Source organism: Prosthecodimorpha staleyi (assembly GCF_018729455.1).
GTDB classification, from domain to species: Bacteria; Pseudomonadota; Alphaproteobacteria; order Rhizobiales; family Ancalomicrobiaceae; genus Prosthecodimorpha; species Prosthecodimorpha staleyi.
The window spans coordinates 55,948-283,158 of record NZ_JAHHZF010000008.1; the positions used below are offsets into that span (position 1 = coordinate 55,948).

Genomic DNA, 227,211 nt, shown 5'->3' on the forward strand with positions numbered 1-227,211 from the left:
CGAAGGCCAGCACATAGCCCTCGATGCCGGTGGCGGCGCGCACGCGCGCGACGAATTCGGCGGCATCGTCGACCGTGCCGTGGTCCTCGACCAGGGCCACGCCGAAGCGCCCGGCGAGCCGCTCGATCTCGGCGCGCGGCAGATAGAGGCCCGAGACCATCTCGCGGGCCGCCAGAAGGGTCCATTGCGGCCGGTCATAGGCGAGAACGATGCGGTTCTCGGGCGCGGTGAACTCGAAGATCGGCGTGATGCCGGCCTCGACCAGATGCCGGCTGATGTCGAATTCCGGCGCCGCCGCGTGTCGTTGCGCGCGGGCGGACTGCTCGGTCTCTCCCATGCGCGTCATGAAGCGCAAGGCGCCGTCGATGAGAACCGGATGGATCATCGAGCCGTCGAGCTTCGCATGGATGCGGTGTGGCGCCGACCAGTCGACCTCCTCCAGGCGCTGGCGTTCGCCGAGGTTGAAGAACTTGTGGAACGGACGGCCGATCAGGCGCCCGTCGCGGTCGAATTTCAGGCCGCGGCATTCGAGCGAGATCGCGTCCGTGAACGTGTCCGAGACGGTATGCACATAGTCGACCACTGTGTGGTCGCCGCGGCGCGAGACGACGAAGCCCCGCTCGTAGGACACGTGCGGCGCCACGTCGGACAGCGTTTCGATGCGAGGGAAGTCCACCGCGATGCCCTTCGAACCACAATCTATGGATGTACGATAGCCCGCGTTGGGTTGGTTCGCCAGCACGGGCGGGCCGCACGGCGTTGAAATTCGACTGCAGGCACCGATCCCCCTTCGCGGCGCGACCCGGACGCGCCGTCGGTTAGACGAGGAACTCCATGTCCTTCAAGATCTCCCGTTCCGCCTATGCCGACATGTTCGGCCCGACCGTGGGCGACAAGGTGCGGCTCGCCGATACCGACCTGATCATCGAGGTCGAGCGCGACCTGACCACCTATGGCGAGGAGGTCAAGTTCGGCGGCGGCAAGGTCATCCGCGACGGCATGGGCCAGGCGCAGACCACGCGCGCGGACGGCGCGGTCGACACCGTGATCACCAACGTGCTGATCGTCGACCACTGGGGCATCGTGAAGGCCGATGTCGGCCTCAAGGACGGCAAGATCCATGCGATCGGCAAGGCCGGCAATCCGGACGTGCAGCCGGGCGTCGACATCATCGTCGGCCCGGGTACGGAGGCGATCGCCGGCGAGGGCAAGATCCTGACCGCGGGCGCGCTCGACACCCACATCCATTTCATCTGCCCGCAGCAGATCGACGAGGCGCTGATGTCCGGCGTCACCACCATGCTGGGCGGCGGCACGGGACCGGCGACCGGCACGGCGGCGACCACCTGCACGCCCGGCCCCTGGCATCTGAAGCGGATGCTGCAGGCCGCCGAGGCCTTCCCGATGAACCTCGCCTTCGCCGGCAAGGGCAATGCCTCGCTGCCGGCCGCGCTCGCCGAGCAGGTCCTGGCCGGCGCCTGCGCTCTGAAGCTGCACGAGGACTGGGGCACCACGCCGGCGGCGATCGACAACTGTCTCTCGGTCGCCGACGAATACGACGTGCAGGTGATGATCCACACCGACACGCTGAACGAATCCGGCTTCGTCGAGGATACCGTCGCGGCCTTCAAGGGCCGCACCATCCACGCCTACCACACCGAGGGCGCCGGCGGCGGCCATGCGCCGGACATCATCAAGGTCGCTGGGCTGCCCAACGTCATCCCGTCCTCGACCAACCCGACCCGGCCCTATACGCGCAACACCCTCGACGAGCATCTCGACATGCTCATGGTCTGCCACCATCTCGATCCGTCGATCCCCGAGGACGTGGCCTTCGCGGAGAGCCGCATCCGGCGCGAGACGATCGCGGCGGAAGACATCCTGCACGACATGGGCGCCTTCTCGATCATCTCGTCGGACAGCCAGGCGATGGGCCGCGTCGGCGAGGTCCTGATCCGCACCTTCCAGACCGCCCACAAGATGCGCGTGCAGCGCGGGCGCCTCGGCGAGGAGACCGGCGACAACGACAATTTCCGCGTCAAGCGCTACATGGCCAAGGTGACCATCAACCCGGCCATCGCGCATGGCCTGTCGAACTATGTCGGCTCGATCGAGGTCGGCAAGTTCGCCGATCTGGTGCTGTGGTCGCCGGCCTTCTTCGGAGTCAAGCCGGACCTGATCCTCAAGCTCGGCACCATCGCGGCCGCCCCGATGGGCGACCCGAACGCCTCGATCCCGACCCCGCAGCCGGTCCACTACCGGCCGATGTTCGGCGCCTTCGGCAAGGCGCTGTCGGCCTCGGCCATCACCTTCGTCTCCAAGGCCGCCTACGAGGCCGGCATCGCCGAGAAGCTCGGCCTCGACAAGGTCGTGCTGCCGGTCGAGAACACCCGCGGCGGCATCGGCAAGGCGGCGATGGTTCACAACCACGCCACGCCGGACATCGAGGTCGATTCCGAGACCTACGAGGTCCGCGCCGACGGCGAATTGCTGACCTGCGAACCGGCCACCGTCCTGCCGATGGCGCAGCGGTATTTCCTGTTCTGAGGCGGGCGGTCGCGATCCGGCATCGACGCCCGGCAAGCATCGGGTCGTGACCTCGCCATCCGGGACGGGGTTCGGGGTATCGAGACGCGGCTCGTACGCGACCGCGGGTCCCGCGGCCCGGGATGCGCGACCGACCGAAGGGCGTCCGCACCGGTGGCGACATCGGAACGGTCAAGACGCGGCGCTGCCCGGTTTGCCTCGGGCCTCTTTGGCCTTGGCAGGATCGGAGGGTGACGTTGATGCCGGGTCGGTACGAGCGGCGACGACAAAGACGAGCAGTCAATCTCGACATGCGACCTGACGTCGCATAATGCAACCAAAAGATATATTCGATCTTGCGGATATTGGGATCTGGTAGTATTATTCCCGATATCGCGCAAGAAAATGCGGTGAGCTCATGCGGCGCATCGAAGTTCATATCTTCCAATCGCGCAAAATCAGCTGAATTTGGCTTATCGATTCTACCATGGCGAGATAGGACTTATTTTGTCTGAATGAGATGGTCAGGCAGTAAGATCTATTGCGACATTGGTTTATTTCGATAGTTCAATGCAGGCATGATGAATGAAGATCGGCGGGGTTTGTCGGCGGTTTTGAGCCCGATAACAGCATCGTCGCAAGAAATAAGCCTCCGATCTGAAGGAAGACCGTACGGGCGCTCTGCCGACGGAGATGCGGTCTGCCGACCGCTGTGCCGTGCGATCGGCGGCGCCTGATCGCGGCGAGAGCCTGGCTGATCGAGGATTTGAACGGACGTTGCTTCGGCGGCGGCGGCTCGCGCGCGCCCCGGATCGATGCCGCCTTGCTGCATTTCGCTTTCGGGAAGGCGGAAGCGCAGCCCTGAACGACATGCCTGCGGTGGCCGACGGGCCGGCATGGGTCCGGCCACCGCCCAGCAACACCATGCCCGCGGAGGACACCATGTGCCCATCGAACGGTGATACCGACAGGGAATGGGAAGTGGCGCCGGGCGTGTTCGCGGTCGGCATCGGCAGCTTCCACAAATCCTTGAGACACAATGACTTCGGCGAGGTCGAGAGACCCGAATTCGAGAAACTCGTGAAGGCCACCCGTGGCCTCGGCAGCGAGTTCAAGCGGGTCCCGAAGGGTCCGGGACGGAATGGGGCGGACGCTGCGGCGCTGACCAATCCGCAGGGCGGTCTGGCGGCGGACCGCCTGACGCATCATCCGGCCGGCTACGCGATGCTGCCGGCGCCGAAGGTCGATTCCATCGGCACAGCGGCGGAAATGACCGAGCTCTACTGGATGGCGCTGCTGCGCGACTGCGATTTCGCGCATTGGGACGAGGGGCAACTGGTCTCGGATGCCGCGTCGGAACTTGACGGCTGCTTCGCGCGGGCCGTTGCCGATACGCAGGACGTCGGTCATCTGCGGCCCGGAATCGACCTGCCTGGCAGTGCGTTGGCGCGGGCACCGGTGACCCCCCAAAATCTGTTTCGCCTCGGTCTGCCCGGCGAAGAAGTCGGGCCCCTGGTTAGCCAGTTCTTCCTGCGCGACGTCGCCTTCGGCACCCAGACGATCGACCAGATGCAACGGCCGTACAAATCCGGTGCGAACTATCTCACCGAATTTGCCGACTGGAAGGCGGCGCAGGACGGCGGGCAGGACAAGTTCGGCAAGGCCTATCCCGAAGCCAACGAGTACGATGAGTCATTCTACGAACCTGGCCGCCTGAAGCGGTATATCAGCACGCCGCGCGACCTTGCGCGTTTCGTCAACAAGGATGCGCTGCATCAGGCCTATTTCAACGCCGCACTGATCCTGCTGTCGGGAGCGGCCAAGTGGACGCCGGGCAATCCCTACAGCGACTGCGGTCCTCTCAAGGATCGCGAGGCCGGCTTCGGCGTTCTCGGCGGCCCGCACATCCTGGCGCTGGTCTCCGAAGTCGCCACCCGGGCGCTGAAGGTGGTCTGGAACCAGAAATGGCAGGTCCATCTGCGTCTGCGCCCCGAAGCCTATGGCGGCCTGGTCCATGTGCAGACCATCGGCGCGAACGGGGCCGGCACCCGCGCCTACGGGCTGCCTGAGTGGGTCGCGGCAACCAAGGCCGCGATGATGGTCAAGCAAGACTGCAAGTCCCTGCTTCTGCCGATGGCCTATTCGCCCGGAAGCCCGACCCATCCGGCCTATGGCGCCGGCCATGCCACCGTCGCCGGGGCCTGCGTCACTGTCCTCAAGGCCTATTTCCAGACCTTCGAGTGCGACGACCCGATGTCGCCCCTGAAGTTCACTTCCCTCAAGGAGCGCTCCCAGCCCTTCGGTGAGAAGAAGGATGAGATCTCGTGCTTCGTGCCAGGGATGCTGGCAAACGGTACCTGGGGCCTGCTCCCACTGGATGAAGCCGTTACGGCGCAACTGACCATCGAGGGCGAACTCAACAAGCTGGCGCAGAATGTCGCCATGGGACGCTCCATGGGCGGCGTCCACTGGCGCTCCGACAATGCGCGCAGCCTGATTCTCGGCGAAGCGATCGCCGCGGAGATGCTCGCCGACATCACGCGGGATGCCAACGAATACCCGGAATTCACGTTCCGCACTTTTGCCCGCAAGGATGACGGCGAGCCCAAGCATGTCGTGATCAAGGGCGGCCGCATCTTCGTCGACGGCAACTTGACAAACACGCACATGAGCGCGTTGTAAGGCCTTTGATCGCCAGCGCGCCGGCATCCGGCGCGCTGCTGTCCCGTCCACGGCACCGCGATCCCGGCCGACTGCCCCTTCGCGATTGGGTGGGTCCTCGATCTCGGCGTCCTGCCGGACCTGCCCTGCTGCAGCGTCGGCCCCGGATCTTGGATCCGGGGCCGACGCTGCATGGGCGTGCGCGACGGACCGTCACCCCTTCACGGTGAGGAGGGGCGCGAGGCGGGCCACCCGGGCGGCGATGCCGGCGTCCACGACGGTATCGACCACCGGGCCGATATCCTTGTAGACGCGCGGGGCCTCCTCGGCGAGGGCGCGGACGGCTTCGGCGGCCACGTCGCGGCGGCTGCGCTCGAGGTCGATCTTGCCGACCACCCGGATCGGGCGCGGGTCCTCCGGCCCGGCGCGCCCGGCATTGCGCGACAGCACCCGTCCGGCGCCATGCGGCGCGCTTTCCAGGCTTTCCGCTGCACCGAGCCCGCGCAGGAGCCAGCTGGCCGTACCCATCGAGCCCGGCACGATGACCGGATGGCCGTCGGGGAAGACCGGATCGGCGGCGTCGTGCAGGGCCGGGCAGGCGCCCTTGCGGTGAAGCGCGCGGTTGCCCTGGCCCCAGACCAAGTTATGCGGCAGGTCATGGACCAGATGCCAGCCGATCGCACGGCCGACCAGCCGCGACAGGGTCTCGGCCACCATCAGCGACATGGCCAGCCGGTTGACGATGGCGAAATTGGCCGCCGCCGCCATGTCGGCCAGATAGTCGCCGCCGGGGCCGCCGCCCTCCGCGGTCAGCGCCAGCGGCAGGACGCCGTTGGCGGGCCGCTTCTCGCCGGCCGGCCAGAGCGCCAGGGCCCGGTCGAGATGGGCGAGCGCGACCGCCTTGCCGAGGCCGAGCGAACCGGAATGGACCATGACGGCGGCCCGCCCCCGCCGGACGCCCCAGTCCCAGGCCGCGCGCGGGTCGGCAATCGTCTCGACCCGCTGAATCTCGACGAAATGGTTGCCGCCGCCGACCGTCCCTAAGAAGCCGTCGCGGGTGACGCCATCGCGTCCGCCGGGCCGCAGCCATTCGGACAGAACCGTCCCGACCCGCGCCCCGCCGATCCGCCCGCCGCCATGGCAGCGGGCCGCCGCGCGGGCGAGGCCGGTCGGACCGAGCCGATCGAACAGGCCGGTGTCGCGGGCGGTCGCGGCGAGGCCGGCGAGGCCGTCGACGAGCACGGCCTCGCGGGTCGCCGCATCGAGGCGGATATCGCGTCCACCCTCGAAGAAGGCGTGGCGCAGGGCGGTCTCCAGGGGGCGGCCGAGCGCGGCGATCTCGTCGGCCTCGATGTCGAGAACGGCGAGGCTCATGCCGCAGCCGATATCGCTGCCGGCCGCGCGCGGGATGACGAAGCCCTGTGTCTCCGCCACGGTGCCGACCGGCATGGCGGCCCCGCGGTGGAAATCCGGCGTGAGCACGATCCGGCCGAGGCCGGATCCGGGTGCGAGAATGCCCGCTTCGACCAGACGCGCCGCCGTGGCGGCGGTCTCGGCGAAGCCGGCAATGTCGTCGAGCGAGGCGCGGTCGATGTCGACGCGCGCATCGGCGAAGAGGGTGGCGACGACGCCGTGGCCGCAATCGACGAGCGACCGCACGGCATCGAGTCTTTCGATGACCGGCATGGAGATGGTCCTTGATCCGGGGAGCGGGGTCAGCAGCCGCGGCGGAAGCAAGGCATGCCGATGTCGTTACCCGGCCCTGCCTGAACGGCATCTGAACGGGCTTGCCCTCGTGCCCGATCCGGCGGAATGTCCCGCTTCGATCCGTCGGCCGGGAGCCGACAGCCAGCATCGGGAACCGCTTCCATGATCCGCGCCAATGCCACCGTCGCCGCCGGGACCTATCCGGCCTCGTCCGTCGCCGACAGCGTCGAACTCGACTACGAGGACCGCAGCCGGCGCCGCCTGACCATGACCGGCCGCAGCGGCACGCTGTTCCATGTCGATCTCGCCGAGACGCCGTCCCTGGTCGAGGGCGACGGCTTCCTGCTCGAGGATGGCCGGGTGGTGGCGGTCGTCGCCAAGCCGGAGCGGCTGGCCGAGGTCGCCGCCGAGGATGGTCACCTGCTCGCCCGCATCGCCTGGCATCTCGGCAATCGGCACACGCCCGCCGAGATCCGGCCCGGCGCGATCCGCATCCGCGACGACTATGTGCTGGTCGAGATGCTGAAGAAGCTCGGCGCCGGGGCGGTCCGCTTCGTCACCGAGGCCTTCGCGCCGGAGGGCGGCGCCTATGGCCACGGCCATACCCTGGCGCACGACCATGCGCCGCGCCCGGCCGAGGCTTCGGCCACCGCTGCCGCATCGGCCGCCGCCGCTGCGGCCGGGCCGGCGATCGCTGCCGTCGACGATGCCGAGATGGCCGCCGCCCTGGAGCGCCGCCGCCAGCGCCAGGCCGCCCGCGCCGCCCGCGAGGCCGAGCATGTCCACGGCCCGGATTGCGGCCACGACCACCATCACCACGACCATGGTCACAGCCATGGTGATCATGATCATGCCCACGAGCATCACGGGCATGATCACGATCACGCCCATGATCATGGGCACCATCACGAGCATGGCCCGGGCTGCGGCTGCGGCCACGATCACGCCCATGAGCATGGACATTCCCATGCCCATGCGGATGCGCATCACGACCACGATCATGGACCGGCCCACAATCATGACCATGGGCACGATCACCACGCCCACGATCACGAGCATGGGCACGACCATGAGCACGCCCATGCTCACACCCATGAGCATGGCCCCGGCTGCGCCTGCGGGCATGCCCACGATCATGACCACGCTCACGACCATGCCCATGCCGGCGAACGGCACGGCCATCGGCATGGCTGATGGCGGCATTCGGGCCGTGCCGGAGGGGGATGCGTCAACCGGGGTCGCCGTCCATGCGGCGGTGTCGGGTCCGGACGGGACGCCGCGCGCCGCATCGGCCGGTCTGCTCGATCTGATGGTCTGGCTGTCGCCGGCCTTCCCGGTCGGCGGCTTCACCTATTCGCACGGGCTGGAATGGGCGATCGAGGATGGCAGCGTCGCCACCGCGCCGGACCTTGAGGCTTGGCTCGCCGACGTGCTGCGCCACGGCGCCGGCCGCAACGACGCGATCCTGTTCGCCGCCGCCTGGCGGGCCGCTGCCGGCGGCGACGTCGCCGCCCTGGCGGATGTCGTCGAACTCGCCGCCGCGCTGCAGCCGACCCGCGAGCGGCGGCTGGAGGCGAGCCAGCAGGGCGCGGCCTTCGTCAAGGCGGTCACGGATGCCTGGCCGCACGACGCGATGGCGGCCCTGGTCGCGGCGCTGCAGGCGCGCTTCGGCACGGTGCCCTGGACCTATGCGGTCGCCGTCGCCACGGCCTCGGCCGCGCATGGCATCGCGCTCGCCGACGCGCTGCCGGCGACCCTGCAGGCCTTCGCCGCCAATGTCATCTCGGCCGGCGTGCGCGCCATCCCGCTCGGCCAGACCGACGGCCTGCGCATCCTGCGCCGGCTCGGCCCGGTCGTCTCGGCGGTGGCGGCGGAAGGCCAGGTCGCCGGCCTGGACGATCTGGGCGGGGCCGCGGTCCGGGCCGACATCGCCAGCATGAAACACGAAACCCAGTATACGAGGCTGTTCCGCTCATGACCGTCGCCGCTTCCGCAATCACCCGTCCGGCGGTGAAATCCCCCCACGGCCCGTTGCGTGTCGGCATCGGCGGACCGGTCGGGTCCGGCAAGACGGCGCTGATGGATGCGCTGTGCAAGAGCCTGAAGAACCGGTTCGATCTCGCCGCGATCACCAACGACATCTACACCAAGTGGGATGCCGACTATCTGGTCCGCTCCGGCGCCCTGCCGGCCGAACGGATCATGGGCGTGGAGACGGGCGGCTGCCCGCACACCGCCATCCGCGAGGATGCCTCGATCAATCTCGCCGCCGTCGCCGAGATGCGCGCTCGCTTCCCCGCTCTCGACCTGATCCTAATCGAATCGGGCGGCGACAATCTGGCCGCGACCTTTTCGCCGGAACTGGCCGACATCACCATCTACGTCATCGACGTGGCCGCGGGGGAGAAGATCCCGTCCAAGGGCGGGCCGGGCATCACCCGCTCTGATCTCCTGGTCATCAACAAGATCGACCTCGCCCCGATGGTCGGCGCCTCGCTCGACGTGATGGAGCGCGACGCGCGCCGGATGCGCGGCAGCCGGCCCTTCGTCTTCACCAACATCAAGACCGGCCAGGGCGTCGCCGAGGTCGAGGCCTTCGTCACCGCCGCCGGCGGCCTGGCCTGACGGCGGTCTGGGCCGAGCGCGGCCCGGGCGGGCCGCCACGCGGGCTCCTGACGCGATCCGTCGGTAGCCGCATGCCATAGAAGGGACTTGCCGCGATGGAGGTCTCGATGGGGCACGACAGGACGGATGCCGAGGCGGGCTCGGGTGGGCGGCGGATCGCCGAAATGCCCAATCTGGGTCCGGCCATGGAGCGCTGGCTGGGCGAGGTCGGCATCCGCTCCGAGGTCGACCTGATCGCGATCGGGGCCGTCGACGCCTTCCGCCGGCTGCGCTTCGCCTTCGGCCGGCGCGTGACGCTGAACGCGCTCTACGGCATGGCGGCCGCGCTCGAGCGACGTCCCTGGACTGATCTCAGCCTCGACGAAAAGCGGCGGCTGGCGGCTGCGGCCGGGGTGGATGTGAGCCCTTGCCGGCCTGCCGGCAAAAAATAATCGCGCATCGCAGCGCCGAAAGATTTCGTTTACGAGGATCTGCGATTGTCTGCCTCGGCGGGGATCGAAGGTTTTGCGTGCCCTCGCCCCCTTCATGGGGTGTCGCCGATGGATATGGTTTCGCTCGCGACCACGATGAGCGTCGCCAAGACAGTATCCCGAGCGGAGATCATCGCCGCGAAGATGATCAAGGACAACGCCGAAAGCGGCAAGGCTGTCGCCGATCTGCTTCAGTCATCTCAAGAAAATCTTCAGGCGTTGACGGCCGCCACCGGCCAGCCGGGCGCGCTCCTTGACGTCACAGTGTGACAAGCACTCACCTTTTACCCGACAATGACGGCGTGGCGCATCACGGCGTCATGGCGGCGGTGATCAGCTTCACGGCATCCGCGTGATCCCATTCGGCCGGGCCGTTCATGGTGCCGATCTCGCAGCCGTCGGGACCGACCAGCATGGTGGTCGGCATGCCGCGCGAACGGCCGCGCTGCTGCAGGGTCTTGAACAGGCCGATGCTCGGATCGGCATACCAGCCGAGCTTCTCGATCTTGGTATCCTGCAGGAATCGCTTCGGCTTGTCCGGATCCTTGGTGTCGAGGTTGACCGCCACGACCTGGAAGTCCTTCGAGCCGAGCTGACCCTGCAGGCGGTCGAGCGCCGGCATTTCGAGCCGGCAGGGCACGCACCATGTCGCCCAGAGATTGAGCAGCACGGTCCGGCCGCGGAAGTCGGCGAGGCGCATCGGCTGCCCGTCCGGCCCGGTGAAGGTCAGGTCGGCGACGGACAGGGGGCTGGAGGCCGGGATCAGGGAGGCGACATGGCCGCGGGCGAGCGGGGCGATCCGGCTCGCCGCCGCGGTCGATTGCGTGCATCCGGCCTCCGCCGCGGCGTTGCGCTCGAAGCCTCCGATCCCGTATATCGCCCCCACCGCGAGTGCCGCGCCGACCGCGAGCGCTCCGATCACCAGGACCAGCGTCTTCGGGGATTTCCTCGGGAGTTCGGTCATCGCGTCATCCGGAATTCTCGTCCGGCGCCCGCACGGGGCGGCCGGCCGCGGCCAATCGAGGTGGATCCATGTCTAATCGCATGTGGGGCGGACGGTTTTCGAGCGGACCCGATGCGGTCATGGAGGAGATCAACGCTTCCATCGGCTTCGACAAGAAGCTTTATGCCCAGGACATCCGCGGCTCCAAGGCCCATGCGGCCATGCTGGCCGCCCAGGGCATCATTGCCGCGGACGATGCCGACAAGATCGCGGCCGGTCTAGACACGATCCTGTCAGAGATCGAGAGCGGCACCTTCGAATTCAAGCGCAGCCTGGAAGACATCCACATGAACGTGGAGTCCCGGCTTGCCGAACTGATCGGGCCCGCGGCCGGCCGCCTGCACACGGCGCGCTCGCGCAACGACCAGGTCGCCGTCGACGTGAAGCTCTGGGTGCGCGACACGCTCGACCATATCGACGGCCAGATCGCCGATCTGATGACCGCCCTCGCCGAACGTGCGGCCGAGCATGCCGGCACGGTGATGCCGGGCTTCACGCATCTGCAGTCGGCCCAGCCGGTGACCTTCGGCCACCACATGCTGGCCTATGTCGAGATGCTTGCCCGCGACCGCGGCCGGATGCGCGATGCGCGCGCCCGGCTCAACGAATGCCCGCTCGGCGCGGCCGCTCTGGCCGGCACCTCCTTCCCGATCGATCGCCACCGGACCGCCGCCGCGCTCGGCTTCGACCGGCCGACCGCCAATTCGCTCGACAGCGTCGCCGACCGCGATTTCGCCCTCGAGGCGCTGTCGGCCGCCTCGATCGCCGCCATGCACCTGTCTCGGCTGGCCGAGGAGATCGTCATCTGGACCTCCGCCCAGTTCCGCTTCGTGAAGCTCTCCGACAAGTTCACGACCGGCTCGTCGATCATGCCGCAGAAGCGCAATCCGGACGCGGCCGAGCTGGTGCGCGCCAAGACCGGCCGCATCGTCGGCTCGCTCAACGCGCTGACCATGATCATGAAGGGCCTGCCGCTGACCTATTCGAAGGACATGCAGGAGGACAAGGAGCAGATCTTCGACGGGCTCGAATCGCTCTCCCTGGCGCTCGCCGCCATGACCGGCATGGTCCGCGACCTGGTGCCCGATCCGGCCGTGCTGAAGGCCGCCGCCGGTTCCGGCTACGCCACTGCGACCGATCTTGCCGACTGGCTGGTGCGGCGTCTCGGCATCCCGTTCCGCGAAGCCCATCACGTCACCGGCCGCATCGTCGCGCTGGCCTCCTCGCGCGATGTCGGACTGGATCAGGTGACGCTCGCCGAAATGCAGGCGATCCATGCCGGCATCACCGACGAGGTCTATTCGGTGCTGACGGTCGAGCGTTCGGTCGCCAGCCGGACGAGCTTCGGCGGAACGGCGCCGGACAATGTGGCGCGCGAGGCAGCCGGGTGGCTTGCCCGTCTCAAGGGCGGCGGCACACGCTGAGCGCCATTCGCCGAAAGCGCGACCGGCATGATGCGTTTCCGTCGAAATGCGTCATGGTCTGGTCTATGATCCGCCGCGTCGTCCTGTCCTACAGACCCGTCGTCCGAGTTCCGAAGCCATGCGCCACGCCCGACCGGCCCTCGCTCTCGCGGCCCTTCTCGTCGCGGCCCTCAGCCTCGGCGCCTGCGGCCGGCGCGGGGAACCGCAATTCACGCCCGATCAGCCGACAAACGGCGAGGTCAGCCTGTCCGGCCCGAAATCCAGCGAGCCGGTCAAGCCGAAGCGGGATTTCATCCTCGATCCCCTGCTCGGGCCGCGGATCCACAAGCCCGAAGACGAGTGACCGGCCGGGGCGGAACCCGACCGGCACTAGCCGGGCCGGTCGGCGCCGGGACGCATCCATTCGCTCCGAGCCCTATTTGAACTCGATTTTCGAGAAGGCGTCGGTCTCGCCCATGACATTGCCTTCGCCGTCGACCTGCTTGCCCTGCGTGATGGTGACGCGGACGGCCTTGCCGATCAGCTTTTTCGGGATCTGCGTTTCGTCGTTCCAGGGCTCGCAGGCCTTGGCGGTGCACAGCCCGGTCAGCTTGCGGCCGCCGCTGCGGATGGTCAGGTAGCAGTTGTCGCCGCATTCGAAGGACAGGATGGTGCCTTCCGCCGTGCGGGCCGGCTTGGCCCCTGCGGCAAGGGCGAGCGGCGCCGCCGACAGAAGGAGGGCGACGGCAAGGGCGATTCGCATGGGGACCTCTCAGGCTTCCGGTGGGTTCGGGCGCGCAGCCTACAGGCTCGTTCGGTGCCGGCAAGGCGGCCGCGATGGCCGCCGCGGGCCGGCACCGGCCGGGATCGGGGCGTGCCCGTCGGCAGGCGCTTGATATCGTTCGGTCGCCCTCTCCCCGCCAAGGTCAGCCGCCGGTCATGCCGGGATCGTGAGCCCGCTCGGCGGCCGGGTCGGTGGACGCGGGACGCCAAGTGTGGAACATTTTCGTGAGCCGGCGGCGCTCGGGGGAGCGCCGGCCGATGGGATCGGACCGGGGGGAGACTGGGGCGAGGTGCCCCGAGCGAGGAGAGGTCGTTGACGACGCGCCCGACCGAAGACCAAGCCCGTGACGGCGGCCACCCGGCCGGATCCGAAATGCTTTCCGACAGCCTCGATCGCCGCATTTCCGTTGCCGTGCGGCACGCGCGCCTCGCGCTCCTTTGGGAGGATCTCTGGCCCCGGCTCGCCTGGCCGGCCGGCGTGCTGGCCGCCTTCGTCGCCGTCTCCTGGCTGGGTCTGTGGCTCGCCGTGCCGGATGCGGTGCGGCTGGCGCTTGTCGGCCTGTTCGGCGTCGCGCTGCTGACCTCCCTGCTCGCTTTCCGCGGCTTCCGCCCGCCGAGCCGTGATCGCGCGCTCGCCCGCGTCGAAGCCGTCTCCGGCTATCGTCATCGCCCCCTGGCAGCCTGGGAGGACCGGCTGCCGCCGCAGGCCGACGCCGTCGCGCAGGCGCTCTGGGCGGCCCATCGCGCCCGCCTGTCGCGCAGCCTCGACCGCATGGATGCGGGATTGCCGCATCCCGGGCTCGCCCGGCGCGACCGCTATGCGCTCCGCACCGGTCTCGGGCTGGTCGTCTTCGTCTCGCTGTTCACCGGCGCGGGCGAACGGGTTCCGCGGATCACGGCGGCCTTTTCCGGCGCGGGATTGCCCGCCGTGGCGCCGGCCCGGCTCGATGCCTGGGTCACCCCGCCCGCCTATACGGGCCGTGCGCCCGTCTATCTGACCGGTGATACCCCGCCGGCGGCCGAACCGGACGGGTCGATCCGCGTGCCGGAAGGCAGCGTCATCGTGGTCCGGGCGCCGTCTTCCGGCCGCACCGGGGCGGATGTCGCGGTTTCGGTCAAGACCTCCAAGGGGATCGTTGCCGTCGCCCGCAAGGAGCCCGACGCCAAGGATGGCGCCGTCGTCAAGGCAGCCGCCCGGCCCGGCGAGACGAGCCCCGAGGTGCCGGCGGATTTCGAGCATGCGTTGGCCGAGGCTGCGACCGTGACGGTCGCGCGCGGCGACCGCGCGGCGGCCGAGTGGCGCTTCTCGGTCGATCCCGATCAGGCCCCGACCATCCGCCTGCTGGATCGCCCTGAGGTGCAGCGCACCGGCGCCGTCAAGCTCGCCTACGAGGTCTCCGACGATTACGGCGTCGCCGCTGCCGAGGCGCAGTTCGAGCCGGCCGCCGACAGCTTCAAGATCGCCTCGACCGCGCAGGCGGTGCGCCCGCTGGTCGGTCCGCCCGAATTCCCGCTGACCCTGCCGCAGGGCCGCGCCAAGACCGGCCAGGCGCAGACCTTCCGCGATCTTGCCAACCACCCCTGGGCGGGGGCGACCGTCCGCATGGTGCTGGTCGCCCGCGACGACGCCGGCAAGGAGGGGCGCTCGGCGCCGACCGAGTTCAAGCTGCCGGCCAAATCCTTCACCAAGCCGCTGGCCCGCGCGCTCGTCGAGCAGCGGCGCATGCTCGCGCTCGATGCCAATCGTGCGCCGCGGGTGACCGACGCCGTCGATGCGCTGATGATCGCGCCGGAGAAGTTCTACGAGAAGGCGGCCGACTATCTCGGCGTGCGGATGGTCCATCGGTCGCTCGTCAACGCCCGTTCCGACGATGACCTGAAGGCCGCGCTCGATCTGATGTGGGCGGTTGCGCTCGGCATCGAGGACGGCGATCTGTCGGCCGCCGAGAAGGCGCTGCGCGACGCCCAGGAGGCGCTCAAGAAGGCGCTGGAGAACGGCGCCTCCGAGCAGGAGATCGCCAAGCTGACGCAAGAGTTGCGCGAGGCGCTCGATCGCTATCTGCGCGAACTGGCTCAGCGTGCACAACAGAATCCGCAGGCCCGCCTGCCGACGGATCCGAACCAGCGCACCATGCGCAAACAGGATCTCGACCGGATGCTGAACCGGATCGAGGATCTCGCCCGGACCGGTTCGCGCGACGCCGCCAAGCAGATGCTGTCGCAGTTGCAGCAGATGCTGGAGAACCTGCAGGCCGGACGGCCGCAGCAGGGCCAGCAGGGCGAGCAGAACGAGACCTCCGAGGCGCTCGACCGCCTCGGCGAGATGATCCAGCGCCAGCAGCAGCTGATGGACCGGACGCACCGGACCGATCCGCGCAACCGCCAGAGCCAGAACCGCCGCGGGCAGCAGCAGGGCGAAAAGCCCATGACGCCCGAGGAATTCGCCCAGGCCATGCGCGAACTGCGCGACAAGCAGAAGGAATTGCAGCAGGCCCTGCGCGAGTTGCAGGACAAGATGCAGCAGCAGGGCATGGGCCGGCAGGGCCAGGAAGGCAAGCAGGGCCAGCAGGGTCGCCAGGGTCAGCAGGGCCGTCAGCCCGGCCGCGGCCAGCAGGGCGAGCGCGGCCAAGGTCAGGGTCAGGCGCAAGGGCAGGGCGAGGGGCCGCTCGGCGAGGCCGACGAGGCGATGGGCGAGGCCGGCGAATCGCTCGGCCAGGGCCGCACCGGCCGGGCCACCGACGCCCAGGGTCGCGCCCTCGACGCCATGCGCCAGGGCGCGCGCGAACTCGCCGACCAGCTCGCCCAGAGCCAGGGGCAGGGCCAGCCCGGCGTCGGCCCGGAAGGCCAGTCGTCGATGAACGACGACCCGCTCGGCCGCCCACGCCGCCATGACGGCCCGGACTATTCCAACACCGTCAAGGTGCCCGACGAGATCGACGTGCAGCGCGCCCGCCGCATCCTGGAAGACATCCGCCGCCGCCTCGGCGAGAATTCCCGCCCGCAATTCGAGTTGGAGTATCTGGAGCGGCTGCTCAGGAGCGAGTGAGGGGCGAATCGATGGCTGAGACACAGAAGGATTTTCGAGCCATCCTGATTGAAGCTGACGTGCCAAGGCGTCTTGACGAGCTGGCTGCCAGGCTTCGCACTATCCTTCCTAGTAATCTTTCAGTGTCTGATCATGATCTATGGAGTCGTAATGACGCGACAATATGGATTGAAGGGTTCTCGAGCTGGTGTCGCCTGCAATTGAAAATGAATGATATTTTAGGTAGTTCTCTTATTAAGATTAATATCAGATGTTGGGATAATAAATATGAGTTTATTCATAACGTAAGTCGGATTGGTTTTGCACCGAAAGCAATATCTTCGAGGCCATATGTCGGCTTCAATGATCGATCGGAGATCCCAATCGACGATGTATGTGCTGTTGCCCGTGAAGTGATGTGGCACATCGCGAATTTGCTGAAGTTGACGGAATTCCATGTTTGACGCGTCTATAAATCTTTAAACTGGATTGCGACATGGCCGTGACGCATCGCCGTTAGCAGGCGTCAAGCACAGGCGCCACACTGGTCCCGTCCAATCCGGGAGCCGCCGCCATGAGCCGCATTCGTGATGCCGCGTTGAACCGTCCGCTGAACGAGCCGGTGCTTCTCGATGCGGCGACCGAGCCGGTCGAGGCGGCGCCGCTCGGGCTCGACATCCGGGCGCGGATCGCGGAGATCGACGAGGCGCGGCTGCGCAAGGACCGGCTCGCCCGGCTGCGGCGCGAACTGGCCAAGCGCGACTATGCCGGCGCTCTGCTCAGCGATCCGATGAACATCCGCTACGCGACCGGCTCGCGCAACATGGCGGTCTGGACCATGCACGCGCCCGGCCGCTACGTCTTCGTGGCCACCGACGGGCCGGTGGTGATGTTCGAGTTCGGCACCACCCGCCACCTGACCGAGGGGCTCGACACGATCGACGACCTGCGCACCTCGATCCCGTGGTTCTATTTCCTGGCCGGCCCGCGCACCGAGGAGAAGACCGCGCTCTGGGCCAACGAGATCATCGCGCTGATGGCCGAGCACGGCGCCGGCAACCGCCGCCTCGCCGTCGACCGCTGCGAGCCCTGGGGGGCGCAGCGCCTAGTCGATGCCGGCATCCGTCTCTACGATGCGCAGGAGCCGCTCGAACAGGCGCGCATGATCAAGACGCCGGACGAGATCATGTGCCTGCAGCTGTCCATGGATGTCTGCGACATCGCCGTCGACCGCATCCGCCGGGCGCTGCGGCCGGGCCTGACCGAGAACCAGGTCTGGTCGATCCTGCACGAGACCAACATCGCCCATGACGGCGAATGGATCGAATGCCGCCTGCTGGCCTCCGGCGAGCGCACCAATCCGTGGTTCCAGGAATGCGGCAACCGGGAGATCCAGGCGGGCGACATCGTCGCCTTCGACACCGACATGGTCGGGCCGTTCGGCTATCTGGCCGATATCTCGCGCAGTTTCGTCTGCCCCGACAAGCGCCCGAGCGCCGACCAGCGCGCGCTCTACGAGATCGCGCAGGAGCAGGTGCTGACCAATATCGAGCTGATCCGGCCGGGCCTCGGCTTCCGCGATTTCTCCGAGCGCTGCTGGGCCGTGCCGGAAGCCTATGTGCCCAACCGCTACATGATGATGATCCACGGCGTCGGCTTCGTCGACGAATACCCGACCGTCGCCTATCTGGAGGACTATGCCGACTGGGGCTACGACGGCCATTTCGAGGAGAACATGGTCGTCTGCGTCGAAAGCTATATCGGCGCGGTCGGGGGCCGGGAGGGCGTCAAGCTCGAACAGCAGGTGCTGATCACCGCCAACGGCGCCGTGCCGATGTCGCGTGCGCCGTTCGTCGACGCGATGGAGCCGTAGCGGTCGCAGGCGGCCCCGCGTGATCGTCGCCGGGTGCTCAGCTTGGACCCGGGACCGCAGCGTCGAAACCGAAGGCGCCGCCGCGCAGGAGCGCGAGCAGCCGATCGATTCGTTCCGCGATTTCCGCGTCTGACGGTGGGCGGCCGAGTCCGATCAGCATCTTGAAGGCAAAGTCGCCGACCGTGGCGCCGAGCAGGATCCGGCCCAGTTCCAGGTCTGCGGGTCCTCGGATCAATCCCCGTTCGTGCAGCTTCGAAAGGACATCGACCACGATCTTCTCGGCCTGGTCGATGCCGCGTTCGCGCGTGCTCTCGGCAATCTCCGGAGCATGCGGGGCCTCGGCGATGACGAGCCTGGCCAGGGCCAGTTGGCGCGGGTTGAGCAGGACCGCTGAAAGCTCTTTTAAGACATTTCGTATAACGTCCGAGCCGTCGACATCATGATCGTCGTCATTCACCATGTATCTTGGTAGCGCTCCGATCGCCACGTCGATCAGTTCCGCAAAGAGAGCCTGTTTGTTCTCGAAGAAGAGGTAGATCGTTTTCTTCGACATGCCGCAGGAGCGTGCCACGTCGTCCATACTAGTCGCGGCGTAGCCGTTGGCGAAAAACAGGTCCTCGGCGGCAGCCAGGATCCGTTGCCGACGCTCCGCATCGGACAATGCCGGCGGGCGACCGGATTTTCGCCGGTCTCGGGGAGGTGATGCAGGTGCTTCCATCATCCCTTGACATTTGGAAACCGATCGGTTTCTGTCAATACGGAAACTTACCGGTTTCTAAAAGTTTCGCATGCCTCGCGCCGTGAAATCCGGCGCCGACGCCCTTCGGACTGGATTCCGATCGGAGAGAAAAATGTCAGTGATCATTCGAATGGCGTTGATCGGCCTGTCCGTCGTCGCGGCCCCGCTTCTGGCGGCGTGCCAACCGGACACGTCCGCCCGCTCGTCGCCGCCGCGCACCGTCCGCATCGCCGCAGTCCGTCCTGTCCATGTCGATCAGACGGTGACGCTGACCGGGACGATCGCCGCCCGCACCGAGACCGCCACTTCGTTCCGCACGAGCGGGCGGATCGTGGAACGGCTCGTCGATGTCGGCGATCATGTCCGAAAGGGTCAGGTGCTGGCCCGTCTCGATACCCGGACCCAGGTCGCCGACGTTCAGTCCGCGCAGGCCGGTGTGGTCGCCGCCGACGCGCAAGTCCGCCAGACGACGGCGGCCTTCGAGCGGTCTCAATCGCTGTTCGCCCAGGGTTTCGCCACGCGGCGCGATTTCGACCAGGCCAACAGGGCGATGAAGGTTGCGCAAGCCAATGCCGATTCGGCGCGCGCGCAGCTGGCCAGCGCCGAGGAGACGCTCTCCTTCGCCGAGTTGAAGGCGGATGCGGACGGCATCGTCACGTCGCGGCTGCTAGATGTCGGCGAGACCGCACAGGCCGCCAGCACCATGTTCTCGATTGCCTGGGACGGGCCGCGCGACGCGCTGTTCGACATCTACGAGGGCCTGCTTCTGGACGGCAGGACCGCCGAGCCGGTCGAGGTCGTCGTGCGCCTGGTTGCCGATGCCGCCGTGATGGCCAAGGGGCCGGTGCGCCAGGTGGCTCCGACCGTCGATGCCCAAACCGCGACGGTCCGCGTCAAGGTCGGCCTCGACGACGTGCCCGCCCGCATGACGCTCGGCGCGGCGGTGAGCGGCACGGGCCGCATCGCGTCGCCGATGGTCTTCGTGCTGCCTGCGGCCGCACTCACCTCCGACGACGGCAAGCCGGCCGTATGGGTCCTCGACCCGGCGACCCGCAGCGTCACGCCGCGCGCCGTCGTCGTCCGCTCCTATGGGGCCGACACCGTGATCGTGGACGGTGGCCTCTCGGAGGGAGAGAAGATCGCGATCGACGGCACCAAGTTGCTGCGGCCCGGACAGACTGTCGCCACTGCAGAGGAGACGGCATCCCGATGATCCGACCTTTTCTTATCGTCGGGCTGATGCTGCCGCTCGTTGCCTGCGGGGCCGAGGAACACAAGGCCGAGGCGCCGATCCGGCCGGTGAAGTTCACCGTGATCAAGCCGTTTCGCGATCAGGCTCAGGTCTTCACCGGGGTGGTCCAGCCTCAGGTCAGTACGGATCACAGCTTCCGTCTTCTCGGCCGGATCGTCAGCCGGCCCGTCGATGTCGGCGATACGGTGACCAAGGGCATGCTCCTCGCCACGCTCGATACACCCGTGCTGCAGAAGTCGGTCGACGCCGCCCAGGCGGCGCTGACCGGGGCGAATGCGACGCTTGCCAATGCCATCGGCGCGGAATCGCGGCAACGCATGCTGCGCCAGACGAACACGGCTTCCCAGGCCGACCTTGATTCCGCCGAGGAGTCCCTGCAGACGGCGCGGTCGGCGGCGGTCCAGGCCGCGGCTGCGCTCGAGAAAGCAAACGAGCAGCTCGGCTACGCACGTCTGGTTGCCGAGTTCGATGGCGTGGTGACGGCCGTCTCGGCCAATGCCGGTCAGGTCGTCGCCGCCGGGCAGGGGGTGGTCAGGGTCGCGAGCCCCGATCTGCGCGATGCGGTCGTCGACCTGCCGGATACGCTGGTCGGCCGGCTGAAGCTTGGCGAACCCTTCCGGGTCGCCCTGCAGCTGAAGCCCAGCATCCAGGCGGACGGCGTCGTGCGCGAGGTGGCACCGCTCGCCGACGCGGCCACCCGGTCGCGCCGGGTCAAGATCGCCCTGCAGAATCCCGGCGAGAGTTTCAGACTCGGATCGATCGTCAGCGTGCCGTTTCCGGGCGAGGACGCCGCCTTTCTGGCCTTGCCGAAGACCGCCGTGCTGGAGCTGGACGGGACGACCCGGGTTTGGGTCGTGCCCATGGACGGCGATCGCGTGACGGCACGACCGGTCAAGATCAGACCGGCACCTGACGGCCAATGGGTCGTGCTGGAAGGATTGAAGGAGGGCGAGCGGGTGGTGACGGCCGGCGTGAACAGCCTCGTCGAAGGTCAACGGGTCAAGATGGACGGAGCAGTGCGATGAAGGGCTTCAATCTCTCGGCCTGGGCACTGAACCACCGTTCGTTGCTTTGGTATTTCATGCTGGTCTTCTCGCTGGCGGGGTTCTTTTCCTATCTGAACCTCGGGCGGGAGGAGGATCCGTCCTTCACCATCAAGACCATGATCATTTCCGCCTCCTGGCCGGGCGCCACCGTCGAGGAAACCATCAAGCAGGTCACCGAGCGGATCGAGAAGAAGCTCGAGGAGTTGCCGCAGCTCGACTATACCCGCAGCATGTCGGTGGCGGGTCGGACGGTCATCTTCGTCAATCTGCGCGACACGACCAAGGGCAGGGACGTGCCGAACGTCTGGGCGCGGGTGCGCAACATCGTCGCCGACATCAAGTCCGATCTGCCCAGCGGCGTGGTCGGGCCGGCTTTCAACGACGATTTCGGCGACGTGTTCGGCAACATCTATGCCTTCACGGCCGACGGCTTCAGCCAGCGCGAACTGCGCGACTATGTCGAGGATGCGCGCTCCAAGATCCTGACCGTGAACAATGTCGGCAAGGTCGATCTGGTCGGAGCCGAAGACGAGGTGATCTTTCTGGAATTCTCGCCGCGGCAACTCGCCGCCTATGGCATTTCCCAGTCGACCGTGGTCCAGACCCTCCAGGCGCAGAATGCCGTCACGCCCTCGGGCGTGATCCAGACCGGGGCCGACCGGGTCAGCGTGCGGGTCAGCGGGCAATTCGCCTCCGAGGAAAGCCTGCGCAACATCAACCTGCGCGTCAACGACCGGTTCTTCCGGCTGTCCGATGTGGCAACCATCACGCGCGGCTATGCCGATCCGCCCGACACCCTGTTCCGCTTCAACGGCAAGCCGGCCATCGGTCTGGCGGTCGGCATGAAAAGCGGTGCCAACCTACTGGCCTTCGGCAAGGCTCTCGAAACCGAGATCGAGCGGATCGAGGCCGAATTGCCGATCGGCATCTCGGTCCACCTCGTCTCCGATCAACCGAAGGTCGTTGAAGAGGCGGTGTCGGGCTTCACCAAGGCACTGTTCGAAGCCGTGGCCATCGTGCTGGTGGTCAGCTTCGTCAGCCTGGGTGTGCGTGCCGGACTGGTCGTTGCGGTGGCGATCCCGCTGGTGCTCGCCATGACCTTCATCATCATGGAATATGCCGGCATCTCCCTGCAGCGCATCTCGCTCGGCGCCCTGATCATCGCGCTCGGGCTTCTGGTCGACGATGCCATGATCGCGGTCGAGATGATGGTCGCGCGGCTGGAGGCCGGGGACGACCTCAAGAAGGCGGCGACCTACGTCTATACCTCCACGGCCTTTCCGATGCTGACGGGGACACTGGTCACGGTCGCGGGCTTCATCCCGGTCGGATTGAACAACAGCAATGCCGGCGAGTTCACCTTCACGCTCTTCGTGGTCATCGCCACGTCGCTCGTGCTGTCCTGGATCGTCGCGGTTCTGTTCACGCCGCTTCTCGGCGTCGCCATCCTGCCGAAGACCATGAAACAGCATCACGGCTCGAAAGGCCCGTTCGGGGTGGCCTTCGCGGCCGTCCTCGATGTCTGCATGCGCTGGCGCTGGCTGACCATCGGCGGAACCCTCGTCGCCTTCGTGGTCTCCGTCTACTGCATGCAGTTCGTGCAGCAGCAGTTCTTCCCCTCGTCGGACAGAACCGAACTGATTGTCGACTGGAACCTGCCGCAGAGCGCTTCCATTGCCGAGACGTCCGCCCAGGTGGCGCGGTTCGAGCAGGAGCAGCTGACCGGAAATGCCGATATCGTTCGCTGGTCGAGCTATATCGGCGAAGGCGCCAAGCGCTTCCTGCTCTCCTTCGACGTCCAGCCCAGCAGTCCGTCTTTTGCTCAGACCGTGATCATCGCCAAGGACATCGAGGCCCGGAACCGTCTGAAGATCAAGTTCTCGGAATATCTTCAGAAGACGTTCCCGAACACCGATGCCTACGTGAAGCTGCTGGATATCGGGCCTCCGGTCGGGCGTCCGGTCGCCTACCGGGTCAGCGGGCCGGACATCCGCAAGGTCCGCGAGATCTCGATGGCGTTCGGCAGCGTCATGGCGAGCAATCCGCATCTGGGTGAGATCATCTTCGACTGGAGCGAACCCGCGCGCGTCGTGAAGGTCGACGTGATGCAGGATCGCGCCCGGCAGTTGGGTATCTCCTCGGAGACGATCGCCTCCTTGCTGAACGGAATCGTCGGCGGGACGACGGTCACGCAGGTGCGCGACGACGTCTATCTCATCGACATCGTCGGCCGGGCCGTCGCGGCGGAACGCAGTTCGGTGGAGGGTCTGGCGAGCCTGCAGCTGCCGACCTCCGATGGTCGTTCCGTCCCGCTCGCCGCCGTGGCGACCTTCCGCTACGAGGTCGAGCAGCCGGTCGTCTGGACGCGGTCGCGCGTGCCGACCGTGACGGTACAGGCGGGGATCAAGGACGGCCTCCAGCCGGCTACGGTGGTTCAGGCTCTCGAACCGAAGGTCGCGGCGTTCAAGGCGGCATTGCCCGCCGGCTATCGCATCGAGATCGGCGGTTCCGTCGAGGCGAGCGCCCAGAGCCAGGGGCCGATTGCGGCCGTCGCGCCGTTGATGCTGTTCACCATGGCGACGATCCTGATGATCCAGTTGCAGAGCTTCAGCCGGCTGTTTCTGGTCTTTGCCGTCGCCCCGCTGGCGATCATCGGCGTCGTCGCCGCGCTCCTGCCGAGCGGTGCGCCGATGGGCTTCGTGGCCATCCTGGGCGTGCTGGCCCTGATCGGGATCCTGATCCGCAACTCGGTCATTCTCGTGGACCAGATCGAGACCTTGCGGACCGAGGGGATGGACGCCTGGAATGCCGTCCGGGAGGCGACTGAGCAGCGGATGCGGCCGATCCTGCTGACCGCCGCCGCCGCGAGCTTCGCGCTCATTCCCATCGCGCGCGAAATCTTCTGGGGGCCGATGGCCTACGCGATGATGGGCGGCATCATCGTCGGCACGGTTCTGACCTTGCTGTTCCTGCCGGCGCTCTATGTCGCCTGGTTCCGCATCAAACCCGCGCCCGCGCCGGCGGAGCATTCGTCGGACGGCCATGCGCCGGACGCCGATCGGCTCGCATCCTGAACGCAATCGCATCCGGCGCGGGCCGGCGGATGCGCGTCGGGGCTGGGGACATTCGGGGGGATCAGACGGGTCGGGAGGGCGGCAACCGCCGCCCTCAGGCGACCGCGACTTTCGAACCTGGCGGGGCCAGTGCGGCGCCGACCGCGCGGCGGATATCGGCCAGGCTGAAAGGCTTCAGGACCACGTCGCGAACCAGATGGTCGAGCCCATGAGCGCGTTCGCGCTGATCGGCATAGCCGGTCATCAGGAGAAGCGGCAGGTCGGGGAAGTCGCGCGCAGAATTCAGCGCCAGTGCGATCCCATCCATGACCGGCATTTTGATATCCGACACGATCAGGTCGAAGGCGCCCTTCTCGCGGCGCAGGACCTCCAGCGCCGTGGCGCCATCTTCGGTGGGCAGGACCGCATGCCCGTCGAACTCCAGCGCGCGCTTGACGAAAGCGCGCACGGAATCGTCGTCCTCTACGAGGAGTATGCGCGCCATGGCGACGCTCCTTGCCGGCCGAATCAGCCCCCCTCCCTTACATACCCGATAAAGGGCAATTCGCGGAAGGCGTGACCCGCATCCATGCCATAGCCGACCACGAACTTGTCCGGGCAGACGAAGCCGACGAAATCGGCCTCGATCGGGGCGACGCGCTTGCCCGGCTTGTCGAGCAGCACCGCGACGCCGACGCGGGCGGCGCCGCGCTCCGCAATGGTCTGCTTGGCATAGGCCAGCGTCCGGCCGGATTCCAGGATGTCGTCGACCAGCAGGACGTTGCGACCCTGCACGGCGGTCTCGATGTCGCGGATCACGGTGACCACGCCCGAGGATGTGGTGCCTTCCCGGTAGCTCGACAGCGACATGAAATCGACTTCCGGCGAGATGCCGGCGAAATGCAGCGCTCGGATCAGGTCGGCGGCGAAGACGAAGCTGCCCTTCAATACGGCCACGACAAGCACGTTATCGACATAGCCGGCATCGTGGATCTCGCGGGCCAGGGCGGCATTGCGTCCGGCGATCGCCTCGGCCGGAAACAGGACTTCGATATCGGATGTCTTCATGGATGGGCTGCCTGCCGGCTCCTGCGTTCGGTAAAGCGGATCTGCACGTCGCGCGCATCGTCGGGTGGGGCGGCGAGGCGGGTTCGGAAGCGCACGCTAGCACCGGGCGATACCGAAGTGGCCTTCGGATCGACCGACCAGGCGTAGATTTCCTGTCGATCGTCGCCACGCAGGGCGAGCCGGATCGAAGGCAGCGGACGAGCCGAATCGGTCGGATTGCTGATCTCGCCTTCGACGACCAGCACGGGCTGGCCGCTCTCCAACTCGCGGATGGTCTCGATCTTTTGGAAGACGAGGCCGCGCAGGTTCACCTCGAAGCCGATCGCCCGGTAGAGCCCGGCCATGCTCGGCATGGCCTCCACGATGGCCGCGCGCATCACGATGGTGGCGAGCGGCAGCAGGATCGCGAGGCCGAACAGCGCAAGGCCGATCCAGGGCTTGGCGGCGGTGTAGCTGGCCCGATAGTCGAGATTGGGCAGGCGGATGCGCCGCTTCTGCGGCCGCTTCACGCGGATCGACGGCCGCTTGGCGAGGCTTTCGACATCGCCGTGGCCTTCGGCCTTGGCGGTCGGTTCCGGCACGCGTCCGTCGCCCTCGGATGCGGCTTCGCCTGCGGACGGCCGGGCTGCGGCTCCGATCGGGACGAGCGGAGCGCGGGCCGATGCCGGGTCCGGCCAGTCGGCCGGGTCGGCGGCGACCGGCGCGAGATCGGAACCGACGGCCTCAGCCTCTGCGGCCCGCACTGGCGCCGAGGCGGGCGGTTCCGCCTCGGTCTCGTCGGCAGGCGGCGCCGCGTCGGTGCCAGGGCGGACATCCGGTTCGGGACGGTCCAGGTCGCCCGGAGACGGGCGCTCGGGTCGGGGCTGGAGGGGTGACGGGCGGTCGGTTTCGATCCGCGCGGATGCGGGGCGCTCCGGCACGCCGGGTCCGGGCGCCGCCTCGGCGCGGAACGGGGCCTCGCCATCGCGCCCGGAGTTCTCTGTCGCGGCGTCATCCGCCTGGGTCGCGTGCCAGCGCAGGCCGCAGCGCGCGCAGCGCACGGTCCGCCCCTTCGGCCCGATCTTGTCGGCCGGGACGGTATAGCTGGTGTCGCAGTTCGGGCAGGTGATCCGCATGGCTCTTCTGGCGGCCGAAATCCTCGGGGGCGTTCTGGTTTCGCCGCATTAGGCCTGCATAACCCTTGCGTTTTCGGAAACGCGACGCCGCAGGTGCGCCCGTGGCACCCAGGCGGCGTTTTGCATAGGATGAAGCCGGATCGGGAGTGTCCCGAATCGGCCATCTGCGGCATGCCCGGGAGGGCCGGACGTGATCAAGTTCGAGAATGTGGGCCTGCGCTACGGGATGGGTCCCGAGGTGCTGCGCGATCTCACCTTCGAGATCGCCCCGCGTTCGTTCCAGTTCCTGACCGGGCCTTCGGGCGCGGGCAAGACGAGCCTGATGCGGCTCCTGTTCCTCTCGCTCCGCCCGACGCGAGGCCTGATCACCGTGTTCGGCCACGAGACCTCGCGGCTCGGCCGCGCCGACCTGCCGCAGCTCAGGCGCCGGATCGGCGTCGTGTTCCAGGATTTCCGCCTGCTCGACCACCTGACCACCTACGAGAATGTCGCCCTGCCGCTGCGCGTGGTCGGCCGCGAGGAGGCCGAATACCGCGCCGACGTGGTCGATCTCCTGAACTGGGTCGGGCTCGGCGAGCGCATGCATGTGCTGCCGCCGGTGCTCTCGGGCGGCGAGAAGCAGCGCGCCGCCATCGCCCGCGCCCTGATCACCAAGCCGGAAGTGCTGCTTGCCGACGAGCCGACCGGCAATGTCGATCCGCCGCTCGCCCGCCGTCTGCTGCGCCTGTTCGTCGAATTGAACCGGCTCGGCACCTCGGTGGTCATCGCGACCCACGACCTGACGCTCATGGAGCAGTTCGACGCCCGTCGGATGATCCTGGCCGACGGCCGCATCATGATCGACGAGTGAGGGGCCATGAGCGAACCGGTCGGTCCGGGTGGCGGGGGTGAGGGGGGCGGCGGACGCGGGCCGGACCGGCCACGCCGCCCTGTGACCACGCCTCTGCCGCCGCAGATGCGCCCGCCGGCCGGTGCGGCGGGCGGCGGGTCGGGCGCGTCCCGGCCGGCCGCCTCCGGTGCCGCGCCGGCCGCAACGCGCGGTCAGGTCCCGGCGCGCACCGGGCCGAAGACCACTGGCCGGGCGGCCGCGCCGTCCGGCGCCCGCCGGCCGATGCGACCCCTCGCGCGTTCGCAGCCGAGCGTGCCGGTGGTGCCGCCGCAGGCGGTCGCCGGCCGGGCGCTGATCCTGGTCGTCGCCATCATGGGCTTCCTCGCCTGTCTCGCCTTCGGCGTGCTGACGCTGGTCTCCGATGCGGCCAGGAGCTGGCAGCTCGACGTGTCGCGCGAGGTCACGATCCAGCTGAAGCCCGTCGACGGGGTCCCGGTGGAGGCCAACCTGCAGGCCGCCATGGCGGTCGCGCGCGAGACCGAGGGGGTCCGCGACGTGCGCCTCCTGTCGGAACGCGACAGCGCCCGCCTGCTGGAGCCCTGGCTCGGCGCCGGGCTGGATCTGTCCGGCCTGCCGGTGCCGCGGCTGATCGTCCTGGAACTTTCCGATCCCGCCGCCGCCGATCTGATCGGCCTGCGCAGCCGGCTGGCGCGCGAGGTTCGCGGGGCGGTGTTGGACGATCACAGCGTCTGGGCGGCTCGGCTCAGAACCATGGCCGGCACCATGGTGGTGGCGGGCTGGCTCGTGGTCATCCTGGTGCTCAGCGCGATGGTGCTGTCGGTGGTCTTCGCCACCCGGGCCGCGATGGCCGGGAACCGGGACGTGATCGAGGTGTTGCATTTCGTCGGCGCGGAGGACGGCTTCGTCGCGCGCGAATTCCAGCGCCACTTCCTGCTGCTCGGGCTGCAGGGCGGCGCGGCCGGTGGTCTGACCGCGATGCTCGCCTTCGCGGTCGCCGACTGGATCACCCGGGTGACGCCCGGCACCGCGGCCAGCGATCAGGCCCAGGCCCTGTTCGGCGGCTTTTCGGTCGGCTGGACGGGCTATCTCGGGGCGGTCGGCATCGTCGCCCTGGTCGCAGCGCTGACCGCCGTCACATCGCGGCTGACGGTGCGCAGCTATCTGAACCAGATGGACTGAGCGGCGGGGCGGGCCGCCGGCCATCGGGGCGGCGCCGACCCGTGGCGTCGGACCGTATCGTGCGATCGAGGAGTGAATGACGGCATTCGGGTCGGGTCCAGCGACGGAGACTTCCAACCGGCGGCGCGGCCGGGTGAGGCGTGCGCTCGCGGCGGCGGCCGCATTGCCGGCGCTGGCGCTCACCGCTGTTCTGGTCGGCTTCGTCTGGTTCGCGGATCACGTCGCCACCGGCTATCTGCCGGCAGACGACCATGCCGATGGGATCGTGGTCCTGACCGGCGGCCGGGATCGGGTCCAGCTTGCCGTCGAACTGCTCGAGCAGGGCCGCGCGCGCCGGCTGCTGATCTCGGGCGTCCATCCCGCCACCACAGCCCACGACATCCAGCGCGCGACGGAGGCCAATCCGGGGCTGTTCGCCTGTTGCGTCGATCTCGGCCATCAGGCGGAGACGACGACCGGCAATGCGCTGGAAGCCGACATCTGGGCGCGGGCGAACGGCTTCGAGTCGCTCATCGTGGTGACCAGCGCCTACCATATGCCGCGCGCCCTGCTGGAACTCGAAAGCTCGCTGCCGGGCGTGCGGCTCGTGCCGCGCCCGGTCAAGCGGCCTGAACTGGAGCTCGACACCTGGTATCGCCGGCCCGGCACGGTGAAGCTTCTCTTGGCCGAATACGTGAAGTATATGCTCGCGCGCGTCCGCCTCGGCCTGGAATTGGTCGGTCGCGCCTGAGACACTGCCGCGGGCGGCGATGCGGGCCGGTCGGGCGACGGCTCCGCGGACCGGTCCGTCTCGCCGCCCGCCGACCTGCCGCGATCTTCGCGCCCGACATCCCCCCGGCCCCCCGCCCCGGATCCCCTCGACGATGCTGTTGTTCCTGCGCTCTCTGGCCTTCAACGTCGCCTTTTACATCAACATGATCGTCTGGATGATCGTGCTTCTGCCGGCCATGCTGCTGCCCAAGCGCATCCTGCATGCCGGCATCCAGGTGTGGTCGCGGCTGAATCTGGTCCTGCTCGAGGCGATCGCCGGGACCCGCGTCGAGATTCGCGGCCTGGAGAATCTTCCGGCCGGCGGCGTGCTGGTCGCGTCGAAGCACCAATCGACCTTCGAGACCCTGGCGCTGCTGCATCTCTTTCACGATCCCGTGTTCGTCCTGAAGAAGGAACTGGTCTGGATTCCGGTCTTCGGCTGGTTCTGCGCCAAGGTCGGCATGATTCCGGTCGATCGCGCGGGCGGCCGCGAGGCGCTGCGGGCGATGACCAAGCGCTCGGTCGAGGCGCTGCAGGCCGGGCGATCGGTACTGATCTATCCGGAAGGCACGCGACGGCCGCCGGGCGTCGAGCCCGCCTACAAGGTCGGGGTCGCGTTTCTGTATCGCGCCACCAAGGCGCCCCTGGTGCCGGTGGCCTTGAATTCCGGCCTGTTTTGGCCGCGGCGGGGCTTCTTTCGCTATCCCGGGCGCCTGATCGTGCAATTCCTGCCGCCGATCGAACCTGGCCTGTCGGCCGAGGCGGTGATGACCCGGCTCCAGGACGTGATCGAGACGGCCTCCGATGCGCTGGCCATCGAGGCGCTGGAGAGCCCCAATCCACCACCGGCGCCGGCATCGGCGGCCCGCTATCTGGCCGAGCGTCGCAAGTCGGTCACGCCGGCGTGAATAATCGCACTGCGTCGATTTGACACATTGGCTGGTCTTCTTGTTGCCGGGCCATGACCGCACGCATGCGGTCATGACGAACAAGCATGCCGATTCGCTTGCGGCAGCCTTGGGAATGTTCTATGAATGTTCTCACTGGAGACAACGATGTGCCGTCCCGCCTTCATGACCGCAGGAAGCCCTGACAGTGCCCGTGCCATCGGCCTTGCGGATCGCTTCCGCTATTGGAGCGGGGCATCCGGGCGCCGTTACCTGTTCTCCTGCGTCGCCGCTGACACGCTCGACGATCTCGCCGAAGCGGTCCTGCTGATCGTCGTCGAACCGGACGGCGAGGCGGCCCATGGCGAGCCGCGTCTGGTCTGGATCGGTTCGATCGATCGCGACGGCGTCCGCCACGGCCGTTCGCTTGGCCCGATCCCCACTGAGCGCACCCGCTGCTGGGCGCATTTCCTGGCCCGCGACGAAGATGCCCGGGCCGCCATCCTGGCCGACCTCACAGGATCCTGAGGCGCGAGATCGGACGCGGCGGCACGGGGTTCGGCCGGCCGCCCCGAGACCGATCATGCGGCGGACGATCGGATCCGCCGATCCGGCCCGTCGGGACGCCTCCGATGCGGCCGGACCACGGTGCGGCGCCCGGACCCAACCCGGCCCGCTATTCCACGTCGTCCACATCCGCCGCCGGCGAATGGCCCGGCCGCACGCGCAGATGGGCGGCGAGGGCTTCGATCAGGCCGTCGCGAATGCCGAGCCCGGCCATATGGTCGGCGGTGTTGAGGACATAGTCCGGATTGGCGCCCGAGATGCCGCGCCCCTGGCGGACATGACGGACGAGGTCGGGCAGGGCCAGCTTGCCGGCATACTGGGGATGGTTGCGGTCGACCACGTAGAAGAGTGCCGGCACGGTCCGCCCCGAACCGTCCGCCAGCGCGGCCGGGCGCACCATCTCGCGATAGACCGCGGTCACCTGTTCGCGTTCGCGCAAATAGGCCAGCACCGCGGCCGCCTTGGCCGCCTCGACCCTGAAGGCGAGGCCGCGGCAGGCCCCGCCGCGATCGAGGCCGAGCACGAGGCCCGGGTGTTCGCGGGTGCCGCGATGGACCCAGGAATAGACGCAGAGCGACCTGTGCCAGCCGTTGACGCGCGCCGGTACCTGTTCGACAGGGGCGAAACCCGGCCGCCACATCAGCGAGCCATAGCCGAAGACCCAGAGATCCTGCCCGTCCAGCATGTCATGTCCGCGTTCTGGCCTCCCGTCCGCTCGGCGTGCGAAGCGGCGGTCCGCGGCGGGTTATCAAGGCCGGGCCCGCAGCGCAATACGGAAGCGGCCGGGGCCGGCACGGGATCGCGTCGGCGCGGGCAAGCGGCGACGGACGGGACCCTCCGGCGCGTCGGTCCGTCGCCGGCCGCGCGTGCCATCGCCCGCCGCCTGCCCGGTGGCGGATCGGCTTGACCTGGGCCGAGAACTGCCGCAATCGGTCGCAATCTTCAGTCCGCGGTGCTCGGACCGGATCTCTTCTTCTTGGCACGCCGACCGGTGCGAAGTTCGTGCGGACTTCCGGCTTCGGGGCGGGCAGCAGTGAAAGGCGCGGCGTGATGGCAGGGACGGCGAAACCATCGGGGCGGCTCGGACCCAAGCTGATCCTCGGGCTGGTGCTCATCGCGGCCGGGCTGTGGACGGCCGCCTGGTTCTATATCCGCGGCCAGGTCTCGACCGAGATCGACCGCTCGCTCGCGCAAATGGCCGCCGGAGGCCTCGCGATCGAGTGTCCGGACCGCAGTGTCGCCGGCTATCCGTTCCGCATCGAGATCCGCTGCGACGGGCCGACCTTCGAGGATCGCACCAGCGGCCTGAAGGCTACCGCCCGGGGCCTGCGCGCGGTTGCGCTGGTCTATCAGCCGAACCTGATCATCGTCGAACTGGATGCACCCGTCACGGCAACGACCCGCACCGGCGCGAAGCTCTCCGCCCAGTGGGGCGTGATGCAGACGAGCCTGCGCTTTCGCGACGCCGAGTTGCAGCGCGCGTCGGTCTCCTTCGACACGCTCGAAGGCCGCTGGACGCCGGTCGGCCAGCCGGAGGCGACGCTCGCCGCGACAAGGCTCGAACTGCACGGCCGGCGCGACGAGGCCGTCGAAGGTCTGGACATCGCCGCCTTCGTCACCGCCGGATCGGTCACCGCGGGCGGCCAGCGCCTCGGCCCCGGGGCCGTCACTATGTCGCTCGACGCGAGCCTCGTGCGCCTGCCGCTGGAGCCGGGCGGAGGGCCGCATTTCCTGGCCGACTGGGCCGACAGCGACGGCCGGGTCGCGCTGAAGTCGGTCAAGGCCGCCGCCGGGCCGGCGACCATCGAGGGGCGCGGCGAGATCCGCCTGGAGACCGACGGGATGCTGTCGGGGGCGATCACCCTGATCGCCAACAATCTGGAACGGCTCGGCGAGGCGCCGGAGCCGGCCAAGGCCAATGCCGGGAACGGCAAGCCCGCCAAGGACGTGGCCGGCCCGCCCGAGATCACCGTGACGCCCGAGATGGCGGCGCTCGCCGGCGGCTTCCTGCTCTTCGGCAAGCCCGCCAAGGACGGGCCGCCAGGCGGCCGCAGCCTCGAATTCACCCTCGACCACGGGCGCATGAAGCTCGGCGCGACCCCGCTCGGCCGGCTGCCGCCGCTCTTCCTGGTTCCGCAGGGCTCATAGTCCGGCGCGCGGGCGTTATGGCGTCCGTCCGGTCCGCGCCGGCTTGCGGCGGCTTCCGAAGCGGGTGCGCAGCGCATCGCGCAGGCCCCGGGCGAGCGCGCGGGTGCGGTCGTGGAGTTCGAACTCGAAGCCCTTGAGGCTGACCCCGAAATTGCCGCGCCCGGCCGGCCCGACGATCAGCGTGCCGATGCGGATGCGCTCGCGCCACAGATGCTCGATCATCGGGTGGCCGGCCACCGCGAGGCTGTCGGCGAGCCGGAAGCCGGGATCGTCGAGCAGCCGCGCGGTCGACTGCAGCATGATCTGCACGCCGGGCGACATCGCCGCATGGGCCTCGTCATAGGCGATCTTCCACGGCCAGGCGGTTCCGCCGTCGCGGACGCGCAGCAGGAGCGCGACAGGCCGCCCGTCGAGACGAAGCCGGTCGATCGTCAGGGCGCCGCTCCGGCCGAGCGCGGCGACGGCCGTCTCCATGAAGCCGCGCGCGGCCGGTTCCTGGCGCAGAGCGGTGCCGTTGCGGCCCTTCCATCCGGCGGCCTCCAGGGTGAGGTACTCGACGAAGGCCGCCGGGATCTCGTCCGGGTTCGTAACCGTATCGCCGACCAGATGGCCCTGTTCGGCGAGCCGGCGGCCCTGCCGCGCATATTCCTTGCGCCGGCGCGGCTCGATCGCCGCCAGCCGATGCGCCTCGGGGCTGCGCCCCCCGGCCAGCGCCGCCCGCTCGTGCATGCCATGGCCCGCCCAGGCGAGGCCGAGCGATCGCGCAGCCTCGACGAAGGCGGCGTGCACCGGCCCGTCCAGCCGCTGGTCGGGCAGAGCGAAGGCGCCGAGCCGCCGGCCGGTCCGGTCCGACAGGTGCGACAGGAGCGCCATCCAGGCCGCCTCGGCGCCGCCGGGGCCGTCCGGCGCCACCAGCGGGGTGCCGAGTGGGGCATAGTCGTCGCTCCAGAGCGCCGTCAGACGTCCGGTCAGGCCGAAGCCGATGCGCCGTCGGGAGACGGCGGCGAGCAGGACCAGTCGTCCGTCCGGTGCCTCGACCGTCACCAGTTCGGCCTGGGGCGCGAAGGCGGCGAGGCGCGGCGGCAGGACATCGGGGCCCAGAAAGACATTCGGCTCCAGAGCCCGGCGCGCCAGATCGCGCCACGCCGACGCAATGTCTGCCGTCTCGGCCAGACGCCGCCTTCGGACGACCAGCCCGTCCGGGTCCTCCTGCGCGCGAGTGCCAGTGCCCGTGCCGTGGCCGGCCGTCTGCGACGGCGCCTTCCCGGCGACGACCGACGGTCCGGCGGCAACCGCGAGACGGGCCGGCTCGGTGCGGACAGGCATCCCGATCCGGGCAGCCGCGGGCGCGGTCACTGGGTGATCACGATCCGGCTCGATTGAAGCCCGTGTTCGCGCACCAGCGCAAACAGTTCCTTGGCATTGGCGGGGGCGAGGCGGACACAGCCATGGGAGGCCGGCTTGCCGAGCCGGGCGACCTCGGTGGTGCCGTGGACCGCATAGCCGCCGGTGAAGAAGATCGAATGCGGCATCGGCGCATTCTTGTACTTCTTCGAGCGGTGCTGGGCCGACAGCCACTGCGCCTTGTAGGCGCCGGTCGGCGTATTGTAGCCGCGGCGGCCGGTCGACACCGTCCATTCCTTGGCGGGCATGCCGTCGACATAGACGACCATCTTCTGCGTGGAAATCTGCACCCGCGCCTCGACCGCGGCTTCGGCGGACGGGCTCGCGAACGCAAGCAGGAGGACAGCGAGGAGTGCGGCAAAGAAGATACGCATGACCGGGACGCTCCGTACTGACAATTGCGTGGACGGAAACCGCCCGAGTTTATTCAGGCCCGGGCTTTCGTCCAGGTCTGTTGCAAGATGTTTGATGTTTTTAGACTGGCGGCTGACTAGCTGGCGTGCCGGAAGGCGCGGGCGCTGGTCACAGCCGCGTGCAGGTCGCGCACGCTGTAGGGCTTCTCGATCCAGCCGGCGAGCACGCTCGGCAGCAGGGCCGGGCGGGCGCGTCCGGTCACCGCGATCAGGGCGGCGCCGCGGGTGCCCGGGCGGGATGCCAGATCGATGGCGAGGTCGAGCCCGTCGCGATCGGGCAGGCCGAAGTCGATCAGGGCCACGTCGAAGGCATGCCGATCGGCCTGTTCGACGGCCTCTTCGGCACAACTTGCCATGGTTGCTTCGGCCCCGAAGGCTTCCAGCATGGTTTCTGCCAGGCGACGTGCGATCTCATGGTCGTCCACGACCAGAACTTCCAGGCCGGCTGCGCCAGTCCTGCCAGATGGGTCGAGTGATCGGGCCACGAAATCGTCTCCGCATGGCTGGTGACCGGAAAACCCTATCGCGGCGGTTTTAAATCTTCGCTAAACGGCAAGCTCAACAATTGGTACATCGCATGACTTTCGCCGAGATCGGTGTCATCGTCCTGCCGGTCTTCGGGCTGGTCGGGCTCGGTTTTCTGGCGAGCCGCTTCGGGCTGGTCGGCGACCGGGTCGGCGACGGGCTCGGCGACTTCGTCAATGTGATCGGCATTCCGCTGCTGATCTTCCGCACCGTCGGCACCGCGCATTTCCCCGACCAGTCGCCCTGGCCGCTGTGGTTCGCCTATTTCGGCGGCGTGATCGTCGCCTGGGCGCTCGGCACTCTGATCGCCACGCGCGTGTTCGGACGGTCGCGCACCGAGGGCGTCATCGCCGGCGCCTGCGCGTCCTTCTCCAACACCGTCATGGTCGGCGTGCCGCTGATCGTCTCGGCCTATGGCGAGGCCGGCGCACTGCCGCTGTTCATGCTGATCTCTGTCCACCTGCCGGTGATGATGGTCGTCGGCACGCTGATGACCGAACGCGCGGCCCGGCTCGACCGCGGCGCCGTCGAGCCCTTCCATCTCGGCCGCGTGCTGATGCGCATCCTGCGCAATCTGCTCACCAACGCGCTGGTGATCGCCCTGGCGGCCGGCGCCCTGTGGCGGATGACCGGCCTGCCGCTCTCCGGCGTGCCGCGGACGGTGATCGACCAGCTCGCCAGCGCAGCCGTGCCCTGCGCCCTGTTCGCGCTCGGCATCGGTCTGAAGCGCTACGGCCTGTTCGGTGAGTTTCGCATCGCGGCGGCGCTGTCGGTGGTCAAGCTCCTGGTCATGCCCGCCTTCGTGCTGGTGCTGGCCCATTTCGTCTTCGGCCTGACGCCGCTCTGGACGGCCGTCCTGACCGTGACTGCCGGCTGCCCGTCGGGCGTCAACGCCTATCTGTTCGCAGTCCGCTTCGACACCGCCCATGGCACGGCCTCGAATTCGATCGGACTGTCGACGGCGCTGGCCGGCTTCACCATGGTGTTGCTGTTCAACGCCGTCGTTCAGTTCGGCTGACCGACCCGGTCCGGTTCGGTTCGGCCTCAGGTTCCAATCCAACCATCCTGCAGATGTCGGCGGGCGTCGCGCCGGAGGCGCGCAGGGCGGCGAGGCTGGTATCGCGCAGCGACTTGGAGAGCTTGCGGCCCGAGCCGTCCAGAATCAGCCGGTGGTGCCGGTAGACCGGTTCCGGCAGGCCGAGCAGCCTCTGCAGCAGGCGATGCACCGAGGTCGCGTGGAACAGGTCGCGGCCGCGCACCACATGCGTCACGCCCTGCAGTGCGTCGTCGACCACGACGGCGAGATGATAGCTGGTCGGCGTGTCCCGGCGGGCGAGGATCACGTCGCCCCAGCGTTCCGGTTCGGCGGCGACGCGGCCGGTCTCGCCCCCCGGGCCTTCGCCCTCCTCTTGCCAGGCGAGCCCATCCCCGGCCGCCGCGCAGGCTTTAGCCATCCGGAGCCGCCAGGCGAACGGCGCGCCCGCAGCGATCCGGCGTTCCGCCTCAGCGGCGTCGAGATCCCGGTCGTCGCCCGGATCGAGCGGTGCGCCGTCCGGATCGCGCGGCCAGGCCCGGCCGTCCGCCTCCGCCGCCTCGACCCGCGCCTTGATCGCGCCGCGCGACAGGAAGGCCGGATAGACCAGCCCGATGTCGGTCAGCCGGGCGAGCGCGGCCGCATAGTCGGCGAAATGCTCCGACTGGCGGCGGACCGGCGTTTCCCAGCGGAGCCCCAGCCAGGCCAGATCGGCCAGGATGCCGGCCTCGAACTCCGGCCGGCAGCGCGTCGTGTCGATATCCTCCATCCGCAGCAGGAACCGCCCCCCGGCGGCGTTCGCGGCGCGGAAATCGGTCAGGGCCGAGAAGGCATGGCCGAGATGCAGGTCGCCGTTGGGGCTTGGTGCGAAGCGGAAGACGGGGCGGGTCATGGCCTGCAAGGCTATTCGATTCGCCCGGCCTTGACGCCGGGCGCCCGATGGCGCCTATCCGGGGGACGGGAGGGACCGGGATGCGGCGGATCGAGAGCGAAGACGACATTGCGGCCGGCCTCGCGGCGCTCGCCGATCTCGACCCGCGGCTGGCCGCCGTGATCGCGCGTGCCGGCCCGGTCCCGCTGCGCCGCCGTCCGCCGGGTTTCGAGGGGCTGGCGCGGATCATCGTCGCGCAGCAGATCTCGGTCTCCGCCGCCACCGCCATCTGGACGCGCTTCGCGGCGCTGGTCGATCCGCTCGATCCGGCCCGCCTGCTCGCCGCCACCGCGGAAGACCTGCGCGGCGCCGGCCTGTCGGCGCCGAAGGTGCGCACTCTCAGGGCGATCTCCGAGGCGATCGTCGGTGGCGCGGTTGATCTCGAACAGGTCGCCGTCTATTCGCCCGAGGAGGCGCATCGGGTGATGACCGCCATTTCGGGCGTCGGCCCCTGGACGGCGGATATTTTCCTCTTGTTCTGCGCCGGCCATCCGGACATCTGGCCGGGTGGCGATCTGGCGCTGCAGCACGCGGTCCGGATCGCCTTCGCGATGGAGACGCGCCCGGCCGAGAAGCCGTGCCGGGCGATCGCGGAGGCCTGGGCGCCCTGGCGGGGGGTCGCCGCGCGCCTGTTCTGGGCCTATTATGCTGCTGTCAAAGAGGGCCGCGACACCTTGCCTGCCTGACGCGTCCGCCGCGATACGCCGTTCCTGCCCGTCCCGAACGTCCCGCAATCCCCGCGCCCCAAGGCCCGCCCATGCCGCTTCTCGATGGTCCCCGTCTCGCTCCGGCCTATGGCGGCCCGGCGCAGCGCCTCGTCGTCCTGCTGCATGGCTACGGCGCCGACGGGCACGACCTGATCGAACTGGGCCGCGATTTCGCCCGTGTGCTGCCGACCGCCGCCTTCGTGGCGCCGAATGCGCCGGAGCGCTGCGACATGACCGGGCTCGGCTACCAGTGGTTCCCGCTCAGCTTCCGCGATCCGTCCGAGTTCTGGCGCGGCGTCAACCAGGCCGCTCCGCTGCTCGACGCCTTCCTGGACGACGAACTGGCCCGTCACGGCCTGACCGAGGCCGATGCGGCGCTGATCGGCTTCAGCCAGGGCACCATGATGGCGTTGCATGTCGGCCCGCGCCGGCGGCGCGCTTTTGCCGGGCTGGTCGGCTTCTCCGGCCTGCTGGCCGGCCCGCGCGAGCTGGCCGGCGAGGCGCGCTCCAAGCCGCCGGTCCTTCTGCTGCACGGGCAGGACGACGATGTTGTCCCGGTTGCCTTTCTGGAGCCGGCGGTCGCCACGCTGACGGCGGCGGGCCTGCCGGTCGAGTGGCACCGCCTGCCCGGCCTCGGCCATGGCATCGACGAGACCGGCCTGAGCTTCGCGGTCGAATTCCTGGCCGGCCGGCTCGGTTCCCGGGCCGCGGCCTGACCGCCGTCCAGAGTTATCCGGTTGCCGACAGCCATCCGGCTGCCGCATGGCAGCCCGGCGGATCGCCGTAGGTGGCAATCCGCGTCAGGATCTCGTGGTCTTCACAAGTCCGACACACGGCCTATAGAATATCGGCGTGGGGGAAGGGTCCGGTCCGCGTGGCGAGTCGGACCCGCCAACCGTAGCGCGTGCGAGTTCGAGGAGCGTGATTTGACGGTCCACGTATCTCCGGAAGCCCATCCGGCGCTGGTGCTCAATGCGGACTTCCGTCCCTTGAGCTACTATCCCCTGTCGATCTGGTCCTGGCAGGACGCCATCAAGGCGGTCTTCCTGGAGCGCGTCAACATCGTCTCGCAATACGATGTCGAGGTGCGCAGTTCCAGCTTCTCGATGAAGCTTCCGTCCGTCGTTTCGTTGAAGACCTTCGTGAAGCCGTCGCGCAATCCGGCCTTCACGCGGTTCAACGTCTTCCTGCGCGACCGCTTCCAGTGCCAGTATTGCGGCGATCGGGACGATCTGACCTTCGATCATCTGGTGCCGCGCTCGAAAGGTGGCCTGACCACCTGGGAGAACGTGCTGACGGCCTGCTCGCCCTGCAACCTGCGCAAGGGCAGCAAGACCCCGGCCGAAGCCGGCATGCATCCCCATCAGCTGCCCTACCGTCCGAGCGTGCACGACCTGCACAATAACGGCCGGCAGTTCCCGCCGAACTTCCTGCACGATTCGTGGCTCGACTATCTCTACTGGGATACCGAACTGGAGCCGTGACGGCGGCAGGGCGCGGGCGTCGGGGCGGAAATCCGCCGCCCCGGCCGGTTCCGGCGTCCGGTTTCAGCCGAGCGCGCCCGTGCGGTGCGGGCGGGCGAAGACGCCCCAGGCGGCGAGCAGGACGATGCCGCCCGAGACGACCGCGTTCCAGCCGGCGAAGCTCAGCCCGAACATGCGCCAGTCGACATCGGTGCAGCTTGGGATTCGGGTCTTGCCCATGTCCTTGAGCAGGTCCATGGCCGAGGTCGGCACGCCGCCGCCGCGGGTGGCGCCGCAATCGGTCGGACCCTGCCAGAAGCTCCATTGCGCGCCGGCCTGATAGATGCCGAGGGCCGCCCCATAGGCGAAGGCGAGACCGGCGAGCACCAGGCAGGCGCGCGGCAGCCAGGACGGGCCGCCCAGGCGGTCGGAGACCAGCGCGACCAGCACCAGGGGCAGGCCGACATAGTAGGGCGTGCGCTGTTCCAGGCACAATTTGCAGGGGGCGTAGCCGCCGATCAGCTCATAGCCCCAGGCCGCCAGGATGGCGGCAAGCCCGCCGACGAGGATCAGGCCGGCGGCGGTGAAGGCGGGCCGTTCGAGCAGTCTGGCAAGCATGGCGGGGTCCGGTCGGCGGGGCAGGGAACCCGGATGCCGGCTGCTGGGCAACGCCGGGGCGCGCCCGCGGGTCCGGTCCCGGGCAGGGTCACAGCGCGTATTTGATCACCACATAGAGCAGAATGATGGCGGCGGCGGCGAGCCCGGCGATCAGCCCGAGGCGCTGCTCGATGAAGCCGCGGATCGGCTCGCCGTAGCGGAGCAACAGCCAGGCGAGCGCGAAGAAGCGCGCGCCGCGCGCGACGATGCAGGAGACGATGAACAGCCACGGATCGATCGCCGCCGCGCCCGACAGGATCGTCACCACCTTGATCGGCGGCAGATGGGCGAGGCCGGAGGTGACCAGCATGAGCAGGATCGCGTCGCGGCCCGAGGCGGTGCGCAGGTGCTCGAAGGTGTCCAGCTTGCCGTAGAGCGCCAGGATCGGCTTGGCGATCTGCTCGTAGGCATAGTAGCCGAGGAGATAGCCGGCGATGCCACCGAGCACGGAGAAGACCGTCGCCACCAGGGCATAGCGCCAGGCTCGCTCCGGCCGGGCCAACGCCATCGGTAGGAACAGCACGTCGGCGGGGATCAGAAAGACCGAGCTCTCCACGAAGGCGATCACGGCGAGCCAGACTTCCGCGGATTTGCGGGCGGCGAGCGAGAGGGTCCAGTCGTAGAGGCGGCGCAGCATGGCCCCCGATTACCCGAGCCCGGCGCGGAAATCCATGGCCTTCGCACCCGCCGTCGACCCGGCCGCACCCGCCTCGCGTCCCATGTGAATTCGCATCCGCGCCGGATTGACGGAGAGACCCCGCCGACTAATATGCGCCGCCCACTGCCCCAGTGGCGAAATGGTAGACGCGGCAGACTCAAAATCTGTTGCTCGCGAGAGCGTGCTGGTTCGAGTCCGGCCTGGGGCACCATTTGCTTGCGGCAGGAATGGGGACGATCGGAAAGTCCGGCGTTCGCTTTAGCGCCGTAGCGCACTACCCAGGCGCGTAGCGCCTGGCGATGCGTTCTGGCCACCTGCGCCGTACCCTCAATACAAGCCTCGCCATCAACACGAACGTCAATCAAGCTATCGTCGCTGTCGCCGCACCGCATACTCTTGGTGTACTGCCGCCGAGCACCTACCGGTCAGGTGGGCTTGAGGACGCCGCCATGCGAAACCACGTCTGCGATGTCCTCGAAGGCGGCAAAGCGGCTTTCAAGGAACGCGCCCGGCGGCGCCGTGCGCGACTCGATCGATAAGCTGCTGGCAATTCGATTGTAGTCTCAACGCTGAGGCACGTGCCGGGCGCATTGTTGAAAGCAGTCTCATGAAGGCGGAATTGGGCTTACGAGGTCAGAACGAGTTTTCTGGATGGTGCGAGCCGGAGCAGTTTCATGTCCAGCGAGCCGACCCGGACCGCCTCGGCTGGGACTTCATGCTCGAGGCGGATCCTGACCGATCATCTGATATTCCTCTCGACCAGCAAAACGAGCTTCCGAAGTTTCTTGTGCAGGTTAAGGCGACCGAGCATGCAAATGCGGTCCCACACATCAAGCTCTCGGCGCTGAAACACCTAGTTGATGCTGACTTGCCTGCGGTGATCGCGATCCTCTTCTATTCCAAGGGTGGCCGACGTTCGGTTCGCCGTTTGATCGTCCCCATTGATGAAGCCGTGATCGAGGATACCTTGCGCCGGGTGCGCGAGCAGGAGGCGCATGGCAACCGCGCCATTCATACCATAAGGGTGCTGATCCCTACGGAACGCGCAGTAGAAATCGGTGGGGACGGAGAAGGGCTGTCGGATGCCTTGCATGCCATGCTGCACGGCTCCTTGAGCAACTACGTTGCGAGGAAAAGCCAGTTTCGAGAGACCTGCGGATTCGATGATGAGCCAATGGTCGGCCGTTTTTTCATTCCCGGCCCTGATGCCCGACACAGGCTGGGAGAGCTCTTTCTTGGCGGCCGACGGGAGCTTGATGTGAATCACCTGACCCTTGAGCGGCGGCGGTTCGGCATCCCGCTTGGCAACGACCAGCTTTATTTCCGTGATGCAGTTCTCGAAATGGATGCTCAGCCGTTACTTTCTGCTTCGATCGAACTCGAATCGGAAGCCGGCGACTGGATTGCTTTGCCTGTCGATGTCTTTGTGGTGCCGCCCCTCGTTGATGCTCGTGAACGCTCTCCCATTCGACTGGCGAACCGATTTTTCGAGGTAGTCCTGGACTTCGACAAGGGATGGGCTGGAATCACCGTCGACTATGCCGGTGATCGCGAGGTCGATCTCGAAGAGGCGGTATCGATTGTGCAAGTCGGTGCTATCCTGGCTCGACCGAAGAAGAATCTCACCATTCACTTCAAAGGCGCGCAATTGGCGCTTCTCGCAACGGACAAGCAGGGGCCATTCAATCATTGGATACCGGTCGCGCCGACGCTGCGCCGACTCTGTGCGGCAATCAGCCGATCGGCGCGTCGACCGCATACGTCGCTTCGGCTGTCGACGTTCTATGATTGGGTGGAGGAACATCAAGAAAAGCTAGCGCTGGGTTCGACCGCGGGCGTCAATCTCTTTTTCAGGCGCTGGGCGGAGGACAGTATTGTCGATGAGCAGGACACAATCTTGACGCCAATGTCGGTTGAGTTGGTAGGCCTGCAATACACAGCCCTCGTTGAAATCCCCATCGTCTCGGTGAGCCGACAGGAGATGGAAATCAAGATTGTTGGCGGCCAACCTCACGTGGTCGACGATGTCATCCGCGCTCCGGGCGCCGATATCTCGGATTTCATCGATCTTGCCGTCGAGTCCTCCAAACGCCGCCGCAATATCACCGGGCCGGCTCTCGTTGCGGGTGGCATCGAGCCGGCTAGTCCCGCACAGCAGTAGCGTTGGGCCTGTGTAAGCGGTGTCCTAGCCCCACCTTCCTCACCGCTGGGGCGACGATCGAGGTGGAGGCGGCAGGGTAACGGTGCGGATCTGCGACGGTGCGTCGCCGGCGGTGATCGACGCCCTGAAGAGCGTGACGTGACCCTCACCGTCGAGCGACGCTATCCCGATGTCGAGAGCTATTGGCAGGCCTGGTGGCGGGGAGCGCCGACAACGGGCCACGGTGCCGCCGGATCGCGTGGCCGACCTGCGCGAGGCGGTACGCGCCGCTCTCGACGTGGACGAGGGGATGGCGTTCACCGTCAAAGGCACGGCCACCGCCGTCAAAGGCAGGGTGCCCGCGTAGAAATCGGCCACAGGATGCCGCGCCCGACCTGCAAGGGAATCACGATATCGCTGAAGCTTGGCCCGCGTGACCTGGTCCCTTGAATTCCGGCTGTTGATGCGTTCGGTCCGTCATCATGTCGGGCTGCTCCCCGTCGTACCGCCAGTGGGCTGAGCCTTTTCGGGACGATCCGCTCCTCTCAGTCCGCGCTCGGCCCGCTGCCCCGTCAGGGCTTGGCGGGCTGGACCCAGGGGGCGATGTGCCAGTCGATCCTGATGCTTTCGGCGCAGGAATTGTCGAACTTGCGTTTCGGGTTGTCGATGAAGGCGACGCCCATCTGGGCCGCGCAGGGCTGGTAGATGAGGGCGCCGTGGCCGGCCTCGGGGATCAGGAAGGCCTGCGCGTTGGAGAGCTTCTCGATCGCGGCCCGGGCCCAGCTGGCCGGCGTCTGAATGTCGTAGAGGCCGCCCAGGGAGAGCGTCGGAATGTCGCTGGCGACCGGCACATGCCAGTTGTCGCGCGGCTGCATGGGGAAGGCGGTGCAGCTTTCGAAGAAGGCGCGGGCGGTCGCCTCCGTGGCCGCGCCGAGATGCGGATAGCGCAAGCTCGCGGTCAACGTCCGGTAGCCCTCCAGCGAGTTGAAGGGGCGGTCTTCCTGGCAGGCATAGATGTCCAGATAGAGCCCGCTCAGGAACGGCGACAGCCCGGCATAGCTGTCGCGCCGGATGATGGCGAAGGAGCCTTCGATCTCCGCGGCATTCATGGCCTCGACCAGCGCCGACAGTCGGTCCCGCGCCGGACCGCTGAAATGCGTGGCGACGAATTTGGCGAGCAGCGGCTTCCCAGGGGTGGCGGCCTGCATCGCCACATAGTCGCCGAGCGCCGCCTGCAGGCGGGCCTTGTCGCCGCTCAGGGTCTCCGCCATCGCGCGGCCAAGCTCGGTGTCGAAGGTGCGCGCCAGCGGGCCGAAGCCGCGCGCGCTCTCGACCGAATCGCGCAAGGCGCCGACCGCCCGGGCGATGCCCTGGTCGGCGCGCGACCGGATGGCGACGCCGTCGAGCATCTGCAGGACCAGGCCGTTCTGCTCGCCGTTCAGTTTTGCGGCGGCGGCCAGCACCTCCGCGTCGCCCGGCTTGGCAGCCTTGAACTTCGCGTCGATCAGCGCGGCGACGGTCGGCATCTCGCGGCCGCGCCAGAGTTCGTACACGAAGGCCGGGATGGAGCGCGTGATCGAGGCTTCGTCATAGTTGCCGTTGCGCGCCATGAAGGGCGCCAGCACGGTATCGACCGAGACCGTCTCGCCGCGGAACCGGATCTCGCCCTTCGCCGCCTTGTCGAGCGTCTCGACGACGATGCGTCCGAGTTGCGGATAGGCCGCGTTGCAGGCCTTGTCGGCCGCGCATTGGTCGACGACGTGCTGGATGACCTCCTCGCCCTTGTAGGCGAAGGCATTGTAGAGCCGCACCCAGGAAGGGGCGACGCCGTCGATGAGGACCGAGCGAATGCCCTGCGGGGCGACCCGCATCACCTCCAGGGCGAGCTTGGTGCCGTAGGAAATGCCGAGGAGATTGTAGTCCCTGTAGCCCAGCGCCGCCACGACGCGCGGCACATCCAGGGCATTGCGGGTCGTGTTGTAGAGGGCCAGCGGCACGCCGCGCTGTGCCAGTTCGTCGAGGCACTGCTTTATCAGCGCCGTGCCCGGCAGATGGCCGGAGTCCGGGCCGCCGCCGCCCGCGATCGCTGTCAGGTTCCCCGACATGGCGGCGGTGCAGTTGACCGACGCGCCGGATATCCCGGCTGAGCGCTGGTCGAAGGTGACGATGTCGCGGCGCTCGCGCCAGGGCCGGAAGGCGCGTTCGAGCAGCGGGATGATGGTCAGCGCGCTGCCGCCGGGGCCGCCCTGCAGGTAGACGACCGGATCCGGCTCGGGGAAGCGCGAAGTCGCCTTCAGGATCGCGAAGGACAGCGGCAGCATGCGGCCGTTCGGCTTGTCGGCATCCTCCGGCACGCCAACGGTGCCGCACAGGATGGTGCGGCCCTCGATCTCGTGGACGGGCAGCGGCCGCGGACAGGCCTGCAGGGTGATGGCCCGCGCCGGCTGCAGGCTCGCAGCCTTCAGGCCGGCGAAGGCCTCGGCGTCCGGGCTCCCCGAGAGGGTCGCGATCAGGGCGAGAATCTGTGCGTGGTCCATGCAAAACCCCAGGGCACCGACGTCGGATGCGCAACTTTGCATTCCGTAAGGGGAAGGACAATCGTGCGGGACATCGGGGATGAAGGGGACTTGTGCCGGACCTCAAGGTCGTGTCGCGGGCCGTGAGGGGCGGTTTGGAACGGCGTGGAGCCGTGCAGGCCGGCTCGGGATGCGGTGCTGCGCGTGGCCGGTCGGAGTCAGACCGGTCAGTCCGGATCGGACGTCTCCCCCGCCCCGCTGCCCGCGCCCGCCGCCACGCCGGCGAGCCAGCGGCGGATGACGGCCTCGTCTGTCTCAGGCAGGCCGCCGAGCAGGGCGGTCTCCAGGGCGTAGACGCGCGTCTTGGCGGCGGCGAGCGCGCTGCGGCCGGCCTCGGTCAGGGCGAGACGGCGGATGCGGCCATGGACGGGGTGCGGGCGGGCGACGATGAGGCCGGCGGCGGCCAGATTGGCGACGATCACGCTCATGGTCTGCGGCGTCAGCAGGGCGAGCCGGGCGAGATCGGCGTTGGAATGGCCCGGATAGGCGGCCAGCATGGTCAGGACGGAGAATTGCGGCGCGGTCAGGCCGATCGCGCCGAGCGCCTGGTCGATCCGCTGACGGAAGACATGGGCGGCCTGGCGCAGCAGATAGCCGAGATGGCCGGCCGCGCCGCGGGCGCCTTCGCCGGCGCCCGGCAGGGCGGCCGTCGTGGGGGACGGACGGGAAGCCGGTGAGGGCGGGTCCGGCTCCGTCCGGATTGCTGCGGGCCGGTTCGGCGCGGTCAGGTTCAGTGTGGGCCGATCGGAATGGGGAGGTGTCGGCGGCAGGCCGTCCGGCGATGGCGTGCCGCGGGCCGGATCGGGATCGTGCTTGCTCATCATCAGGGCTCTGATAACATGTTCGAGCCCTGACAATAGACCGATCCAACCGGAACGCCAATCATGGAACCGTCGCAATTCCAGTCGAAGCCGCATGTCGACTACGATCGCTTCCGCGCGCTGGCCCCGGATGCGGCCGCCGCGCTGACGGCGCTCGGCCGCGCCGTCGACGAGACCGGGCTTGAGAAATCCCTGACCGAGCTGGTCAAGGTCCGCGTCTCGCAGATCAACGGCTGCGCCTTCTGCGTGCAATTCCACCTCAACCTGGCGCGCAAGCTGGAGATCGAGGCCGGCAAGCTCGATCTGGTTGCGGTCTGGCGCGAGGCGCCGGGCTATTCGGCGCGCGAGCGGGCGGCGCTGGCCTGGGCCGAGCACCTTTCCGGCATGAACCGGCGACCGATCCCCGAAGACGCCTATGCGGCGCTGCGCGACGTCTTCTCGGAGGCGGAGGCGACCAGCCTGACCGTGTCGGTCGCCACCATCAATGCCTGGAACCGGATCGCCGGCGCCTTGGCCTTCGCGCCGCCGCGCCGGACCTGATCGAGTGGTTCGATCGAGACGGATGGTTCCCATCCGTCTCCTGAATCTGAACCACTAACTCTTTGAGGACATGGTCAAATCTGACATTTGCGGGACGCAAATGTCAGATTTTGACCACGAGGCCCGGTCCCGTCAGGCGGCGCCCTGGACAGGTGCCGCCGGCATCGGGCCGACATAGCGCGATTGCGGGCGGATCAGTCGGCCGGAGCGTTCCTGTTCGAGGACATGGGCGGTCCAGCCGGCCATGCGCCCCATGGCGAAGATGCAGGTGAACAGGTCGCGCGGCAGGTCGAGCGCCTCCAGCAGCAGGGCAGTGTAGAATTCGACATTGGTGTCGAGCGGGCGCAGCGGCTTGGCGGCGGCGAGCCGGGCGAGCGCCTCCCGCTCGACGGTCTCGGCGAAGCCGATGCGGTTGCCGGCGCCGCGCAGGCGCGAAACGGCACCCTTGAGCACGTCGGCGCGCGGATCGCGCACCCGGTAGATGCGATGGCCGAAGCCCATCAGCCGCTCGCCGCGCCGCAACGCATCGTCGATCCAGGGGCCAATCGCCGCCTCGGTGCCGATCGCATCGAGCATGTCGAGCACCGGACCCGGCGCCCCGCCATGCAGCGGCCCCTTGAGCGCCGACAAGGCCCCGATCACGGCCGAGAACAGGCCGGCCTCGGTCGAGGCGATCACCCGCGCGGCGAAGGTCGAGGCGTTGAGACCGTGATCGGCGACGGTGACCAGATAGGTCTCCAGCGCCGCGACAGCCTCGGCGCCGGCCGGCGCGCCGCGCAGCATGGCCAGGAAATCGTCGGCGAGGCCCCGCGCCGGATCGGGCGCGATCGGTGTCTGTCCGGCGCGCCGCCGGGTCAGGCCGGCGATGAAGACCGGCACCGCGGCGACCGCCAGAACGGCATGCGGTTCGGCCTCGGCGTCGCCGAGCGCGCCGAGCAGCAGCCGCAATCCCTCGACGGGGCTGAGCCCGTCCGTCGCGGCGAGACGCGGCAGCATCAGGTCGAAGGCGCGCAGGCGGGCGGGGCCGAGGGCGGCGCGGATCGCCGTCGCGTCCGGGCTGCCCGGCAGCAGGCCGGCCCAGAGCAGGGCCAGCACCGCCTCGAAGGGCATGCCGGCGAGGGTTTCCAGGTCGTGGCCGCGCACGATCAGCCGGCCGGCGGCGCCATCGACATGGCTGAGCATGGTCTCGGCTGCGACGACACCGTCGAGCCCGGCGGGAGGGCGCAGCGGCATATCGCGCATGTCGGCCGCGGCAGGGGCGACGGCGGGGGAGGGCGTGCCGGCGGTGGCGGGGCCGGCGCCGGCGCCGGGGTTCGGGATGGCGGTCGGACGGGTCATGGGACGCTCCTTTCGGTCGGGGTTGCCGGCAGGATGCGCGAAGGCTATAAGCAGTCAATATTGATTCATACGATCAATATAGATGGATCGAATGCACGATCGCGACAGCTATCTCGATGCGGAAGCCGCCGCCGCCCGCCTCGGCGTCAGCCGGGCGACGCTCTATGCCTATGTCAGCCGCGGCCTGATCCGCACCGGCGGGCCGGCCGACGCGGTCGCCGCCGGCGCGGTCGTCCAGGATCCGCGCCGCCGGCTCTACAGCGCGCATGACATCGAGGCCCTGGTCCGCCGCAAGGCCGTCGGACGCCGGCCGGACACGGTCGCCGCCACGGCGTTGGACTGGGGGCTGCCGGTGCTGGCCTCGGCGATCACCGAGATCGAGGGCGGGCGGCTGTCCTACCGCGGCCACGACGCCACCCGTTGGGCCGAGACGGCCAGCCTCGAAGACACCGCCCGGCTCCTCTGGGGCTGCGGCGAGGCCGATCCCTTCGCGGATCCCCAGGGAATCGCGCCGGCATGGGACGGCGACCTGCTGGCCGTCTTCGCCACGCTGCCGCTGACCGAACGCTGCCAGGTCCTGCTGCCGCTGGTCGCCGCCGGCCGCGCGACCGCCTGGCAGCGCGACGGGCGTCGGCTCTGGCCCGGTGCGGCGGCGCTGTTGCGCGCCATGGCCGGGGCGGCCAGCGGCTCGGCGCCGGACGCCCGGCCGATCCACGAGCATCTCGGGCGGGTCTGGGGGCTCGACGCGGCCGGTGCCGACCTCGTCCGCCGGGTTCTGGTTCTCGCCGCGGATCACGAATTGAACGCCTCGGCCTTCGCGGTTCGCGTGGTGGCCTCGACCGGGGCCTCGCTCGGCGCCTGCCTCAATGCCGGCCTGTCGGCGCTGAGCGGGCCGTTGCATGGCGGCACCACCAGCCTCGTCGAAATCCTCTTCGACGAGGTCGTTGCGGCCGGCGATGCGGCCGGCGCCGTCGAGACCCGGCTGCGCCGGGGCGACGGCATCCCGGGTTTCGACCACCCGCTCTATCCGGACGGCGACCCGCGCGCCGCCGCCCTGTTGCCCCATCTTCCGGCCGATCGGCTGCGCGACGATCTCGCCGCCGTCATGGCGGAGACGGCCGGGCGGCTGCCGAATATCGACTTTGCTCTTGTGGCCTTGCGCCGCGCGCTCGGCCTGCCGCGCGGTTCGGCGCTCGCGCTGTTCGCGGTCGGGCGCACGGCCGGCTGGATCGCCCATGCCCTGGAGCAGCGTCGGGACGACAGGCTGATCCGCCCGCGCGCCCGCTATGTCGGTCCATCCGCGGCGGACGGTTCGGCCCGGTAGGCGGGCGGGGCCGGCCGGCGCCGGCAGCCGGAATGCCGCATCGCAAAATCGCCCGAATGGCGCCGGCAACTGACGGCTCCATGCGGGGGCTGCGGATGCTGATCGAAGCGACGTCACGGAGTGCCGGGACGATCATGGGGCGCAGGGCGGCCCGGCCGGCCGGCGCCCGGCGAGCAGGCCCGGGCGGTGCCCGTTCCTGATGCGGCGGATCCGGTGGACCGCGGCGCCCGTCCGGCGTCCGGCGCCCTCTTGGGGCTTCGTCGTCTCGCTGGCGGTCCATGTCCTGGTCGGGCTCGGCCTTCTGTGGTCGGCGCCGGTGCACCGGCCCGAACCGCCCCGTCCGCCGGTCCTGGAAGTCGAAATCCTGCCGCCCGCAGTGTCGCCGCCGCCAGCGGTGCCGGGCGGTTCGCCGCCGGCGGCCCGTCCGCCCGTCGGCCGGCCGGTCGGGCCTCCGCCTCCGCCGGAGGCTTCGGCGCCCGCCCCGTCACCGGTCCCGCCGGCCGCCGCCCCGGGTCCGGGCGGCATGATCGCGGCGACCCGCATGCTGTCGGCCCGCATCCTGGCCGATCCGCGCAGCCGCGAGGCCGTGAAGACGCTGTCGCAGCTCTCCGGCGACGACCGCATCGACCAGCTCTGCGGCTTCGAGGCGCTGGAGCAGATCGCGGCCTGGAACGGCCGCCTGCATCCGGACCGGGTGGTCTCCTACGCGATCGAGGAAACGCGCCAGTCCGGCCACCGGCTGATCGCCGAGGGCGCCGCCGTGCATTCCGGGCGGCGCTGGTACCGGCTGCGCTTCACCTGCGATCTGGCGCCGGACGGCAGCAAGGTCGTCGGCTTCGCCTTCGCGCTCGGCGCCGCCATTCCGCGCCGCGACTGGGAGGGCTACAGCCTGCCCGACGAGGGCGAGGCGGCGGATTGACCGGCGTGCATCGCGGCGGCGCCGAGGCCGGCCCGAAACGCAACGGGACCGATGCGCCTGCACCGGTCCCGGCCTGCATTTTCAATCAGTGACGACGGCCGTGCTCGCTCAGCGCCGGCCGGCCTCGATCACGTCGTCCAGGCTGCGCAGCCCGGTGGTCGGCGCATTGACCAGCACCGCCATATTGCCGGGGGCGTGCTGGTTCTTCCACATCTTGGTATGGGCCGCCGGGATCTTGTCCCAGGGGAACACCTCCGACATGCACGGATCGACCCGGCGGTCGAGCACGAAGCGGTTGGCGGCCGCGGCCTGCTTCAGATGGGCGAAATGCGAGCCCTGGATGCGCTTCTGATGCATCCAGACATAGCGCGCGTCGAAGGTGATGTTGAAGCCGGTCGTGCCGGCGCAGAACACCACCATGCCGCCGCGCTTCACCACGAAGGACGAGACCGGGAAGGTCGATTCGCCCGGATGCTCGAACACCATGTCGACATTGTTGCCCTTGCCGGTGATGTCCCAGATCGCCTTGCCGAACTTGCGCGCCTCCTTGAACCAGGCGTCGTATTCGGGCGAGCCGACCTTCGGCAACTGGCCCCAGCAGTCGAATTCCTTGCGGTTGATCACCCCCTTGGCGCCGAGGCTGAGCACGTAGTCGCGCTTGGTCTCGTCGGAGATGACGCCGATCGCGTTGGCGCCGGCCGCGGCGCAGAGCTGGATGCCGAACACGCCGAGGCCGCCGGAGGCGCCCCAGACCAGCACGTTCATGCCGGGCTTGAGCTCGTGCGGCTCGTGGCCGAACAGCATGCGGTAGGCGGTCGCCAGCGTCAGCGTGTAGGAGGCGGCTTCCTCCCAGGTCAGGTGCTTCGGGCGCGGCAGCAGCTGGCGGGCTTGCACCCGGCAGAACTGCGCGAAGGAGCCGTCATGGGTCTCGTAGCCCCAGATGCGCTGGCTGGTCGACAGCATCGGGTCGCCGCCATTGCACTCCTCGTCGTCGCCGTCGTCCTGGTTGCAGTGGATGACGACCTCGTCGCCGACCTTCCAGGTCTTCACCTTCGAGCCGACCTTCCAGACGATGCCGGACGCGTCGGATCCGGCGATATGGTAGGGCTGCTTGTGGCCGTCGAAGGGCGAGATCGGGGTGCCGAGCGCAGCCCAGATGCCGTTGTAGTTGACGCCGGCGGCCATCACCAGGACCAGCACCTCGTGGCTGTCGATCTCCCAGGTCGGCACGACCTCGAGCTGCATGGCCTGCTCGGGCGGGCCGTGCCGGTCGCGCCGGATCGCCCAGGCATACATGTTGGCCGGCACATGGCCGAGCGGCGGGATCTCGCCGACCTCGTACAGATCCTTCAGAGTCTCCGAACCGGAGAGACCGTCCTTCTGGAGCGCGTTCGCCGCCATCTCGTCCTACCCATTCTGTCGTCGAGACCGCCCCTCCCGGGCGACCCGACGACTATCCGACATTTTTTCTGCATTGCAACAGAGCCGGGCGGAACCTGCCGACCGGGCCCGGGCACTATGGGTCCGCGCGAGGGTTCGATCCATTGGACCAAGGGATGGCCGCCGGAGCGCCGCTTCGCGGACCCCCTGTCGGCCAAGATGAAGCGCGCCGGGCCGAAGTCTCTGCGACTTTCCGTCCCTGCGGCGGCGGGTAACGCCGGCGGCCGGAGATTGCGGCTGGAGTTTCAGGGGCTCGGATTCACGAGGAGGATGGGTGTCGTCCGTCTTGATCGGGCCGCGGGCGTCCCGCTGCGGTGCGATCGGCGACGCAGGGAGATTCTTAGGAGATCCGTGATTGGATGGTGCGATCGGCGCGGCCGTGCCGTCGCGGGGCTCCGCCGGCGGGCCGGAAATCGGACGCCGTCATCCGTGCAGGGCCGGCGGACGACGGGATTTCGGAGAACGCGGTGCTTCAGGATCTCGATTCCAACAGCTGGATGGTGGTGTCCGTGGCGGTCGTCTTCGGAGCCTTCTGGCTCGGCTGGATCGCCGACATGATCCTGGATACGGCCGGCCTCGGCGTCCTCCTCAACTGGCTGCTGGCGACGCTCGGGGCTTTCGGCGGCATCTACGGCTTCGATTTCGCCCTTCGCCACCACCATGTCCCGCTTGCCTACGCGGACGGCTTCGTGTGGGTGGCCGCCGCGATCGCCTCCGCGACCCTCGCGCTTCTGTCCTTGCTTCTGGTCCGGGCGATGATCCGTCTGCTGTGATGCGAAATAGGGCGGCCTCGGACCTTTTGCCGTAATGACAGATTTGTGCACTGCGCCTATTCGTTGAGGCAGGTTCAACCAGCCCGGACGCATGCCATGCCGCTGAAAGAGCGCGACAAGCCCTGGATCTTCCGCACCTATGCGGGCCATTCGACGGCGGCCGAGTCCAACCGGCTCTATCGCACCAATCTCGCCAAGGGCCAGACGGGCCTTTCGGTCGCCTTCGACCTGCCGACCCAGACCGGCTACGACCCCGATCACGCCCTGTCGCGCGGCGAGGTTGGCAAGGTCGGCGTGCCGATCGCCCATCTCGGCGACATGCGGCGCCTTTTCGACGGCATCCCGCTCGAAAAGATGAACACGTCGATGACCATCAACGCCACGGCGCCGTGGCTGCTGGCGCTTTACGCCGCCGCCGCCGACGAGCAGGGGGCCGACCGCCGGGGGCTGCAGGGCACGACCCAGAACGACATCATCAAGGAATATCTGTCGCGCGGGACCTATGTCTTCCCGCCGGCGCCGTCGATGCGGCTGACCACCGACGTCATCGCCTGGACCTACCGGGAGATGCCGAAGTGGAACCCGATGAATGTCTGCTCCTACCACCTGCAGGAGGCCGGTGCGACGCCGGTGCAGGAACTGGCCTTCGCGCTCGCCACCGCGGTTGCGGTGCTCGACGGCATGAAGGCGTCGGGCGCCATTCCGGCCGCGGAATTTCCCGAGGCGGTTAGCCGGATCTCGTTCTTCGTCAATGCCGGCATGCGCTTCGTCACCGAGATTTGCAAGATGCGCGCCTTCACGCAGCTCTGGGACGAGATCTGCGAGACCCGCTACGGCGTCGCCGACCCGAAGTTCCGCCGCTTCCGCTACGGCGTGCAGGTCAATTCGCTCGGTCTGACCGAACCGCAGCCGGAAAACAACGTCTACCGCATCCTGATCGAGATGCTCGCCGTGACGCTGTCGCGCGACGCCCGCGCCCGCGCCGTGCAGCTGCCGGCCTGGAACGAGGCGCTCGGCCTGCCGCGACCCTGGGACCAGCAATGGTCGCTGCGCATGCAGCAGATCCTCGCCTACGAGACCGACCTGCTCGACTATGCCGACATCTTCGCCGGCTCGAAGGAGATCGAGGCGAAGGTCGAGGCACTGTGCGCCGAGGCGCGCGACGAACTGGCGCGGATCGATGCCATGGGCGGCGCGGTGGCGGCGGTCGAGTCCAGCTACATGAAGCAGAAGCTGGTGGAATCGAATTCCAAGCGGCTCGAGGGGATCGAGGCCGGCGAGCAGGTCGTGGTCGGCGTCAACCGCTTCCTGGAGACCGAGCCCTCGCCGCTGACCGGAGGCGACGGGTCGATCCTGACCGTCCCGGAGCATGTCGAGGCCGAGGCGATCGAGAGCCTCAAGGCCTGGCGGGCCGGCCGCGACGAACTGGCCGTGCGCCGGGCGCTGACCGAGCTGAAGGCGGCCGCCGCGGAAGGCCGCAACATCATGGAACCGTCGATCGCCTGCGCCAAGGCCGGCGTGACGACCGGCGAATGGGGCGAGACGCTGCGCACGGTGTTCGGTGAGTACCGCGCCCCGACCGGCGTCGGCCGCGCCCAACGCGATGCCGGCGGCGATCTCGCCGCGGTCCGCGCCGCCGTCGAGCGGGTCTCCGGTCTGCTCGGGCGCCGGCTCAAATTCCTGGTCGGCAAGCCGGGCCTGGACGGCCATTCCAACGGCGCCGAGCAGATCGCGGTCCGTGCCCGCGATTGCGGCATGGAGGTCGTCTACGAGGGCATCCGCCTGACCCCGGCGCAGATCGTCAATGCCGCCCTGGAAGAGGGCGTGCATGTGGTCGGGCTGTCGATCCTGTCCGGTTCGCATCTGGCGCTGGTGCGCGACGTGATGGAGCGCATGCGCGCCTCCGGGCTGGAGGATGTCCCGGTCGTCGTCGGCGGCATCATTCCGCCGGAGGACGAGCGCGCCCTGAAGGCCATGGGGGTGGCGGCGGTCTACACGCCCAAGAACTTCCAGCTGACCGACATCATGGCCGACGTGGTCCGGATCGTGGAGGCCGGCGAGGTCCGCGCGGCGTGAGGGGGCAGGCGATCGCCAGTCGGCAATAGGCAGTAGGCAGCCGACAAGCGCGGGAGGCGCCGGGCGTCCGCCGGTGCCTCGGGGCACCGGAAGACGCCGCGGCGCGTCCATCGAAAGGCGGCATGATTGGCCGCGGACGGCGTGGCCGCCGCCTGGGGCGCCGTCCGGCTTACTTGTGGCCGGGCGCGTGCGCGCCGTGGTCGTCGCCGCCATTGTGGCCGGCACCGTCATCCACGCCGCCGCCCTTGCCGGGCTTGCCGGTGCCCGAACCGGTGTTGCCCGAGCCGGTGTTGCCGGAACCCGAATTGCCCGAGCCGCTGTTGCCGCCCTTGCCCGGGCCGCCGCGCACGAGCACCACGTCGGCGTCATCGGAGGCCTGGGTCAGGACGGGCTTCGACGGCACGGTCAGCCCGAAGGCCGCGGTCGTCATCGGGCCGACGAAGGCGACGGCGGCGCCGAGGGCCAGGATATGCAGTTTCATGGTCAGTCCTCCTCTTGAGATCGCCGGTTCGGCGACGGTTCGGACTGTGACGAATGCTGCTTTGCCGATGTCTGATGCCGGCGGTAAGGTCGATGTAATCGCTCGAACCTATAGTGGTGGCCATGAACACCGGCACCGGGCTTGCCCGGAGAACCTTCCTTGCTCTCGCCGTGACCCTGGCCCTTCGGCCGTGGTCGGCCTCCGCCCATGGTGGCGGAGGGGGCGGCGGTGGTGGTGAAGGCGGCGGCGAAGGCGAAGGCGGCGAGGGCGAGGGCGAGGGCGGCGAAAGCGAGGGCGGCGGCTCCGGCGGTTCCGGTTCGGGTGGTTCCGGGTCCGGCGGCTCCGGTTCGGGCGGCGGCTCCGGGGCCGGCGGATCGGGGTCCTCGTCATCCGGCAGCGCAGTCGGCACCGATGCGTCCGGGGCGGTCACGCCGGGCGGCTACGGCATGTCCGGCAAGGGGCGCGACGGCGCGACCGCATCGGGCGGCTTCGGCGGGTCCGGAGGCGTCACCGGCTCGACCGGTGGTTCCGGCGCGTCCCGTCCGATGCAGTCGGAGCAGGACGCGGCGCGCGATATCGTCAAGCGCGGTGGCGCGGTGCCCTTCTCGTCGGTCATCCCGGTGGTGCGCGCCGTGGCGCCCGGCAAGATCCTCGACGTGAAGCTGGTGCCGAACCAGACCGGCGGCTGGAACTACTGGGTGCTCGTGCTCCAGGCCGACGGCCGCTACCAGGATGTGCGCGTGGACGGAAAACGAAATCGGGTCATCGAGATCAGGCGGCGCTGACATGCGGGTCATGCTGGTAGAAGACGAGAAGGCGATCGCCAACGACATCGCCGAAGGCCTCGGCGAGGCCGGTTATGTGGTCGATGTGGTGCATGACGGCGAGGAGGCCTGGTTCCGCGGCGAAACCGAGGACTATGACGCGATCGTGATCGATCTCGGCCTGCCCAAGCTCGACGGCCTGTCGGTGGTGCGCCGCCTGCGCGCCGCCAAGGTGACGACCCCGGTCCTGGTCCTGACCGCCCGCGGCGCCTGGATGGAGCGGGTCGAGGGCATCGATGCCGGTGCCGACGACTATCTGGTCAAGCCCTTCCACATGGAGGAGGTGATCGCCCGGCTCGGCGCGGTGCTGCGCCGGAGCGGCGGCCATGCCAGCCCGCAGCTCGAGGCGGGGGGCATGATCATCGACACGCGCCGCATGACCGCGACCATCGGCGGGCGCAGCATCATCCTGTCGGCGCTCGAATACCGGCTCTTGCGCTATCTCGCTCATCATGCCGGGCGTATCGTGCCGCAAACGGAATTGTCGGAACATGTCTATGGCGGCGACCGCGAGCCCGATTCGAATGCGCTCGAAGTCCTGATCGCACGGCTGAGGCGCAAGATCGGCTCGGACGTGATCGGAACGCGGCGCGGCCACGGCTACTTCATGACCCCGGCCGGCGGGGTGGCGCCGGTCGCGCAGTCCGGCTGACGGAGGGGCGATGGGCGGGGCCGAAACGGCAGGGCAGAAGAGATCGTCGGGCTGGCGCAGTTCCGTCCGCCTGCGCCTGATGGTGCTGGCCGCCATCACCGTGGCGGCGACCCTGACGGTCGCCGGCATCCTGCTCGTCGTCGCCTTTGAGCGCCACCTGGAGCGTCGTCTCGGGCTCGAACTCGATACCCGCTGGACGCAGTTGGCCGCCGCCCTGACCATCGACGGGACGGGCGCGGCGCGGCTCTCCCACGATCCGGGCGACCCTCGCTACGATCAGCCCTATAGCGGCATCTACTACGAGATCGGCAGCCCCGGCCGCGGTGAGGTCCGTTCGCGGTCGCTGTGGGATGCGGAACTCGGCCAGACCGCGATCGACGCCGCGGTGGCGGCCGGCGAGCCGATCGAGGTCGACGGCCCGAACGGCTCCGTGCTCTATCTTCTGTCCAAGCCGGTCAGCGTCGCCCATGCGTCCGGCGAACGCAGCTACACGATCTCGGTCGCGATCGACCATGTCGAGATCGAGACGCTCGCCAGCGAGTTCGCGGCCGACGTGCGCAACGCCCTGATCGCCATCGCGCTGGTGCTCCTGGCCGGCACCTGGGCGCAGATCTCGCTCGGTCTCGGACCGCTCGCCACGCTGCGGCGCGAACTCGATCAGATCCGGCGCGGCAGCAAGGAGCGCATGGAAGGCACCTTCCCGGACGAGGTCGGGCCGCTGGTCAGCGATCTCAACGGCCTGCTCGACCGCCAGGACGATCTGATCCGCAAGGCGCGCGAGCGGGCCGGTACGCTCGCCCACGGCCTCAAGACTCCGCTGACCATCATCCAGGCCGAGGCCCGGCGGCTGCAGCGGTCCGGGGCCATCGAGGCGGCCAAGACGCTGCGGGATCAGGTCGCCGCGATGAACGGCCATGTCGAACGCGAACTGTCGCGCGCCCGCCTGCAGGGCAAGGCGGTTGCGGCCGGCCACGCCACGGCGGTCGCCGACACGGTCGGACGCATCGTCGCGCTCGAGCGGCGCATGCCGCGCGGCGGCGAACTGGACTGGATCATGGAGGTCGATTCGCGGCTTCGGGTCCGCATGGACGCCGACGATTTCGGCGAGGTGCTCGGCAATCTGCTCGACAATGCCCGCAAATGGGCCGACGGAACCGTCCGGGTCTCGGCGACGGAGACCGACGGGACGGTCAGCCTGTCGGTCGACGACGACGGCCCCGGCATCCCGGCGGACATGCGGCTCGCGATGATGGAGCGCGGTACCAAGGCCGGCGCCCGCGTCGAAGGCTCCGGCCTGGGCCTCGCCATCGTCTCCGACGTGCTCGAAGCCTACGAGACCGGCCTGCATCTGGAGACGGCACCGTCCGGCGGCCTGCGCGCCCGGTTCGAAATCGAAGGCTGCGCCGCAGCGACACCGTCAACCGAGGCCGCCGCGCCGGTCCGCGAACCGGTGGCGATCCGGCCCGCGGCAGAGTGACGCCCGCAGGCCGCGCACGCGGCGGGCCGGTATGCGGCGTCGCATAACGCGTCGCTCCGCGCCATGCTTGCGCTCGGGCGCATCCTCGGCTAACCGATCGAAGGTCCGTCCGGTGCCGTGGCGCCGGCCGACCAGGACGTGGAGACGCGCATGACCTATGTGGTCACCGACAACTGCATCAAGTGCAAGTACACCGACTGCGTCGAAGTCTGTCCGGTCGATTGCTTCTATGAAGGCGAGAACATGCTCGTCATTCATCCCGACGAGTGCATCGATTGCGGCGTCTGCGAACCGGAATGCCCGGCCGACGCGATCAAGCCCGATACCGAGCAGGGCCTGGAATCCTGGCTGACGGTCAATGCCGAATATGCCGCCAAGTGGCCGAACATCACCTCCAAGCGTGATGCCCTGCCGGATGCGAAGGAATGGGACGGCAAGCCGAACAAGTTCGCCGAGTTCTTCTCGCCCGAACCTGGCGAAGGCGACTGAAGCCCCGCGGATTGCGCGTCCCGGCTGCGAGGCTCCGGAATTGGCCATGCACAGTGTGCATGACAGGATGGCTGCATCCAGCCTTGTGCATGCCTGGGGTTCATCCCATGTGCGGTCGGGCGGCTCGTCGCCGAAAACGTCGCTTCGCCCGGTGGGGCGGACCGATTGCCGTCGAATACCGGCGCCGAAGCCCCGAAAACCGACGTGACGCAGCGAGATGCGCGTCGATGCCGGATGCTGCCGGTCCCGGGCCGGGCCGGCAGGGTTCCAACCGAACGGTCAAAATCGCTGTCGTATCGCTTTGATTTGGACGCGTTTTGTGGTAAAGGTCACACACAGTCGAATTTTCCCCTCCGGCAATCTCCCCTAGGGAGTTCACGCATGATCGGCTTGAGCGAAGAAATGGCTCGGCGGAACGTCGATATGCGTTGTGATGTTCGGTGGTGGGTGTCTCGCAGGACCGGCTGAGATTTCTAAGATCGACCCGTAACCGGTGACGGCTTCCTGCCGAAGCCGGCTTTCGTGTCGTTGCTACCGGTCCGTGCCTCCTCCGGGGGCCGCGTGATCGGGGGGACTGTCCTCAGGATCATCCGGCGGGGCGCCGGGCGGTCGACATGCGCAGGAGTGATGGGCGTATGGCCACCAATACGAAGAAGACGTCGCAGACCCGCCAAGGATTCAAGGCGGGAGAGCACATCGTTTACCCCGCCCACGGCGTTGGACAGATCACGTCGATCGAAGAACAGGAGATCGCGGGGTACAAGCTCGAACTGTTCGTCATCTCCTTCGAGAAGGACAAGATGACCCTGCGCGTCCCGGTCCCGAAGATCGCCACCGTCGGCATGCGCAAGCTGTCCGAGCCGGATGCGGTCAAGAAGGCCTTGGAGACCGTCAAGGGCCGCGCGCGCGTCAAGCGCACCATGTGGTCCCGTCGCGCCCAGGAATACGAAGCCAAGATCAATTCCGGCGATCTGATCGCCATCGCCGAGGTCGTGCGCGATCTCTATCGCGCGGACAGCCAGCCGGAACAGTCCTATTCCGAGCGCCAGCTCTACGAGGCGGCGCTGGATCGGATGGCGCGCGAGGTTGCGGCGGTCAACCGCATCTCCGAGACCGAGGCGATCCGCCAGATCGAGTCCAATCTCCTCAAGAACCCGCGCCGCAACGCCAAGCCGGCCGAGGGCGAGGCCGAGGTGGAAGGGGAGTTCGAGGACGAGCAGGAAGAGGCCGCCTGACCAGCACCTCACGAAATCGTCACGCGAGAATCGAAAAGGCCCGGGCGTTCCGGGCCTTTTTCATGTTCGGGGCCTTGTTTCGCTCCGGGCGCACTCCGATATCGTCAATAGGGGTTAACGCTTAGGTCGCACCGGCACCGCAGGGTATGCATCCTGTGGCGCCGAGGCCCGGCGGCGGCTCGACTTCGTTTCGACGCCGCCGACGAGGCGAAAGCGGGCGGCGTGGCGAAGGCGGACGGCAGGGAAATCGTCGCCGGCACGCCAGAAACCGGTGTGCCTGGTGGCAACCTGTGGCGAGGCTCTGCGTTTCCCCTGGGACGGCGCGGTCCGCCGATGGCGGCTGATCCGGAGACGTATCGGCGCCGTAGGCAGTCGGTACGCCGCTCGGAAGAAGGAGAGGCCCGATGAACCAGGCGATGAGTGCCCGGCGCCAATTCGTCAAGGCCGCCATGGCGGCGCCCTACCTCACGCGCGAGGAGGAGCACGATCTTGCCGTGCGCTGGCGCGAAACCCAGGACCAAGTCGCGCTGCACAGGATGACGTCGGCCCATATGCGCCTCGTCATCGCGCTGGCGTCGCGGTTCCGGCATTTCGGCCTGTCGATGAGCGACCTGATCCAGGAGGGGCATGTCGGCCTCCTGGAGGCGGCCGCGCGCTTCGAGCCGGATCGCAACGTCCGCTTCTCGACCTATGCGACTTGGTGGATTCGCGCCTCGATGCAGGACTATATCCTGCGCAACTGGTCGATCGTGCGCGGCGGCACCTCGTCGGCGCAGAAGGCCCTGTTCTTCAACCTGCGCCGCCTGCGCGCACGGCTCAACCGCGGCGTCGACCAGATGCCGGTCGAGAGCCTGTTCACCGAGATCGCCGAGGCGATCGGCGTCTCCAAGGCCGATGTGGAATTGATGAATGCGCGCCTGTCGGGCCCGGATTCCTCGCTCAACGCGCCGGTCGTCGAGGCCGACGGCAATGGCGCCGACCGGCAGGATTTCCTGGTCTGCGACAAGCCGCTGCAGGACGAAACCGTTGGCGAGCGCATCGACGGCGAGCGCCGGGTCATGTGGCTCCGGCGGGCGCTCGGTGTGCTGAGCGAGCGCGAATTGCGCATCGTGCGCGAGCGGCGCCTCGAGGACGAGGGTGCGACGCTGGAGGCGCTCGGCGCGAAGCTCGGCATCTCCAAGGAGCGCGTGCGCCAGATCGAGAACCGGGCGCTCGAAAAGCTGCGCGCCGCGCTCCTGCATCAGGAGCCCGACCAGGCCGCCTTCGGCTGATCGCAGGCGCTGCCGCCTTCGCCGCGCGTCGCATCGCGCCATCCGAGGCACATGTCCGGGTCGCGCCATCCCGGCGCAAGCCCTGCCGGCCGGCCGGCCGCGACGCCGCCCGGGGAGGAAAATCGACGCAACATTGTTTCTGAACGGTTTCTTTAAGGGCATTCAGGGCCGGTTCCGGCCGGCCTCGCTAGTCTCCCTGCATCAGGACGCGCCGACCGATCCGATGGGGAGCGGTCCGGCCTCGAGCCCTCCAGGAGACCCGCCATGACCCGCAGCGCCGCCCTTGCCCTGACCGTTCTCGCGCTTTCCGCCGCCGCCACGCTGACCGCCGGCCCGGCCGCCGCCAAGGCCTGCACCAACGGCGTCTGCGCCTCCAGCACCGACGACGGCCGCACCGTCAACGTCTATCTCTCGACCCGCCTGATCGGCGTCACGCACTACAATGTCCGCCGCAACGGCAGCCAGTTCGAATCCAGGGGCTTCTTCAATTTCTCGGCGCGCAAGGGCTTCGACCAGGGCTATCACGTCCAGGCCTGCCGCCGCGGCGGCCTGCTGCAGAAGTCGACCTGCACGCCCTGGGCCGATTTCCACCACACGACCCGCTGATGCCGGTCCTGCTCCGGCCGGCCGGATGGCGCGGATCCCCCTCGGATCCGCGCCATTGTCGCGTCGGCGGCGGGCCGCCTCAGCCGCCGCGCAGCCGCTCGATCAGTTCGGTGGTCGGATAGCTGTCGGCCGGCAGGCCGTAGCGCATCTGCGCCTGCTTGACGGCGCTGCGGGTGGCATTGCCGACCCGCCCGTCCGGTTGCTCGCGCGAGAAGCCGCGGCGCAGCAGCAGGCCCTGCAACTCGCGCACCTGCTCGGTGGTCAGCGGCGTGACGGTGCCGTTGCCGGGCGAGACCGGCGGCGCGCCGGACAGCCGCGTGGCGTAGTAGGCGGCCGTGGTGGCGTAGACGAAGGCCTTGTTCCAGCCGAGGAAGGCCTGGAAATTCGGGTAGGCCAGGAAGGCCGGCCCGTTCCGGCCCATCGGCAGAAGAAGGGAAGCCGGCTGGCCGTCGGCCGGCAGGCTGCCATGTGCGGCCGCCACGCCCCAGCGCGCCCATTGCGCGCGCGGATGCCGGATCGTGAGATCGGCCTGGTCCCAGCGCAGGTCTGCGGGCACCCGCACCTCCTGCAGCCAGGGCTCGCCGCGCTTCCAGCCGAAATGGACCAGCAGGTTGGCCCCCGAGGCGAGCGCGTCGGGCACCGAATTGATCACGTCGCGCCGGCCGTCGCCGTCGAAATCGACGCCGCTGCGGTCGTAGTCGGTCGGCGTCATCATCATGTGGCCGGCCTCGCCGGCCCAGTCGCCGACCATCTGGGCGGGCGTCAGGTCGCCCTTCTCGACGATGCGCAGCGCGTCGATCAGTTCCGGGCGGAAGAAATCCGGCCGGCGGCAGTCATAGGCGAGCGTCGCCAGCGAGGTGAAGATCGGATACTTGCCCTTGTCGGAGCCGAAATCGGTCTCCAGTCCCCAGAAGGCGACCAGCACCGGCGCCGGCACGCCGAATTTCTGCTCGATGCGCCCGAGCAGCGCCGCCTGGCTCTTCAGGAGCGCGCCGCCGCGGCTCATCCGGTCGGCCGAGACCATCCGCCCGGCGAATTGCAGAAAGGTCTGCTGGAACACGCCCTGGCCGCGGTCGCGCCTGACGATGCCGGGATCGAACTGCACCGGCCCGAGCGCCGCCTGGATGGTCGCCTGCGAGATCCCCGCCGCCGCCGCCTCGCGCCTGACCCCGTCGAGCCAGCGCGGAAAATCCAGCCCGTTCTGACATTCCGGCCCGGCGTATGCCGGCGTGGCCGCCATCAGGCCGAGCGCAATGCCCGCCGCTGCCCATTTCCTCGCAATCATCGGCATCTCCCGTCGCGTCCGAATCGTCCGCTGGCATACCGACCGAGTGTGGCGGATCTCCGCGCGGCGCAGCCTGCCGATCACAAACCGTGCGGATGCGCCGAGAGCCAGGGGCGGTACCGTTCCCGCGCGGCGGCCTGCGCTCCTGCGTCCGGCCAGAAGAGGTCAGCACCGCCGTCATAGGGCGCAAAGACGGCACCATTTTCCGCCGACATGAAGAGGGTCGGCGCCATGTCGCCCTCGGCGACAAGCAGCAGCAACGGATCGAAGGCGCCGGACTGCCAGGTTATCGGCCGCGCCATCACGGTCCATCGGATCGGCTGGTCCGGATCCTCGTCCACGGTGAAGTCGAAGGCGACGGACAGCCCCCAGCGCGACGCCGCCGCTTCCCGCCCGGCCACGACGCTATCCGGCTGCCACCCGTCCGGCGCCTCCCAGAAGCTCTGCACCAGAAAGGCCGCCCCCTCTTCTCCCAAAAGATCCCCGGCAATATCGTTCTGCCGCCGCAACAGTTCCGCCCGATCCGCCGCATCAGCAGGGTAGCGCCGCGATTCTGGCAGTGAGTGAATCCGCAGCCAGTGCGGGGCCTCGGCCCAGCGCATCATGAAGCCGACGGGCTTCCGGTCGCCGTGCCAATGGCGCCATGCCTGCGAGAAGTCGTGCATGGTCGAGGTCGCGGGCATGACATCTCCTCTCACCAATCGAGCATGGGGAAATGCCCGAATCAGGCGGCATTGCTGTTTACGCCAGCCTCAACGCGCGCTCGAAAACCGAATCGGACAATCAGAAACCTGGTCTCCCGGAAGGGATTCGAACCCCTGACCTACGGTTTAGGAAACCGTTGCTCTATCCTGCTGAGCTACCGGGAGGACCAGGTCGGTCCATAGCATGATTCCGGGCGCTGTGCAGCATCCGGATCGGGGGCGGCGCGTCGGCCCCGGCCGGGGCGGGCGGAGCCCGGGGGCTGCCCGAAGCTTGCTGCGGGAGCGTCACAATCATGCCGAAGGCGGGTGCCAGCCTGATGCCTGTCGGTGCGGGTACGGGCCAATATGGCAGTCTTCAGCGGGTTTCAGCAGGACGGGCGGCGGGGGACCGGCGGGCGCATGCCGGTCTGGCTGGCGGTTGCGGGTTCGGTCGCCCTGCCGCCTGCGGCGATGGCGCCGGGGGCGGCGGTGGCGGACGAGGATCCCTGCCTCGGCGGGGAGGGCGAGGCGGTCCGGGCGGTGCGGGCGCTGTCCGGCGACGGTTTCCGGCTCGACGACGGTCGCGTGGTGCGTCTGGCGCTGGTCGCCGCGCCGCGGATTTCGCTGCCGGCGCATCGCGGGCATGGAGCCGTCACGATGGCGGAGGCGGCGTCGGAGACCGGGATGCCGGACGCGCCGTCGGACGCGGCGGGCGAGGCGGACCGGGCCGCGGGGCCGGATGGCGCCGAGGCGGACGACGACGCCGGTGGCGCTTCCGGGGATATGCCGCGGGACCAGGACGGCGCCGGCAGCGGCGCGGCCGTCGGCGACGGGCGGAACCGGGCGGCCGGCCTCGGCGGGCCGGAGGGCGATCCCGCCGGCCTTGCGGCCGGTGCCGGAATGACGGCTGATGCCGCGCCGGTCGAACGGGCGGCGCGCGCGGAACTCGCCCGGCTGGTCGAGGGGCGGGACCTCCTTCTCCATGGCGGCCGCATCGACCGGCACGGCCGGACGATCGCGCAGGCCGCCGATGCGGCGACCGGGCAGGGGATCGCGGCGGCCCTGGCGGCCGTCGGCGCGGTGCGGGTCATGCCCGCGGGGCGCGGCGGCGGCGCGGGCCAGGACGGGGCCTGCATCCGGCATCTCATCGCGGCCGAAGCCACGGCCCGTGCCGCCGGGCGCGGGCTCTGGGCAGAGCCGGCCTTTGCGGTGCGCCGGGCGGACGATCCGGCACTGGCCGCGGCGGCGGGCAGCTATGTCCTGGTCGAGGGCAAGGTGCTCTCGACGGGACGGTCCGGACCGAGGCACTATCTCAATTTCGGGACGGATTTCCGCAGTGACTTCACGGCCGTCATCGACGATAAGGACACAGCACGGTTCACCCGCGCCGGCGTTGGGCCGGCGGCCCTGAAGGGTCGGGTGGTCCGGCTTCGGGGCTGGCTCGACGACCGCGACGGCGGATTCATGCGGCTGGGCCTGCCCGAGGAGATCGAATGGGTGCGCTAGGGCACGTTCCGGCCGGGCTTCCGACGCCCGGCCGCTCCGGTTCGGCCCCGACGGAGATCGCGGGCGGGACCCGGCGCGTCGCCGACGCGGCCGGTCCCGGAAGCGCGCCCGGCACCGGCCCGGTGCGCCGTCGCGGCGCCTGGCGCCTGGCGCCGGGCTTCGCGCTCGCCCTGATCCTCACCGGCTGCAACGCGGTGGTCGGCACCACCGATTCCATGATCGACACCGCGCCGGCCGTGGCCACGGCCAGTGCGGCCGCCGGCGTCAACCCGCCGGCGCAGGACCCCGAGCACAACCGCATCGTCGCCACCTATGGCGGCCTCTACGACGATCCGAATGCCGCCCGGGCGGTCGCGCGCGCGGTCGGCCGGCTGGTCGCGGCCTCCGACGATCCGTCGCAGTCCTACCGGATCACCATCCTCAACTCGCCGGTGGTCAACGCCTTCGCGCTGCCGAGCGGCAATCTCTACGTCACGCGCGGCCTGCTGGCGCTTGCCAACGACACTTCCGAGGTCGCCGCCGTCGTCGCCCACGAGATGGCCCATGTCACCGCCCGCCACGCGGTCGCCCGCGCGCGCCGGCAGGAGGCCGCGCAGGTCGTCAACCGGGTCGTCTCCAACGTCTCGCAGGAAAGCGATGCGCGCCTGGCGCTGACGGCGACGCAGATGTCGCTCGCCCGCTTCAGCCAGGTGCAGGAACTGGAGGCCGATAGCGTCGGCGTGCGCACCCTGGCGCGTGCCGGCTTCGATCCCTTCGCGGCCTCGCGCTTCCTCAGTTCCATGGCCCGCTATGCGGCCTTCCGCTCGCTGCGGCCCGCCGCCAACAGTTCAAACGGCAAGCCGGACTTCCTGTCCTCGCATCCCTCGACGCCGGAGCGGATCGCCTTCGCGGTGCGCGCCGCGCGCGAGATCGGCGCGCCGGGCATCGGCGAGCAGGAGCGCGAGGCCTTCCTGCAGGGTCTCGACGGCATGGTCTATGGCGACGACCCGTCCGAGGGCTTCGTCCGTGGCCGGGCCTTCCTGCACAAGGCGCTCGGCATCCAGTTCGGCGTGCCGAACGGTTTCGCCCTGGAAAACACGTCAAAGGCGGTGCTCGCCACCAACGCGGCCGGTACGGCCCTGCGCTTCGACGGCGTGGCGGTGCCGGTGTCCACCGCGCTGACCGACTATATCCAGTCCGGCTGGATCAACGGCCTGCAGACCGACAGCGTGCAGGCGACCCGGATCGGGGACTATGACGCGGCCACCGCCACCGCGGTCGCCGACGGCTGGACCTTCCGCATCGGCGTCGTCCGCAAGGACCGCACGACCTACCGCTTCATCCTGGCCGCGCAGGACCCCACGGTCCTGACCGACCAGATCTTCCGCGAGACGATGGAAAGCTTCCGCGAGTTGTCGCCGACCGAATCGGCTCGCCTGCGGCCTTTGCGGATCCGCGTCCACAAGGTGCGTTCGGGCGATACGATCGAGCGGCTGGCCGAATCCATGCAGGGTGTCGACCGCAAGCTCGAACTGTTCCGCGTCCTCAACGGCCTCGACGGCGCCGATGCGATCGAGCCGGGCCGGATGGTCAAGCTGGTGGTGGATTGAAGCGCGGGTTTACGGCCCGACGCTTCGGCCGGGAATGCGCTGCGGGATAGGCAATCACCTCCCGATGCCTCAATGCTCCGGGTACCCCGCCCGATCCCTCGGCCGCATCCCCGGACAAGGCCCGTGAGGGCCGCCGATCCGGGGCCTACTCGCTCCGCAACGGCATCAAGATCGTGAACCAACTCAAGGCCTTGTGGCAATCCGACCGCAGAGTGGGTCCCGGCTCTCCGCTGACGCTTCGGCCGGGAATGCGCTGCGGGATGGGGCCTCAGATCCCGGTTCTTTCCGCTCGACAGATCGGGTCCCGCTCCGGTCTCGCCGCCGCACGTGCTTCGAACTCAGAAGGTGTCGTCGGGATCGGACTCGAAGGCATCGAGACGGCGGCGGTCGCGTTTGGTCGGGCGGCCGGTGCCGGGGTCGCGCAGGGCCGGGGCGGGCTCGCGGGCTTCGCGCGGCGGCGGTGGTGGGCTCAGATCCTCGTAGAGCCGTTGCGCTTCGGGCGCCGACCCGCGCCGGTCGGCGAATCCGGCGACCTTCAGGATCAGCACGCGATGCGGCAGCGTGATGGTCAATACGTCGCCGGGACGGACGACCTCACTGGACTGGTCGACCTTCTCGCGGTTCTTGCGCACATGCCCGGCCTCGGCGAGCTTCTGCGCCAGACTGCGCGTCCTGACCACGCGCGCATGCCACAGCCACTTGTCGATGCGCTGCCGGCCGGCTGCCGCTGTGCCGTCGCGTGTCCGGGGTACGTCGCCTCGATCCTCGGCCATCCCGCCTCAACGGATGCGAAAGCGGGGTCCGGTTGCCCGCACCCCGCATCCCAGGTCACTTCTTGCCCTTCTGCTCCAGTTCCGCCTTCAGAGCGGCGAGCTTGGCAAAGGGCGAGTTCGGATCGATCGGCTTCTCGGGGCGCTTCGGGCGATCGTCGCGGCGCGGACCGCTGCCGCTGCCCTGGTTCCCCTTCCAGCCTTCGCGTTGGCCGCCACCCTCCCGATGGGCGCCGTCGCGATGGCCGCCGTCGCGCGGAGCACCGTCGCGCTGACCGCCGTCTCGATTGAAGCGCTCGCGGCCGCCGTCGCGCGGACGGTCGCCGCGCCCTTCGGGACGATCGCCCCCGCCGCGGCGCTCGCCACCGTCGCGCTTCGGTTCGCCCTCACCGCCGGCCGGCCGGGGACCGCGTCCCTCCGGGCGGTTGGCGCCGCCCTCGCGCGCCACGCGCTGCGGGCCACGCTGGTCGCGGCCGCGCGGTCCCTGCTCGCGCCGTTCGAACCGGCCCGGCCGCCAGATCTCGATCTCGATCTGCTCGGTGGCGGGTTCCGATGCCGCCGACGCGACCGGTGCCGCCATCTCGGACTCACCCGCCGGTGCGGCCTCCGCCGCCATCTCGGCCGCCTCCGATGCCGCTTCGATCGGCTCGACCTCGGCAGCTTCGGTGACGTCGGTCAGAGCCTCGGTGACCAGGGCCTCCTCGGCCGCCGCCAGGGCTTCCGGTCCGCCGTCGCTCTCGGAGGCCGCGAAGGTGGCCAGCGTCTCGGCGCGCTCGGCAATGGCCGCGACCTCCTCGGCCGTCGGCTCGCCGGCCGCCACCGCGGCTTCGGCCGCATCGTCCGGTGCCGACGCCGCCATCGCGACGGCCTCTGCCTCTGCCGGTGCCGTCGTTTCGGACTCCGTGCCGGTCGCCGCCGTTTCGGCGATGGGGGCCGCGACCGGGCGGGTCACCTTGCGGCGTTCGAGCCGGTAGCCGAGCGACTTCAGGATCGAGGCGAAATCCTCGCCCGAGCATCCGACCAGGGATGTCATCGCGACCGTCACGGCGAAGCCGCCGCCGCCCGGGACAGCGCCGTCCGGCGGCTGCACGCTCGGATCGAGCGGCTTCCAGGCGATCAGCGGCCGGACCAAGTCGGCCAACCGCTCCAGGATATCGATGCGCACGGCGCGCTCGCCGCAGACGCGGTAGCCGACCACCTTGTAGAGCGCTTTCGGGATGGTCTTGTCGACCGGGATCGAGGTCCGGCCCGACATCGACAGCTGATGCAGCCCGTTGACCACCTGGGCGTCGACATTGCCGTTCTTCAGCGCCCAGAGCTGCGCGATCAGACCGCTCGGCGCGGGCTTGAGCAGCAGCGGCAGGAAGATGTGGTAGGCGCCGAAGCGCACGCCGTACTTGCGCAGCGAGGCCCGCATCGGCTGGTCCAGCGCCTTGACCTCGTCGGCAATGTGCTGGCGTTCCAGCACGCCGAGCGCCTCGATCAGCTGGAAGGCGACGCCGCGCGCCATGCCCTCCAGATCGGGTGCGTCGCGCAGGTCGATCAGCGGCTTCAACAGCCCCTCGACATGGGCCTTGACCCAAAGCGCCAGGCGGGTGTCGACCTTCTCGCGCGCCGGTCCGGTCAGCTGGTCGTCGGCCAGCACGATGACGGCCGGCGTCAGGGCGTTCTGCCCGACGGAGAGCTTGGCGATGGCCTGGCCGAGCCAGCGGATGGTGCCGTCGGAGGCGAGGGCGAACTCGCCGTTCGGCGCCTTCGACAGTTTCTCCGCCCGCGTCTCGATCTCGCTGGCGAGCGACTTGGCCGCGGCATTGCGCACGGCCTTGGCGTCCGTACCCTCCGCGGTCTGATCCGGCGCAAACCGGAAGCCGTCCAGGTGTCCGACACGATGGCCTTCGACGAGGACGTCCCCTTCGGCCGTGATTTCCGCTTCGAGCATGGCGTTCTCTCTCAGACGTCTCATGAGTACCGACGTCCTGCGATCCACGAAACGCTGTGTGAGGCGATCGTGCAAGGCATCGGACAGCCGATCTTCGACGGCGCGGGTCGTTTCGCGCCAATATGTGGGATCCATGACCCAGTCGGGCCGGTTTGCAATGAAGGTCCAGGTCCGGATGTGTGCGATCCGGTTGGAAATCGTATCGATGTCGCCTTCCGTCTTGTCGGCCTCGGATACCGCGCGCGCAAACCAGTCGTCCGGAATGCGCCCGCGGCGGACGAGATAATCATAGACGGTGGTGACCAGTTCGGCATGGTTGGCCGGCGCGATCTTGCGGTAGTCCGGCAGCGCGCAGACTTCCCAGAGCAGGCGCACCCGGTCGGGCTTGTCGGCGAGCGACGTGATCAGGTCGTCGCGGGCGGCGAAGTCGAGCGCCGTGTAGTCGTCCGCCGGTGGCGCGCGGGTCAGGCCCTCTTCGCGCGGCACCTCGTCGAGGGCGGCGCGCAGCGCGCGGATCGAGGCGAAGTCCAGGTGCGAATTGCGCCACTGGATGGTCTTCAGGGGCGCGAACTGGTGGCTTTCGAGGGCCTGGACCAGTTCGTCGTCGAAATCGTCGACGCGGCCGGTGACCCCGAAGGTGCCGTCGCGCAGATGGCGGCCGGCCCGGCCGGCGATCTGGCCGAGCTCGCCGGCGGTCAGCTGACGGTACTGGTAGCCGTCGAACTTGCGGTTGCCGGCGAAGGCGATGTGGTCGACATCGAGATTGAGGCCCATGCCGATCGCGTCGGTGGCGATCAGGGTGTCGACATCGCCGGACTGGAACAGCTCGACCTGCGCATTGCGGGTGCGCGGCGACAGGGCGCCGAGCACGACGGCCGCGCCACCGCGCTGGCGGCGGATCAGTTCGGCGATGCCGTAGACCTCGTCGGCCGAGAAGGCGACGATGGCCGACCGCGGCGGCAGGCGGGTGATCTTCTTGGAGCCCGAATAGGTCAGCAGCGACATGCGCGGCCGGGTGACCACGTTCAGGCCGGGCAGCAGCTTCTCCAGAAGGCCGCGGATCGTTGCCGCGCCGAGCAGCAGCGTCTCGCCGCGCCCGCGCAGGTTCAGGATGCGGTCGGTGAAGACATGGCCGCGCTCCAGATCGCCGGCGAGCTGGACCTCGTCGATGGCGACGAACTGCACATCGGTCTCGCGCGGCATCGCCTCGACGGTCGAGACCCAGTACCGCGCCTTCTCCGGAACGATCTTTTCCTCGCCGGTGACCAGCGCGACCGCATCGGCCCCGGCGCGGGCGACCAGCTTGCCATAGACCTCGCGGGCCAGGAGGCGCAGCGGCAGGCCGATCAGCCCGCTTTCATGGGCGAGCATCCGTTCGATGGCCAGATGGGTCTTGCCGGTATTGGTCGGGCCGAGCACGGCCGTTACGGTCTTGGCCCGGATGGTCGGCGGCAGGGGGCCGCGTACCGCATGAGTCATCGGCCGGCTCCGCGAAGGTTCGGACCGGTCGGCCTGCAGGCGGGTCGACCGGTCCGGGCGGAGATCGCCCCCGGCGGAACCGGCGAAGCTGCGGCGAAGGGCACTTCCAATCGACTCATACCATCCGTGTCGCGGCAGCCGCGGCGAACCGCGAAGCCGTCGGGCAAGGTGAGGCCGCAACGCCTCGACCGCGTCTTCCACCGTCCCCGATCGGCCGGCGGTCGGGCGGTCAACGCCCTATCCTCGTTGTCGCGGCCGGGCATTCCCGATCGCGTCCGGCGTCCCCGGCTTCGCCTGGAAGCCCGGACCTGCCCCGGTCGGCCAAAGCCGCGCCGTCGCACCGGTCGGACGCTGATTTAGCACAGCGGCTCGCGGTGCGCCCGCCTTTTCGTCAGGCGCCGGTCCGCGCATGGGCGGCCATCGTTCAGGAGATCCGGCAACCGGAACGAGTCTGGAACGAAGAGTGTCCGAATCGCTGATTCAAAACGATTCAGGATTCGTTCACGCCCACATCTGGTTGACGGCTTCGCCCAGGATACGAAATCCTGATTCAGGCCAACGGGTTGGACGGGAGGCCCGGCGACCCGTCAAGACCTCGGTGCCGGATTGGAGCGCAGCCCTGCAGATGCTCAGTCATGCAATTGATGATTGTAAAGGCCGGCTGTCTTCAGAATTGCCCGAAACCTGAACATGCAGGGCACGAATCGCTATTCGGCTGAAATTCCGTCTTCGTTCACAACCCGATATGGGGAAAGACCGGCGCCGGACCACAAAATCCGGCGAGGCCCGAGCCGATCAGGCGCTGCCATCGCGGCGGCGCATTAACACCTGCGTTCCGGAACGGGATCGCCGACCGGCTACGGGTGTGCCCGGAGGGCGGCGCAGGCCGGCGTTCACTTTCGGACCGGAGCCGGAACATGACCGGCACGAATCGGCGCTTGGGGCATTTTCGGCCTTTGTTCGCACGATATCTGGGCCCCGACAGGGGAGGCGGCCCCATATGCGCGAGCCGGTTCGGGCGGCAGACCCGACGACCGCAGATCGCCGTTTACCGATGCGGCCCGGATCGGGACGGCATGCTTACGGGCGGTCCCCGTGTCGCCCCATGCGCCGTCGGGATCGCGGCTGCGGCAGTCGCGGCCCGGCTGTCCCTGCCGCGTTCACGATCGGATCGGAGCCGGAACAAGGTGGGCACGAATCATCGCTTTCGACGTGTTGCTTCAACGTTCGCCCGATATTTGGGGCTCCGCTCCGACAGCGACACAAGATGGCAGGCACGGCCCGGCCCGCGGGCCGGATGGCGGATGCCAGCCGTTTACCGATGCGGCCCGAAGCGGGACGACGGTGCGTCGTCACCCGGCAGCGCCGGTTCCGTGCGGCCAACTTCGCCGTGCCGCGTCCCGGCCCGCCCGATGGCGCCGCGCCGCGGCACCCGATCCGGCCCCGGCGTTAACGGCCCGTCGAAACCGCGAACACGCCGGGCACGAATCGGTGCCGGCCCGATCTTCGCGCTTCGTTCTCGCCAGGGCTGGGGCTGTGCAGCCGGCGGGGTACCCCATCTGGATCGGACCGGCCGTCCGGCAGCCGGCCGATACCCTTGCGGATCAACACCTTCGTGCCGGAACGGGACGCGGGTTGCCGGCAGGGCCCGTCATGCGACCAACAAAAAAGGGCGCCCCGAAGGACGCCCCGGCAATCGACGGGCCGGTCTCGGTCAGCGCGCGGCGTGGCTGCCGGCGATCACCTGGAAACGGTCGGCCTGCACGACCAGCAGGCCGCTCATGGTTTCGACCGCGATGCGCACCGGCACCATCAGGCCGCTGTCGCCGACCGGTGCGAGTGCCATTTCGAGGTTGCGGTTCTCGGCCATGAACCGGGTTCCGGCGCGATCCGGCTTGTGGCCGGAGACGGGGATCCAGCGCGCCGCGCAGACCACGGCCGGACCGCTATAGCCAGGCTTGGTGACGGTTTCCGTGCGCTTGTAGCTGAGCCGCACGTCATAGCGGGTCCAGCCGTCATAGATCGGCAGGGTCCGCCCGCAGACCTCCGGCCCCGCCGCACCGTCGCGCCGGGCGATCGGGATCAGGATCGCGCTCAACGGGTCGAGCACGTCGCGGCGATGGGCGGCGGTGACCGGGATCCGCTCGTCGTCGTCCTTCAGCGGCGGTTCGACATCGAGGTCGCGGACCGACCCGGCGGCAAGCCCCATCGCGACATGGTGGTCCTTCTTGTCGCCGGAGCCTTCGAGCAGATAGCTCGCCGGAACCGGACGGTCGGGGCGCAGCGTGCCGGTCGATTTGGCCTCGCCGCGGGCACCGGACATGACCTTGCCGACGCCGGCGGTGCGGTATCCGACCCGGGCCGTATAGGCATCCTTTTCGACCTTGACGGCCAGATTGCCCTTGGCGAGGGCGAAGCCGCCCAGCGTGATGTCGTAGCTTGCCGCCACCTCCCCGTCGGCCGCGAAGGCCGGTACGGACGGGATCGCGGAGGAGACGAGCACGGCGTAAAGCAGGACCGCACGGGTGGACTTGACGGACGACTGCACTGGACACTCCCGTGTGACGCTGACGCCGGGCTAGACTTCGAATGGGCCGAATGTTTGGCCCTTATGGTCAATGCCCGGTTAACGCCCGCGGCCGGGCGGCACGGCGGCGGGCCGCTGTGGCCTTGAAGTCATGCGGTCCGGTGCCGATCGGCCGGCACGAATGCGGTTGCCGCCGACAGGCCCGCCCGCTAATCCAGAGGGGGAAACGGAGCCGCCATGAACCTCGTCGTCCTCACCGTGATCGCCTTTCTGGCCGGCGGCATCGGTGCCGCCCGACTCAACGGGCTTGCCGCCTGGGCCGGCGCGGCGATCGCGGCGGCGTCCGCGGCGGGGTTCCTCATCGGCCGAAGCGCCGTGCCGGGCGACGCGACCATCCCGTTCCTGCTCGGACTGGTCGGTGCGGGCGCCATCGGCAGCCTGCTGCGGCTCGGCGCCCAGGCGACCGGCATGGTGCTGGTCGGTGCGATCATTGCCGCAGCGGTCGTCTTTCTGGCCGGGCGGCAATTCGGCCTGGGATGAGCGGCCGGCGCGTCCGCGGCGGGCTTGACGCCGTCCGGTGCCTCCCTCTATATGGCGGCCAATTCTCCCGACCCTCGTGAGACGATCAACCGGGGCCTTTCGCGGGCCCGGACGCGTAGAAGGATTATCGCCATGGCTCGGCGCTGCGAACTGACGGCCAAGGGTGTCCAGGTCGGACACAATGTCAGCCACGCCAACAACAAGACGAAGCGGCGCTTCCTGCCGAACCTCGTCAACGTGTCGCTGATCTCGGAGGCCCTCGGCCGCACCGTGCATCTGCGCATCACCGCGCATGCGCTGCGCTCGGTCGAGCACCGCGGCGGCCTCGACGCGTTCCTGGCCAAGGCCGACGCGCTCGACCTGTCGCCGCGCGCCCGCCTCCTGAAGCGTGAGATCGAGGCGGCCGCGCCCGCCTCGGCGGCGTGACGGCGAAAGCCCCCGGACGCGCCATTCTGACGGCCGTTGGCGCCATGACCCTGGTGGTCGTGGCGTCGAACGTGCTTGTGCAGTATCCGGTCGCGTTCAGGGTCGGACCGCTCGATCTCGCCGAAATCCTGACCTGGGGCGCCTTCACCTATCCGGTGGCGTTTCTGGTCACCGATCTGACCAATCGCTGGTTCGGCGTCGCCACGGCGCGCAACGTCGTGCTGGCCGGCTTTGCCGTTGCGATCGTGCTGTCGGCCTTCCTGTCGACGCCGCGCATCGCGCTGGCCTCCGCCAGCGCCTATCTGGTCGGTCAGATGGCCGACGTGCTCCTGTTCGACCGGTTGCGCCGCGTGCGCGCCTGGTGGGAGGCGCCGCTGGTCGCCTCCGCATCGGGCTCCGTGCTGGATACGCTGGTCTTCTTCACGCTCGCCTTCGCGCCCGCTCTGTCCGGTCTGCTCGGCGCCGGCGATGCCTTCGCGGCCGAATCGGCGCCGGCCTTCGGGCTGCTCGCCGTCGAGGTGCCGCGCTGGATGTCCTGGGCGGCCGCCGACTTCTGCGTGAAGATGCTGTTTGCGGCGCTCTTGCTGGCGCCCTATCGCGGGCTGATGAACCGCATGGTGCCCTATCCGGCCTGACCGGGCCGTGGGGTCGTTCCGATCCTTCTCAGCACCGTCGAAGGGCCCGGCCGCATGGTGATGCGTCGCCGGGCCTTTCCGTTTGGCGTGGCACGGCGCGCGGAGCGGCTCAGCGGTTGTCGTTGTTGCGCAGCAGAGGCGCTCCGGAGGCGACGGCTTCCGGCGCGGCGGCGGCAGTCTCGCCCTGGCTGCCGGTGCTCCCCAGCCGCGTGCCCTTGACCTCGAAACGCGAGGCACTGACCACCAGCAGGCCGGCCGGCGTGCCGATGTTGACCCGGTAGGGCAGCATCACGCCGGTCGTTCCGACCGGCACGAAGGTGATCGAAAACTCGATATTGCGCTCGTATTTTTCCTGCTCGGGCGTCAGCGGGCGGAAGCCGGCGATCGGGCGATAGTTCACCGCGCAGATGATCGCCGGACCCGAATAGGATCCCGGCTGGCCCTGGATATCCGTCTTGGCACCATAGACGAGCCTGAGATCGTACCGCACGCGGCCGTCGAAGACCCGGAGGGTGCGGTTGCAGACCTTCGGCGTCAGCACGTCCTTGGGGTTGCCCATGGTGACCACGAAGGCCGCCAGCGGATCGATCACGCCCTGCTTGTGGGCCGCCGTCACAGGCATCCGCGCGTCGGGATTGGACGAACGCAATTCCGTCGCCCGGACCGACGCCACCGAGCCGCCCGAGAAGGTCATGTTGACCTCGTTGGCGATCGGCCCGCCGTTGATGGCCATCGAATAGGAGCGAGACGAGGGGCTGCCGGGGATCGCGCGTCCCGAGGCGCTGGCCTCGGCCGAGCGATTGGCGATCAGCGCCGCGAAGCCGCTGACCTGGGCACCGAGCGCCGCGCGGTACTCGCCGGAATCCCCAAGCATGAAGGTGAGGTTGCCGGACGCGATCGAGAAGCCGCCGAGCGTGGCGTAGTAGGTCGCCTCGACGCTGGCTTCGCTCGCCGCTCCTGCAGGACCGGACGCAACGGCCGCCGCAACAGCGACCAATGCCGCGCACGCCCGGCTACGGCGCGCGCTCCCATTCCGGTGCACCGCGATCTCCATCCTGTACCTCCGTCGACCTCGACCGCGCCCCCGACGGTGTCGTCCAATCATGTTGCGTTGCCGGAATCAACCGCCGGCCGAACCGCTCGGACGTTATGCCAAGATGTGTTTCCTTGGAACCGCATCTGGCGCTCATCCTGCGCGGAATTGATGCTGTGGTGGGCGCTACGCCGCCTGGCGAGACGGCGCCGAGCGGGCAGACGCCGGTAAGGGCTCCGGGCGCGGCGCATCGCCCCGTCCGGACCGCCCGGCGCCAGCCTCGAGGCTCACTCCGGCAGGAGGCGGAAGCGCAGCAACAGCGTGCGCTGGAGGATCGAGCGGTTGTCGTCGGAGATCAGGGTCAGGATGGTGCTGCCGTCCTCTGCGGTATCGACCGCGAGGCCTTCCATGTTGTCGATCTCGTCCGAAAGGTCGGCCTGGAACAGGATGCGGCCCTCCAGTCGCGCCCCGGGCACGATCTCGGCCGCGGCGAAGCGGCGGATGCGGGCGCCGAGGCTGTCAGCGACCGTGAAGCGCCGTTCGAGCACCAGGAGGTCGCCGTCGGGCAGGAAGGCGGCATCGGTCGGCATGAAATCGTTCGACAGCGCGACCGTGAAGCGGCCCGGCTTCGGGCCACCGATGATCCAGCCGAGGCTGTCGGTCTCGTTGCGCCGCGGCCCCTCGGCGATCGCCACGATGGCGCCGGCGATCGGCGAACCGGGCGGCGCAGAGGCCAGACTTTCAAGACCCTTGCCATAGGCGAGGGTTGCGATTTCGCCGGGAATGCCGTTGAGGCGCTCGCCGACGGCGGTGAGAGCCCCGGTCGGGAAGACCGCAAAGGGGAACCGCAGGATGCGGTGGCGGGTCTCGAAGCCGACGATGGCCTCGAAGCCGCCGGGCGCGGGGCGCACGGCAAGGCTCTCGGCATCGGCATCGCGCTTGTCCAGGAGCCGGCGGCCCTGCTCGACCACCGTCGCCATGCGGATACCGGACAGCCCCATGGGCCGCCCGGCTACATCGCTTTCGAGGCGCGCCGACAGCCAGAAGCCGACATCGGAGATCATCAGGAGATCGCGGCCGTGGTCCGCCGTGGCAATGCCGGAGAAGCCGCCGAAATGCGGGCTCGGGCTTCGGATGACCAGGCCGCCGAGCCATTCCAGGGCGCCGAATCGGGGTCCGGCCTTGCCGGCACGGTCGAAGCTCCGGAGACGCTCGATCTCGACGGCGGGAGCGAAGATGCCGTCCGGCGGAGACGGATCGGCCCGCAGCGGACCCGCCAGCGCGACCAGCGCCGCAAGGCCGACGAGACCGGCCGCGATCGCATGCGGCCATGCCCCGGCGCGCCCGGGTCCGGGCGCCGCATGCTCACCGCGACTGCCGCGGCAGAACCGCGCGATCATCCGGCGCGTCGTCGCGGCGCGCCATGGCCCCGGGCGGATGCGGACGGCTGGTCTTCGAACAGCGCGGCAAGCTGTTCGGTCATGGCGCCGGCCAATTCCTCGGCGTCGACGATGGTCACGGCGCGCCGGTAGTAGCGGGTCACGTCGTGACCGATGCCGATCGCGATCAGTTCAACCGGGCTGCGCGTCTCGATCTCCTCGATCACCTGGCGCAGGTGCCGCTCCAGATAGTTGCCGGGATTGACCGACAGGGTGCTGTCGTCGACCGGCGCGCCGTCGGAGATCATCATCAGGATCTTGCGCGCCTCGGGGCGGCCGATCAGGCGGGAATGCGCCCAGGTCAGCGCCTCGCCGTCGATATTCTCCTTCAGCAGCCCCTCGCGCATCATCAGGCCGAGATTGCGCCGGGCGCGGCGCCAGGGGGCATCGGCCGACTTGTAGACGATGTGCCGGAGATCGTTGAGCCGGCCGGGCGTCGCCGGCTTGCCCGCCTGCAGCCAGGCTTCCCGCGCCTGTCCGCCTTTCCAGGCGCGGGTGGTGAAGCCCAGGATCTCGACCTTGACGCCGCAGCGTTCCAGCGTGCGCGCCAGAATGTCGGCGCAGGTCGCCGCCACCGTGATCGGCCGGCCGCGCATCGAGCCGGAATTGTCGATCAGCAGCGTCACCACCGTGTCGCGGAAGTCGGTGTCGCTCTCCTTCTTGAAGGACAGCGGGTGCATCGGGTCGATCACCACGCGGACGAGCCGGGAGGCGTCGAGGATGCCTTCCTCCAGGTCGAACTGCCAGGACCTGTTCTGCTGCGCTAGCAGCCGCCGCTGCAGGCGGTTGGCGAGCCGGGCGACTGCGCCCTGGAGATGGGCGAGCTGCTTGTCGAGATGCCCGCGCAGCCGTTCCAGTTCGGCGGTATCGCAGAGATCCTCGGCATGGATGATCTCGTCGAACTTGGTCGTGAAGACCTTGTACTCGAAGTCGGGCGCCCGGTTGGAATGCGGCGGTTCCGGGCGGCGCGCCTCGCCGGCCTCGTCGGCGTCGGCGGCGTCGTCCTCGGCCATGTCCTGGGCTTCGGCCTCGGAGGCCTCGCTGTCACCCTCCTCGTCCTCGCCGGCGGCCTCGGCGGCTTCCGAATCGGTCTCCTCGGTCTCGTCCTGGGCGTCGCTCTCGCCCTGGTTCTGATCCTGGTTCTCCTGGCCCTGATCGCCCTCGTTCTCGTCCTCGTCGCTCTCCGGCTCGGCGCCGAGTTCGTCGCCCATGTCGAGCGAGGCGAGCAGGTCGCGCACCGAGGAGGCGAAGCGCTTCTGGTTCTCGACCGTGCCTTCGAGCTTGTCGAGCGCGGAGCCGGCCTTGTCCTCGATCCAGGGACGCCACAGCTCGACGATCTTGGCCGCGCTCGGCGGCGGCTTCAGCCCGGTCAGCCGCTCGCGCACCATCAAGGCGACGGCATCTTCCAGCGGCGCGTCGGCGCGGTCGGTGATGTCCTCGTAATTGCCGCGGTGGTACCGGTCGTCGAGCATGGCGGCGAGATTCTGGGCGACGCCGGCCATGCGCCGCGAGCCGATCGCCTCGCAGCGCGCCTGCTCGACCGCCTCGAACACCGCGCGCGCATTGCGGCCTTCCGGCTGCATGCTGCGATGCACGCCGACATCATGGCAGGCGAGCTTGAGCGCCATGGAGTCGCCGAGCCCGCGCAGGATTGAGGCATCGCGCAGGGTCATCTTGCGCGGCGGTTCCGGCAGGCGCGCCTTGATGCCCGCCAGCACCGGGCGATCGGAGGCGAAGGCGACCTCCATCTCCGGCGTCTTGGCGATCGCTTTCATGCAGGCGGCGATGGCCTGCTTGAAGGGCTCGGTCGGGGGCGTCTGCTTGTCCTTGGGGCCTGCCATGGTGCGCGTTCGCGATCAGCTCAGGACCACGTTCAAGGCCGATTCCGGCAGGTCCTTGCCGAAGCAGCGCTGGTAGAACTCGGCCACCTTCGGCCGTTCGGTCTCGTCGCACTTGTTCAGGAAGGTGACCCGGAAGGCGAAGCCGACATCGCCGAAGATGTCGGCATTCTCGGCCCAGGTCAGCACGGTGCGCGGGCTCATCACGGTGGACAGTTCGCCCGACATGAAGGCGTTGCGGGTCATGTCGGCGACGCGGACCATCTTGGAGACGATGTCCTTGCCGGCGTCGGAGTGGAAGTGCTTGGCCTTGGCCAGCACGATGTCGACTTCCTTGTCGTGCGGCAGGTAGTTCAGCGTCACGACGATCGACCAGCGGTCCATCTGGCCCTGGTTGATCTGCTGCGTGCCGTGATAGAGGCCGGACGTGTCGCCGAGGCCGATCGTGTTGGCGGTCGCGAACAGGCGGAACCACGGGTGAGGGCGGATGACCCGGCTCTGGTCGAGCAGGGTCAGCTTGCCGGCGACCTCGAGCACGCGCTGGATCACGAACATCACGTCCGGGCGGCCGGCGTCATATTCGTCGAAGACCAGCGCGGTGTTGGTCTGCAGCGCCCAAGGCAGGATGCCGTCGCGGAACTCGGTCACCTGCTTGCCGTCGCGCAGGACGATGGCGTCCTTGCCGATCAGGTCGATGCGGCTGATGTGACTGTCCAGGTTGACGCGCACGCAGGGCCAGTTCAGCCGGGCGGCAACCTGCTCGATATGGGTCGATTTTCCGGTGCCGTGATAGCCCGAGATCATCACGCGGCGGTTCTTGGCGAAACCGGCCAGGATCGCCAGCGTCGTGTCGCGGTCGAACAGGTAGTCGGGATCGAAATCCGGAACGTGTTCGGACGGCTCCGAATAGGCTGGCACTTCGAGATCGGTATCGATGCCGAAAACCTGCCGCACCGAGATCTTCATGTCGGGCACGAAGCTCGGGCCCTTATCCAACACAGTCATTTCGCCTCCGTGGCCGGACAAAGAATGTCCGGCACCTTCGTCCCGTGGCCGCGCATCAGGAATACGCGGCACCTTCGTCCCGTGGCCGAATACCGGAATATTCGGCGCCTTCGTCCTGTCGCGGCCGGATCGGAGCGCGGCTCGCGTCCGGTTCTGCCGCACCGGCCCGTCGCGCGGCGCGCAGGCCGCGCGACCCACAAGGTCAGTCCTTGTGTCATAATGCCATTTCGGCCGACTGGAAATCCAAAACGGCGTCAGCGCGCGATTTCGGCCCTGCAGGGCAGGGGCCCGGTCCGACAGCCCTCGTTCAGCACAGCCCCGTCGTCTTGAGGTAGTTGTAGGCCTCGATGATTTCCTGCAGTCGTCCCTCGGAGGATCGATCGCCGCCATTGGCATCCGGGTGGTGGCGCTTCACCAATTCCTTGAAGCGCGCCTTGATGTCGGCCGGGCTGGCCGTCTCGGCGAGATTGAGCACGTCGAGCGAGCGGCGCTCCAGGTTCTTGAGCTTGCGGCGCGGCTCCGGCTTCGGCGGCTCCTCGGCGGCGGTCGCGGAGAAGCGCGCCCGGCGGCGGAACAGGAAGAAGCGGTCGTCGTAGCGCGGCGGCGCGTCGCCCGGCTCGCTCGGACGGCGACCGGCATGGGAATTGACCCCCATCGTCCAGGTCGGCCGGTGGCCGGTCTGGGCGTCCTTCTGGTAGTCGGCGACGGCCTCGTCCTTCATCCCCGAGAAGTAGTTGTAGGATTTATTGTACAGCCGGACGTGGTCTATGCAGAAATGGTAATATTCGCCCTCCCGGTCACGCCCCTTCGGCGCCGGGTGAGTTCCCGCCTCAGCGCACCCGCCCCATTCGCAGGGCGGATGCGCGTCGCGCTGGATCCGCACTTCGTCGGGCTTGATGCGGATGCGATCGAAAATCTTGGATTCGAACTTCATCGCCCGATTATGGTGGCCGGAGGCCCCTCCCACAAGCGTTCGAAGGGCGTGCCGCACGGCCCACCCATGCAGACCCGGTCCGCATCGCGCGCCCTTGCGGCGGGGTGTGCGGCTGCTATCCTGAACCCATGTCCGCACCGCAGACGACCTACCGCGATCGAATCGTGACGAAACTGACCGCAGCCTTTGCACCGGCTGCGCTCGATGTGATCGACGAGAGCGCGCAGCATCACGGCCACGGCGGCTGGCGGGAGGGCGGCGAGACCCATTTCCGGGTCCGGATCGCCGCCAGTGCCCTGGCCGGGCTCAGCCGGGTCGAGCAGCATCGCCGCATCAATGCGGTGCTGGCGGCCGAATTGGCGGAACGGGTTCATGCGCTCGCCATCGAGGCAACGGCGGCCTGATCGGAGGCCCGCGGGATCACCGCAGGGCCGGCGGCATCTCGCCGCCGCATCACGAAAACTTCATCCGGTGACGGCATCCTGACAGACGGGCCGGAAGGGCTCAGCTTGACCCGATCTCCGCTGGGGTGGATGGTGTCGGCGGGTGGTCGGGGGTTACCGGGCGAACCGCGCAACGCCGTTGCGGGGGACGAACGCGTTCCATTCGAGGAGATGATCCGCATGACGACCAACCGGTTCAATGCCGCTGCGGCCACGGTGCTGCTGGCGGGCGCGCTGGTGACTGGCCCGGCCTTTGCCCAGACGCAGAACCGCGCGCTCATGGAAATCCCGGCCGACAAGGCGCGGATCTCCGGTTCCATCGTGATCGACTACAATTCGCGCTCGGAGCGGTCCCAGTCCAAGGAGGACGTCTACGAGATCGGCGAACTGGCGATCGCCGACCTGATGATCCTGCGCGGGACCATCAGCCGGGTGCCTGAGACCAATATGAACTATTCGGTCAAGTTCGACGTGGTGAACCCGAACAATCCGGGTCAGGTTGCCCGCGAAGTGGCGATCCTGCGCGGCGACGTACCGATCGATTCCAACGGCCGCTACAATCCGGAGGCCGGCAATCTTCGCATCGATATCGTCAAGGGCAACCAGGCGACCTACAAGTATAGCGGTGCCATCCAGGGTCGCGCCGTGGTGCGCTGGTGGGATGTCGCCAAGAAGCTGAAGTCGGCCGCCAAGGAGGCCACCAAGGCCTATTCGCGCTATGTCGACGGCAAGGTGATCACCATTCAGGTCAAGAACCCGGATCCGCTGCGTTTCGATCGGCTCGGCCTGGCCTCGGGTCCGTTCTCCTTCCTGGCCGAGACCAAGGTCTCCGGCGTGCTCGACTACGATTACGAACTCGGCAACTGGCTGACTGACCAGAACGGCGTCACTTTCACCTATGCGGTCGGCGACAAGGTCATCGCAGACAAGATCACCGGATCGATTCGTTTCGTGTCCGAGCCCGGTGAGATGACCGACGCCAAGGGCAAGAAGCACAAGTACACGTCCTACTACGACTACAGCCTGCGCCTCAACGAGCAGCCGGTGAACAAGGACTCGGGCTTCTTTGGCGGGGATACGACCCAGGCCGACACCGATGCCTTCTTCTCGAATGCCGATACGACCAAGCCGGGCATCTACGGGCGGGTCTACTATTCGGACAGCGATACCGGCTGCAAGCGCGTGGCCGACGACAAGGGCACCTTCAAGTGCGTCGGCCCGACGCGTAGCGAGGTCACCTACGACCTCAAGGGCGTCGGCGTGAACTATCAGCAGCTGGCCAACTGGGTGAAGCTCGAGCAGCTGGTCATCGGACCGTTCACCGACGAATGAAACCCGGCCGGGGTGACGGTCCGGGGCGGCGCGCCGACTGACGGTCGGCCGCCGTGGCCGGATTACGGTCTGCGTCGCGAAACGAAAAGGCCCGCGCCGTCCCGATGGGGTGGCGCGGGCCTTTGTGCGTGCTGAGCCGGGATTGGGCGATCGTGGCGGACGATCCGCAGCGGACGGGGCCGCCGTGGACCGCTTCGTTCCGTGTCAGCGCAGGCCGAAGAAGGACAGGACGGCGAGCACGACGACGACGAGACCGACCAGATAGATGATACCGTTCATGGACTTGACCCTCGCGTTTCAAGGGGGCGGCCGTCGCGGCGGGATGCCGGGGTGGCCGGGTTGATGCGGGTCAACGCGCCGCCGGCCCAACTGTTCCGCTGAAGCCGGAATCCCGGGCCGCAGCGCCCCAAGCCGTGTCGCGGCGCGGTCAGGCGATTTCGCTCCATGGCCGCGACAGGGCGACGGCGCACAGGATCGTGCCGACCAGCGAATAGGTCTGCGGATAGTTGCCCCACAATTCGCCCGTCGCCGGATCCAGGTCCTCGGAGAACAGGCCGGCGGCGTTCCGGCGCGACAGGAGATCGATGAAGATGGCGCGGGCATCGTCGGTGCGACCGATCGCATGCAAGGCGAGGACGTACCAGAAGGTGCAGACGATGAAGGCGGTCTCCGGCTCGCCGAAATCGTCGGGATGGTTGTAGCGGAGCAGGTACTTGCCGCGCATCAGCCCGGCACCGATCGCCTCGACGGTCGAGACGAAGCGCGGATCGGTCGGCGGCAGGAAGCCGAGATCGGCCATCAGCAGGACGCTGGCGTCGAGGGTCTGCGAGCCTTCGCTCTCGACGAAGGCGCCGAGCTCGGCGTTCCAGGTCCGCTCTTCGATCCAGGTGCGGATGCGGTCGGCATGGCCGCTCCAATAGGCGGCCCGGTCCTCGGCGCGCAGCGTCAGCGCGATCCGGCGCAGCCGGTCGGCCGAGGCCCAGCACATCAGCGCCGAATGGGTGTGGACCCGGGCCCGGCCGCGATATTCCCAGATGCCCGCATCCGGCTCCAGCGCCACCGCGACGGCCTTCTCGCCCATCCGCTCGAGTTCCTGGAATAGGGCGCTCTTGTCGATGGCGGGCAGGCGCTGATCGTGGAACCATTGCGTGTTGGCCATGATGGCGGCCCCGAACACGTCGTTCTGCCGCTGGACATGGGCGGCATTGCCGCGCCGGACCGGCCCCATGCCCCGATAGCCGGGCAGGGCGGCGACGATCACCTCGTCGAGATCGTCGGACGGGACGAGGCCGTAGACCGGCTTCAGCCAGCCGTCCTGCGACAGCGCGAAGGCATTGCGCATATAGCCGAGAAAGCCCTCCATCGTCCGGGTGGCGCCGAGAAGGTTGAGCGCGCGCACGACGAAGAAGGCGTCGCGCAGCCAGCAGGCTCGGTAGTCCCAATTGCGCTCGGTATGGGGCGCTTCCGGGATCGACGTGGTCATGGCGGCAACGACGGCGCCGGTCTCCTCATAGGCGGAGAGCTTCAAGGTGATGGCGGAGCGCAGCACCGCATCCTGCCACTCGAGCGGGATGGACAGGTTGCGGCACCACTGAAACCAGTAGCTACGCGTGCGCTCCTCGAAGCGGTTGGAGGTCTCTTCCAGATCGGCGGGAAAGATCTCGTCGGCACCGAGCACGAACACGATCGGCTGGGTCACCACGAAGGCCGCCTCGCGCGCCACATAGGCGACCGGCGCATTGGTGGTGACGCGCAGCGTCTCGCTGTCGCCGACATAGCGGATGTGGTTGGAGCCCATCACCTTGCGGGGCGACGCTGCACCCCAGGAAAAGCGCGGTCGGATGCGGACCTGCAGGCGCGGATAGCCGCAGATCGGCTCGATCCGGCGGATCAGCATCGGCGGCCGATAGGAGCGCTCGTGCTGGATGAAGCGTGGCGCGAAATCGATCACCCGGATGCCGGAACCATCGGACGCCCAAAGCGTTGTCTCCAGTACCGCGGAGTTGGGCCGATAGCGCTGCTCCGCCCGTTGGAACCGGTCGAGCACGATGTCCATGAACCCGTCCTCCTGCTCGTCCATGAGCAGGCGGCAAAAGACAGGGTCTCCATCGAGATAGGGATAGCACCACCAGACGATCCGAGCCTCATGGTCGATCAGGGCTGCCGTGGCGCAGTTTCCGATCGGTGATAGATTAACGGTAGAATTTCTGTCTTTCATGTCACCCATTTCCTGTCATGGTTATGGTTCGATATTTTGCGTCAATTTGAAAAATATTATCAAATACCGACGTAAATGCACATCCATTGATGTATTTGGTTTCTCAGGCTTGACAAGAGTGCCTGCAATACAATTTTAAAAGGCATGTTCAGTCTCTATCGTTTCTCCATTCCGCTGGTCGTGGCCGTGCTCGGGCTGGCGCTTGTCGCCGGGATCACCGCGCAGCAATTCCTCACCGGCTGGTTCCTGCGCGATGTCGAACTGCGCTCCGAACTGATCTTCAACTCCGTGGAGCCGGCGGTCCGCCGCCAGGCCGCCGACAGCGACGAAGCCGGCCTTGGCCGGACCTTCGACGGCATCTCGCGCGACGAACGCGTCCTCGCCATCGGGTTGTGCGATGCGGCCGGGCGGATGGTTGCGGCCTCGCGCAATTGGCCGGGCGAAACGATCTGCCGGGAAGACAAGCCGGCGGCCGGTACCGAGCGGCGCGGCGCCGTCTACGAACGCCGCCAGCTCTCGTCCGGACCGGTCCTGATCGCCGGCTTCCCGCTGGCGATCGATCCGACGCGCAACTGGCGCCTGATGGTCCTGCACGACATGGGCTTCGCCTCGTCGCGCACCACGGCGGCGCTGACCACCCTGGTCGCCTTCGTCGGTCTTCTGATTGCGCTCGGCGTGCTGATCACCGTGGCGGTGACGCGGGTCACGCTGACGACCTGGTCGCGCGCCATCGTCCAGTCGCTCGATCCGCGCACCCGCTCGCGGCCGGAGGCCGACATCGCGCCGGAACTGCGTCCGGTCGTGCGCGAGGTCCGCCAGACCCTGCGCGATATCGACATCGGCCGGATGCGCGGCAGTCCGATCCGCGTCGCCTGGACGCCGACCACCCTGCAGGAGGTCATCCACGACGAACTGCCGGGCTCCGAGGTGATCGTGGTCTCCAATCGCGAACCCTACATCCATGACCGCGACGGCGACCGGATCATCGTTCGCCGTCCGGCCAGCGGCCTGGTCACGGCGCTGGAGCCGATCATCCGCGCCACCCGCGGGGTCTGGATCGCCCATGGCAGCGGCAGCGCCGACCGTGAAACGGTCAATGCGTCGGATCGCGTCGCCGTGCCGCCGGAGGACCCGGCCTATACGCTGCGCCGCGTCTGGCTGACCGAGGAGGAGGAGAACGGATACTACTATCGCTTCTCCAACGAAGGTCTCTGGCCGCTTTGTCACATCGCCTTCGTCCGGCCGCAGTTCAGGCGGGAGGATTGGGAGATCTACCGGGCCGTCAACCAGCGTTTCGCGGATACCATCGTGGCCGAGGCGAAATCCAAGAACCCGATCGTCTTCGTTCAGGACTATCACTTCGCCCTGCTGCCGCGCATGATCCGGCAGCGGCTGCCCGAAGCCACCGTGATCACCTTCTGGCACATCCCCTGGCCGAATGCGGAGGTCTTCTCGATCTGCCCGTGGCGCGAGGAGATCCTGGACGGTCTGCTGGGCTCGTCGATCCTGGGCTTCCACACCCGCTTCCACGTCAACAATTTCATCGAATCTGTCGACCGTTTCATGGAGAGCCATATCGACCGGGAACTCTCGACCATCTCGACCGGCGGCGAAAACACCCTGGTCAATGCCTATCCGATCTCGATCGAATGGCCGCCGCGGGCGCTTCTTGGATTGCCGACCGTCGGCGACTGCCGGCGCCGGCTGCGCGAGCGGCTCGGCCTCGGACCGGACGTGAAGATCGGCGTCGGGGTCGAGCGCTTCGACTACACCAAGGGCATTCCCGACCGGCTGCGTGCCGTGGGCATCCTGCTGGAACGGCACCCGGAATGGATCGGACGCTTCGTCTTCGTGCAGGTCGCCGCGCCGACGCGTGCCAAGCTCGAGGCCTATCGCGGGCTGCAGGACGAGGCGATCGCGGTCGCCGAGACGATCAATGCCCGCTACGCGCGCGACGGCTGGAAGCCGATCGAACTGATCGTCCGGCATCACGAGCCCGACGAGGTGCTCGAACTGTTCCGGGCCGCCGATTTCTGCGTCGTCACCAGTCTGCATGACGGCATGAATCTGGTCGCCAAGGAATTCGTCGCCTCCCGCGAGGACGATCGCGGCGTGCTGGTGCTGTCGACCTTTGCGGGCGCCTCGCGGGAACTGCTGGAGGCCCTGCTGGTCAACCCCTACGACATGGACACGCTCGCCGAGACGCTGGTCCGTGCCCTGTCGATGCCCGAGGAGGAGCAGCGCGACCGCATGCGGCTGATGCGCGAACTGGTGCGCGACAACAACGTCTATGCCTGGGCCGGCAGCATGCTTCTGGAGGCCGCGCGCATGCGCAAGCGGCGCGAGGTGCAGAGTCATTTCGGCGCGACACGATGGGGAACGGCGCCGTGACGGCCTCCGAAACCCGGCTCCCGCCGCCGCTCTTCGTCCCCGACGACGACCTGCCGGTGATCTGGTCGCCGGAATGGGCGCCGTTCCTGGATATCGACGGCACGCTGCTCGACATTGCCGCCCGTCCCGACGACGTCTTCGTGCCCGACCGCCTGATCGAGACCCTGACGGCCATCGCCGACACCTGCGGCTGCCTGGCGCTGGTCACCGGTCGCAGCCTCCCTCAGGCCGATGCCCTGTTCGGGGCGGGCCGCTTCGACGTTGCCGCCAACCATGGCGCGGTCATGCGCATCGGCGGCGTGGTGTGCGACCAGGCCGGCGACCCGGGCGCCGCCGAAGCGATGGCGGCGGCGTTGCGGCCGGCCGTCGACCGGCATGACGGCGCCTTCGTCGAGGAGAAGGGGCACTCGGTCGCGGTCCACTACCGGGCTGCGCCGGAGGCCGAGCCGTTCCTGCTGCAGGCGGCGCATGAGGCGATCCGCGGATCGGGTGATGCCTGGCGCATCCTGATCGGCAAGGCGGTGATCGAGATCGCGCCGCAATCCGCCACCAAGGGGACCGCCATCGCCCGGTTCCTGGCCGATCCGGCCTATCGCCGGCGGCGGCCCTTCTTTGCCGGCGACGACACCACCGACGAGGATGCCTTCGTGGCCGTGGCGGCGGCCGGCGGGCTCGGCGTGCTGATCGGGCCGGAGCGCAAGACGGCGGCCCGATACCGCCTGCCGTCGCCGGGCGCCTTCCGGTCCTGGCTGGACGGCAGTGTCGCCGGCCGTTCCGGCTGACATCGCAGCCGAATGCCGGCGGCGGGCGGCCGTCATCGGCGCCCTCAGCGCCGGCTGACCTCGGTCAGGAATTTCTGTCGGATCGCCCGGCCGAAATCCCGGTAGCCGTCCGCCGGCACCACGAAGGAGGCCGGGCCGCCGGCGATGTTGGCCCGGTACCAGGCCTCCAGCGTGTCCTTCTCGTCGCCTTCCAGGATCGGCAGCCCGTTGACGGTCACCTCCTGGCGCACCAGCGCGTCGCGCTCGGCGGCGGGCGGGACGGTCGGGTTGCAGTTGTCCTTGCCGTCGCCGGATACGTCGACCACGGTCCGCTCCGGCCGGGTCGGGATCGAGGGCAGCATCTTGACCTGGACGAAATGCAGCATGGCCGCCGCGCAGGTGAACTCGCCCGGCCGGCGCGCGGCGCTGCGAATCCGCACGGCGAGGCTGCGCGCATCGGCGACCGTGCCGATCCGAGTCCAGGGCACGGTCAGCGACGGCCGGTCGCTCCATTGCACCATGGCGACCAGGATCGCGCCGTGCGGCCCGCCCAGGATCGCCCGTTGGATGGCGGCATCCTCGAGCGCTTGGGCGATGCCCTCCATCTGCAGCCGGAAGCGGTGCTCGTCGACCGAGCCCGACACGTCGACGGCCAGCACCAGGGCGGTATCGACGCCGGTCGAGGCGGCGCCGGCCGCAGGCGCCGGACGGCCGGCCATCGCCGGAAGCGCCAGCAGGGCGCCCGCGAGGAGACGGGTCAGACGACGGCTCACCGGACGATCCGATCCCGGTTGAGTGCCCTGTCGAGCCCGATGGCGCGATCGAGGCCCTTCATGTCGCGGAACACGGCCTGCGCCAGATCGGCGCCGTCGAATTTGGTGCCGGTCACGTCCGCGCCGGTGAAGTCGGCGCCGGTCAGATCGGCCCCGGTCAGGTCCGCACCCGACAGGTCGGCGCCGATGAACTTGGCCCAGGCGAAGCGGACGCCGTAGAGCTCCGCGCCGCGCAGCCGGGCGCCGGAGAGATCCGCCATCTCCAGGAAGGTGTGCGGATGCAGTTCGATCACGGTCAGCCGGTAGTTGCCGAGCCGGGCCCCGGTCAGGTCCGCGCCGCGCAGATTGGCGCCGACCATGCGGGCGAAGATGCGGGCGCCGGAGAGGTCGGCGCCGGCGAAGTTCGGCGCCTCGCCGGCCGCCTTGGGGTTGAGGTCGAGTTCGGTCGTGACCGACAGGCGGAGCAGGCTCGCGCCGCGCAGATCCGCGCCCGCGAAATTGGTCCGTTGCACGGTCGAACGGTCGAGATGGGCTCCGGCCAGCCGCGCATGAGACAGGTCCGCGCCCGCGAAATCGACTGCATGCAGGTTGGCCCGGTCGAGCCGCGCGGCCTTGAAGTCCAGGCCGGCAAGATCGAGGTAGCTGAGATCGCGGCCGGTCAGATCGATCGGCTTGGAGCGGTCGGCGGCGGCGAGCAGCCGGGCGACTTCGATGTCGGACAGTTCGGCCGCGAATCCGACGGCCGGCACGATCAGCGCGACAGCGAATGCGGCCGCCGCTGCGGCCTTGCCCATGCCATGCCGCACCCGGCAGGACTTTCGTGTTCCGGCTCCCGGCATGTCCGTCCCGCCTGCTCGGCCCCGCCTCCCGCGGGGGCGCCCGATCCGCAGTCGACACCCTACCACGGCGGCGGGGCCGACGGGCAAGCCCGCTATCGGCCCCGGGCGGGCACGATGTCGCGAGCTGTGCGGAGAGCCCGTCAGGCCCGCCAAGCGGGCACGATGTCGCGAGCTGTGCGGAGAGCCCGTCAGGCCTTGCGGGCGGGCACTTCGCCCTTCAGCGCCAGCACGGCGTGATTGATCTCGGCACCGAACAGAAAGATGATCCCGATGATGTAGAAGAACAGCATCGAGGCGATAATCCCGGCAAGACCCGCATAGGTTCGGGTATAGGTCGCGAAGTGCGAGAAATAGTAGGAGAACACCAGGCCGGCGATGAACCACAGACCGAGCGTCACCAGCACGCCGGGCAGGACGCCCATGGTCGTCTGCCGGCGGGCCGGCAGGAACAGATGGGCGGCATAGAGGAAGCAGAACACGCCGGCGGAGAAGAAGACCAGCGGCAGCCGGTTGAAGTAGGAATAGTAGGGCGCCATGTCGGGGACGCGCGGGATCAGGAAGTCCCAGACCACCGGCAGCACGATCACCAGGAAGCCGAGCCCCAGGATGGTGATGCCGCCGACCAGCATGAAGAAGGTGCCCTCGAGGCGCCGGATCAGGAAATGGCGCGTATCATAGGCCCGGTAGGCATAGTTGAGGCCCATGCGCAGGCTTTCGACCAGTCCGGTCACGATCACCACCAGCAGAATCGCACCGACCGTCAGGACCTGGGTCTGCGAGCCCGACAGGACCGCCGTCACTTCCGGCTTGAGGATGCGCACCACCTCCTCGGGCAGCACCGCGAAGATGCCGCCGGTGCCCTGCTCGGCCGCTGCCGCCAGTTCGGCCCCGCCCCAGTAGCCGGCGATACCGGTGATCAGGATCATGAACGGAAAGAGCGAGAACAGGATGGCGAAGGCGATGTTCGACGCATGCGCGAAGGACTCGTTGCGCAGCAGGCCCCAATAGAAGGCCTCCCAAAAGACCCAGCCCATCGCCCGAAGGCCGCGGAGAGACGCATTCGGCGATGGAGCACTCATGAGCAGGGATTCTGTGGCGTCCGACATGGGCGCGGACCATAGTCGGCGGAAACGCAACGCACAACGGGGCTGCCCGTCAGCAGTTCCGCGAAATGGGCGGAAATTCCGGCTTCTGTCCTGCGGCCGGCCGTCGCGACGGCACCGGGCGTGAGATGACGGACCGGAAGCCGATCCTGGGCGCCGGTCCGGCTCGACCCGACAGGTCTTTTGCCGCATTGTGCCGCCACCTTTGCGGCACTGCACATGCCCCTGAACGCGAATTCCGGACCTCGCCTTGCTTCGACATCTGATCGCCCGTCTCTTCCGCCTCGCCCTGCTGGCAACCGTGCTGGCTCTCACTCCGCTGGCATCGGCTGTCATGCCGGTGCCGCCAGTCGTGACCGCCCGCGCGCAGGATGCGCCCGCGCCCGCGGCACCGCCGGTCGAGGAGGTCAAGCGGCCGGAAAACCCGCAGGCCCTGCTCAACGCCTGGAAGGTCGAGATCGACCAGATCACGGCGGGCACCCAGCGCGAATCGCTGACCGACCGGCAATTGACGGATCTGCGCGGTCGGGCCGAACAGGTTCGTGCCAAGGCCGGCGAACTGATCGACCAGCTCACGCCCGGCGTCCAGGCGGCCGAGGCCCGGCTCAAGCAGCTCGGTCCGGCGCCGCAGAAGCCGAAAGAGGGCGAACCGCCGCCTCCGGCCGAATCCGATGCGGTCAAGCAGGATCGTGCGCAGCTCGACAAGCAGTTGGCCGAACTGCAGGGCTTCACCAAGCAGGCGAGCCTGATCCAGCTCAAGGCCGACGAGGTCGTGAAGTCGATCGGGGACCGCCGCCGCGACCGGTTCAACCGCGCCGTGATGGAGCAGAGCCGCTCCATTCTCGACCCGACCCTCTGGCTCGAGGCCGCCGCCGCCCTGCCGGGCACCATCGCGGCATTCGGCTTCCTGCTGCGCGACTGGGGCGGTCTGTTCATGGCCCGCGGCAGCCTGACCGCCATCGGCGTGCTGGGACTTGCGATCGTCTTCCTCGGTCTGCTGCTGCGGCCGATCCGTCGGCGGCTCCTGCTCGCCACCGACCGCAATCCGGACGCGGTCAATCCTTCGCCCTTCGCCAAGTCGGGCGCCGCCGCCGCGATCGTGGTCGTCAACACCGCCCTGCCGCTGATCGCCTTGATGACGCTGTTGGTCGCGCTCAGGGCGCTCGATCTCAATCCCGACCGGATCGAGCAGACGCTGGTGGCCCTGATGATCGCCGCCGCCGTGGCCTCGGCCGCCTATAGCCTGGGCCTCGCCATCCTGGCGCCGACCAAGCCGCAATGGCGGCTGATCGGCATTTCCGATGCCGCCGCCCAGCAGCTGATCCGCGTCGTCGGTCTGCTCACCGCCAGCTTCGGCGTCGGCATTTTCGTGATCCGCATCCTGCCCGTGCTGGCTGCGCCGCTGTCGCTGATCATCGCCCTGTCCGGGCTCTTCGCCCTGCTCGACATCGGTCTGACCATGCTGGCGCTGCGCACCGTCGCGGCCAGCCTCGCCGCCGACGATGAGGCGAAGCGGCCGGAGGTGCCGACACCCGGCCCGGCTTCGGCGGCGCCGGCCGAGCGCGGCCATTCGATCCTGTGGCGCTGGCTGGTGCCGATCGCCTGGATCGCCGCCATTGCCGGCGCCGTGGCGGCGCTGACCGGTTTCGTCGCCCTTTCCCGTTTCATCGCCTATCAGCTGATCTGGGCCGGCCTGAACATCGCCGTGCTTTACATCCTGCTGGTCCTGGTCGACGAGGCGCTGACGGCCACCTTCCGGCGGGAGACGCGCGTCGGCCTGTCGCTCAACCGCTCGATGGGCTTCGGGATGGAGACGGTCGAACAGGTCGGAGTGGTCCTGTCCGGCCTCGGCCGGCTGGCGCTGATCGGTTTCGTGGTCGCCATGATCCTGCTGCCGCTCGGCTTTTCCTCCGAGGACCTGATCCAGGACGCCAAGGCGGCCTTCTTCGGCTTCAAGGTCGGCGGCCTGACCGTCTCGCTGTCGTCGATCCTCGGCGCCGTCATCGTGTTCATGATCGCGGTCGCGGTCACCGGGGGCGTCAAGGGCTGGCTGGAGGCCCGCTTCCTGCCGCGGACCCGGCTCGATCCGGGCCTGAAGAACTCGATCCTGACCGCCTTCGGCTATATCGGCTACATCGTCGCCGGCGCGCTCGCCTTCTCGTCGGTCGGCGTCAGTCTGGAGAACGTGGCCATCGTCGCCGGCGCCCTGTCGGTCGGTATCGGCTTCGGCCTGCAGTCGATCGTCAACAACTTCGTTTCCGGCCTGATCCTGCTCGCCGAACGCCCGATCAAAACCGGCGACATGATCGAGATCGGCGCCGAGCGCGGCTTCGTGCGCAAGATCAACGTGCGTTCGACCGAGATCGAGACCTTCGACCGCGCCAGCCTGATCGTGCCGAATTCCTCGCTGATCACCGGCACGGTCAAGAACTGGATGCACCGGGACATGACCGGTCGCGTTCTGGTCAATGTCGGCGTCGCCTACAATGCGGATCCCGAGCAGGTGCGCGAGATCCTGCTGGCCGCCGCCAAGGCGCACCGGTTGGTGATGATCTTCCCGGCGCCGTCGGCCTTCTTCACCGATTTCGGCGAATCGGCGCTGATGTTCCGCCTGATCTGCACCGTCCCGATGGTCACCGACGCCTTCTCGGTGGAGAGCGATCTGCGCTTCGACATCATGAAGCGTTTACGCTCTCACGGTATCGACATCCCCTATGCCCAGCGCGACCTGCATGTCCGCCAGCTCGACGACCTGCGCGACCTTCTGGCCCGCCATTTCGCTTCCGCCGCGCCCGGCCCGGCGGCAACGCGGTCGGCCGAAGGCGATGGCGGGGCGGAAGCCGGCGGGAGCGGGCGCGCGACCCCCGATGGAGCGCCGCGGCCGGCCCGGGGCTGAACCGTCCGGCCGCACGCGCCTTCCCGCCATCCGACCTTTGCGCATCCGGCCGGCCCCACGGGGGCGCGCGGGCGCCATCGAGGCCTGCCGATGAACCTCTCCTCCGCATTCCGTATCGGCCGTGCCGGCCTCGCGCCGGCGCTCGCCGCCCTGCTCGCCGGCTGTTCTGCCGCCCCCGAGGTGCCGCCCGCCCAGCCGGCCTTCTACCAGCGGCTCGACCAGTCCGGCGGGGCGGTCGATCCGGCCTCCTCGCTCGGCATGGTCAACCACTACCGCGCCAATCTCGGTGCCCCGCCGCTCGTCTGGGATCCGGCGCTCGCCCGCATCGCCGAGACGCAGGCGCGCCGGATGGCCGCGCTCGACCGTGTACAGTCCGAGCAGGAGGCCAAGCTCGACGGCGAACTGAAGGCGGCCGGCATCGGCTTCCGCAGCTATGCCAGCAACCTGACGGCCGGCTACCGCACCTTCGCCGAGGCCTTCTCGGGCTGGCGCGAGTTGAAGCAGCACAACGCCAACATGATCGATCCGCGCAAGACCCGCATCGGTCTCGCCACCGCGCAGGCGCCGGGCTCGAAATACAAGATCTTCTGGGCGATGGTGCTGGTCGAGCCGATGTGACGCGTCGGGCCGGCTTGCCGCACTGCAGCATCGGCAGTATGGTCCGCTCCCCTTGCGCGGAGCCCGCCCTTGCTCGAAAAGCGGTCGACCTATGAGGAGACCTATCGGGATTTCCGGTGGGCCATCCCGTCCGACTACAATATCGCCCGCGACGCCTGCGATCGCTGGGCAGAGGCCGAGCCGGGCCGGCTGGCGCTCCTGCACCGGCGGGCGGACGGATCGACCGATCGCTGGTCCTATCACCGCCTGTCGCTGGCTTCGAACCGCTTCGCCAATGTCCTGCGCCACCACGGCATCCGGCGCGGCGACCGGGTCGCGATCCTGCTGCCGCAATGCCCCGAGACGGCGATCGCCCATCTCGGCACCTACAAGATCGCCGGCATCGCGCTGCCGCTGGCCGCATTGTTCGGCGTCGAGGCGCTGGTCTACCGGTTGCGCAATGCCGGTGCCACGGCGATCGTCACCAATGCGGCCGGGCTCGCCAAGCTCGCCGAGATCCGCGCCGATCTGCCGGATCTCCGGCTCGTGCTGGCGGTCGACGGCGGCGGCATGGGTATCGTCGACTTCCACCAGGCGCTGACCGAGGCTTCGTCGAGCTTCTCGCCCGAGCCGACCGGGCCGGACGATCCGGCCATGATGATCTACACTTCCGGCACGACCGGTCTGCCCAAGGGTGCGCTGCACGGCCACCGCGTGCTGCCGGGCCACATTCCGGGCTTCCAGTTCGCCCACGAGTTCTTCCCCGTCGAAGGCGACCTGATGTGGACGCCGGCCGACTGGGCGTGGGCGGGTGGGCTCCTCAACGCGCTGCTGCCCTCGCTCGCCCTCGGCGTGCCGGTGCTCGCCTACCGGTTCGAGAAGTTCGACCCCGATCTCGCCTTCTGGCTGATGGCCCATTACGGCGTGCGCAACGCCTTCGTCCCGCCGACCGCGCTGAAGATGCTGCGCACGGTCGAGAACCCGCTCGCCCGCTTCGATCTCCGCCTGCGCACGCTCGGCTCGGCCGGCGAGGCGCTCGGCTCGGAGACCTACGAATGGGCGCGCGCGGCGCTCGATCTGACCGTCAACGAATTCTACGGCCAGACCGAGTGCAACATCGTGCTCGCTTCCTGCGCCATGCTGGGGGTCAGCCGCGCCGGGGCGATCGGCAAGGCCGCGCCAGGGCACGAGGTCGCGATCATCGGCCCCGGCGGGGCGCCGGTCGCCGCCGGCACGCTCGGTCAGATCGCGGTCCGGCGGCCCGATCCGGTCATGTTCCTGGAATATTGGGACCGGCCCGACGCCACGGAAGAGAAGTTCGTCGGCGACTGGATGACCACCGGCGACCAGGGCGTGATGGACGAGGACGGCTACATCCATTTCGTCGGCCGCGACGACGACGTGATCACCTCGGCCGGCTACCGGATCGGCCCGGCCGAGATCGAGGACTGCCTCGCCGGCCACCCGGCCGTGGCTCTGGCGGCCGTGGTCGGCAAGCCCGATCCGCTCAGGACCGAGATCGTCAAGGCCTATGTCCGGCTGGTCGACGGGGTCGAAGGATCGGCCGATCTCAAGGACGAGATCCGCGCCTATGTCCGGACCCGGCTGTCCGCGCACGAATACCCGCGCGAGATCGATTTCGTCGACGATATTCCGCTGACCACCTCCGGCAAGGTGATCCGACGCTTCTTCCGCGAGCGGGCGCAGGCCGACGCGGCCGAGGAACAGGTGCGCAAGCGCTGGGAATAGCCGCGACGGGCGCGGCGGCCGGATCGCGCGAGGTTTACCCGGACCGCCCGGCCCTGTATGGCTCGCGCCACGAACAACGACCGGGGACCGAGCACCATGCAGATCGACCGCGACCTCCTGGACGGACTGGCCCGCGCCGCGCTTGCCGGCGGGCGCGAGGTGCTTGCCGTCTATGCGACCGATTTCGCGGTCGACGCCAAGGGGGACGCCAGCCCGGTCACCGAAGCCGACCGCCGCGCCGAGGCGGTGATCCTGGAGGAACTGGCGCGGCTCCTGCCCGGCGTGCCGGTGGTCGCCGAGGAGGCGGCCTCCGAAGGCAAGCTGCCGGCCGATCTCGGCCGCGTCTTCGTGCTGGTCGATCCGCTCGACGGCACCAAGGAATTCGTCTCCCGCAACGGCGAGTTCACGGTCAATATCGGCATCATCGAGGACGGCGTGCCGGTCGCCGGCGCGGTGCTGGTGCCGGCCCAGGGTCGGCTCTATGTCGGCGGTCGTGGCATCGGCGCCTTCATGGCCCCGGTCGAGGACGGCGTCGCCGGCGCCTGGGCGCCGATCCGGGTGCGCGCGGCCGGTGCCGACGGGCTTGCCGTCATGGCCAGCCGCTCCCATGCCGGGCCGGAGACCGAGGCCCTGCTGGCGCGCCTTGCCGTGGCGAGCCGCATCTCGGCCGGCTCGTCGCTGAAATTCTGCCGCATCGCCGAGGGTGCGGCGGATTTCTATCCCCGGCTCGGCCGCACGATGGAATGGGATACGGCGGCCAGCGACGCGGTGCTGCGTGCGGCCGGCGGCTCGGTCGTGACGCTGGACGGCCAGCCGCTCGCCTATGGCAAGCGGCTCCAGGCCCATGACGCCGATTTCGCCAATCCGTGGTTCCTGGCCTGCGGGAGGATCGATCTTCCCGCCGTTGTCGCGGCGGCCGCGGCACCGGCGTCGACGGGCGGATGAGCATTCCAAAAGTCGGAGGTCCGGCATCGCCGGCATGCTCGCAATCGGCGCCGGCGCGCAATCGGACTCCCGTCGCCCCCCCGCGCCGACGGAACTTGCGACCAAGGGCCGAAGCATAGCATTTCAGCCGCGCTTGCCGGGCGTCCCGATTCCGCCTAAATGCGGTGGCTTCCACGGGGGACCGCGCCGGACGGCGCGTCAGCGGCTGCAGCCGATCTCCCCGCACGCTCTGCCGACCAGAGGACTTTCGCCTTGTCCATCGACCGCACCACGCATCTGAGGCGCCTCGAAGCGGAATCGATCCGCATCATCCGCGAGGTCGCCGCCGAGTTCCGCAATCCGGTCATGCTCTATTCGATCGGCAAGGACTCGTCCGTGATGCTGCATCTGGCGATGAAGGCCTTCTATCCTTCGAAGCCGCCCTTTCCGCTGATGCATATCGACACGACCTGGAAGTTCCGGGACATGATCCTGTTCCGGGACGAGACCGCCCGGCGGCTCGGCATGGACTTGATCGTGCACACCAATACGGACGGCATCGCCGAGGGCGTGACGCCGTTCAGCCACGGCTCGTCCTACTACACCCATGTGATGAAGACCGAGGCGCTCAAGGCGGCTCTGACCAAGTACGGCTTCGATGCAGCCTTCGGCGGCGCGCGCCGCGACGAGGAGAAGAGCCGCGCCAAGGAGCGCGTCTTCTCGTTCCGCACCGCGACCCATACCTGGGACCCGAAGAACCAGCGCCCGGAACTCTGGCAGCTCTATAACGGCCGCGTCGCCAAGGGCGAATCGATCCGCGCCTTCCCGCTGTCGAACTGGACCGAGCTCGACATCTGGCAATACATCATGGCCGAGAACATCCCGATCGTGCCGCTCTACTACGCGGCCGAGCGGCCGACCGTGGAGCGCGACGGCCAGATCCTGATGCTCGACGACGACCGCTTCCCGGTCGCGCCCGGCGAGACGGTCGAGACCCGTCTGATCCGGTTCCGAACGCTCGGCTGCTATCCGCTGACCAGCGCCTTCGAATCCGAAGCCACCACCTTGCCGGAAATCGTCCGCGAGATGCTGATCGCCCGCACCTCGGAGCGGTCCGGCCGTCTGATCGACCACGACGACGCGGCCTCGATGGAAAAGAAGAAGCGCGAGGGGTATTTCTGATGAACACGTCCGCGTCCCCCGCCGCCATGGCCGCGCCCTCGGTCGCCTCGCCGGTCGAGAGCCCGGAGGCCTTCGCCGAATATCTCGCCGCCCAGGAAAAGAAGAGCCTGCTGCGCTTCCTCACCTGCGGCTCGGTCGACGACGGCAAGTCGACCCTGATCGGCCGCCTGCTCTACGACACCAAGCTGGTCTTCGAGGACCATCTCCTGGCGCTCGAGAAGGACAGCCGCAAGCACGGCACGACCGGCGAGGAGATCGATCTCGCGCTGCTGCTCGACGGCCTGGAGGCCGAGCGCGAGCAGGGCATCACGATCGACGTCGCCTATCGCTTCTTCACCACCGAGCGGCGCAAGTTCATCGTCGCCGACACGCCCGGCCACGAGCAGTATACCCGCAACATGGCGACCGGGGCCTCGACCTCGGATGTGGCCGTGCTGCTGGTCGACGCCCGCCACGGCATCGTCACGCAGACCCGGCGGCATTCCTTCATCGTGTCGCTGCTCGGCATCCGCCATGTCATCGTGGCGGTCAACAAGATCGACCTGGTCGGCTACGACGAGAAGATCTTCACCCAGATCCGGCAGGCCTACCAGGCCTTCGCCGGCGGCTTCGGCTTCAAGACGCTGACCGCGATCCCGATCTCGGCCCGCTACGGCGACAACGTCACGGCCCGCTCCGAGCGCATGCCCTGGTACAAGGGGCCGACGCTGCTGGAGCATCTGGAGACGGTCGATGTCGAGGAGGACCGCGCCAGCCGGCCGTTCCGCATGGCCGTGCAATGGGTCAACCGCCCGAATCTCGACTTCCGCGGCTTCTCCGGCACCATCGCGTCGGGCCGCGTCGCGCCCGGCGACACGCTCGTGGTCGCCAAGTCGGGCAAGGCCAGCAAGGTCAAGCGCATCGTCACCTATGACGGCGACCTGGACCAGGCTGCGGCCGGCGATGCCGTCACCATCACGCTTGAGGACGAGATCGACATCAGCCGCGGCGACCTGCTCGCCGCCGCCAACGATCGTCCGGAGGTGGCCGACCAGTTCGCCGCGCATCTGATCTGGATGCATGACGAACCGCTGTTCCCCGGCCGGTCCTATCTCCTGAAATGCGGCGCCAAGACCGTCACCGCCTCGGTCACCGATCTGAAGCACAAGATCGACGTGAACACCTTCGAGCATCTCGCCGCGAAGGAATTGCGGCTGAACGAGGTGACCTTCTGCAATCTGTCGCTGTCCGAGCCGATCGCCTTCGACAGCTACGAATCCAACCGCGAGACCGGCGCCTTCATCCTGATCGACCGCTTCACCAATGCGACGGTCGGGGCGGGCATGATCTCCTACGGCCTGCGCCGCGCCACCAATGTCCATTGGCAGGCGATCGACGTGTCCAAGGAGAGCCATGCGGCGCTGAAGGCGCAGAAGCCCGCCGTGCTGTGGTTCACCGGCCTGTCCGGCTCGGGCAAGTCGACCATCGCCAACATCGTCGAGAAGAAGCTGCACGCCATGGGGCGGCACACCTTCATCCTCGACGGCGACAATGTCCGGCACGGCCTCAACCGCGACCTGGGCTTCACCGAGGCCGACCGCGTCGAGAACATCCGCCGCGTCGGCGAGGTGGCCAAGCTGTTCGTCGATGCCGGCCTGATCGTGCTGGTCTCGTTCATCTCGCCATTCCGCGCCGAGCGACGTATGGCGCGCGATCTGGTCGGACCTGGCGAGTTCATCGAGGTCTATGTCGATACCCCGATCGAGGATTGCGAGGCGCGCGACGTGAAGGGCCTCTACGCCAAGGCGCGGGCCGGCAAGCTGAAGAACTTCACCGGCATCGACAGCCCCTACGAGGCGCCGGACAATCCGGAAATCCGGCTCGATACCACGGCCGGCACAGCCGAGGAGATGGCCGACCGGCTGATCGAGAGCCTGCGCGAGCGCGGCCTGATCGCCTGACCGGCGATGGCCGACCGATGTGAATGCGGAAGGCCGGGTCGGTGACGATCCGGCCTTTCTCATGCCGGCATGCGGTCCGCGCCGGTCGGTGCAGCGGGACGACCGCGTCAGGCCGGATTCGGGTCCCGTCGGACGGCGCCGGCCTGCTGGTTGCGGCGGAGGCGCCTCAGGGCGTGGGCGATCCGGTTGATCCGTCCCACCAGGCCGATGCGGCCTTCGAGCAGGCGGACCGAATCCGCGAAGCGCACCGGCATGCGCGCGATCGGTCCGACGAACTTGAGATCCTTCGGATGGCGGCGCATGTGCTCAATCTCCATGCGGAAATCCGTCTCTGCGGGGGCGCGCTCGAACAGGCCGCGATCTGACGGGAACAGCATTTTGAGATAACGGTCGCGGTCGAAGGTGAACTGGACCGAGTGCTTCTTGTCGATCGTGTTCCGGCTCATCTTGAGTGCATTCAGACGGGCATTGCGACGGCGGGCGATCGTTTCGTCGACCGCCCGCAGATGGATCATGTAGAGGTCGTCGGTCTGATGGCGCGGCCGGTTGCATTCGTGAAAACCGACCGACCAGACGATCGGCACGCTGGTCACCGCCGGCTTGCAATAGTGCGCCCAGAACTGGACATAGGCGCGTTGCCGGAACAGCGGTCTGCCCGGCTGAAGCGGCGCTTCGGCCGCACGGTTCTGCACGACGTTCAAGCCGACCGTGTTGAAGGTCGGCACGCCGGGATTCTTGCGCAGATAGTCCCTGAGGCCGGAATAGCGTGACGGGTCGGCGACGATCAGTTCGTCCGCGTCCGACATCACGACCCAATCGTAGCAGCTGAGCAGGAAATGCTGCAGCTGGGTCATGAAGCGGGCGCGCCGGGTCTCGTCGAACTCGTCCAGCGGCACGTTGATGACTTGGACGCGCCGGTCGAGCCAGCGCGGCCGTGGGTCCACCCCATGCGTGACCACATAGAGGTTGCGGAAGCCGACCTGGCGACCGTGATGTTCGACCCAGAAGGGCAGAAACTCCGGCTCGTTGAAAGCGTTGGTGATCGCAGCGATCCGCATGCCTCGATCTGTCCATCCTGGCGGGAACCTGAGCGCAATCGCATACGCGGTTGCCGCCGAATCTTCCAGCCGTTCCGGCGCCGGATCGTCGGCGCCGTTGCCGTCGGTGGGGGCGATGCCCGAGAGGAGGGGCGGGGACCCGGGAGGGAAGGCGAGGGGCCGGGTCCGGCAGGGCGGATGCATCGGCCCGGCCGGGGCGCGCGGCGGACTTCAGGTGCGCGGCTGAGTTTCGTGCCGGGTGCCGGCCCAGCGGACCGGGGCCGGCTCAGGCCGCCCGGATGCGGTTGGTGAAGCCGTCGACCTCGCCGCGCAGGCGCTCGGCCTGGCGGGCCAGTTCGGACGAGGCGTCGAGCACCTGGGCGGCCGCCGTGCCGGTTTCCCGGGCCGCCTTGCCGACGCCGGCGATATTGCCCGAAACCGTCGCCGTGCCGTGCGAGGCCTGCTGCACGTTGCGGGCGATCTCGGCCGTCGCGGCGCTCTGCTCCTCGACGGAGGCCGCGATGGCGCCGGCGATGCGGTTCAGGGTCGCGATCGTCTCGCCGACCCCGCGGATCGCCTCGACCGAGGCGCCCGTCGCGGTCTGGATATCGGCAATCTGGGTCGAAATCTCCGCGGTCGCCTTGGCGGTCTGTTCGGCCAGCGCCTTGACCTCCGAGGCGACCACCGCGAAGCCGCGCCCGGCCTCGCCAGCCCGCGCCGCCTCGATGGTCGCGTTCAGGGCGAGCAGATTGGTCTGGCCGGCAATGTTGGTGATCATGCCGACGATGTCGCCGATCTTCTGGGCGGCGGCGGCGAGGCGCCGGACCTTCTCGTTAGCGCTCTCGGTGTCGCCCACGGCGCGCCGGGACATGTCGCTCGACTGCTCGACCTGGCGCGCGATCTCGCTGACGGAGGCGGCAAGTTCCTCGGCGGCGGCGGCCACCGTCTCGACATTGGTCGAGGCCTCTTCGGAAGCCGACGACACGGCGACTGACTGGCGGCTGGTCTGGTCGGCCGCGGTGGTCAGCGTCGCGGCGGTCGACTGCATCTGCGCCGCGGCGCTGGCGACCGAATTGACGATGCCGCCGACCGATTGCTGGAAGCTGTCGGCCAGTTGCGCCAGGAGGCGCCGCTTGTCCGCCTCCGCGCTGGACTTGGCCTCTTCCTGTTCGCGCTCCATGCGCTGCTTGTCGAGGGCGTTGGCCTGGAACACCGCCACGGCTTCGGCCATCCGCCCGATCTCGTCCTTGCGGCCGCGTCCGAAGATGGTGATGCCCAGACGACCCGAAGCGAGCTCGTTCATCGAGCCGGCAATCGCCAGGATCGCGCCGGAGATCGAACGGCTCATCAGAACCGCGATCAGGATCGCGAGCGCGGCGAAGGCGGCGCCGACCGCGAAGGTCCAGACCTTGGCCGCCGCCATGCCGGCTTCCGCCGCGCGGCCGATGGCGTTCTGGCGGGAGACGACATCGGCGACGACCGCCTCGTAGTCTTTCAGCACCTGGGGGCCGAGGCGGTCGAGCCGGGTCTCGCGGATGGCGCGCATCTCGGCGACCTTCTCGGCGAAGGCATCGAGTTTCGTCGTCAGCGCGTCGATCTGATCGGCGACTTCGGGCATCAGGTCGCGGACGTCGTCCGCCTTGGCGACGATCTTCAAGTTGCTGATGACACGCGTCACCTCGTTCAGCCGGATCTGCGCTTCCTTCATGTCGGCGGCCGCTTCGGATGTGGCGAAGCGTTCGGCATGAGTGCGGGCCATCAGCAGTTCCTGCTGGCCTTTCGCCGCCAGGCCGAGCGCGAACACATCCTCGTCGCGGATGCCGGCCGCCATGACGCGGGCGAGATTCTCGCGGGCCTTGTCGCCGATCTCGTAGACTTCCTGCTGCAGGGTGCGGAAGGCGCCATGCGCTGTGCGGTAGCTTTCGAAGGCGGCGCGATAGTCCTGGACCCGGCCGGCTGCGACTGAGAGCCGGTCGGCCATCTCGCTGCCCTTGAACAGAGCCTGCAGGTCGGCGTCCCGGGCGGCGATCGTCCGCGCGGCCTCGGCAACCTGTGTGGCGGCAGTTTCCGCCCCCGTTGCGCGATACTGCATCACGGCCAAGCCGATGCTGTTCAAGGCGTCGGACGTCTGATGGACGGCCAGCGTCTGGTCGGCCGTGTGGCGGAAGGCGCTGAAGGAGTCGGTCGCCGCCGTCAATCCCATATGGCCGACCGTGCCGACGCCGACGAGCGCCAGCACCGCCAGTCCGAAGCCGCCGAAGAGCTTGGCCCTTAGTGTCAATGCGACCATTCCGTTCACCCCGCCCCGCGACCGATGTCCGAAAAATCTCAGTCCATATCGATTTTGCTCAGTGTTGGCGGGTCGGGCTTAAAGTCGGATTAAGGACATGCGAAAGCCTGCCCGGCGGAGCGCGAAACGGTGTCGGATTGGGGGGGGGCGCCGCGCGGCGCCGGCGGGCGGCGGCTGCTCAGATCTGCTCGGCCAGGAAGGCGCGGACCACATCGGGCGCGACATCGTCGGCGATGAAGCTCTGCCCGATGCCGCGGGTCAGGATGAAGGTCAGCCGGCCGCGCTTGACCTTCTTGTCCTGGAAGATCGCCGCCATCAGGTCGTCGGCCGTGCCGACGCCGCCGGGAACCTGGCGCGGCGAGACCGGCAGGCCGATCGCCTCCAGATGCGCGCGCGCCCGCGCGGCATCGTCCGGCGAACACAGATTCATACGCACCGAGAAGTCGTGCGCCAGGACCATCCCGATCGAGACCGCTTCGCCATGCACCAGACGGCTGCCGTCATAGCCGGTGATGGCCTCCAGCGCATGGCCGAAGGTGTGGCCGAGATTGAGCAGCGCGCGCGGGCCGGTCTCCTTCTCGTCGATCCTGACGACATGCGCCTTGGCCCGGCAACTCGTGGCGACGGCCTGGATTCGGGCGGCGCCGCCGGCAAAGACCTCCTGCCAGTGCGTCTCGAGCCAGGCGAAGAAGGCCGGATCGTCGATCAGGCCGTATTTGGCGACCTCCGCATAGCCGGCGCGGAAGTCGCGCGGGGCCAGCGTGTCGAGCGCACCGGTATCGGCGAGCACCAGGCTCGGCTGGTGGAAGACGCCGACCAGGTTCTTGCCGTGCCGGGTGTTGATGCCGGTCTTGCCGCCGACCGAGCTGTCGACCTGGGCGAGCAGCGTCGTCGGCACCTGCACGAAGCGCATACCGCGCCGGACCACGCCGGCAACGAAGCCGACCAGATCGCCGACCACGCCGCCGCCGAGCGCGATCAGGAGATCGCCGCGCTCCAGGCGGGCCGACAGGACGCCGTCGACCACATCGCCGAACACTTCGAAGCTCTTCGAGGCCTCGCCGGGCGTGATGACGATCGACGAATAGGCGAGGCCGGCATCGGTCAGGCTCGCCGCCAGCGGCTCCAGGTGATGGCCGGCGACGGTCTCGTCGGTGACGATGGCGTAGCGCGCGCCCGGAAACCGACGCGCCAGCTCCGGACCCGCCCCGGCGATCAGCCCCGGTCCGATCAGAATGTCGTAGCCGCGCTCGCCGAGTTCGACGGCGACGGTCTCGGCAGCGGCGAGGCGGGCGGGTTCACGAGTCATCAGGGTCCTCTCGGGCGTCGAGGCGAGCCTCGATCGCGGCGATGATCTCTTCGGCGACGAGGTCGTGGGAAACGTCGCGGGAGTGCACGGCGATATCGGCGAGCGCATAGACCGGGTAGCGGTCGCGCATCAGGCGGCGCAGCGTCTCGTCCGGGTCGGTGGTGTCGAGCAGGGGGCGGTTGGCCTTGCGCCGGACCCGGCCGGCCAGCACCTCGAAATCGGCCTTCAGCCAGATCGACAGACCGGCCTCGGCGACCGAGGCACGGGTGTCGGCATTCATCCAGGCGCCGCCGCCGGTGGCCAGAACCTGCGGCCCCTCGCCGAGCAGGCGGCGGATGACGCGTCTTTCGCCGTCGCGGAAATAGGACTCGCCATGCTCCGCGAAGATCTCCGGAATGGTCTTCGCAGCGGCCCGCTCGATCTCCACGTCGGCATCGACGAAGGGCAGGCCGAGCCGCTGGGCGAGGCGACGGCCGACGGTCGTCTTGCCGGCGCCCATCATGCCGACCAGCACGATCGAACGCCGCCCGAGCCGCCCGACGATCCGCCGGGCTCTCTCTTCGTCGCTGCTGCGCTTCGCTTCGGCCTGCATCGCCCTCGCCGGGCCTCCCCAGCCCAAAGCCTATCCGGTCGGACGCTTTGAGACCATGGCGGCGCCCGCGTCAAGGCAGTCGAGCGTCGATGTCGGCACGGGCCGCCTTGCGCTGCGCTGCCGCATCGGACAGAAAAGAGGCTGCGACCGATTCGATGCGGCCGTGGCCCGAAGCCCTCCGCCCGACCGCCACCCGACAGGAGGCCCGGCGCCCGTCATGCCCAGCCTCATCAAGTTTCTCGTGGTGCTCCTCGTCCTCGGCATCGTGACCTTTGCCGGGATGTACTATCTCGCCAACTATGTCGAGCCGAAGCCGCGCGAAATCACCATCCGGGTCCCGTCCGACCGCTTCCGGGAACAATAGTCCCGTGGCTGCGCGCGGCCGTCATCACGTCGAGACCTTTCTTGAAATGATGGCGGTGGAGCGCGGTGCCGCGAAGAACACGCTCGACTCCTACCGGCGCGATCTGGACGACTTTTCCGGCTTCCTCGGCGCGCGCGGTCTCGGCATCCAGGCGGCCGCCAGCGACGATATCCGCGACTATCTGGCCGATCTCGCCGGGCGCGGCTTCACGGCTTCGACCCAGCGCCGGCGTTTGTCCGCGATCCGCCAGTTCCAGAAATTCCTCTATGCCGAAGGCGTGCGCCCGACCGATCCGACCGGCCCGGTCGACGGTCCGCGGCGCGGCCGGCCGCTGCCGAAGACCCTGTCGCGGGCCGCCGTCGACGACCTGCTCGGTGCCGTGGCGGCGGATTGCGAGCGGCCCGACCTGTCGCCGGCCGCCCGGCTCCGGGCGCTCCGCCTGCAGGCCCTGATCGAGATCGCCTATGCGACCGGCCTGCGCGTCAGCGAACTGATCGGCCTGCCGGCCTCGGCGGCGCGCGGCGACCTGCCCGTCGTGGTGGTGCGCGGCAAGGGCGGCAAGGAACGCATGGTGCCGATCGGCGGCCGGGCCCGCGAGGCCATGCGCCGCTACCAGGAGGCGGTGCGCGCCGCCGGCAAGGCGGGCACGGGGCGCTGGCTGTTCCCGTCCTGGAGCGAGGAGGGCCATGTCACCCGCCAGGCCTTCGCGCGCGACCTGAAGGCCGCCGCCGCCCGCGCCGGCCTGCCGCCGTCGGCGATCTCCCCGCACGTCCTGCGCCATGCCTTCGCCAGCCACATCCTGGAGAACGGCGCCGACCTGCGCGTCCTGCAGGAACTGCTCGGCCATGCCGACATTTCGACCACGCAGATCTATACCCACGTCCTGGAAGAGCGCCTGAAGCAACTGGTCGCCACCCATCATCCGCTCGCCGGGTGAGGCGCCCGGCACGAATGCCCGGTCCGGGAGCCGGCGGCGCGACCTGCCTTGACATCGCCGCAGACCCGTGGCCTGTCTCCGGCCGCGCGGGCGGCCTGCAGGCCGTCCCAGCCGATCGAGCCGCGTCTCTCCGAACAGCGTTCCGCCGGGCCGGGTCCCAGGCCTAAGCCCCCGAACAAGCCGACCGAGCCAACCCTTCATGCGCAGCTATCTCGAATTCGAAAAGCCCGTCGCCGATCTCGAAGGGCAGATCCAGGAACTGCGTGTCCTGGCGGAGCGCGGCGAAGCGGTCGACGTGACGGAGGAGATCGGACGGCTCGAGATCAAGGCCACCCAGGCGCTGCAGGAAATCTACCAGAAGCTGACGCCCTGGCAGAAGACGCAGATTGCCCGGCATCCGGACCGCCCGCATTTCGTCGATTACGTGGAGCGCCTGATCGAAGACTTCACGCCGCTCTCCGGCGATCGGAAATTCGCCGAGGATGCGGCGATCCTCGGCGGCTTCGGGCGGTTTCGCGGCCAGTCGGTCGCCGTCATCGGGCACGAGAAGGGATCGGACACGGCGAGCCGCATCCGCCACAATTTCGGCATGGCGCGGCCCGAGGGCTATCGGAAGGCCGTGCGGCTGATGGAACTGGCCGACCGTTTCGATGTGCCGGTGATCAGCCTGGTCGATACGGCCGGCGCCTATCCGGGCATCGGTGCGGAAGAGCGCGGCCAGGCTGAGGCGATCGCGCGCTCGACCGAGGCCTGCCTCAACATCGGCGTGCCCAACGTGGCGCTGATCATCGGCGAGGGCGGCTCGGGCGGCGCCATCGCGATCGCCACGGCCAACCGGGTGCTGATGCTGGAACATGCCATCTACAGCGTGATCTCGCCGGAAGGGGCGGCCTCGATCCTGTGGCGCGACCCGGCGCGCGCCCAGGATGCGGCCACCAACATGAAGATCACCGCGCAGGATCTGATCCGGTTCAAGGTCGTCGATGGGGTCATCCCGGAGCCGCTCGGCGGCGCCCACCGCGCGCCGGAGGCGGTGATCGATGCCGCAGGGGCGGCGATCGCCGAGGCGTTCGGCGCCATGGCCGGTCTGTCGCGGGAGGATGTCCGCCGTCAGCGGCGCGAAAAGTTCCTGGCCATCGGCCGCGTGCTGTGATGCCGAAGCCGCCGCAAATGGGCGGCAATCCGGTTGCAAACGGTTTTGCTGCCGTGCGAATCTTGGGCTAGTGTCGGGCGGCGACGCGCGGGTGTCCGCGACCGTTAACAAGCCGTCAACGAAACGGTCGCTAGTCTATCGATCGGTCCCGCGGCAGTGTGGGGCGAGGGTGTTTCGGTTCGGCTGACGCAGTCTCGCGGCCGGAACCGCGTTTTGGGTGGTACTCGGATGGTCTTCAAGCCGGCTCTTCGCCTTCTCGCCATCTCGGCGGTCGCTTTCGGGCTGGTCGCCTGCCAGGAAGAGCATGGACTGATCGAGCAGAACGGCAAGTCGATACGGCCGCTGCGCCAGGACATGCTCGAACTGATGGCCGAGAAGGGAATGCGCAAGGAGGACCCGATCCTCGTCCGCATCTTCAAGCAGGATTCGGTGCTCGAAGTCTGGAAGCGCGACAAGACCGGCCGCTATGCCCTGCTCAAGGATTACAAGATCTGCGCCTGGGGCGGCACCATCGGGCCGAAGATCCGGCAGGGTGACAAGCAGTCGCCGGAGGGTTTCTACACGGTCACCCCCAGCCGTATGAACCCGAATTCGCAATACTACCTGTCCTATGATGTCGGCTTCCCGAACGCCTTCGACCGCGCCTATGGCCGCACCGGCGACGCGATCATGGTGCATGGCGCCTGCTCGTCGGCAGGCTGCTTCGCCATGACGGATGCGCAGGTCGAGGAGATCTATGCGCTGGCCCGCGAGGCCTTTGCCGGCGGCCAGCCCTCCTTCCAGGTGCAGTCCTTCCCGTTCCGCATGACCGCCCAGAACATGGCGCGCAACCGGAACAATCCGAACATGCCGTTCTGGCGCAACCTGAAGGAAGGTTACGACCACTTCGAGGTGACCAAGATCGAGCCCAAGGTCGATGTCTGCGAGAAGCGCTACGTCTTCAATGCGCAGCCGAAGGACCCGGCCATGTCGAGCTTCAACGCGGTCGGCGCCTGCCCGGCCTACGAGGTGCCCTCGCATATCGCGACGCTGGTGGCCGCCAAGTCCAAGGCGGACGAGGCCGAACGCTCCACCGTCATTGCCGCGCTCGACGAGAAGGAGCGCAAGGCGACCCAGGAGGAACTCGATCGGCGCCTCGAGGAATCCAAGCCGAAGCGCGAAGGCGGTAGCCTGATGGCGTCGATCTTCCGCAGCGGTCAGGGTGAGGGGGCGCCGGCGACGACCGGTTCCGCCGGGGCGGCTCGGACCCCGATCGCCGTGCCGGTCCCGCGGGCGGCCCCGGGCCGGATTCCGTCGCAGCCGGTGGAGGTCGCCAAGGCCGACCAGGGCGTCGGATCGTGGTTCGGCTTCGCCTCGAAATCCGACGGCGAGACGACCGGAGCCGCCAGGGCCGGAGCGGTTGCGACGACCGCGGCCGTACCCGCCAGCACCGCCGTGGTGATGCCGGCAGCGCCGCCGCGGCCCGCGGTTGCGCCCGCTCCGGTCGGCAGCAAGCCGGCGGTCGTCGCGGCTCCCGCGCCCGCGCCGGTCGCCGCCGCGGCGGCCCCGAAGCCGGAGCGGTCCATCTGGCAGCGGCTCAATCCGTTCGGCGGCTGATCGCCTTTCCGACATCGCCTTTCCGACATCGCCAACGCCCGGCATGACCGTTGTCGCCAGCCCTTGGCGGGACCCGTCGGCGCGATCGCGCCGGTTCGAGACGCACTGCCGGCGAGGATGGCCGCGGGTCCGCAGAACCGCCGGCGTTCGGCCCGATCCGTCCGACCGTTCCACATGCCGCGGCGGTCTGACGGTTCAGACCGATCAGTTGCGGTCGTCGGGCAGGATCGGCAGGGCGTGCACGTCGATGCCCTCTTCGATCAGCGCCTCGGCCTCCTCGGCGCTGGCCTCGCCGTAGATGCCGCGCTGCTCGCTTTCGCCGTAGTGGATGCGGCGGGCCTCCTCGGCGAAGTCGGCGCCGACATAGTCGGCATTCTCCAGCACCTTGGCGCGGATTTCCTTGAGCGCGGCCAGAAGCGCCGCCTGGGCCGGATGGGGCGCGACGACAGCCGGCGGGGCCGCGGCGGCGGCCGGTACGGGCACCGGCGCAGCGGCGGGTGCGGGTGCGCTACCGGTGGCGGTCTCGGTCGCCGGGACGGCGGCGCGGCCGCGTGCGGGCTGGACATTCGGCGCCATCAGGGCGCGTGCGACCTGGGTCGAGCCGCAGACCGGGCAGGAAACGTGGCCGGCGGCGGCCTGGGCCTCGAAATCGGACGAGGACCGGAACCAGCCTTCGAATTCGTGCTCCGTCGGGCAGATCAGCGCGTAATGGATCATGGGGCGGCCTTGAGCTCGACGGGCAAAGCCGGTGCGGCCGCGAAGGGGCGGTCGTGCCGGAGGGCCGGGATGCGTCCGCGCGCCTCGGCGACGAGGCCGAGATCGATATCGGCGATCGCGATGCCGGGACCATCGGCCGCCTCGGCGACGATCCGGCCCCAGGGGTCGACGATCAGGCTGTGGCCGTAGGTCGAACGGCCGTTCTCGTGCAGGCCGCTCTGCGCGGCGGCAAACACCCAGGCTCCGTTTTCGATCGCCCGGGCGCGCAGCAGGACATGCCAGTGGGCTTCGCCGGTCTGCTGCGTGAAGGCCGCCGGAACGCTCAGAATGTCGGCGCCGGCCTCGCGGGCCAGCGCCCGGAACAGCTGCGGGAAGCGCAGATCGTAGCAGATGGCGAGACCGAGCCGCCCCCACGGCAGGTCGACCGTGACGGATTCCGCGCCCGGGCGGATGCGGTTGCTCTCGCGATAGCTCTCGCCGCCGACCAGGTCGACGTCGAAGAGATGGATCTTGTCGTAGCGCGCCGCGACCGAACCGTCCGGGGCGATCACGAAAGCGCGGTTGGCGGCCTTGGCCTCCGCGACCTTGATGGCCAGCGAGCCGACATGCAGCCAGATGCCCAATTCGGCGGCAACGGCGCGGAGCCGCGCCAGGGTCGGGTCGGCCGCCTCTTCGGTCAGTGCCGCGAACAGGCGATCGCCGTTATGCTCCATGATGTTGGTGTTTTCCGGCGTCTGCACATACTGCGCACCGGCCGCAGCGGCCTCGCGCACCAGCGCTTCGACGGCCGCGATATTGGCCTCGACCGAGCGCGAGGCCGTGGTCTGGACGAGCGCGGCGCGGAATTGGGTCATGGCACTCACCGGAAGGGGCCGGCTTTCGAAACCGGCCAGTCGGGTTGATGGGCCGGGTCGGCCGCGGCGGATGCGGAAAGGCTAGCCGTGCGCCTGGGCGGACGCCAGCAACGGATCGAGGCGGCCGGCGCGATCGAGAGCATGCAGGTCGTCGCAGCCGCCGACATGGGTCGCACCGACGAAGATCTGCGGAAAGGTGGTCCGGCCGGAACGGTCCATCATCTCCCGGCGCAGGGCGGGCGATCCGGTCGCGTCCTTCTCTTCGTAGGCGACGCCCTTGCGGTCGAGAAGCGCCTTGGCGGCACTGCAATAGCCGCAGAATTCACGCGTGTAGATGACGACGGCTGCCATGGTGCGGATCCGGGTGGAGGGCCGGTGTGACCGATCTCCGTCATATATGCAAGGTTCCGGCCGCGGCAACCCGCGCGAAGGTGATCACGTCGACGGCGGCCGCACCGCCGCGTTTCAGCGCACGCGTGGCGGCCTTGACGGTGGCGCCCGTGGTCAGCACGTCGTCGACGAGGAGGATATGCGTCCCGGCGATGCGCGCCTTGGCGGCCGGCGGCACCCGGAAGGCGCCGGCGACATTTTCGGCGCGCTCGCGCGGATTGAGCCCGACCTGGCGGTCGGTCGCCTTGACGCGAGCGAGCGCGAGCGGGTCGACCGGAAGCCCGCATTGGCGCCCGAGCTCGGCGGCGATCAGCTGCGATTGGTTGAACTTGCGCGTCAGCAGCCGGCTCGGATGCAGCGGCACGGGCACGATCAGCCCCGCGCGGGGGAAGAGGTCGGTGCCGGCCCGCGCCGTCAGGCGCCCGATCAGGCGGCCGAGCTCGGTGCGGTCCTGATACTTGAGCCGGTGGACCAGTTCGGCCGCCATCCCCTCGTAGAGCACGGCCGCGCGTGCCTTGTCGAAAGGCGGCGGATCGGCGATAGCCTCGGCCGAGAGCGCGCCGGGGCCGAGGTCGTAGCCGAACGGAATGCCGAGCTGCTCGCAATAGGGGCGTTCGATCAGGCGCAGGTCGGCCCAGCAGGCGGCACAGAGGCTGTGCGGCTCGGCGACCGGGATCCGGCACTGGCTGCAGACCGGCGGCAGCACGAAATCCAGCCCGCGCCGGAAGAGCCCGGCCGCCCCGGCGACAAGCCCGTGCCCACCAGCCTCGCGGGCGCGGTCGAACAGGCGGCGGAACGGGATGTGCGGGTCCATAGTGCAACCATAACGCACTGGCACGCCCGCGCCCAGAGCGCCCGGGAGCCGGTGCGGGCCGCTGTCTGTCCGCTCGGCTTTGACCTTCGCGCGCGGCCGGCCCATATAGCCGCGGTCAGCACGAGGCCTGAACCCGCATGACCGTACCGCCGATCTTCGACCGCGCGCTGCTCGCCCGTCGGCGCGGCCGTGCGCTCCGCGAGGCCCGGCCGGGCGCCGATTTCCTGATGGCCCGCGTGGTCGAGGATCTCGCCGACCGGCTGGCGACGGTGAGCCGGCGCTTTCCCGTCGCCGTCGCGCTCGGCGATCCGACCGGCCGGACGGCCGCGATGCTGCGGGCCTCCGGCAAGGTCGAGCATGTCGTGGAGGTCCTGCCGCCGGCCGATCCGCCGCCGGCGGGACGCGGCGACCTGATCGCCGACGAAGCCCTGCTGCCGTTTCGCGACGGTGCGCTGGATCTCGTCGTGGCGCCGCTTGCGTTGCACTGGCTCGACGATCTCCCGGGTGCGCTCGTTCAGATCCGGCGGGCGCTGCGGCCGGACGGGCTTCTGCTCGCGGCGCTGCCGGGCGGTGAGACGCTGTCGGAACTGCGCCGCAGCCTGATCGCCGCCGAGGCCGAGACGACGAACGGCGCGAGCCCGCGCGTAGCACCCTTCGTCGACATCCGCGATCTCGGCGGCCTTCTGCAGCGGGCCGGCTTCGCGCTGCCGGTCACGGATGTCGACCGGATGACCGTGCGCTATGACGACATGTTCGCGCTGATGCTCGACCTGCGTGCCATGGGGGCGACCAGCATCCTGGCCGAACGCAGCCGCAAGCCGGCCGGCCGCGGCCTGTTCCTGCGCGCCGCCGCACTTTATGCCGAGCGCCATGCCGATCCGGACGGGCGCATCCGGGCGACCTTCGAGATCGTGTCGGCATCGGGCTGGGCGCCGCACGAAAGCCAGCAGAAGCCGGCCCGGCGCGGTTCGGCGACCGTCAGGCTCGCCGATGCGCTCGGAACGGTCGAGCGGTCCGGCGGCGAGACTGCGGACGGGATCGAGTGAACGGGGCTTGGCGACGGCTGGTGCGCCTCTGTTCCGGCACGCGGCGATTCAGCTCGATTTCACATTCGAGCGGATCAGGCCGCTGACCCAGTCCCACTGCGCGGCAAGCTGCTCGCCGAATCCGGTGATGCCGGCGATGATCACGATCACCACCAGGCTGGCGATCAGCCCGTACTCGATCGACGTCGCGCCGAACTCGTCGGTGCGGAGAGCCGAGAGGCGGCTGCGCACGAATGAGGCGACGGTCGAGGCAACGGTCATCGCGGTTTCCGTCAGATCAGATCGACGAGATGCGGGATCAGCGGTTCATCGGCCGGCGGCATGGGATAGTCCCGGAGATCGCGAGGCCGAACCCATTTCAGGGCCTGTCCCTCGCGCGCCACGACCATGCCGGTCCAGCGCCGACAGACCCATAGTGGCATCAGCAAGTGAAAATTGGGATAAACATGGCTGGCAAAGGTCAGGGGGGCGAGACACTCGCTCTTAACCGTGATGCCCAGTTCCTCGTCGAGTTCGCGGATCAGCGCCGCCTCGGGGCTTTCCCCCGGCTCGACCTTGCCGCCGGGGAATTCCCACAATCCTTCCATGGACTTGCCGGGCGGCCGCTGAGCCAGGAGGATCCGGCCGTCGGGATCGATCAAGGCCACCGCTGCCACGAGCACGAGCTTCGTCATGATTCAGCGCATCCTTTACGCGCAAGGTTGCTTAACGGGATGGATACGCTGTTTCGAAACAATTCGTATCAACTGCGATAGTCGCCGTTGATGGCGACATACTCCTTGGTCAGGTCGCAGGTGTAGGTCGTGTCGCGTCCCTCGCCGAGGCCGAGCGCGATGCGGATGCGGATATGGTCGCCCTGCATGTGGGCGCTGGCGGCGGCCTCCGAATAGTCCGGGTCGCGCGCGCCGTCGACGGCGACACGGGTTTCGCCGAACCAGATCGCGAGCCGGTCGCGGTCGGCCGGCTCGCCGGCCTTGCCGACCGCCATGACGATGCGGCCCCAATTGGCGTCCTCGCCGGCGACCGCGGTCTTGACCAGCGGCGAATTGGCAACCGACATGGCGATGCGCCGCGCCGAGGCCTTGGAGACGGCGCCTTCCACCGTCACTTCGACGAACTTGCGCGCGCCCTCGCCGTCGCGGGCGACCTGCCGGGCGAGATCGAGCGTGACCGCGTCGAGCGCGGCACGGAATGCGCCGAGACGCGGGTCGGCCGGATCGTCGATGCGCGGGGCGCCGGACTTGCCCGTCGCGAACAGGAGCAGCGTGTCGGAAGTCGAGGTGTCGCCGTCGACCGTGACCGCATTGAAGCTGTCGACCACGGCGGCCGACAGCAGGTCCTGCAGGACCGGCGCGGCGATGGCCGCATCGGTGAAGACGAAGGACAGCATGGTGGCCATGTCGGGGGCGATCATGCCGGCGCCCTTGGCGATGCCGCAGAGGACCACGTCGGTATCGCCGATCTGCGCCCGCGCGGTCGCCACCTTCGGGAAGGTGTCGGTGGTCATGATCGCCTTGGCGGCCTCGATCCAGGGACCGTCGGCGAGACGGGCGGCGGCATCGGGCAGCACGGCCAGGATCTTGCCCGCGTCGAGCGGCTCGCCGATCACGCCCGTGGAGGCGAGGAAGATCTCTGCCGGATCGCAGCCGACGAAGGCCCCGGCGCCGGCGGCGGTCGCCTCGACGGTGGCGACGCCCTTGGCGCCCGTGAAGGCATTGGCGTTGCCGGAATTGACCAGCACGGCGCGCGCACGGCCCTGCGCGAGGCTGCGCCGGCACCAGTCGACCGGGGCGGAGGGGCATTTCGAGGTGGTGAAGACGCCCGCCACCTCGGTGCCCTCGTCGAGCGCGACCAGCAGCACGTCGGTGCGCCCCTTGTACTTGATGCCCGCCGCGGCGGTCGCAAAACGAACCCCCGGCACGGCGGGCATCTCCGGCACGGTCTTCGGGGCGAGCGGCGAAACGGCATGGGCCATGGCAGGATCCTCGATGGTCGGCGCCCCGGTTTAGCGGCCGATCGGGGCGGGCTCAAGCGACAGTTCCGTGGCGCCCGGGATGACGGCCGTCTGCCGCCGGCGGCGGATCGTGATCACAAGCGCGGAACCACTTCCGATCCGCCGGGTTACCTCAAGCGACGCCGCAAGCGGCACCTCACGAGGGAGAGACCCATGACACTCGGCACCATTCTGATCGTCATCCTGATCCTGATGCTGATCGGCGCCATCCCGAGTTGGCCCCACAGCCGCGGTTGGGGCTACGGGCCATCGGGCGTGCTCGGCACGGTCCTGATCGTCATTCTGATCCTGGTGCTGATCGGGCGCATATAAGTCCTGCCAGGCGGCCGCTCGGCGGCGCTCAGCCTTCGCGCGAGGGGCTTGCCAGCCAGGCGGCCCCGACCACCGCCAGGGCGAGACCCGCAGGGATCGCGGCGAGCCAGGTGCCCGCCGCCGCCAGGGCCGCACCGCCGGCCCAGGCGATCGACGAGAAGGCCTCGGCGAAGGTGGAGAAGCGGGACGCCGTCTGCCGGCGTCGGAACTGGCTGCGCCGCGCGCGCGTCCGGAACAGAAGCTGGATGGCGATCGCCGACAGGGCGGCGGCGGCAGCGAATGTCGCCATCATCGTCGCCTCGAAGGGCGACGAGACCGCCATGGCGCCCGAGAAGGGCAGGATCACCACCGAGATGGCGGCGATCACCGCGCCGGCCTTGGCGCGGGTCGCGGTTGCGGCCGGCACCGGGGCGGTCGCGACCAGGTCGGGCGCGTCTTCGCCCGAGATGGTCAGCCAGGCGAGACCGCCGGCGAGTTGGCCGGCCGCCATCACCAGCACCGGCACCAGCACCACGAGCGCGCCGGTACGGTCGCCGAAATTGCGCCAGAGCAGAAAGGCCGGCGGCAGCAGGTAGAGAAGCTGCATCAGCGTCTGCGACAGGAGCCAGGGATCGCGCGCGACCAGCCGCCATTCCTTGCGCCGAAGCGCGGCGGCGGGCGAAGACGGTCCACGAAAGGCGGTGCCGTGCGCGGATGGCGCGGCAGCATCGGCCGTCCCGGCGGTGGTCAGCGCCAGCGCGCCGAACTGCCCGGCAAAGGCGAGGATCGCGCCGATCAGGACGAGCGCGCCGAACCCGAGCGTGGCGGCGAGCGGCCCGGCTTCGCCGGCGGCGGCGCGCGCCGGCCAATAGAGGAGGCTCGCCTCCGCCGGCATCGCCTGGGTTACGACCGGCGAGGACAGGAAGGAGGTGCGGTCGAGATGGCCGAAGGACAGGATCGAGCCGACCTGGACGCCGATCACGAAGGCTGCCCCGGTCACGGCGGCAAGCACCTGCGCGGCGAAGCGGGTCCGGCGCGGGCCGATCAGCCGGATCAGGCCGACCGTCAACGTCACGGCGAGACCGGTGGCGACCGCGCCGCCGGCGGCCATTACCGGATAGGCGGCGAGCCAACCCGGACGGTCGAAGACGGCCAGCACATTGACGAAAGGCCCGGCCAGCAGGGCCGTCATGGCGCCGGTCGCCAGGGCCACGGAGCCGATGCGGACGGCGAACAGGCGTCCTGCGGCGGTGGGCGACGACAGGATCAGGTCGAGATCGCCGCGCGCATAAAAGGCACGGGTGACCGATTCCAGGGCCTGCGACAGCATCAGCGCGAAGGCGGCGGCACCGAGGCCGGTGGCGACGACCAGCGTGGTCCGGTCGAGGATCAGCGGAAGGCGCCCGCCGGCAACCAGGATCGCGTAGGCGATCAGGTGCAGGAAGGCGGCGAAGCCGGCCAGCGCCGCATAGACCAGACGGCGGCGCGTCGGCCGGCCGGCGGTCATCATGCCGACGAAATCGCGCCAGGCGAGGCGCATCTCGTGATGCGCGAACCAGGTCAGGTTGCCGGGGCGCGTCACGCGGCCAGATCCTGGCCGGCGACCAGATCGAGGAAGATCTCCTCCAGAGTGCCGTGGCGGGCGCCCGAGGCGGCGTGCAACTCGGCGAGCGTGCCTTCAGCGATCAGCCGGCCGGCAGCGATGACGCCGATACGCTCGGCCATGCGCTCGGCCACTTCGAGGATATGGGTGGTCATGATGATGGTCGCGCCCGCGCCGACCCGCTCCAGCAAGACGGACTTGACCTGTCGGGCCGAGCCGGCGTCGAGCCCGGTCAGCGGCTCGTCGAGGATGATCAGGCGCGGCTCGTGAATCAATGCCCCGGCCAGCGCCACCTTCTGGCGCATGCCCTTGGAGAAGCCCTCGCAGCGCTGATGGGCCTGGGCGGCAAGGCCGAGCCAGTCGATCAGGTCGGCCGCGCGCGCGGCGGCAACCGGGCCGGGCAAGCTCCAAAGCCCGGCGACGAATTCGAGATACTCGACCGGGGTCAGCTTGTCGTAGACCAGCGGTTCGTCCGAAACCCAGGCGGTGATGCGCTTGGCGCCGATCGGATCGCGGCGGGCGTCGATGCCGAAGATCTCGATCGAGCCGGCATCCGGCGGCAGCAGGCCCGCCACCATGCGCAGCGAGGTGGTCTTGCCGGCACCGTTGGGGCCGAGCAGGGCGTAGAACTCGCCGGCCCGCACCTCCAGGTCCAGTCCGGCCACGGCCGGGCGGCCGAAGCTCTTGGCGAGGCCGCGGACGCGGAGGGCAGGCGGGTCGGTCGGCATGGCGTCGCGCTCCGGCGGCCGGGCCGGATCGGCTCGGGTCGGGCGCGACGCTAGGCCGTTCCGGTTAGGGCGGGGTTACCCGGTAGGGTTGACGAAGCCTTGGCGCCGACGTCGAAACCCGGGGTGACTTGCCGCCCGGCCGCGGCCGGCGCCGGCCTGCCCGCGCGGGCCGGAGGTCGCCGGTCCGCTGCCGGCGGCTCGACCCCGCCTCTCTTTCAGATCCCGGACAGGCGCTCGCGATAGATCGGCTCCAGCGTGGCGAAGCGGCGCCAGAAGCCGTCCGGCTCGCGGTCGTCGATGCGCGCGACCAAAAGGTCGAGATGGCTGTGCCAGCCGGCCGAGACGTTGATCATGGCGCCCGGATCGGCGAGGCGGCTATGCGTCACGGTCAGGCGCACGTTCCCGCCCGTCTCGACCAGATCGAAGCGGACATGGGATGCGGTCTCGCTGCGGCCCCAGCTATAGGCGAGGCAATGCGGCGGATCGCATTCGGTGACGATGCCTTCGAGCCGCGACTCCTCGCCGAAGCGCTCGAAGCCGGCCGGCGGCGGCGCGTCGCCGGGCGTCAGGCCGTTGTTGCGGAAGACCAGTTCGATCGCGCCACCCGGCACCAGGTCGAAGGCGCCGGCGGCCAGCCATTGGCGGCGCAGGTCCGGTTCGGTCAGGTAGCGCCAGAGGCGCGCGGCCGTTCCCGGCAGGAGGCGTTCGATCACCACCGTGTCGGCCGTCACCCGGCGCCCGAAGCCGCCGATTTCAGTTTCCATCTTGCCCATCGGTCTCTCCCTTGGCCGCATCCTCGGCCCGCAGCAGCGCCTCGAGGACATCGAGCCGCTCGGTCCAGAACTTTTCGAAATGCCGGATCCATTCCTGGCCGGCATGCATCGGGGTCGCATCGAGCCGGCAGACATGCTGCCGGCCGCGGATCTCGCGCCGGATCAACCCGGCATCCTCCAGCACGCGGATATGCTTGGAGGCGGCGGCGAGCGACATCGGGTGCGGCGCCGCCAGGTCGCCGACCGACCGCGCGCCGCCGGCCAATTGCCGCAACATCGCCCGACGGGTCGGATCGGCGAGGGCGTGGAAGACGGCGTCGAGCGGGGCGGAATGATCATCAACCATGTGGTTGAATATGTCGGATCGCCGACGGACTGTCAACCGAATGGTTTCATATTGGGCGAGGAATGCGCGGCGCCCATGCGAAGGGCGGTCTGGCGATCCCGGGCGTCTCCTGTCAGGGTGCCGCGCCGCAACATGGCTGGTCGGATGGAGGCGGGTGCGGGTGACGGAACGGGTCGAAAACGGTGCGGGATGGGCGCTGGCCGGGCCGGCGGCCTGCTTCGGCGCGCTCCTGGTGGTGATCGGTTTCGCCCGCTTCGGCTATACCGCCCTGGTCCCGGCGCTGGTCCATGAGGGCTGGACCACGCCGACCGGCGCCGGCTACCTCGCCTCGGCCAATTTCTCAGGCTATCTGCTCGGCGCGCTGACGGCGGTGCCGATCGCCCGCTGGGTGCCGGTCGCCGCCATGGTCCGGCTCGCGCTGGTCGTCACGGCGGCCTCCTTTGCGGCCTCGGCCTTCGATTTCGGCCTGATCTGGCTTGCCGTCTGGCGCTTCCTGCCCGGCTTCACGGGATCGGTCGTGATGGTGCTGGCGCCGATGACCATTCTGGCCGCGGTGCCGCCGGCCCGGCGGGCCGGCATGGTCGGGTTGATGTTCACCGGCATCGGGCTCGGCATCGCGCTTTCGGGCACGCTGGTGCCGATGCTGGCCGGGCTCGGCGTCGCCGCCGCCTGGATGATCCTGGCCGCCGCCTCCGCGGCGGTCGCGGTTGCGACCTGGCGCATCTGGGGGCAGGTCGCCGGCGCGGTTCCGGTCGCGGCCGCGGCGGCGCCGGCCGAACCGATGCGCCGGCCGGTGGCGGTCGCGCTGCTGTTCGTCGCCTATGCGCTCGATGCGGCCGGTTTCGTGCCGCACACCGTCTACTGGGTCGACTACGTCGCGCGCGAACTCGGTCTCGGCTACGGCGTCGGCGGCACGCAGTGGATCCTGTTCGGGATCGGCGCGGCGGTCGGCCCCCTGGCGGTGGCGCGCGTGGCGGGGTGGATCGGCTTCGGTCCGGCCGTGGTCCTGTTCTTCCTCCTCAAGGCGGCGGCCGTGCTGCTGCCGGTCTTCATGACCGGCCTGCCGGCGCTCGCGGTCTCCTCCATCCTGGTCGGCGCCCTGACCCCCGGCATCGCCTCGCTGACCGCCGGCTATTCGGCCGAACTGGCCGGCCCGGGCCGCCAGCGCGCGGCCTGGGGGCTGATGACCTCGGGCTTCGCCGGCACCCAGACCGCCGCCGCCTCGCTGTTCGCAACGCTCCTCGGCCGCACCGGCGACTATCCGCTGATGTACGAGATCGGCGCCGGCCTGCTTTTCGCCGGCGCCGCCCTGGCACTCGCCACCCTGTTCGGGCGCCGGCCGGCTTGACCGGCCCAGAGAGAGGTCTTCTCGGCCTGAACGGCCTCTGGACAACACCGCGCCGGCCCGTCACTCCTGCCCGTCGGCGCCTGTCCGGATCCGGGGGCGCGGAGGACGATGGCGGATGCCGGCGCGCGCATTGATGATCCAAGGCACCGGCTCGGATGTCGGCAAGTCGGTCCTGGTCGCGGGCCTTGCGCGCGCCTTCACGCTGCGCGGGCTCGCGGTGCTGCCGTTCAAGCCGCAGAACATGTCCAACAATGCCGCCGTCACGGCGGATGGCGGGGAGATCGGGCGTGCCCAGGCGCTGCAGGCGCGCGCCGCCCGGGTCGCGCCCGCGGTCGACATGAATCCCGTGCTCCTGAAGCCGCAGAGCGAGGTCGGCGCGCAGGTGGTGGTGCAGGGGCGGGTGATCGGCAACGCCAAGGCGCGCGAGTTCCAGGCCTGGAAGCCGCGCCTGAAGGCGGCCGTCATGGAGAGTTTCGAGCGCCTGAGGGCCCGCGCCGATCTCGTGCTGGTCGAGGGCGCCGGCAGCGCCGCGGAGGTCAATTTGCGCGCCGGCGACATCGCCAATATGGGCTTCGCACGCGCCGCCGACGTCCCGGTCGTGCTGGTCGGCGACATCGACCGCGGCGGCGTCATCGCCCAGATCGTCGGCACGCGCGCGGTCATCGATGCCGAGGATGCCGCCATGGTGGCCGGCTTCGTGGTCAACAAGTTCCGCGGCGATCCGAGCCTGTTCGAGGCCGGCATGAGCCTGATCGCCGAACGCAGCGGATGGCGCAGCTTCGGGCTGGTGCCCTGGTTCGCCGAGGCCGGCCGCCTGCCGGCCGAGGACGCCATGGCGCTGGCCGGGGCGGATCGCGGTGGGGCGGGCGGCGGAGCGGCCGCAGCCGGCACGGTGACCATCGCGGTGCCGCTGCTGCCGCATATCGCCAATTTCGACGATCTCGATCCGTTGCGCGGCGAACCCTCGGTCCGGCTGCGCATGATCCGCGCCGGCGAGGCCCTGCCGGGCGATGCCGATCTCGTTCTGCTGCCCGGCTCCAAGGCGACTATCGCCGATCTGGCCGCCCTGCGCGCCGCCGGCTGGGATATCGACATCCTGGCCCATGTCCGGCGCGGCGGCCGCGTCCTCGGCATCTGCGGCGGCTACCAGATGCTCGGCCGGTCGATCGCCGATCCGGACGGGGTCGAGGGGCCGCCGGCCGCCGTCGCCGGCCTCGGCCTGCTCGATGTCGAGACCGTGTTGGGCGGCGCCAAGACGCTGACGGCGGTGACCGGCCGGTTGGCGGCGGGCGGCGCGCCTTTCGCCGGCTACGAGATGCATGTCGGCGTCACCGACGGCCCCGGGCGGGCGCGGCCGCTCGTCGCCTTTGCGGACGGCCGCGTCGATGGGGCGGTCTCGCCGTCCGGCCTGGTCGCCGGCTGCTACGTGCACGGCCTCTTCGCCGACGACCAGGCCCGGGCCGGCTTCCTGGCCGGCCTCGGCGCGGCCGCGTCGGGCTATGCCTACGAGCAGGAGGTCGAGGCGGTGCTCGATCGCCTTGCCGGCCATCTGGAGACCCATATGGATCTGGACGGCCTCCTCGCCCTGGCGCGATGATCGGGCCGCTTCACCCCTGCCGGAGCCAAGCCATGAACGACATGCGCCACGTCACGCCACCGACCGTCTCCCGCCGCACGCTGCTCGGCGGTCTCGGCGCCTCGCTTCTGGCCGGCCCGGCTCTCCTGGCCGGGCCGGCCGCAGCCGCCGGCGGCAGCTTCCGGGCCATCCGGGTCGATACCGGTCCGCTCGCCGCGCTCGGCGTCTCGCGCTATGCGGCGGTGGTGCGCACCGTGATGGAGCCGATCGCCGCCCGAGTCTTCGCCGGCCGGATCGTGCCCGGCGACCGGCGTCTGCCGACGCTGGTCCTGGTGGTTCAGGAAATCCAGATGGCCTCCTATGGCGGCGGCAGCGGCTTCGGCCGGGACGGCATGGATCGGCCGCTCGACTGGATCACCGGCGCCGGCCTGGTCGTCGACGGGGCCGGGCGGACGATCGAGCGCGTGCCGATCACCGCGCAGCGCGACGCCGCCGACGGCGGCCCGTGGTACCTGACCGAACAGAGCGAGCGCCGGCGGCTGGAGAACCTCTGCGAGTCGCTCGCCTCCTGGGTCGCGCGGGCGGTGTGACCGGCAGGATCGGGCGTGTCGGTTCCGCAACGGTGCTGCCCGCCGCCGGTGTCGTTCCCCAATCCAGGCACCGGTCGAATGCACACTTTCGTGACCATCAACGATGAGTTCGGTCAGGATTTGGTCATACCTGTGACGACATCTGCCCGCCTCTTTCGCAGGGAGCCGATTGTCTGCGCAAATGTTGAACGCGTGGCTTCTGGCCCATGGCCTCCGCCGCGGATTTCTGCTTATAGTCCCGCGACATCGGAAAAGACGGCGATTGGACGGGCCGGATCACGGCCGTGTTACTTCGCGTGATCGGTCTGCTCGCCAGGAGCAAGGTATGGTGAAAGTATTCAATTGGCTTCTGGCGCTGGCTTGCGGCGTGGCCGTGGTGATCGGCATCGGCTTCTATCGTCCGGAGTGGCTGCCGAAGCCGGTCCATGCCGAACTTCTGAAGCATAAGCTCGCGGCGCCGCTGCCCGAGATCGCCGCGACGGCCGGGACCGCATCGCGGCCGGGCGCGCCTGCGCCGGCCGGCGGTGGCGGCGCACAGCGTCCGGTCGCCGTCGAAGCCGCCAAGGTGCGGGTCGGTCCGGTCACGGCCAGTCTGACGGCGATCGGCTCGCTGCGTGCCGACGAGAGCGTGACGGTCGCCACCGAGATCGACGGGCGCATCTCCGAAGTGGTGGTCCGCGAAGGCATCAAGGTCGAAGCCGGCGACGTGCTGTTCCGGCTGGACGATCAGATGGCCAAGGCGGAGCTGGCCCAGGCCAAGGCCGAATTCGCCCTGGCGGAGGCGAATTACGACCGCGCCGACACGCTGTTCAAGCAGAAATCCGGCACCGAGCGGACGCGCGACGAGACGCGCTATGCGCTCGACCGCACCCGCGCCAATGTCGAACTGGCCGCCTCGCGGCTCGACAAGACCACCATCCGGGCCGCCTTCGGCGGCGTGGTCGGGCTTTCCGCCATCGGCGTCGGCGAATATGTGACCAAGGGCCGCGCGCTGATCGTCCTGTCGCGCGTCGACCCGATCAAGGTCGATTTCCGCCTGCCCGAGGTCGAACTCGGCAACGTCAAGGTCGGCTCGCGCATCCGTGTCGAGGTCGATGCGCTGCCGGGCCGCAAGTTTGACGGCGAGGTCTACGCGATCGATCCGCAGGTCGACGTGAACGGCCGCGCCCTGCAGCTGCGCGCCCGGATCGCCAATGCCGGCGGTGAGCTGAAGTCGGGCCTGTTCGCGCGCGTCGAGCTGATCACCGCCTCGCATCCCGAAGCGATCACCATCCCCGAGACGGCCCTGGTCAGCCAGGGCCGCGAGCGCTTCGTCTATATCGTTCGCGACGGCAAGGCGGTTCGCTCGAAAGTCGTCACCGGATTGCGGCTGACCGGCCGGGTCGAGGTGCTGGAGGGCGTCGGCCCGCAGGATGTCGTCGTGGTCTCCGGCCAGCAGCGCCTGCGCGACGGCGTCCCGATCGAGATCGTCGGAACCGGCCCGACCTCCTGACGGCCGGGTTCGGCACCGACCCATCCGCCTGTCCGGACCCGCACCGTCGGGTCCGATGAAGCATCGAACGCCCCGTACCGAGACCCGAGCGAGCGTCGCCCATGTCCCTTTCCGAACTCTGCGTCCGGCGTCCGGTCTTCACCACGGTCATGACCGTGATGATGGTGCTGATCGGGGCGGTCTCCTACCAGCGCCTCAGCGTTCGCGAATATCCGAACATCGACGAGCCGGTCGTCTCGATCGTGACGCGCTATGCGGGCGCCTCGCCGGAGATCATCGAAAGCCAGGTGACGCAGGTCATCGAAGGCTCGGTCGCCGGCATCGAAGGCATCGACGTGCTGACCTCGTCGAGCCGGTCGGAATCGAGCCGCATCACCGCCCGCTTCCGCGCCACCGTCAATCCGAGCGAGGCGGCCTCCGACGTGCGCGACCGCGTCGGCCGTGTCCGCGGCAAGCTGCCCGACACGATCGACGAGCCGATCATCACCAAGGTCGAAGCCGACGCGCAGCCGATCATCTACATCTCGTTCGCCTCCAAGCGACACAGCTCGCTGCAGATCACCGACTATCTCGACCGCTACATCGTCGACCGGCTGAAGAATGTCGACGGCGTCGCCGACGTGACCATCTTCGGCGAGCGCCGCTATGCCATGCGGGTCTGGCTCGACGACCAGCGCCTTGCCGCCTATCAGCTGACGACGACCGATGTCGAGAATGCGCTGAAGGGCCAGAACCTGGAACTGCCCTCCGGCCGCATCGAGAGCAACGACCGCGAATTCAACGTCCTTTCGCGAACCGGCCTGAACACGCCCGAGCAGTTCCGCCAGATCGTGGTCAAGCGTGCGGACGGCATGCTGGTCCGGGTCGGCGACGTCGCCCGCGTCGATCTCGGCGCCGCCGACGAGCGCCGCCAGGCGCTCTACAACGGCGACGAGGCGGTCACGCTCGGCATCGTCAAGCAGGCGGTCGCCAATCCGCTCGACGTCTCGAAGGGTGTGCGTTCCCGCATCGACGAGATGCTGACGGAGCTGCCCGACGGCATGACCGGCGAGGTCGCCTACGACACCTCCGTGTTCATCGACCGGTCGATCAAGGCGGTCTACCACACCATCCTGGAAGCCGTGATCTTCGTCGTCCTGGTGATCTTCCTGTTCCTGCGCTCGGTCCGGGCGACGCTGATCCCGATCATTACCATTCCGGTGTCGCTGATCACCATCTTCGCGATGATGTTCGCGCTCGGATTCACGGTCAACACATTGACGCTGCTGGCCATGGTGCTGGCCATCGGCCTGGTCGTCGACGACGCCATCGTGGTTCTCGAAAACGTCCACCGGCGCATCGAACTGGGTGAGAAGCCGTTCCGGGCGGCCATCGAGGGTACCAAGGAGATCGCCTTCGCGGTCATCGCCATGACGGTGACGCTCGCGGCCGTCTACGCGCCGCTGGCCTTCTCGACCGGCCGCACCGGCCGGCTGTTCATCGAATTCGCGCTCACGCTGGCCGGCTCGGTCATCGTGTCGGGCTTCGTCGCCCTGACGCTGTCGCCGATGATGTGCTCCAAGATCCTGAAGGAGCACGAGACCCACAATTTCCTCTACCGCGCGCTGGAATGGGTGTTCGAGACCATCACCGCCACCTACCGCGCGCTGCTCAAGGGGGCGCTGGTGATCCGGCCCTTCGTCGTGGTGGCGACGGTGCTGGTGGCCGGTGCGGCCGTGGTCCTGTGGTCGAACCTCAAGCAGGAGCTGTCGCCGATCGAAGACCGCGGCGTCATCCAGGGCTTCGGCGTCGCGCCGGAAGGCTCGACGCTCGATTTCGTGCTGCGCTATGCGCAGAAGACCCAGGAGGTCTATGCCAAGATTCCGGAGGTCAAGTCGACCTTCGTGATCGCCGGCTTCCCGCAGATCACCAACGCCACGGCGGTGGCGCGGCTGGTCGACTGGGACGAGCGCAAGCGCACCCAGCAGCAGATCGTGCCGACGCTGTTCAGCGAGTTCGCCCGCATTCCCGGCGTCACCTTCTTTGCCAACAACCCGCCGTCGCTCGGCCAGGGCTTCTCGTCGCGGCCGATCGAATATGTCATCCAGACCTCGGGCACCTACGAGGACCTGCGCGTCCTGCAGGAGAAGATGCTGGAGAAGGTACGGGCCAATCCGGGCCTGGTCAGCGTCGACACCGACCTGAAGCTGAACCAGCCGCAGGTCGAGGTGAAGATCAACCGCGACAAGATCCTCGAATCCGGCCTGCAGGTCGAGACGGTCGGGCGGACGCTGGAGACCATGCTGGGCGGGCGCACGGTCAACCGGTTCGAGATGGAGGGCGAGCAGTATGACGTGATCGTCCAGCTCGCCGCCGCCAACCGGACCACCCCGCAGGCGCTGTCCTCGCTTTATGTCCGCAGCCCCGACGGCGCGATGATCCAGCTGTCGAACCTGGTCGACATCAAGGAGGTCACGGCCGCGCGCGAGTTGAACCGCTTCAACCAGATGCGCTCCGTCACCCTGACGGCGTCGCTGGCGCCCGGATACGCCCAGGGCGAGGCGCTCGCCTTCCTGGACCGGGTCGCCGACGAGGTGCTGCCGAAGACCGCGCGCACCGACGTGGGCGGGCAGAGCCGCGAATTCCGCAATGCCGGCACCAGCTTCCTGCTGATCCTGGCCCTTGCCGCCATGTTCATCTACCTGGTGCTCGCCGCCCAGTTCGAGAGCTTCGTCGACCCCTTCATCATCATGCTGACGGTGCCGGTCGCGGCGGCCGGCGCGCTCTATGCGCTTCTGGCCACCGGCGGCACCTGGAACGTCTACAGCCAGATCGGCATCGTCACGCTGATCGGCCTGATCACCAAGCACGGCATCCTGATCGTCGAATTCGCCAATCAGCTGCAGGAGAAGGGGCATTCCAAGCGGGAGGCGATCATCGAGGCGGCGACCTTGCGCCTGCGCCCGATCCTGATGACCACCGGCGCCATGGTGCTCGGTGCCTATCCGCTCGCCCATGCCACCGGCGCCGGCGCGGAAAGCCGCCAGCAGATCGGCTGGGTCATCGTCGGCGGCATGAGCTTCGGCACGCTGCTGACGCTGTTCGTGGTGCCGGTCGTCTACTACATGATCGCGCGCGAGCATAAGCGCGACCACCACGAGGATCTGGCCCCTTCGCATGGGCATGGCCAGGGCACCGGCGGCGCGCCGGCACCGCAGCTGCACGCGGCGGAGTGACGGTCGATCGACCGGTGCGCCGGCGCTGCCGCGGCGGGCATGCGCCGGCACGTGCGTTCCCCGCCGGATTGGGCTAAAGCACCGCACGGTCCTTGTCTTCCGGAGTCGTCATGCCGCCCCGCATCACGCCGCTCGTCGCCGGCCTGCCGGCGACCGTTCCCTTCGTCGGTCCGGAAACCCAGGAGCGCCAGCGCGGCACCCGGTTCCGGGCCCGGATCGGCGCCAACGAAAACGGCTTCGGCCCCTCGCCGAAGGCCGTCGCCGCGATGGCCGAGGCGGCCGGCGAGGTCTGGAAATACTGCGATCCGGAGAACTGGGACCTGAAGCAGGCGCTGGCGCGTCATCTCGGCGTCGGTCCGGACAATGTCGTGGTCGGGGAGGGCATCGACGGCCTGCTCGGCCTGACGGTCCGGCTGGTGGTCGAGCCGGACCTGCCGGTGGTGACGTCGCTCGGCGCCTATCCGACCTTCAATTTCCACGTCGCCGGGTTCGGCGGCCGTCTGGTCACGGTGCCGTTCACGGGCGACCGCGAGGACCCGCAGGCGCTGGCGGCGACGGCCCGAGCCGAAGATGCGCGGCTCGTCTATTTCTCCAACCCAAACAATCCGATGGCCTCCTGGTGGCCGGCCGGGACCGTGGTCGGGCTGATGGATGCGGTGCCGGACGACACGATCCTGTGCATCGACGAGGCCTATGGCGAATTCGCCCCCGACGGCACCCTGCCGCCGATCGATGTGAGCCGGCCGAACGTGCTGCGCTTCCGCACCTTCTCCAAGGCCTACGGCATGGCCGGCGCGCGCATCGCCTATGCGGTCGGTGCGGCCTCGCTGATCCGGGAATTCGACAAGATCCGCAACCATTTCGGCGTCAACCGGATCGCCCAGGCGGGCGCGCTCGCGGCGCTCGGCGATCCCGCGCATCTCGCCTGGATCCGCGAGCGGATCGTCGAGGCGCGCGCCCGGATCGGCCGGATCGCCGAGGCCAACGGCTTGAAGCCGCTGCCGTCCGCCACCAATTTCGTGACCGTGGATTGCGGCCATGACGGCGCCTTCGCCCGGCGTCTGCTGGTCGCGCTCGCCCAGCGCGGCGTGTTCGTGCGCATGCCCGGTGTGGCGCCGCAGGATCGCTGCATCCGGATCGGCTGCGGCCCGGCCGCCGATCTCGACGTGCTGGAGGCCGAACTGCCGGCCGCCCTGGCGGTCGCGCGCCGCGAGGCCTGACCGGGGTCGCGCCGGTCCGATGCCGCCGACGCGGGCCGGGTCCGCGCCGCGCCCGATTGCGGGGTTCAGACCCCGATGCTACCACATTGCAATTGTCTGATGAATGTGCCGGCATGAAACCGGCCGCCAACGAGGAACGCCCATGTCGCGCGCGCTTTCGCCCCGCACCGTCCGCCTTCATGCCGAGGACAATGTCGTCGTCGCCGTCGACACGGTCGATGTCGGCGCGTCCGCCGGCGGGGTCGTGGCCCGCCAGCGGGTGCCGCGCGGCCACAAGCTGGCCACCGTCGCCATCCCGGCCGGCGCGCCGGTCGTCAAGTTCGGCCAGATCATCGGCTTCGCGACCGTTGACATCGCGCCGGGCGATCACATCCACAGCCACAATTGCGCCTTCCAGACCTTCGACCGCGACTATGCCTATGGGGCGGACGCCCGCAATGATATGGTACTGCCGCCGGAGCTGCAGGCGACCTTCGAGGGCTATCGTCGGCCGGACGGCAAGGTCGGCACGCGCAACTACGTCGCCATCCTGTCGAGCGTGAACTGCTCGGCCTCCGTCGCGCGTTTCATGGCCGAGGCGATCAACCGCTCCGGCGTCCTCGCCGACTATCCGACCATCGACGGCGTCGTGCCCTTCGTGCACGGCACGGGCTGCGGCATGGCCGCATCGGGCGAGGGCTTCGAGGTCCTGAAGCGGACCCAGTGGGGTTATGCGACCAACCCGAACGTCGCCGCCGTGCTGCTGGTCGGCCTCGGCTGCGAGGTGTTCCAGATCGCCCGCATGAAGGACGAGTACGGCATCGTCGAGGGCGACCATTTCCAGACCATGACCATCCAGGAGACCGGCGGCACGAAGAAGACGATCGAGCAGGGCATGGAGCGCATCCGCGCCATGCTGCCGATCGCCGCCCGCGCCCGGCGCGAGACGGTGCCGGCCTCCGAACTGATGCTGGCGCTGCAATGCGGCGGCTCGGACGGCTATTCGGGCATCACGGCCAATCCGGCGCTCGGCGCGGCCGCCGACATTCTGGTCGAGCATGGCGGCACCGCGATCCTGTCGGAGACGCCGGAAATCTACGGTGCCGAGCATCTGCTGACCCGGCGTGCGGAGAGCCGCGCGGTCGGCGAGAAGCTGGTCGAGCGCATCCGCTGGTGGGAGGACTACACCGCAAAGGCTGGCGGTTCGATGGACAACAATCCGTCGCCCGGTAACAAGGCCGGCGGCCTGACCACGATCCTGGAGAAGTCGCTCGGGGCGGCGGCCAAGGGCGGCACCACGACGCTGCGTGGCGTCTACGAATATGCCGAGCGGGTCGACCGCAAGGGCTTCGTGTTCATGGACACCCCCGGCTACGATCCGGTCGCCGCCACCGGCCAGGTCGCCGGCGGCGCCAACGTTCTGTGCTTTACGACCGGGCGGGGCTCGGCCTATGGTTGCAAGCCGACGCCGTCGATCAAGCTTGCGACGAATTCCGATATATTTAATCGAATGATCGACGATATGGATATCAATTGCGGTGATATCCTCGAAGGTGTCAGCATTGCTGATAAGGGACGCGAGATCTTCAATAAGATCTTGCAGGTTTCTTCGGGTGAGAAGTCGAAATCCGAGGAACTGGGCTATGGCGACAACGAGTTTGTCCCGTGGCAGATCGGTGCGACCATGTGAAGCGCAGCGTGCGCCGGATGCATTGTACCTAACCCTATGGCACCGATCGCGGATTCTTCATCGAACTCTCGGAATCCGGTGATCGGGCCAAGGTCTTTTCAGGCATTCTACCAGCCGCAATCATAGCATTAACGCATCCTTAGGCGCGTGGCTTCACGATCGTCCATATATGCATGGGTACTGGGAGACCCAAGGATGTTCGGACGCAAAATGAAGGCCCGTCAAACGGGTGCCGAAGAGATGCGCGCGGAGGCTGCATTGATGCGGCTGGCCCAGTTGGAGGGCGAGCTGGGGCAGTCGCGGGCCGCTGCGGAAGAGCGCGACGGCCTGAAGGCGCGCCTCGTCGAATGGTTCGGCAATGCGGTCGAGCAATCCGCGAGCCTCAGCGAACTGCTGTGCCTGATGGCCTGGTCCAACGGCAACGTGCGCAAGCTGTCCGGCGAGACGGTGGCGATTTCCGGGGCCGTCGAGGAGATGGCCCGAACCATTCAGAATATCGCGGAACTGAGCGGCAGTGCGCATGGCCGCGCCAGCGACGCGCGCGGCATCGTCAACGGCGGCGTCGAGCAGGCCCGATCCGCGGGGCGCGCCATGGCCGACATCGCCGACGCCTTTTCGGGCCTCGACCGGCGCATGGGCCAACTCGGCAATGCGATCGAGACGATCGGCGGCTTCGCCAAGGAGATCGAGACCATTTCCGGCCAGACCAAGCTTCTGGCCCTGAATGCCACCATCGAGGCGGCGCGGGCGGGCGAGGCGGGGCGCGGCTTCGCGGTCGTCGCCGCCGAGGTCAAGCAGCTGTCGGAAGCCACCAGCCGCACCACGGACCTGATCCGCGGCCAACTGGCCGGCTTGACGGGCGTGATGCACGATATGCTCGACGCCATGGTGGTCGGCGGGGCCAAGGTGCGCGACGGCAATCAGACCTTCGAGCGCGTCGTCGGCGGCATGGAGCAGATCCGCGACTGCGTCGACCGCGTCACCACCGACGTTTCGTCGATCACCCATATGCTGTCCGATCAGCAGATGGCGACCGACTCGATCGCCAAGAACCTGACCGAGATCGCCCGGCTGGCGGCCCAGAACGAGACCGATTCGACCGCTGCGGCCGATGCCATCAAGAAGGCCGAGATCGCCGTCTCGGGCATGCTCGACCAGGGCCGTGCGGCGGCCGTCGAGCACTACGAGGTCCGCCGCCTCAGGGCCGACCACCTGCTGTGGAAGCAGCATCTGGCCGAGTGCCTGGTCGGCATCCTGAAGCTCGATCCGACCCGCTTCGCCGCCGATGTCGCCCCGCTCGGCCCGCATTTCCGGTCCGTGGTCGATCCGGTCGTGACTGGCACACCGGCGTGGAATGCCCTGTCGGGCATGGCGCAGTCGATGGGACGCGACGCCGTCGCCATGGTGCGTGCGGTCGCCGGGGGCGACATGGGCAAGGCGATCGAGGCCTACATGGCCATGGACAAGGTGTCCGGCGAGGCCCAGGTCGAACTCGGTCGTCTGGTCGCCGGCCTGCGTCCTGTCCGTTAGCGGCGGCGGCCGGGCCGACCTTCGCGTGCGCCCGGTGGCGAAACCGGGCGACGCGACGGTGGCGCCGGCGCGCGCGAGACTGTATCGGTGACCCACCGCATCGTCCGGGGGGCCCGATGATCTCGATCCGAATCCGAATGATTCTCTCCGTCCTGACCGCGGCCGGCTTGACCGTGGCCGCGGCCGGCCCGGCGCTCGCGGCCGAAGAGGCGATCAGGGGCGCCGATCTGTCCGTGCTCTGGGCTTTGCCCTTCGCCGGTGTCCTTCTGTCGATCGCGATCCTGCCGCTCGCCCTGCCGCAGGTCTGGCATCACCACTACGGCAAGATCGCGCTCGGCTGGGCGCTGGCCTTCGTGCTGCCCTATGCGGCGCTGGCGGGTCCTTCGGCCTCGACCCATCTCGTCGTCCATGCGGCGCTGGCGGAATATATTCCCTTCGTGATCCTGATCGGGACGCTGTTCACCGTCGCCGGCGGCATCCTGGTCACCGGCAACCTGCATGGCAGCCCCGGGACGAACACCGTTATCCTGACCATCGGGACCCTGCTGGCCAGCCTGATCGGCACCACCGGCGCCTCGATGGTGCTGATCCGGCCGCTGCTGCGCGCCAATGACGAGCGCCGCCACAACGCCCATGTGGTCGTGTTCTTCATCTTCCTGGTCTCGAATATCGGCGGCTCGCTGACCCCGCTCGGCGATCCGCCGCTGTTTCTCGGCTATCTGAAGGGCGTCGACTTCTTCTGGACGACCAGTCACCTGGCCCATGAGACCGTGTTCTGCGCGCTCATCCTGCTGGCGCTCTTCTATCTCTTGGATTCCTGGTTCTATCGCTACGATCACAAATTCCGCGCGCTCGCCGACCCGACGCCGGACACCAAGCGGCTCGGCATCGTCGGCGGGATCAATTTCGCGCTGCTCGCCGCCGTGGTCGGCGCGGTGCTGGTCTCGGGATCCTGGCGGCCGGGCATCGCCTTCACCGTCTACGGCACCGTGGTCGAGCTGCAGAACCTCGTCCGCGACGGGCTGCTGGTCGCGATCCTGATCCTCTCCATGTTGCTGACCCCGAAGGCGACGCGCGAGGCCAACGACTTCTCCTGGGGGCCGATCCTGGAGGTCGCCAAGCTCTTCGCCGGCATCTTCGCGACCATCATCCCGGTCATCGCCATGCTGAAGGCCGGCCGGGACGGGGCCTTCGCGCCGATCGTCGTCCTGGTCACGCGGCCGGACGGCGCGCCCGACAATGCCATGTACTTCTGGGCGAGCGGGATTCTGTCGTCGTTCCTCGACAACGCGCCGACCTATCTGGTCTTCTTCAACCTGGCCGGCGGCGATGCGCAGACCCTGATGGGCCCACTGGCCATGACGCTGACCGCCATGTCGTGCGGCGCGGTGTTCATGGGTGCCAACAGCTATATCGGCAATGCGCCGAACTTCATGGTCAAGGCGATCGCCGAGGAGCGCGGCGTGAAGATGCCGAGCTTCTTCGGCTACATGGCCTGGTCCTGCGGCATTCTGGTGCCGCTGTTTGCGCTCGCCACCTGGGTGTTCTTCCGGGTCTGACCGCGCCCGGCGCCGGGGGGCGCCCGGCGCGTGCGGTCGAAACACAAACGGCGGCCCGCGGCCGCCGTTTCTTCCCGGGAAATCCGTCTTGGTCCGGCCTCAGCGCGGAGCGCGCTTGGCCAGAATGCGCTGCAGGGTGCGCCGGTGCATGTTCAGCCGGCGCGCCGTCTCCGAGACGTTGCGCTCGCACAGCTCGTAGACCCGCTGGATGTGCTCCCAGCGGACCCGGTCGGCCGACATGGGATTGTCGGGCGGCGGCGCCTTGTCGGCCGGCCCCTGGGTCAGGGCGCGCAGGATGTCGTCGGCATCCGACGGCTTCGACAGGTAGTCGATCGCGCCGAGCTTCACCGCCGTCACCGCGGTCGCGATATTGCCGTAGCCGGTCAGCACCACGGCGCGGCTGTCGGGACGGCGGGTGCGCAGCAGTTCGATCACGTCGAGGCCGTTGCCGTCGCCGAGGCGCATGTCGACCACCGCATATTGCGGCGGGTTGGCATCGACCTTGGCCATGCCGTCGGCGATCGAGTCCGCCGTTTCGACCAGAAAGCCGCGCGATTCCATCGCCCGCGCGATGCGCTGGAGGAACGGCTTGTCGTCATCGACAATGAGCAGCGTCTTCGGGTCGGCGCCTGTCCCGACCGGCGCGTCGATCATCATTTTGTTGTCCTTTTCCTTGGGTGGCCCGTGACGGGTCTTGGAGGCGAACCATAGCCCCTTCCGATGATCGCGAACAGCGGCATGCCGATCATGGCCGCCCAAGCTGCGGTTATGGCTGAGGCGCCGGCCGGCGAGCGCGCACGGATGCGGCGCCGGAGCGCGGCGGCCGGGACGGCTCGGGCGGCTCCCGATGCCTCCCGACGGCGTCATGCGAGAAGCGCATCGTCCTCGCCGTCCTCGTCGTCGTCGCCGGGCTTGGCCTCGAGGCTCTCGCGCGGCCAGACGATGCGGATGACGGCGCCGGTCTCCGGGCCTTTGCGATTGCTGCAGGCGACGCGGGCACCGGACCGCTTGAGCAGCGTCTTGGCGATGAAGAAGCCGAGCCCGAGCCCGCCGCCGACCTCGTCGCTGTCCCGATCGGCGGCGGACTTCTCGCGCGTCGTGACATAGGGCTCGCCGATCCGGTCGATGATTTCCGGCGCGAAGCCCGGTCCGTCGTCGGCGATCGTCAGGATGACCTGACGCTGGTCCCATTCGGCCGTGATCTCGACGCGCGCCTTGGCGAAGTCGACGGCGTTCTCGACGATGTTGCCGAGCCCGTAGAGGATCGCCGGGTCGCGCCGGCCGACCGGCTCCGCGCCGGCCCGGGCGATCCGCGTCACCGCGATCTCGACTCCGAATTCACGCAGCGGCGAGACCACCTCCTCGATCAGGCTCGAAAGCGCCATGCGCTTGTAGTAGGCGTCCATCCCGGTCGCCAGCGTGCGCAATTTCTGCAGGATCTCCCGGCAGCGCTCCGACTGGCTCCGCAGGAGCGCGATGTCGTCGGCGATCGGCGAGCCTTGCGGGATCTCCCGCTCGAGTTCGCGCGTGACCACCGCGATGGTGCCGAGCGGGGTGCCGAGCTCATGGGCGGCGGCGGCGGCGAGGCCGTCGAGCGCGGTCAGATGCTTCTCCCGCTGCAGGACCAGTTCGGTCGCCGAAAGGGCTTCGGCGAGCTGGCGCGCCTCCTCGGCGACGCGGAACGCATAGGTGCCGGAGAAGACCACGGTCGAGACCAGCGCCATCCAGATGCCGGCGAGATAGAGCGGCGGCAGCACGGGCAGCTCGCTCGGTCCCCAGGGCAGCGGCCAGTGGAACACGCCGAGCAGGGTCGACATGCCGGCCACCATCGCCCCGAGCAGCATGGTGGAGCGCGGCGGCATGGTCGCGGCCGCGACCATCACCGGGGCGAGCAGCAGGAGGGCGAACGGATTGGCGAGGCCGCCGGTCAGGAACAGGAGCCCGGACAGCTGCAGCACGTCATAGGCGAGCAGCCCCGTCACATAGGGTCCGTCGAGCCGGTGGGTCGGATCGAAGCGGAAGCGCAGCAGGAGATTGAGCGCGGCCGAGATGCCGATCAGCGCGAAGCAGCCGGCGAGCGGCAGGTGGAACTCCAGCCCGTAGCGGACGATCAGGATCGCAGCCGCCTGGCCGGCCAGCGCCAGCCAGCGCAGAGTGACCAGCGTGGACAGCCGCAGGCTGCGGGAGACGGATTCGCGCAGTTCGGCCGTGGTCGGGAACATTCCGTTCAATCCCTGAAGCCCCGTCGACCGGGAACCTCGCGCCGGGGCGTCCCCTATATGCGCGCCGTCGCCGCGTCCTGCCAAGCCGGGGCGCCGCGGCGAAAGCGCCCGTCGGGTCCCCGCTGCGGCGGCCGTAGAGATGACAGTGACCTGACATGGTTGAGCGAAGCTTGCCGCAGGGCACAAAATCCTGCGGTCCGATCGCAGGTGCGAACGGAATCCTCTGGACAAGCCCTTTGCCGGCTGATCCCATATCCGTCCGCTGCGGCTGCTCCGGACGTGTCGGCGCCGGTTTGGAACCGCTGCCAGCGCGCTATGGCGGCCGGCAGAGGCCGGAAATGCGGTCCGGCAGCCGTTTTCCGTTGAATGCCGGCGCGATCGGCCGGATGGGACATCAGCCGTAGTACCTAAGGCTAGCTTGGTATTTGTCGGACAAACGGACTAGCATCCAGGATGCGCAAGGGCCGCGCGGCGGGGGCTCCGCCGCAATGCCCGCCAGGTCGGGGGAATCGACGTGTTCTATCAATTCTACGAGTTGAACCATGCCGCCCTCGGTCCGTTCCGGGCCGCCGCCGACGTGACCAAGCTCTATTTCCAGAACCCGCTCAATCCCTTCACCCACACACATCTGGGCCGCTCGATGGCGGCGGCCTGCGAGTTGTTCGAGCGCACCACCCGGCGCTACGGCAAGCCGGAATTCGGCATCAAGACGACGCTGGTCGGCGGCACGCGCGTGCCGGTGACCGAACGGGTGGTCTGGGAGCGGCCCTTCTGCCGCATGGTCCATTTCGAGCGCGGTCTCGAGGCCGGCCGCCGGCACGATCCGAAGGTGCTCCTGGTGGCGCCGATGTCGGGCCACTATGCGACGCTGCTGCGCGGCACCGTCGAGGCGCTGCTGCCGCGCCACGAGGTCTACATCACCGACTGGATCGACGCCCGCATGGTGCCGCTCGACCAGGGCCGGTTCGATCTCGACGACTATATCGACTACGTCATCTCGATGATGCACGCGCTGCACGGCGAGGCGCATCTGATCGCGGTCTGCCAGCCCTCCGTGCCGGTGCTGGCCGCCGTCTCGATCATGGAGCAGAACGACGATCCCTACGCCCCGCCCTCCATGGTGCTGATGGGCGGGCCGATCGACACCCGCATCTCGCCGACCGCGGTCAACAAGCTTGCCGCCGACAAGGGCATCGAGTGGTTCGAGCGCAATGTCATCATGCAGGTGCCGTTCCCGCATCCGGGCTTCATGCGCTCCGTCTATCCGGGCTTCCTGCAGCTCGGCGGCTTCATGTCGATGAATCTCGACCGCCACATGACCGCGCATCACGACTTCTACCGCCACCTGATCAAGGGCGACGGCGATTCGGCCGAGAAGCATCGCGACTTCTACGACGAATACTTGGCCGTGATGGACCTGACCTCGGAATTCTATCTGCAGACCGTCGAGACCGTGTTCATCGACCACGCCCTGCCGCGCGGCCAGATGATGCATCGCGACCGCCGCGTCGATCCGTCGGCGATCCGCCGCGTCGCGCTCTTGACCGTGGAAGGCGAACTCGACGACATCACCGGCATGGGGCAGACCCAGGCCGCGCATACGCTGTGCAGCAACATCCCGGCCGACAGCCGCGCCGACTATGTCCAGCAGGGCGTCGGCCATTACGGCGTCTTCAACGGCTCGCGCTTCCGCTCCGAGATCGCGCCGCGGATCACCGACTTCATTCTGACCCACGATCGCGGCCGCGCCCGCGGCATGGCCGCCAAGCCGTCGGCGACCGTGCCGGCCGCCGTGACCACGGCGGCCGAGAAGCCCGCCTCGTCGAAGCGCGGCAGCCGCCCGTCGATCTCGCTGGTCAAGTGAGCCGGCCGATCGGGGTAGGCTCGGATCTGTCCCTTGAGGCCGCCCACTGCGGGCGGCCTGCCGTCAGGAATATTTCAGCGTGATGCCGCCGTCGACGACCAGTTCGACGCCGGTCACGTATTTGGCCTCGTCGGAGACCAGATAGACGGCCGCATAGGCCACGTCCCAGGCGTCGCCCATGTGGCCCATCGGCACCTGGTCGTCGCGTTTCTTCCACATGGCTTCGATGTCGCCGCCGCCATAGGCCTTGGCGAGCCCCGCGGTGTGCTCGACCATCGGGGTCTTCATCAGACCGGGGGCGATCGCGTTGACCCGCACCTTGCGGGCCGCATATTCGGCCGCCGTGGTGCGGGTCAGGTGGCCGAGCGCCGCCTTGGTCGCCGAATAGGTGCAATAGGGCACGCCGGTATAGCGCAGGCCCGCGATCGAGGTGATGTTCACGATCGCCCCGCCGCCCTGCGCGACCATCAGCGGGATGACATGCTTCATCGCCAGATAGGCGCTCTTCAGGTTCACGTCGAAGACCCGGTCCCACTCCGCTTCCGCGACCTCGACCACGCCGCCGACCTCGGCGATGCCGATATTGTTGTCGAGGATGTCGATCCGGCCGAACCGGGCCTTGGCGGTCTCGATCGCCGCGACGATCTCCGCCTCCCGCGTCGCGTCACAGGCGACCGCGACGGCGTCACCGCCCTCCAGCCGGATGATCTCGGCCGTCTCCTCGGCGGCGGCGAGATTGCGGTCGACCGCCACCACCTTGGCGCCCTCGCGCGCGAACAGGACCGAGGTCGCCTTGCCGTTGCCCCAGCCGGGGCCGCTCGATCCGGCGCCCATGACGATCGCCACCTTGTGTCTCAGCCTGCCGGACATGCCTGATCCTCCGCGCCCGATGGGAATGCCGTCATTGCGCGCGATCATAAGCCGCCCGGGGCCGTTCCGTTCCGGCCGGCGACGCATGGCGGCCGAGCGATCCGTCCGTGGCGCAGGAGCCATGCCGTGTGCGCGGACCGCATCGGATGCACCCTGCGGCCGTCTTCGCGCCGGTCCGATCAGCGGGCCGGCCGGACCGGGGCGAGATGGCCGCGGTAGCGAACCAGCCGGCCGAGCCGGAGCGGCAGGCTCATCTCGACATCGAAGGTGAAGCGCCCGTCCTCGTCGACCGCCTCGACCGCATAGGCCTCCGGCCCGAGCAACGCCGGCAGCGGCAGCCGGCCGATCCGCCAGCCGGCCGAGCGGAACACCAGCCCGTACGGATTAGCCTCCAGGGCGAGCCGGAAACGGAACGGACCGAACCACTCCTCGATCACGCCGGCACCGGCATCGGCCGCCGAGAGATGGCTGGCGAAGCGCTGACCGGCGAAGTCCCGGGTCCAGACCTCATGGTCCGCGCCGGCGCCGGTCATGTCCTCGATCCTGACCGTCAGCGGCACCGCATGTCCTTCGCGCGGCAGGCCGATCAGGCGTGCGATCGCCCGGGCGAGCGGGTTCTTGGCGCCGTAGATGTCGGCCTCGCCGACATGGTCGGCGACGGCGCCCGGGCTGTGCAGGCCGCGCACCGGGGTCGGCAGGTTGTCGAAGGCCGCCGCCAGCGCGCGGCGGAACTGCGGCACCAGCACGTCGGTCCGCGTTGTGACGGTGATCGGCAGGCGCTCGATCTCGGCCTCGATCGCATCGAGTGGAATGCGGCCGGCAGCGATGTCGGCGCGCGGCAGGATCTTGCCGGCGGCGATCACCTTCAGGGCGGCGACGGCCGGAAGGGTCGGGATGGTCGGCCCGGAGCCGGCCTCGGCGACCAGTTGCCAGACGGCACGCACGCGCCGTCCGGCCGCTTCCGTGCCGACCGCCTCGACCAGCATGCCGCCGCGGTCGCTGCCGAGCCGGTCGAGCCACAGCGCCATGCGGCGCAACGGCTCGGCGAGCCCGGTCAGCGATCCGACGAAGGGCAGCCGTGCCCATTGCGCCAGCGCCCAGAGGCCGAAATGCAGCACCGGCAGTTCGAGCCCGGCCTTGAACACGGCGGCACGGGTCGGCCGGTAGCGATGGGCGAGAAGATCGAGGTCGGGCGTTTCGGCGAGCGAGACCCAGCGCCGGCCGAGCCCCTCGATGCGGATCGCCTGCGGCCAGTTCCAGCCCGGCTGCTCCTGCCAGACGCCGTTCTCGAAGACGCGCACCGGCCGCCCGGCCCAGGACAGGATGGCGCGGATCACCGCCTTGCCGCGCGGTGCGCGATTGCCCGAGGCGATGGCGGCGAAGACCGTCTCGACCTTGCCCCAGTTGCGCGTCATCCGGTCGAGCACGGCATTGGACAGGCCCGGCGTCGAGCTGGCGCCGGTCAGCACCACCACGCCGGCGCGGCGGGCGCGGGCATCGAGCGGCGGGATGGTGCGCACGAAGTCGCGCGCGTCGGCGAGGTCGACATAGTGGCAGCCGGCGTCGATCGCGGCTTCTGCGACCCGAGGTGTCGCCCCCTGCCAGGGACCGGCCGCATCGACCACGGCCCAGAGCCGCAGGCCCTTCAGGTCGTCGGCGGTCAGCGTGGCGGTGTCGAGCACGACCGGTTCGACCGCGAAGCCCGGATGCAGGCCCGACAGGTCGCGCGCAGCCCGCTCGATGCGCGCCTTGTCGCGGCCGGCAATGACCACCACGAAATCGGTCGTCGCCAACAGTCGCTCCACCAGACGGGAGCCGAAGGCGCCGCTCCCGCCGATGACCAGAACGCGACGGGCCGTCATGTCGGATCGCTTCCCCCGGCGACGAGTCGGCCGGCCAGATCCGGGCCGGGTACCATGCAGGTCTCGCTGCGGCCGAACAGGCGATAGCGATTGCGGGCGATCAGGTCGTAGAGGCCATCGCGCACGACGCGCGGCACCAGGCGGGCGACCGGCGTCCAGCGCCAGGCGGGCAGGTGGCGGGTGACCTCGATGGCGGCATCGGACTTGAACCAGACCCTGCCGCCGACCGCGACGGCGTTGGTCTCGGGCGCCTCGGGGTCGATTCCCAGCGCGGCGGCCAGACGGCGGCCGGCATCGTTCTGGATCGGCAGGAAGCGGAACCGCCGCGCATGGTCGCGCCGGGCCACGAAGCGGACCCATCGCGAGCAGAACACGCAGACGCCGTCGAACAGGATCACGCCGTCGGCGCCCTGCCAGGGGACCGGAGACCAGTCGCGGGACTTCAGCATGCGCGTCGAATTCCGGCGGGAGCGCCGGATCCAGCCCCGGCTGCGAGGACCGACAGGGTGGCCCGGCCGGTGCGGCAAGGCAATGGGTAACACTCGACGAAATCAGGGAGAAACACATCCCCTGTAACAAGCTGCAGAAGCGCCACAGTGGGATTTTGCGTCGATGTCGGACGGTCGAAGGGTCGAAATGGCGGTTCAGCGGTCGGCCCGCGCCTCGCATCGTCCCGGCAACGCGCCCGGCCCCTACGGAAGGGACCTCGACGGCGCCGGGCCTTTTGCCGGTGAGGCACGCCTTCCCGCCCGTCTCGCGCGGCGGGTCGGGCTCGCCGGTTTGGTGGCGGCAGCGGCCGTACTGGTTCCGATGGCGGCGCCGGCCCTGTTCAGCGAACGTCCGTCCGAAGTCCTTCCTCCGCACGCCGGTCGGTTTGCCCGTGTTGCCGCCTCGGCGGCGCCCACCGTGCCGACCCATGTCGGCCAGACCGCGACCGGCGAGATCCTGGCCGCGGTCGCGCCGCCGCGCCTGCCACCGGAGGATATCGACGCCGATGCCCTTCCGCCGATCGCCGCGCCGGAGCCGGCCCTGCGCGTCGCTGCCGGACCCGGTGCGGCCGATACCTCGAAGCTTGCCTCGGTATCGCCGGCCGCGACGGTCTCGATCGAGGACATGGCCCGCCGTTTCGCGGCCCTGGCGGCGACCGGACCGGTGCCCGAGCCGCGCAACGCTCCGGAATGGTATCACAATGCCCGCACGGCGGAGATGCGCGGCGATGCCGTCGAGGCGCGCCGGGCCTATCTGAAGGTCGCCGGGCTCGACCTCGATGCGGTCGATCCCTGGAGCCGGCTCGCCGCCCTGGTGCTGGTCCAGGACGGCCGTTCGGGCGCCCGCCAGGTCTTCGCCACGCTGGCCGATCGCAATCGCGCCCCGGCCTTCGAACTGGTCGCCGCGACGCTCGCCGAGGATGGCGACCGCCGCCGCCGGATCGAGGCCTTCATGGCCATGAATCCCGATTACGGGCCGGGCTGGTATCTCTATGCCGACGAGTTCTCCGAATCCCGGCTCGGCAGCCAGACCATCGGCGAGAAGCGGCGCGAGCGCGACGCGCTCAACCGCTTCCTGCAGGCCGAGGAAGCCGGCCTGCTGAAGAACCGGTTCCTGGACCTCTCCATGCTGGCCGACTGGCTCGACAAGGCGCGCCGCCGCCGCGGCGTGCTGGAGACGGCGCTGATCAACATGCCGAGCGAGCCGCGCGCGATCTTCACGCGCTCGAATGCCGACTGGTCCGTCTATGTGCAATTGCCCGAGCCGGCGACCGGCTTCTCCTACCGGCTCGGCGAGGCGGGACCGATGGTCCAGGCGGGACCGGCCGTCGGCATCGACCAGCGCACCGGCCGGCCGAGCCCGAACACGACCATCTCGGTCATCCCCGGCGCCGAGCCGCAGGTGATCGAGGTCGCCTACCAGGACTTGCGCGGCAGCGCAGTCGGGCCGTTCCGGATTCCGTTCGATCCGATGTCGGCCCTGGTCGGTCAGCAGCGGCAGGCCCTGGAGATGACCAAGGGCTCGTGGGTGGCCTACCGCGAGGGGACCGGCCTGACCCTCTACACGACCCACCTGATGACCTATCGCTGCACCATCGCCAAGGCCACCTATGGCCTCGACAGCGAGCCGGTCGACAAGGCCATTCCGCTGCCGCCCTGCGACCCAAAGGATCCGTTCTCGCTGCCGCCGAGCGCGACGCCCTATTTCAAGATCCCGCCGACGACCCGCTCGGTGACCGTCCGGCTCGAATTCCGCGACGGCAGCCGTTCCGAGACGACCCTGCCGCGGCGCTGAGGCCGGCAGCGGGGTCGCCCTGATCCATTCAGACCACCCTTCGGATCAGACCGTGCGGTCGACGCCGGCCGGCTCGGCGGGCGCTGCGGGGGCCTTCGGGCCGCCCTTGGCGACGCCGACCAGGGCCGGGCGGAGCACGCGGTCGCCGAGCACGTAGCCGTCCTGCAGCACCTGCAGCACGGTCCCGGACGGGACTTCCGCATTCGGAATCTCGAACATCGCCTGATGCAGGTTCGGGTCGAAGCGGCCGCCCATCGGCTCGATGCGGCGCACGCCGTGCTTCTCCATCGCCTTGGCGAGTTCGCGGCCGGTCAGTTCGACGCCCTCGATCAGGGACGTGACGGCGGCCTCGGCCGCCGCGCGCGCCTCGGCCGGCAGGGCGCCGACCGCGCGGGTCAGGTTGTCGGAGACGCCGAGAAGATCGCGGGCGAAGGCCGTGATGGCGTATTCGCGCGCGTCCTTGATCTCCTTCTCGGTGCGCCGGCGCAGATTTTCCATCTCGGCCAGCGTACGGAGCAGGCGATCCTTCATCTCGGCATGTTCGGCGCGCAGCTGTTCGGTCGGATCGGGGGAGGCGGTCTCGGCGGGAGCGGCGTCGGGCGTCGGCGCGCCCGCGGCCGCCGCTTCGGTCTGATCCGCCGCGGTGGTGTTCGAACGGGTTTCGTCGCTCATGGCGTCCTCAATCAACAGGCCGGATTCGGGTTCGGTTCCGGCCGTGCATTTGAGGTTTCGCAGCGGCGAAATCAAGCCATCCGTAGGCCGATACGCAAACGCCCCGGCCGGGGCCGGGGCGTTGCGACGGATGACGGTGCCGAAGGGCGGCGGATCAGGCGATGTTGGTCTTGATCCATTCCACCATCTTGTTCTTCGGATAGGCGCCGACCAGGTTCGCGGCCGGCTTGCCGTCGCGGAACAGGATCAGGGTCGGGATCGAGCGCACGCCATAGACCTGCGCGATGCGCTGGTTGTCGTCGATATTGAGCTTGGCGATCTTCACGCTGCCGGACATCTCGGTCGAGATCTCCTCGAGCGCCGGGGCGATCATGCGGCACGGGCCGCACCATTCGGCCCAGAAGTCGACCAGCACGGGCTCGGAGGACTTGAGCACGTCGGCTTCGAACGACGAATCGGTGACTTTCTCGGACGCCATGGGAAAGGCCTTTCGGAACGGGCGCTTCGCGCGCCGCAAGTATGCATCGGATGGACCAAGGTAGGAACCGGGTCGGGTAGCGTCAAGAAGACCGCGCCAAAAGCCTCCCGTCACGAAAAGGAGAGGCTGGCCGCCATGGCGTCGAGCGCCGCCGGATCGAGCTCGACGATCGCCGGGCGGGCGGTCCACAGGATCGCGCAGCGGATGCGCCGGCCGGGGAAGATGTCGGCGAGCACGCGCCGATAGACGGCCATCTGGGCGAGATAGTCGCGCGGCGTGCCGGCCGCGTCGGAGGGCGGGTTGCGGTTGGTCTTGTAGTCGAGCACGACGACATCCGTCGCCGAGACGGCGAGCCGGTCGATCTGGCCCGAGACGGCGCGGCGCGTGCCGTCGGCGAGGGCGATCTCGCCGGCAATGGCCACCTCGGCACGCGAGCCGGGCGCGAACAGGGCCGCGAAGGCCTGGTCCTCGATCACGCGCAGGACCTCGTCGACCAGCCGGCCCCGATCTGCGGCCTCGCTGTCGGCGAGCGTGCGCGCCACGAAGGCCTCCGCCGCCGTCCGCCGCCGCGCCGGGGCCATGTCGGGCAGGACTTCGAGCAGCTTGTGGATCACCCGGCCGCGCCGGGCCTCGAAGGATTCCGGGGTGAGCGCCGCCTCGAAGGCGCTGACCGCCGGATAGGCCGGCAGCGCCTCCCTGGTTTCGATCTCGGCCAGCGCCTTGGACGGCCGCAAGAGGTCCGGGCCGGCGACCGACGGCGCCGGCCGCGCGATCCAGTCGGGCAGGGGGCTCTCGACCGGACCGGCCGTCGTCGCCTCCGCGACCGGCGGCACCGGCGGGCGCTCGGCCGCGCGCCAGCGCGTCGCCGTGAGCGTCCCGTCCGGCGCCTCGATCCGGACGGCCTCGGGCGCGGCCGCCAGAACTTGGTCGATCGCCTGGAACCAGCACTCGTCGTCGAGCCCGCTCCGGCCGGCATGGGCGACGACATAGAGGCGGTCGGCGGCGCGCGTCATGGCGACATAGAGCAGGCGGCGGTATTCCTCGCCCTGCTCGCGTTGCCAGTCGGCGATCGCCGCCTCGATCCGGGCGGAGCGGAGGTCCTTGCGCGGGCACCAGACCAGCAGCGGCACGGCATCGAGCCCGGCCGCGGCGACGACCGGCACGGCGACCAGCTTCGGCGCGTGGCGTGCGTTGACCGGCTTGGAGCCGCCGTCGACCAGGAACACCACCGGCGCCTCCAGGCCCTTGGCGCCGTGCACGGTCATGACGCGGACCTCGTCGCGCGCCTCGTCCATTTCGCGCTTGATCTCCGGCGGGCTCGCCGCGAAGGCGGCCAGGAAGCCGGCGAGGCTCGGCGCGGCGACGCGGTCGTGGGCGAGCGCGGCGGCCAGGAACTCGTCGATCACGTCGTCGGCCTCGGGGCCGAGCCGGGCGACGAAGCGGCGGCGGCCGCCCTCCGCCGACAGGATGCCGGCATAGAATTCGAACGGCGGCACCAGGTCGGCGCGGCGGCGCCAGCCGGCCAGCCGGCGATAGGCCTCGGCGATCGCCGGATCGGTCGCGTCGCGGGCTTCGTCCGCACCCGCCATGGCGCCGCCCCCGGCATCGGCGCCCGCCAGACCGTCTCCGGCGGCCTCGCGCAGCGCGTCCCAGAGGGCCGTCCGGTCGCTCTCGCGGCGTGCCGCGATCCGGTAGAGCTGCTCTTCCGACAGGCCGATCAGCGGGCTTTTCAGAACCGTCGCCAGCGACAGGTCGTCCTCCGGCAGCAGCACGACGCGGCCGAGTGCGATCAGGTCCTCGATCGCGATGTGGTCGGTCAGCCGCAGCCGGTCGGCGCCGGCGGCCGGGATGCCACGCTCCTTCAACACCCGGTTCATGGCCTCGACGAAGGCGCCGCGCTTGCGGACCAGGATCAACACGTCGCGCGGGCGGACCGGCCGGCCGGTGCCCTCCAGCCGGAAGCCCGGCGCGGTCAGCCGCTCGATTTCGTCGGCGATGCGCCGGGCGAGCAGCAGCGGCGGCGCGGCGGCGCCGAGCCGGTCGATCGGCGCGGTCCAATCCTCCGGCTCGCTCTGTGCCACCGGCATCACCGGCGGCCAGATCTCGACCAGCCCTGGCGCCGCGGCGCGCACGGCGAGATGCCTCTGCCAGCCGCCGCCGGCGACGCCGGCCTGCATCTCCGGCGCGGCGAAGACCCGGTCGACCGCCTCCAGCACGTCCGGCGTCGAGCGGAACGAGAGATCGAGCGGGACCCGGTCGAAGCGGCCGCCGCCGCGCGGTACGAGAGTAGCGAAATGGGCCTCGTTGGCGCCGAATTCCTTCGGGGCGGCATCCTGGAACGAATAGATCGACTGCTTCTCGTCGCCGACCGCGAAGATCGTGCGGCCGCGACGCGCGCCTTCGCCGGCGAAGAACTCCTCGGTCAGCTGGCGGACGATCGCCCATTGGCGCGGGCTGGTGTCCTGCGCCTCGTCGACGAGGACATGGTCGATGCCGCGGTCGAGCTTGTACTGGACCCAGGCGGCGGCCTCGGAACGCGACAGGAGCTGCAGCGTGCGGGCGATCAGGTCGTCGAAATCGAGCGCCCCGCGCGCCCGCTTGGACATCTCGTAGTCGGCCAGGACGGCGTCGCCGAGCGCGATCAGCGCCAGCGTCGCGGCGCGGGCACGGTGCGCCACCATCCGGTCGACGAGGCCGGCGAGGCGGGTGCTCTCGCGATCGAGGCGCTCCTCCAGGTCGCCGATCCGGTCCTTGACGAATTTGGTCGCGAAGCGGCTCGCCGCGCGCGGCTTGCGGTCCTTCGTCAGGAAGATGTCGAGCCAGGCTTCGCGGGCGGCCTCCTGCGAGGCGCCCCGCACGCGCCCGAAGGAGTGTGCCAATCCGATGTCGGTCTGCTTGTCGGATTGTCCCGCGGCCGTGATGAAACGGTCGAGCCAGGGGCCGGAGAAGTCCGGCGACTGCAGGATGGCGTCCGCCGCCGTTTCGGCCGTCTCGCCGGGCGGCAGGCCGAGGGCGGTGCCGAGCAGGCCTTCGATCCGGGCGAAGTCGCCGATCTCGGCCGTGCGGAAGGCGCGGCGGAAGCTGTCGCGCCGGCGCACGAGTTCGTCGAGCGCGCTGGTGAAGCCGTCCTCGCCGGCCGTGTCGATGACGGCGGCCAGGGCGGCGCCGAGATGCCCGTCCGGGCCTTCGGCGGCCGCGCGGACCAGAATGCGGTTGCGGGCACGGTCGATCAGCTCGCGCTCGCCGGCCTCGTCGAGGATCTCGAAATTGCCGGCGAGATCGGCCTCGATCGGGAACTGCTGCAGGATGCGTTCGCAGAAGCCGTGGATAGTCTGGATCTTGAGCCCGCCCGGCGTCTCGATCGCGGCTGCGAACAGGCGCCGGGCCCGGATCAGGTCGCCGGCAGCCGGGACGGTGCCGGTCACGTCGGTCAGGCTCAGGACGAGGCTTTCGTCGTCGGCGACGGCCCATTTGGCGAGATCGTCGAAGACGCGGTTCGACATGGTTGCCGCGGCCGCCTTGGTGAAGGTCAGGCACAGGATCTTCGAGGCCGGCGTGCCGGCGAGCAGGATGCGCATCACCCGCCGGGTCAGCACATGGGTCTTGCCCGAGCCGGCATTGGCCGACACCCAGGCCGAGGCGCCCGGATCGCTCGCCCGGCGCTGGCGGTCGGCAGTATCCTTCGGCACGACGAAGCGGGCGCCGCTCATTCGCTCTCGCCCCCTTCGCCGGCCGCCCATTCCTTGACCCGGGCGAGATGATCGTAGGGGCCGTCTGTGTCGCGCTGGAATTGGATGCGCGGCCGCGACGGATAGCCGGTGGCCGGGTTGCGGTAGTGGGAGACGAGCCGCCGCAGCCGGTCGAGCGCCATGGCGGCGAGTTCGTCCGCGCTCGGCGGGGGGCCGCCGCCCCGGATCGGCAGCGTCACGTCGGTGACCGCGCCGCCGGCCCCGGTCCCCGAGAGCTTGACATAGGCGAGCATCGAGATCGGCCGATCGGCGAGGTCGGCCCCGAAGGCGCCCTGCCGGACCATGCCGGCCTCGAGCGGCAACTGCGGCGCGAGCAGGCTCTGCACCTGGGCGGCGGAGGGCACCGTGCCGGTCTTGTAATCGAGGATGGCGAGGCCGCCGTCCCTGAACCGGTCGATGCGATCGGCGCGGCCGACCAGCGTGAAGGGCGCGCCGTCGACCGGCAGGTCGAGCGCCTCGCGCTGCTCCAGCAGGCTGTCGGCGATCTGCCCGGCACGCGGCCGTTCGAACTGGGCGATGAACCAGGCGCCGATCTTCTCCAGCCGCGGCCGCCATAGCGCCAGCACTTCGGGGAAGGCCGCATGGGCCTCCAGGGCGTCGTCGGCGAGCCGCATGAAGCGCGCCTGCGCCTCGGCTTCGCTTTCCGGCTGCCGCCCGTCCACGAAGCGATGCAGCACCTCGTGCACGATTGAGCCGCGGTCGCCGCCGTCCGGGGCCTCTGCCAGCTCTTCCATCGGCTGCAGGCGCAGCACGTGGCGGGCATAGATCGCGTAGGGGTCGCGGATCAGGGTCTCGATCTCGGTCACCGAGAGCCGGTTCGGCCGCACCTCGACCGGCGGCTTCGGCTCGGGCCGGGCGGCCGGCGCCGGCGCGGCGGCGGGGCGGTCGAGCCGGCGGGCGCGGTCCAGATGGACGGCGCCGCGGGCGCGTAAGGTGGCGGCGATGTCCGGTCCGACCACGGCAAGGAGCCGCTGCAGCCAGCGCGACGGCACGGTCGGGGCGCCGCCGGACCGCGCGCTGCGCGACAGAATCACCTCCGGCGCCGTGACGCCCTCGACGAAGTCATGCGCCGCCAGGCCGATGCGCCGCTCGGGCGCCTCAAGGCCGAGTTCACGCTTCATCGGGCGCGACAGCCAGGCGTCGGCGCGGGTGACGGCCGGCCAGGTGCCCTCGTCGAGCCCGGCCAGGATCAGCCGGTCGACGCTCTGCAGGCGCGCCTCCAGCGGACCCCAGATGGCGATCCGGCTGCCGGTGCCGGCGGCACGGCGGCGCACCGGTTGATGGCCGACCAGCGCCTCGAAGAAGGCCGGATAGTCCGATCCGCGCAGCGAGATGGTGAAGGCGTCGGCGCGTGCGGCCGCGATCAACCCGGCCAGCGTGGTCGCCAGCGCCTCGCCGGCCTCGCCCTCGAAGAGGCGGGCGTCGGAGCCGTCCGCATCCGCCGCCACGGCCCTCAGGGCGGCGGCATGAAGGCCGAGCAGATCGGCCAGTGGGACCCGGCCCGGCGCGGCGGCGATCCGCTCCAGCGGGCCGAGCGCGGCGGTGAGCCGGTCGATCAGATCTTCGGCGGCGTTCCAGCCGGCCGCGCCGAGGCGCCGGCGCTGCGGACTGGACTCGCGCGCGGTGCGGGTGTCGTGGGCGTGCCGGCGCTCCGCGAAGGCGGCCGCCAGGCCCTCGCTGCCGGCCCCCGGCCGCGGCCCGCGCAGGGCGGCGATCTCCAGCGCCCGCGCCGCGCGTCGCGCCGCGGCCCGCTCCAGCCCGAAGGCGGCGAGCGGATGCTGCAGCAGGCCGACCAGCGCGACCGGCTCGAAGCCGCCGCAGGCGACCTCGGCGACCATCCGGGCGAGCACGGCGGGCGGGGTCTCGAGCAGCGGCACCCCGGCGGAATCGTCGACCGCCAGACCCCAGCGGCCGAGTTCGGCGGCGACCCGGCGGGCGAGCGTGCGGTCGGGCGTGACCAGCGCGGCGGTGCGGCCCTCGGTCTCCAGGGTCTCGCGTAAGGCCAGCGCGATCGCCAGCGCCTGTTCGGCCTCGGAGCGGGCCTCCATCAGGCCGACGCCCGCGAAGGCGGCCTGGAGCGGCGCGTCCCCGCCAACGGTGGCGCGAAAACCGGGCCAGGTCTCGGTGGTGCCGGCGGGCTTCAACGCCTCGGCGACGACCCGGGCGCGCAGCGCCAGCGCCTCGGGCACGGCCGGTCCGACCGGTTCGACCTCGCTGCGGTCGATGCGGAAGGCGTGATCGAGCAACTGCTTCAGGCCATATTGCGGGTGACCGTAGGCCGGCTCGCCCTGGTCCCGGCCGCCGATCGCCTTCCAGCTGTCGGCATCGAGCGCGCGGTCGAGGCCCGGCAGCACGACCGCGCCGCGCGGCAGGCCGGCAATGGTCGCGAGCAGGGCGGCGGTAGCCGGGATCGAGCCGGTTGAGCCGGCGGCGATCACCGGCCCCTTCGGCGGTGTGGCCGCCAGCCGCTCGGCCTCGCGGCGGACGGTACGGTTGCGCTGGCGGGCCGGGTCGGCGAGACCGCGTTCGGCCAGAAAGTCCGGCCAATGGCGGGTGACGATGGACAGGAAGGACAGCGTCAGGGCCCAGAAGGCGGCGTGATCCTCCGGCACGATCGATGCCAGCTTGGCCCAGTCGGCGCCCTCGGTCTCGACCTGATCCATCAGGGTCAGCAAGGCGCGGGCAAGATGGGCGGCCTCGGCCGGCGAGGCCGGGAAGGTCGGTGCGGCGTCGGTGACCGGGTTGAGGAGATCGCGGGCGAGCGTCTCGGTCCAGGCGACCACCAGCCGGGTCAGGCCGAGCAGCCGCTCCAGGCCGTCGACCTCGGGTTCGAGATCGCGCGCGAAGGCGGCCGAGCCTTCGGCGTCGATCAGGCCGGCATCCTCGTCGATGTCGCCGAGCGGGGCGATGCGCGGCAGGATCGCGGCCCGGCCGCCGAGCCGTTCCAGAATGACGCCGCGCAGGGCGCGCGCGGCGCGGCGGGTCGGCACCAGGATGGTCACGTCGGCGAGCGCCAGCGAGCCGGACGAAACGTCCGGGTCTGGCGATAGGTCCGGGTCTGGCGATAGGTCCGGGTCTGGCGATCCGGCCGGGTCGAAGCGGAAATCCGGCACGATCTGGCCGGCGAACAGCGCATCGACCAGCGTGGCCAGGAAGGGCAGCCCGGGATCGATGGTCAGGACGCGCGGGCGCCGCCGGACATCCGGGCCTGCATCCGCTTCAGGATCGATGCCTGCCATGCTGTCCCGCCCGGTCGGGCCGTCACGCCGCGCTGTGCCGGATGGTCTCCTCCGCCTCGCGGATCGCCTCCGGCGTGCCGACATGCAGCCAGATGCCGTCCATGTGCACGCCGTAGAGCCTGCCCGATTCGAGCGCGCGATCGAAGAACTTGTTGAGCGAGAACCGACCCTGGGCTGTACCGGCGAAGACGCGCGGGTGGATGATCGCCGTGCCGGCATAGACGAAGGGGGCGACGCGGCCCTCGACCCGGCGCTCCAGGCGCCCGAGCGGGTCCATGGTGAAGTCGCCCTGGCCGTCATAGCCCGACGCGGTGACGGTCGGCGACAGGAGGAGCAGCATGTCCATCTTCGCCTCGTCCCAGAACTCGACCAGCAGTTCGAGATTGTCGGCGTAGCCGTCGATCCAGAAACTGTCCGAGTTGAACAGGAAGAAGGGGTCGGGCCCGATCATGTCGAGCGCCTTGACGATGCCGCCGCCGGTCTCCAGGAGACCCTTGCGCTCGTCGGAGATCAGCACCTTCGGGCGCGCGCGCTTCAGGACATGGAATTCGACCAGGTCGGCGAGATAGTGGACGTTGACCACCACGGTCTCGACGCCGGCATCGACCAGGCGGTCGAGGCCGTGGTCGATCAACGCCTTGCCGGCGACCTCGATCAGCGGCTTGGGCGTGGTCGCGGTCAGCGGGCGCATGCGCTTGCCGATCCCGGCCGCGAGCATCATGGCGCGGGTCGGTCGCTTGGCCTCGGGGCGCTTCACCTGGGACGGATGGGTCATGGTCGGGACAGCTCTGGATGCGATGGCTCAACTCGCCCGCAGGCGCGTGGCCTCCGGGACGTGCGCGTCATACCAGAGCTTGACGCCGAGCGTCACGTCTTCGCGCAGCGACCGGTCGAGATAGTCCCAGAGCCGGGGATAGTGCCGCATGTATCCGGGCTTGCCGTCCCGGTTCTTCAGCCGAGCGAAGACGCCGAGAATGCGCGTGTTGCGCTGGACCGACAGGATCGCGTAGGCGCGACGAAAATCGGCCGCGTCGAAGGCCGGATCGGCGGCGGTGCGCAGTGCCAGATAGTGCGCCAGCAGCCCGGCTTCGAGATCCGGCGGGACCGTGACGCGGGCGTCCTGGGCGATCGAGACCAGGTCGTAGGCCGGATGGCCCAGGATGGTATCCTGGAAGTCGAGAATGCCGATGCGCCGGTGGCCCTCGCGGTCCGGCAGCCAGAGCAGGTTCGGCGAGTGGTAGTCGCGCAGGCACCAGGTCGCCGGGCCGGCCAGGACCTCGTCGAACAGCGGCGACCAGGCGGCCAGGAAGCTGTCGCGCTCATCCGGCGTCGCGGACCGTCCGAGGAGATGCGGCAGGCCCCAGTCGAGGAAGACCGAGACCTCGGCGGTCAGGTTGCCGCGATCATAGGCCGGGATCGCGTAGCTGCCGCCGCAGCCGTCGTCGAGGCCCGCCGGCAGGTCCAGGCCATGCAGCCGCGCCAGCACCGCGACGGCGACCCGGTAGCGGTCCGGGATCGGCGCCGGAGGTTCGCCGGCGACGCAGAAGTCGTTGCCGAGATCCTCCAGGAGCATGAAGCCGCGTTCGGGATCGTGGGCGCGGACGGTCGGCACCGAGAAGCCGCGCGTGCCGAGGCCGAGCGCGAAGGCGTGGAAGGGCCGCGTATCCTCGGCGAGCTTCGCCGCGGCACGGGCGCCCCGACGGGCCTGCCCGGCCGCGTCGTCGGTCTCGGCCGGCTGGTTCATCAGGATGGCGTTGCCGGCCGGGCCGGCAAGCCGCTCATAGGCCCGCGCGGAGGCGTCGCCCTGCAGATAGCGGCGGGTGGCAACGCCCCACCCGGACGCAGACAGGAAGGTGCGGATGGCGATCGTCCGCTCGATCCTGTCGCGCCAGACCTCCTCCGGACCGGACAGGGTCGCGACCCGCGCGTCCGGCGTCGGACCGTCGCCGAGCGCCAGGGTGAGCCGGTCCATCGGCAGTTCGCCCTCCGCCCGCTCGGGCCACTCGACCAGGGCGGCGCCGTCGGCGAGCGCTTCGTCGAGGCCGAGTTCGGCCATCTCGTCGGCGCCGCCGAGCCGGTAGAGGTCGAAATGGGCGAGTGCAAAGCGCGGCAGCGCGTAGCTCTGCACCAGCGTGAAGGTCGGGCTCGGCACTTCGAGCGCGGCGTCGCCGGCCAGCGCCCGGATCAGGGCGCGCGCCCATGTGGTCTTGCCGGCGCCGAGATCGCCGTCGAGCGCGATCACGTCGCCGCGCCGGAGGATCGCGGCGATGTCCTCGGCCAGACGCACCGTCGCGGCTTCGTCGGCGAGGTCGATGCTGAGGCGCCAGGCCGTCGCCTGTTCGATCATCGGCTCATTCCGCCGCGGTGGGTGCGACGGCCGAATCGTCGAGATGGCGCGAGCCGGGAAACCGGCAGGTCACCGCGGTGCCGTGCCCCTCGGCGGAGTGGATCGCGATCGAACCGCCATGCAGCTCGACGAAGCTCTTCACGATCGACAGGCCGAGACCCGCCCCGCCGCGGTTCGGGCCTTGGCGGCGCGCATGGAAGCGGTCGAACACGGTGCGCAACTGGTCGGCCGGGATGCCGATGCCGTCATCCTCCACGCTCAGCACCAGGTCGTCGCCGTCGCGCACCGCGCTGACCCGGACCTCGCCGCCTTCGGGCGAGAAGCGGATGGCATTGGAGAGAAGGTTGAACAGGATCTGCCGGACGCGCTTCTGGTCGGCGACGAAGGAGCCGACATCCGGGGCGATGCGGGTGGCGAGCCGGATCGAGGCCGCATCCAGCCGGTCGCGCACGCCCTCGACGGCACCCGAGACGGCCGCGGCGACGTCGGTCTCGACCAGGTCGAGCTTCATGATGCCGGCATCGATGGTCGCCAGATCCAGGATGTCGTCCACGATGATCATCAAGGCCTGGCTCGATGTCATGATGTGGCCGGCATAGTCGCGCTGCTTGTCGTTGAGCGGGCCGGTCTTGTTGTCGGCGAGCAGATGGGCGAAGCCGATGATGTTGGTCAGCGGCGAGCGCAGTTCGTAGGAGACCAGGCCGACGAAATCCGTCTTGATCCGGTCGGCCTCCTCGAGCGCGTCGTTCTTCTCCATCAGTGCGCGTTCGACATTCACCGAATCGGTCACGTTGGTGAAGGTCACCATGGTGGCGCCGTCCGGCAGCGGCACGGCGGCATATTCGAGCGTCAGACCGTCGCGCCGGTCCATGCGGCCGACCAGACGGGTCCGGTTGTCGGCGAGGCCGGTGACGGCGAGCTTCACCTCGAGCCAGCTTTGCGCGTGGTCGTGCAGGCGCGAACAGTCGCCGATCACCTCGGAGATGTGCGGGCGGGCGGCGAGGCGATTCTCCTCCAGCGCCCAGAACTGCACGAAGGGCGGGTTCCAAAGGCGCAGCCGGCCGTCGGAACCGAACACCGCCACGGCCTCGTTCAGGTGGTCGAGGGTCTCGCCCTGCACGCGGACCAGCGCGTTGTGGCGCTTTTCGAGTTCGAGCCGCTCGGTGACGTTCTCGTAGACATAGGTGACGCCGCCCTGCGGATGCGGATTGGCGATCACTCGCAGCGTCTGCCCGTCGGGAAGGTGCCACCAGTGCTCGCGCGCCTCCAGCGACTGGTAGGCGGCCAGCATCTCCTTCTTCCAGAGACGGAAATCGGCCTGTTCGGGCAGTTTGCGCGCGGCGCGCAGCTGATCGAGGATGCGGCTGTCCTCGGGGCGGCCGTCCAGGAAGGCGGTGTCGAGGTTCCACAGGCCGCGATAGGCGGCGTTGTAGAATTCGAGCCGCTTGTCGGCACCGAAGATGGCCACCGCGGTGGCCAGCTGATCGAGCGTGCGGGCGTGAAAATCGATGGTCCGGCGCAGTTCCGCCTGAATGCGTTCCAGGTCGGAGATGTCGGTGGCGATGCCGGCCGAGCCGTCGCGTCCGGCCACGTCGACCACGTCGAACACCCGGCGCTGGCCGGCGGCCACCAGCGGCAGGCGGGCATGGACGGCCGGGGCCTGAATCCGCAGACGCGCCACCGCATCGGTCGCGGCGCGATCGAGCAGTTCCAGGCCGCGCACCGCGGCGGCGTCCGGATCGGGCGCTTCGACCGCCTGCGCATAGGCCGGATTGACCCAGGTGATCTTGCCGCTTGCGTCGCGCAGCCAGACCGGCATCGGCGCCGCCTCCAGCATGGCGCGGATCGTCTGCACCTCGCCGACCAGATGCTGGTGGCGTTCCTTCAGGTCGGCGAAGGCGATGCGCTCGGCGGAGAGATCGCGGAAGCGGACGAAGGGACGGCCGCCGCCGATGCGTCCGATCGCCTCGATATAGGTGTGCGAGGTCGTCGCCAGTTCGATCGCGAAGGGCGTGCCGCGCTCGCGCAGGGCGGCGATGCGGTGGTCGAGATCGGAGGCGCTTTCGCGCGACAGCCAGGAACCGAAGGCCAGGAAGGTGCCGCGGGCCTTCGGCGCGCCCGCGGTCGGGTCGAGCGAACCGACGATGACCGGCGGTTCCTCCGGCCCCGACCAGACCACGACCAGCTGGTCCTCGGCATCGAGCAGGCCTTCGGCGCGATCGGCGAGGGCGCGAATGTCGCGGTTCTCGGCCTTGAGACGGTCGATCTCGCGCTCCTGCCGCGTCCGCACCCGCATCATGCCGACGGCGCTGGCGACCGCGACGGTCAAGACGCCGGTCAGGAGCGCGGTCAGCATGATCTCGTGGGAGTAGAGGCTGCCGACGGTGACGGCCGTGTCCTCGGCGGCGGCGAAGGCCGGCAGCGCCAGGGTCGGCAGGACGGCCAGTCCGGCGGCACAGTGCCGGGCGACATCGTGGGCGAACGGCGGGCGGACGGTCGGGGCGACGAGCCGGGCATGCGCGGTCTGGCCGAAAACGGCGTCGAATTTCGGGAACCTTGCCCGAATCCGTGCTCGCCTCCGCGGTGCCATGCCGAGGGTCCTTTCCCTGCCTGAGACGTGAAATGGAACGCGATTCCGAGGCACCGCGGCCGTTCAACGGCCTTCGTCCTGTCGAATCGCTCCGACGATAACCCGTCGCCGGACGGCTGGGGAGAGTCCGTTCGGTAAAAATTGAAAGACCGCACCGTATTCCGGTGCGGCCTCAAGATGTTGATTAAAGTCGGAGGCGGCTCAATACCGGTAGTGGTCGGGTTTGAACGGACCTTCGGAGGTCACGCCGATATAGGCGGCCTGCTCGCCGGACAGCTTGGTCAGCTTGACGCCCAGCTTGTCGAGATGCAGGGCGGCGACCTTCTCGTCGAGGCGCTTCGGCAGCGTGAACACCTTGTTCTCGTAGCGGCCGGCATTCTGCCACAGCTCGATCTGGGCGAGCGTCTGGTTGGTGAAGGAGGCCGACATGACGAAGCTCGGATGGCCGGTGGCATTGCCGAGATTGACCAGGCGCCCTTCCGACAGGACGATGATCCGCTTGCCGTCGGGGAATTCGACGTGATCGACCTGCGGCTTGATGTTGTCCCACTTGTAGTTGCGCAGGGCGCTGATCTGAATCTCGGCATCGAAATGGCCGATGTTGCAGACGATCGCGTTGTTCTTCATCGCCCGCATGTGGTCGATGGTGATCACGTCCTTGTTGCCGGTCGCGGTCACGAAGATGTCGGCCTTCGGCGCCATGTCGTCCATGGTCTGGACCTCGTAGCCCTCCATGGCCGCCTGCAGGGCGCAGATCGGGTCGATCTCGGTGACGATCACGCGGGCGCCGCCGTTGCGCAGCGAGGCCGCCGAACCCTTGCCGACATCGCCGTAGCCGCACACGACTGCGGTCTTGCCGGCGAGCATCACGTCGGTGCCGCGGCGGATGGCGTCGACCAGGCTTTCGCGGCAGCCGTAGAGGTTGTCGAACTTCGACTTGGTGACGCTGTCGTTGACGTTGATCGCCGGGAAGGGCAGGCGGCCCTGTTCCATCAGCTGGTAGAGGCGATGCACGCCCGTGGTGGTCTCCTCGGAGACGCCCCGGATCGCGTCGCGGGTCTTGGCGAACCAGCCCGGCGCGGCGGCGAGGCGGCGCTTGATGGTCGCGAAGAAGACGATCTCCTCCTCGTTCTTCGGATCGGCGAGGATCGAGGCGTCCTTCTCGGCTTCGGCGCCGAGGATCACGTACATGGTCGCGTCGCCGCCGTCGTCGAGGATCATGTTCGGCACGCCGCCGTCATGCCACTCGAAGGTGCGGGCGACGAAATCCCAGTATTCCTCGAGGCTTTCGCCCTTGTGGGCGAAGACCGGGGTGCCGCGGGCCGCGATGGCGGCGGCGGCGTGATCCTGGGTCGAGAAGATGTTGCAGGACGACCAGCGCACCTCGGCGCCGAGCGCCTGCAGGGTCTCGATCAGCACCGCGGTCTGGATGGTCATGTGCAGGCAGCCGGCGATGCGGGCGCCCTTGAGCGGCTGCGACATGCCGTATTCGGCGCGCACGGCCATCAGGCCCGGCATCTCGGTCTCGGCGATCGCGATCTCCTTGCGGCCGAAATCGGCCAGGCTGAGATCCTTCACGGAAAAGTCGGTGGTCGAGGTCATGGAGCACTCCGGGCCGCGGCCTTCCGCGGCCGACATACGGGTTCCCGCAGGCGTCCGCTGCTGCGGGACACCTGTCGTCGAGCGGGCTTATAGCCGAGGCGGGGATGTCCGGCAACAAGGATATAAAGATTTCTTTATATCCCTCGGCGAACGTGGTTTCCGATCTTTGCCGGGCATGGAACCGTTCTGAAACATGCGGCCGTTAGAGTGGCGACGCGCTTCCGACGGAGGGTTCCATGATCCGCAGCGACTTCATCACCACCGGGTTCGGCTTCCAGCGCTACCGCGTCGTGCGCGAGATCGGCATCGCCCACGGCATCGTGGTGCGCTCGCGCTCGATCGTCGGCAACTTCCTCGGTTCGCTGCAGACCATCTTCGGCGGCAACATCACGATCTACACCGAACTCTGCGAGCAGGCGCGCAAGCAGGCCTTCGAGAAGATGATGCAGGACGCCGCCGGCCTCGGCGCCAATGCGATCATCGGATTCCGTTTCGAATCGACCGATATCGGCCAGGGCCTGACCGAAGTTCTGGCCTACGGAACGGCCGTGGAAGTCACCCCGATGTGAGCCGATCCGCCACGCGAACCGGCAGTTCCGTAAGGTTATCGACAGCCTTGCCGCAGCCGCAATCTGCCGGCATCGCGACGTCGGGGAACTGACGGAGGGGACCATGACCGACGCGACCGCGCACCAGCCGGAAAGCCAGGAATCGCGGGATCATTTCAACAACATGATCGCCATCGCGGTGGCGCTCATCTCGGCCTTCATGGCGGTCTCCAAGGTCAAGGACGACAACATCGTCCAGGCCATGCAGAAGGCCCAAAGCGAGGTCCTCGACAACTGGAACGTCTATCAGGCGCGTCAGCAGCGCCGCGTGCTCGGCGAATATATCCTGTCGCAGACCAAGGCGGTGACGCCGGAGCCCTATCCCGAGCGGGTCGCCAAGGCGATGGCCGAATGGCAGAAGGCGGTCGACGATTCCAAGACGCGCGCCGACCAGGCGGCCGCCAAGGCCAAGGCCGCGCAGGAAGCCTACGATTCGCTGAACGACCGCGACGACCTGTTCGACCTGTCCGACGCCATGCTGTCGGTGTCGCTGGCGCTGTTCGCCATCACGGCGCTGATCCGCGTCCGCTGGCTGTTCGGCCTGGCCACCGGGCTCGGCCTGCTCGGCATGTTCTTCGGCTCCGCCGGCTTCGGCGGCTGGACGCAGTTCCATCCCAATTGGCTGGTCGCGCTGCTTAGCTGAGGCTCGCCTGGGACCCGCCCGTCCCGTCCTTCGACCCGGCAAGACGGGCCTCCGGCTCGCGTTGGGCCTCCGGCCCACAATGGGCTTCGGCCAGGACGGCCCCGAGGGCCTCGTAATCCCGTCGGCGCGGCGAGGTGCGGCGCCAGGCGAGACCGATGGTCCGGCTCGGTTCGGGCGCGGCGAAGCGGGTGACGGCGACGCGCGGATTGTTGCGGGTTTCCGCTTCGACCGACATGTCGGGCAGGAGCGTGACGCCGTAGCCGTTGGCGACCAGCTGCAGCACGGTGGCGAGACTGGTCGCGCCCAGTTGGGCACGCAGGTCCGGGCGGGTCGCGCCGCACAGCGCCAAGGCCTGATCGCGCAGGCAATGGCCCTCCTCGAGCAGCAGCACCCGCTCGGTTTCCAGGATGCCGTGGATGGCGGGCGGCGTGGCCGGCCGGCGGTCGGCGGCGCTGGCCAGAACGAAGGGATCGTCGAAGAGCGGCCGCTCCTCCAGATCGTTGCGCCCGGACGGCAGCGCGATCAGCACGGCATCGAGCCGTCCGTCGGCGAGATCGTCGACGATCAGGCGCGTCTGGCTTTCGCGCAGTTCCAGCCGCAGGGCCGGATGGCGCGCCTGCAGCAGCGGCAGGACGGCCGGCAGCAGATAGGGGGCGATCGACGGGATCACGCCGAGCCGCAGCGGGCCGGTCAGCGGCGCGCTCGCCTGCCGGGCGACGCCGACCAGGTCGTCGACCGCGGCCAGGATGGCGCGGGCGCGCCCGACCACTTCGACGCCGGCCGGCGTCAGGCCGATGCTGCCGCGCGTCCGTTCGACCAGCCCGACGCCGAGGCGGGCCTCCAGTTCCTGGATCTGTTGCGAAAGCCCGGGCTGCGAGACCGCGCACTCGTCCGCGGCGTGGCCGAAATGGCGATGTCGGGCGAGCGCTTCCAGATAGCGCAGCTGGCGCAGTGAAATCACGAAGGACCGTCCTCCTGCGGCGGCGAGCCACCGGGTGCCGATCCCTGCAGCAAGGCCGAGGGATCGATTTTTTATAACTTGAAATTATCGAGCCTGCCATAACTTTCGATTGGACGTTATCGACACCTTCCGGGACAGTGCGCGTCGAACCATCGACCCGAACGGAGACAGCCCGTGACCCGGACCCTGACCACCACCGCCGGCGCGCCCATCGCCGACAACCAGAATTCGCTCTCGGCCGGGCGGAACGGACCGCTCCTGCTGCAGGACTGGCAGCTGATCGAGAAGCTCGCCCATCAGAACCGCGAGCGCATTCCGGAGCGCGTCGTCCACGCCAAGGGATCGGCCGCCTACGGCACGCTGACCATCACCAACGACATCACCGCCTATTCCAAGGCCAAGCTGTTCGACGCCCTCGGCAAGAAGACCGAAGTGCTGCTGCGCTTCTCGACGGTTGCCGGAGAGCGCGGCGCGGCCGATGCCGAGCGCGACGTGCGCGGCTTCGCCCTCAAGATCTATACCGAGGAGGGCAACTGGGATCTGGTCGGCAACAACACGCCGGTCTTCTTTATCCGCGATCCGCTCAAGTTCCCGGACTTCATCCGCACCCAGAAGCGGCATCCGTCGACCAACCTGCGCTCGCCGACGGCGATGTGGGACTTCTGGTCGCTGTCGCCGGAGAGCCTGCACCAGGTCACCATCCTGATGTCCGACCGCGGCCTGCCGCAGGGCTACCGCTTCATGAACGGCTACGGGTCGCACACCTATTCGTTCATCAATGCGGCCGGCGAGCGCTACTGGGTCAAGTTCCACTTCAAGTCCCTGCAGGGCATCAAGACCTGGACCAACCGCGAGGGTGAGGCGGTCGTCGCCAAGGACCGCGAGAGCGCCCAGCGCGACCTCTACGACGCCATCGAGACCGGCGACTTCCCGCGCTGGCGCTTCTGCGTCCAGATCATGCCGGAGGCCGATGCCGACAAGACGCCCTACAATCCCTTCGACCTGACCAAGGTCTGGCCGCATGCCGACTATCCGCTGATCGAGGTCGGCATTCTGGAGTTGAACCGCAACCCGCGGCACTATTTCGCCGAGGTCGAGCAGGCCAGTTTCTCGCCGTCCAACATCGTGCCGGGCATCGGCTTCTCGCCGGACAAGATGCTGCAGGGCCGCATCTTCGCCTATGCGGATGCGCATCGCTACCGCGTCGGCACCCACTACGAGGCCCTGCCGGTCAACCGGCCGCGCTGCCCGGTCGCCCACTATCACGCCGACGGCTCGATGCTGCACGACATCCCCGAGCGCGGCGACGCCTATTACGAACCCAACACAATGGGCGGCCCGGCCGAGGACAACCGTTTCGCCGAACCGCCCCTGAAGATCTCCGGCGACGCCGACCGCTGGAACCATCGCGACGGCAATGACGACTACGGCCAGGCCGGCGCCCTGTTCCGCCTGATGAGCCCGGATCAGCGCGAGCGGCTGATGGACAACATCGCCGAGGCCATGCAGGGCGTGCCGGAGGCGATCGTCCGCCGCCAGGTGGTGCATTTCCACCGCGCCGACCCGGCCTACGGCCTCGGCGTCGCCCTGCGCATGAAGCTCGACACGATGAATCTCGACCCCCAGGCCCTCTCCAGCGCCGCGGAGTGACCCCCATGCCGCACGACACCCTCCGTTCCAATTCCGCCGCCTTCCGGGTCGGCGACTTCACCATCCCGGCCAATGTCGAGGCCTTGAACGGCGCCCTCGCCGAAAAGGGCATCGCCTCCGAGCGCATCGTCGCCGTGCACCTCCTCGCCGGCGCCCACATGGCCTTCGGCGACAACGGCCCGCGCTACCACGTCCTCTACCGCGAGGCGTAAGCCTCGCCAGCGCGGCGTGAGCGTCGCCAGCGAGGCCTGACCCGGTCCGGAAGGCGGGCAGTCGGATTCCCCAGCTGATGCCCGTCGACCGCGACAGGGCCCGGCGATCTCCCGATCGCCGGGCCTCAAATTTTAAGGCAAGTGCAAAATTCGCACTCTTTTTTGGAGTAATATGATAAAAATCAATGGGTTAATTCGTCGTCTGATCTGTCCTGTCAGCGCTACTTCATCATTTTTAGGCGCGATACGAAGGGCATATACCAGGACTGTCGTTAGCGGTGACTGCACCGGCATCCAGCCGACTTCGACTTCCGCCACTGCAACTACGCTGCGCTCGAATGTGGTGACAAAATGCGCGCGTAGTGCGCTAATTCTGGTATCGTCGTAGGGCGGTTGTCCTGCTTTGGCTCATCCGTGGCCGCACAAGACGGTCTGATTGGGGTCAGTCGTGAGCAAGTCACTTTCCATCACGGTATACCCTTCAGCGCTTGGCGCTGAGTTCCTTTCGGTATCCGACGCAATGCGCCAGATACTTGATATTGTTGACGCTTTGGAGAAAACGGAAGCAGTATCCACAACTGAACGAAAAGTTGTGTGGCGCCTAGTTGAGGCGCACACAAACTCGCCTCCGCTAACAATCACGGCAGAGGCGTTTCCTGTTAATCCTACTGTTTCAATTGGCCTAATTGCTGATCAGCTCGCGAGCACTTTTGCGGCCGGGATACAGTGCCTGCTTGAGGGGCAAAGTCCTGAGTGGATTGGTCATGAAGTTGCTTCGCCACTAAAGAGGGCGTTCCAGCGGAACATGAACGGTGTCGGTCGTACCAGGATTGAACTTGCGGAAGGTCGTGCAATCGACGTAGTACCGTCTACTGCGCAAGCAGCCGTCATAGCGCTTGATCGCATCGAACTAAACAGCCGTGCGGACATTCCGGATCTTCGCCACACAGAATATGGCGATATTGAAACCGAAGTTTGTGGGATAACCCGCTGGAACGACAAGCCAGCTTTGGTAGTCGTGGAGCGCTTGTCGCGCGAGAAGGTTACCTGCGTCCTGAGCGCAGAATTAGCAGAAAAGCTCGGACCCTCGCATCGGTGGCATGAGGCTTGGGATGGTCAGCGGCTTCTTGTGACAGGTGCTATGCACTACGGTTCCGATGGCGGTCTCAAGAGAATAGACGCCATTGCCGCCGAAGATATGCCTTGGACTTCCGTATCAATCGCTGATTTGAAGAGTGTCGATATCCTAGGTGGGTTATCCGTCAGTGAGCATCTTTCCAAGTTGAGAGGTCGCGATTTTGGCTAGGCCATCAAAGATATATTGGGATAGTTGTGCTTGGCTTGGATTCTTGAATGGGGAGCCAGACAAGAAGCGAGAACTTGAAATCGTTTATGAACAAGCCCGAAAGGGATACTATGAGCTTTGGACATCAACACTGTCGATGGTTGAGGTTCGGCGTCTTGATTCTGAAAAGTACGTCCCAAAACCCCTCAGCGATGAAAATGCGATTATAATCCAGCGTCTATTTCGACAGCCGTTTGTAAAGGCTATTCCCCTTGGTGTTGAAATCGCTGACAGCGCAAGAGATTTGTTTCGACTGACCCCGGGGCTTACGAAATTTCAAGACGCAATCCATCTTGCTTCAGCGTTGAGATGGGACTCTCAGATAATGCATACATATGACAACGATGATCTTCTGCACTTAAATCTAAAATTCAAATGCAAGAACGGTGAAAAACTCAACATATGCTATCCCGATGAGACAACTGATGGTCCCCTCTTCTCTCAAAACAATAACAAGAGGCCGGGTTAGTAAAATTGAAGTAAGATCATGAAAGCTTGGCTCCGACCAGAGCAGGGGGCGCATTCAATGCGTATCATAGTACGATGAAGCACAATCTGACACTGGACCGAGCTCTGGCTGCAATGAATATTTGGCTCGTCTAAATAGTAAATTTTGTCGCAACATAATATTATTATTTTGATAAGTTATCATATATTGTGCTTGGCAAGAAGGTCTGCGTGTATGGAACTCAAACTGCGGCCGATGTTCAGCTACTTTATCCACTTATCAATTATGAATTTCGAAACTCCATCGCTGATACCTCTCCATGCGGCGGTGTTGTTAGTAGCATCTACGACGTAGAGAGAGTCATTTTTGTCCATTGCTGGCCAAATTGCATTGACGGCTTGTTCTGCAGTTAGGCTGGAGTTCGAGTACCAGAATGATTTTTGGATTTTTGCCCAAGACCCCGTAGCTTTTATGGCTTCGGCAACTTTCTCGTAGTTCTGTCCAGGATCATTCAAATCATAAGATATGTGAAGATTGTTCGACATCCCACCCTCTCGAATCTCTGATTGCGAATCGATGCATAACAATTAAAGAGGGTGACACAAAAAGTATGTAAACCCTATATCTTTTTAAGTCCCTTGGTGGCCAAACCAAGAATCCGGTCCATACCATCGCAGCTTTCGGTTCGTCCTGGGCCCTAGGTGCCAGGCAAAACGTAAGCGGCGGTGCAGTACGCCCCATTTCCCCCGCACCGGAATCGCCCTAAAACCCTCCGATTCTCGAACCCAGGGCCCGCCCATGTACCGTCCGCCGCATTTCGCCGTCGACGACCTGCCGACCCAGCAGGCGCTGATCCGGGCGCATCCGCTCGGGCTTCTGGTCGTGGCCGGGCCGGACGGGCTGACCGCGGACCCGATTCCCTTCCTGCTCGATGCCGGGGAGGGGCCGTTGGGGCGGCTGCGCTGCCATGTGGCGCGGGCCAATCCGGTCTGGCGGGTGATCGGGGCGGGGGCCGAGGTGCTGGTCGTGTTCCAGGCGGCCGAGGGCTACGTGACGCCCGGCTGGTACGAGACCAAGAAGGAGACCGGCAAGGTCGTGCCGACCTGGAACTATGCGCTGGTCCAAGTCCACGGCCGCGCCCGGGCGATCGAGGACACCGACTGGCTCGCCAGCCAGATCGCCGACCTGACCGCCCTGCAGGAGGCGGCGCGGCCGGAGCCCTGGGCGGTCGACGATGCGCCGGCACCGTTCATCGCGGCGCAGATGCGCGGCATCGTCGGGATCGAGATCCCGATCGCGCGCATCACCGGCAAGTGGAAGGTCAGCCAGAACCGCCCGGAAGCCGACCGCACCGGCGTCGCCGAGGGGTTCGAGGCGCAGGGCGCGGCGGCGGCGGTGATGGCCGGTCTGGTCCGCGATTTCGGCCGCGACCGCGGCTGAGCGGAGATCCCGCGGTTTCCGCGCGGCGGCGACATCGGCCGAGCCACGACACCCGAAAAAGACCCGTCCACGGGGCAGGGGCGCCGGACACGGCTGGCTCGACTGCGGCGTGAGGGAAATCGTCCCGCCGTGCGTGAGCCAGGAGGCGTCTCGATGGCGCCGGACGGCCGCACCTTGCGGCCTGCATTCCTCGAGCCGGACGGCCGCATGATGCGGCCTGCCTCCCGCGCGAGGCCCGCAGCACGTATCGGCCGGGGACGGCCGGCCTATTCCTCGTAGAACTTGGCTTCGACCAGCGTGGTGATCGCCGCCAGGGCATCGGCGGCCTGCCGGCCCTTGGCGGCGACGCGGATGGTCGTGCCGGGGCTCGCGGCCAGCATCATCAGGCCCATGATCGAGGTGCCGCCGACGGTCTGATTGTCCTTGGTGACCTCGACTTCGGCGTCGAAGCCCTCGACGGTCTGCACGAACTTGGCCGAGGCCCTGGCATGAAGTCCGCGCTTGTTGGTGATCAGCAGATCGCGGACCAGATGCCCGTCGACAGTCTCTGCATCTGCCATGGACACGGCGCCCTCACTCAACTGGGGACCGCCCATCGGACCCCGCTCTCCGCCTTCTGCAACGGCGCTACGAATAGACGTGAAATCGTGTCGGTGTCGAGATGCCGCGGCGTCTCTAAGCCTAATCGACGAGCGATTCGCGCGCTTGTGACCGGCGCCTACTGGCCCTGCAGTACCTGGCTGGCGACGTTGATGTATTTCCGGCCGGCATCCTTGGCCTCGGAGACGGCCGCGAGCAGCGGCTTCTCCTGGCGCACCTTGGCGAGCTTGACCAGCAACGGCAGGTTCACGCCGGCGACGACCTCGACGGTGCCGCCGTTCATGACCGAGATGGCCAGGTTGGACGGCGTGCCGCCGAACATGTCGGTCAGGATTGCCACGCCGGATCCGTCATTGACCTTCGCGACGGCATCGAGAATGTCCTGCCGGCGCTGCTCCATGTCGTCCTCCGGACCGATGCAGATCGTCTGGATCTGCTGCTGCGGCCCGACGACATGTTCGAGAGCCTTCACGAATTCCTTGGCGAGCTCCCCGTGAGTCACGAGGACGAGACCGATCATCGGGCCATGCTCCACATGAGACGCGGGTCCTGCCCTTCCGGGCCGTCTTCTCTCGTTGCGCCCGCGCCTCGACCGAGGCGCTTAGATGGTTGCGGCGGGCGGGGCATTCAAGGACGAACTCCCTCCCGTGCCGCACCATAAAGCCGTTTCCGCGACTTATCGCAAGAGGCCCGGCATGCACCGGAGGACCAGGGCCGCGCCCGAGGGGTCGCCGGACGGGACCGCCAGGCGGGCCAGCCGGACGCCGAGAATGTCGGTCGTCAGGGCCTCCGGGGGCGGCATCCGGGCCTCGGCGGGCCCGAGATCGGCCACCAGGCGGATCACCGCGGCCGGTTCGAAGTCGACCGGGACGATGCCGAATCCGCGGATTTCGACGAGCCCGGCAATGGCTGCGGGCACGCGCGCCACCAGGCGCCCGCCTGCGGCCGTCAGGTCGACGCGATCGTCGGCGACCAGGGCCGCGAATCGCCCCGCCTCCCGGGTCCGCTCGACGAGATCGAGCGCGAGGCGCGACTTGCCGCTGCCCGAGGCACCGCGAATCAGGATGCCGTCGGCGCCGACCAGCACCACCGAGCCGTGCAGGTTGGTGGGCAGGGGCGGGCTCATGCCGCCGGGATCCGCACGGTGAAGCGGGCGCCGAGCACCTTCTCCCCGTCCGGGCCGAGCCGATTGGTGGCCTCGATGGTGCCCTGGTGGGCTTCCACGATCTGGCGCGAGATGGCGAGGCCGAGGCCCGAATTGTTGCCGAAGCCCTCCTGCTCGGGCCTGTCGGTGTAGAAGCGCTCGAAGATGCGCTCGATCGCGTCCGGCCGGATGCCCGGGCCGTCGTCGTCGACCAGGATCTCGACGGCATCGTCGACCCGGCGCACGGTAACGCGCACCTCCGCGCCTTCGACCGAGAAGGAGCGGGCATTGTCGACCAGGTTGGTGACGACCTGGCCGAGCCGGCTGTCGTGGCCCATCACCCGGTGCGGCCGGCCCTCCGCATCCTTGGCGACGATCAGGCGGACCTCCTGGTCGCGTTTCAGCGCCAGTTCGTGCTGGACCGACACCACCGCCTCGACCAGCCGGACCACATCGATGCGCGCGGCCTCCTCGCGGGCGAGTTCGGCGTCGAGCCGCGAGGCGTCGGAAATGTCCGAGATTAGCCGGTCGAGCCGGCGAACGTCGTGCTGGATGACCTCCAGGAGCCGGCCGCGCGATTCGTCGGAACGGGCCAGCGGCAGGGTCTCGACCGCGCTGCGCAGCGAGGTCAGCGGGTTCTTCAGTTCGTGCGCCACGTCGGCGGCGAAATGCTCGATCGCGTCCATGCGCAGGTAGAGCGCATTGGTCATGTCGCGGAAGGCGCGCGACAGGTGGCCGATCTCGTCCTGGCGGGCGGAGAAATCGGGGATTTCCTCGCGCGCCTTGACCGAGCGGCGGACCCGGTCGGCGGCGGCGGCGAGCCGGCGCATCGGCCCGGCGATGGTGCCCGCGAGCAGCACCGAGAGCAGGATGGTGACGCCGGCGGCGACCAGGAAGACGCGGATGATGCCGAGCCGCTCGGCGCGCACGATCGCGTCGATGTCGCCGCCCTGGGTCGACAGCATCAGCGAGCCGAGCACGGTCCGATTGCGCTGGATCGGTACGGCGACGGAGACGATCAGCTCGCCCTTCGTGGTGCGCCGCACGACCGAGGCGGAGGCGCCGGTCAGCGCCTGGGCGACCTCCGGATAGTCCTTTCCGTCGGAGAAGCCGAGTTCGCGATAGACCGGCAGGCCGGTGCCGCGGAACCAGCCGGTGACCTCCTCGGCGAAGCGGTCGAACCAGCGTGCCGTCTCGGGCGGCTCGGACGCCGGAGCGACCGGGCCGAAATCGCCGCGCCGGTAGAGATTGCGCGAATCGATCACCATGAAGCCGTCGCGGTCGTAGATGCGCGCGCGGGTCTTGGTCGGCGAGACCAGCCGGCGCAGCACCGGGGCGACGCGCTCCGGGTTGATCGGAAAGTCGAGCGAGGACAGCGTGTCGTCGCCCGGCGGCTCGGGCTTCTCGGTCAGGTCCTGCTTCAGAAGCTCGTCCGGATCGAGCAGGATCTGGTCGGTATTGACGCTCGCCGAGGAGGCAACCGCGGCGGCGATGATCTCGCCTTGGACCATCAGGCTTTCCAGCCGCGCGTCGATCAGGCCGGCGCGGAACTGGTTCAGGTAGAGGATGCCGGACAAGAGCGCGATCAGCGCGAACAGGTTCAGGATGACGATGCGGCGCGTCAGGCTGGAGAAGACCGCCGTCCCCGACGATCGCCACAGCCGCCAGAGCGCCGTCTGCCAGCCGCGCCGGCGCTTCTGCGCCGGCTTCTGGGGCTTCACGGGCCGGCTTTCGGAGGCGCGCATGTCCATGGCGGGCCGGTCACGCCTCCTTGAAGCGGTATCCGACCCCGTAGAGCGTCTCGATCATCTCGAAATCGTCGTCGACGGCCTTGAACTTCTTGCGCAGCCGCTTGATGTGGCTGTCGATGGTGCGGTCGTCGACATAGACCTGATCGTCATAGGCCGCATCCATCAGGGCATTGCGGCTCTTGACCACGCCCGGGCGCTGGGCGAGCGCATAGAGGATCAGGAATTCGGTCACCGTCAGGGTGACCGGCTCGCCCTTCCAGGTGCAGGTGTGGCGCTCCTGGTCCATGGACAGGTTGCCGCGCTCCAGCATCTTGGCCTGGTCGGTCGGCTTCGGTGCGCCTTCCCCGCGCGGCGCAGCGCGGCGCAGCACGGCCTTGACGCGCTCGACCAGCAGGCGCTGCGAGAAGGGCTTCCGGATGAAGTCGTCGGCGCCCATCTTGAGGCCGAACAGCTCGTCGATCTCGTCGTCCTTGGAGGTCAGGAAGATGACCGGCAGCTCGGACTTCTGGCGGAAGCGGCGCAGCAGTTCCATGCCGTCCATGCGCGGCATCTTGATGTCGAAGATCGCGAGATCCGGGGGATTGGCCCTCAGCCCGTCGAGCGCGGACGCCCCGTCCGTATAGGTCTGCACCCGATAGCCTTCGGCTTCGAGCGCGATGGAGACGGAGGTCAGGATGTTCCGGTCGTCGTCGACCAGAGCGATAGTCGGCATCGTCGATGGGTCCTCGCGATGAGCGGGCGCGACGAGCACGGCGCGACCCTGGTTTCTGCTTGGAGCGCTGCGAATGCGCTCAAATCATGACGTTTCAGTCTATCCCCGGTTCCCGTTGGACGAAATCGTCCGAACGCCGTAGGGCACCGTCCGACGGATAGACGGAGGCGTGATGCGTGCGGGTCGAAACAGGCCCTGGTCTAGCCCATCTGCCTGCGGCGGGGAACCGCAAACCGTGACGGCGGCTCAAAGGCGGCCGAGCGGGCCGCGGGAAACCCTGCGGAAGCGGTGATCGAGCAGCACCACGGAGATCGCCGCGCCGGCGACGATGCCGCCCATCAGGCCGACAGGACCGAGCCCTCCCGGTCCGGCCAGGACGGCGGCGATCGGCACGGCGCCGAGCCAGTAGGCCGAGGTCTGCAGGATGCTCGGCCGCCAGACATCGCCGGCGCCGCGCAGCGCCCCCATCAGCACCGCGGCGGCGGCATCGATGCTGAGGAAGAAGGCGGCGACCAGGAAAGTCTGCCGCGTCAGCGCCAGGACCGCGGGATCGTCGGTGTAGACCCTCCCGATCGGATCGGGGTCGATCAGGAACCAGACCGAGAAGGGCAGAGCCATGGCGGCGCCGATGACGATGCCGACCCGCCCGGCCCGCGCCGCATCGGCGGCCGCGCCGGCGCCGACCGCGCGGCCGACGCGGATTGCGGTGGCGCTCGCCGTGCCGATCGCCATCATGAAGATCAGGCTGACCACCGTCATGGTGATCTGGTGGGCGGCGAGGGGCGTCGTGCCGAGCGTGCCGGCGACGAAGACGATGGTGGTGAAGGCCGCGCTCTCGACGCCTTGCGCAATGCCCATCGGCAGGCCGACGGCGCGGATCTGGCGCCCGGCCGCGCCGCCGAGGGTGCGGATCTCGGCCAGCCAGGTCGACGGCGGGACGACCAGCCGGCGCGGATCGCCGCGGCGCGCCTCGTCGGCGACGAGATAGCCGATCGCCGCCAGGAAGGCGACCCAGCGCAGCGCGGCGGAGACGGCGACGCAGCCGACCGCCCCGGCCGGGTCGGCCAGCCCGAACCAGCCGAGGCCGAAGATGCCGTTGAGCGGCACGTTGGCGATGTTGACCAGGATCAGGATGACCATCCCGGCGCGCGGCCGGCCGGTCGCCTCCAGGAACAGGTTGACGGCCGTGAAGGCGAGCATGCCCGGCAGGCCCCAGCCGAAGGCGGCGGTGACGCGGGCGGCGCCGCTCGCGAGGTCGGGCGCCTGGCCGGTGGCGCGAAAGAACGGCTCCGAGAAGACGGACAGCAGCCCAACCAGCAGGCCGAGGGCGACCGCGTGGATCAGCCCGGCGCGAAAGACCCGCCCGGTACCGGTCGCGTCGCCCGCCCCCTGGGCCTGGGCGGACAGCACCACGACCGACTGCAGCGCACCGACCGCGACCAGCATCAGCACCATCTGGGGGGCGACGCCGAGCCCCATATAGGCGAGTTCCGCAGCGCCCGCCCAACCCGCCATGGCGGTATCGACCACGAACATGACCAGCAGCATCGCGCGCGCGACGATGATCGGGCCGGCCAGCCGCAGCGTTTCGACGGCATGCCGACCGACCGGCATGGCGCCGGTCTCATTGCGCATTCCGCTTCCGATGCCTGCGTTATCGACCGCCATGATGCCTGCGCTCCCGGAGCCGGAACGCGCCGGACCATACCGACGCGCCGACCGGGAGGGCGTGCCTGCCCGATCGGACCGGTCGATAATCGGTCGCCAGGGTCGCGGAGCCGCTCCCGCTCCGAAGCGCGGCGTTATAGAGGAGAGAGAGCCGCCCGCCCATGGCGCGGGGTGCAGAGCTGACCATTTTCCGGCTTCGGAGCCGGATTCGGAGGAATTTCGCATGACCAAGCCCGCATTCACGCCCGTTTCGGCCTCAAGACGGTTGATGCGCGAGGCGCGCAGCGCTGCGCTGGCCACGCTCGATGCCGGCACCGGCATGCCGTTCGCGACGCTGGTGACGGTCGCCGGCGCTGCCGACGGGGCGCCGCTGCTGCTCCTGTCCGATCTCGCGGCCCATACCCGCAACCTGAAGGCCGATCCGCGCGCCTCGCTGCTCTTCGACGAGCGCGGCCCCGGCGCGATCCTGCCCGGCGATCCGCTGACCGGGGCGCGCGTCACGCTGACCGGCCGGATGGAACGGCTGGCTGAGCCGGGCGAGGCCCGCCGCCGCTTCCTCGCCCGCCATCCCGAGGCCGAGGGCTATGCCGGCTTCCGCGACTTCGCCTTCTACCGGATGGCGGTGGAGACCGGGCATCTGGTCGCCGGCTTCGGCCGGATCGTCGACATCAAGGCCGCCGACCTGCTGCTCGATCTTTCCGAGGCCGGCGAGATCGTCGGGGCGGAGACCGAAATCCTGGAGCATCTCAACGCCGACCATGCCGATGCGCTCGCCCTCTATGCGACCCGGCTGGCCGGGGCGCCGGACGGGGCCTGGCGGGCGATCGGGTCCGACCCGGAAGGCCTGGATCTCGCCCTCGACACGCCGGCCGGAACGCTGGTGCGTCGCATCGCCTATCCCGAGCCGATCCGCCATACCGGTCCACTTCGTGCAGTTCTGAAGAAACTTGCAGATACGGCGCGATCCGTGTGAGGTATTCAATCGATTGAATCGTCTTTGGAACTTCTGTCGACCTTCGGATGTCTTGTTATCAAGGCGTCGTGTGACTAGCGTCGTCGTGCCGAGAGCAGTCTCAAGGATTTGGAGGACTTGAACTGTTCATTCGGCATGGACACGTCGTCGCAGCAAGATATTGCAGATCGACCCGCCGCGGCAGCCGGCGGGCATCCGGAGGGTTAACGCGTGAAACAGACCGGCACCTGGAACGAAGCTCAGGGGCTCGATGCGATCGGGCTGAAGAATCTCGGCTCGGTCCATTGGAATTTGTCGGAGCCCGAGCTCTACGAGGAGGCGATCCGGCGCGACGAGGCCAAGATCGCGGCGGGCGGGGCGCTGGTCGCCTATACCGGCCAGCACACCGGCCGCTCGCCCAACGACAAGTATGTCGTCTGCGATGCGCTCACCGAGAACAGCGTCTGGTGGGACAACAACAAGAAGTTCACCCCTGAGCAGTTCGCGCTGCTGCACGACGACTTCATCAAGCATGCCGAGGGCATGGACCTGTTCGTGCAGGATCTCGAAGGCGGCGCCGATCCGCGCTATTCGCTGCCCGCGCGCGTGGTGACCGAATACGCCTGGCACTCGCTGTTCATCCGGCACATGCTGCGGCGTCCGGAGCGCGCGGCGCTGCGCCACTACGTGCCCGACATGACGATCATCGACCTGCCGAGCTTCAAGGCCGATCCGGCCCGCCACGGCTGCCGGTCGGAGACCATCATCGCCTGCGACTTCTCGCGCAAGATCGTGCTGATCGGCGGCAGCTCCTATGCCGGCGAGATGAAGAAGTCCGTCTTCACCATGCTGAACTTCCTCCTGCCGGCGCAGGGCGTCATGCCGATGCACTGCTCGGCCAATGTCGGCGACGCGGGTGACGTGGCGGTGTTCTTCGGGCTCTCGGGCACCGGCAAGACGACCCTCTCGGCCGACCCGACCCGCACGCTGCTCGGCGACGACGAACATGGCTGGAGCGAGGACGGCGTCTTCAATTTCGAAGGCGGCTGCTACGCCAAGACCATCCGCCTGTCGCGCGAGGCGGAGCCGGAAATCTACGCGACGACCGAGCGCTTCGGCAGCGTCTTGGAGAACGTCCCGCTCGACCCGCTGACCCGCGTGCCGGATTTCGACGACGGCTCGCTGACCGAGAATACCCGCGTCGCCTATCCGCTGCACTATATCCCGAATGCCTCGCCGACCGGCCGCGCCGGCCAGCCGAAGAACATCATCATGCTGACGGCCGACGCCTTCGGGGTGATGCCGCCGATCGCCAAGCTGACGCCCGACCAGGCCATGTACCACTTCCTGTCCGGCTACACCGCCAAGGTGGCCGGCACCGAGAAGGGCGTGACCGAGCCGCAGGCGACCTTCTCGACCTGCTTCGGCGCCCCGTTCATGCCGCGCCATCCGGCCGAATACGGCGCGCTCCTGAAGCGCCTGATCGCCGAGCACGGCGTCGACTGCTGGCTGGTCAATACCGGCTGGACCGGCGGCGCCTACGGGGTCGGCCGGCGCATGCCGATCAAGGTCACCCGCCGCCTGCTGTCGGCCGCCCTCGACGGCTCGCTGAAGACCGCAACCTTCTACCGCGACCGCTATTTCGGCTTCGACGTGCCGACCGCGGTCGACGGCATCGAGCCGCATGTGCTCTATCCGGCCAAGACCTGGGCGGACAAGATCGGCTTCGAGCGTCAGGCCGCCAAGCTGGTCGACATGTTCGTCAAGAACTTCGAGAAGTTCGAACGCCATGTCGACGGCGCCGTCCGCGACGCCGCCCCGCAGCTGCGCTCGGCGGCCGAGTGATCGGACGGCCGGCGCCCTGATCCCGGGGCGCCGGTGCTCGACCACCCGACCCGGATCACGGCCCACCCGGTCCCCGCGACCGGGTGGGCCTTTTGCCTTCGGGCGCTCCCGCCGAGACCATTCCGCCCGTTGACCGCGCCCGCGCGATCCGCGATGGAAAGGCATGACCGCCCAAGACGAGACCCGCCCCGAGCCGCCGCTCGGCAGCCCGACCCGGCCCCTCATGCTGGAGGCCGCCGGCTGGGACGACTATGCGCTGATCGATTCCGGCCACGGCCGCAAGCTGGAGCGCTACGGGCGGATGAAGCTCGTACGGCCAGAGGAGCAGGCGATCTGGACGCCGCGCCTCGGCGAGGCGGTCTGGGAGCGGGCCGACGCGGTCTTCACCGGCGATGTCGAGGAGGAAGGGCCGGGCCGCTGGCGCTTCCCGCGCCAGGTGCCGGAAACATGGCCGATGGCCTATGGCGATGTCGCCTTCGGTTGCCGCTTCACGTCGTTCCGCCATACCGGCGTCTTTCCCGAGCAGGTCGCCCACTGGGCCTGGATGGCCGAGCGCATCCGCGCCGCCGGCCGGCCGCTGAAGCTTCTCAACCTGTTCGGCTATACCGGCATCGCCTCGCTGGTCGCCGCGGCGGCGGGCGCGCAGGTGACCCATGTCGACGCCTCCAAGAAGGCGATCGCCTGGGCGCGCGAGAACCAGGCCGCCTCCGGCATGGAGGCGCTGCCGATCCGCTGGATCTGCGAGGATGCCGGCAAGTTCGTCGCCCGCGAGGGCCGGCGCGGCAGCCGCTACGACGGCATCCTGCTCGATCCGCCCAAATACGGCCGCGGCCCGGGCGGCGAGGTCTGGCAGCTCTTCGCCGACCTGCCCGCCATGCTGACCGCCTGCCGCGATCTCCTGTCGGCCGATCCGTCCTTCCTGATCCTGACCGTCTACGCGATGCGCGCCTCCTTCGTGTCCTTCCACGAGCTGGCCGCCGAGGTCATGGCGCCGCGCGCCGGGCGGCTGGAATCGGGCGAACTGCTGCTCGTCGAGGAGGCCGGCGGCCGCCGCCTCGCCACCTCGCTGTTCTCCCGGTGGTGCCCATGAGACGGTCGAACCCGCCGCGTCCGTCCGCGCCCCAGCGCGCCGGCCAGATCAAGGAGGTGTCGAGCCTCGCCAATCCGGTCGTCAAGGAGATGCGCGCGCTGCAGCTCAAGAAGGAGCGCCAGCGCACCGGCCTGTTCCTGGCCGAGGGCCTCAAGCTGATCGCCGACGCGATCGACCAGGACTGGCCGATCCGGGTGCTCGCCTATGCGGCCAAGGTCAAGGACCAGCCGATGGTCCGCCGCATCGCCCGGGCGGCGGTCGACCGCGGCGCGCTGGTGCTGGTGGTCAGCGAGGACGTGCTGGAAAAGATCAGCCGGCGCGACAATCCGCAGATGGTGGTGGCGGTGTTCGAGCAGCGGCTGATCGGGCTCGACGACATCGATCTCGACCGGTCGAGCGTCTGGGTCGCGCTGGAGACGGTCAAGGATCCGGGCAATCTCGGCACCATCATCCGCACAGCCGATTCGGTCGGCGCCTCGGGCGTCATCCTGATCGGCGACACCACCGACCCCTTCGCTCTTGAAGCCGTGCGCGCCACCATGGGGTCGATCTTCAATATCGGCCTCGCCGCCGCGACCGCCGAGGAGTTCGTCGCCTGGAAGCGGCGCACCGGCGTGCCCGTGGTCGGCACCCATCTGGCCGGCGCGGTCGACTATCGCAGCCTGCGCTATGCCGAGCCCGGCATCCTGTTGATGGGCAACGAGCAGTCCGGGCTGCCGGACGACCTGGTCGCCGCCTGCGACCATACGGTCAAGATCCCGATGGCCGGCCGCGCCGACAGCCTCAATCTAGCGGTTGCCACCGCGGTGATGCTCTACGAGATGCGCCGCCCGCGGCTGAAGCTTTGAGGCCGGCGCTCCGGCGCCCGGCTGCCGTGGCTCTGAAGAGGCGCGACGCCGGCGCCGGTCGTCGGCTCGCGTCTGTCGACCGGCCTGGGCATAGCGGGGATCCGGCGTTTTGATGATTTCCCCGCACCCCGTCCTGGATTAGGGTCCGGCCGGGGCGCACGAACCGGCTGCAACGGCCGAGGGGCTGGACTTGAAGGGCGACAAGACATCGGAGTTCCGGCGCAGAACGGCGCCCGGTCTCGCCTTCATGCTCGGTCTCGCGCTGCTGGCCGGCATGGTCCTGTACTGGGTCGTGCTGGAGCGGGAGGACCGCGCCCTGCCGTCCGGCATCGCCGTCGCATCGGGCGTGCTCACCGCCACGCAGGTGCCGGTGGCCAGCCCCGGTGCCGGTGCGGTGCTGCAGGTGATGGTTCCGCCCGGCACGGCCGTGACGGCCGGAACGCCGATCCTGCGCCTGCGCGGCCGGACCGGCGAATTCCTGGTCGCCACCCCGCGCGCGGGCCGCCTGGACCGCCTCGCGGTGCAGCCCGGCGACGACATCGAGGCCGGTCGCGTCGTCGCCACCCTGACCGATCTGGCCGATCTCGCCATGATCGCCCCGTTTCCGGCAGAGACCGTCGGCCATCTGCCGATCGGCGCGGAGGCGCGGTTGGAGCTGTTCGGCTTCAAGGGCAACGCGATTCCTGCCCGCGTCGTCTCGGTCGTCGCCCAGGACGGCGGTGCCACGGCGCCGCAGCCGCCGGACGGCAACGCGGTTTCCGGACGCATGGTCACCGTCACCGTGGAGGTGACCGATACGCGCAGCCTGCCGCTCGCAGCCGGCATGCGCGGCCGGGTCTATCTGCGGATCGCGGAAGGCGCGCCTTGGCCGGCCCGGATCCGGTGACCGGTCCGGGCGTGGCGCGCCTCGCGCCTAGAGATGCTGGCCGCCGTTGATGTGGATCTCCGAGCCGGTGATGTAGGAACTCGAATCCGAGCACAGATAGTAGATGATGTCGGCGACCTCCTCGGGCCGGCCGAGCCGGCGCATCGGGATCTGCTCGACGATCTTCTCGGTGCCGGGCGAGAGGATCGAGGTGTCGATCTCGCCGGGGGCGATGGCGTTGACGCGCACGCCGTGCGGGCCGAGATCGTGCGCCATCTCGCGGGTCAGGCCGGCCAGCGCGGCCTTCGAGGTCGCATAGGCGGTGCCGGCGAAGGGATGCACCCGCGTGCCGGCGATCGACGAGACGTTGACGATCGAGCCGCCGGCCGCCTTCAGTTCCTTGAACAGCCCGCGCGCGAGCAGGACCGGCGCGTAGAAGTTCACGTGGAAGACCGAGTGCCACATGTCCATCGGCGTCGACAGCGAATCGAGCCGCTGCTTGTTTTTGTCCTTCGGGCTGATCGCCGCATTGTTGACGAGGCCGTACAGCTTGCCGCCGGAGGATTCCAGCCGCCGCCGCATCTCCGCGATGGCGATGCCGACATTGACCGGATCGGCGAGATCGACCTGGATGTGATCCTCCGGCCCCATCGGCCAGGGGCATTTGTCGGAGAAGGGCTGGCGCGAGCAGGTGATCACCCGCCAGCCGGCGGCCGAGAAGCGCTTCACCGTGGCATGGCCGATGCCGCGGCTGGCTCCGGTCAGCACGATGGTCTTGCGTTCGTCGAGCGCGGGCGCGGCCATGTCGGTCCTCGGAAGTCTGGGAATATGGGTGTGATATGGGGGCGGCGGCGGCGGAGCGCGACCGGCATTCGGGCGGACCTTAGAGCATTTTGTGCACTTCAGGAAATCGCTTTGGAAAGACCGGTCAGGCGGAAACCGGCTGCCTGCGCCTGAGCGCGAGGGCCCGGACGGCGAGCCCCGTCAGGGCGAATCCGGCAAAGGGCAGAAGGGCCTGGACCAGGGCCGTGGCGCCGGTGATGCGGCGGTCGGCCCCGCCGGCCAGCGCCAGGGTCTCGGTCGTGATCGTGGCGACGCGCCCGCCGCCGAGCACCAGGGTCGGCAGGTAGAGGGCGATGCTGACCGCGAAGCCGACGGCGGCGGCGGTCAGGAGCGGACCGGCCAGCAGGGGCAGGCGAACAGCGAGAAGACGCCGCAGCGGTCCGGCCCCGAGGCTCGCCGCGACCGGCTCCAGGCGCCGGTCGAGCCCGGCCCAGGGTCCGGCAAGCGAGAGATGCACATAGGGCACGACCTGCGCGACATGGCCGATCAGGACGGTCGACGGTCCCGGCGTCAGGCCGGCCGCCGACAGGGCGACATCGAGCCCGAACAGCCAGCTCGTCTCCGGCACCAGGATCGGCAGGAACAGCAGGACCGCGACCGGCCCTGAGGCGCGGCTCCCGGGCGGCGCGCCGGCGAGGAGCACGATCGCGGCGAGGAGCGCGATCGCGGCCGCGGCGAGGCCGAGCCCGGCGCTGGTCAGGATCGGCCCGGCCAGGGCGGGCGCGAGGCCCGTCCAGGTGGCGAGCGACCAGCCTTCGGGCCAGGCCGCCGGAAAGCGCCAGGCGGTCGCGACCGACCAGAGGGCCAGGGCAGCGGCCCCGAGGCCGATCGCGGCGATCGGAAGACATGCCAGCGCCCCGGCCGCGATCCGGGCGGCGCGATCCTCGACCCGCCGGCGCCCCGAAATCGCCGCCGCGGCGAGCCGGCGTCGTACCGCCGCCTCCAGGGCGAGCACCGCCAGCGCGACGATCCCGGTCACCAGCGCCTGCAGCACGGTACCGGCCGCGGCGATCGTCCGCATGGTGAGATCGGGCTCGGCGAACCAGCGCAGCACCCGCACCGGCAGGGGCGGCGGGCCGGTCGGACCCAGGATCAGCGCCATGTCGACCGATCCGCTGGCATAGGCGGCGACCGCCAGCAGCGGCAGGCGGATGCGCGGCAGCAGGCGCGGCCCGACGGCGACCAGGAACCCCTTCATGCGCCCATAGCCGAAGCCCGCCGCCACCTCCATCGCCTGCGCGGGCGCCGTCTGCGGCAGGACGGCGAGCGCCACCAGCATGAGGAACGGCACCTCCTTGGCGACCAGCCCGGCCAGCAGGGCGAGGCCGAGCGGATCGTTGACCAGGGTGAAGTCCGGCGGCCGGTCGAAGCCGGTCGCCCAGGGCGACAGGAGGCGCAGGAACCAGCCGGACGGCGCAAGCAGGAAGGCGAGCCCGAAGGCGGCGGCGGCATGCGGGATCGAGAGCAGCGGGCCGATCAACCGGACGAAGAGCCGGAACGGCCGCGTGCCGTGGAAGGCGGCCAGCACGAGCAGCACGATGGCGAGCGACAGCGCCGCGGCCGCGATGCCGAGCGCCAACGCGGTCGCAGCCGAGCGGGCGAGGCCCGGCATGGCGAAAAGGCGGCTCCAGGCGTCGAGCGACGGGCCATGCGCTCCGATGGCGGGCAGGTGCCCGAAGGCCGGCAGCAGCGTGCCGGCCAGCCCGACCGCGACCGTGCCGACAAGGCCGGCCAGCACCAGGATCGCGGCGAGGCGCATGGGCCGCGCTGTCTCAGCGGACCGCGTAGCGCTGCGCCCAGGCCGCCGCCAGGGCGGTGGTCCAGCTCGGATGCGGCTCGGGCAGGACCGGGCCGAGCGCGTCCGGGGCGAGGCTCGCCGCGCCCAGATCGAGCGCGCGGAAGCGGGCCCGCTCGGCTTCCGGCAGCCGGTCGACGGCGAGCACGGTCGGATCGCCCCAGCGGTTCGGGTCCTGCTTGGCGGCCTGCGCCTCGGGCGACATCAGGAAATCGGCCAGCACCAGCGCGCCGGCCTTGGCCTTGGCATTGAGCGGGATGGCGACGAAATGCGTGTTGCCGAGCGTGCCGCCGGCGAGCGTGAAACTGCGGACCGTCGCCGGCAACTCGCCGGAGCGGACGGCGGTCGCCGCATCGCCCGGATTGAAGGTGAAGCCGATATCGGTCTCGCCGTCGGCGACCAGCCGCCGCAAGGCCGCGACATTGGCCGGGAAGACCTTGCCCTGGCGCCAGAGATGCGGGTGCAGCGCGTCCAGATAAGCGAAGACCGGGACGAAGCGCGCCTCCGCCTCGGCCGGGTCGAGCGGGCGGGCGAGGGCGGCACGGTCGGCGGTCCGGGTGACCAGGATCTGCTTCAGGAAGGTCGTGCCGAGGAAATCCGGCGGTTCGGGATAGGTGAAGCGGCCGGGATGACGGCGGGCGTAATCGGCCAGCGCGTCGAGCGAGGCCGGCGGGGTGGGGACGCGGGCGCTGTCGGCATAGAAGGTCAATTGCGCCATGCCCCAGGGCGCCTCCATGCCGTCGGTCGGAACGGTGAAGTCGGCGACGGTGGTCGGCTTGCCGGCCACGTCGACATGGCGCCAGTTCGGCAGGCGTGTCGCCCAGCCAGTCGGCCAGAGCAGGCCGGCCTTCTTCATGGCCGCGAAATTCTCGCCGTTGATCCAGACCAGATCGACGCTGCCGTCGCGGTCGCGCCCGGCCGATGTCTCGGCCAGCACGCGCGACACCACCGCCGACGTCTCGGCGACCTTGACGTGGACCACCTCGACCCCGAAGCGCGCCTTCGCCTGCCCGCCCGCCCAGGCGATATAGTCGTTGATGCGCGTCTCGCCGCCCCAGGCGTGGAAATAGACCGTCTGGCCCTTCGCGGCGGCCAGGACCGCGGCCCAGTCGGCCGGATCGGGATCGGCCGCGCGCGCGGCGGTGAGGCCGAGGCCGAAGGCCAGTCCGGTCAGTGCGGCGAGGAGGCGGGCGAGCATCTGGCGGGTCTCCGGGTCGGCGGCAGGCCGTGCCGCGGTTCGGATAGACCGCGCGCCGTCGCCGCGGTCAAGCCGCGCCGGAGCGCACGGTTGCGTGTTCCGGCCGGCAGCGGACGTTGCCCCGGGGCAGCGGGCAGTGCCCGCCAGCGGGCCTTGCCCGTGCGGGCGTCCCGGAAGGCCGTCCAACGGCGCCACGCCGTCAGATCGGCAGCATGTCGGTCGCCTTGACCTCCTCCATGACCGCATAGGTGCGCGTCTCGCGCACGCCCGGCAGGGCCAGGATGACCTCGGCCAGGAAGTGCCGGTAGGCGGCCATGTCGCGCACGCGGGACTTGATCAGGTAGTCGAAGCCGCCGGCGACCATGTGGCATTCCATCACCTCCGGCGCGCGGGCGACCGCGGCCGCGAAGGCATCGAACACGTCCGGGCTGGTGCGGTCGAGCATCACCTCGACGAAGACCAGCAGGCCGCGGCCGAGCTTCTGCGGATCGAGCCGGGCGCCGTAGCCGCGCACGAAGCCGTCGCGGGTCAGCCGCTTCAACCGCTCCGAGACTGCGGTCGCCGAGAGTCCGACCCGCTCGGCCAGATCGGTCGTGGTGATGCGCCCGTCCGACTGCAGGATGGAGAGGATGCGACGGTCGATTCGGTCGATGGGGATTTCACTGTCCATAACGCCAATCATAGCGAAATCACCGGTCCAATGTCTCCATCTTTGGTGAAAGCCGCGCTCGATCCTGACGTATGATGGGACATCCCCAACGCCCGACCGTCCGGAGCCGACCATGGCCGCTGCCGCCGATTTCTCCGCCGCCCATCCCGCGCCGTTCCGCGCCGCCTTCGCGCCCGACGACCGCGGTCTGGTCGCGCGCCTGATCGAGGAGACGCGGTTGGTCGAATCCGCCGAGGCGCGCATCGATGCCGAGGCGACCCGGCTGATCGAGGCGATCCGGACCGACCGCAATGCCTTCGGGGTCGAGGAGTTCCTGCGCGAATATTCGCTCTCCACCAAGGAGGGCTTGGCCCTGATGGTGCTCGCCGAGGCGCTGCTGCGCGTGCCGGATCCCGAGACCACCGACCGGCTGATCGAGGACAAGCTGCGCCAGGCCAATTTCGAAGGCCACGAGCGCAAGTCGGACGGCTGGCTGGTCTCCGCCTCGACCTGGGCGATGGGCCTGACCGCCCGCATCCTGCAGCCGGGCGACACCCCGGAGGGCATTCTCGGCGGCCTCGTCAAACGGCTCGGCCAGCCGGCGGTGCGCACCGCCGCCCGCCAGGCGATGCGGGTGATGGGCCACCAGTTCGTGCTCGGCGAGACCATCGACGACGCGCTCGGCCGGGCCCGCGCGCTCGAGGCCAAGGGCTATCGCCATTCCTACGACATGCTCGGCGAGGGCGCCCGCACGGCCGCCGATGCCGACCGCTACCTCGCCTCCTATGCGGGTGCGATCGAGAAGATCGGCAAGGCCGCCGGCTCGTCCGCGCTGCCGGCTCGTCCGGGCATTTCGGTCAAGCTGTCGGCGCTGCACCCGCGCTACGAGGCGGTCAACCAGGAGCGCGTCATGCGCGAGCTGGTGCCGCGCATGATCGATCTGGCCCGATCCGCCAAGGCCTACGACCTCAACCTGACGGTCGATGCCGAGGAGGCCGACCGGCTGGAACTGTCGCTCGACGTGATCGCCGCCGTGCTGGCCGATCCGACGCTGGCCGGCTGGCACGGTTTCGGCCTCGCCATCCAGGCCTACCAGAAGCGCGCGCCGGAGGTGGTCGAGTGGATCGGCGATCTTGCCGAGTCCTATGGCCGGCGCCTGATGGTGCGCCTCGTCAAGGGCGCCTATTGGGATACCGAGGTGAAGCGCGCGCAGGAGCGCGGGCTCGCCGGCTATCCGGTCTTCACCCGCAAGGCGGCGACCGATCTCTCCTATCTGGCCTGCGCCCGCCGCCTGCTCGCCCGGCGCGACCGCATCTACCCGCAATTCGCCACCCACAACGCGCTGACCGTCGCCCAGATCATGGAGCTCGGCGGCCATGACGGGCGGGCCGGCGGCCGCGCCGCGGCGGCCTCGCTCGGCTTCGAGTTCCAGCGCCTGCACGGCATGGGCGAGAGCCTCTACCGCGCCGTGACCGAGCAGGAGGGCGTGCCCTGCCGCATCTATGCCCCGGTCGGCGGCCATCGCGACCTGCTCGCCTATCTGGTCCGCCGGCTCCTGGAGAACGGCGCCAATTCCTCCTTCGTCGCCAAGGTCGGTGACGATGCCGTGCCGATCCGCACGCTGCTGACCCGCCCGTCCGAATGGCTCGAGGGCGGCGCCCGGGCGGTGCATCCGCGCATCCCGCTGCCGCGCGATCTCTACGGCGCCGCCCGGCGCAATTCCCGCGGCGTGGAATTCGGCGTCGCCGCCGACCGCGACCTGATGCTGAAGGAGGTCTGGTCGTTCCGCGCCGACGAGGTCGCCGCCGCCCCGATCGTCGACGGCCGCCACGTCGCCGGGACCACCCGTCCGGTCCTCTCGCCGGTCGACGGCACGACCCGCGTCGGCACCGTGGTCGAGGCCGATGCGGCGACCGCGATCCGCGCCATGGAGGCGGCCCGGCGCGGCTTCCCGGCCTGGTCGGCGACCCCGGTCGAGACCCGCGCCGCCGCGCTCGAGCGGGCGGCCGACCTGATCGAGGGCAACCGCGACCGCTATCTGGCCCTGCTCGCCCGCGAGGCCGGCAAGACGCTCGCCGACGGCCTCGCCGAGGTGCGCGAGGCGGCCGATTTCTGCCGCTACTACGCGGCCGAAGCCCGTCGGGTGTTCCGCGACGGCGGCACCGTGCTGGCCGGCCCGACCGGCGAGGAAAACCGCTTCCGCCATCGCGGCCGCGGCGTGATCGTGACCATCTCGCCCTGGAACTTCCCGCTCGCCATCTTCCTCGGACAGACCGCCGCCGCGCTGGTCGCCGGCAATGCGGTCGTCGCCAAGCCGGCCGAGCAGACGCCGCTCGTCGCCCACGAGACCGTGCGTCTGCTCCATGCCGCCGGCATCCCCGAGGAGGCGCTGCATCTGGTCCCCGGCGACGGCCGCGTCGGTGCGGCGCTGGTCGCCCATCCGGCGGTCGCCGGCATCGCCTTCACGGGCTCGACCGAGGTGGCGCGCATCATCAACCGCACGCTCGCCGACAAGCCCGGCCCGATCGTGCCGCTGATCGCCGAGACCGGCGGCATCAACGCCATGATCGTCGACGCCACCGCGCTGCCCGAGCAGGTCACCGACGACGTGGTCATGAGCGCCTTCCGCTCCGCCGGCCAGCGCTGCTCGGCCCTGCGCCTGCTCTACCTGCAGGAGGACGTGGCGCCGCGCATGCTGGAGATGATCGAGGGCGCGGCGCGCGAGATGCGCCTCGGCGATCCGTCCGATCCGGCGGTCGACATCGGCCCGGTCATCGATTCCGAGGCCAAGGACCGGCTCGATGCCCATGTGGCGCGCGAGAAGGCGGCGGGCCGGGTCGCGTTCGAGGGCGCCCTGCCGGCCGGCGCCTATGCGGCCGGCACCTGGGTGGCGCCGACCATCGTCCGCCTCGCCCGCGCCGAGGACCTGACGCAGGAGGTGTTCGGCCCGGTGCTGCATGTCGTCACCTGGAAGGCCGGCGAGCTCGACCGCGTGCTCGACGGCATCGGCGCGACCGGCTACGGCCTGACGCTCGGCGTCCATTCGCGCATCGACGCCACCATCGCCCGCGTCTGCGAGCGCCTGCCGACCGGCAACATCTACGTCAACCGCAACATGATCGGCGCGGTCGTCGGCGTGCAGCCCTTCGGCGGCTCCGGCCTCTCCGGCACAGGCCCCAAGGCCGGCGGTCCGGACTATCTCCTGCGCTTCGCCCTCGAACAGGCCATCTCTACCAACACCGCCGCCGCCGGCGGCAATGCCAGCCTGATCGCCATGGGGGAGGAGTGAGAGGGAACGAAGAGACGCGGGGTCTTGTGTCTGCTCGTCCCTTCAGTCATGGACAGCTGTCATGTCGCACAACTCTGAGAAGTTTCTGAATTCGGGCGCAAGTGCCCCCGATTTCTTCGCAGAGCGCGCCGGTACGGGCGATCTCGATGCAGCCCTGCGGTTTCTGTCTCGGGCCGGTGGGGAAGCGCCGGCGGAGGCTGACAGTTGGCCGGTCGACGAGGCCATCGATCGACGGCCGGACTGATCGTCGCCGCAGGTCGCGTCCGGGGTGCCGGAGGCGAACGGATCGTGTCGGGCGACACGTTGCCGGGGTTGCGGGACATGGTCTAGAACCCCGGCCATGCTGCCGATCGATGTCGTTCTCCCGGACCTGCTCGCCCGCCTCGAAGCGGCGACGCGGGTCGTGCTGGTCGCCCCGCCCGGAGCCGGCAAGACCACCGGGGTGCCGCCGGCCCTCCTGGCGGCGGGCTGGCGCGGCGACGGGCGCATCCTGATGCTGGAACCGCGCCGGCTGGCAGCCCGGGCCGCGGCCGCGCGCATGGCGGCGGTGCTCGGCGAGGAGGTCGGCGGCACGGTCGGCTTCCGGGTGCGCATGGAGGCGAAGGTCTCGGCGCGGACCCGGATCGAGGTCGTCACCGAGGGCGTGTTCACGCGGCTGATCCTCGACGATCCGGAACTGACCGGCGTCGCCGCCGTGCTGTTCGACGAATTCCACGAGCGCAGCCTCGACGGCGATCTCGGCCTCGCCCTGGCGCTCGATGCGCAGGGCGCGCTGCGGCCGGACCTGCGGTTGCTGGTCATGTCGGCGACCCTCGACGGTGCCCGTGTCGCCACGGTTCTCGGCGATCCGATGCTCGGCGACGCGCCCGTTGTGACCAGCGAGGGCCGCGCCTTCCCGGTCGAGACGCGCCATCTCGGCCGCGACCCCGGCGAGCGGATCGAGGCCGCCATGGCGTCGGCGGTGCGGCGGGCGCTGGCCGAGGAGACCGGCTCGGTGCTCGCCTTCCTGCCCGGCCAGGCCGAAATCCGGCGCACGGCCGAACAGCTCGACGGCAAGCTCGGCGCCGATGTCGATCTCGCGCCCCTCTATGGCGCCCTGACCCCGCGCGAACAGGACGCGGCGATCCGCCCGGCCGCGCCCGGCCGCCGCAAGGTGGTGCTGGCGACCGCGATCGCCGAAACCTCGCTGACCATCGAGGGCGTGCGCATCGTGGTCGACAGCGGCCTCGCCCGCGTGCCGCGCTACGAGCCGTCGACCGGCATGACCCGGCTGGAGACCGTGCGCGTGTCGCGCGCGAGCGCCGACCAGCGCCGCGGCCGCGCCGGCCGCACCGGGCCGGGCTTCTGCTATAGGCTCTGGGACGAGCCGCAGACCGCCGCGCTGGCCGCCTATGACCGGCCGGAGATTCTGGAGGCGGATCTGGCGAGCTTCGTTCTCGATCTCGCCGCCTGGGGCGTCGCCGACCCGGCCGGGCTGGCCTTTCTCGACCCGCCGCCGAAGCCGGCCTGGGACGAGGCGGTCGCGCTCCTGAAGGACCTCGACGCCCTCGACGGCGATGGTCGGCTGACCGCGGACGGCCGCGCGCTGCAGCGCCTGCCGCTGCATCCGCGGCTCGGCCACATGGTCATGCGGGCCGCCGACCTGGGCGCTGCGCGGCTCGCCGCCGAGATCGCCGCCGTGCTCAGCGAACACGGGCTCGGCGGCACGGCGGTCGATCTCGAGGACCGCATCCGCCGCCTCCGGCAGGACCGCTCGCAACGTGCCGAGGACGCGCGCCGGCTGGCGCAACGCTGGGCCCGGCTCGCCGGCGCCGATCGCGACGGCCCCGCTTCGACCGCCACTCCGGTCTCGGCAGCTTCCAACGATCCCGCCGATGCCGGGCGCCTGCTCGCACTCGCCTATCCGGACCGCGTCGCGCAGGCGCGCGGCGCCCCCGGCGGCTTCCGCCTGATGAACGGGCGCGGCGCGATGCTGGAGCCGCACGAGGCGCTCGCCCGCCAGCCCTGGCTCGCGGTCGCCGAGGTCCAGGGCACGGCGGCCCGCGCCCGCATCCTGCTCGCCGCGCCGCTGTCGATCGAGGCGATCGAGCAGGATTTCGCCGGCCACATCCGCGAGGAGATCGATGTCCGCTTCGACGCGGCGGCCGGCGCGGTCCGGGCGCGCCGGGTGCGCCGGCTCGGCGCCCTGGTCCTGGGCGAGACGCCGGTCGCCGATCCGGACCCCGCGCTCGTCGCCCGGGCGCTCGTCGGCGGGCTGCGGCAGCGCGGCATCGGGGCGCTGCCGTGGTCGAAGGCCCAGCGTCAGACCATCGCCCGCGTCGGCTTCGCCCGCCGCGCCGATCCCGAAGGCTGGCCCGATCTCGGCGACGAGGCCCTGGCGGCAACCCTTGAGACCTGGCTCGCGCCGCATATCGAGGGCCGGCGTTCGCTCGGCGAGATCGGCGCAGCGGATCTCGGCAACGCCCTCGACGCGCTGATCGGCTGGGACGGCCGGCGCGCGCTCGACCGGCTGGCGCCGATGCATTTCACCGCGCCGACCGGCTCGACCGTGGCGCTCGACTACGAGGCCGAGAACGGACCGGTGCTGTCGATCCGGGTGCAGGAACTCTACGGCCTCGCCCAGCATCCGAGCGTCGCCGACGGCCGGGTGCCGCTGACCGTCGAACTCCTGTCGCCGGCGCACCGCCCGATCCAGGTCACCCGCGACCTGCCCGGCTTCTGGCGCGGCTCCTGGCGCGAGGTCAAGTCCGAGATGAAGGGCCGCTACCCCCGCCACCTCTGGCCCGACGACCCGGCCAGTGCCGTCCCGACCACCCGGGCGAAGCCGCGCGGGACGTGACGGCGGGCGCGATCGCTCAAGGCGGTCCGAGCGACCGGAGGAAGGGCGCCACCGCGTCCGCCGCCTCGCGTGGCCGTCGCTGCAGGAGCATGTGCGGCGCGTCGATCTCGCAATGGGCGGCATCGGGGCGGAGGCGGGCGAGGCTGCGGGCGGCGCCCGGGCCGAGCAGGCGGTCGCGCCGCGCCGAGACGATGAGGATCGGCACCGCCACGGCGGCGAGCTCGGCGCGGGCGTCGACCGTCAGCGCCTCGCGGACGCGGCGGGCGATCACCGCGGGCGCGACCCGCCGGACGACGCGGGCGACTTCGGCGGCAAGTTCGTCGCCGTTCTCGCCGGCGAGGAACCAGCGAATGGGTGCCACGAAGGGCGGCAGGCGGAACAGGAACGGGCGGGCGAGCGGGGCGAGCGCCGCCGGCAGCCAGGGCACCGGGTGTTGGACGAAGGTGGCGACAAGGACCAGCGCGACCAGGCCGGGCGGCCGGCGCGCGGCGATGCGGATCGCCAGCGGTCCGGAGAAGGATTCGGCGACGATGGCGAAGGGTTCGTCCCGCGGCAGCCGCGCTTCGACCAGCGGTATGAGGTCGTCGTAGCCGAGCGGGCGGTCGGCCGGATAGGCGACGACGTCCGGCGCGAGATCGGGCGGCAGCACGGCCAGGAAGCGCTCGAAAAGCTGGCCGGTCCCGTCGAGGCCGGGAAGGAGAATGCAGCGCAACGGTTGCGTGGCTTGCATGTCCATGGAGCGCAGTGGGTCAGTCCCGATCGTCGGCGAGCGACAGATCGTCCGCGGCCCGCGGCGAGACGCGGAGCCTCACCGGCCGGACGTCCGGATGGCGATGCGCTCGCGCAGCCGGGAGAGAACGGCGTCGGCGTCGAGCGACGGCCCGCTCGCCAGCCCTTCTTCCACCATCCGGCGCAGGCGCTGGATGTCCGCCTCGCGCAGTTCCACCTCGTCGGCTTCGTTCGCCGCCCAGGCGGCGACGGCGGCCCTGACCGCCTCGGCCTCGCTGGCGAAGCGGCCATCGACGACGGCGGCTTCGATGGCCCGGGCTTCGTCGTCGGCGAGGTCGACGGTGACGCGCTTGTTCATGGCGATGCTCCTCGGTACAAGTCTAGCACAGGGCCGGAGCGGCCGCGACAGGTTGCAACCACCGCGATGCTCGCGCGACGACGACGCGGAACGGGCGTAGGCGGCCTCGGTTCCGCCCGGACCGTCGATGCCGCGGGTCACCCAGCCGAACACCCGCCGCCTTGGCTGCCCGGGCACCGCCGTTCGGATCCGGAGCGTCTCGCCTACGACAGGCGTTCGAACAGCGTCACCGGCTTGCCGAGATAGGTGGTCTCGGCGAAGGCCGCGAAGCCGGTCTTCTCGGCAACGCGGATCGAGCGGACATGGCTGACCTCGATCATCGCGGTCAGCCGCTTGTCGGGGAAATGTTCGCCGGCCCAGCCGACCAGCGCGGTGACGATCTCGGTGGCGAGCCCGCGCCCGGCGACGGCTGGGGTCAGCGCCCAGCCGCATTCCAGGCTGCCCTCGATCGAGGGCGTCAGGTCGCGCTTCATGTCGTGGAAGCCGGCCTCGCCCAGGAAGGCTCCGGTGTCCCGGTCGAGGACGGCGAAGAAGCCGAAGCCGAGCAGCGGCCAGAGGCCGGTCCGGTTCAGGAACCGCCACCAACTGGCCTCGCGCGTGAACGGCTTGCCGCCGATGAAGCGGGTTACCTCGGCGTCGGCCCACAGCGCCGCGTAGGCGTCGAAATCGGCCGGCTCGTGCGGGCGCAGGATGGTGCGGGCGGTTTCGATCCGCCGGATGTCGGAAGGGGAGGTCATCGGGATGCCGTTCACACGCTGCCGGGGCCGTTGATGCCGCGGGTCGCCCAGCCGATCACCCGCCGCTCGATCGTCTCGGCGATCACATAGAGCATGATGCCCATCACCGCCGTGGCGATCAGCCCCGCGAAGACCAGCGGCACTTCGAAGCGCCCCTGTGCCGCCATCATGAGCGCACCGATGCCCACATTCGCGGCGACCGTCTCGGACATGATCGAGCCGACGAAGGCGACCGTGATGGCAACCTTCAGGCTGGCGAAGAAATAGGGCATCGAGCGCGGCAGGCCGACCTTCATGATGATCTGCCGGTTGGAGGCGCCGAGCGCGCGCAGCACGTCCTTCAGTTCCGGCTCCACGGTGGCGATGCCGGTCGCGACATTCACCAGGATCGGGAAGAAGGAGATGATGAAGGCGGTGATGATCGCCGGCACCGTGCCGATGCCGAACCACAGCACCAGGATCGGCACGATGGCGACCTTCGGGATGGCGTTGAAGCCGATCAGCAGCGGATAGAAGCCGTTGTAGATCAGCGTCGAGGAGCCGATCAGCACGCCGCCGACGAGCCCGAATGCGACCGCGATCAGGAAGCCGACCACCGTGGTGAACAGGGTCTGGCCGGAATTCTCCAGGATCTGAGGCCACCAGGTGATCATCGACTGCACGATGACGTGCGGCGCCGGCAGGATGAAGGTCTTGATCGGGAAGATCAGGCAGATCAGCTCCCAGACCAGGATGAAGCCGGCGATTACCATCCAGGGCATCGCCCGCTCGATCACCTTCGGTCGCTTCCAGAACGGCCGCGGGACCACCCGGTCGATATCGATCTCGTCGGGTGCGGCGGCCGGCGACGCGGGTTGGGCCTCGGTGGCGCTCATGATCGTCTCCTCAGGCCGCATCCTGCCGCGCCGACTGGATCAGGCTGCGCAGCATGTGGGTGATCTCGATGAAATCGGGCAGGTAGGTGGTCTCCAGCGTGCGCGGGCGCGGGAACGGCACGTTATATTCGGCGACGAAACGGCCCGGCCGCGCGCTCATGACCAGGATGCGGTCGGCCAGGAACACCGCCTCGCGCAGGTCGTGGGTGACCAGGATCACGGTCGGCTTCTTCGACATCCAGAGATCCTGCAGCACGCCCCACAATTCCTCGCGCGTGAACATGTCGAGCGCGCCGAAGGGCTCGTCGAGCATCAGGAGCTTGGGCTCGTGGATCAGGGCGCGGCACAGCGAGGCGCGCTGCTGCATGCCGCCGGACAGCTGCCAGGGATAGCGCTTCTCGAAGCCGGTCAGCCCGACCAGACCCATCAATTCGCGCGCCTTGGCGACATATTCGGCCTTGTGGGCGGCGAGCCGGGAGGCATGCGGCTCGACGATCTCGAGCGGCAGCATGATGTTGTCGAGCGTGTTGCGCCAGGGCAGCTGGACCGAGTTCTGGAACGCCATGCCGACGATGCCGACCGGTCCCGTGACCTTGCTGCCGGCCACCGTGACTTCGCCCCTGGTCGGCGGCCAGAGGCCGGTCACCGCCTTCATCAGGGTCGACTTGCCGCAGCCGGACGGACCGACCACGGCCACGAACTCGCCGTCGCGCACCGACATCGAGGCGTTCTTGAGCGCAAGCGTCCCCTCCGTGCCGCCATAGCGCAGCCAGATGTCCTTGAGTTCCACGAAGGCCATCGTCGCTCTTCCCCGCTCGCCCGGACCGGCATGGTGAGCCGGCTGCTGCCGTCACGCAATGCCTGACTTGTTGGTAACGTCAAGCAAGAGGCGGACCAATCGGTGCTCTGCAACCCATCGCGGCCCAAAAGATTGGGGACGGCGACCCTTCCGGTCACGCGGTCGGTGCCCTTGCAGTCGCCGCGCCGCCCGCCGGCCTCAGCCGCCCCGCCGCCAGTGCCGGCCTTCCAGGTCGAGCCCGTAACGCTCCGGATGGGCCGCATAGGCGGCGAGGCCGACCAGGGCGGCGCGCGGATGGCGCACCAGATAGGTCGGGATGTCGGAGACCAATGCCGTGTGGGGTGCCTTGGCCTCGAAGGCGGCGCGGAAGGTGCCGTCGGTCAGGAAGCGCTCGATCTTCTGCGGAATGCCGCCGGCGATGTAGACGCCGCCGCGGGCAAGGCTCGAAAGCGCGAAATCCCCGGCGATCCGGCCGAGCGAGCGGGCGAACAGGCGCAGGGTTTCAAGCCCGATCGCCTCACCGGCCTCGGCGCCGGCGGTGACCTCCTCCGGATGATGGTACGGGCAGGGCAGGCCGCGGGCGGCCGCCACGGCGCGGGCGAGGCGCAGCATGCCGGAGCCCGACAGGATGCTCTCCCCGGTGACGCGCCCGCCGATCCGCTCAATCGCCGCCCAGACCGGCGCCTCGTCCGGCGCCTCCGGACCGAGACTGACATGGCCGCCTTCGCCCGGCACCGGAATCCAGAGCCCGAGCGCATGGACCAGCGTCGCGACGCCGAGCCCGGTGCCGGGCCCGACCACCACCTTGGTGGCCGACGGCCGCTCGGTGCCGCCGCCGATCTGGACCAGGTCGGCGCCGTCGAGCTTCAGCGAGGGCAGGGCGAGCGCCTGCGCCTCGAAATCGTTGATCAGGAGGACGTCGTCGAGACCGAGACGGTCGATCATCGCGCGCGGGCGGATCACCCAGGGGCAGTTGGTCAGCGCCACCTCGTCGCCGGTCACCGGTGCGGCCAGCGCCATCACGGCGCTGCGCGGCGCCGGATCGACATGGCCGAGGCTTTCGATGGCGGCGATCGGGTCGGGGAAATCGGCCGTGTGGACCGTCCGGTAGCCCGCAATGTCGGCGCCGCGATCGGCGATCAGGGCGAAGCGGGCATTGGTGCCGCCGATATCGGCGACCAGGACCGGGAAGGGAAAACTGTCGCGGGAGAGTTCGGGAGAGGGCACGGCCGGCCGGTTCCTTGAGGATTGCGGGTGCGATTCGGCCTGAACCGGCCGCGATGCCGACCGTTCCCCCCGAACCGGCGCCATGATGCACCGAAGCCGCGCCGTCCGCATCCCGGGTTCCGGCGATCGAGCGGTATCCCGCAGTCAACCGGCTCGGGGGCCGTGGGGCCCCCAGCGCATCGGCGCCCGCTCAGTTGCGCATCCAGTCCTGCCGTTCCTGCCACAGCCTCTCGCCGACCAAGCAGAGCGGGTTCAGCTTTTCGGCAGCCGGAACGATGCGCGGTTCGCGGGAGGCCGGCGTCGCGGGTGGGAAGTCGCCGGCGATCTCCATCAGGAGCTTCATGCGGGTGGCCGCCAGGAAGGCCTCGCGGGTCTTGATCGGCACCATGAAGGAGCCTTCGCCGCCGACCACGCATTCTCCGTAGTAGGTGTCGAGATCGGTGATGTCCATGGTGCCGAAATTCGGCCGCTTGATCAGGATCGGCAGGCCGTTGATGACGATGCCGCGGTCGAGCACCTCGCGCCGGACCTCCTCGACCGGCAGGCCCTGGTTGTTCGGCCCGTCGCCGGAGACATCGATCACCTGGCGCAGGCCGTCATAGCCGTTGCGGTCGAAGAGCGGCGCGGAGAAGCCGAGCGCGCCCGAAATCGACGTGCGGTAGGCGCGCCGGATCGGCTGGGCCATCAGCTTGGCGACGAAGGCCTCGGCGGCGGCCTTGCCGTCGATCAGCGTCCAGTCGACGGTCAGCCGCTGCTCGGCCGCGCCGGCCCATTCGACATAGGCGACGGCGATGCGCTGGTTCGGGCCGCGCCGGATCGCCTCCAGGACCTCCGGCGAGGTGATCGCCTCGACATAGCCGGCCCGCTGCAGGCGCTGTTCGTCCTCGTCCATCGAATAGGAAATGTCGACCGCCAGCACCAGTTCGACATCGACCCGGGTCTCCGCCCGGGCCGGCGTGCCGGCGAGCCCGGCCAGGGCGGCGAGCAGGGCAACAAGCGATGCGAAGACACGGACTGGCAAGGCGGACCTCCCCGAAACCGGCACCATTCCAGGCGGATCGTCGTGCAGCGGCGGGACCCCTGCCGGGTCCGCCTCCGACGGCGAAGCCGAAACTGTGTCACGGAACGGTCGCATCGCGAAGGGCGAGGGCGGCGGCGCCGGCCGCCGCCGCCGTCACGCATGCGTGATGCTACTCATAGAAACGGCAGGCCGGCGTGCCGGCCGCCGCCGCCGGGACGACCTTCAGTGCCGGCTGCAGCCCGGCGATCTCGATGATCAGCTTCATCTTCAAGGCCTTGCCGAAATTCTCCATGCCCCGGACCGGGATCATGAACGAACCCTCGCCGCCGATCACGCAATCCTCGTAGTAGCGGTCGAGCTGCGGGGCCGGCGACCAGTCGAGCGTCGTGTCCTTCATGACGATCGGCAGGCCGTTGATGGTCACGCCCTGCGCGACCAGCGCGTCGCGGGCGTCCGAGACCACCAGGCCCTGGTTGTTCGGACCGTCACCGGAGACGTCGACCACCTTGCGGGTGGCGCGGAAGGCGGTGCGGGCGAACAGCTGGCCGGCAAAGTCGAGCGCGGCGCTGATCGAGGTGCGTTGCAGGTTGTTGAGCGGGGCGGCCCGAATCCGGGCGGCGAAGTCGCGCGCGGCGTCCTCGCCGTCGATGATCGTCCAGGGCGCGATCAGGACCTGCTGGTCCATGCTGCCCCATTCGAAATAGGCGACCGCGATGCGGTGATGGCGGCCGAAGCGGATCGCCTGGATGACCTCCGGGGCGGTCAGGGCGTCGACATAGCCGTCGCGCTGCAGGTGCTGTTCGTCCTCGTCCATGCTTTGCGAGGCATCGACGGCCAGCACCAGGGCGACGTCGACCTCGATCGGGGCGATGCCGGCATAGCCGCGCTGGGCGGCGGCCGGGCTGGCGGCGAGGGCGGCGAGCAGGACGGCGAGACCGGTCCGGAGCCCGGCGGCGGCATATCCGGAGCGGAGCCGGGACGCGAGGCGCGACCACGAAGAGAGGCGGGTCCACGAAGAGACGAGAGCATGCACGGCAAGCCTCCATTGGCTGCGAGGGCTCCCGGCTATTCCTCCCGGACGATGCACGGCACGGGTCTGGCGTCAGGACCGGACCGGTACGCGGCACCGCCTTTCGATCCGATCCTTGGCGGAAGACCTCGGCGGGCCGGCCTGGATCGGGTCACGTCGTTTCACCTGCACAATCTTTCCTCATGCCTCGATTCTGTTCAAGCAACTCCTGATCCCTGAGGCGGCTCACCGAGTCTGGGTGGCAATCGTGCAACATTTCTTAACGGTGGGCCTGGGTCGGCCCGCCGGCCGGCGACGACGCAACGGCATGCTGGGGGCTCGCCAAGCCTTGGGGCTTCATGCCAACATCGTCCATCCGGGCGGAAACGGGCCGCCGCATGAGGGAGTGAGACATGTCGAAATTCGTCACCGCGCTGTTCCTGACCATGGCGGCGCTGTCGGCTCCGGCAGTGGCGCAGCAGTTCCAGCCCGCGATTCTCTACGACCTCGGCGGCCGCAACGACAAATCCTTCAACGAGGCGGCCTTCATGGGCGCCGAGAAGTTCAAGAAGGACGCCGGCGCCGAGTATCGGGACTTCGAGATCCAGAACGACGCCCAGCGCGAACAGGCGCTGCGCAACTTCGCGCGCCGCGGCCAGAACCCGATCATCGCCATCGGCTTCAGCCAGGCCCAGGCGGTCGAGAAGGTCGCCAAGGAGTTCCCGGACATCAAGTTCGCGATTGTCGACATGGTGGTCGACCTGCCCAACGTCCGCTCGATCCTGTTCCGCGAGCAGGAGGGCTCCTATCTGGTCGGCGTGCTCGCCGCGATGGCCTCCAAGTCCGGCAAGATCGGCTTCGTCGGCGGCATGGACATCCCGCTGATCAGCCGCTTCGCTTGCGGCTACGTGCAGGGCGCCAAGGCGACCAACGGCAAGATCGAGGTCTACCAGAACATGACCGGCACCACCGGCGCGGCCTGGAGCGACCCGGTCAAGGGCGGCGAACTGGCCCGCTCGCAGATCGATCGCGGCGCCGACGTGGTCTATCACGCCGCCGGCGGCACCGGCATCGGCGTGCTGCAGGCGGCCGCGGATGCCGGCAAGCTCGGCATCGGCGTCGATTCCAACCAGAACGGCCTGCATCCCGGCAAGGTGCTGACCTCGATGCTGAAGCGCGTCGACGTGGCGGTCTATGACAGCCTCAACGACGCCAAGTCCGGCAAGTTCACGGCCGGCGTCAAGGTGCTCGGCCTCGCCGAGGGCGGCGTCGGCTACGCCATGGACAATAACAACGCGGCCCTCGTCACCCCCGCCATGAAGGCCGCCGCCGACAAGGCCGCCGCCGACATCATCGCCGGCACCATCAAGGTGCACGACTACATGGCCGACAAGAAGTGCCCGTTCTGATCGGGCAGTGAAGCAGGGAGTGGGCAGGTAGGCTGATCGGAAGGCAATAGGCAGTAGGCAATAGGCAATAGGCAGTGGACAGGCGTCCGGTTTTGGGTGCCATCTTCTTCTGGCTGTTGACTATTCACTTGCCCATCGCTCAGCATCTATCTGCCCACTGCCCACTGCCCACTGCCCACTGCCCACTGCCCACTGCCCAAAGCCTCTCCCCCGCCCAGGTCTCCCTATGCACATCCGCTTCATCGGCTCCGGCGACGCCTTCGGTTCCGGCGGCCGGTTCCATACCTGCATCCATGTCGCCACTGCGGCCACCGAAATGCTGGTCGATCTCGGCGCCAGCGCCTTCCACGGTCTGAAGGCGTCCGGCCTCGACCTGAACCGGATCGGCGCTATCCTGCTGACGCATTTCCACGGCGACCATTTCGGCGGGCTGCCCTATTTCATCCTCGACGCTCACTACGTCTCGCAGCGCAAGGCGCCCCTGCTGATCGCCGGCCCTCCCGGCGTGGAGGCAGCCGTGGTCCGGCTCCTGGAGGCCTGCTATCCGGGCTTCATGAAGGCGCCGCGCGTCTATGAAATCCGGTTCGTCGAGATCGCCGAAGCCGTCCCGACAGACATCGCCGGGGCGACCGTCACCGCCCGCCCGGTCAAGCACGATCCCAATCTCGCCTGCTGCTACGGCTACCGGATCGCCGCCGACGGCGTCACCTTCGTCTATTCCGGCGATACGACCTGGACCGATACCCTGATCCCGCTGGCGCAGGGCGCCGACCTGTTCGCGGTCGAATGCTACACGCGGGCGCGGCCGATGGCGGTCCACATGGACTATGCGACGCTCGCCGCCCGGCTCCCCGAGATCGGCGCGCGGCGCGTCGTGCTGACCCATATGAGCCGCGACATGCTCGATCACCCGGAGGATATCCGCCACGAGATGGCTCATGACGGCTTGACGATCGAGATCGGAACGGCGCTACCCTGACCGAAGTGCCGGACGGTCCGGATGCCGGACCCTTGTGCCGGCCGCGTTTTCTGCCGAGAGGCCGCCTGCCGCATGCCGATCGCCCCGATCCCCGATGCTCGGATACCGGCCCTGCCGCCGGCGATCGAACTCGTCGGCATCGACAAGCGCTTCGGCACCGTTCATGCCAATCGCGACATCCATCTGACCGTCGACAAGGGCTCGATCCACGGCATCGTCGGCGAGAACGGCGCCGGCAAGTCGACGCTGATGTCGATCCTCTACGGCTTCTACCAGGCCGATCACGGCCGCATCCTGGTCGACGGCCGCGAGGTGCGCATCCGCTCGAGCGCCGACGCGATCGGGCTCGGCATCGGCATGGTCCACCAGCAGTTCATGCTGGTCGAGACCTTCACGGTGCTCGAGAATGTCATCCTGGGTGCGGAGGGCGCGCCCCGTCTCGCTGCCGCGGAGGCGCGGGCGCGCGGCCTGATCGAGCGGCTCGCCCGCGACTACGGGCTGACGGTCGATCCGGACCGGATCGTCGGCGAGCTTTCGGTCGGCGAGCAGCAGCGCGTCGAGATCCTGAAGGCCCTGTTCCGCGGCGCCGAGACGCTGATTCTCGACGAGCCAACCGCGGTCCTGACGCCCGCCGAGGCCGATCACCTGTTCCGCATCCTCCGCCGTCTCAAGGCCGAGGGAAAGACCGTTGTGATCATCACCCACAAGCTGCGCGAGATCATGGCCGTCACCGACACCGTCTCGGTCATGCGCCGCGGCGAGGTGGTGGCGACTTGGCCGACCGCCGCGACCACTGTCGAGCGCATCGCCGAAGCCATGGTCGGCCGCCGCGTGCTGCTGCATGTACCCAAGGGGTCGTCGGTGCCGGGCCGCACGCTGCTGGCCGTCGAGGGGCTCGACGTGCGCGACGGCCGCGGCGCGCGGCTGGTCGAAGGGGTGACGTTCGACGTGCGTGCCGGCGAGATCGTCGGCATCGCCGGCGTTGCCGGCAACGGCCAGTCGGAGCTTCTGGAGACGATCGCCGGCATCCGCCGTCCGTCGGCGGGCGGCATCCGGCTCGGCGCGGAGGCGATCGGCGGGCTCGATCCGGCCGCCATCCGCGCGCTCGGCCTCGCCCATGTGCCGGAGGACCGCCACCGGATGGGGCTCGTCCTGGCGCTCGAGGCCTGGGAGAACGTCATGCTCGGCTATCAGGACGACCCGGCCTATCAGGCCGGCGTCCTGATCGACGGGGCGGCGGTGCGCGCGGCGGCGGCCGACCGCTTCCGCGGCTACGACGTGCGGCCGCCGGATATCCGCCTGCGCACCGGCCTCTTCTCCGGCGGCAACCAGCAGAAGATCGTCATCGGCCGCGAGATGGAGCGCGATCCGGACGTGCTGCTGGTCGGCCAGCCGACCCGCGGCGTCGATATCGGGGCGATCGAGTTCATCCACCGCCGGCTGATCGCGCTGCGCGACCGCGGCAAGGCGATCCTGCTGGTCTCCGCCGAACTCGACGAGATCCGCAGCTTGGCCGACCGGGTCCTGTGCATGTGCGGCGGGCGCATCGTCGGCGAGTGCCGGCCGGAGACGCCGGAGACGGAGATCGGCCTGATGATGGCGGGGGTGGCGGCATGAGCGGGTCCCGCGGCGAACTGCCGCCGCTCGTCGACTATCTGGTGGTGCCGGCCGTCAATCTGACGCTCGCCTTCCTGGTCTCCGGCCTGGTCGTGCTGGCGATCGGCGAGAACCCGCTCGCGGCCGTCCGGATCATGCTCTCCGGCGCGCTCGGCTATGCCGAAGGCGTCGGCTACACGCTCTACTACACGACCAACTTCATCTTCACCGGTCTCGCCGTCGCCGTCGCCTTCCATGCCGGCCTGTTCAACATCGGTGCGGAGGGGCAGGCGACCATGGCCGGACTCGGCGTGGCGATCGTGTGCCTGGCCTTCGACGGCGCGCCCTGGTGGCTGGTGCTGCCCTTCGCGGTCGCCGCCGCCGCCCTGTTCGGCGCCGGCTGGGCCTTCCTGCCCGGCTGGGCGCAGGCCCGGCGCGGCAGCCACATCGTCATCACGACGATCATGTTCAACTTCATCGCCGCCACCGTGATGGTCTATCTGCTGGTCAACGTCATCGGCAAGCCCGGCGCCATGAACCCGGAGACGCGCACCTTCGCGGAGGCGACCCGGCTGCCACCGATCCGCGACATGCTGTTGCCGCTCGGCTTCGATGTCGGCACCTCGCCGCTGAACCCGTCCTTCTTCCTCGCCGTGCTGGCCGCGCTCCTGGTCTGGCTCTTGGTCTGGCATTCCCGCCTCGGCTACGAGATGCGCGTCTTCGGCTTCAATCCGACGGCGGCCGTCTATGCCGGCATCGATCCGGCCCGGGTGGTGATGGTCGCCATGATGATCTCCGGCGCGCTGGCCGGCCTCCTCGCCGTCAACGAGGTGATGGGGGTGCAGAACCGTCTGCTGCTCGAATTCGTCGGCGGGGCCGGCTTTGTCGGCATCGCGGTGGCGTTGATGGGCCGCGCCCATCCGCTCGGCATCGTGCTCGCCGCCTTCCTGTTCGGCGTGCTCTATCAGGGCGGCGCGGAACTGTCCTTCGAGCGTCCAAAGATCAGCCGCGACATGGTGGTGGTCATCCAGGGGCTGGTGATCCTGTTCGCCGGCGCGCTCGAACATCTCGCCCGGCCGCCGCTCGTCCGGCTGTTCCGCCGCACGCGGCGCACTGCCGAAGCCTGAGGGGGCACGCGATGGAGTTCGTCGAGAGCGCGGCCCTGGTACTCGGTTCCGCCGTCCGGCTGAGCGTGCCGCTGCTGCTCGCCTGCCTGGCCGGATTGTGGTCTGAGCGTTCCGGCGTCGTCGATATCGGCCTGGAAGGCAAGATGCTCGCCGCCGCCTTCGCGGCCGGTGCCGCCGCGGCGGTGACCGGCTCGGCCTGGCTCGGCCTCCTCGCCGCCGTTCTGGTCTCCATCGCCTTCTCGCTGGTGCATGGCTTCGCCTCGATCAGCCAGCGCGGCAACCAGATCGTCTCGGGCGTGGCGATCAACTTCGTCGCCGCCGGCCTGACCGCCCTGCTCGGTCAGGCCTGGTTCGCGCAGGGCGGACGTACCCCGCCGGTGCAGGGCGACGCCCGCTTCCAGCCGATCGACCTGCCCGGAGAGGTCGCCGCGCGCGCGGCCGGCGGCTTCGGGCGGCTGTGGTCGGAGGTCGTCTCGGGCCACAACATCCTGGTCTATCTCGCCTTCCTGGCGGTGCCGGTGACCTGGTACGCGCTCGGCCGGACCCGCTTCGGGCTGCGTCTGCGCGCCGTCGGCGAGAACCCGCATGCGGTCGACACCGCCGGCATCTCGGTCGCCGGCCTGCGCTATGCCGCGGTGACGATCGCCGGGCTCCTGTGCGGCCTGGCCGGCACCTATCTGGCGATCGCCCAGTCGGCCGGCTTCATCCGCGACATGACCGCCGGCAAGGGCTTCATCGCGCTCGCCGCGCTGGTCTTCGCCAAGTGGCGGCCGGTGCCGGCCATGCTGACCTGTCTGCTGTTCGGCCTGCTCGATGCCGTCGCCATCCGCCTGCAGGGCACGCCGCTGCCGGTCGTCGGCCCGGTGCCCGTGCAGGTGTTCCAGGCGCTGCCCTATGTGCTAACGGTGGTGCTGCTGGCCGGTTTCATCGGCCGCGCCATCCCGCCGCGCGCCTCCGGCGTCCCCTACACGAAGGACCGCTGATCATGCCGCAATCGGCCACGGCCGAGGTCGCCCTCGACGCCCTGTTCGCCGCCGCCGCCGCGGCGCGGACCCGCGCCTACGCGCCCTATTCGCGCTTCCTGGTCGGCGCCGCGATCCGCGACGGCGACGGCCGCATCCATGCCGGCTGCAATGTCGAGAATGCCGCCTATCCGCTCGGCACCTGCGCGGAGGCCGGCGCTATCGCCGCTATGGTGCTGGCCGGCTCGACCGAGATCGCCGAGATCGCGGTGGTCGGCGGCCCGGAGCATGGCGCGGAACTGCTCTGCCCGCCCTGCGGCGGCTGCCGGCAGAAGATCCGCGAATTCGGAGGGCTGACGGCGCGCGTCCACCTGCGCGAGGCCGACGGGCGGGTGCGGACCTTGACGCTCGACGATCTGTTGCCGATCTCCTTCGGACCGGAACATCTGTGATGGTCCCTCTCATGCCGGTTCAACCATGACCCCGACCGAACTCGCCGCCGTGATCCGCGACTGGGCGCCCGCTGCGCCGGCGCCGAAGGTGGCCATCGTGCTCGGCTCCGGGCTCTCGGGCCTCGCCGACGCGGTCACGGATGCCGCCCGCATCCCCTATGTCGACCTGCCCGGCTTCCCGCGCGCCGGCGTCTCCGGTCATAGCGGCGAACTGGTGCTCGGCCGGCTCGCCGGCCTGCCGGTCGCCGTCATGGCCGGCCGGGCGCATTTCTACGAATCCGGCCGCGCCAACGTGATGGAACCGGCCATCGCGACCCTGAAGGCGCTCGGCGCCGACACGCTCATCCTGACCAATGCCGCCGGCTCGCTCGACGAGGCCATGCCGCCGGGCACGCCGATGCTGATCGCCGACCATATCGCGCTCGGCCCCAATCCGCTGATCGGACGGGAGGGCGACGCGCGCTTCGTCAACATGGTCGACGCCTGGGACCCGGACTTGCGCGCGCTCGCCCGCGCCCGGGCAAAGGCGCTCGACATCCCGCTCGGCGAGGGCGTCTATCTGTGGTTCACCGGCCCGTCTTTCGAGACCCCGGCCGAGATCCGCATGGCGCGCCGGCTCGGCGCCGATGCGGTCGGCATGTCGACGGTTCCGGAGGCGATCCTCGCCCGCTATCATGGCCTCAGGCTGCTCGGCCTCTCGATGATCACCAATCTCGGGGCGGGGATGACCGGCCGGCCGCTCTCCCACGAGGAGACCAAGGCCGAGGCGGCGCGCGGCGTCGACCGGTTCCGCGCGCTCCTTCTCGCCATCCTGGCCGATCTGGCCGGCCCGACCGGAGAGGCCTGACATGCCCGAAACCGTCCGCCTCGCCGCCATCGCGGCCCGTGCCCTGCCGCTCGTCGACCTGACCGATCTCGGCGACACCTGCACGCCGGCCGCCGTCGACGCGCTTGTCGACCGGGCGGCGACGGCGTTCGGGCCGGTCGCGGCGGTCTGCCTCTGGCCGCGCTTCGTCGCCCGCGCCCGGTCGCGGCTCGATCCGGCGAGCCCGATCAGGATCGCCACGGTGGTCAACTTCCCCGACGGCGGCACCGACCTGGCGGCTGTGGTCGCCGAGACCGAGGCGGCGCTGCGCGACGGAGCCGACGAGATCGACCTGGTGCTGCCCTATCGCGCGCTGATGGCCGGCGACGCGGCGGCCGCCGAGAGGATGATCGCGGCCGTGCGCGCGCTGTTTCCGCCGCCACCGGTCAGCCTCAAGGTCATCCTGGAGACCGGCCGACTCGCCGACCCGGCGCTGATCCGCCAGGCCGCCGACCTCGCCATCGCGGCCGGGGCCGACTTCATCAAGACCTCGACCGGCAAGGTCGATGTCAATGCCACGCCCGAGGCTGCAGAGATCATGCTTCAGGCGATCTGGGATGCCGGCCGGCCCTGCGGCTTCAAGGCGGCGGGCGGCATCCGCACAACGGAAGATGCGGGGCGCTACCTGGATATCGCCGACCGGATTCTCGGCCCCGACTGGGCTTCGCCCGCCACGTTCCGCTTCGGGGCGAGCGGCCTTCTCGACGATCTTCTCGCCCGGCTCGGCGGCGGCACCGCTGCGGCCGGCCAGCCTGCCTCCTATTGAGACCGCCGCCATGCTGCCTCAGGAAGTGATCCGCAAGAAGCGCGAGGGCGCCACGCTGAGCGAGGCCGAGATCGCCTTCATGGTCGCAGGCCTGACCGACGGCTCGATCACCGAGGGCCAGATCGCGGCCTTCGCGATGGCGGTCTTCTTCCGCGGCATGACCCTTCCCGAACGCGTCGCGCTGACCCGCGCCATGACCGGATCCGGCACCGTGCTCGCCTGGGACCTGCCCGGGCCGGTGCTCGACAAGCATTCCTCCGGCGGCGTCGGCGACAATGTCTCGCTGATGCTCGCCCCGATGGTCGCCGCCTGCGGCGGCTTTGTGCCGATGATCTCGGGGCGCGGGCTCGGCCATACCGGCGGCACGCTCGACAAGCTCGATGCCATCCCGGGCTATGTCAGCCAGCCCGACAGCGCCACCTTCGCGCGCGTGGTGCGCGCCGTCGGCACTGCGATCATCGGCCAGACCCCCGATCTCGCCCCGGCGGACCGGCGCTTCTACGCGATCCGAGACGTGACCGCGACGGTCGAATCGATCGACCTGATCACAGCCTCGATCCTGTCAAAGAAGCTCGCCGCCGGCCTGCAAGGCCTTGTGCTCGACGTGAAATGGGGCAACGGCGCCTTCATGGCGACGTTCGCCGAGGCGCAAGGTTTGGCCGAGAGTCTGGTCGCGGTCGCCAACGGCGCCGGCCTCGCCACCACGGCGCTGCTGACCGACATGAATCAGCCGCTCGCCCCCGCCGCCGGCAATGCGGTCGAGGTGCGCCACGCGGTCGATTTCCTGACCCGGCGCCGGCGCGACGCGCGCGTCGAGGCGGTCACGGTCGAACTCGGCGTCGAGATGCTGATGACCGGCGGCCTCGCGGAGACCCGCGACATGGCGCATGCGCGCCTCGTCCGCACGCTCGACGACGGCAGTGCGGCCGAGCGCTTCGCCCGCATGGTCGCCGCGCTCGGCGGCCCGACCGATCTGGTCGAGCGCCCCGGCGATCATCTCGCCCGCGCCGCGGTGGAGATCGCCGTCGAGGCGGCGGAGGCGGGCATCGTCACGGCGATCGACACCCGCGCGATCGGCGTCGCCGTGATCGAACTCGGCGGCGGCCGGATGCGCGCCGCCGATGCCATCGACCCCACGGTCGGCTTCACCGAACTGGCCGGCCTCGGTGCGCCCGTCGGGCCGGGGCGGCCGCTGGCGCGCGTCCACGCCCGAGACGCCGCCGCCGCCCTGAGCGCGGCCGCCGCCTTGCAGGCCGCCTACCGCATCGGCCCGGACGCGCCGGCGGTCGCTCCCGTCGTCGCCGCGCGCATCGGGGCGCCGTGATGGCCCGCGGCTTCCTGTTCATCATGGATTCCTTCGGCATCGGCGGGGCGCCCGACGCCGCGACCTATGGCGACGTAGGCGCCGACACCCTCGGCCATATCGCCGAGGCCGCCGCCCGCGGCGCAGCCGACCGGCCGGGCCTGCGTGCCGGGCCTTTGCGCCTGCCTCTCCTCGACCGGCTCGGACTCAGCGCCGCGGCGGAGGCCTCGACCGGGCGCCGGCCGCCGGGGCTCGAAGGGACCGCCGATCTCGGCCGCTGGGCGGTCGGCGTGGAACGCTCGAAGGGCAAGGATACGCCGTCGGGCCACTGGGAACTGGCCGGCGTGCCGGTCACCTTCGACTGGGGCTATTTCCCGACGACCGTGCCGGCCTTCCCGCCGGACCTGGTCGCCGAGCTCGTCCGCCGCGGCGGCCTGCCGGGCATTCTCGGCGACTGTCACGCCTCGGGCACCGCAATCCTCGACCGGCTCGGCGAAGAGCATCTGCGGACCGGCCGGCCGATCGTCTACACCTCGGCCGATTCCGTCCTGCAGATCGCCGCGCACGAGACCCGTTTCGGGCTCGACCGGCTCTACGACCTGTGCCGGATCGCCCGCAGCCTGTGCGATCCGCTCGGCATCGGCCGGGTCATCGCGCGGCCCTTCGTCGGCGAGACGACGGGACATTTCACCCGCACCGGCAACCGGCGCGACTATGCCGTGCCGCCGCCCGAGCCGACCCTGCTCGACCGCGCCGCCGCCGCCGGCCGGCAGGTGATTGCGGTCGGCAAGATCTCGGACATCTTTGCCGGGTCCGGCGTCACCCGCGCCGTCAAGGCCTCCGGCCACGACGCCCTGTTCGAGGCCGCGCTCGGCACGCTGCAGACGGCGCGCGACGGCGATCTGGTGCTGGTCAATTTCGTCGATTTCGACACGCTCTACGGCCACCGCCGCGACGTTGCCGGCTATGCGGCGGCGCTCGAGGCCTTCGACGCGAAGCTGCCGGCCTTCCTCGACCGGATGGGCGCCGGCGACCTCGTCATGCTGACCGCCGACCACGGCTGCGACCCGACCTGGCCCGGCACCGACCACACCCGCGAGCAAGTCCCGGTGCTCGCCTACGGCCCTGGCCTCGCACCCCGGGGCTATGGCCGCCGCGGCTTCGCCGATGTCGGCGAGACCCTCGCCGCCCATCTGGGACTGGCGCCGGGCCGGCACGGCACGGCGATGTGGTGACGGCCCGGCGCGGCTTACCGCCGCGCGCGGAGGTCCGCTCCCGGAGGGCAGGGGGCCGAACCCTGAGGAAATTTTCCTCAGAACACCGTGCCGTCGCTGTCGATGATGATCGGCGGGCTGCCGTCGGGGCGCTTCTCGCGTGCGATGCGGCGGCCGGCCGACCAGGTGCCGCCTTCGAGCACGCAGGCGAGCGGGAAGGTCTGGGCGGTGCGCGACAGGCGCTTGCGCACGCCCTCGGCGATCTGGTCGAGCAGCGCCACGGTCAGTCCGCGCCATTCGACCACGAATTCGGATTCCGGCTTCTGCGGCCGGCGCAGGGCGGTCGGGTCGCGCGGCTTCAGGAGCCCCATGTCGATGAACAGGCCGCCGTTGCGGTATTCCGCAAGGCCGGTCAGGCCGTCGAGATCGGTCACCGTCAGGCCGGACCAGACCAGCGGCTCGATCAGCGAATAGGCCAGCCACTGCGACAGCTTGTGCAGCGGCAGCAGGCCGTCGGAGGCGTCGCCGGCGATCACCTTCGGGTGCTTCCAGGTGTCGCCGAGCGCCACGTCGCCCATCATGTAGCGGCCCGGCCAGATCGAGCCGAGCGATTCGAGCAGCACCTCCAGGATCACCGGCGCGCCGATCTTGCCGGTGCCGGTCGCCTGGCGGATCAGCATGTCGACCATGCCGCCGGGACGGATGCCGTCGGGCGCGGAGAACACGTCCGGCCGCTCCTGCATGGCGTTGCCGAGCCGGTTCAGGAGGCCGAGCCGGCCTTCCAGCCCGATCAGCGGGTTGCCGTTGGAGACCTGGAAACCGTCGGCCAGTTCCTCGTAGGTCAGGCCGGCCAGCGCACGGGCATCGGCGCGCAGCGGATCGTAGGGGTCGCTCGAGAAGGCGCCGCTGGTGAACATGACCAGGCTGGCGATCGCCAGGCCCTCGGAGCGCGAGAAGGTCTCGCCGGTCGCCGATTCCGCATAGGCCCATTTGGTGCCGGCGCCGGCATCGAGCAGCACCGAGACGAAGGCCAGATCGAAGGCGGCGCGGCCGAGTTCGACCGGATCGCGCCAGTCGCGCGTGCCGGCGATCATGCCCCAGCGGTCGAACTCGCCGAGTTCGAAATGCCGCCAGCGCGAATGCGGCGGCACGCCGAGATTGGGGTAGTTGGAGCGGATCACCCTGAGGACGAAGTCCGAGGTCGGGTCGAGCCGGCTCATGTCGACGGTGAAGTTGTCCAGCCGATCGGACTGACCGTAGGAGAGGAGCTGGGCGGCGCGTTCGCGGACGGCGCGGGCGGAGAGCAGCTTGCGGCCGACGATATTGAGCCGCTCCTTGGGGATCGAAGACGTGATCTTCGTATTGGTCATGAACGGTTCCTGGACGCGATACGCGGGACGGCGACGAACGGCTGGCGGGGCGGAGAGACGGCGCCGCGCCGGGACGGGCGCGGATCGAGGCGGTGAGTTGGCCCTGTGATCAAGGCTGCAGCGTGACCCGGCGGCGGATCGGGGCGTGCGGTCGGCCGCCGCCCGCGTCCCGCCAACGGTCAATAGCGGTCGAGCGGGCGGCCGACGGTGGCGTTCAGCTGCTCGGCGCTCGGCGCGCCGGTCGGGGTGAAGTAGCCGGCCGCCTTCTTGGCCTCCATCTCCACCTTGGCATCGTCGGGGATCAGCCCGTCGGGGATCGGCACGCGCTCGACGATCTCGATGCCGCTGTCGACCAGCGCGTCGTATTTCATGTTCGACATCGATACGAAGCGGTCGATCCGGGTGATGCCGAGCCAATGCAGCACGTCCGGCATCAACTGCTGGAAGCGGGCGTCCTGGACGCCGGCGACGCATTCGGTGCGCTCGAAATAGGTCGCCGCCTGGTCGCCGCCCTCCTGGCGCTTGCGCGCATTGTAGACCAGGAACTTGGTCACCTCGCCGAGCGCGCGGCCTTCCTTGCGGTTGTAGACGATCAGGCCGGCGCCGCCGGCCTGGGCCTCGCGCACGCATTCCTCGATGCCGTGCACCAGATAGGGCCGGCAGGTGCAGATGTCTGAGCCGAACACGTCCGAGCCGTTGCACTCGTCGTGGACCCGGCAGGCCAGCGTCTTGCGCCGGTCGGCGAGCGAGGCCGGATCGCCGAAGATGTAGAGCGTGATGTTGCCGATCGGCGGCAGGAAGACCTGCAGGTCGGGCCGCGTGACCAGTTCCGGATAGATGCCGCCGGTCTGCTCGAACAGCGTCCGGCGCAGCGCATCCTCGCTGGTGCCGAAGCGCTCGGCGATACCGGGCAGGTACCAGACCGGATCGACGGCCGCCTTGGTGACGGCGATGTCGCCCTGCGCCCGCACGATCTGGCCGTCGATCGGCAGACGGCTCTCCGACGTGCCGATGCGCAGTTCCGGCACGGTCAGCCGCGCCTTGGTGATAGCGATGGTCGGACGGATGTCGTGGCCCTCGGCGATCTCGCGGCCGAAGATCTGCGCCGTCCGGTGACCGAACGGATCGAGCGAAACGATGCGGCCCGGGTCCGACCATTGCGGATGCGGGCCGATCTCGGTGGTCGGGGAGGTGTTGGTCAGATCGGGCCGCTGGATCGGGTTCAGGGCGCCGGAGGCGACGGCGAGCGCGCGGTAGAGCGCATAGGCGCCGCCATGGGTGCCGATCACGTTGCGCTCGTTCGGGCGGCTCAGCGTGCCGATCACCGGCCCGCGCTCGCGCGGATCGGCCGCGCCCCAGTGGATCGGAAAGCGCTGCGGCGCGCCGGCGCCGGGATGGGATGTGAGGCGGATGTGGGAGGGCTTGTTCGGCGTGTTCATCGTCGCGACCGACCCCGGGACGGGGCTCTCCTGAGGAAACGACCAGATTGCACCATCAAGGTTAAGGATCAAACAACTTTCCATGACGATTGATCACGGCCGCCGGAGCCCGGGTCGCGCTGCGAGCAGCCCGGTGCTCGCGCCAAAAGACCCGCAGTATCGGGCGCCGATCGATTTCCCGCCGGGCTGCCGTCAACTATGCCGTTTCGTGAAGACGACGCGCCGCGCCGGGGCGGCGGAGCGCCCGGAAGTGCGGCGGCGGAGCGCCCGGCAGCGCGGCAGGTGCGGTGGATTGCCGACGATTCGCGATTGCGCAGGCTGTGGCGTCGTTTAGGGTCGGCGGCAGGACAATCGGGCGCGAGGAGCGAGGCATGAACCAGGACGGCGTGACCGTCATCGACCATCCGCTGGTCAGCCACAAGCTGACGCTGATGCGCGACAAGGAGACCTCGACCAAGAGCTTCCGTCAGCTTTTGCGCGAAATCGCGCTGCTGCTCTGCTACGAGGCGACACGCGATCTCGAACTGACCCTGGTCGAGATCGAGACCCCGCTGACCAAGATGATGGCGCCGAAGATCGCCGGCAAGAAGCTGGTCTTCGTGCCGATCCTGCGCGCCGGCATGGGCCTCCTGGAGGGCATGCTGGAACTGGTGCCGTCGGCCCGCATCGCCCATATCGGCCTCTACCGCGATCCGAAGACGCTGGTCGCGGTCGAATACTACTTCAAGGCACCGGAGGATATCGGCGATCGCCTGGTCATCGTGCTCGATCCGATGCTGGCGACCGCCAATTCGGCCGTCGCCGCGGTGGAGCGGCTGAAGGAGCGCGGCGCCCGGAACATCCGCTTCGTCTGCCTGCTGGCCGCCCCCGAGGGCATCGCCCACATGCGCGACGCGCATCCGGACGTGCACATCTATTGCGCGGCGATCGACGAGCGGCTGAACGAGAAGGGCTACATCATGCCCGGTCTCGGCGATGCCGGCGACCGCATGTACGGCACCAAGTGACCGGCGGCGGACGGGGCGGCCGGTGATCGTCGGCTTCGGCACCATCAATGTCGATCTGGTCACCGTGGTGGCGCGCTTCCCGGTGCCCGGCGAGACCGTGAAGGGGCGCGACTATCAGCTCTTTCCCGGCGGCAAGGGCGCCAACCAGGTGCTCGCCGCCGCGCGCGCCGGCGCCCGCACCGTGCTGGTCGGCGCGGTCGGACGCGACGGCTTCGCCGCACCGGCCCTCGCCAACCTGAAGGCCGCCGGCGTCGACTGCTCGCGCGTGCGCGCCTCCGCCTCGCCGACCGGCCTCTACATGATCGCCATCGGTCCGGGCGGCGAGAACCTGATGATCGGCGCCAATGCGGCCAACGACACCGCCCGGGCGGCCTGGCTCGACGGCCTGTTCGGCCCCGGCGTGACCTTCGTGACGCAGAATTCCCTCGGGACGGTCGAGGTCGAGGCCGCCATCGCGATGGCCCGGGCGGCCGGCGCGCGCGTCGTCTACAATGCCGCCCCGGCCGAACCGGTCGCGGACGCGACCTTCGCGGCGGCGGACTGGATCGTCGTCAACGAGCACGAGGCGCGCCGCTACGGCGAACTGACCGACCTGCCGGGCGCGCCGGAGGCCTTCTGCCGCGCCGCCGCCGCGCGTTTCGGCAACAATGTGATCGCCACGCTGGGCGCGCGCGGCATCGTCGGGATGGTCGACGGGCGGGCGCTCGCCGCAGATCCGGCCGCCGTGACCGTGGTCGACACGACCGGTGCCGGCGATGCCTTCTGCGGCGCGCTGGCGGCGGCGCTCGATCGCGGCGAGACGAGCGATGCGGCGCTCAGGCAGGCGGTGGCGGCCGGCAGTCTCGCCTGCCGGGAGAGCGGCGCGCAGACCAGCTTCCACGATCTCGCCGAGATCCGCGCCCTGGCGGCGGGCATCGTGCTGCGGCCGCTCTGATCCGTCGCCCGTTGATGCATTCCGGCCACGACCGGCCGGGACGGTCGAATTCGGCCGATTGGTTTCAGCACTCGTTAGGAGCCGTTCCGTAGCCTCGGCGCATCGCATCCGGGATCGCCATGCTGCAGGTCGTGCTTCGCTCCATCCTCGTCGGCTGCTTCGCCATCCTCCTGGCGCCTGCGGCGGTCCCCTATCTGGTCGACGCGCTGTCGTGGATCGCCGACCGTCCCGACGGCAGCATCCCGACCGCAGTCGGCTACCGGGCCGAGGAGACCGCCGCGCCGGACCGCGCCCCGACCCCGGCCGGGCGGGGCCGCAGCGTATCGCTGAGGGCGGATATCCGCGGCCATTTCGAGGTCGACGCGCGCATCAACGGCACGCCGGTGCCGGTCATGGTCGATACCGGGGCGACCTCGGTGGCCCTGCGCTACGAGGATGCCGTGCGGCTCGGCCTGCGCCCGCTGCCGTCCGAATTCGACGTGCCGATCGCGACCGCCAACGGCACCACCAAGGCGGCCCGGGTGACGCTCGGCGAGGTGCGAATCGGCGACGTGCGCGTGTCCAAGGTCGAAGCCCTGGTGGTGCCGGCGCGCGCCCTGACCACCAACCTGCTCGGCATGAGCTTCATCAAGCGGCTCGGCAAGGTCGAGATGCGGGGCGACCGGCTGCTGCTGGTCGAATGACGCGGGGGGCATCCGCCGCGCCGGCCGGGTCCTGACGCCGGCTTCCTCTTGACGGATGGCGGGCGGTCCGGTTCCGTGCGCTCCCGTATGTTCGAGCCCGGAACCGGAGCGATGATCCCCAAGAACGTCCGGCGCAGCGGCGCCCGGGCCGCTTCGGCGGCGCGCTTCGCCCTGCTTGCCTGCGCGCTGGCCCTAGCGGGCGGCACCGGCGCCCTGGCGCAGAATTCGGTCGTGATCATTCCGGGTATCAAGATCGGCGTGGTCGGCGCGGAGCGGCCGCAGGTCCTGCGCACCCGGCTGGAGCCGTTCCGCCGCCGGCTTTCGGACGATGTCGGCACCTCGGTCGAGATCGTGCCGATGAAGGACGGTCAGACGCTGATCGACGCCATCGCCACCAAGCGGGTCGACTATGCGATCCTGTCGGCGAGCGCCTATGCGATGGCCTGGAAGCTGTGCCAGTGCATCGAGCCGGCGGCGGCACCGCGTTCGGTCGACGGCACGCTGTCGTTCCGGGCGGTGATGCTGGTCAGGAGCGGCTCCAAGGCCGAACGGGTCGAGGACCTGAAGGGCGCCAGCATCGCGACCTCGGACGGTCGCTCGGTGGCCGGCCGCCTGCTGCCCTTCGCCGAACTGGCCGCCGCCGGACTGCCGCCCTCGGCGCATTTCGGCCGGATCGAGACCGCGACCGGCCCTGAGGCGGCGGTGCGCCTGATGCTGGCCGGCAAGGTCGACGCGGCGCTCGCCTGGTCGAGCCTGGAGGGCGCGATGGAGGCCGGCTATTCGCGCGGCACTCTGCGCGACATGGTCGACCGCAAGGCCTTCACGATGACGGACGTGCGCATCGTCTGGACCTCCGCGCCGATCCCGCACGGCCCGCATGCCGTCCGGACCGATCTGCCGCCGCAGATGCGCAATCGCATCCGCGAGGTCCTGACCCATCTGCGCCAGGACGATCCGGACGCCTATGACGCCGTCGAGCCGGTCATGGGCGGCGGCTTCGCGACCATCGACCACGCCGCCTATCAACCCCTGCTCGTGCTCGTCAGCCCGCCGGATGGCGAGGCCAAGCCGCCGGCGACACCGAAACCGCCGGGCTGAGACGGACCTCTCCACGCCGCCCGAACGGCCCCGCGGCCTCGGGCTCCCCGACCTTTTCGACCCCTGAAGGAACCGACCGATGGATAGCGAGACCGCCCGCCGTGCCGCCCTCGACGGCAGCGTCGTCCTGATCGACGTGCGCAATCCCGACGAATGGCTGCGGACCGGCATCGGCGAGGGTGCCCACCCGCTCTCGATGCAGGATCCGGCCTTCCTCGATACGCTGCTGGACCTGGTCGACGGCGACCGGGACCGCCCGCTGGCGATCGTCTGCGCGGCCGGCGGCCGCTCCGCGCAGGTCGCCCGCGCGCTCACGGCCCATGGCTTCGCGACCGTTCACAATGTCGACGAGGGCATGATGGGCTCGCCCGCCGGCCCGGGCTGGCTCGGCCGCGGCCTGCCGACGGTGCCCTGGGAAGGGTGATCGCGGTCCCGTAGCGGCGCGCCGCTGCCGCCGGCCCGATCAGGTGAACGGGATCGTCGAGGACAGGCGCGGCCGCAGATAGGCGATGTCGCCGAGTGCGATCGAGGTGGTGTTCCAGACCGCCGAGAAGGCGCTCGTATAGGTGTAGTCGACCTTCGAGACGATCACCCACTGGGCCGTGCTCTGCAGGTTCGACGGCGGCGTGCCGCTGGTCGGCGGTGCCGAGCCGGCGGTCCAGCCGGTCGCCGCGCCGCTGCCCTCGCTCTTGACCCATTCGATCTTCCAGGCCGTGCCGTTCCAGCTCAGCGCCGCGACCAGGAGTTTGGCGTCGGCGCTCGAATAGGGCGACATGATCGCCGCGGCGGCGTCGAAGATGTTGTTCATGTCGGTCGTGTTCATCGTGCTCGACTGGGTGACCAGATCGCCCAGCACGGTCGCGGTATGGCCGACCTTGCGGTAGATGGTGATCGCCTGGCTGAGTTCGGTGCCGCCGAAGAACAGCGTGATCATCAGCGGCAGCAGGATGGCGAATTCGACCGCCGAGACGCCGCGCCGGTCGCGGCCGAGGGCGGCGAGGCCGGATTTCCGGCCGAGGCGGCGGACCGCCGCCGCAAGACGGGCGCGCATGGACATCACCACGGGAAAGGTTCGTTGCGGAAGGCCGTGACCGTGCCGATCAGCCGCTTGCCGTTGGACAGGTCGGACAGGTCGAGGCCAAGGCTGCTGAAGATCAGCGGATACTGGTAGTAGGCCCGGACCATGACCAGTTCGGACGCCTTGCCGGCGCTGTAGGTGAAGCTCGTATCGACGAAGTTGCCCTTCTCGTCGACCGGCGCGGTGGTCGTCACCGCGCTGAAGGTCGCCACGGTGCGCACGTCGACGGAGACGCCGGCGCAGTCGACCAGGATGTAGAGCCGGTTGCAGACCTGGGTCTTGAAGGCGGCCGAATCGTAGCCGGACTGCTGGGCCTGGCCGGTGCGGATCAGCCGCGAGGCGTCGTAGACGGCCGTCTCCAGCACCTGATTGGCCAGGAACACCATCGAGGTCTCGATGATTGCGCCGATCAGGGCGAAGAAGGGCAGGGCCACGAAGGCGAACTCGACCGCCGCGGCGCCGTCGCGGTCGCGCGCCAGGCGGCGCAGGTAGCGCCAGCGTCCGGCCCGGGCCGATGGGTGCGGGGTCTGCATGCAGTCCTCCGAAAGAGCCGCAGTTCGCGTTCGATCCGAAGACTAATTCGGAAGGCTTGAGGAAAAGTTTTTGGACAGGGACAAATTTTGCCGGTCGATTAACGTTCCGGCAATGAATCCGGCCTGCCACCCTGGCGAATCGCGCCCCGTCGCCGCAGCGGCCGTTACCATCCGGTTGAGCCCGTAGGCCGCGCGCGGGCTATTGCTGGCCGGGGGGGCCGCCGGTGAACTGGGCGCCGAGCGAGTTGCGCTGGCTGATCTGGGCCTGCGCGGTGCCGAAGGAATCCGGCGAATCGCCGACTTCCATCATGGACGCGCAATGCGGCGTGCAGAAATAGCTGGAGCGCTGGTTGCCGCGCTGAACCGTGACCAGGTTCTGCTGGATCTTCTCGACCGTGATGGTCTCGTCGGCGATCGGGTCGCCCTTCTTGTCCAGGATGACCAGATTGGTGACGCCGACCATGCGGCCGGTGATGATCAGGGTCTGCCGGTCGTGCACGACGGCATCGGCGATGCCCGGATTGCCGACGATCACGGTGTCGGCGGGCGTGGAGATGCGCATCACCTTGGCGCGATCCATGGTGACCAGGATCGGATCCTTCGCGCCGGCGGGTCCGGCAAGGAACGGGAGGGCGGCCAGGAGAAGGGCCAGGGCGGTACGCATGGCGATCGGGATCCGTCTTGGAGCGGCCCCCATCATCCGGCGCCTTGGTGAATGAAGGACTAACGGGGTGTGTCGAGCTGTCGGTTCGCGTTCGGCCCCGGTCAGATTCCGGGACGCTCCGAGGCCGCATGCTGCCGTGGGAGCCCCAAGGTGAGGCGGGCGGGAATTCATCCGCACCGATGTCTAGGCCCGGTCGCCCCGGCGGGTTGCCCGGCCCGGCCCGGTCTTGGACGCCGCGACAGGCCCGTCTAGTCGCCCGTCACCGCGCCGGCCGGGCGGACTGGATTGCCATGACGGTTGCAATCAAAGTTGAGATGAATGGATGCGGCCATATTGTTCGAGTTAGTATCCGCAATAATCTAAAAAACTTGATCGAATTAACAATTCGAATACCCTGTTGGGGGTCGTGGTGGTGAGACATTCTGGAGGGAAAAAATAACCAATCGTCTTTACCGAGGCTTAGAAGCTGGCCGGTATGGTCACGATGACTTCCGGAGAACGGGCCCGACGGCGGCTCTCCCCGAAAAAGTCGAGCAAACCGTGTACTAGGAGCATGTCATGACCAAGTTCGCTCACTTCCTGAAGGACGAGTCGGGCGCCACCGCGATCGAGTACGGCCTGATCGCTTCGCTGATCGCCATCGCGATCATCGCCGGTGCGACCGCCCTCGGCACCACGCTGAACGACTCGTTCAACTACATCAAGAGCAAGATCAAGACCTCGTAATCCGAGGGGCGATCGGGCCCTCGACAGACGGCGGCAGGGCAACCTGCCGCCGTTTGCGTCTCCGGGGCTCCGATCGGGAGGGAAGGTTATCCATCCGTCCCGATCGAACCGAATCAACATCTCTTTGACTGCCAAAGTCTGGGATCTCGGCATCGGTTCAAGTCTTCGCGAAGGCCGTTACCAATGCGCAACCGGTTTCGATCAGGCTGCAACGGTCGCGACCCTTCGGATCGCCTTCCTGCCGGCGGAGTGGCCATGACACGCAGGCTCTTGCGCTGCCTCGCCGACGACCGGGCGGCGACCGCCGTCGAATACAGTCTGGTCGGCGCCCTGATCGCGGTCGCGATCGTGGTCGCCGTGACGGCGCTGTCGACCGGCCTGTCCGATGCCTACGGCATGCTGCGCGACCGCATCGGTGCCTCGGTCCGGTCGGGTTAACCCGGCCTTCAGCCGCCCGCGGCGATGATCGCCCGGCGTGATCGTATGGAGTGGAGCCATGCTCGAGCCGGCTGTTGCCGTGGTCTTCCCCCTGCTCGTCGCCTACGCGGCGGTGACGGACTTCCTGACCATGACCATCGCGAACCGGGTCTCGATCCTGCTCGTGGCCTTCTTCCTGCTGCTCGCTCCCTTCGTCGGCATGACGCCGGCGGCCTTCGGGCTGCATTTCGCGGCGGCTTTCGCGGTCTTTGCGGCCGGCTACATCTGCTTCGTCTGCGGCTGGATGGGCGGCGGCGACGTGAAGTTCGGCGCCGCCGTGGCGCTCTGGCTGGGCATGCCGCACCTGCTCGAGTTCATGATCCTGTTCTCGCTCTACGGCGGTGCGCTGACGCTGTTCGTGCTGGTGATCTCGAAGCATCTGGAGCCGTTGCCGGTGCTGCAGCTGGGCTTCCTGGCCAAGTTCGCCGAGAAGCGGACTGTTCCGTACGGAATTGCCCTCGCGGCGGCAGCCCTGACGGTCTACCCGAAGTCGATCTGGGTGCAGAGCATCATCTGACGACCCGACGATCGACGCCGCGCAGGCCCGGCGCTGCGGATGAACCTGTGCATGACCGGCGGTTCACGTTTGCTTAGGTAAACTTCAAAACGTCTCATTAACCATACTTGAACCATTGCTGATCGAAACTCACGGGCGAAAGGGGCATGGGTCCCGATTGTCGCCCGAAGAGTCGAAGCCATGAAAGTCGCGCGTCTCCTGGTATTGACCGTCGCCATCGGCGCAGGGCTGGCCGCCGCCATGGTGGCGACCAGCATGATCGGCACCAACGAGGCCCCGCCGTCCACGCCCGTCGCCGACGCCCCCGCGCCGCGGATGGATACGGTCGAGGTCCTGGTGCTCGGCCGCGACATCCCGATGGGCGGCAAGGTCGCGGCGGCCGATCTCATCTGGCAGCCCTGGCCGAAGAGCGGCATGAGCGAGGCCTATATCGCCAAGGCCAACCGCCCCAACGCGACGCTCGAACTGGTCGGCACCATCGCCCGGCAGCCGATCGCGGCCGGCGAGCCGGTGCGCGAGGGCCGGCTGATCAAGTCGGATCGCGGCTACATGTCGGTGATCCTGTCGCCGGGCATGCGCGCCCTGGCGGTCGAGGTCAAGGCCGTCTCCACGGCCGGCGGCTTCGTCCTGCCGAACGACCATGTCGACATCATCCTGACCCGCGCCGCGCCGAAGACCGCAGGATCTTCGGGCGGCGACCCGTTCGTTTCCGAGACCCTGCTGACCAACATCCGCGTCCTCGCCATCGACCAGCAGGTGATCGAGAAGGGCGAGCCGGCGGTGGTGGCGCGCGATACCGCGACGCTCGAGCTGACCCCGCGCCAGGTCGAGATCGTCGCCCAGGCGCAGCAGCTCGGCACCATCTCGCTGGTCCTGCGCTCCATCCGGGATGCCGACGTGCCGATCGCCGACGACGGCAACCGAAACGAGGCGACGAGTGCCGTCCGGGTGGTGCGCTACGGCGTCACCAGCCGGGTGACGACGCGCTGAGGCCGACGGTCCGGTCCGCTCCGATCCGAGAGGAAATCATGGTTCGCACATTCCTTTCAGTGGCTTTCCTGGCAGTGGCCGCGCTGGCCGCCGGCCCGGGCCTGACAGGCGGAACCGTCCTGGCGGCGGAGACCGGCGGTGCGTGGCGCGGACAGAATGCCGCGCCGCGGCCGCTGAAACTCGCTGTCTCGAAGTCGACCATCATCGACTTCGACGAGGAGATCCGCGACGTCCTGGTCTCCAACCCGCAGATCGCCGATGCGGTGGTGCGCACCAACCGGCGCCTCTATCTGCTTGGCAACAAGTTCGGCACCACCAACGTCGTCGTATTCGGCGGCAACGGCCGCCAGATCGCCAACTACGAACTCCAGGTCCAGCCCGATACGGCGACGCTGGAGGGCCTCCTGCGCCGGCTCGTGCCGACCGGGGACATCAAGGTCGAGGCGGTCGCCGGAACGGTCGTGCTGAGCGGGTCCGTGCGCAGCCCGTCCGATGCCATGCAGGCGCTCGAAGTCGCCAGCCGCTTCGTCGGGGCGCCGGTCGGCGGCGGTACCACGGGCTCGACGGCCGCGGCGGGCGGCGGCGGTTCCTCGGCCAGTTCGACCGGCGATTCGCTGCAGGTGGTCAATGCGCTGACCATCCGCGGCAAGGATCAGGTGATGCTCAAGGTGACCATCGCCGAAGTGCAGCGCTCGGTCGTCAAGCAGCTCGGCATCGATCTCGCCGCCGTCGCCACCGGCGGCAGTTTCACGACCGCCTTCGCGACCTCCAACCCCTTCGCGGTCAACGGCTCCTCCGGTGCCGGCCTGGTGCCCTATTCGAGCGGCACGCCGACCTTCTCGAACGTCAACGGCAACAACCGCTTCCAGGCGACCGTCCAGGCCCTGGAGCAGAACGGCCTGATGCGCACCCTGGCCGAACCGACGCTGACCGCCATCTCGGGCGAGGAGGCGACCTTCCTGGTCGGCGGCGAGTTCCCGATCCCGGTGTCGCAGCAGAACGGCTCGATCACGGTCGAATTCAAGAAATACGGCATCGCGCTCAGCTTCGTGCCGGTCGTCCTGGCCGAAGGCCGCATCAGCGTCAAGGTCAACACGGAAGTCTCCGAGCCGACCTCGGAAGGCTCCTTCTCGATCGGCAGTTCGACCTCGTCGTCGCTCAACATCCAGGCACTGCGCGTCCGCCGCGCGGATTCCACTCTCGAGGTGCCGTCGGGCGGCACGATCGTGATGGCCGGTCTGATCCGCGACGACGTGCGCCAGTCCCTGGCCGGCGTTCCGGGCGCGATGAGCCTGCCGATCCTCGGCGCGCTGTTCCGCAGCCGGGACTACCAGCGCTCGCAGAGCGAACTGGCGATCTTCGTCCAGCCGATCGTCGTGCAGCCGGTCGCGCCCGGCAAGCTGATCCGGCCGGACCAGAACTTCCAGGCGTCCTCGGATTCCGCCGCGACCTTCCTCGGCCGGCTGAACCGCACCTATCGATCCGACGGCCGTTCGACCGCCGGCGCCTATCATGGCCAGTACGGCTTCATCTACGAATAAGGGTGGTCCGATGCGTCCCTCCGATTCCGCTCCGACCCGTTCCGGTGCCGCCGGTGCTCCGGGTCTGGCGACTGCGCTCGCCGCCGCCGCGCTGATGCTCGCCGGCTGCTCCGGCGTTCCCAAGTCGGAACCGACCATCACCGGCTCGGTCCCGCATGACGGCTACCGGACACGGCATCCGATCGTGCTTTCCGAATCCGCCGAGACACTGGACATTCCGGTCGGCTCGCAGTCCGGCCGGCTCACCGAGACGACCGCCGAGACCGTTGCGGCCTTCGGCGCCCAGTCGCGCGAGCGCGGCGCGAGCGGGGTGACGATCCTGGTGCCGAGCGGCTCCGGCAACGAGACCGCCGCCTACCAGATGTCGCGCGCGGTCAAGACCGCCTTGCAGCGCGGCGGCGTGCCCGCCCACGCCATCAGTCTCGCGCCCTACAAGGTCGAGCAGGCCGCCGCCGATGCACCGATCCGTCTCGCCTATCCGCGCGTCGTGGCGGGCGTGCCGCATGCCTGCGGCACCTGGCCCGATCAGGTGGTCGGCCAGTTCGACAACACCGACTACTACAATTTCGGCTGCGCCTATCAGGCCAACATCGCCGCCATGGTGGTCGACCCGAGCGATCTGGTGACGCCGAAAGGCATGCCGGCCTCGGACGCCACCAGGCGCACCACCGTCATCTCGAAATACCGCCAGGGCGCGCCGACCAAGTCGGAAACCGCCCTGGACAAGAAGTCGATCTCGAATATCGGGAACTGACATGAGCCCTGCGGACAAGATCATGCCCGGCCTCGATCTCAGGTCGATCCCGCGCATCGCCGTGCAGGCCTTCTGCGAGACGAAGGAGGTGGCCGATGTCGTCGAGGCCGCCGCCGCCGACCGCCGCATGGTCAAGGCCCATACCAAGGTGCAGACCGGCGGGCTCGCCGCGGCGGTGGAATTCTATGGCACCGCGCCGACCCCGAACCTCGTCATCGTCGAATCGCGCGAGGGTCGTGATGTGATCCTCGGCCAGCTCGACCAGTTGGCCGAGAATTGCGACCCCGGCTCGAAGGTGATCGTGATCGGGCATATCAACGACGTGATTCTCTATCGTGAGCTGACGCGGCGCGGCGTCTCGGAATACATGGTCGCGCCGATCTCGGTGTTCGATCTCATTCGCGAGATCGGTGAAATCTACTACAAGCCCGATGCTGCGCCGCTCGGCCGCACGGTCGCCTTCGTCGGCGCCAAGGGCGGCTGCGGCGCCTCGACGCTGTCGCACAATGTCGCCTGGGCTTGCGCCAAGACCTACAATCACGAGGTGGTGCTGGCCGATCTCGACCTCGCCTTCGGCACGGCGGGGCTGGACTTCAACCTCGACCCGACCCAGGGCATCGGCGATGCGCTGGCGGCGCCCGAGCGGGTCGACGATGTCTATCTCGACCGTCTGCTCGCCAAATGCGCCGAGAATCTCCACCTGCTGGCCGCCCCGGCGACGCTCGACCGCGCCTACGAATATGACGAGGGCGCGTTCGATCCGATCATCGATGCCACCCGCACCGGGGTGCCGATCGTGGTTCTGGACGTGCCGCATCTTTGGAACGGCTGGGTCCGGCGGGTGCTGCGCTCGGTCGACGAGGCGGTGCTGGTCTGCGCCCCCGACCTCGCCAATCTGCGCAACGCCAAGAACCTGGCCGACACCTTGAAGCAGGCGCGCCCGAACGATGCGCCGCCGCGCCTGGTCATGAACATGGTCGGCGTCCCGAAGCGGCCGGAGATCAAGCCGGAAGAATTCGCCAAGGCGCTCGGTCTGCCGATCACCGCGCAGATCCCGTTCGACGCCGCCCTGTTCGGCACCGCCTCGAACAACGGCCAGATGATCGCCGAGACCGATCCGAAAAGCGCGGTCGGCGAAACCTTCCGCCATCTCGCGCAGGTCGTCACCGGCAAGCACGAAATCAAGAAGGCGAGGCGCTCTCCCTTCGCGCCGCTGCTGGCGCGGTTGCGGGGTGCCAAGTGAGCAGGTCCGCCGCCGCGCGTGACGCAGGTTCAGAGGACTGAGGATGTTCGGTAAGCGCGGAGCATCAGGCACTGGAACGGTCCCGCCGCCCCCACCGAAACCGGTGTCGGCGGCGTCGGCCGGATCTTCGCGACCGCCCGAACCGTCGTCCCCGCCGGGGGCGGCGGATACGGCCATTCCGCCGAACCGCCCCGAGGCACGGCCGCGCTCGGAAGAATATTACGACGTCAAGAGCTCGATCTTCTCCGCGCTGATCGACACGATCGACCTCTCCCAGCTGGCCCGGCTCGATATCGAGTCCGCCCGCGAGGAGATCCGCGACGTCGTCAACGAGATCATCCAGCTGAAGAACGTGGTGATGTCCATCGCCGAGCAGGAAGAGCTGCTCGAGGACATCGTCAACGACGTGCTCGGCTACGGTCCGCTCGAGCCGCTGCTGGCGCGCGACGACATCGCCGACATCATGGTCAACGGCGCCGAACGGACCTTCATCGAAGTGTCCGGCAAGGTGCAGCTGACCAATATCCGGTTCCGCGACAATCAGCAGCTGATGAACATCTGCCAGCGCATCGTCAGCCAGGTCGGCCGGCGCGTCGACGAATCGAGCCCGATCTGCGACGCGCGCCTGCCCGACGGGTCGCGCGTCAACGTGATCGCTCCGCCGCTGGCCATCGACGGCCCGGCCCTCACCATCCGCAAGTTCAAGAAGGACAAGCTGACCCTCGACCAGCTGGTGAAGTTCGGCTCCATCTCGCCGGAGGGGGCGACCGTCCTGCAGGTGATCGGTCTCAGCCGGTGCAACGTCATCGTCTCGGGCGGCACCGGTTCGGGCAAGACGACGCTGCTCAACTGCCTGACGCGCTACATCGAGACCACCGAACGCATCGTCACCTGCGAGGACGCGGCCGAATTGCAGCTGCAGCAGCCGCATGTGGTGCGCCTGGAAACCCGTCCGCCGAACCTGGAGGGCGAGGGTCAGGTGACCATGCGCGACCTCGTCCGCAACTGCCTGCGCATGCGTCCCGAACGGATCATCGTCGGCGAGGTGCGCGGACCGGAGGCCTTCGACCTGTTGCAGGCGATGAACACGGGCCATGACGGCTCGATGGGCACGCTGCACGCCAACAGCCCGCGCGAGGCCCTGTCGCGCATGGAATCCATGATCACGATGGGCGGCTTCTCGCTGCCCTCCAAGACCATCCGCGAGATGATCGTGTCCTCGGTCGACGTCATCGTCCAGGCCGCGCGCCTGCGCGACGGGTCGCGCCGGATCACGCACATCACCGAGGTGATGGGCATGGAAGGCGACGTGATCATCACCCAGGACCTGTTCCTCTACGAGATCCTCGGCGAGGACGAGCATGGCCGGATCATCGGCCGGCACCGCTCGACCGGCATCGGCCGGCCGCGCTTCTGGGAACGGGCGCGCTACTACAACCAGGAAAAGCGGTTGGCCGACGCGCTCGACAAGGCCGACATCGGCGAGGCGGCAGCGTGACAGGAGCCGGGTGAATGTTCGGGCCGACCTTCACAATCCTGGCCATTGCGGTGCTGGCCATGCTGTCGGCGGGCGGGATCGCCTGGGCGCTGCTCTATTCGCGCGTCCAGTCCGAGAACCTGACCGAGAAGCGCGTCGGCGCGCTGATCGACCGGGAGCGGGTCTCTTCGGAGAAGCGCATCCAGGCCGAGCAGAGCCAGCGCCGGCGTGGCATCCAGGATGCCATCCGCGATTTCGAGGCCAAGCAGCAGGCCAAGCTGAAGCAGAACGCCTCGCCGCCGCTCACGCTCCGGCTCAGTCAGGCCGGGCTGAAATGGACCAAGAAGAGCTTCTTCATCTTCTCGGTCCTGTGCGGGCTCGGCTTCGTCGTGCTGTCCCTGTTCATCAAGGCCAAACTGTTCATCGCCGCCGGCGCCTTCATCATCGGCGCCTTCGGCTTTCCGCGCTGGTTCCTGGCGTTCCGGCGCAAGCGGCGGATCAAGCAGTTCGTCGACGAATTGCCCAATGCGGTCGACGTGATCGTGCGCGGCATCAAGTCCGGCCTGCCGCTCGGCGACTGTCTGCGCATCATCGCCAACGAATCGCGCGAGCCGGTGCGCAGCGAGTTCCGCCAGATCGTCGAGGCGCAGCATATGGGCGTCCCGCTCGGCGAGGCCTGCCAGAAGCTGTTCGAGCGGATGCCGGTGCAGGAGGCCAACTTCTTCGGCATCGTGATCATGATCCAGCAGAAGGCCGGCGGCAATCTGTCCGAAACGCTCGGCAACCTCTCGCGAGTCCTCCGCGACCGCAAGAAGATGCGCGCCAAGATCGCCGCCGTGTCGATGGAGGCCAAGGCCTCCGCCGGTATCATCGGCTCGCTGCCCGTGATCGTCTCGCTGCTCGTCTATGTCACGAGCCCGAACTACATCTCGGTGCTGTTCACGACGACGGCCGGCAACATGATCGTGGCGAGCGGCCTGCTCTACATGTTCATCGGGATCATGGTCATGAAGAAGATGATCAACTTCGATTTCTGACGGCGCGGTGCGCCCGGGAGCGGTGCGGCGACGGCGTGCGGCGGGCGGCCGCTTTCTAGTGGTTCGATCGAGACGGATGGTACCCGTCCGTCTCGTGAATCCGAACCACTAACTCTTTGATGACGTGATCAAAATCTGACATTTGCGGGACGCAAAGGTCAGATTCTGACCACCAGACGGGTGACGGCATGTTCAAGACCATCATGACGCTGATGACGGATCCGAGCTTCATGCTCGGCGTCCTCGTCGCCATCGGCGTCGCCGCCACGATCATCACCCTGACCATGCCGCTGCTGGAGCGCGACCAGTTGAAGACGCGCATGAAGGCGGTCGGCGTCGAGCGCGAGAAGATCCGGGCGCGCGAGCGGGCGCGGCTGGCGGCGGAATCGAAGATCAGCCTGCGCAACGAGCCGAAGGCCTATATGCGCGAGCTGGTCGACCGGTTCAATCTGCGCGAGACGCTCGCCGACGAGGGCACCCAGAACAAGCTGCGCATGGCCGGCTTCCGCGGCCAGGCGCCGATCACCGTCTATCTGTTCGCGCGCTTCGTGCTGCCCTTCGCGCTGTTCATCCTCGGCGCGACCTATTTCTTCGTGCTGGCCAAGGGATCGGCGACGCCGGCCGGCATGAAGGTGGCGTATTCGGTCGGCCTCGCCGGGCTCGGCCTCTATCTGCCCAACCTTTATCTCACCAACATGATCCAGAAGCGCCAGGTCTCGATCCGGCGTGCCTGGCCGGATGCGCTCGACCTGACGCTGATCTGTGTGGAATCCGGCATGTCGATCGAGGCGGCCTTCCGCCGGGTGGCCGAGGAGATCGGCTCCTCCTCGATCCCGCTCGCCGAGGAGATGTCGCTGACCTGCGCCGAACTCTCCTTCCTGCAGGAGCGGCGCAAGGCCTACGAGAACCTGGCCATGCGCACCGGCCTGGAATCGGTCAAGGGCGTGGTCACGGCGCTGATCCAGGCGGAGCGCTACGGCACGCCGCTCGGCCAGGCGCTGCGCGTGCTGTCGCAGGAAAGCCGCGACGCGCGCATGGCCGAGGCCGAGAAGAAGGCCGCCGCGCTGCCGCCCAAGCTGACCGTGCCGATGATCGTGTTCTTCCTGCCGGTGCTGTTCATCGTCATCATGGGTCCGGCCATGATCCAGCTGCTCAAGCTGAACTGAGGCCGGCCCGGGAGATCCGGGCCCGCCGGTCGCCGCCTTCGCAAGCCGGCCATCCGCCGGACATGCGAAAGCCGCGCGATCCGGCTTCGGACGGCGCGGCGGGGCCATGCGGCGATGGGGCGGACCCGGAGGGGCCGGAGCGGTCCGGGCTTCAGGCGCCGGTCTTGCGCCGGTCCGGCTGGCGGACATCCTTGAAGGTGCTCTGCTGGGCCAGCATGGCGCGCAGATAGTTCACGTTCTCCTGCGCCTGGGCGGGCGAGAGTTCGGCGCGCGCCACCTTCTCGGCCTCGTCGAACTTGCCCTGCAGGCCGAGCGCGAGTGCGAGATTCTGGCGCACGCGGCTGTCGGCGCGCGGCTGGGCGGCGGCCTTGCGCAGGGTCGCCTCGGCATTGGCCGCCTCGTTGGCGAGCAGATAGGACAGGCCGAGATTGTTCAGGACGCTCGGCTCGTCGGGCACGATCTTCAGGGCCGTCTGATAGGCCTTGCGCGCCTCGCCGACATTGCCGAGCTGATCCAGAATGGCGCCTTCCGCGGAAAGCAGGCGCCAGTCCGGGGTGGTCAGCGAATTGGCGTTGCGGACGACCTTCAGGGCCGTTTCCAGGTCGCCGTTGGAGGCCAGCGCCTTGCCGTAGGCCGACGCGATCTGGCCATCCTTCGGATAGACCAGGATGGCGCGGCGCAGCACCTCGACGGATTGCTGGGTCTGGCCGTTCAGCCGCAGTGCCTGGGCATAGCCGAGGATCGTGTCGCGGTTCTCGGGCGCCTCGACATAGCGCCTGGCCCAGCTGTCGACGCTCGTCTTGAGACTTTCCTCGGCCTGCGGGCCGATGCTGCCGGTGGTCGCCGGATCCGGCTGCTGCGGCTTGCGGGCGCAGCCGCCGACCATCAGCGCGGCGGTCACGGCGAGGACGAGAACGGGCAGGGGACGCGGAAGATGAGACATGGACGGTCACCGGCGAGGTCGGACGAGACCACGTCCCTGCAATAGTCCGTTAACCCTAATGATCGGTTAAGGCGGCCTGCCCGCAGCGCCGGGCCGGGTCCCGCCGGGCCGTGGTGGACTTGCCGCCGCGGCGCGGTAAAGTCCCGCAACGGCGCCCGAATTTCCGGTTCCCCCGCGACGAGGACATCAAGACCGTGACTGCTCGCATCCTGCCGGCCGACGGGTCCGGTCCCACCCTCGCCATCCACGCGGTCGCTGCGGCGGACCTGTCCGCGCTCCTCGACAGCCTGCCCCCGGCCGCGGCGACCTTCGCCCGTGCCTCCGGCTTCGAGGCCGCCGCCGGCAGCCATCTGGTCGTGCCGGAAGCCTCGGGCGGCATCGGCGCGGTGCTGTTCGGTCTCGGCAAGGCCGGCGAGGCGGCCTCGCCCTTCCTGATCGGCAAGCTCTCGACCCTGCTGCCGGCCGGCGACTACCGCTTCGCGAGCGGCGTCGCCGACGAGACGCTGGCGGCACTGGCCTGGGCGCTCGGCGCCTACCGCTTCCGCCGCTACAAGCGCGGCGGGGAGGGCGGCGACGCGCCCGCCGCCCGCCTGAAGCTCGGTCCGTCGGTCGATCGCGCGCGGCTGGAAAGCCAGATCGCCGCCATCACGGGCGTGCGCGATCTGGTCAACACCCCGGCCAACGATCTCGGCCCGGCCGAACTCACGGCGGCGGCCGCCGAGATGGCCGGCAGCGCCGGTGCCGCCTTCCGGGTGGTGGCGGGCGACGAGCTCGCCGCCGGCTTCCCGCTGATCCAGGCGGTCGGCCAGGGCTCCGACCGGGCGCCGCGGCTGATCGATTTCGCCTGGGGCGATCCGGACCATCCGAAGGTGACGCTGGTCGGGAAGGGCGTCTGCTTCGACACCGGCGGCCTGGACATCAAGCCCGACACCAACATGCTCCTGATGAAGAAGGACATGGGCGGCGCCGCCAATGTGCTCGGCCTGGCGCGCATGATCGTCGACGCCCGGCTGCCGGTGCGCCTGCGCGTGCTGATCCCGGCGGTCGAGAATGCCATTTCGGGCCGCGCCTTCCGGCCGAGCGACGTGTTTGCGAGCCGCAAGGGCCTGACCGTCGAGATCGGCAACACCGATGCCGAGGGCCGGCTGGTGCTGGCCGACGCGCTGGCGCTCGCCGACGAGGAGGCGCCCGACCTGATCGTCGACATGGCCACGCTGACCGGCGCGGCCCGCGTCGCGCTCGGCCCCGACGTGCCGCCCTTCTACACCGACGACGACGGCTTCGCGGCCGAACTCGCCGCGGCCTCGGCGGCCGTGCACGATCCGCTCTGGCGCCTGCCGCTCTGGATGCCCTATGCGCCGATGCTGGAGTCGAAGATCGCCGACACCAACAATATCGGCTCGGGCGGCTTCGCCGGCTCGATCATCGCGGCCCTGTTCCTGAAGAAATTCGTCGAGCGCGCGCGCACCTGGGTGCATCTCGACATCTATGCCTGGAACCCGTCGCCCAAGCCCGGCCGCCCCGACGGCGGCGAGGCCCAGGGCATCCGCGCCCTCTTCGCGGCCATCGAGAAGCGCTACGCCGGCGCCTGATCACGGCGGGCGGGTGTCTGATTGGACGGAAACCGGAACGGGACCTGGGCCACAGCAGAGTGGCCCGGAAGCGAACCGGATCGGACGACGGCCGGCTCTGCATGAAGCCGGCATCTGATCGGGGCGCGGCCGGGTCGCCGGGCGCGCCGCCGAACCGTCCGGAACTGTCCGATCCGGGGCGCCGGCCGGCGTTTCTCTTGCACCCCCGACCCTGCGCCGGATACCATTCCGGCTGCGAAACGAATGTTTCTCCAAATCGCCCCCCGAAATCGAGCCCTGTCGCCATGCCAGTCGAACTGCGCCCCAGCCAGGCCTTGAAGCTCTGGCACGACGTGACCATCGACCTGGTCCGCGGCGACGGCACCGACCTGACCGGCCGGCAGCTGGCCGTGCTGCTGACCGTCTATCTGGAACCCCCGCCCCACACGGTGCGCGGCCTCGCCGCCCGGCTCGACGTGACCAAGCCGGCCGTCACCCGTGCCCTCGACGCACTCGGCCGGCTCGGCCTGCTCGAGCGCCGCCGCGACGAGATCGACCTGCGCAACGTCCTGATCCAGCGCACCGTCGCCGGCGCCCTGTGGGTCGAACGCCTCGGCGACCGCGTCATCGCCCGCGCCAAGGGCCTGCCGCGGTAGGGGGATCGGTCGAACGGGGAGGGCCGCCCGGTCCCCGGGCCACGGGCTACCGCTTCGCGGCCGCGCGCAGGCGGTAGAGGTCCAGCCGGTCGGCTTCGACCTGGGCCATGTCCATGCCGGCTTTCTCCATCGCCGCCCGGGCTTCCTCGATCCGTTTGATGGCCTCGTCGAGCAGCCTCGGCCTGCCGTCGAGTTCGGCGACCAGTTTCAGCGTCATCGCGACCGCATGGCGCTGCAAGGCCCAATCGGAGGTCTCCGTCGCCCGGCTAAATGCGGTGGCGAGGGCGCGCTGATCGGCCAGCACCGCCCGGGCCAGCCTGCGGTCGGCGCGATGGCGCGCCAGCCAATGCCGGGTGATCGTCAGGTCGAGACGGTTCTGGCGAGCGGGTGCACCCAGGCCGGCCGCTTGGTTGGCACGGAGGGCGTCCTGCAACAGGCCGACGGCCTCCTGGAGTAGCGCCGGCGCAGCTTCGATCTCATGCCGCGCGACCAGCAGGCTTGCCAGCCGCGCCTGGAGATCCGGAATGACGTCACGCTGGTTCGCCGCCGTCAGCCGCGTCAGGGCCATGCGGATGGTTCCGGCATAGCGATCGTAGTGATTGACATCGTTGAACTGAGCGGCGGCCTTCAGGCTGGTGTCGGCGAGAAGGACGATCACTGAACCGGTCCACGAACCCGTCTTCGGCACGCCACTTTGGTCGGCTTTCGCCAGCAGGTCTTGCAGGAGCCTCACGGAGGCTTCGAGATCGGCTGCCGACCGGTGGGCGCCCCCGAGCTTGCCGAGCACCGAAGCCAGAGCGGCGGTGTGCATTTCCGCCAGATCGTCCTGCTGTTTCCGTCTCAGATCGGCGATGCTGGCGAGCAGCAGGTCCCGCGCCTCCGCCAGGGATCCTACGTCCTGCGTCGCGTCAAACCGGGCATTCAGGAGATCGGCCGCATCCAGGGCGATCGAAGTCCGCGTTGCCACGTCGAAGGTGTCCGGTCGCTCGGCCTCAACGGCGAGAGCCCGTCGGAGAATGGCCAGACTCTCGTCGGCAAGTTTTGGGTCCGCGCCCGAGGGGTGCTTTCGGACCCATTGGCTTGCGATGCCGCCCACTACCCTGACCGCTTCCTTCCAGAGTTCCGGCAGGAAGTCGGGGCCGACCGCCTGGGTCGAGGCGACGGCGGCCGTGAGCGCCGCCGCGCTTCTGCCTTCGGGGGCGTCGGGAAGCTCGGAACGCTCCGCCTCGGTCAAGGCGAGGTCCACATGAAGGCGGACCCAATCCTTCGGCCTTTGCGGCGTCAGCACCGCGATGGCAGCACGATACTCGTCGGCGGCCTCCGCCAGGAGCCCGGAGTTTGAGGTTATCCTCCCGACAAACGCCAAGCCCCCAG

General features: G+C 69.1%; 200 protein-coding genes, 2 tRNA genes and 1 pseudogene (2 of these 203 cut by a window edge). 113 read left to right on the forward strand and 90 right to left on the reverse strand.

What is annotated here, in order from left to right; translation table 11 throughout:
- Positions 1 to 676 carry the 5' portion of an RNA ligase gene (locus tag KL771_RS16625; RefSeq protein WP_261969664.1) on the reverse strand. Its footprint begins 458 nt before the window's first position, so the window shows 676 of its 1,134 coding nt (coding positions 1-676); its start codon is at positions 674 to 676; its stop codon lies beyond the left edge, outside the window.
- A gap of 158 nt (positions 677 to 834) precedes the next feature.
- Here KL771_RS16625 and ureC point away from each other — a divergent pair, with 158 nt between their 5' ends.
- Positions 835 to 2,547, forward strand: a complete 1,713-nt coding sequence (gene ureC, locus KL771_RS16630; RefSeq protein ID WP_261969665.1) for an urease subunit alpha — start codon at positions 835 to 837, stop codon at positions 2,545 to 2,547.
- Between the two features lie 921 nt (positions 2,548 to 3,468).
- Positions 3,469 to 5,208, forward strand: a complete 1,740-nt coding sequence (locus KL771_RS16635; protein ID WP_261969666.1) for a vanadium-dependent haloperoxidase — start codon at positions 3,469 to 3,471, stop codon at positions 5,206 to 5,208.
- A 192-nt stretch (positions 5,209 to 5,400) separates the two neighbouring features.
- Here KL771_RS16635 and KL771_RS16640 read toward each other — a convergent pair whose 3' ends face one another.
- A complete protein-coding gene (locus KL771_RS16640; protein ID WP_261969667.1) occupies positions 5,401 to 6,873 on the reverse strand; it encodes an RtcB family protein in 1,473 nt (490 codons plus the stop codon).
- Between the two features lie 183 nt (positions 6,874 to 7,056).
- Here KL771_RS16640 and KL771_RS28420 point away from each other — a divergent pair, with 183 nt between their 5' ends.
- The 5 genes from KL771_RS28420 to KL771_RS16670 all read left to right on the forward strand — a co-directional run bounded on the left by KL771_RS28420 (position 7,057) and on the right by KL771_RS16670 (position 10,259).
- Entirely contained in the window at positions 7,057 to 8,088 is a 1,032-nt protein-coding gene (locus tag KL771_RS28420) for an urease accessory protein UreE (RefSeq protein ID WP_449301123.1), read from the forward strand.
- Entirely contained in the window at positions 8,030 to 8,872 is an 843-nt protein-coding gene (locus KL771_RS16655; protein ID WP_261969668.1) for an urease accessory protein UreF, read from the forward strand. The genes KL771_RS28420 and KL771_RS16655 overlap by 59 nt, the downstream gene beginning before the upstream one ends.
- Before the next feature lie 32 nt (positions 8,873 to 8,904).
- On the forward strand, positions 8,905 to 9,519 hold the full coding sequence (ureG, locus tag KL771_RS16660) for an urease accessory protein UreG (RefSeq protein ID WP_261969894.1): 615 nt from the start codon (positions 8,905 to 8,907) through the stop codon (positions 9,517 to 9,519).
- A gap of 107 nt (positions 9,520 to 9,626) precedes the next feature.
- Positions 9,627 to 9,950, forward strand: a complete 324-nt coding sequence (locus KL771_RS16665) for a TfoX/Sxy family protein (RefSeq protein WP_261969669.1) — start codon at positions 9,627 to 9,629, stop codon at positions 9,948 to 9,950.
- 108 nt (positions 9,951 to 10,058) lie between these two features.
- Positions 10,059 to 10,259, forward strand: coding sequence for a hypothetical protein (locus KL771_RS16670; protein ID WP_261969670.1), 201 nt, complete (start codon positions 10,059 to 10,061; stop codon positions 10,257 to 10,259).
- A 40-nt stretch (positions 10,260 to 10,299) separates the two neighbouring features.
- Here the strand turns inward: KL771_RS16670 and tlpA are convergent, their stop codons facing one another.
- A complete protein-coding gene (tlpA, locus tag KL771_RS16675; protein ID WP_261969671.1) occupies positions 10,300 to 10,953 on the reverse strand; it encodes a thiol:disulfide interchange protein TlpA in 654 nt (217 codons plus the stop codon).
- A gap of 68 nt (positions 10,954 to 11,021) precedes the next feature.
- On the opposite strand from tlpA, the gene argH reads away from it, so the two are divergent.
- A complete protein-coding gene (argH, locus tag KL771_RS16680) occupies positions 11,022 to 12,416 on the forward strand; it encodes an argininosuccinate lyase (RefSeq protein WP_261969672.1) in 1,395 nt (464 codons plus the stop codon).
- Between the two features lie 118 nt (positions 12,417 to 12,534).
- Positions 12,535 to 12,759 carry a hypothetical protein gene (locus tag KL771_RS16685; RefSeq protein WP_261969673.1) on the forward strand — a complete coding sequence of 75 codons (225 nt, stop codon included), beginning with the start codon at positions 12,535 to 12,537 and terminating at the stop codon, positions 12,757 to 12,759.
- Between the two features lie 72 nt (positions 12,760 to 12,831).
- Here the strand turns inward: KL771_RS16685 and KL771_RS16690 are convergent, their stop codons facing one another.
- Entirely contained in the window at positions 12,832 to 13,158 is a 327-nt protein-coding gene (locus KL771_RS16690; RefSeq protein WP_261969674.1) for a hypothetical protein, read from the reverse strand.
- Between the two features lie 393 nt (positions 13,159 to 13,551).
- Between KL771_RS16690 and KL771_RS16695 the strand changes: the two genes are divergently transcribed.
- From KL771_RS16695 to KL771_RS16705, 3 genes are all read left to right on the forward strand, one after another.
- Positions 13,552 to 16,224, forward strand: coding sequence for a TIGR02302 family protein (locus KL771_RS16695; protein WP_261969675.1), 2,673 nt, complete (start codon positions 13,552 to 13,554; stop codon positions 16,222 to 16,224).
- A gap of 11 nt (positions 16,225 to 16,235) precedes the next feature.
- Positions 16,236 to 16,667 (forward strand): hypothetical protein, encoded by a 432-nt coding sequence (locus KL771_RS16700; protein WP_261969676.1) that lies wholly within the window; start codon positions 16,236 to 16,238, stop codon positions 16,665 to 16,667.
- A 110-nt stretch (positions 16,668 to 16,777) separates the two neighbouring features.
- Positions 16,778 to 18,076, forward strand: a complete 1,299-nt coding sequence (locus tag KL771_RS16705) for a M24 family metallopeptidase (protein ID WP_054362155.1) — start codon at positions 16,778 to 16,780, stop codon at positions 18,074 to 18,076.
- Between the two features lie 37 nt (positions 18,077 to 18,113).
- Here the strand turns inward: KL771_RS16705 and KL771_RS16710 are convergent, their stop codons facing one another.
- Positions 18,114 to 18,737 carry a TetR/AcrR family transcriptional regulator gene (locus KL771_RS16710; RefSeq protein WP_261969677.1) on the reverse strand — a complete coding sequence of 208 codons (624 nt, stop codon included), beginning with the start codon at positions 18,735 to 18,737 and terminating at the stop codon, positions 18,114 to 18,116.
- A gap of 190 nt (positions 18,738 to 18,927) precedes the next feature.
- Here KL771_RS16710 and KL771_RS16715 point away from each other — a divergent pair, with 190 nt between their 5' ends.
- Genes KL771_RS16715 through KL771_RS16725 form a run of 3 tightly spaced genes read left to right on the forward strand, consistent with a single transcriptional unit; the run spans position 18,928 to position 24,187 of the window.
- Positions 18,928 to 20,028, forward strand: coding sequence for an efflux RND transporter periplasmic adaptor subunit (locus tag KL771_RS16715; RefSeq protein WP_261969678.1), 1,101 nt, complete (start codon positions 18,928 to 18,930; stop codon positions 20,026 to 20,028).
- Positions 20,025 to 21,092, forward strand: coding sequence for an efflux RND transporter periplasmic adaptor subunit (locus KL771_RS16720; protein WP_261969679.1), 1,068 nt, complete (start codon positions 20,025 to 20,027; stop codon positions 21,090 to 21,092). Before KL771_RS16715 ends, KL771_RS16720 begins: the two co-directional genes overlap by 4 nt.
- Positions 21,089 to 24,187, forward strand: coding sequence for an efflux RND transporter permease subunit (locus tag KL771_RS16725; protein WP_261969680.1), 3,099 nt, complete (start codon positions 21,089 to 21,091; stop codon positions 24,185 to 24,187). Before KL771_RS16720 ends, KL771_RS16725 begins: the two co-directional genes overlap by 4 nt.
- 94 nt (positions 24,188 to 24,281) lie before the next feature.
- Here KL771_RS16725 and KL771_RS16730 read toward each other — a convergent pair whose 3' ends face one another.
- From KL771_RS16730 to KL771_RS16740, 3 genes are read right to left on the reverse strand one after another with little or no spacing between them, the layout of a single operon-like run.
- Entirely contained in the window at positions 24,282 to 24,671 is a 390-nt protein-coding gene (locus KL771_RS16730; RefSeq protein WP_261969681.1) for a response regulator, read from the reverse strand.
- 23 nt (positions 24,672 to 24,694) lie between these two features.
- Positions 24,695 to 25,234 (reverse strand): hypoxanthine phosphoribosyltransferase, encoded by a 540-nt coding sequence (gene hpt / locus KL771_RS16735; protein WP_261969682.1) that lies wholly within the window; start codon positions 25,232 to 25,234, stop codon positions 24,695 to 24,697.
- The gene (locus KL771_RS16740; RefSeq protein ID WP_261969683.1) at positions 25,231 to 26,349 is read right to left on the reverse strand and encodes an MJ0042-type zinc finger domain-containing protein; all 1,119 of its coding nucleotides are present in this window, start codon (positions 26,347 to 26,349) and stop codon (positions 25,231 to 25,233) included. The genes hpt and KL771_RS16740 overlap by 4 nt, the downstream gene beginning before the upstream one ends.
- Positions 26,350 to 26,539: 190 nt before the next feature.
- Here KL771_RS16740 and ftsE point away from each other — a divergent pair, with 190 nt between their 5' ends.
- From ftsE to KL771_RS16765, 5 genes are all read left to right on the forward strand, one after another.
- Positions 26,540 to 27,199: a cell division ATP-binding protein FtsE gene (ftsE, locus tag KL771_RS16745; protein ID WP_261969684.1), complete on the forward strand. Its 660-nt coding sequence runs from the start codon at positions 26,540 to 26,542 to the stop codon at positions 27,197 to 27,199.
- A gap of 261 nt (positions 27,200 to 27,460) precedes the next feature.
- Positions 27,461 to 28,378, forward strand: coding sequence for a cell division protein FtsX (locus KL771_RS16750; RefSeq protein WP_261969685.1), 918 nt, complete (start codon positions 27,461 to 27,463; stop codon positions 28,376 to 28,378).
- 133 nt (positions 28,379 to 28,511) lie between these two features.
- Positions 28,512 to 29,108: a YdcF family protein gene (locus tag KL771_RS16755; protein WP_261969686.1), complete on the forward strand. Its 597-nt coding sequence runs from the start codon at positions 28,512 to 28,514 to the stop codon at positions 29,106 to 29,108.
- Positions 29,109 to 29,241: 133 nt separating this feature from the next.
- Positions 29,242 to 30,036, forward strand: a complete 795-nt coding sequence (locus tag KL771_RS16760; protein WP_261969687.1) for a lysophospholipid acyltransferase family protein — start codon at positions 29,242 to 29,244, stop codon at positions 30,034 to 30,036.
- A gap of 147 nt (positions 30,037 to 30,183) precedes the next feature.
- The gene (locus tag KL771_RS16765) at positions 30,184 to 30,543 is read left to right on the forward strand and encodes a hypothetical protein (RefSeq protein WP_261969688.1); all 360 of its coding nucleotides are present in this window, start codon (positions 30,184 to 30,186) and stop codon (positions 30,541 to 30,543) included.
- A 148-nt stretch (positions 30,544 to 30,691) separates the two neighbouring features.
- Here the strand turns inward: KL771_RS16765 and KL771_RS16770 are convergent, their stop codons facing one another.
- A complete protein-coding gene (locus KL771_RS16770; RefSeq protein ID WP_261969689.1) occupies positions 30,692 to 31,267 on the reverse strand; it encodes a gamma-glutamylcyclotransferase in 576 nt (191 codons plus the stop codon).
- A gap of 365 nt (positions 31,268 to 31,632) precedes the next feature.
- On the opposite strand from KL771_RS16770, the gene KL771_RS16775 reads away from it, so the two are divergent.
- Positions 31,633 to 32,730 (forward strand): DUF2125 domain-containing protein, encoded by a 1,098-nt coding sequence (locus KL771_RS16775; RefSeq protein ID WP_261969690.1) that lies wholly within the window; start codon positions 31,633 to 31,635, stop codon positions 32,728 to 32,730.
- A gap of 15 nt (positions 32,731 to 32,745) precedes the next feature.
- Here KL771_RS16775 and KL771_RS16780 read toward each other — a convergent pair whose 3' ends face one another.
- The 3 genes from KL771_RS16780 to KL771_RS16790 all read right to left on the reverse strand — a co-directional run bounded on the left by KL771_RS16780 (position 32,746) and on the right by KL771_RS16790 (position 35,032).
- Complete coding sequence (locus KL771_RS16780) at positions 32,746 to 34,056, reverse strand: GNAT family N-acetyltransferase (protein ID WP_261969691.1); 1,311 nt, start codon at positions 34,054 to 34,056, stop codon at positions 32,746 to 32,748.
- Positions 34,057 to 34,082: 26 nt separating this feature from the next.
- Positions 34,083 to 34,508 carry a L,D-transpeptidase gene (locus tag KL771_RS16785; RefSeq protein WP_261969692.1) on the reverse strand — a complete coding sequence of 142 codons (426 nt, stop codon included), beginning with the start codon at positions 34,506 to 34,508 and terminating at the stop codon, positions 34,083 to 34,085.
- Positions 34,509 to 34,624: 116 nt separating this feature from the next.
- Entirely contained in the window at positions 34,625 to 35,032 is a 408-nt protein-coding gene (locus KL771_RS16790) for a response regulator (RefSeq protein ID WP_315901506.1), read from the reverse strand.
- 92 nt (positions 35,033 to 35,124) lie between these two features.
- Between KL771_RS16790 and KL771_RS16795 the strand changes: the two genes are divergently transcribed.
- Positions 35,125 to 36,090, forward strand: a complete 966-nt coding sequence (locus tag KL771_RS16795; RefSeq protein ID WP_261969694.1) for an AEC family transporter — start codon at positions 35,125 to 35,127, stop codon at positions 36,088 to 36,090.
- On the opposite strand, the gene gluQRS is transcribed toward KL771_RS16795, so the two are convergent.
- On the reverse strand, positions 36,065 to 36,997 hold the full coding sequence (gluQRS, locus tag KL771_RS16800; RefSeq protein ID WP_261969695.1) for a tRNA glutamyl-Q(34) synthetase GluQRS: 933 nt from the start codon (positions 36,995 to 36,997) through the stop codon (positions 36,065 to 36,067). The two genes, KL771_RS16795 and gluQRS, sit on opposite strands and share 26 nt — an antisense overlap.
- Positions 36,998 to 37,077: 80 nt before the next feature.
- Here gluQRS and KL771_RS16805 point away from each other — a divergent pair, with 80 nt between their 5' ends.
- The 3 genes from KL771_RS16805 to KL771_RS16815 all read left to right on the forward strand — a co-directional run bounded on the left by KL771_RS16805 (position 37,078) and on the right by KL771_RS16815 (position 39,227).
- Positions 37,078 to 37,722: a DNA-3-methyladenine glycosylase family protein gene (locus KL771_RS16805; RefSeq protein ID WP_261969696.1), complete on the forward strand. Its 645-nt coding sequence runs from the start codon at positions 37,078 to 37,080 to the stop codon at positions 37,720 to 37,722.
- 71 nt (positions 37,723 to 37,793) lie between these two features.
- Positions 37,794 to 38,459: an alpha/beta hydrolase gene (locus KL771_RS16810; protein WP_261969697.1), complete on the forward strand. Its 666-nt coding sequence runs from the start codon at positions 37,794 to 37,796 to the stop codon at positions 38,457 to 38,459.
- Positions 38,460 to 38,669: 210 nt separating this feature from the next.
- Positions 38,670 to 39,227, forward strand: a complete 558-nt coding sequence (locus KL771_RS16815; RefSeq protein ID WP_261969698.1) for an HNH endonuclease — start codon at positions 38,670 to 38,672, stop codon at positions 39,225 to 39,227.
- Between the two features lie 63 nt (positions 39,228 to 39,290).
- Here KL771_RS16815 and KL771_RS16820 read toward each other — a convergent pair whose 3' ends face one another.
- Positions 39,291 to 39,824 carry a disulfide bond formation protein B gene (locus KL771_RS16820; protein ID WP_261969699.1) on the reverse strand — a complete coding sequence of 178 codons (534 nt, stop codon included), beginning with the start codon at positions 39,822 to 39,824 and terminating at the stop codon, positions 39,291 to 39,293.
- Positions 39,825 to 39,912: 88 nt separating this feature from the next.
- Positions 39,913 to 40,500: a YqaA family protein gene (locus KL771_RS16825; protein WP_261969700.1), complete on the reverse strand. Its 588-nt coding sequence runs from the start codon at positions 40,498 to 40,500 to the stop codon at positions 39,913 to 39,915.
- Between the two features lie 146 nt (positions 40,501 to 40,646).
- Between KL771_RS16825 and KL771_RS16830 the strand changes: the two genes are divergently transcribed.
- From KL771_RS16830 to KL771_RS16835, 3 genes and pseudogenes are all read left to right on the forward strand, one after another.
- Positions 40,647 to 40,732 (forward strand) — tRNA-Leu (locus KL771_RS16830).
- Between the two features lie 112 nt (positions 40,733 to 40,844).
- Positions 40,845 to 41,060 (forward strand): annotated as a pseudogene (locus KL771_RS28375) (AAA family ATPase); the annotation flags it as partial.
- A gap of 68 nt (positions 41,061 to 41,128) precedes the next feature.
- Positions 41,129 to 42,682 carry a hypothetical protein gene (locus KL771_RS16835; protein WP_261969701.1) on the forward strand — a complete coding sequence of 518 codons (1,554 nt, stop codon included), beginning with the start codon at positions 41,129 to 41,131 and terminating at the stop codon, positions 42,680 to 42,682.
- A 551-nt stretch (positions 42,683 to 43,233) separates the two neighbouring features.
- Here the strand turns inward: KL771_RS16835 and KL771_RS16840 are convergent.
- Positions 43,234 to 45,198, reverse strand: coding sequence for an alpha/beta hydrolase (locus KL771_RS16840; protein ID WP_261969702.1), 1,965 nt, complete (start codon positions 45,196 to 45,198; stop codon positions 43,234 to 43,236).
- Positions 45,199 to 45,404: 206 nt separating this feature from the next.
- Positions 45,405 to 46,061 (reverse strand): MarR family winged helix-turn-helix transcriptional regulator, encoded by a 657-nt coding sequence (locus KL771_RS16845; protein WP_261969703.1) that lies wholly within the window; start codon positions 46,059 to 46,061, stop codon positions 45,405 to 45,407.
- Positions 46,062 to 46,121: 60 nt separating this feature from the next.
- Between KL771_RS16845 and KL771_RS16850 the strand changes: the two genes are divergently transcribed.
- Positions 46,122 to 46,598: a carboxymuconolactone decarboxylase family protein gene (locus tag KL771_RS16850; protein ID WP_261969704.1), complete on the forward strand. Its 477-nt coding sequence runs from the start codon at positions 46,122 to 46,124 to the stop codon at positions 46,596 to 46,598.
- 132 nt (positions 46,599 to 46,730) lie between these two features.
- On the opposite strand, the gene KL771_RS16855 is transcribed toward KL771_RS16850, so the two are convergent.
- Positions 46,731 to 47,831 carry a citrate synthase gene (locus KL771_RS16855; RefSeq protein ID WP_261969895.1) on the reverse strand — a complete coding sequence of 367 codons (1,101 nt, stop codon included), beginning with the start codon at positions 47,829 to 47,831 and terminating at the stop codon, positions 46,731 to 46,733.
- A gap of 187 nt (positions 47,832 to 48,018) precedes the next feature.
- Between KL771_RS16855 and KL771_RS16860 the strand changes: the two genes are divergently transcribed.
- A complete protein-coding gene (locus KL771_RS16860) occupies positions 48,019 to 49,260 on the forward strand; it encodes a citrate synthase family protein (RefSeq protein ID WP_261969705.1) in 1,242 nt (413 codons plus the stop codon).
- Positions 49,261 to 49,459: 199 nt separating this feature from the next.
- Positions 49,460 to 50,179, forward strand: coding sequence for a DUF930 domain-containing protein (locus KL771_RS16865; protein ID WP_261969706.1), 720 nt, complete (start codon positions 49,460 to 49,462; stop codon positions 50,177 to 50,179).
- A 108-nt stretch (positions 50,180 to 50,287) separates the two neighbouring features.
- Here the strand turns inward: KL771_RS16865 and ccrA are convergent, their stop codons facing one another.
- Entirely contained in the window at positions 50,288 to 51,580 is a 1,293-nt protein-coding gene (gene ccrA, locus KL771_RS16870) for a crotonyl-CoA carboxylase/reductase (protein ID WP_261969707.1), read from the reverse strand.
- 506 nt (positions 51,581 to 52,086) lie between these two features.
- On the opposite strand from ccrA, the gene KL771_RS16875 reads away from it, so the two are divergent.
- Positions 52,087 to 52,392, forward strand: coding sequence for a hypothetical protein (locus tag KL771_RS16875; protein ID WP_261969708.1), 306 nt, complete (start codon positions 52,087 to 52,089; stop codon positions 52,390 to 52,392).
- Positions 52,393 to 52,488: 96 nt separating this feature from the next.
- A complete protein-coding gene (locus KL771_RS16880; protein WP_261969709.1) occupies positions 52,489 to 54,468 on the forward strand; it encodes a protein meaA in 1,980 nt (659 codons plus the stop codon).
- 169 nt (positions 54,469 to 54,637) lie between these two features.
- Here KL771_RS16880 and KL771_RS16885 read toward each other — a convergent pair whose 3' ends face one another.
- Positions 54,638 to 54,949: a hypothetical protein gene (locus KL771_RS16885; RefSeq protein ID WP_261969710.1), complete on the reverse strand. Its 312-nt coding sequence runs from the start codon at positions 54,947 to 54,949 to the stop codon at positions 54,638 to 54,640.
- A gap of 122 nt (positions 54,950 to 55,071) precedes the next feature.
- On the opposite strand from KL771_RS16885, the gene KL771_RS16890 reads away from it, so the two are divergent.
- From KL771_RS16890 to KL771_RS16920, 7 genes are all read left to right on the forward strand, one after another.
- Positions 55,072 to 55,734, forward strand: coding sequence for a PepSY domain-containing protein (locus tag KL771_RS16890; RefSeq protein ID WP_261969711.1), 663 nt, complete (start codon positions 55,072 to 55,074; stop codon positions 55,732 to 55,734).
- Between the two features lies 1 nt (position 55,735).
- Positions 55,736 to 56,425, forward strand: coding sequence for a response regulator transcription factor (locus KL771_RS16895; RefSeq protein WP_261969712.1), 690 nt, complete (start codon positions 55,736 to 55,738; stop codon positions 56,423 to 56,425).
- Between the two features lie 10 nt (positions 56,426 to 56,435).
- On the forward strand, positions 56,436 to 57,902 hold the full coding sequence (locus KL771_RS16900; protein WP_261969713.1) for a sensor histidine kinase: 1,467 nt from the start codon (positions 56,436 to 56,438) through the stop codon (positions 57,900 to 57,902).
- Positions 57,903 to 58,052: 150 nt separating this feature from the next.
- Entirely contained in the window at positions 58,053 to 58,391 is a 339-nt protein-coding gene (gene fdxA / locus KL771_RS16905; RefSeq protein ID WP_054362163.1) for a ferredoxin FdxA, read from the forward strand.
- 635 nt (positions 58,392 to 59,026) lie between these two features.
- The gene (locus KL771_RS16910; RefSeq protein ID WP_261969714.1) at positions 59,027 to 59,626 is read left to right on the forward strand and encodes a CarD family transcriptional regulator; all 600 of its coding nucleotides are present in this window, start codon (positions 59,027 to 59,029) and stop codon (positions 59,624 to 59,626) included.
- 404 nt (positions 59,627 to 60,030) lie between these two features.
- Entirely contained in the window at positions 60,031 to 60,897 is an 867-nt protein-coding gene (locus tag KL771_RS16915) for an RNA polymerase factor sigma-32 (protein ID WP_261969715.1), read from the forward strand.
- A gap of 264 nt (positions 60,898 to 61,161) precedes the next feature.
- Entirely contained in the window at positions 61,162 to 61,503 is a 342-nt protein-coding gene (locus KL771_RS16920; RefSeq protein WP_261969716.1) for a hypothetical protein, read from the forward strand.
- Positions 61,504 to 61,582: 79 nt separating this feature from the next.
- Here the strand turns inward: KL771_RS16920 and KL771_RS16925 are convergent, their stop codons facing one another.
- From KL771_RS16925 to KL771_RS16935, 3 genes are all read right to left on the reverse strand, one after another.
- The gene (locus tag KL771_RS16925; RefSeq protein WP_261969717.1) at positions 61,583 to 62,788 is read right to left on the reverse strand and encodes a lytic murein transglycosylase; all 1,206 of its coding nucleotides are present in this window, start codon (positions 62,786 to 62,788) and stop codon (positions 61,583 to 61,585) included.
- An 80-nt stretch (positions 62,789 to 62,868) separates the two neighbouring features.
- Positions 62,869 to 63,471, reverse strand: coding sequence for a DUF3885 domain-containing protein (locus tag KL771_RS16930; protein WP_261969718.1), 603 nt, complete (start codon positions 63,469 to 63,471; stop codon positions 62,869 to 62,871).
- A gap of 109 nt (positions 63,472 to 63,580) precedes the next feature.
- Positions 63,581 to 63,657, reverse strand: a tRNA-Arg gene (locus KL771_RS16935).
- A 234-nt stretch (positions 63,658 to 63,891) separates the two neighbouring features.
- On the opposite strand from KL771_RS16935, the gene KL771_RS16940 reads away from it, so the two are divergent.
- Both KL771_RS16940 and KL771_RS16945 read left to right on the forward strand, forming a co-directional pair.
- Positions 63,892 to 64,977 (forward strand): hypothetical protein, encoded by a 1,086-nt coding sequence (locus tag KL771_RS16940; RefSeq protein WP_261969719.1) that lies wholly within the window; start codon positions 63,892 to 63,894, stop codon positions 64,975 to 64,977.
- Positions 64,965 to 66,566 (forward strand): M48 family metalloprotease, encoded by a 1,602-nt coding sequence (locus KL771_RS16945; protein ID WP_261969720.1) that lies wholly within the window; start codon positions 64,965 to 64,967, stop codon positions 66,564 to 66,566. The genes KL771_RS16940 and KL771_RS16945 overlap by 13 nt, the downstream gene beginning before the upstream one ends.
- 338 nt (positions 66,567 to 66,904) lie before the next feature.
- Here the strand turns inward: KL771_RS16945 and KL771_RS16950 are convergent, their stop codons facing one another.
- The 3 genes from KL771_RS16950 to KL771_RS16960 form a co-directional block, all read right to left on the reverse strand.
- Complete coding sequence (locus KL771_RS16950) at positions 66,905 to 67,339, reverse strand: RNA-binding S4 domain-containing protein (RefSeq protein ID WP_261969721.1); 435 nt, start codon at positions 67,337 to 67,339, stop codon at positions 66,905 to 66,907.
- Between the two features lie 55 nt (positions 67,340 to 67,394).
- Positions 67,395 to 70,754, reverse strand: a complete 3,360-nt coding sequence (locus tag KL771_RS16955; protein ID WP_261969722.1) for a helicase-related protein — start codon at positions 70,752 to 70,754, stop codon at positions 67,395 to 67,397.
- A gap of 1,714 nt (positions 70,755 to 72,468) precedes the next feature.
- The gene (locus KL771_RS16960) at positions 72,469 to 73,302 is read right to left on the reverse strand and encodes a DUF3108 domain-containing protein (protein ID WP_261969723.1); all 834 of its coding nucleotides are present in this window, start codon (positions 73,300 to 73,302) and stop codon (positions 72,469 to 72,471) included.
- 216 nt (positions 73,303 to 73,518) lie between these two features.
- Here KL771_RS16960 and KL771_RS16965 point away from each other — a divergent pair, with 216 nt between their 5' ends.
- From KL771_RS16965 to KL771_RS16975, 3 genes are all read left to right on the forward strand, one after another.
- A complete protein-coding gene (locus tag KL771_RS16965) occupies positions 73,519 to 73,821 on the forward strand; it encodes a hypothetical protein (protein WP_261969724.1) in 303 nt (100 codons plus the stop codon).
- Between the two features lie 132 nt (positions 73,822 to 73,953).
- Positions 73,954 to 74,247, forward strand: coding sequence for a 50S ribosomal protein L28 (rpmB, locus tag KL771_RS16970; protein ID WP_054360155.1), 294 nt, complete (start codon positions 73,954 to 73,956; stop codon positions 74,245 to 74,247).
- A gap of 44 nt (positions 74,248 to 74,291) precedes the next feature.
- The gene (locus KL771_RS16975; protein WP_261969725.1) at positions 74,292 to 74,882 is read left to right on the forward strand and encodes a queuosine precursor transporter; all 591 of its coding nucleotides are present in this window, start codon (positions 74,292 to 74,294) and stop codon (positions 74,880 to 74,882) included.
- Between the two features lie 109 nt (positions 74,883 to 74,991).
- On the opposite strand, the gene KL771_RS16980 is transcribed toward KL771_RS16975, so the two are convergent.
- The 5 genes from KL771_RS16980 to KL771_RS17000 all read right to left on the reverse strand — a co-directional run bounded on the left by KL771_RS16980 (position 74,992) and on the right by KL771_RS17000 (position 81,131).
- Positions 74,992 to 75,879, reverse strand: coding sequence for a DUF3108 domain-containing protein (locus KL771_RS16980; RefSeq protein WP_261969726.1), 888 nt, complete (start codon positions 75,877 to 75,879; stop codon positions 74,992 to 74,994).
- Between the two features lie 323 nt (positions 75,880 to 76,202).
- Positions 76,203 to 77,315, reverse strand: coding sequence for an esterase-like activity of phytase family protein (locus KL771_RS16985; RefSeq protein ID WP_261969727.1), 1,113 nt, complete (start codon positions 77,313 to 77,315; stop codon positions 76,203 to 76,205).
- Positions 77,312 to 79,195, reverse strand: coding sequence for a cobaltochelatase subunit CobT (cobT, locus tag KL771_RS16990; protein ID WP_261969728.1), 1,884 nt, complete (start codon positions 79,193 to 79,195; stop codon positions 77,312 to 77,314). The genes KL771_RS16985 and cobT overlap by 4 nt, the downstream gene beginning before the upstream one ends.
- A 15-nt stretch (positions 79,196 to 79,210) precedes the next feature.
- Positions 79,211 to 80,197, reverse strand: a complete 987-nt coding sequence (gene cobS, locus KL771_RS16995) for a cobaltochelatase subunit CobS (RefSeq protein ID WP_261969729.1) — start codon at positions 80,195 to 80,197, stop codon at positions 79,211 to 79,213.
- A gap of 307 nt (positions 80,198 to 80,504) precedes the next feature.
- Positions 80,505 to 81,131, reverse strand: a complete 627-nt coding sequence (locus KL771_RS17000; RefSeq protein WP_261969730.1) for a J domain-containing protein — start codon at positions 81,129 to 81,131, stop codon at positions 80,505 to 80,507.
- A 164-nt stretch (positions 81,132 to 81,295) separates the two neighbouring features.
- Between KL771_RS17000 and KL771_RS17005 the strand changes: the two genes are divergently transcribed.
- The gene (locus KL771_RS17005; RefSeq protein ID WP_390867022.1) at positions 81,296 to 81,535 is read left to right on the forward strand and encodes a BolA family protein; all 240 of its coding nucleotides are present in this window, start codon (positions 81,296 to 81,298) and stop codon (positions 81,533 to 81,535) included.
- A gap of 219 nt (positions 81,536 to 81,754) precedes the next feature.
- A complete protein-coding gene (locus tag KL771_RS17010; protein ID WP_261969732.1) occupies positions 81,755 to 82,906 on the forward strand; it encodes a hypothetical protein in 1,152 nt (383 codons plus the stop codon).
- 427 nt (positions 82,907 to 83,333) lie between these two features.
- On the opposite strand, the gene KL771_RS17015 is transcribed toward KL771_RS17010, so the two are convergent.
- Positions 83,334 to 85,133, reverse strand: coding sequence for a glycoside hydrolase family 15 protein (locus KL771_RS17015; RefSeq protein ID WP_315901507.1), 1,800 nt, complete (start codon positions 85,131 to 85,133; stop codon positions 83,334 to 83,336).
- A gap of 135 nt (positions 85,134 to 85,268) precedes the next feature.
- Here KL771_RS17015 and KL771_RS17020 point away from each other — a divergent pair, with 135 nt between their 5' ends.
- On the forward strand, positions 85,269 to 87,515 hold the full coding sequence (locus KL771_RS17020) for an alpha,alpha-trehalose-phosphate synthase (UDP-forming) (RefSeq protein ID WP_261969734.1): 2,247 nt from the start codon (positions 85,269 to 85,271) through the stop codon (positions 87,513 to 87,515).
- Positions 87,512 to 88,297: a trehalose-phosphatase gene (otsB, locus tag KL771_RS17025; protein ID WP_261969735.1), complete on the forward strand. Its 786-nt coding sequence runs from the start codon at positions 87,512 to 87,514 to the stop codon at positions 88,295 to 88,297. Before KL771_RS17020 ends, otsB begins: the two co-directional genes overlap by 4 nt.
- A gap of 44 nt (positions 88,298 to 88,341) precedes the next feature.
- On the opposite strand, the gene KL771_RS17030 is transcribed toward otsB, so the two are convergent.
- From KL771_RS17030 to KL771_RS17040, 3 genes are all read right to left on the reverse strand, one after another.
- Positions 88,342 to 89,049 carry a DUF1194 domain-containing protein gene (locus KL771_RS17030; RefSeq protein WP_261969736.1) on the reverse strand — a complete coding sequence of 236 codons (708 nt, stop codon included), beginning with the start codon at positions 89,047 to 89,049 and terminating at the stop codon, positions 88,342 to 88,344.
- Positions 89,046 to 89,843 carry a pentapeptide repeat-containing protein gene (locus KL771_RS17035; RefSeq protein ID WP_261969737.1) on the reverse strand — a complete coding sequence of 266 codons (798 nt, stop codon included), beginning with the start codon at positions 89,841 to 89,843 and terminating at the stop codon, positions 89,046 to 89,048. The genes KL771_RS17030 and KL771_RS17035 overlap by 4 nt, the downstream gene beginning before the upstream one ends.
- Before the next feature lie 233 nt (positions 89,844 to 90,076).
- A complete protein-coding gene (locus KL771_RS17040; protein ID WP_261969738.1) occupies positions 90,077 to 90,922 on the reverse strand; it encodes a YihY/virulence factor BrkB family protein in 846 nt (281 codons plus the stop codon).
- 319 nt (positions 90,923 to 91,241) lie between these two features.
- On the opposite strand from KL771_RS17040, the gene KL771_RS17045 reads away from it, so the two are divergent.
- The 6 genes from KL771_RS17045 (at position 91,242) to cysN (ending at position 100,279) form a co-directional block, all read left to right on the forward strand.
- Positions 91,242 to 93,887: a DUF3772 domain-containing protein gene (locus KL771_RS17045; protein WP_261969739.1), complete on the forward strand. Its 2,646-nt coding sequence runs from the start codon at positions 91,242 to 91,244 to the stop codon at positions 93,885 to 93,887.
- Positions 93,888 to 93,977: 90 nt separating this feature from the next.
- Positions 93,978 to 94,505 carry a CAP domain-containing protein gene (locus KL771_RS17050; protein ID WP_261969740.1) on the forward strand — a complete coding sequence of 176 codons (528 nt, stop codon included), beginning with the start codon at positions 93,978 to 93,980 and terminating at the stop codon, positions 94,503 to 94,505.
- Positions 94,506 to 94,574: 69 nt separating this feature from the next.
- Complete coding sequence (locus KL771_RS17055) at positions 94,575 to 96,233, forward strand: AMP-binding protein (RefSeq protein ID WP_261969741.1); 1,659 nt, start codon at positions 94,575 to 94,577, stop codon at positions 96,231 to 96,233.
- A gap of 57 nt (positions 96,234 to 96,290) precedes the next feature.
- A complete protein-coding gene (cysQ, locus tag KL771_RS17060) occupies positions 96,291 to 97,178 on the forward strand; it encodes a 3'(2'),5'-bisphosphate nucleotidase CysQ (protein ID WP_261969742.1) in 888 nt (295 codons plus the stop codon).
- Positions 97,179 to 97,337: 159 nt separating this feature from the next.
- Positions 97,338 to 98,339: a sulfate adenylyltransferase subunit CysD gene (gene cysD / locus KL771_RS17065; protein ID WP_390867029.1), complete on the forward strand. Its 1,002-nt coding sequence runs from the start codon at positions 97,338 to 97,340 to the stop codon at positions 98,337 to 98,339.
- On the forward strand, positions 98,339 to 100,279 hold the full coding sequence (cysN, locus tag KL771_RS17070; RefSeq protein WP_390867031.1) for a sulfate adenylyltransferase subunit CysN: 1,941 nt from the start codon (positions 98,339 to 98,341) through the stop codon (positions 100,277 to 100,279). Before cysD ends, cysN begins: the two co-directional genes overlap by 1 nt.
- A 107-nt stretch (positions 100,280 to 100,386) precedes the next feature.
- Here the strand turns inward: cysN and KL771_RS17075 are convergent, their stop codons facing one another.
- The 4 genes from KL771_RS17075 to KL771_RS17090 all read right to left on the reverse strand — a co-directional run bounded on the left by KL771_RS17075 (position 100,387) and on the right by KL771_RS17090 (position 105,507).
- Positions 100,387 to 101,337, reverse strand: a complete 951-nt coding sequence (locus KL771_RS17075; protein WP_261969744.1) for a glycosyltransferase family 2 protein — start codon at positions 101,335 to 101,337, stop codon at positions 100,387 to 100,389.
- Between the two features lie 265 nt (positions 101,338 to 101,602).
- Positions 101,603 to 103,606: a methyl-accepting chemotaxis protein gene (locus KL771_RS17080; RefSeq protein ID WP_261969745.1), complete on the reverse strand. Its 2,004-nt coding sequence runs from the start codon at positions 103,604 to 103,606 to the stop codon at positions 101,603 to 101,605.
- Positions 103,607 to 103,784: 178 nt separating this feature from the next.
- Positions 103,785 to 104,915: a 3-dehydroquinate synthase gene (gene aroB, locus KL771_RS17085; protein ID WP_261969746.1), complete on the reverse strand. Its 1,131-nt coding sequence runs from the start codon at positions 104,913 to 104,915 to the stop codon at positions 103,785 to 103,787.
- A complete protein-coding gene (locus KL771_RS17090; RefSeq protein WP_261969747.1) occupies positions 104,905 to 105,507 on the reverse strand; it encodes a shikimate kinase in 603 nt (200 codons plus the stop codon). Before KL771_RS17090 ends, aroB begins: the two co-directional genes overlap by 11 nt.
- Positions 105,508 to 105,724: 217 nt before the next feature.
- On the opposite strand from KL771_RS17090, the gene KL771_RS17095 reads away from it, so the two are divergent.
- The 4 genes from KL771_RS17095 to KL771_RS17110 all read left to right on the forward strand — a co-directional run bounded on the left by KL771_RS17095 (position 105,725) and on the right by KL771_RS17110 (position 109,557).
- On the forward strand, positions 105,725 to 105,871 hold the full coding sequence (locus tag KL771_RS17095; protein ID WP_261969748.1) for a histidine kinase: 147 nt from the start codon (positions 105,725 to 105,727) through the stop codon (positions 105,869 to 105,871).
- Positions 105,872 to 105,875: 4 nt separating this feature from the next.
- Positions 105,876 to 106,808, forward strand: a complete 933-nt coding sequence (locus tag KL771_RS17100; RefSeq protein WP_261969749.1) for a site-specific tyrosine recombinase XerD — start codon at positions 105,876 to 105,878, stop codon at positions 106,806 to 106,808.
- A 199-nt stretch (positions 106,809 to 107,007) separates the two neighbouring features.
- A complete protein-coding gene (locus KL771_RS17105; RefSeq protein ID WP_261969750.1) occupies positions 107,008 to 107,961 on the forward strand; it encodes an acetyl-CoA carboxylase carboxyltransferase subunit alpha in 954 nt (317 codons plus the stop codon).
- A 228-nt stretch (positions 107,962 to 108,189) separates the two neighbouring features.
- Positions 108,190 to 109,557 (forward strand): L,D-transpeptidase family protein, encoded by a 1,368-nt coding sequence (locus tag KL771_RS17110; RefSeq protein ID WP_261969751.1) that lies wholly within the window; start codon positions 108,190 to 108,192, stop codon positions 109,555 to 109,557.
- A 204-nt stretch (positions 109,558 to 109,761) separates the two neighbouring features.
- Here the strand turns inward: KL771_RS17110 and KL771_RS17115 are convergent, their stop codons facing one another.
- From KL771_RS17115 to KL771_RS17130, 4 genes are all read right to left on the reverse strand, one after another.
- Positions 109,762 to 110,274, reverse strand: coding sequence for a DUF1178 family protein (locus KL771_RS17115; RefSeq protein ID WP_261969752.1), 513 nt, complete (start codon positions 110,272 to 110,274; stop codon positions 109,762 to 109,764).
- Positions 110,271 to 111,128 carry a carbon-nitrogen hydrolase family protein gene (locus KL771_RS17120; RefSeq protein ID WP_261969753.1) on the reverse strand — a complete coding sequence of 286 codons (858 nt, stop codon included), beginning with the start codon at positions 111,126 to 111,128 and terminating at the stop codon, positions 110,271 to 110,273. Before KL771_RS17120 ends, KL771_RS17115 begins: the two co-directional genes overlap by 4 nt.
- Positions 111,129 to 111,209: 81 nt before the next feature.
- The gene (grxC, locus tag KL771_RS17125; RefSeq protein WP_261969754.1) at positions 111,210 to 111,479 is read right to left on the reverse strand and encodes a glutaredoxin 3; all 270 of its coding nucleotides are present in this window, start codon (positions 111,477 to 111,479) and stop codon (positions 111,210 to 111,212) included.
- Positions 111,480 to 111,519: 40 nt separating this feature from the next.
- Positions 111,520 to 112,332 (reverse strand): ComF family protein, encoded by an 813-nt coding sequence (locus KL771_RS17130; protein ID WP_261969755.1) that lies wholly within the window; start codon positions 112,330 to 112,332, stop codon positions 111,520 to 111,522.
- Positions 112,333 to 112,469: 137 nt separating this feature from the next.
- Between KL771_RS17130 and KL771_RS17135 the strand changes: the two genes are divergently transcribed.
- Positions 112,470 to 113,378 (forward strand): methyltransferase domain-containing protein, encoded by a 909-nt coding sequence (locus tag KL771_RS17135; protein ID WP_261969756.1) that lies wholly within the window; start codon positions 112,470 to 112,472, stop codon positions 113,376 to 113,378.
- A 48-nt stretch (positions 113,379 to 113,426) separates the two neighbouring features.
- On the opposite strand, the gene KL771_RS17140 is transcribed toward KL771_RS17135, so the two are convergent.
- From KL771_RS17140 to argJ, 3 genes are all read right to left on the reverse strand, one after another.
- Positions 113,427 to 113,639: a Flp family type IVb pilin gene (locus KL771_RS17140; protein WP_261969757.1), complete on the reverse strand. Its 213-nt coding sequence runs from the start codon at positions 113,637 to 113,639 to the stop codon at positions 113,427 to 113,429.
- Positions 113,640 to 113,650: 11 nt separating this feature from the next.
- Positions 113,651 to 114,052 (reverse strand): 8-oxo-dGTP diphosphatase MutT, encoded by a 402-nt coding sequence (gene mutT / locus KL771_RS17145; RefSeq protein WP_261969758.1) that lies wholly within the window; start codon positions 114,050 to 114,052, stop codon positions 113,651 to 113,653.
- Between the two features lie 68 nt (positions 114,053 to 114,120).
- The gene (gene argJ, locus KL771_RS17150) at positions 114,121 to 115,353 is read right to left on the reverse strand and encodes a bifunctional glutamate N-acetyltransferase/amino-acid acetyltransferase ArgJ (protein ID WP_261969759.1); all 1,233 of its coding nucleotides are present in this window, start codon (positions 115,351 to 115,353) and stop codon (positions 114,121 to 114,123) included.
- 192 nt (positions 115,354 to 115,545) lie between these two features.
- Between argJ and KL771_RS17155 the strand changes: the two genes are divergently transcribed.
- The gene (locus tag KL771_RS17155; RefSeq protein ID WP_261969760.1) at positions 115,546 to 115,704 is read left to right on the forward strand and encodes a DUF3309 domain-containing protein; all 159 of its coding nucleotides are present in this window, start codon (positions 115,546 to 115,548) and stop codon (positions 115,702 to 115,704) included.
- A 28-nt stretch (positions 115,705 to 115,732) separates the two neighbouring features.
- On the opposite strand, the gene KL771_RS17160 is transcribed toward KL771_RS17155, so the two are convergent.
- The 4 genes from KL771_RS17160 to KL771_RS17175 all read right to left on the reverse strand — a co-directional run bounded on the left by KL771_RS17160 (position 115,733) and on the right by KL771_RS17175 (position 119,133).
- Positions 115,733 to 117,265 carry a permease gene (locus KL771_RS17160; protein WP_261969761.1) on the reverse strand — a complete coding sequence of 511 codons (1,533 nt, stop codon included), beginning with the start codon at positions 117,263 to 117,265 and terminating at the stop codon, positions 115,733 to 115,735.
- Entirely contained in the window at positions 117,262 to 118,014 is a 753-nt protein-coding gene (locus KL771_RS17165) for an ABC transporter ATP-binding protein (protein WP_261969762.1), read from the reverse strand. Before KL771_RS17165 ends, KL771_RS17160 begins: the two co-directional genes overlap by 4 nt.
- Before the next feature lie 215 nt (positions 118,015 to 118,229).
- Positions 118,230 to 118,787 (reverse strand): SRPBCC family protein, encoded by a 558-nt coding sequence (locus tag KL771_RS17170; protein ID WP_261969763.1) that lies wholly within the window; start codon positions 118,785 to 118,787, stop codon positions 118,230 to 118,232.
- Positions 118,768 to 119,133, reverse strand: coding sequence for an ArsR/SmtB family transcription factor (locus KL771_RS17175; RefSeq protein ID WP_261969764.1), 366 nt, complete (start codon positions 119,131 to 119,133; stop codon positions 118,768 to 118,770). The genes KL771_RS17170 and KL771_RS17175 overlap by 20 nt, the downstream gene beginning before the upstream one ends.
- Positions 119,134 to 119,293: 160 nt before the next feature.
- Between KL771_RS17175 and KL771_RS17180 the strand changes: the two genes are divergently transcribed.
- The 9 genes from KL771_RS17180 to KL771_RS17220 all read left to right on the forward strand — a co-directional run bounded on the left by KL771_RS17180 (position 119,294) and on the right by KL771_RS17220 (position 133,332).
- Positions 119,294 to 120,481: an MFS transporter gene (locus KL771_RS17180; protein WP_261969765.1), complete on the forward strand. Its 1,188-nt coding sequence runs from the start codon at positions 119,294 to 119,296 to the stop codon at positions 120,479 to 120,481.
- 115 nt (positions 120,482 to 120,596) lie between these two features.
- Positions 120,597 to 122,078, forward strand: a complete 1,482-nt coding sequence (locus KL771_RS17185) for a cobyric acid synthase (protein ID WP_261969766.1) — start codon at positions 120,597 to 120,599, stop codon at positions 122,076 to 122,078.
- 32 nt (positions 122,079 to 122,110) lie between these two features.
- Complete coding sequence (locus KL771_RS17190) at positions 122,111 to 122,647, forward strand: hypothetical protein (protein WP_261969767.1); 537 nt, start codon at positions 122,111 to 122,113, stop codon at positions 122,645 to 122,647.
- Between the two features lie 325 nt (positions 122,648 to 122,972).
- Positions 122,973 to 124,139, forward strand: coding sequence for an efflux RND transporter periplasmic adaptor subunit (locus tag KL771_RS17195; protein ID WP_261969768.1), 1,167 nt, complete (start codon positions 122,973 to 122,975; stop codon positions 124,137 to 124,139).
- Between the two features lie 101 nt (positions 124,140 to 124,240).
- Positions 124,241 to 127,354, forward strand: a complete 3,114-nt coding sequence (locus KL771_RS17200; protein WP_261969769.1) for an efflux RND transporter permease subunit — start codon at positions 124,241 to 124,243, stop codon at positions 127,352 to 127,354.
- Positions 127,355 to 127,464: 110 nt separating this feature from the next.
- Positions 127,465 to 128,574, forward strand: a complete 1,110-nt coding sequence (locus KL771_RS17205; protein ID WP_261969770.1) for a pyridoxal phosphate-dependent aminotransferase — start codon at positions 127,465 to 127,467, stop codon at positions 128,572 to 128,574.
- Between the two features lie 142 nt (positions 128,575 to 128,716).
- On the forward strand, positions 128,717 to 130,243 hold the full coding sequence (locus tag KL771_RS17210; protein ID WP_261969771.1) for a UxaA family hydrolase: 1,527 nt from the start codon (positions 128,717 to 128,719) through the stop codon (positions 130,241 to 130,243).
- A gap of 195 nt (positions 130,244 to 130,438) precedes the next feature.
- Entirely contained in the window at positions 130,439 to 131,773 is a 1,335-nt protein-coding gene (locus KL771_RS17215) for a methyl-accepting chemotaxis protein (protein WP_261969772.1), read from the forward strand.
- A gap of 137 nt (positions 131,774 to 131,910) precedes the next feature.
- The gene (locus KL771_RS17220) at positions 131,911 to 133,332 is read left to right on the forward strand and encodes a sodium:proton antiporter (protein WP_261969773.1); all 1,422 of its coding nucleotides are present in this window, start codon (positions 131,911 to 131,913) and stop codon (positions 133,330 to 133,332) included.
- Between the two features lie 99 nt (positions 133,333 to 133,431).
- On the opposite strand, the gene KL771_RS17225 is transcribed toward KL771_RS17220, so the two are convergent.
- Both KL771_RS17225 and KL771_RS17230 read right to left on the reverse strand, forming a co-directional pair.
- On the reverse strand, positions 133,432 to 133,989 hold the full coding sequence (locus KL771_RS17225; RefSeq protein WP_054360203.1) for an ActR/PrrA/RegA family redox response regulator transcription factor: 558 nt from the start codon (positions 133,987 to 133,989) through the stop codon (positions 133,432 to 133,434).
- A gap of 206 nt (positions 133,990 to 134,195) precedes the next feature.
- Entirely contained in the window at positions 134,196 to 135,554 is a 1,359-nt protein-coding gene (locus KL771_RS17230) for an ActS/PrrB/RegB family redox-sensitive histidine kinase (RefSeq protein WP_261969774.1), read from the reverse strand.
- Positions 135,555 to 136,068: 514 nt separating this feature from the next.
- Here KL771_RS17230 and KL771_RS17235 point away from each other — a divergent pair.
- Positions 136,069 to 137,418 carry a polyhydroxyalkanoate depolymerase gene (locus tag KL771_RS17235; protein WP_261969775.1) on the forward strand — a complete coding sequence of 450 codons (1,350 nt, stop codon included), beginning with the start codon at positions 136,069 to 136,071 and terminating at the stop codon, positions 137,416 to 137,418.
- A gap of 63 nt (positions 137,419 to 137,481) precedes the next feature.
- On the opposite strand, the gene KL771_RS17240 is transcribed toward KL771_RS17235, so the two are convergent.
- The 3 genes from KL771_RS17240 to KL771_RS17250 all read right to left on the reverse strand — a co-directional run bounded on the left by KL771_RS17240 (position 137,482) and on the right by KL771_RS17250 (position 140,599).
- Positions 137,482 to 138,288, reverse strand: a complete 807-nt coding sequence (locus KL771_RS17240) for an SDR family NAD(P)-dependent oxidoreductase (RefSeq protein WP_261969776.1) — start codon at positions 138,286 to 138,288, stop codon at positions 137,482 to 137,484.
- Between the two features lie 179 nt (positions 138,289 to 138,467).
- On the reverse strand, positions 138,468 to 140,150 hold the full coding sequence (locus KL771_RS17245) for an SDR family oxidoreductase (RefSeq protein ID WP_261969777.1): 1,683 nt from the start codon (positions 140,148 to 140,150) through the stop codon (positions 138,468 to 138,470).
- A complete protein-coding gene (locus KL771_RS17250; RefSeq protein ID WP_261969778.1) occupies positions 140,147 to 140,599 on the reverse strand; it encodes a thiol-disulfide oxidoreductase DCC family protein in 453 nt (150 codons plus the stop codon). Before KL771_RS17250 ends, KL771_RS17245 begins: the two co-directional genes overlap by 4 nt.
- A gap of 457 nt (positions 140,600 to 141,056) precedes the next feature.
- On the opposite strand from KL771_RS17250, the gene KL771_RS17255 reads away from it, so the two are divergent.
- The gene (locus KL771_RS17255; RefSeq protein WP_261969779.1) at positions 141,057 to 142,433 is read left to right on the forward strand and encodes a hypothetical protein; all 1,377 of its coding nucleotides are present in this window, start codon (positions 141,057 to 141,059) and stop codon (positions 142,431 to 142,433) included.
- A gap of 45 nt (positions 142,434 to 142,478) precedes the next feature.
- Here the strand turns inward: KL771_RS17255 and grpE are convergent, their stop codons facing one another.
- The 8 genes from grpE to ahcY form a co-directional block, all read right to left on the reverse strand.
- Positions 142,479 to 143,105, reverse strand: a complete 627-nt coding sequence (gene grpE, locus KL771_RS17260) for a nucleotide exchange factor GrpE (protein ID WP_261969780.1) — start codon at positions 143,103 to 143,105, stop codon at positions 142,479 to 142,481.
- 154 nt (positions 143,106 to 143,259) lie between these two features.
- Positions 143,260 to 143,583, reverse strand: a complete 324-nt coding sequence (gene trxA, locus KL771_RS17265; protein ID WP_054360208.1) for a thioredoxin — start codon at positions 143,581 to 143,583, stop codon at positions 143,260 to 143,262.
- A 110-nt stretch (positions 143,584 to 143,693) separates the two neighbouring features.
- Entirely contained in the window at positions 143,694 to 147,293 is a 3,600-nt protein-coding gene (gene addA / locus KL771_RS17270) for a double-strand break repair helicase AddA (RefSeq protein ID WP_261969781.1), read from the reverse strand.
- Entirely contained in the window at positions 147,290 to 150,571 is a 3,282-nt protein-coding gene (gene addB / locus KL771_RS17275; protein ID WP_261969782.1) for a double-strand break repair protein AddB, read from the reverse strand. The genes addA and addB overlap by 4 nt, the downstream gene beginning before the upstream one ends.
- 22 nt (positions 150,572 to 150,593) lie before the next feature.
- Positions 150,594 to 151,346 carry a nucleotidyltransferase family protein gene (locus KL771_RS17280; protein WP_261969783.1) on the reverse strand — a complete coding sequence of 251 codons (753 nt, stop codon included), beginning with the start codon at positions 151,344 to 151,346 and terminating at the stop codon, positions 150,594 to 150,596.
- 27 nt (positions 151,347 to 151,373) lie between these two features.
- Positions 151,374 to 152,918 (reverse strand): tRNA (adenosine(37)-N6)-threonylcarbamoyltransferase complex ATPase subunit type 1 TsaE, encoded by a 1,545-nt coding sequence (gene tsaE, locus KL771_RS17285; RefSeq protein WP_261969784.1) that lies wholly within the window; start codon positions 152,916 to 152,918, stop codon positions 151,374 to 151,376.
- 4 nt (positions 152,919 to 152,922) lie between these two features.
- Positions 152,923 to 155,508 (reverse strand): sensor histidine kinase, encoded by a 2,586-nt coding sequence (locus KL771_RS17290; protein ID WP_261969785.1) that lies wholly within the window; start codon positions 155,506 to 155,508, stop codon positions 152,923 to 152,925.
- A gap of 201 nt (positions 155,509 to 155,709) precedes the next feature.
- A complete protein-coding gene (gene ahcY / locus KL771_RS17295; RefSeq protein WP_261969786.1) occupies positions 155,710 to 157,110 on the reverse strand; it encodes an adenosylhomocysteinase in 1,401 nt (466 codons plus the stop codon).
- 236 nt (positions 157,111 to 157,346) lie between these two features.
- On the opposite strand from ahcY, the gene KL771_RS17300 reads away from it, so the two are divergent.
- Together KL771_RS17300 and KL771_RS17305 are read left to right on the forward strand one after the other, a co-directional pair.
- A complete protein-coding gene (locus KL771_RS17300) occupies positions 157,347 to 157,679 on the forward strand; it encodes a YbjQ family protein (RefSeq protein ID WP_261969787.1) in 333 nt (110 codons plus the stop codon).
- Between the two features lie 103 nt (positions 157,680 to 157,782).
- Positions 157,783 to 158,361: a DUF4337 domain-containing protein gene (locus tag KL771_RS17305; protein WP_261969788.1), complete on the forward strand. Its 579-nt coding sequence runs from the start codon at positions 157,783 to 157,785 to the stop codon at positions 158,359 to 158,361.
- On the opposite strand, the gene KL771_RS17310 is transcribed toward KL771_RS17305, so the two are convergent.
- Entirely contained in the window at positions 158,354 to 159,322 is a 969-nt protein-coding gene (locus KL771_RS17310; RefSeq protein ID WP_261969789.1) for a hydrogen peroxide-inducible genes activator, read from the reverse strand. The genes KL771_RS17305 and KL771_RS17310 overlap by 8 nt on opposite strands.
- Before the next feature lie 174 nt (positions 159,323 to 159,496).
- Here KL771_RS17310 and KL771_RS17315 point away from each other — a divergent pair, with 174 nt between their 5' ends.
- The 4 genes from KL771_RS17315 to KL771_RS28380 all read left to right on the forward strand — a co-directional run bounded on the left by KL771_RS17315 (position 159,497) and on the right by KL771_RS28380 (position 162,998).
- A complete protein-coding gene (locus KL771_RS17315) occupies positions 159,497 to 160,972 on the forward strand; it encodes a catalase (RefSeq protein ID WP_261969790.1) in 1,476 nt (491 codons plus the stop codon).
- Positions 160,973 to 160,977: 5 nt separating this feature from the next.
- Positions 160,978 to 161,184, forward strand: coding sequence for a hypothetical protein (locus KL771_RS17320; RefSeq protein WP_261969791.1), 207 nt, complete (start codon positions 160,978 to 160,980; stop codon positions 161,182 to 161,184).
- A 448-nt stretch (positions 161,185 to 161,632) separates the two neighbouring features.
- On the forward strand, positions 161,633 to 162,490 hold the full coding sequence (locus KL771_RS17325; RefSeq protein WP_261969792.1) for a hypothetical protein: 858 nt from the start codon (positions 161,633 to 161,635) through the stop codon (positions 162,488 to 162,490).
- Positions 162,483 to 162,998, forward strand: a complete 516-nt coding sequence (locus KL771_RS28380; RefSeq protein WP_390867051.1) for a type II toxin-antitoxin system VapC family toxin — start codon at positions 162,483 to 162,485, stop codon at positions 162,996 to 162,998. The genes KL771_RS17325 and KL771_RS28380 overlap by 8 nt, the downstream gene beginning before the upstream one ends.
- Before the next feature lie 242 nt (positions 162,999 to 163,240).
- On the opposite strand, the gene KL771_RS17330 is transcribed toward KL771_RS28380, so the two are convergent.
- On the reverse strand, positions 163,241 to 163,522 hold the full coding sequence (locus tag KL771_RS17330) for a hypothetical protein (RefSeq protein WP_261969793.1): 282 nt from the start codon (positions 163,520 to 163,522) through the stop codon (positions 163,241 to 163,243).
- Between the two features lie 253 nt (positions 163,523 to 163,775).
- Between KL771_RS17330 and KL771_RS17335 the strand changes: the two genes are divergently transcribed.
- Positions 163,776 to 164,417 (forward strand): FMN-binding negative transcriptional regulator, encoded by a 642-nt coding sequence (locus KL771_RS17335; protein WP_261969794.1) that lies wholly within the window; start codon positions 163,776 to 163,778, stop codon positions 164,415 to 164,417.
- 266 nt (positions 164,418 to 164,683) lie between these two features.
- On the opposite strand, the gene KL771_RS17340 is transcribed toward KL771_RS17335, so the two are convergent.
- From KL771_RS17340 to KL771_RS17365, 6 genes are all read right to left on the reverse strand, one after another.
- Complete coding sequence (locus KL771_RS17340; protein WP_054360219.1) at positions 164,684 to 164,977, reverse strand: HPr family phosphocarrier protein; 294 nt, start codon at positions 164,975 to 164,977, stop codon at positions 164,684 to 164,686.
- 158 nt (positions 164,978 to 165,135) lie between these two features.
- The gene (locus KL771_RS17345; RefSeq protein ID WP_054360220.1) at positions 165,136 to 165,537 is read right to left on the reverse strand and encodes a PTS sugar transporter subunit IIA; all 402 of its coding nucleotides are present in this window, start codon (positions 165,535 to 165,537) and stop codon (positions 165,136 to 165,138) included.
- A 156-nt stretch (positions 165,538 to 165,693) separates the two neighbouring features.
- On the reverse strand, positions 165,694 to 166,143 hold the full coding sequence (locus KL771_RS17350) for an HPr kinase/phosphorylase (RefSeq protein ID WP_261969795.1): 450 nt from the start codon (positions 166,141 to 166,143) through the stop codon (positions 165,694 to 165,696).
- Entirely contained in the window at positions 166,140 to 167,906 is a 1,767-nt protein-coding gene (locus tag KL771_RS17355; protein WP_261969897.1) for a sensor histidine kinase, read from the reverse strand. Before KL771_RS17355 ends, KL771_RS17350 begins: the two co-directional genes overlap by 4 nt.
- Before the next feature lie 16 nt (positions 167,907 to 167,922).
- On the reverse strand, positions 167,923 to 168,624 hold the full coding sequence (locus KL771_RS17360) for a response regulator transcription factor (protein ID WP_261969796.1): 702 nt from the start codon (positions 168,622 to 168,624) through the stop codon (positions 167,923 to 167,925).
- A gap of 246 nt (positions 168,625 to 168,870) precedes the next feature.
- Positions 168,871 to 170,259 (reverse strand): MATE family efflux transporter, encoded by a 1,389-nt coding sequence (locus KL771_RS17365; protein WP_261969797.1) that lies wholly within the window; start codon positions 170,257 to 170,259, stop codon positions 168,871 to 168,873.
- A gap of 256 nt (positions 170,260 to 170,515) precedes the next feature.
- Between KL771_RS17365 and KL771_RS17370 the strand changes: the two genes are divergently transcribed.
- The 5 genes from KL771_RS17370 to KL771_RS17390 all read left to right on the forward strand — a co-directional run bounded on the left by KL771_RS17370 (position 170,516) and on the right by KL771_RS17390 (position 175,913).
- Positions 170,516 to 171,265: a HugZ family pyridoxamine 5'-phosphate oxidase gene (locus tag KL771_RS17370; protein WP_261969798.1), complete on the forward strand. Its 750-nt coding sequence runs from the start codon at positions 170,516 to 170,518 to the stop codon at positions 171,263 to 171,265.
- Between the two features lie 210 nt (positions 171,266 to 171,475).
- On the forward strand, positions 171,476 to 173,089 hold the full coding sequence (locus tag KL771_RS17375) for a phosphoenolpyruvate carboxykinase (RefSeq protein ID WP_261969799.1): 1,614 nt from the start codon (positions 171,476 to 171,478) through the stop codon (positions 173,087 to 173,089).
- A 163-nt stretch (positions 173,090 to 173,252) separates the two neighbouring features.
- Entirely contained in the window at positions 173,253 to 174,179 is a 927-nt protein-coding gene (locus tag KL771_RS17380; RefSeq protein WP_261969800.1) for a class I SAM-dependent methyltransferase, read from the forward strand.
- On the forward strand, positions 174,176 to 175,027 hold the full coding sequence (locus KL771_RS17385; protein WP_261969801.1) for a TrmH family RNA methyltransferase: 852 nt from the start codon (positions 174,176 to 174,178) through the stop codon (positions 175,025 to 175,027). The genes KL771_RS17380 and KL771_RS17385 overlap by 4 nt, the downstream gene beginning before the upstream one ends.
- Positions 175,028 to 175,217: 190 nt before the next feature.
- Complete coding sequence (locus tag KL771_RS17390) at positions 175,218 to 175,913, forward strand: HlyD family efflux transporter periplasmic adaptor subunit (RefSeq protein ID WP_261969802.1); 696 nt, start codon at positions 175,218 to 175,220, stop codon at positions 175,911 to 175,913.
- A gap of 27 nt (positions 175,914 to 175,940) precedes the next feature.
- Here the strand turns inward: KL771_RS17390 and KL771_RS17395 are convergent, their stop codons facing one another.
- The 4 genes from KL771_RS17395 to KL771_RS17410 all read right to left on the reverse strand — a co-directional run bounded on the left by KL771_RS17395 (position 175,941) and on the right by KL771_RS17410 (position 180,398).
- Positions 175,941 to 176,696 carry an SDR family NAD(P)-dependent oxidoreductase gene (locus KL771_RS17395; protein WP_261969803.1) on the reverse strand — a complete coding sequence of 252 codons (756 nt, stop codon included), beginning with the start codon at positions 176,694 to 176,696 and terminating at the stop codon, positions 175,941 to 175,943.
- A 124-nt stretch (positions 176,697 to 176,820) separates the two neighbouring features.
- Positions 176,821 to 178,494 (reverse strand): ABC transporter permease, encoded by a 1,674-nt coding sequence (locus KL771_RS17400; RefSeq protein WP_261969804.1) that lies wholly within the window; start codon positions 178,492 to 178,494, stop codon positions 176,821 to 176,823.
- A 13-nt stretch (positions 178,495 to 178,507) separates the two neighbouring features.
- A complete protein-coding gene (locus KL771_RS17405; RefSeq protein WP_261969805.1) occupies positions 178,508 to 179,728 on the reverse strand; it encodes an ABC transporter substrate-binding protein in 1,221 nt (406 codons plus the stop codon).
- Between the two features lie 199 nt (positions 179,729 to 179,927).
- Positions 179,928 to 180,398: an Lrp/AsnC ligand binding domain-containing protein gene (locus KL771_RS17410; protein WP_261969806.1), complete on the reverse strand. Its 471-nt coding sequence runs from the start codon at positions 180,396 to 180,398 to the stop codon at positions 179,928 to 179,930.
- A gap of 112 nt (positions 180,399 to 180,510) precedes the next feature.
- Here KL771_RS17410 and putA point away from each other — a divergent pair, with 112 nt between their 5' ends.
- Positions 180,511 to 183,666 carry a bifunctional proline dehydrogenase/L-glutamate gamma-semialdehyde dehydrogenase PutA gene (gene putA / locus KL771_RS17415; RefSeq protein WP_261969807.1) on the forward strand — a complete coding sequence of 1,052 codons (3,156 nt, stop codon included), beginning with the start codon at positions 180,511 to 180,513 and terminating at the stop codon, positions 183,664 to 183,666.
- 340 nt (positions 183,667 to 184,006) lie between these two features.
- A complete protein-coding gene (gene hrpB / locus KL771_RS17420; RefSeq protein WP_261969808.1) occupies positions 184,007 to 186,505 on the forward strand; it encodes an ATP-dependent helicase HrpB in 2,499 nt (832 codons plus the stop codon).
- A 16-nt stretch (positions 186,506 to 186,521) separates the two neighbouring features.
- On the opposite strand, the gene KL771_RS17425 is transcribed toward hrpB, so the two are convergent.
- From KL771_RS17425 to KL771_RS17460, 8 genes are all read right to left on the reverse strand, one after another.
- On the reverse strand, positions 186,522 to 187,241 hold the full coding sequence (locus KL771_RS17425; protein WP_261969809.1) for an alpha/beta fold hydrolase: 720 nt from the start codon (positions 187,239 to 187,241) through the stop codon (positions 186,522 to 186,524).
- Between the two features lie 72 nt (positions 187,242 to 187,313).
- Complete coding sequence (locus tag KL771_RS17430) at positions 187,314 to 187,592, reverse strand: type II toxin-antitoxin system ParD family antitoxin (RefSeq protein WP_261969810.1); 279 nt, start codon at positions 187,590 to 187,592, stop codon at positions 187,314 to 187,316.
- Positions 187,593 to 187,795: 203 nt separating this feature from the next.
- Positions 187,796 to 188,329: a GNAT family N-acetyltransferase gene (locus KL771_RS17435; protein ID WP_261969811.1), complete on the reverse strand. Its 534-nt coding sequence runs from the start codon at positions 188,327 to 188,329 to the stop codon at positions 187,796 to 187,798.
- A gap of 11 nt (positions 188,330 to 188,340) precedes the next feature.
- Positions 188,341 to 189,204 carry an ABC transporter permease gene (locus KL771_RS17440; protein ID WP_261969812.1) on the reverse strand — a complete coding sequence of 288 codons (864 nt, stop codon included), beginning with the start codon at positions 189,202 to 189,204 and terminating at the stop codon, positions 188,341 to 188,343.
- 10 nt (positions 189,205 to 189,214) lie between these two features.
- Positions 189,215 to 190,003, reverse strand: coding sequence for an ABC transporter ATP-binding protein (locus tag KL771_RS17445; protein WP_261969813.1), 789 nt, complete (start codon positions 190,001 to 190,003; stop codon positions 189,215 to 189,217).
- Positions 190,004 to 190,201: 198 nt separating this feature from the next.
- Positions 190,202 to 191,230, reverse strand: coding sequence for a glucokinase (locus KL771_RS17450; RefSeq protein WP_261969814.1), 1,029 nt, complete (start codon positions 191,228 to 191,230; stop codon positions 190,202 to 190,204).
- Between the two features lie 190 nt (positions 191,231 to 191,420).
- Positions 191,421 to 192,278 carry a DUF1194 domain-containing protein gene (locus KL771_RS17455; RefSeq protein WP_390867062.1) on the reverse strand — a complete coding sequence of 286 codons (858 nt, stop codon included), beginning with the start codon at positions 192,276 to 192,278 and terminating at the stop codon, positions 191,421 to 191,423.
- A gap of 142 nt (positions 192,279 to 192,420) precedes the next feature.
- Positions 192,421 to 193,284: a DUF1194 domain-containing protein gene (locus KL771_RS17460; RefSeq protein WP_261969816.1), complete on the reverse strand. Its 864-nt coding sequence runs from the start codon at positions 193,282 to 193,284 to the stop codon at positions 192,421 to 192,423.
- A gap of 389 nt (positions 193,285 to 193,673) precedes the next feature.
- Here KL771_RS17460 and KL771_RS17465 point away from each other — a divergent pair, with 389 nt between their 5' ends.
- The 10 genes from KL771_RS17465 to KL771_RS17510 all read left to right on the forward strand — a co-directional run bounded on the left by KL771_RS17465 (position 193,674) and on the right by KL771_RS17510 (position 203,954).
- A complete protein-coding gene (locus KL771_RS17465) occupies positions 193,674 to 194,669 on the forward strand; it encodes a BMP family lipoprotein (protein ID WP_261969817.1) in 996 nt (331 codons plus the stop codon).
- Positions 194,670 to 194,895: 226 nt separating this feature from the next.
- Positions 194,896 to 195,648 carry an MBL fold metallo-hydrolase gene (locus KL771_RS17470; protein WP_261969818.1) on the forward strand — a complete coding sequence of 251 codons (753 nt, stop codon included), beginning with the start codon at positions 194,896 to 194,898 and terminating at the stop codon, positions 195,646 to 195,648.
- A 72-nt stretch (positions 195,649 to 195,720) separates the two neighbouring features.
- Positions 195,721 to 197,265, forward strand: a complete 1,545-nt coding sequence (locus tag KL771_RS17475; RefSeq protein ID WP_261969819.1) for an ABC transporter ATP-binding protein — start codon at positions 195,721 to 195,723, stop codon at positions 197,263 to 197,265.
- On the forward strand, positions 197,262 to 198,371 hold the full coding sequence (locus tag KL771_RS17480; RefSeq protein ID WP_261969820.1) for an ABC transporter permease: 1,110 nt from the start codon (positions 197,262 to 197,264) through the stop codon (positions 198,369 to 198,371). The genes KL771_RS17475 and KL771_RS17480 overlap by 4 nt, the downstream gene beginning before the upstream one ends.
- A gap of 11 nt (positions 198,372 to 198,382) precedes the next feature.
- Entirely contained in the window at positions 198,383 to 199,354 is a 972-nt protein-coding gene (locus tag KL771_RS17485) for an ABC transporter permease (RefSeq protein WP_261969821.1), read from the forward strand.
- A 2-nt stretch (positions 199,355 to 199,356) separates the two neighbouring features.
- Positions 199,357 to 199,785, forward strand: a complete 429-nt coding sequence (locus KL771_RS17490) for a cytidine deaminase (protein WP_261969822.1) — start codon at positions 199,357 to 199,359, stop codon at positions 199,783 to 199,785.
- Between the two features lie 25 nt (positions 199,786 to 199,810).
- Complete coding sequence (locus KL771_RS17495) at positions 199,811 to 200,632, forward strand: purine-nucleoside phosphorylase (RefSeq protein ID WP_261969823.1); 822 nt, start codon at positions 199,811 to 199,813, stop codon at positions 200,630 to 200,632.
- A gap of 1 nt (position 200,633) precedes the next feature.
- Positions 200,634 to 201,416, forward strand: coding sequence for a deoxyribose-phosphate aldolase (gene deoC / locus KL771_RS17500; protein WP_261969824.1), 783 nt, complete (start codon positions 200,634 to 200,636; stop codon positions 201,414 to 201,416).
- Between the two features lie 10 nt (positions 201,417 to 201,426).
- Positions 201,427 to 202,740 (forward strand): thymidine phosphorylase, encoded by a 1,314-nt coding sequence (gene deoA, locus KL771_RS17505; protein WP_261969825.1) that lies wholly within the window; start codon positions 201,427 to 201,429, stop codon positions 202,738 to 202,740.
- Positions 202,740 to 203,954: a phosphopentomutase gene (locus KL771_RS17510; protein ID WP_261969826.1), complete on the forward strand. Its 1,215-nt coding sequence runs from the start codon at positions 202,740 to 202,742 to the stop codon at positions 203,952 to 203,954. Before deoA ends, KL771_RS17510 begins: the two co-directional genes overlap by 1 nt.
- 77 nt (positions 203,955 to 204,031) lie before the next feature.
- Here the strand turns inward: KL771_RS17510 and KL771_RS17515 are convergent, their stop codons facing one another.
- Positions 204,032 to 205,303: a URC4/urg3 family protein gene (locus KL771_RS17515; RefSeq protein WP_261969827.1), complete on the reverse strand. Its 1,272-nt coding sequence runs from the start codon at positions 205,301 to 205,303 to the stop codon at positions 204,032 to 204,034.
- A gap of 179 nt (positions 205,304 to 205,482) precedes the next feature.
- Positions 205,483 to 206,742 (reverse strand): GTP cyclohydrolase II, encoded by a 1,260-nt coding sequence (locus KL771_RS17520; RefSeq protein ID WP_261969828.1) that lies wholly within the window; start codon positions 206,740 to 206,742, stop codon positions 205,483 to 205,485.
- Between the two features lie 371 nt (positions 206,743 to 207,113).
- Here KL771_RS17520 and upp point away from each other — a divergent pair, with 371 nt between their 5' ends.
- The 5 genes from upp to KL771_RS17545 all read left to right on the forward strand — a co-directional run bounded on the left by upp (position 207,114) and on the right by KL771_RS17545 (position 210,888).
- Entirely contained in the window at positions 207,114 to 207,749 is a 636-nt protein-coding gene (gene upp, locus KL771_RS17525) for a uracil phosphoribosyltransferase (RefSeq protein ID WP_261969829.1), read from the forward strand.
- Between the two features lie 22 nt (positions 207,750 to 207,771).
- On the forward strand, positions 207,772 to 208,683 hold the full coding sequence (locus tag KL771_RS17530; protein WP_261969830.1) for a ribokinase: 912 nt from the start codon (positions 207,772 to 207,774) through the stop codon (positions 208,681 to 208,683).
- 119 nt (positions 208,684 to 208,802) lie between these two features.
- A complete protein-coding gene (locus KL771_RS17535; protein ID WP_261969831.1) occupies positions 208,803 to 209,366 on the forward strand; it encodes a TIGR02281 family clan AA aspartic protease in 564 nt (187 codons plus the stop codon).
- 111 nt (positions 209,367 to 209,477) lie between these two features.
- The gene (locus KL771_RS17540) at positions 209,478 to 210,464 is read left to right on the forward strand and encodes a phosphate/phosphite/phosphonate ABC transporter substrate-binding protein (RefSeq protein WP_261969832.1); all 987 of its coding nucleotides are present in this window, start codon (positions 209,478 to 209,480) and stop codon (positions 210,462 to 210,464) included.
- A gap of 79 nt (positions 210,465 to 210,543) precedes the next feature.
- Positions 210,544 to 210,888: a rhodanese-like domain-containing protein gene (locus tag KL771_RS17545; RefSeq protein WP_261969833.1), complete on the forward strand. Its 345-nt coding sequence runs from the start codon at positions 210,544 to 210,546 to the stop codon at positions 210,886 to 210,888.
- A 39-nt stretch (positions 210,889 to 210,927) separates the two neighbouring features.
- Here KL771_RS17545 and KL771_RS17550 read toward each other — a convergent pair whose 3' ends face one another.
- From KL771_RS17550 to KL771_RS17560, 3 genes are all read right to left on the reverse strand, one after another.
- Complete coding sequence (locus KL771_RS17550) at positions 210,928 to 211,515, reverse strand: TadE/TadG family type IV pilus assembly protein (protein WP_261969834.1); 588 nt, start codon at positions 211,513 to 211,515, stop codon at positions 210,928 to 210,930.
- A 5-nt stretch (positions 211,516 to 211,520) separates the two neighbouring features.
- Complete coding sequence (locus KL771_RS17555) at positions 211,521 to 212,075, reverse strand: TadE/TadG family type IV pilus assembly protein (protein ID WP_261969835.1); 555 nt, start codon at positions 212,073 to 212,075, stop codon at positions 211,521 to 211,523.
- Between the two features lie 199 nt (positions 212,076 to 212,274).
- Positions 212,275 to 212,739, reverse strand: a complete 465-nt coding sequence (locus tag KL771_RS17560; RefSeq protein WP_261969836.1) for a pilus assembly protein N-terminal domain-containing protein — start codon at positions 212,737 to 212,739, stop codon at positions 212,275 to 212,277.
- 558 nt (positions 212,740 to 213,297) lie between these two features.
- Here KL771_RS17560 and KL771_RS17565 point away from each other — a divergent pair.
- From KL771_RS17565 to KL771_RS17610, 10 genes are all read left to right on the forward strand, one after another.
- On the forward strand, positions 213,298 to 213,465 hold the full coding sequence (locus KL771_RS17565) for a Flp family type IVb pilin (protein WP_054360263.1): 168 nt from the start codon (positions 213,298 to 213,300) through the stop codon (positions 213,463 to 213,465).
- A gap of 255 nt (positions 213,466 to 213,720) precedes the next feature.
- Positions 213,721 to 213,903, forward strand: a complete 183-nt coding sequence (locus tag KL771_RS17570; protein WP_261969837.1) for a Flp family type IVb pilin — start codon at positions 213,721 to 213,723, stop codon at positions 213,901 to 213,903.
- 58 nt (positions 213,904 to 213,961) lie between these two features.
- Positions 213,962 to 214,459, forward strand: coding sequence for an A24 family peptidase (locus tag KL771_RS17575; RefSeq protein ID WP_054360265.1), 498 nt, complete (start codon positions 213,962 to 213,964; stop codon positions 214,457 to 214,459).
- A 180-nt stretch (positions 214,460 to 214,639) separates the two neighbouring features.
- Positions 214,640 to 215,449, forward strand: a complete 810-nt coding sequence (cpaB, locus tag KL771_RS17580) for a Flp pilus assembly protein CpaB (protein WP_261969838.1) — start codon at positions 214,640 to 214,642, stop codon at positions 215,447 to 215,449.
- A 38-nt stretch (positions 215,450 to 215,487) separates the two neighbouring features.
- Positions 215,488 to 216,990: a type II and III secretion system protein family protein gene (locus tag KL771_RS17585; RefSeq protein WP_261969839.1), complete on the forward strand. Its 1,503-nt coding sequence runs from the start codon at positions 215,488 to 215,490 to the stop codon at positions 216,988 to 216,990.
- A gap of 10 nt (positions 216,991 to 217,000) precedes the next feature.
- Entirely contained in the window at positions 217,001 to 217,744 is a 744-nt protein-coding gene (locus KL771_RS17590) for a CpaD family pilus assembly protein (RefSeq protein WP_261969840.1), read from the forward strand.
- 1 nt (position 217,745) lies between these two features.
- Positions 217,746 to 218,987 (forward strand): AAA family ATPase, encoded by a 1,242-nt coding sequence (locus KL771_RS17595; protein ID WP_261969841.1) that lies wholly within the window; start codon positions 217,746 to 217,748, stop codon positions 218,985 to 218,987.
- A gap of 43 nt (positions 218,988 to 219,030) precedes the next feature.
- Complete coding sequence (locus tag KL771_RS17600) at positions 219,031 to 220,485, forward strand: CpaF family protein (RefSeq protein WP_390867074.1); 1,455 nt, start codon at positions 219,031 to 219,033, stop codon at positions 220,483 to 220,485.
- A 14-nt stretch (positions 220,486 to 220,499) separates the two neighbouring features.
- Positions 220,500 to 221,501: a type II secretion system F family protein gene (locus KL771_RS17605; RefSeq protein WP_261969843.1), complete on the forward strand. Its 1,002-nt coding sequence runs from the start codon at positions 220,500 to 220,502 to the stop codon at positions 221,499 to 221,501.
- A 188-nt stretch (positions 221,502 to 221,689) separates the two neighbouring features.
- Complete coding sequence (locus tag KL771_RS17610) at positions 221,690 to 222,667, forward strand: type II secretion system F family protein (protein WP_261969844.1); 978 nt, start codon at positions 221,690 to 221,692, stop codon at positions 222,665 to 222,667.
- A gap of 151 nt (positions 222,668 to 222,818) precedes the next feature.
- Here KL771_RS17610 and KL771_RS17615 read toward each other — a convergent pair whose 3' ends face one another.
- On the reverse strand, positions 222,819 to 223,610 hold the full coding sequence (locus KL771_RS17615; RefSeq protein WP_261969845.1) for a tetratricopeptide repeat protein: 792 nt from the start codon (positions 223,608 to 223,610) through the stop codon (positions 222,819 to 222,821).
- Between the two features lie 194 nt (positions 223,611 to 223,804).
- Between KL771_RS17615 and KL771_RS17620 the strand changes: the two genes are divergently transcribed.
- Both KL771_RS17620 and KL771_RS17625 read left to right on the forward strand, forming a co-directional pair.
- Positions 223,805 to 225,202 (forward strand): leucyl aminopeptidase family protein, encoded by a 1,398-nt coding sequence (locus tag KL771_RS17620; RefSeq protein WP_390867077.1) that lies wholly within the window; start codon positions 223,805 to 223,807, stop codon positions 225,200 to 225,202.
- A 284-nt stretch (positions 225,203 to 225,486) separates the two neighbouring features.
- The gene (locus KL771_RS17625) at positions 225,487 to 225,837 is read left to right on the forward strand and encodes a MarR family transcriptional regulator (protein ID WP_261969846.1); all 351 of its coding nucleotides are present in this window, start codon (positions 225,487 to 225,489) and stop codon (positions 225,835 to 225,837) included.
- Positions 225,838 to 225,883: 46 nt separating this feature from the next.
- Here the strand turns inward: KL771_RS17625 and KL771_RS17630 are convergent, their stop codons facing one another.
- Positions 225,884 to 227,211, reverse strand: the 3' portion of a protein-coding gene (locus KL771_RS17630; RefSeq protein WP_261969847.1) for a hypothetical protein. 391 nt of this gene lie beyond the right edge of the window; the window shows 1,328 of its 1,719 coding nt (coding positions 392-1,719); its start codon lies off the right edge, out of view — the gene reads right to left on this strand; it ends in the stop codon at positions 225,884 to 225,886.

Bases quoted from the DNA above. Each gene is read 5' to 3' on its own strand.
- ureC (WP_261969665.1), top strand. From the start codon at position 835: ATGTCCTTCAAGATCTCCCGTTCCGCCTATGCCGACATGTTCGGCCCG.
- KL771_RS16635 (WP_261969666.1), top strand. From the start codon at position 3,469: ATGTGCCCATCGAACGGTGATACCGACAGGGAATGGGAAGTGGCGCCG.
- KL771_RS16640 (WP_261969667.1), bottom strand. From the start codon at position 6,873: ATGCCGGTCATCGAAAGACTCGATGCCGTGCGGTCGCTCGTCGATTGC.
- KL771_RS28420 (WP_449301123.1), top strand. From the start codon at position 7,057: ATGATCCGCGCCAATGCCACCGTCGCCGCCGGGACCTATCCGGCCTCG.
- KL771_RS16655 (WP_261969668.1), top strand. From the start codon at position 8,030: ATGACCACGCTCACGACCATGCCCATGCCGGCGAACGGCACGGCCATC.
- KL771_RS16665 (WP_261969669.1), top strand. From the start codon at position 9,627: ATGGGGCACGACAGGACGGATGCCGAGGCGGGCTCGGGTGGGCGGCGG.
- KL771_RS16670 (WP_261969670.1), top strand. From the start codon at position 10,059: ATGGATATGGTTTCGCTCGCGACCACGATGAGCGTCGCCAAGACAGTA.
- tlpA (WP_261969671.1), bottom strand. From the start codon at position 10,953: ATGACCGAACTCCCGAGGAAATCCCCGAAGACGCTGGTCCTGGTGATC.
- argH (WP_261969672.1), top strand. From the start codon at position 11,022: ATGTCTAATCGCATGTGGGGCGGACGGTTTTCGAGCGGACCCGATGCG.
- KL771_RS16685 (WP_261969673.1), top strand. From the start codon at position 12,535: ATGCGCCACGCCCGACCGGCCCTCGCTCTCGCGGCCCTTCTCGTCGCG.
- KL771_RS16690 (WP_261969674.1), bottom strand. From the start codon at position 13,158: ATGCGAATCGCCCTTGCCGTCGCCCTCCTTCTGTCGGCGGCGCCGCTC.
- KL771_RS16695 (WP_261969675.1), top strand. From the start codon at position 13,552: ATGCTTTCCGACAGCCTCGATCGCCGCATTTCCGTTGCCGTGCGGCAC.
- KL771_RS16700 (WP_261969676.1), top strand. From the start codon at position 16,236: ATGGCTGAGACACAGAAGGATTTTCGAGCCATCCTGATTGAAGCTGAC.
- KL771_RS16705 (WP_054362155.1), top strand. From the start codon at position 16,778: ATGAGCCGCATTCGTGATGCCGCGTTGAACCGTCCGCTGAACGAGCCG.
- KL771_RS16715 (WP_261969678.1), top strand. From the start codon at position 18,928: ATGTCAGTGATCATTCGAATGGCGTTGATCGGCCTGTCCGTCGTCGCG.
- KL771_RS16720 (WP_261969679.1), top strand. From the start codon at position 20,025: ATGATCCGACCTTTTCTTATCGTCGGGCTGATGCTGCCGCTCGTTGCC.
- KL771_RS16725 (WP_261969680.1), top strand. From the start codon at position 21,089: ATGAAGGGCTTCAATCTCTCGGCCTGGGCACTGAACCACCGTTCGTTG.
- KL771_RS16730 (WP_261969681.1), bottom strand. From the start codon at position 24,671: ATGGCGCGCATACTCCTCGTAGAGGACGACGATTCCGTGCGCGCTTTC.
- hpt (WP_261969682.1), bottom strand. From the start codon at position 25,234: ATGAAGACATCCGATATCGAAGTCCTGTTTCCGGCCGAGGCGATCGCC.
- KL771_RS16740 (WP_261969683.1), bottom strand. From the start codon at position 26,349: ATGCGGATCACCTGCCCGAACTGCGACACCAGCTATACCGTCCCGGCC.
- KL771_RS16750 (WP_261969685.1), top strand. From the start codon at position 27,461: ATGCGACCCCTCGCGCGTTCGCAGCCGAGCGTGCCGGTGGTGCCGCCG.
- KL771_RS16760 (WP_261969687.1), top strand. From the start codon at position 29,242: ATGCTGTTGTTCCTGCGCTCTCTGGCCTTCAACGTCGCCTTTTACATC.
- KL771_RS16765 (WP_261969688.1), top strand. From the start codon at position 30,184: ATGTGCCGTCCCGCCTTCATGACCGCAGGAAGCCCTGACAGTGCCCGT.
- KL771_RS16770 (WP_261969689.1), bottom strand. From the start codon at position 31,267: ATGCTGGACGGGCAGGATCTCTGGGTCTTCGGCTATGGCTCGCTGATG.
- KL771_RS16775 (WP_261969690.1), top strand. From the start codon at position 31,633: ATGGCAGGGACGGCGAAACCATCGGGGCGGCTCGGACCCAAGCTGATC.
- KL771_RS16780 (WP_261969691.1), bottom strand. From the start codon at position 34,056: ATGCCTGTCCGCACCGAGCCGGCCCGTCTCGCGGTTGCCGCCGGACCG.
- KL771_RS16785 (WP_261969692.1), bottom strand. From the start codon at position 34,508: ATGCGTATCTTCTTTGCCGCACTCCTCGCTGTCCTCCTGCTTGCGTTC.
- KL771_RS16795 (WP_261969694.1), top strand. From the start codon at position 35,125: ATGACTTTCGCCGAGATCGGTGTCATCGTCCTGCCGGTCTTCGGGCTG.
- gluQRS (WP_261969695.1), bottom strand. From the start codon at position 36,997: ATGACCCGCCCCGTCTTCCGCTTCGCACCAAGCCCCAACGGCGACCTG.
- KL771_RS16805 (WP_261969696.1), top strand. From the start codon at position 37,078: ATGCGGCGGATCGAGAGCGAAGACGACATTGCGGCCGGCCTCGCGGCG.
- KL771_RS16810 (WP_261969697.1), top strand. From the start codon at position 37,794: ATGCCGCTTCTCGATGGTCCCCGTCTCGCTCCGGCCTATGGCGGCCCG.
- KL771_RS16820 (WP_261969699.1), bottom strand. From the start codon at position 39,824: ATGCTTGCCAGACTGCTCGAACGGCCCGCCTTCACCGCCGCCGGCCTG.
- KL771_RS16825 (WP_261969700.1), bottom strand. From the start codon at position 40,500: ATGCTGCGCCGCCTCTACGACTGGACCCTCTCGCTCGCCGCCCGCAAA.
- KL771_RS16835 (WP_261969701.1), top strand. From the start codon at position 41,129: ATGAAGGCGGAATTGGGCTTACGAGGTCAGAACGAGTTTTCTGGATGG.
- KL771_RS16840 (WP_261969702.1), bottom strand. From the start codon at position 45,198: ATGGACCACGCACAGATTCTCGCCCTGATCGCGACCCTCTCGGGGAGC.
- KL771_RS16845 (WP_261969703.1), bottom strand. From the start codon at position 46,061: ATGATGAGCAAGCACGATCCCGATCCGGCCCGCGGCACGCCATCGCCG.
- KL771_RS16850 (WP_261969704.1), top strand. From the start codon at position 46,122: ATGGAACCGTCGCAATTCCAGTCGAAGCCGCATGTCGACTACGATCGC.
- KL771_RS16855 (WP_261969895.1), bottom strand. From the start codon at position 47,831: ATGCCGCTGCGCCCTCCCGCCGGGCTCGACGGTGTCGTCGCAGCCGAG.
- KL771_RS16860 (WP_261969705.1), top strand. From the start codon at position 48,019: ATGGATCGAATGCACGATCGCGACAGCTATCTCGATGCGGAAGCCGCC.
- KL771_RS16865 (WP_261969706.1), top strand. From the start codon at position 49,460: ATGCGGCGGATCCGGTGGACCGCGGCGCCCGTCCGGCGTCCGGCGCCC.
- ccrA (WP_261969707.1), bottom strand. From the start codon at position 51,580: ATGGCGGCGAACGCGCTCCAGAAGGACGGTCTCTCCGGTTCGGAGACT.
- KL771_RS16880 (WP_261969709.1), top strand. From the start codon at position 52,489: ATGCCGCTGAAAGAGCGCGACAAGCCCTGGATCTTCCGCACCTATGCG.
- KL771_RS16885 (WP_261969710.1), bottom strand. From the start codon at position 54,949: ATGAAACTGCATATCCTGGCCCTCGGCGCCGCCGTCGCCTTCGTCGGC.
- KL771_RS16890 (WP_261969711.1), top strand. From the start codon at position 55,072: ATGAACACCGGCACCGGGCTTGCCCGGAGAACCTTCCTTGCTCTCGCC.
- KL771_RS16895 (WP_261969712.1), top strand. From the start codon at position 55,736: ATGCGGGTCATGCTGGTAGAAGACGAGAAGGCGATCGCCAACGACATC.
- KL771_RS16900 (WP_261969713.1), top strand. From the start codon at position 56,436: ATGGGCGGGGCCGAAACGGCAGGGCAGAAGAGATCGTCGGGCTGGCGC.
- fdxA (WP_054362163.1), top strand. From the start codon at position 58,053: ATGACCTATGTGGTCACCGACAACTGCATCAAGTGCAAGTACACCGAC.
- KL771_RS16910 (WP_261969714.1), top strand. From the start codon at position 59,027: ATGGCCACCAATACGAAGAAGACGTCGCAGACCCGCCAAGGATTCAAG.
- KL771_RS16915 (WP_261969715.1), top strand. From the start codon at position 60,031: ATGAACCAGGCGATGAGTGCCCGGCGCCAATTCGTCAAGGCCGCCATG.
- KL771_RS16920 (WP_261969716.1), top strand. From the start codon at position 61,162: ATGACCCGCAGCGCCGCCCTTGCCCTGACCGTTCTCGCGCTTTCCGCC.
- KL771_RS16925 (WP_261969717.1), bottom strand. From the start codon at position 62,788: ATGATTGCGAGGAAATGGGCAGCGGCGGGCATTGCGCTCGGCCTGATG.
- KL771_RS16930 (WP_261969718.1), bottom strand. From the start codon at position 63,471: ATGCCCGCGACCTCGACCATGCACGACTTCTCGCAGGCATGGCGCCAT.
- KL771_RS16940 (WP_261969719.1), top strand. From the start codon at position 63,892: ATGCCGGTCTGGCTGGCGGTTGCGGGTTCGGTCGCCCTGCCGCCTGCG.
- KL771_RS16945 (WP_261969720.1), top strand. From the start codon at position 64,965: ATGGGTGCGCTAGGGCACGTTCCGGCCGGGCTTCCGACGCCCGGCCGC.
- KL771_RS16950 (WP_261969721.1), bottom strand. From the start codon at position 67,339: ATGGCCGAGGATCGAGGCGACGTACCCCGGACACGCGACGGCACAGCG.
- KL771_RS16955 (WP_261969722.1), bottom strand. From the start codon at position 70,754: ATGACTCATGCGGTACGCGGCCCCCTGCCGCCGACCATCCGGGCCAAG.
- KL771_RS16965 (WP_261969724.1), top strand. From the start codon at position 73,519: ATGAACCTCGTCGTCCTCACCGTGATCGCCTTTCTGGCCGGCGGCATC.
- rpmB (WP_054360155.1), top strand. From the start codon at position 73,954: ATGGCTCGGCGCTGCGAACTGACGGCCAAGGGTGTCCAGGTCGGACAC.
- KL771_RS16975 (WP_261969725.1), top strand. From the start codon at position 74,292: ATGACCCTGGTGGTCGTGGCGTCGAACGTGCTTGTGCAGTATCCGGTC.
- KL771_RS16985 (WP_261969727.1), bottom strand. From the start codon at position 77,315: ATGATCGCGCGGTTCTGCCGCGGCAGTCGCGGTGAGCATGCGGCGCCC.
- cobT (WP_261969728.1), bottom strand. From the start codon at position 79,195: ATGGCAGGCCCCAAGGACAAGCAGACGCCCCCGACCGAGCCCTTCAAG.
- cobS (WP_261969729.1), bottom strand. From the start codon at position 80,197: ATGACTGTGTTGGATAAGGGCCCGAGCTTCGTGCCCGACATGAAGATC.
- KL771_RS17000 (WP_261969730.1), bottom strand. From the start codon at position 81,131: ATGAAGTTCGAATCCAAGATTTTCGATCGCATCCGCATCAAGCCCGAC.
- KL771_RS17010 (WP_261969732.1), top strand. From the start codon at position 81,755: ATGACGACCAACCGGTTCAATGCCGCTGCGGCCACGGTGCTGCTGGCG.
- KL771_RS17015 (WP_315901507.1), bottom strand. From the start codon at position 85,133: ATGGGTGACATGAAAGACAGAAATTCTACCGTTAATCTATCACCGATC.
- KL771_RS17020 (WP_261969734.1), top strand. From the start codon at position 85,269: ATGTTCAGTCTCTATCGTTTCTCCATTCCGCTGGTCGTGGCCGTGCTC.
- KL771_RS17035 (WP_261969737.1), bottom strand. From the start codon at position 89,843: ATGGGCAAGGCCGCAGCGGCGGCCGCATTCGCTGTCGCGCTGATCGTG.
- KL771_RS17040 (WP_261969738.1), bottom strand. From the start codon at position 90,922: ATGGGCTGGGTCTTTTGGGAGGCCTTCTATTGGGGCCTGCTGCGCAAC.
- KL771_RS17050 (WP_261969740.1), top strand. From the start codon at position 93,978: ATGAACCTCTCCTCCGCATTCCGTATCGGCCGTGCCGGCCTCGCGCCG.
- cysQ (WP_261969742.1), top strand. From the start codon at position 96,291: ATGGCTCGCGCCACGAACAACGACCGGGGACCGAGCACCATGCAGATC.
- cysD (WP_390867029.1), top strand. From the start codon at position 97,338: ATGCGGTGGCTTCCACGGGGGACCGCGCCGGACGGCGCGTCAGCGGCT.
- cysN (WP_390867031.1), top strand. From the start codon at position 98,339: ATGAACACGTCCGCGTCCCCCGCCGCCATGGCCGCGCCCTCGGTCGCC.
- KL771_RS17075 (WP_261969744.1), bottom strand. From the start codon at position 101,337: ATGCGGATCGCTGCGATCACCAACGCTTTCAACGAGCCGGAGTTTCTG.
- KL771_RS17080 (WP_261969745.1), bottom strand. From the start codon at position 103,606: ATGGTCGCATTGACACTAAGGGCCAAGCTCTTCGGCGGCTTCGGACTG.
- aroB (WP_261969746.1), bottom strand. From the start codon at position 104,915: ATGACTCGTGAACCCGCCCGCCTCGCCGCTGCCGAGACCGTCGCCGTC.
- KL771_RS17090 (WP_261969747.1), bottom strand. From the start codon at position 105,507: ATGCAGGCCGAAGCGAAGCGCAGCAGCGACGAAGAGAGAGCCCGGCGG.
- KL771_RS17095 (WP_261969748.1), top strand. From the start codon at position 105,725: ATGCCCAGCCTCATCAAGTTTCTCGTGGTGCTCCTCGTCCTCGGCATC.
- KL771_RS17105 (WP_261969750.1), top strand. From the start codon at position 107,008: ATGCGCAGCTATCTCGAATTCGAAAAGCCCGTCGCCGATCTCGAAGGG.
- KL771_RS17110 (WP_261969751.1), top strand. From the start codon at position 108,190: ATGGTCTTCAAGCCGGCTCTTCGCCTTCTCGCCATCTCGGCGGTCGCT.
- KL771_RS17115 (WP_261969752.1), bottom strand. From the start codon at position 110,274: ATGATCCATTACGCGCTGATCTGCCCGACGGAGCACGAATTCGAAGGC.
- KL771_RS17120 (WP_261969753.1), bottom strand. From the start codon at position 111,128: ATGACCCAATTCCGCGCCGCGCTCGTCCAGACCACGGCCTCGCGCTCG.
- grxC (WP_261969754.1), bottom strand. From the start codon at position 111,479: ATGGCAGCCGTCGTCATCTACACGCGTGAATTCTGCGGCTATTGCAGT.
- KL771_RS17130 (WP_261969755.1), bottom strand. From the start codon at position 112,332: ATGGACCCGCACATCCCGTTCCGCCGCCTGTTCGACCGCGCCCGCGAG.
- KL771_RS17135 (WP_261969756.1), top strand. From the start codon at position 112,470: ATGACCGTACCGCCGATCTTCGACCGCGCGCTGCTCGCCCGTCGGCGC.
- KL771_RS17140 (WP_261969757.1), bottom strand. From the start codon at position 113,639: ATGACCGTTGCCTCGACCGTCGCCTCATTCGTGCGCAGCCGCCTCTCG.
- mutT (WP_261969758.1), bottom strand. From the start codon at position 114,052: ATGACGAAGCTCGTGCTCGTGGCAGCGGTGGCCTTGATCGATCCCGAC.
- argJ (WP_261969759.1), bottom strand. From the start codon at position 115,353: ATGGCCCATGCCGTTTCGCCGCTCGCCCCGAAGACCGTGCCGGAGATG.
- KL771_RS17155 (WP_261969760.1), top strand. From the start codon at position 115,546: ATGACACTCGGCACCATTCTGATCGTCATCCTGATCCTGATGCTGATC.
- KL771_RS17165 (WP_261969762.1), bottom strand. From the start codon at position 118,014: ATGCCGACCGACCCGCCTGCCCTCCGCGTCCGCGGCCTCGCCAAGAGC.
- KL771_RS17170 (WP_261969763.1), bottom strand. From the start codon at position 118,787: ATGGGCAAGATGGAAACTGAAATCGGCGGCTTCGGGCGCCGGGTGACG.
- KL771_RS17175 (WP_261969764.1), bottom strand. From the start codon at position 119,133: ATGGTTGATGATCATTCCGCCCCGCTCGACGCCGTCTTCCACGCCCTC.
- KL771_RS17185 (WP_261969766.1), top strand. From the start codon at position 120,597: ATGCCGGCGCGCGCATTGATGATCCAAGGCACCGGCTCGGATGTCGGC.
- KL771_RS17190 (WP_261969767.1), top strand. From the start codon at position 122,111: ATGAACGACATGCGCCACGTCACGCCACCGACCGTCTCCCGCCGCACG.
- KL771_RS17195 (WP_261969768.1), top strand. From the start codon at position 122,973: ATGGTGAAAGTATTCAATTGGCTTCTGGCGCTGGCTTGCGGCGTGGCC.
- KL771_RS17200 (WP_261969769.1), top strand. From the start codon at position 124,241: ATGTCCCTTTCCGAACTCTGCGTCCGGCGTCCGGTCTTCACCACGGTC.
- KL771_RS17205 (WP_261969770.1), top strand. From the start codon at position 127,465: ATGCCGCCCCGCATCACGCCGCTCGTCGCCGGCCTGCCGGCGACCGTT.
- KL771_RS17210 (WP_261969771.1), top strand. From the start codon at position 128,717: ATGTCGCGCGCGCTTTCGCCCCGCACCGTCCGCCTTCATGCCGAGGAC.
- KL771_RS17215 (WP_261969772.1), top strand. From the start codon at position 130,439: ATGTTCGGACGCAAAATGAAGGCCCGTCAAACGGGTGCCGAAGAGATG.
- KL771_RS17220 (WP_261969773.1), top strand. From the start codon at position 131,911: ATGATTCTCTCCGTCCTGACCGCGGCCGGCTTGACCGTGGCCGCGGCC.
- KL771_RS17225 (WP_054360203.1), bottom strand. From the start codon at position 133,989: ATGATGATCGACGCGCCGGTCGGGACAGGCGCCGACCCGAAGACGCTG.
- KL771_RS17230 (WP_261969774.1), bottom strand. From the start codon at position 135,554: ATGTTCCCGACCACGGCCGAACTGCGCGAATCCGTCTCCCGCAGCCTG.
- KL771_RS17240 (WP_261969776.1), bottom strand. From the start codon at position 138,288: ATGTCCGGCAGGCTGAGACACAAGGTGGCGATCGTCATGGGCGCCGGA.
- KL771_RS17245 (WP_261969777.1), bottom strand. From the start codon at position 140,150: ATGACGGCCCGTCGCGTTCTGGTCATCGGCGGGAGCGGCGCCTTCGGC.
- KL771_RS17250 (WP_261969778.1), bottom strand. From the start codon at position 140,599: ATGCTGAAGTCCCGCGACTGGTCTCCGGTCCCCTGGCAGGGCGCCGAC.
- grpE (WP_261969780.1), bottom strand. From the start codon at position 143,105: ATGAGCGACGAAACCCGTTCGAACACCACCGCGGCGGATCAGACCGAA.
- trxA (WP_054360208.1), bottom strand. From the start codon at position 143,583: ATGGCGTCCGAGAAAGTCACCGATTCGTCGTTCGAAGCCGACGTGCTC.
- addA (WP_261969781.1), bottom strand. From the start codon at position 147,293: ATGAGCGGCGCCCGCTTCGTCGTGCCGAAGGATACTGCCGACCGCCAG.
- addB (WP_261969782.1), bottom strand. From the start codon at position 150,571: ATGGCAGGCATCGATCCTGAAGCGGATGCAGGCCCGGATGTCCGGCGG.
- KL771_RS17280 (WP_261969783.1), bottom strand. From the start codon at position 151,346: ATGACCCATCCGTCCCAGGTGAAGCGCCCCGAGGCCAAGCGACCGACC.
- tsaE (WP_261969784.1), bottom strand. From the start codon at position 152,918: ATGATCGAACAGGCGACGGCCTGGCGCCTCAGCATCGACCTCGCCGAC.
- KL771_RS17290 (WP_261969785.1), bottom strand. From the start codon at position 155,508: ATGGCACCGCGGAGGCGAGCACGGATTCGGGCAAGGTTCCCGAAATTC.
- ahcY (WP_261969786.1), bottom strand. From the start codon at position 157,110: ATGACCTCGACCACCGACTTTTCCGTGAAGGATCTCAGCCTGGCCGAT.
- KL771_RS17300 (WP_261969787.1), top strand. From the start codon at position 157,347: ATGATCCGCAGCGACTTCATCACCACCGGGTTCGGCTTCCAGCGCTAC.
- KL771_RS17305 (WP_261969788.1), top strand. From the start codon at position 157,783: ATGACCGACGCGACCGCGCACCAGCCGGAAAGCCAGGAATCGCGGGAT.
- KL771_RS17320 (WP_261969791.1), top strand. From the start codon at position 160,978: ATGCCGCACGACACCCTCCGTTCCAATTCCGCCGCCTTCCGGGTCGGC.
- KL771_RS17330 (WP_261969793.1), bottom strand. From the start codon at position 163,522: ATGTCGAACAATCTTCACATATCTTATGATTTGAATGATCCTGGACAG.
- KL771_RS17335 (WP_261969794.1), top strand. From the start codon at position 163,776: ATGTACCGTCCGCCGCATTTCGCCGTCGACGACCTGCCGACCCAGCAG.
- KL771_RS17340 (WP_054360219.1), bottom strand. From the start codon at position 164,977: ATGGCAGATGCAGAGACTGTCGACGGGCATCTGGTCCGCGATCTGCTG.
- KL771_RS17345 (WP_054360220.1), bottom strand. From the start codon at position 165,537: ATGATCGGTCTCGTCCTCGTGACTCACGGGGAGCTCGCCAAGGAATTC.
- KL771_RS17350 (WP_261969795.1), bottom strand. From the start codon at position 166,143: ATGAGCCCGCCCCTGCCCACCAACCTGCACGGCTCGGTGGTGCTGGTC.
- KL771_RS17355 (WP_261969897.1), bottom strand. From the start codon at position 167,906: ATGCGCGCCTCCGAAAGCCGGCCCGTGAAGCCCCAGAAGCCGGCGCAG.
- KL771_RS17360 (WP_261969796.1), bottom strand. From the start codon at position 168,624: ATGCCGACTATCGCTCTGGTCGACGACGACCGGAACATCCTGACCTCC.
- KL771_RS17365 (WP_261969797.1), bottom strand. From the start codon at position 170,259: ATGCGCAATGAGACCGGCGCCATGCCGGTCGGTCGGCATGCCGTCGAA.
- KL771_RS17370 (WP_261969798.1), top strand. From the start codon at position 170,516: ATGACCAAGCCCGCATTCACGCCCGTTTCGGCCTCAAGACGGTTGATG.
- KL771_RS17380 (WP_261969800.1), top strand. From the start codon at position 173,253: ATGACCGCCCAAGACGAGACCCGCCCCGAGCCGCCGCTCGGCAGCCCG.
- KL771_RS17385 (WP_261969801.1), top strand. From the start codon at position 174,176: ATGAGACGGTCGAACCCGCCGCGTCCGTCCGCGCCCCAGCGCGCCGGC.
- KL771_RS17395 (WP_261969803.1), bottom strand. From the start codon at position 176,696: ATGGCCGCGCCCGCGCTCGACGAACGCAAGACCATCGTGCTGACCGGA.
- KL771_RS17400 (WP_261969804.1), bottom strand. From the start codon at position 178,494: ATGCGCCTCGCCGCGATCCTGGTGCTGGCCGGCCTTGTCGGCACGGTC.
- KL771_RS17405 (WP_261969805.1), bottom strand. From the start codon at position 179,728: ATGCTCGCCCGCCTCCTCGCCGCACTGACCGGACTGGCCTTCGGCCTC.
- KL771_RS17410 (WP_261969806.1), bottom strand. From the start codon at position 180,398: ATGGACAGTGAAATCCCCATCGACCGAATCGACCGTCGCATCCTCTCC.
- putA (WP_261969807.1), top strand. From the start codon at position 180,511: ATGGCCGCTGCCGCCGATTTCTCCGCCGCCCATCCCGCGCCGTTCCGC.
- hrpB (WP_261969808.1), top strand. From the start codon at position 184,007: ATGCTGCCGATCGATGTCGTTCTCCCGGACCTGCTCGCCCGCCTCGAA.
- KL771_RS17425 (WP_261969809.1), bottom strand. From the start codon at position 187,241: ATGGACATGCAAGCCACGCAACCGTTGCGCTGCATTCTCCTTCCCGGC.
- KL771_RS17430 (WP_261969810.1), bottom strand. From the start codon at position 187,592: ATGAACAAGCGCGTCACCGTCGACCTCGCCGACGACGAAGCCCGGGCC.
- KL771_RS17435 (WP_261969811.1), bottom strand. From the start codon at position 188,329: ATGACCTCCCCTTCCGACATCCGGCGGATCGAAACCGCCCGCACCATC.
- KL771_RS17440 (WP_261969812.1), bottom strand. From the start codon at position 189,204: ATGAGCGCCACCGAGGCCCAACCCGCGTCGCCGGCCGCCGCACCCGAC.
- KL771_RS17445 (WP_261969813.1), bottom strand. From the start codon at position 190,003: ATGGCCTTCGTGGAACTCAAGGACATCTGGCTGCGCTATGGCGGCACG.
- KL771_RS17455 (WP_390867062.1), bottom strand. From the start codon at position 192,278: ATGGTGCCGGTTTCGGGGAGGTCCGCCTTGCCAGTCCGTGTCTTCGCA.
- KL771_RS17465 (WP_261969817.1), top strand. From the start codon at position 193,674: ATGTCGAAATTCGTCACCGCGCTGTTCCTGACCATGGCGGCGCTGTCG.
- KL771_RS17470 (WP_261969818.1), top strand. From the start codon at position 194,896: ATGCACATCCGCTTCATCGGCTCCGGCGACGCCTTCGGTTCCGGCGGC.
- KL771_RS17475 (WP_261969819.1), top strand. From the start codon at position 195,721: ATGCCGATCGCCCCGATCCCCGATGCTCGGATACCGGCCCTGCCGCCG.
- KL771_RS17480 (WP_261969820.1), top strand. From the start codon at position 197,262: ATGAGCGGGTCCCGCGGCGAACTGCCGCCGCTCGTCGACTATCTGGTG.
- KL771_RS17485 (WP_261969821.1), top strand. From the start codon at position 198,383: ATGGAGTTCGTCGAGAGCGCGGCCCTGGTACTCGGTTCCGCCGTCCGG.
- KL771_RS17490 (WP_261969822.1), top strand. From the start codon at position 199,357: ATGCCGCAATCGGCCACGGCCGAGGTCGCCCTCGACGCCCTGTTCGCC.
- KL771_RS17495 (WP_261969823.1), top strand. From the start codon at position 199,811: ATGACCCCGACCGAACTCGCCGCCGTGATCCGCGACTGGGCGCCCGCT.
- deoC (WP_261969824.1), top strand. From the start codon at position 200,634: ATGCCCGAAACCGTCCGCCTCGCCGCCATCGCGGCCCGTGCCCTGCCG.
- deoA (WP_261969825.1), top strand. From the start codon at position 201,427: ATGCTGCCTCAGGAAGTGATCCGCAAGAAGCGCGAGGGCGCCACGCTG.
- KL771_RS17510 (WP_261969826.1), top strand. From the start codon at position 202,740: ATGGCCCGCGGCTTCCTGTTCATCATGGATTCCTTCGGCATCGGCGGG.
- KL771_RS17515 (WP_261969827.1), bottom strand. From the start codon at position 205,303: ATGACCAATACGAAGATCACGTCTTCGATCCCCAAGGAGCGGCTCAAT.
- KL771_RS17520 (WP_261969828.1), bottom strand. From the start codon at position 206,742: ATGAACACGCCGAACAAGCCCTCCCACATCCGCCTCACATCCCATCCC.
- upp (WP_261969829.1), top strand. From the start codon at position 207,114: ATGAACCAGGACGGCGTGACCGTCATCGACCATCCGCTGGTCAGCCAC.
- KL771_RS17535 (WP_261969831.1), top strand. From the start codon at position 208,803: ATGCTGCAGGTCGTGCTTCGCTCCATCCTCGTCGGCTGCTTCGCCATC.
- KL771_RS17540 (WP_261969832.1), top strand. From the start codon at position 209,478: ATGATCCCCAAGAACGTCCGGCGCAGCGGCGCCCGGGCCGCTTCGGCG.
- KL771_RS17545 (WP_261969833.1), top strand. From the start codon at position 210,544: ATGGATAGCGAGACCGCCCGCCGTGCCGCCCTCGACGGCAGCGTCGTC.
- KL771_RS17550 (WP_261969834.1), bottom strand. From the start codon at position 211,515: ATGCGCGCCCGTCTTGCGGCGGCGGTCCGCCGCCTCGGCCGGAAATCC.
- KL771_RS17555 (WP_261969835.1), bottom strand. From the start codon at position 212,075: ATGCAGACCCCGCACCCATCGGCCCGGGCCGGACGCTGGCGCTACCTG.
- KL771_RS17560 (WP_261969836.1), bottom strand. From the start codon at position 212,739: ATGCGTACCGCCCTGGCCCTTCTCCTGGCCGCCCTCCCGTTCCTTGCC.
- KL771_RS17565 (WP_054360263.1), top strand. From the start codon at position 213,298: ATGACCAAGTTCGCTCACTTCCTGAAGGACGAGTCGGGCGCCACCGCG.
- KL771_RS17570 (WP_261969837.1), top strand. From the start codon at position 213,721: ATGACACGCAGGCTCTTGCGCTGCCTCGCCGACGACCGGGCGGCGACC.
- KL771_RS17575 (WP_054360265.1), top strand. From the start codon at position 213,962: ATGCTCGAGCCGGCTGTTGCCGTGGTCTTCCCCCTGCTCGTCGCCTAC.
- cpaB (WP_261969838.1), top strand. From the start codon at position 214,640: ATGAAAGTCGCGCGTCTCCTGGTATTGACCGTCGCCATCGGCGCAGGG.
- KL771_RS17585 (WP_261969839.1), top strand. From the start codon at position 215,488: ATGGTTCGCACATTCCTTTCAGTGGCTTTCCTGGCAGTGGCCGCGCTG.
- KL771_RS17590 (WP_261969840.1), top strand. From the start codon at position 217,001: ATGCGTCCCTCCGATTCCGCTCCGACCCGTTCCGGTGCCGCCGGTGCT.
- KL771_RS17595 (WP_261969841.1), top strand. From the start codon at position 217,746: ATGAGCCCTGCGGACAAGATCATGCCCGGCCTCGATCTCAGGTCGATC.
- KL771_RS17600 (WP_390867074.1), top strand. From the start codon at position 219,031: ATGTTCGGTAAGCGCGGAGCATCAGGCACTGGAACGGTCCCGCCGCCC.
- KL771_RS17605 (WP_261969843.1), top strand. From the start codon at position 220,500: ATGTTCGGGCCGACCTTCACAATCCTGGCCATTGCGGTGCTGGCCATG.
- KL771_RS17610 (WP_261969844.1), top strand. From the start codon at position 221,690: ATGTTCAAGACCATCATGACGCTGATGACGGATCCGAGCTTCATGCTC.
- KL771_RS17615 (WP_261969845.1), bottom strand. From the start codon at position 223,610: ATGTCTCATCTTCCGCGTCCCCTGCCCGTTCTCGTCCTCGCCGTGACC.
- KL771_RS17625 (WP_261969846.1), top strand. From the start codon at position 225,487: ATGCCAGTCGAACTGCGCCCCAGCCAGGCCTTGAAGCTCTGGCACGAC.